Annotated in this window: 199 protein-coding genes, 2 tRNA genes, 1 other RNA gene, 5 pseudogenes and 1 riboswitch (2 of these 208 only partly in view); of the genes and pseudogenes, 28 read left to right on the forward strand and 179 right to left on the reverse strand. The window is 39.2% G+C overall.

All coding sequences use genetic code 11. The features are described 5' to 3' along the window. From J2S10_RS10550 to J2S10_RS10565, 4 genes are all read right to left on the reverse strand, one after another. Positions 1–1,275, reverse strand: partial view of a Mur ligase family protein gene (locus J2S10_RS10550; protein ID WP_307407390.1) — the 5' portion only. 105 nt of this gene lie to the left of the window's left edge; only the first 1,275 of its 1,380 coding nucleotides appear in the window; its start codon is at positions 1,273–1,275; its stop codon lies beyond the left edge, outside the window. A gap of 751 nt (positions 1,276–2,026) precedes the next feature. Further along, a complete protein-coding gene (locus tag J2S10_RS10555; RefSeq protein WP_307407392.1) occupies positions 2,027–2,329 on the reverse strand; it encodes a hypothetical protein in 303 nt (100 codons plus the stop codon). Positions 2,330–2,719: 390 nt separating this feature from the next. Beyond that, entirely contained in the window at positions 2,720–3,007 is a 288-nt protein-coding gene (locus tag J2S10_RS10560; protein ID WP_307407394.1) for a DUF202 domain-containing protein, read from the reverse strand. A 107-nt stretch (positions 3,008–3,114) separates the two neighbouring features. Beyond that, positions 3,115–3,648 carry a hypothetical protein gene (locus J2S10_RS10565; RefSeq protein ID WP_307407396.1) on the reverse strand — a complete coding sequence of 178 codons (534 nt, stop codon included), beginning with the start codon at positions 3,646–3,648 and terminating at the stop codon, positions 3,115–3,117. Positions 3,649–3,739: 91 nt separating this feature from the next. Here J2S10_RS10565 and J2S10_RS10570 point away from each other — a divergent pair, with 91 nt between their 5' ends. The 4 genes from J2S10_RS10570 to J2S10_RS10585 all read left to right on the forward strand — a co-directional run bounded on the left by J2S10_RS10570 (position 3,740) and on the right by J2S10_RS10585 (position 7,107). Next, positions 3,740–4,825, forward strand: a complete 1,086-nt coding sequence (locus J2S10_RS10570) for a hypothetical protein (protein WP_307407398.1) — start codon at positions 3,740–3,742, stop codon at positions 4,823–4,825. Between the two features lie 144 nt (positions 4,826–4,969). After that, on the forward strand, positions 4,970–5,365 hold the full coding sequence (locus J2S10_RS10575; RefSeq protein ID WP_307407400.1) for a DUF3888 domain-containing protein: 396 nt from the start codon (positions 4,970–4,972) through the stop codon (positions 5,363–5,365). 22 nt (positions 5,366–5,387) lie between these two features. Further along, the gene (locus J2S10_RS10580; protein WP_307407402.1) at positions 5,388–5,849 is read left to right on the forward strand and encodes a DUF3888 domain-containing protein; all 462 of its coding nucleotides are present in this window, start codon (positions 5,388–5,390) and stop codon (positions 5,847–5,849) included. 25 nt (positions 5,850–5,874) lie between these two features. Further along, complete coding sequence (locus J2S10_RS10585) at positions 5,875–7,107, forward strand: TolB family protein (protein WP_307407404.1); 1,233 nt, start codon at positions 5,875–5,877, stop codon at positions 7,105–7,107. 396 nt (positions 7,108–7,503) lie between these two features. On the opposite strand, the gene J2S10_RS10590 is transcribed toward J2S10_RS10585, so the two are convergent. The 3 genes and pseudogenes from J2S10_RS10590 to J2S10_RS10600 all read right to left on the reverse strand — a co-directional run. Further along, the gene (locus J2S10_RS10590; RefSeq protein ID WP_307408120.1) at positions 7,504–8,013 is read right to left on the reverse strand and encodes an exosporium protein C; all 510 of its coding nucleotides are present in this window, start codon (positions 8,011–8,013) and stop codon (positions 7,504–7,506) included. A 517-nt stretch (positions 8,014–8,530) separates the two neighbouring features. After that, on the reverse strand, positions 8,531–11,131 hold the full coding sequence (gene ppsA / locus J2S10_RS10595; protein WP_307407406.1) for a phosphoenolpyruvate synthase: 2,601 nt from the start codon (positions 11,129–11,131) through the stop codon (positions 8,531–8,533). An 815-nt stretch (positions 11,132–11,946) separates the two neighbouring features. Continuing rightward, a pseudogene (locus J2S10_RS10600) lies at positions 11,947–12,162 on the reverse strand (GNAT family N-acetyltransferase); the annotation flags it as partial. A 206-nt stretch (positions 12,163–12,368) separates the two neighbouring features. On the opposite strand from J2S10_RS10600, the gene J2S10_RS10605 reads away from it, so the two are divergent. Further along, positions 12,369–12,809 (forward strand): YaiI/YqxD family protein, encoded by a 441-nt coding sequence (locus tag J2S10_RS10605; protein WP_307407408.1) that lies wholly within the window; start codon positions 12,369–12,371, stop codon positions 12,807–12,809. An 842-nt stretch (positions 12,810–13,651) separates the two neighbouring features. Here J2S10_RS10605 and J2S10_RS10610 read toward each other — a convergent pair. From J2S10_RS10610 to J2S10_RS10710, 22 genes and pseudogenes are all read right to left on the reverse strand, one after another. Further along, positions 13,652–14,389 (reverse strand): esterase family protein, encoded by a 738-nt coding sequence (locus tag J2S10_RS10610; RefSeq protein WP_307407410.1) that lies wholly within the window; start codon positions 14,387–14,389, stop codon positions 13,652–13,654. 17 nt (positions 14,390–14,406) lie between these two features. Next, positions 14,407–15,594, reverse strand: a complete 1,188-nt coding sequence (locus tag J2S10_RS10615; protein WP_307407412.1) for an ATP-grasp domain-containing protein — start codon at positions 15,592–15,594, stop codon at positions 14,407–14,409. Positions 15,595–15,751: 157 nt separating this feature from the next. Beyond that, positions 15,752–16,582: an alpha/beta hydrolase gene (locus J2S10_RS10620; protein WP_307407414.1), complete on the reverse strand. Its 831-nt coding sequence runs from the start codon at positions 16,580–16,582 to the stop codon at positions 15,752–15,754. Positions 16,583–17,465: 883 nt separating this feature from the next. Next, a complete protein-coding gene (locus tag J2S10_RS10625) occupies positions 17,466–17,624 on the reverse strand; it encodes a hypothetical protein (RefSeq protein ID WP_307407416.1) in 159 nt (52 codons plus the stop codon). A 166-nt stretch (positions 17,625–17,790) separates the two neighbouring features. Then, on the reverse strand, positions 17,791–17,925 hold the full coding sequence (locus tag J2S10_RS10630) for a BA3454 family stress response protein (protein ID WP_307407418.1): 135 nt from the start codon (positions 17,923–17,925) through the stop codon (positions 17,791–17,793). 479 nt (positions 17,926–18,404) lie between these two features. Continuing rightward, the gene (locus J2S10_RS10635; RefSeq protein ID WP_307407420.1) at positions 18,405–19,655 is read right to left on the reverse strand and encodes a Ger(x)C family spore germination protein; all 1,251 of its coding nucleotides are present in this window, start codon (positions 19,653–19,655) and stop codon (positions 18,405–18,407) included. Between the two features lie 20 nt (positions 19,656–19,675). Then, positions 19,676–20,557, reverse strand: a pseudogene (locus J2S10_RS27430) (GerAB/ArcD/ProY family transporter); the annotation flags it as partial. Between the two features lie 16 nt (positions 20,558–20,573). After that, on the reverse strand, positions 20,574–21,863 hold the full coding sequence (locus J2S10_RS10640) for a spore germination protein (protein ID WP_307407422.1): 1,290 nt from the start codon (positions 21,861–21,863) through the stop codon (positions 20,574–20,576). Between the two features lie 932 nt (positions 21,864–22,795). Beyond that, positions 22,796–23,130: a transfer-messenger RNA gene (gene ssrA, locus J2S10_RS10645) on the reverse strand. Positions 23,131–23,266: 136 nt separating this feature from the next. After that, complete coding sequence (gene smpB / locus J2S10_RS10650) at positions 23,267–23,734, reverse strand: SsrA-binding protein SmpB (RefSeq protein ID WP_307407425.1); 468 nt, start codon at positions 23,732–23,734, stop codon at positions 23,267–23,269. A 201-nt stretch (positions 23,735–23,935) separates the two neighbouring features. After that, complete coding sequence (rnr, locus tag J2S10_RS10655; protein ID WP_307407427.1) at positions 23,936–26,281, reverse strand: ribonuclease R; 2,346 nt, start codon at positions 26,279–26,281, stop codon at positions 23,936–23,938. 25 nt (positions 26,282–26,306) lie between these two features. Next, complete coding sequence (locus tag J2S10_RS10660) at positions 26,307–27,053, reverse strand: alpha/beta hydrolase (protein ID WP_307407430.1); 747 nt, start codon at positions 27,051–27,053, stop codon at positions 26,307–26,309. A gap of 333 nt (positions 27,054–27,386) precedes the next feature. Then, on the reverse strand, positions 27,387–27,620 hold the full coding sequence (gene secG / locus J2S10_RS10665; protein ID WP_307407431.1) for a preprotein translocase subunit SecG: 234 nt from the start codon (positions 27,618–27,620) through the stop codon (positions 27,387–27,389). Positions 27,621–27,804: 184 nt separating this feature from the next. Next, on the reverse strand, positions 27,805–29,103 hold the full coding sequence (eno, locus tag J2S10_RS10670; protein WP_307407433.1) for a phosphopyruvate hydratase: 1,299 nt from the start codon (positions 29,101–29,103) through the stop codon (positions 27,805–27,807). A gap of 27 nt (positions 29,104–29,130) precedes the next feature. After that, positions 29,131–30,666, reverse strand: a complete 1,536-nt coding sequence (gpmI, locus tag J2S10_RS10675; protein WP_307407436.1) for a 2,3-bisphosphoglycerate-independent phosphoglycerate mutase — start codon at positions 30,664–30,666, stop codon at positions 29,131–29,133. After that, positions 30,659–31,420, reverse strand: coding sequence for a triose-phosphate isomerase (gene tpiA, locus J2S10_RS10680; RefSeq protein ID WP_307407438.1), 762 nt, complete (start codon positions 31,418–31,420; stop codon positions 30,659–30,661). Before tpiA ends, gpmI begins: the two co-directional genes overlap by 8 nt. Positions 31,421–31,545: 125 nt before the next feature. Beyond that, complete coding sequence (locus J2S10_RS10685; protein ID WP_307407440.1) at positions 31,546–32,730, reverse strand: phosphoglycerate kinase; 1,185 nt, start codon at positions 32,728–32,730, stop codon at positions 31,546–31,548. Positions 32,731–32,884: 154 nt separating this feature from the next. Next, positions 32,885–33,892: a type I glyceraldehyde-3-phosphate dehydrogenase gene (gene gap, locus J2S10_RS10690; protein WP_307407442.1), complete on the reverse strand. Its 1,008-nt coding sequence runs from the start codon at positions 33,890–33,892 to the stop codon at positions 32,885–32,887. 50 nt (positions 33,893–33,942) lie between these two features. Then, positions 33,943–34,965 carry a sugar-binding transcriptional regulator gene (locus J2S10_RS10695; RefSeq protein WP_307407444.1) on the reverse strand — a complete coding sequence of 341 codons (1,023 nt, stop codon included), beginning with the start codon at positions 34,963–34,965 and terminating at the stop codon, positions 33,943–33,945. Positions 34,966–35,098: 133 nt separating this feature from the next. Next, the gene (locus J2S10_RS10700; protein WP_307407445.1) at positions 35,099–35,356 is read right to left on the reverse strand and encodes a glutaredoxin family protein; all 258 of its coding nucleotides are present in this window, start codon (positions 35,354–35,356) and stop codon (positions 35,099–35,101) included. A gap of 13 nt (positions 35,357–35,369) precedes the next feature. Continuing rightward, positions 35,370–36,698, reverse strand: coding sequence for an RNA polymerase factor sigma-54 (gene rpoN / locus J2S10_RS10705; protein ID WP_307407447.1), 1,329 nt, complete (start codon positions 36,696–36,698; stop codon positions 35,370–35,372). 283 nt (positions 36,699–36,981) lie between these two features. Beyond that, positions 36,982–37,053, reverse strand: a tRNA-Arg gene (locus J2S10_RS10710). Between the two features lie 204 nt (positions 37,054–37,257). On the opposite strand from J2S10_RS10710, the gene clpP reads away from it, so the two are divergent. Continuing rightward, on the forward strand, positions 37,258–37,863 hold the full coding sequence (gene clpP / locus J2S10_RS10715) for an ATP-dependent Clp endopeptidase proteolytic subunit ClpP (RefSeq protein ID WP_307407449.1): 606 nt from the start codon (positions 37,258–37,260) through the stop codon (positions 37,861–37,863). A 39-nt stretch (positions 37,864–37,902) separates the two neighbouring features. Here the strand turns inward: clpP and J2S10_RS10720 are convergent, their stop codons facing one another. The 20 genes from J2S10_RS10720 to hprK form a co-directional block, all read right to left on the reverse strand. Continuing rightward, positions 37,903–38,160 (reverse strand): HPr family phosphocarrier protein, encoded by a 258-nt coding sequence (locus J2S10_RS10720; protein ID WP_307407451.1) that lies wholly within the window; start codon positions 38,158–38,160, stop codon positions 37,903–37,905. Positions 38,161–38,187: 27 nt separating this feature from the next. Then, positions 38,188–39,138: a DNA-binding protein WhiA gene (gene whiA / locus J2S10_RS10725; protein ID WP_307407453.1), complete on the reverse strand. Its 951-nt coding sequence runs from the start codon at positions 39,136–39,138 to the stop codon at positions 38,188–38,190. A gap of 34 nt (positions 39,139–39,172) precedes the next feature. Beyond that, positions 39,173–40,156 carry a gluconeogenesis factor YvcK family protein gene (locus tag J2S10_RS10730; protein ID WP_307407455.1) on the reverse strand — a complete coding sequence of 328 codons (984 nt, stop codon included), beginning with the start codon at positions 40,154–40,156 and terminating at the stop codon, positions 39,173–39,175. After that, positions 40,153–41,046, reverse strand: coding sequence for an RNase adapter RapZ (rapZ, locus tag J2S10_RS10735; RefSeq protein WP_307407456.1), 894 nt, complete (start codon positions 41,044–41,046; stop codon positions 40,153–40,155). Before rapZ ends, J2S10_RS10730 begins: the two co-directional genes overlap by 4 nt. An 18-nt stretch (positions 41,047–41,064) precedes the next feature. Continuing rightward, positions 41,065–41,523 (reverse strand): NUDIX hydrolase, encoded by a 459-nt coding sequence (locus J2S10_RS10740; RefSeq protein WP_307407458.1) that lies wholly within the window; start codon positions 41,521–41,523, stop codon positions 41,065–41,067. A 296-nt stretch (positions 41,524–41,819) separates the two neighbouring features. Then, positions 41,820–42,770 (reverse strand): thioredoxin-disulfide reductase, encoded by a 951-nt coding sequence (gene trxB, locus J2S10_RS10745; protein WP_307407460.1) that lies wholly within the window; start codon positions 42,768–42,770, stop codon positions 41,820–41,822. A gap of 146 nt (positions 42,771–42,916) precedes the next feature. Continuing rightward, a complete protein-coding gene (locus tag J2S10_RS10750; RefSeq protein WP_307407462.1) occupies positions 42,917–44,410 on the reverse strand; it encodes a tetratricopeptide repeat protein in 1,494 nt (497 codons plus the stop codon). Positions 44,411–44,731: 321 nt separating this feature from the next. Beyond that, entirely contained in the window at positions 44,732–45,355 is a 624-nt protein-coding gene (hisIE, locus tag J2S10_RS10755; protein ID WP_307407464.1) for a bifunctional phosphoribosyl-AMP cyclohydrolase/phosphoribosyl-ATP diphosphatase HisIE, read from the reverse strand. Next, entirely contained in the window at positions 45,352–46,113 is a 762-nt protein-coding gene (hisF, locus tag J2S10_RS10760; protein WP_307407466.1) for an imidazole glycerol phosphate synthase subunit HisF, read from the reverse strand. The genes hisIE and hisF overlap by 4 nt, the downstream gene beginning before the upstream one ends. Next, positions 46,104–46,841: a 1-(5-phosphoribosyl)-5-[(5-phosphoribosylamino)methylideneamino]imidazole-4-carboxamide isomerase gene (hisA, locus tag J2S10_RS10765; RefSeq protein ID WP_307407467.1), complete on the reverse strand. Its 738-nt coding sequence runs from the start codon at positions 46,839–46,841 to the stop codon at positions 46,104–46,106. Before hisA ends, hisF begins: the two co-directional genes overlap by 10 nt. Beyond that, complete coding sequence (gene hisH, locus J2S10_RS10770; protein WP_307407469.1) at positions 46,838–47,464, reverse strand: imidazole glycerol phosphate synthase subunit HisH; 627 nt, start codon at positions 47,462–47,464, stop codon at positions 46,838–46,840. Before hisH ends, hisA begins: the two co-directional genes overlap by 4 nt. Beyond that, positions 47,465–48,052: an imidazoleglycerol-phosphate dehydratase HisB gene (hisB, locus tag J2S10_RS10775; protein ID WP_307407471.1), complete on the reverse strand. Its 588-nt coding sequence runs from the start codon at positions 48,050–48,052 to the stop codon at positions 47,465–47,467. 14 nt (positions 48,053–48,066) lie between these two features. Next, a complete protein-coding gene (hisD, locus tag J2S10_RS10780) occupies positions 48,067–49,338 on the reverse strand; it encodes a histidinol dehydrogenase (RefSeq protein WP_307407472.1) in 1,272 nt (423 codons plus the stop codon). Position 49,339: 1 nt separating this feature from the next. Beyond that, entirely contained in the window at positions 49,340–49,978 is a 639-nt protein-coding gene (gene hisG, locus J2S10_RS10785) for an ATP phosphoribosyltransferase (protein WP_307407474.1), read from the reverse strand. Continuing rightward, complete coding sequence (locus J2S10_RS10790; protein WP_307407475.1) at positions 49,971–51,155, reverse strand: ATP phosphoribosyltransferase regulatory subunit; 1,185 nt, start codon at positions 51,153–51,155, stop codon at positions 49,971–49,973. Before J2S10_RS10790 ends, hisG begins: the two co-directional genes overlap by 8 nt. Positions 51,156–51,352: 197 nt before the next feature. Further along, a complete protein-coding gene (locus tag J2S10_RS10795) occupies positions 51,353–51,886 on the reverse strand; it encodes an acyltransferase (protein ID WP_307407477.1) in 534 nt (177 codons plus the stop codon). A gap of 5 nt (positions 51,887–51,891) precedes the next feature. Continuing rightward, positions 51,892–52,536: a pyrophosphatase PpaX gene (gene ppaX, locus J2S10_RS10800; protein ID WP_307407479.1), complete on the reverse strand. Its 645-nt coding sequence runs from the start codon at positions 52,534–52,536 to the stop codon at positions 51,892–51,894. Beyond that, entirely contained in the window at positions 52,505–53,473 is a 969-nt protein-coding gene (locus J2S10_RS10805) for a nucleoside recognition domain-containing protein (RefSeq protein ID WP_307407480.1), read from the reverse strand. The genes ppaX and J2S10_RS10805 overlap by 32 nt, the downstream gene beginning before the upstream one ends. A 16-nt stretch (positions 53,474–53,489) precedes the next feature. Then, a complete protein-coding gene (gene lgt, locus J2S10_RS10810; protein WP_307407482.1) occupies positions 53,490–54,317 on the reverse strand; it encodes a prolipoprotein diacylglyceryl transferase in 828 nt (275 codons plus the stop codon). A 23-nt stretch (positions 54,318–54,340) separates the two neighbouring features. Then, a complete protein-coding gene (gene hprK / locus J2S10_RS10815; protein ID WP_307407484.1) occupies positions 54,341–55,276 on the reverse strand; it encodes an HPr(Ser) kinase/phosphatase in 936 nt (311 codons plus the stop codon). A 261-nt stretch (positions 55,277–55,537) separates the two neighbouring features. On the opposite strand from hprK, the gene nagA reads away from it, so the two are divergent. From nagA to J2S10_RS10830, 3 genes are read left to right on the forward strand one after another with little or no spacing between them, the layout of a single operon-like run. Beyond that, on the forward strand, positions 55,538–56,716 hold the full coding sequence (gene nagA / locus J2S10_RS10820; protein WP_307407486.1) for an N-acetylglucosamine-6-phosphate deacetylase: 1,179 nt from the start codon (positions 55,538–55,540) through the stop codon (positions 56,714–56,716). Between the two features lie 6 nt (positions 56,717–56,722). After that, entirely contained in the window at positions 56,723–57,448 is a 726-nt protein-coding gene (gene nagB, locus J2S10_RS10825; protein WP_307408122.1) for a glucosamine-6-phosphate deaminase, read from the forward strand. 26 nt (positions 57,449–57,474) lie between these two features. Further along, on the forward strand, positions 57,475–58,200 hold the full coding sequence (locus J2S10_RS10830) for a GntR family transcriptional regulator (RefSeq protein ID WP_307407489.1): 726 nt from the start codon (positions 57,475–57,477) through the stop codon (positions 58,198–58,200). Between the two features lie 25 nt (positions 58,201–58,225). Here the strand turns inward: J2S10_RS10830 and J2S10_RS10835 are convergent, their stop codons facing one another. The 13 genes from J2S10_RS10835 to J2S10_RS10895 form a co-directional block, all read right to left on the reverse strand. Continuing rightward, positions 58,226–58,591, reverse strand: a complete 366-nt coding sequence (locus J2S10_RS10835) for a phage holin family protein (protein WP_307407491.1) — start codon at positions 58,589–58,591, stop codon at positions 58,226–58,228. Positions 58,592–58,605: 14 nt separating this feature from the next. Then, complete coding sequence (locus J2S10_RS10840) at positions 58,606–59,727, reverse strand: DUF4097 family beta strand repeat-containing protein (RefSeq protein ID WP_307407492.1); 1,122 nt, start codon at positions 59,725–59,727, stop codon at positions 58,606–58,608. A 186-nt stretch (positions 59,728–59,913) separates the two neighbouring features. Then, a complete protein-coding gene (uvrA, locus tag J2S10_RS10845) occupies positions 59,914–62,790 on the reverse strand; it encodes an excinuclease ABC subunit UvrA (protein ID WP_307407495.1) in 2,877 nt (958 codons plus the stop codon). 7 nt (positions 62,791–62,797) lie between these two features. Then, the gene (uvrB, locus tag J2S10_RS10850; protein ID WP_307407497.1) at positions 62,798–64,777 is read right to left on the reverse strand and encodes an excinuclease ABC subunit UvrB; all 1,980 of its coding nucleotides are present in this window, start codon (positions 64,775–64,777) and stop codon (positions 62,798–62,800) included. 227 nt (positions 64,778–65,004) lie between these two features. After that, complete coding sequence (locus tag J2S10_RS10855) at positions 65,005–65,238, reverse strand: CsbA family protein (protein WP_307407499.1); 234 nt, start codon at positions 65,236–65,238, stop codon at positions 65,005–65,007. Between the two features lie 191 nt (positions 65,239–65,429). Continuing rightward, positions 65,430–65,804 (reverse strand): hypothetical protein, encoded by a 375-nt coding sequence (locus J2S10_RS10860; protein WP_307407501.1) that lies wholly within the window; start codon positions 65,802–65,804, stop codon positions 65,430–65,432. Positions 65,805–65,826: 22 nt separating this feature from the next. Beyond that, positions 65,827–67,305, reverse strand: a complete 1,479-nt coding sequence (locus J2S10_RS10865) for an FTR1 family iron permease (RefSeq protein WP_307407503.1) — start codon at positions 67,303–67,305, stop codon at positions 65,827–65,829. 182 nt (positions 67,306–67,487) lie between these two features. Further along, positions 67,488–68,069, reverse strand: a complete 582-nt coding sequence (locus J2S10_RS10870) for a 5' nucleotidase, NT5C type (RefSeq protein ID WP_307407505.1) — start codon at positions 68,067–68,069, stop codon at positions 67,488–67,490. Between the two features lies 1 nt (position 68,070). Then, the gene (ribD, locus tag J2S10_RS10875) at positions 68,071–69,174 is read right to left on the reverse strand and encodes a bifunctional diaminohydroxyphosphoribosylaminopyrimidine deaminase/5-amino-6-(5-phosphoribosylamino)uracil reductase RibD (protein WP_307407507.1); all 1,104 of its coding nucleotides are present in this window, start codon (positions 69,172–69,174) and stop codon (positions 68,071–68,073) included. Then, complete coding sequence (locus J2S10_RS10880) at positions 69,167–69,922, reverse strand: GTP cyclohydrolase II (RefSeq protein WP_307407509.1); 756 nt, start codon at positions 69,920–69,922, stop codon at positions 69,167–69,169. Before J2S10_RS10880 ends, ribD begins: the two co-directional genes overlap by 8 nt. Before the next feature lie 104 nt (positions 69,923–70,026). After that, positions 70,027–71,394, reverse strand: a complete 1,368-nt coding sequence (locus tag J2S10_RS10885) for a sensor histidine kinase (protein ID WP_307407512.1) — start codon at positions 71,392–71,394, stop codon at positions 70,027–70,029. Continuing rightward, the gene (locus J2S10_RS10890) at positions 71,372–72,085 is read right to left on the reverse strand and encodes a response regulator transcription factor (RefSeq protein ID WP_307407515.1); all 714 of its coding nucleotides are present in this window, start codon (positions 72,083–72,085) and stop codon (positions 71,372–71,374) included. The genes J2S10_RS10885 and J2S10_RS10890 overlap by 23 nt, the downstream gene beginning before the upstream one ends. Before the next feature lie 15 nt (positions 72,086–72,100). Then, positions 72,101–73,393: a VTT domain-containing protein gene (locus J2S10_RS10895; protein ID WP_307407517.1), complete on the reverse strand. Its 1,293-nt coding sequence runs from the start codon at positions 73,391–73,393 to the stop codon at positions 72,101–72,103. Positions 73,394–73,736: 343 nt separating this feature from the next. Between J2S10_RS10895 and J2S10_RS10900 the strand changes: the two genes are divergently transcribed. After that, complete coding sequence (locus J2S10_RS10900) at positions 73,737–74,315, forward strand: undecaprenyl-diphosphatase (protein WP_307407519.1); 579 nt, start codon at positions 73,737–73,739, stop codon at positions 74,313–74,315. 117 nt (positions 74,316–74,432) lie between these two features. On the opposite strand, the gene J2S10_RS10905 is transcribed toward J2S10_RS10900, so the two are convergent. The 6 genes from J2S10_RS10905 to J2S10_RS10930 all read right to left on the reverse strand — a co-directional run bounded on the left by J2S10_RS10905 (position 74,433) and on the right by J2S10_RS10930 (position 81,227). Then, complete coding sequence (locus J2S10_RS10905) at positions 74,433–75,347, reverse strand: cation diffusion facilitator family transporter (protein ID WP_307407521.1); 915 nt, start codon at positions 75,345–75,347, stop codon at positions 74,433–74,435. Positions 75,348–75,550: 203 nt separating this feature from the next. Further along, positions 75,551–77,623, reverse strand: coding sequence for a heavy metal translocating P-type ATPase (locus J2S10_RS10910; RefSeq protein ID WP_307407524.1), 2,073 nt, complete (start codon positions 77,621–77,623; stop codon positions 75,551–75,553). Then, the gene (locus J2S10_RS10915) at positions 77,616–77,984 is read right to left on the reverse strand and encodes an ArsR/SmtB family transcription factor (RefSeq protein WP_307407526.1); all 369 of its coding nucleotides are present in this window, start codon (positions 77,982–77,984) and stop codon (positions 77,616–77,618) included. The genes J2S10_RS10910 and J2S10_RS10915 overlap by 8 nt, the downstream gene beginning before the upstream one ends. Before the next feature lie 167 nt (positions 77,985–78,151). Further along, entirely contained in the window at positions 78,152–79,519 is a 1,368-nt protein-coding gene (locus J2S10_RS10920) for a 4Fe-4S binding protein (protein ID WP_307407528.1), read from the reverse strand. Continuing rightward, on the reverse strand, positions 79,503–79,865 hold the full coding sequence (locus J2S10_RS10925) for a hypothetical protein (RefSeq protein ID WP_307407531.1): 363 nt from the start codon (positions 79,863–79,865) through the stop codon (positions 79,503–79,505). The genes J2S10_RS10920 and J2S10_RS10925 overlap by 17 nt, the downstream gene beginning before the upstream one ends. Positions 79,866–80,201: 336 nt before the next feature. After that, positions 80,202–81,227: a HoxN/HupN/NixA family nickel/cobalt transporter gene (locus tag J2S10_RS10930; RefSeq protein WP_307407533.1), complete on the reverse strand. Its 1,026-nt coding sequence runs from the start codon at positions 81,225–81,227 to the stop codon at positions 80,202–80,204. Between the two features lie 200 nt (positions 81,228–81,427). On the opposite strand from J2S10_RS10930, the gene J2S10_RS10935 reads away from it, so the two are divergent. Continuing rightward, positions 81,428–82,066 carry a spore coat protein gene (locus J2S10_RS10935; protein WP_307408125.1) on the forward strand — a complete coding sequence of 213 codons (639 nt, stop codon included), beginning with the start codon at positions 81,428–81,430 and terminating at the stop codon, positions 82,064–82,066. 213 nt (positions 82,067–82,279) lie between these two features. Here the strand turns inward: J2S10_RS10935 and J2S10_RS10940 are convergent, their stop codons facing one another. The 12 genes from J2S10_RS10940 to hpf all read right to left on the reverse strand — a co-directional run bounded on the left by J2S10_RS10940 (position 82,280) and on the right by hpf (position 98,257). Further along, a complete protein-coding gene (locus J2S10_RS10940; RefSeq protein ID WP_307407536.1) occupies positions 82,280–83,473 on the reverse strand; it encodes a PDZ domain-containing protein in 1,194 nt (397 codons plus the stop codon). A 351-nt stretch (positions 83,474–83,824) separates the two neighbouring features. Continuing rightward, entirely contained in the window at positions 83,825–85,276 is a 1,452-nt protein-coding gene (locus J2S10_RS10945) for a S41 family peptidase (protein WP_307407538.1), read from the reverse strand. A gap of 175 nt (positions 85,277–85,451) precedes the next feature. Continuing rightward, positions 85,452–86,729, reverse strand: coding sequence for a murein hydrolase activator EnvC family protein (locus tag J2S10_RS10950; protein WP_307407540.1), 1,278 nt, complete (start codon positions 86,727–86,729; stop codon positions 85,452–85,454). A 116-nt stretch (positions 86,730–86,845) separates the two neighbouring features. Beyond that, a complete protein-coding gene (ftsX, locus tag J2S10_RS10955) occupies positions 86,846–87,739 on the reverse strand; it encodes a permease-like cell division protein FtsX (RefSeq protein ID WP_307407543.1) in 894 nt (297 codons plus the stop codon). Next, entirely contained in the window at positions 87,729–88,415 is a 687-nt protein-coding gene (ftsE, locus tag J2S10_RS10960; RefSeq protein ID WP_307407545.1) for a cell division ATP-binding protein FtsE, read from the reverse strand. Before ftsE ends, ftsX begins: the two co-directional genes overlap by 11 nt. Before the next feature lie 297 nt (positions 88,416–88,712). Beyond that, positions 88,713–89,069, reverse strand: coding sequence for a cytochrome c551 (gene cccB, locus J2S10_RS10965; protein ID WP_307407547.1), 357 nt, complete (start codon positions 89,067–89,069; stop codon positions 88,713–88,715). A gap of 51 nt (positions 89,070–89,120) precedes the next feature. After that, a complete protein-coding gene (locus J2S10_RS10970; RefSeq protein WP_307407549.1) occupies positions 89,121–89,987 on the reverse strand; it encodes a YitT family protein in 867 nt (288 codons plus the stop codon). Between the two features lie 367 nt (positions 89,988–90,354). Continuing rightward, positions 90,355–91,456 (reverse strand): peptide chain release factor 2 gene (gene prfB, locus J2S10_RS10975; RefSeq protein WP_307407551.1). Its coding sequence is split into 2 segments (ribosomal slippage): positions 90,355–91,383 and positions 91,385–91,456, totalling 1,101 coding nucleotides; the frame shifts between segments, so codons are not numbered across the junction. Between the two features lie 577 nt (positions 91,457–92,033). Next, the gene (gene secA / locus J2S10_RS10980; RefSeq protein WP_307407553.1) at positions 92,034–94,547 is read right to left on the reverse strand and encodes a preprotein translocase subunit SecA; all 2,514 of its coding nucleotides are present in this window, start codon (positions 94,545–94,547) and stop codon (positions 92,034–92,036) included. A gap of 857 nt (positions 94,548–95,404) precedes the next feature. Next, positions 95,405–95,539 carry a hypothetical protein gene (locus tag J2S10_RS10985; protein ID WP_307407554.1) on the reverse strand — a complete coding sequence of 45 codons (135 nt, stop codon included), beginning with the start codon at positions 95,537–95,539 and terminating at the stop codon, positions 95,405–95,407. 9 nt (positions 95,540–95,548) lie between these two features. Further along, positions 95,549–97,510 carry an SEC-C metal-binding domain-containing protein gene (locus J2S10_RS10990; protein WP_307407556.1) on the reverse strand — a complete coding sequence of 654 codons (1,962 nt, stop codon included), beginning with the start codon at positions 97,508–97,510 and terminating at the stop codon, positions 95,549–95,551. A 195-nt stretch (positions 97,511–97,705) separates the two neighbouring features. After that, on the reverse strand, positions 97,706–98,257 hold the full coding sequence (hpf, locus tag J2S10_RS10995) for a ribosome hibernation-promoting factor, HPF/YfiA family (protein WP_307407557.1): 552 nt from the start codon (positions 98,255–98,257) through the stop codon (positions 97,706–97,708). A gap of 237 nt (positions 98,258–98,494) precedes the next feature. On the opposite strand from hpf, the gene J2S10_RS11000 reads away from it, so the two are divergent. Beyond that, on the forward strand, positions 98,495–99,001 hold the full coding sequence (locus J2S10_RS11000; RefSeq protein WP_307407560.1) for a spore coat protein: 507 nt from the start codon (positions 98,495–98,497) through the stop codon (positions 98,999–99,001). A gap of 82 nt (positions 99,002–99,083) precedes the next feature. On the opposite strand, the gene J2S10_RS11005 is transcribed toward J2S10_RS11000, so the two are convergent. The 5 genes from J2S10_RS11005 to J2S10_RS11025 form a co-directional block, all read right to left on the reverse strand. Further along, positions 99,084–99,800: a ComF family protein gene (locus tag J2S10_RS11005; RefSeq protein ID WP_307407562.1), complete on the reverse strand. Its 717-nt coding sequence runs from the start codon at positions 99,798–99,800 to the stop codon at positions 99,084–99,086. Between the two features lie 176 nt (positions 99,801–99,976). Continuing rightward, positions 99,977–101,458 (reverse strand): DEAD/DEAH box helicase, encoded by a 1,482-nt coding sequence (locus tag J2S10_RS11010; protein WP_307407564.1) that lies wholly within the window; start codon positions 101,456–101,458, stop codon positions 99,977–99,979. A gap of 269 nt (positions 101,459–101,727) precedes the next feature. After that, complete coding sequence (locus tag J2S10_RS11015) at positions 101,728–101,865, reverse strand: hypothetical protein (protein WP_307407567.1); 138 nt, start codon at positions 101,863–101,865, stop codon at positions 101,728–101,730. A gap of 134 nt (positions 101,866–101,999) precedes the next feature. After that, on the reverse strand, positions 102,000–102,683 hold the full coding sequence (locus J2S10_RS11020) for a response regulator transcription factor (RefSeq protein WP_307407569.1): 684 nt from the start codon (positions 102,681–102,683) through the stop codon (positions 102,000–102,002). A gap of 108 nt (positions 102,684–102,791) precedes the next feature. After that, on the reverse strand, positions 102,792–103,934 hold the full coding sequence (locus J2S10_RS11025) for a sensor histidine kinase (RefSeq protein WP_307407571.1): 1,143 nt from the start codon (positions 103,932–103,934) through the stop codon (positions 102,792–102,794). A 322-nt stretch (positions 103,935–104,256) separates the two neighbouring features. Here J2S10_RS11025 and J2S10_RS11030 point away from each other — a divergent pair, with 322 nt between their 5' ends. Further along, positions 104,257–104,889 carry a YigZ family protein gene (locus J2S10_RS11030; protein ID WP_307407573.1) on the forward strand — a complete coding sequence of 211 codons (633 nt, stop codon included), beginning with the start codon at positions 104,257–104,259 and terminating at the stop codon, positions 104,887–104,889. 36 nt (positions 104,890–104,925) lie between these two features. Here J2S10_RS11030 and J2S10_RS11035 read toward each other — a convergent pair whose 3' ends face one another. The 13 genes from J2S10_RS11035 to J2S10_RS11095 form a co-directional block, all read right to left on the reverse strand. Continuing rightward, positions 104,926–105,990: a glycosyltransferase family 4 protein gene (locus J2S10_RS11035; protein ID WP_307407575.1), complete on the reverse strand. Its 1,065-nt coding sequence runs from the start codon at positions 105,988–105,990 to the stop codon at positions 104,926–104,928. Between the two features lie 156 nt (positions 105,991–106,146). After that, positions 106,147–110,550: a bifunctional 2',3'-cyclic-nucleotide 2'-phosphodiesterase/3'-nucleotidase gene (locus J2S10_RS11040; protein WP_307407578.1), complete on the reverse strand. Its 4,404-nt coding sequence runs from the start codon at positions 110,548–110,550 to the stop codon at positions 106,147–106,149. A gap of 199 nt (positions 110,551–110,749) precedes the next feature. Then, on the reverse strand, positions 110,750–111,814 hold the full coding sequence (locus J2S10_RS11045) for a glycosyltransferase family 4 protein (RefSeq protein ID WP_307407581.1): 1,065 nt from the start codon (positions 111,812–111,814) through the stop codon (positions 110,750–110,752). A 486-nt stretch (positions 111,815–112,300) separates the two neighbouring features. Beyond that, positions 112,301–113,755 (reverse strand): oligosaccharide flippase family protein, encoded by a 1,455-nt coding sequence (locus J2S10_RS11050; RefSeq protein WP_307407583.1) that lies wholly within the window; start codon positions 113,753–113,755, stop codon positions 112,301–112,303. Positions 113,756–113,787: 32 nt separating this feature from the next. After that, positions 113,788–114,534 carry a LicD family protein gene (locus tag J2S10_RS11055; RefSeq protein ID WP_307407585.1) on the reverse strand — a complete coding sequence of 249 codons (747 nt, stop codon included), beginning with the start codon at positions 114,532–114,534 and terminating at the stop codon, positions 113,788–113,790. Positions 114,535–114,694: 160 nt separating this feature from the next. Next, positions 114,695–115,540: a dTDP-4-dehydrorhamnose reductase gene (rfbD, locus tag J2S10_RS11060; protein ID WP_307407587.1), complete on the reverse strand. Its 846-nt coding sequence runs from the start codon at positions 115,538–115,540 to the stop codon at positions 114,695–114,697. Continuing rightward, positions 115,540–116,562, reverse strand: coding sequence for a dTDP-glucose 4,6-dehydratase (gene rfbB, locus J2S10_RS11065; RefSeq protein ID WP_307407589.1), 1,023 nt, complete (start codon positions 116,560–116,562; stop codon positions 115,540–115,542). Before rfbB ends, rfbD begins: the two co-directional genes overlap by 1 nt. 12 nt (positions 116,563–116,574) lie before the next feature. Continuing rightward, positions 116,575–117,135, reverse strand: a complete 561-nt coding sequence (gene rfbC / locus J2S10_RS11070) for a dTDP-4-dehydrorhamnose 3,5-epimerase (RefSeq protein ID WP_307407592.1) — start codon at positions 117,133–117,135, stop codon at positions 116,575–116,577. Between the two features lie 10 nt (positions 117,136–117,145). Then, positions 117,146–118,027, reverse strand: a complete 882-nt coding sequence (rfbA, locus tag J2S10_RS11075) for a glucose-1-phosphate thymidylyltransferase RfbA (RefSeq protein ID WP_307407594.1) — start codon at positions 118,025–118,027, stop codon at positions 117,146–117,148. Between the two features lie 136 nt (positions 118,028–118,163). Beyond that, positions 118,164–118,871, reverse strand: a complete 708-nt coding sequence (locus J2S10_RS11080; RefSeq protein ID WP_307407596.1) for a glycosyltransferase family 2 protein — start codon at positions 118,869–118,871, stop codon at positions 118,164–118,166. Positions 118,872–118,884: 13 nt separating this feature from the next. Then, positions 118,885–119,721 (reverse strand): glycosyltransferase, encoded by an 837-nt coding sequence (locus J2S10_RS11085; protein WP_307407598.1) that lies wholly within the window; start codon positions 119,719–119,721, stop codon positions 118,885–118,887. Beyond that, entirely contained in the window at positions 119,718–121,073 is a 1,356-nt protein-coding gene (locus J2S10_RS11090; RefSeq protein ID WP_307407600.1) for a hypothetical protein, read from the reverse strand. The genes J2S10_RS11085 and J2S10_RS11090 overlap by 4 nt, the downstream gene beginning before the upstream one ends. Positions 121,074–121,118: 45 nt before the next feature. Further along, on the reverse strand, positions 121,119–121,904 hold the full coding sequence (locus tag J2S10_RS11095) for a glycosyltransferase family 2 protein (protein ID WP_307407601.1): 786 nt from the start codon (positions 121,902–121,904) through the stop codon (positions 121,119–121,121). A gap of 354 nt (positions 121,905–122,258) precedes the next feature. Between J2S10_RS11095 and J2S10_RS11100 the strand changes: the two genes are divergently transcribed. Next, complete coding sequence (locus tag J2S10_RS11100; protein WP_307407604.1) at positions 122,259–123,365, forward strand: LCP family glycopolymer transferase; 1,107 nt, start codon at positions 122,259–122,261, stop codon at positions 123,363–123,365. A gap of 270 nt (positions 123,366–123,635) precedes the next feature. On the opposite strand, the gene J2S10_RS11105 is transcribed toward J2S10_RS11100, so the two are convergent. The 8 genes from J2S10_RS11105 to J2S10_RS11140 all read right to left on the reverse strand — a co-directional run bounded on the left by J2S10_RS11105 (position 123,636) and on the right by J2S10_RS11140 (position 135,066). After that, complete coding sequence (locus J2S10_RS11105; protein ID WP_307407606.1) at positions 123,636–125,714, reverse strand: LTA synthase family protein; 2,079 nt, start codon at positions 125,712–125,714, stop codon at positions 123,636–123,638. A 207-nt stretch (positions 125,715–125,921) separates the two neighbouring features. Beyond that, positions 125,922–126,665: a C40 family peptidase gene (locus tag J2S10_RS11110; RefSeq protein WP_307407608.1), complete on the reverse strand. Its 744-nt coding sequence runs from the start codon at positions 126,663–126,665 to the stop codon at positions 125,922–125,924. Between the two features lie 180 nt (positions 126,666–126,845). Beyond that, the gene (gloA2, locus tag J2S10_RS11115; RefSeq protein ID WP_307407610.1) at positions 126,846–127,232 is read right to left on the reverse strand and encodes an SMU1112c/YaeR family gloxylase I-like metalloprotein; all 387 of its coding nucleotides are present in this window, start codon (positions 127,230–127,232) and stop codon (positions 126,846–126,848) included. 80 nt (positions 127,233–127,312) lie between these two features. Then, a complete protein-coding gene (locus J2S10_RS11120; protein WP_307407612.1) occupies positions 127,313–128,002 on the reverse strand; it encodes an NTP transferase domain-containing protein in 690 nt (229 codons plus the stop codon). Beyond that, positions 128,002–128,973 (reverse strand): DMT family transporter, encoded by a 972-nt coding sequence (locus J2S10_RS11125; RefSeq protein WP_307407614.1) that lies wholly within the window; start codon positions 128,971–128,973, stop codon positions 128,002–128,004. The genes J2S10_RS11120 and J2S10_RS11125 overlap by 1 nt, the downstream gene beginning before the upstream one ends. Continuing rightward, positions 128,957–130,837 (reverse strand): NTP transferase domain-containing protein, encoded by a 1,881-nt coding sequence (locus tag J2S10_RS11130; RefSeq protein WP_307407617.1) that lies wholly within the window; start codon positions 130,835–130,837, stop codon positions 128,957–128,959. The genes J2S10_RS11125 and J2S10_RS11130 overlap by 17 nt, the downstream gene beginning before the upstream one ends. Before the next feature lie 185 nt (positions 130,838–131,022). After that, entirely contained in the window at positions 131,023–133,488 is a 2,466-nt protein-coding gene (locus J2S10_RS11135; RefSeq protein ID WP_307407622.1) for a glucosaminidase domain-containing protein, read from the reverse strand. A 687-nt stretch (positions 133,489–134,175) separates the two neighbouring features. Beyond that, the gene (locus tag J2S10_RS11140) at positions 134,176–135,066 is read right to left on the reverse strand and encodes a CPBP family intramembrane glutamic endopeptidase (protein WP_307408127.1); all 891 of its coding nucleotides are present in this window, start codon (positions 135,064–135,066) and stop codon (positions 134,176–134,178) included. 588 nt (positions 135,067–135,654) lie between these two features. Between J2S10_RS11140 and J2S10_RS11145 the strand changes: the two genes are divergently transcribed. Together J2S10_RS11145 and J2S10_RS11150 are read left to right on the forward strand one after the other, a co-directional pair. After that, the gene (locus J2S10_RS11145) at positions 135,655–136,248 is read left to right on the forward strand and encodes a DUF5317 domain-containing protein (RefSeq protein ID WP_307407624.1); all 594 of its coding nucleotides are present in this window, start codon (positions 135,655–135,657) and stop codon (positions 136,246–136,248) included. Between the two features lie 170 nt (positions 136,249–136,418). After that, complete coding sequence (locus J2S10_RS11150) at positions 136,419–138,263, forward strand: bifunctional diguanylate cyclase/phosphohydrolase (RefSeq protein ID WP_307407626.1); 1,845 nt, start codon at positions 136,419–136,421, stop codon at positions 138,261–138,263. A 197-nt stretch (positions 138,264–138,460) separates the two neighbouring features. On the opposite strand, the gene J2S10_RS11155 is transcribed toward J2S10_RS11150, so the two are convergent. The 6 genes from J2S10_RS11155 to J2S10_RS11180 form a co-directional block, all read right to left on the reverse strand. Next, the gene (locus tag J2S10_RS11155) at positions 138,461–139,375 is read right to left on the reverse strand and encodes an NAD-dependent epimerase/dehydratase family protein (RefSeq protein WP_307407629.1); all 915 of its coding nucleotides are present in this window, start codon (positions 139,373–139,375) and stop codon (positions 138,461–138,463) included. Positions 139,376–139,699: 324 nt separating this feature from the next. Continuing rightward, the gene (locus tag J2S10_RS11160; RefSeq protein WP_307407631.1) at positions 139,700–140,302 is read right to left on the reverse strand and encodes a response regulator transcription factor; all 603 of its coding nucleotides are present in this window, start codon (positions 140,300–140,302) and stop codon (positions 139,700–139,702) included. After that, the gene (locus J2S10_RS11165) at positions 140,299–141,438 is read right to left on the reverse strand and encodes a sensor histidine kinase (RefSeq protein WP_307407633.1); all 1,140 of its coding nucleotides are present in this window, start codon (positions 141,436–141,438) and stop codon (positions 140,299–140,301) included. The genes J2S10_RS11160 and J2S10_RS11165 overlap by 4 nt, the downstream gene beginning before the upstream one ends. A gap of 7 nt (positions 141,439–141,445) precedes the next feature. Further along, on the reverse strand, positions 141,446–142,183 hold the full coding sequence (locus J2S10_RS11170; protein ID WP_307407635.1) for an ABC transporter permease: 738 nt from the start codon (positions 142,181–142,183) through the stop codon (positions 141,446–141,448). A 1-nt stretch (position 142,184) separates the two neighbouring features. After that, positions 142,185–143,087, reverse strand: a complete 903-nt coding sequence (locus J2S10_RS11175; RefSeq protein WP_307407637.1) for an ABC transporter ATP-binding protein — start codon at positions 143,085–143,087, stop codon at positions 142,185–142,187. 507 nt (positions 143,088–143,594) lie between these two features. Beyond that, a complete protein-coding gene (locus J2S10_RS11180; protein ID WP_307407639.1) occupies positions 143,595–143,741 on the reverse strand; it encodes a hypothetical protein in 147 nt (48 codons plus the stop codon). Between the two features lie 228 nt (positions 143,742–143,969). On the opposite strand from J2S10_RS11180, the gene J2S10_RS11185 reads away from it, so the two are divergent. Both J2S10_RS11185 and J2S10_RS11190 read left to right on the forward strand, forming a co-directional pair. Continuing rightward, on the forward strand, positions 143,970–144,224 hold the full coding sequence (locus J2S10_RS11185; RefSeq protein WP_307407640.1) for a hypothetical protein: 255 nt from the start codon (positions 143,970–143,972) through the stop codon (positions 144,222–144,224). 373 nt (positions 144,225–144,597) lie between these two features. Then, a complete protein-coding gene (locus tag J2S10_RS11190; RefSeq protein WP_307407642.1) occupies positions 144,598–144,768 on the forward strand; it encodes an acyltransferase in 171 nt (56 codons plus the stop codon). Between the two features lie 126 nt (positions 144,769–144,894). On the opposite strand, the gene J2S10_RS11195 is transcribed toward J2S10_RS11190, so the two are convergent. Continuing rightward, entirely contained in the window at positions 144,895–145,062 is a 168-nt protein-coding gene (locus J2S10_RS11195) for a hypothetical protein (RefSeq protein ID WP_307407645.1), read from the reverse strand. 48 nt (positions 145,063–145,110) lie between these two features. Beyond that, positions 145,111–145,196: riboswitch (cyclic di-GMP riboswitch) on the reverse strand. Positions 145,197–145,605: 409 nt separating this feature from the next. On the opposite strand from J2S10_RS11195, the gene J2S10_RS11200 reads away from it, so the two are divergent. Beyond that, entirely contained in the window at positions 145,606–146,421 is an 816-nt protein-coding gene (locus J2S10_RS11200; RefSeq protein ID WP_307407647.1) for a M15 family metallopeptidase, read from the forward strand. A 154-nt stretch (positions 146,422–146,575) separates the two neighbouring features. On the opposite strand, the gene J2S10_RS11205 is transcribed toward J2S10_RS11200, so the two are convergent. From J2S10_RS11205 to J2S10_RS11225, 5 genes are all read right to left on the reverse strand, one after another. After that, positions 146,576–147,757, reverse strand: coding sequence for a toxic anion resistance protein (locus J2S10_RS11205; protein WP_307407649.1), 1,182 nt, complete (start codon positions 147,755–147,757; stop codon positions 146,576–146,578). Next, positions 147,754–148,410 (reverse strand): 5-bromo-4-chloroindolyl phosphate hydrolysis family protein, encoded by a 657-nt coding sequence (locus J2S10_RS11210; protein ID WP_307407651.1) that lies wholly within the window; start codon positions 148,408–148,410, stop codon positions 147,754–147,756. The genes J2S10_RS11205 and J2S10_RS11210 overlap by 4 nt, the downstream gene beginning before the upstream one ends. Positions 148,411–148,886: 476 nt before the next feature. Next, complete coding sequence (locus tag J2S10_RS11215) at positions 148,887–149,102, reverse strand: hypothetical protein (RefSeq protein WP_307407653.1); 216 nt, start codon at positions 149,100–149,102, stop codon at positions 148,887–148,889. Positions 149,103–149,312: 210 nt separating this feature from the next. Then, positions 149,313–150,806, reverse strand: a complete 1,494-nt coding sequence (locus tag J2S10_RS11220) for a YifB family Mg chelatase-like AAA ATPase (RefSeq protein ID WP_307407655.1) — start codon at positions 150,804–150,806, stop codon at positions 149,313–149,315. A gap of 259 nt (positions 150,807–151,065) precedes the next feature. Then, entirely contained in the window at positions 151,066–151,488 is a 423-nt protein-coding gene (locus J2S10_RS11225) for a transposase (protein ID WP_307407658.1), read from the reverse strand. 163 nt (positions 151,489–151,651) lie between these two features. Between J2S10_RS11225 and J2S10_RS11230 the strand changes: the two are divergent. Then, positions 151,652–152,209: pseudogene (locus J2S10_RS11230) on the forward strand (N-acetylmuramoyl-L-alanine amidase family protein); the annotation flags it as partial. 373 nt (positions 152,210–152,582) lie between these two features. Here the strand turns inward: J2S10_RS11230 and rbsK are convergent. The 10 genes from rbsK to J2S10_RS11280 all read right to left on the reverse strand — a co-directional run bounded on the left by rbsK (position 152,583) and on the right by J2S10_RS11280 (position 164,278). Continuing rightward, complete coding sequence (gene rbsK / locus J2S10_RS11235; RefSeq protein WP_307407660.1) at positions 152,583–153,518, reverse strand: ribokinase; 936 nt, start codon at positions 153,516–153,518, stop codon at positions 152,583–152,585. A 259-nt stretch (positions 153,519–153,777) separates the two neighbouring features. After that, positions 153,778–154,017: a hypothetical protein gene (locus J2S10_RS11240; protein WP_307407662.1), complete on the reverse strand. Its 240-nt coding sequence runs from the start codon at positions 154,015–154,017 to the stop codon at positions 153,778–153,780. A 113-nt stretch (positions 154,018–154,130) separates the two neighbouring features. Beyond that, positions 154,131–155,039, reverse strand: a complete 909-nt coding sequence (locus J2S10_RS11245) for a phosphatase PAP2 family protein (protein ID WP_307407664.1) — start codon at positions 155,037–155,039, stop codon at positions 154,131–154,133. Positions 155,040–155,450: 411 nt separating this feature from the next. Then, positions 155,451–156,779 (reverse strand): sensor histidine kinase, encoded by a 1,329-nt coding sequence (locus tag J2S10_RS11250; RefSeq protein WP_307407666.1) that lies wholly within the window; start codon positions 156,777–156,779, stop codon positions 155,451–155,453. After that, entirely contained in the window at positions 156,772–157,443 is a 672-nt protein-coding gene (locus J2S10_RS11255) for a response regulator transcription factor (protein WP_307407669.1), read from the reverse strand. Before J2S10_RS11255 ends, J2S10_RS11250 begins: the two co-directional genes overlap by 8 nt. Positions 157,444–157,513: 70 nt before the next feature. Next, positions 157,514–158,074 (reverse strand): hypothetical protein, encoded by a 561-nt coding sequence (locus tag J2S10_RS11260; RefSeq protein ID WP_307407671.1) that lies wholly within the window; start codon positions 158,072–158,074, stop codon positions 157,514–157,516. A gap of 182 nt (positions 158,075–158,256) precedes the next feature. After that, positions 158,257–159,225 carry a ring-cleaving dioxygenase gene (locus J2S10_RS11265; protein WP_307407672.1) on the reverse strand — a complete coding sequence of 323 codons (969 nt, stop codon included), beginning with the start codon at positions 159,223–159,225 and terminating at the stop codon, positions 158,257–158,259. Positions 159,226–159,412: 187 nt separating this feature from the next. After that, entirely contained in the window at positions 159,413–159,655 is a 243-nt protein-coding gene (locus J2S10_RS11270; protein ID WP_307407674.1) for a hypothetical protein, read from the reverse strand. A gap of 32 nt (positions 159,656–159,687) precedes the next feature. Next, positions 159,688–159,957: a DUF5132 domain-containing protein gene (locus J2S10_RS11275; RefSeq protein WP_307407676.1), complete on the reverse strand. Its 270-nt coding sequence runs from the start codon at positions 159,955–159,957 to the stop codon at positions 159,688–159,690. A gap of 70 nt (positions 159,958–160,027) precedes the next feature. After that, positions 160,028–164,278, reverse strand: coding sequence for a cation-translocating P-type ATPase (locus J2S10_RS11280; RefSeq protein ID WP_307407678.1), 4,251 nt, complete (start codon positions 164,276–164,278; stop codon positions 160,028–160,030). Between the two features lie 169 nt (positions 164,279–164,447). Here J2S10_RS11280 and J2S10_RS11285 point away from each other — a divergent pair, with 169 nt between their 5' ends. Next, positions 164,448–165,002, forward strand: coding sequence for a hypothetical protein (locus J2S10_RS11285; protein ID WP_307407680.1), 555 nt, complete (start codon positions 164,448–164,450; stop codon positions 165,000–165,002). 57 nt (positions 165,003–165,059) lie between these two features. Here J2S10_RS11285 and J2S10_RS11290 read toward each other — a convergent pair whose 3' ends face one another. From J2S10_RS11290 to J2S10_RS11305, 4 genes are all read right to left on the reverse strand, one after another. Then, the gene (locus J2S10_RS11290) at positions 165,060–165,407 is read right to left on the reverse strand and encodes a glycine zipper domain-containing protein (protein ID WP_307407682.1); all 348 of its coding nucleotides are present in this window, start codon (positions 165,405–165,407) and stop codon (positions 165,060–165,062) included. Between the two features lie 47 nt (positions 165,408–165,454). Continuing rightward, the gene (locus tag J2S10_RS11295) at positions 165,455–167,596 is read right to left on the reverse strand and encodes an RNA degradosome polyphosphate kinase (protein WP_307407684.1); all 2,142 of its coding nucleotides are present in this window, start codon (positions 167,594–167,596) and stop codon (positions 165,455–165,457) included. Positions 167,597–167,626: 30 nt separating this feature from the next. Next, entirely contained in the window at positions 167,627–169,174 is a 1,548-nt protein-coding gene (locus J2S10_RS11300; RefSeq protein WP_307407686.1) for a Ppx/GppA family phosphatase, read from the reverse strand. A 699-nt stretch (positions 169,175–169,873) separates the two neighbouring features. After that, a complete protein-coding gene (locus tag J2S10_RS11305) occupies positions 169,874–170,467 on the reverse strand; it encodes a DUF6241 domain-containing protein (protein WP_307407688.1) in 594 nt (197 codons plus the stop codon). A 212-nt stretch (positions 170,468–170,679) separates the two neighbouring features. On the opposite strand from J2S10_RS11305, the gene galU (J2S10_RS11310) reads away from it, so the two are divergent. The 3 genes from galU (J2S10_RS11310) (at position 170,680) to J2S10_RS11320 (ending at position 173,087) form a co-directional block, all read left to right on the forward strand. Beyond that, complete coding sequence (galU, locus tag J2S10_RS11310; RefSeq protein ID WP_307407690.1) at positions 170,680–171,561, forward strand: UTP--glucose-1-phosphate uridylyltransferase GalU; 882 nt, start codon at positions 170,680–170,682, stop codon at positions 171,559–171,561. A 170-nt stretch (positions 171,562–171,731) separates the two neighbouring features. Beyond that, entirely contained in the window at positions 171,732–172,172 is a 441-nt protein-coding gene (locus J2S10_RS11315) for an SRPBCC family protein (RefSeq protein WP_307407692.1), read from the forward strand. Positions 172,173–172,487: 315 nt separating this feature from the next. Then, on the forward strand, positions 172,488–173,087 hold the full coding sequence (locus J2S10_RS11320) for an LOG family protein (protein WP_307407694.1): 600 nt from the start codon (positions 172,488–172,490) through the stop codon (positions 173,085–173,087). 215 nt (positions 173,088–173,302) lie between these two features. On the opposite strand, the gene J2S10_RS11325 is transcribed toward J2S10_RS11320, so the two are convergent. Continuing rightward, positions 173,303–174,457: an ABC transporter substrate-binding protein gene (locus J2S10_RS11325; RefSeq protein WP_370876192.1), complete on the reverse strand. Its 1,155-nt coding sequence runs from the start codon at positions 174,455–174,457 to the stop codon at positions 173,303–173,305. 274 nt (positions 174,458–174,731) lie between these two features. Between J2S10_RS11325 and galU (J2S10_RS11330) the strand changes: the two genes are divergently transcribed. After that, positions 174,732–175,613: a UTP--glucose-1-phosphate uridylyltransferase GalU gene (gene galU, locus J2S10_RS11330; protein ID WP_307407696.1), complete on the forward strand. Its 882-nt coding sequence runs from the start codon at positions 174,732–174,734 to the stop codon at positions 175,611–175,613. A gap of 113 nt (positions 175,614–175,726) precedes the next feature. On the opposite strand, the gene J2S10_RS11335 is transcribed toward galU (J2S10_RS11330), so the two are convergent. After that, complete coding sequence (locus J2S10_RS11335; protein WP_370876187.1) at positions 175,727–176,287, reverse strand: PepSY-associated TM helix domain-containing protein; 561 nt, start codon at positions 176,285–176,287, stop codon at positions 175,727–175,729. 424 nt (positions 176,288–176,711) lie between these two features. Here J2S10_RS11335 and J2S10_RS11340 point away from each other — a divergent pair, with 424 nt between their 5' ends. Then, positions 176,712–178,739 carry a molybdopterin-containing oxidoreductase family protein gene (locus tag J2S10_RS11340; protein ID WP_307407701.1) on the forward strand — a complete coding sequence of 676 codons (2,028 nt, stop codon included), beginning with the start codon at positions 176,712–176,714 and terminating at the stop codon, positions 178,737–178,739. Positions 178,740–178,827: 88 nt separating this feature from the next. On the opposite strand, the gene J2S10_RS11345 is transcribed toward J2S10_RS11340, so the two are convergent. From J2S10_RS11345 to J2S10_RS11405, 13 genes are all read right to left on the reverse strand, one after another. Further along, a complete protein-coding gene (locus tag J2S10_RS11345) occupies positions 178,828–179,016 on the reverse strand; it encodes a hypothetical protein (RefSeq protein ID WP_307407703.1) in 189 nt (62 codons plus the stop codon). Continuing rightward, a complete protein-coding gene (locus J2S10_RS11350; protein WP_307407705.1) occupies positions 179,013–180,254 on the reverse strand; it encodes an AraC family transcriptional regulator in 1,242 nt (413 codons plus the stop codon). The genes J2S10_RS11345 and J2S10_RS11350 overlap by 4 nt, the downstream gene beginning before the upstream one ends. A gap of 152 nt (positions 180,255–180,406) precedes the next feature. Beyond that, complete coding sequence (gene hutH / locus J2S10_RS11355) at positions 180,407–181,966, reverse strand: histidine ammonia-lyase (protein ID WP_307407707.1); 1,560 nt, start codon at positions 181,964–181,966, stop codon at positions 180,407–180,409. 24 nt (positions 181,967–181,990) lie between these two features. Next, positions 181,991–183,364, reverse strand: coding sequence for an MFS transporter (locus tag J2S10_RS11360; RefSeq protein WP_307407709.1), 1,374 nt, complete (start codon positions 183,362–183,364; stop codon positions 181,991–181,993). Positions 183,365–183,622: 258 nt separating this feature from the next. Next, positions 183,623–184,762, reverse strand: coding sequence for an N-methyl-L-tryptophan oxidase (solA, locus tag J2S10_RS11365; RefSeq protein ID WP_307408131.1), 1,140 nt, complete (start codon positions 184,760–184,762; stop codon positions 183,623–183,625). 42 nt (positions 184,763–184,804) lie between these two features. Beyond that, on the reverse strand, positions 184,805–185,002 hold the full coding sequence (locus tag J2S10_RS11370) for a hypothetical protein (RefSeq protein ID WP_307407712.1): 198 nt from the start codon (positions 185,000–185,002) through the stop codon (positions 184,805–184,807). Further along, positions 184,995–185,867, reverse strand: coding sequence for an EAL domain-containing protein (locus J2S10_RS11375; protein ID WP_307407717.1), 873 nt, complete (start codon positions 185,865–185,867; stop codon positions 184,995–184,997). Before J2S10_RS11375 ends, J2S10_RS11370 begins: the two co-directional genes overlap by 8 nt. Before the next feature lie 195 nt (positions 185,868–186,062). Continuing rightward, positions 186,063–187,388 (reverse strand): GntT/GntP/DsdX family permease, encoded by a 1,326-nt coding sequence (locus tag J2S10_RS11380; protein WP_307407720.1) that lies wholly within the window; start codon positions 187,386–187,388, stop codon positions 186,063–186,065. A gap of 51 nt (positions 187,389–187,439) precedes the next feature. After that, positions 187,440–188,162 (reverse strand): GntR family transcriptional regulator, encoded by a 723-nt coding sequence (locus J2S10_RS11385; protein ID WP_307407722.1) that lies wholly within the window; start codon positions 188,160–188,162, stop codon positions 187,440–187,442. Positions 188,163–188,177: 15 nt separating this feature from the next. Next, complete coding sequence (locus J2S10_RS11390) at positions 188,178–189,191, reverse strand: sugar kinase (RefSeq protein ID WP_307407724.1); 1,014 nt, start codon at positions 189,189–189,191, stop codon at positions 188,178–188,180. Further along, positions 189,184–189,939, reverse strand: a complete 756-nt coding sequence (gene dagF / locus J2S10_RS11395) for a 2-dehydro-3-deoxy-phosphogluconate aldolase (RefSeq protein WP_307407727.1) — start codon at positions 189,937–189,939, stop codon at positions 189,184–189,186. The genes J2S10_RS11390 and dagF overlap by 8 nt, the downstream gene beginning before the upstream one ends. After that, positions 189,936–191,045, reverse strand: a complete 1,110-nt coding sequence (locus tag J2S10_RS11400; protein ID WP_307407730.1) for a DgaE family pyridoxal phosphate-dependent ammonia lyase — start codon at positions 191,043–191,045, stop codon at positions 189,936–189,938. Before J2S10_RS11400 ends, dagF begins: the two co-directional genes overlap by 4 nt. Next, positions 191,023–192,126, reverse strand: coding sequence for an amidohydrolase/deacetylase family metallohydrolase (locus J2S10_RS11405; RefSeq protein WP_307407732.1), 1,104 nt, complete (start codon positions 192,124–192,126; stop codon positions 191,023–191,025). Before J2S10_RS11405 ends, J2S10_RS11400 begins: the two co-directional genes overlap by 23 nt. A 290-nt stretch (positions 192,127–192,416) precedes the next feature. On the opposite strand from J2S10_RS11405, the gene J2S10_RS11410 reads away from it, so the two are divergent. Next, complete coding sequence (locus J2S10_RS11410; protein ID WP_307407735.1) at positions 192,417–193,130, forward strand: GntR family transcriptional regulator; 714 nt, start codon at positions 192,417–192,419, stop codon at positions 193,128–193,130. Between the two features lie 142 nt (positions 193,131–193,272). Here J2S10_RS11410 and J2S10_RS11415 read toward each other — a convergent pair whose 3' ends face one another. From J2S10_RS11415 to J2S10_RS11515, 21 genes are all read right to left on the reverse strand, one after another. Beyond that, complete coding sequence (locus J2S10_RS11415; protein ID WP_307407737.1) at positions 193,273–194,553, reverse strand: L-cysteine desulfidase family protein; 1,281 nt, start codon at positions 194,551–194,553, stop codon at positions 193,273–193,275. Between the two features lie 240 nt (positions 194,554–194,793). Continuing rightward, complete coding sequence (locus J2S10_RS11420; RefSeq protein ID WP_307407739.1) at positions 194,794–195,804, reverse strand: MupG family TIM beta-alpha barrel fold protein; 1,011 nt, start codon at positions 195,802–195,804, stop codon at positions 194,794–194,796. Continuing rightward, positions 195,801–197,162, reverse strand: coding sequence for a PTS transporter subunit EIIC (locus J2S10_RS11425; protein ID WP_307407741.1), 1,362 nt, complete (start codon positions 197,160–197,162; stop codon positions 195,801–195,803). The genes J2S10_RS11420 and J2S10_RS11425 overlap by 4 nt, the downstream gene beginning before the upstream one ends. A gap of 98 nt (positions 197,163–197,260) precedes the next feature. After that, complete coding sequence (locus J2S10_RS11430) at positions 197,261–198,115, reverse strand: MurR/RpiR family transcriptional regulator (protein ID WP_307407743.1); 855 nt, start codon at positions 198,113–198,115, stop codon at positions 197,261–197,263. A 24-nt stretch (positions 198,116–198,139) separates the two neighbouring features. Further along, on the reverse strand, positions 198,140–199,048 hold the full coding sequence (gene murQ / locus J2S10_RS11435) for an N-acetylmuramic acid 6-phosphate etherase (RefSeq protein ID WP_307407745.1): 909 nt from the start codon (positions 199,046–199,048) through the stop codon (positions 198,140–198,142). A 130-nt stretch (positions 199,049–199,178) separates the two neighbouring features. Continuing rightward, positions 199,179–200,042 (reverse strand): HAD family hydrolase, encoded by an 864-nt coding sequence (locus J2S10_RS11440; RefSeq protein WP_307407747.1) that lies wholly within the window; start codon positions 200,040–200,042, stop codon positions 199,179–199,181. A 285-nt stretch (positions 200,043–200,327) separates the two neighbouring features. After that, a tRNA-Asn gene (locus tag J2S10_RS11445) sits at positions 200,328–200,417 on the reverse strand. Between the two features lie 8 nt (positions 200,418–200,425). After that, on the reverse strand, positions 200,426–201,721 hold the full coding sequence (locus tag J2S10_RS11450; protein ID WP_307407749.1) for an MFS transporter: 1,296 nt from the start codon (positions 201,719–201,721) through the stop codon (positions 200,426–200,428). A 545-nt stretch (positions 201,722–202,266) separates the two neighbouring features. Next, entirely contained in the window at positions 202,267–203,013 is a 747-nt protein-coding gene (locus tag J2S10_RS11455) for a LytR/AlgR family response regulator transcription factor (protein ID WP_307407751.1), read from the reverse strand. A gap of 9 nt (positions 203,014–203,022) precedes the next feature. Then, positions 203,023–204,765, reverse strand: coding sequence for a LytS/YhcK type 5TM receptor domain-containing protein (locus tag J2S10_RS11460; protein ID WP_307407753.1), 1,743 nt, complete (start codon positions 204,763–204,765; stop codon positions 203,023–203,025). Positions 204,766–204,972: 207 nt separating this feature from the next. Then, the gene (locus J2S10_RS11465; protein WP_307407755.1) at positions 204,973–205,359 is read right to left on the reverse strand and encodes a cupin domain-containing protein; all 387 of its coding nucleotides are present in this window, start codon (positions 205,357–205,359) and stop codon (positions 204,973–204,975) included. 264 nt (positions 205,360–205,623) lie between these two features. Then, entirely contained in the window at positions 205,624–206,388 is a 765-nt protein-coding gene (gene allE, locus J2S10_RS11470) for a (S)-ureidoglycine aminohydrolase (protein ID WP_307407757.1), read from the reverse strand. Positions 206,389–206,434: 46 nt separating this feature from the next. Continuing rightward, positions 206,435–207,682: an allantoate amidohydrolase gene (locus J2S10_RS11475; protein ID WP_307407759.1), complete on the reverse strand. Its 1,248-nt coding sequence runs from the start codon at positions 207,680–207,682 to the stop codon at positions 206,435–206,437. Positions 207,683–207,921: 239 nt separating this feature from the next. Continuing rightward, entirely contained in the window at positions 207,922–208,818 is an 897-nt protein-coding gene (locus tag J2S10_RS11480) for a sugar phosphate isomerase/epimerase family protein (RefSeq protein WP_307407761.1), read from the reverse strand. A 213-nt stretch (positions 208,819–209,031) separates the two neighbouring features. After that, positions 209,032–210,789, reverse strand: a complete 1,758-nt coding sequence (locus tag J2S10_RS11485; RefSeq protein ID WP_307407763.1) for a thiamine pyrophosphate-binding protein — start codon at positions 210,787–210,789, stop codon at positions 209,032–209,034. Beyond that, positions 210,790–212,250, reverse strand: a complete 1,461-nt coding sequence (locus tag J2S10_RS11490; RefSeq protein WP_307407765.1) for a four-carbon acid sugar kinase family protein — start codon at positions 212,248–212,250, stop codon at positions 210,790–210,792. Between the two features lie 33 nt (positions 212,251–212,283). Further along, positions 212,284–213,231, reverse strand: coding sequence for a transketolase family protein (locus J2S10_RS11495; RefSeq protein ID WP_307407766.1), 948 nt, complete (start codon positions 213,229–213,231; stop codon positions 212,284–212,286). A gap of 1 nt (position 213,232) precedes the next feature. Continuing rightward, a complete protein-coding gene (locus J2S10_RS11500) occupies positions 213,233–214,057 on the reverse strand; it encodes a transketolase (protein WP_307407768.1) in 825 nt (274 codons plus the stop codon). 375 nt (positions 214,058–214,432) lie between these two features. Then, positions 214,433–215,188, reverse strand: coding sequence for an IclR family transcriptional regulator (locus J2S10_RS11505; protein WP_307407771.1), 756 nt, complete (start codon positions 215,186–215,188; stop codon positions 214,433–214,435). Between the two features lie 663 nt (positions 215,189–215,851). Beyond that, entirely contained in the window at positions 215,852–216,382 is a 531-nt protein-coding gene (tpx, locus tag J2S10_RS11510; protein ID WP_307407773.1) for a thiol peroxidase, read from the reverse strand. A 151-nt stretch (positions 216,383–216,533) separates the two neighbouring features. Further along, positions 216,534–217,451: a class II fructose-bisphosphate aldolase gene (locus J2S10_RS11515; RefSeq protein ID WP_307407775.1), complete on the reverse strand. Its 918-nt coding sequence runs from the start codon at positions 217,449–217,451 to the stop codon at positions 216,534–216,536. 376 nt (positions 217,452–217,827) lie between these two features. On the opposite strand from J2S10_RS11515, the pseudogene J2S10_RS11520 reads away from it, so the two are divergent. Next, positions 217,828–217,947, forward strand: a pseudogene (locus J2S10_RS11520) (IS6 family transposase); the annotation flags it as partial. Between the two features lie 96 nt (positions 217,948–218,043). On the opposite strand, the pseudogene J2S10_RS11525 reads toward J2S10_RS11520, so the two are convergent. The 11 genes and pseudogenes from J2S10_RS11525 to J2S10_RS11580 all read right to left on the reverse strand — a co-directional run. Then, a pseudogene (locus J2S10_RS11525) lies at positions 218,044–218,857 on the reverse strand (fumarylacetoacetate hydrolase family protein). A 289-nt stretch (positions 218,858–219,146) separates the two neighbouring features. After that, positions 219,147–219,887 carry a maleate cis-trans isomerase family protein gene (locus J2S10_RS11535; protein WP_307407781.1) on the reverse strand — a complete coding sequence of 247 codons (741 nt, stop codon included), beginning with the start codon at positions 219,885–219,887 and terminating at the stop codon, positions 219,147–219,149. Positions 219,888–219,909: 22 nt separating this feature from the next. Further along, entirely contained in the window at positions 219,910–221,244 is a 1,335-nt protein-coding gene (locus tag J2S10_RS11540; RefSeq protein WP_307407783.1) for an MFS transporter, read from the reverse strand. 169 nt (positions 221,245–221,413) lie between these two features. Next, on the reverse strand, positions 221,414–221,674 hold the full coding sequence (locus J2S10_RS11545; RefSeq protein WP_307407785.1) for a hypothetical protein: 261 nt from the start codon (positions 221,672–221,674) through the stop codon (positions 221,414–221,416). 185 nt (positions 221,675–221,859) lie between these two features. Continuing rightward, positions 221,860–222,528, reverse strand: a complete 669-nt coding sequence (locus J2S10_RS11550) for a GntR family transcriptional regulator (protein ID WP_307407787.1) — start codon at positions 222,526–222,528, stop codon at positions 221,860–221,862. 848 nt (positions 222,529–223,376) lie between these two features. Beyond that, the gene (locus J2S10_RS11555; protein ID WP_307407789.1) at positions 223,377–224,807 is read right to left on the reverse strand and encodes an NCS1 family transporter; all 1,431 of its coding nucleotides are present in this window, start codon (positions 224,805–224,807) and stop codon (positions 223,377–223,379) included. A gap of 118 nt (positions 224,808–224,925) precedes the next feature. Further along, a complete protein-coding gene (gene allB / locus J2S10_RS11560; RefSeq protein ID WP_307407791.1) occupies positions 224,926–226,314 on the reverse strand; it encodes an allantoinase AllB in 1,389 nt (462 codons plus the stop codon). 287 nt (positions 226,315–226,601) lie between these two features. Then, positions 226,602–227,273: a GntR family transcriptional regulator gene (locus tag J2S10_RS11565; RefSeq protein WP_307407793.1), complete on the reverse strand. Its 672-nt coding sequence runs from the start codon at positions 227,271–227,273 to the stop codon at positions 226,602–226,604. Positions 227,274–228,017: 744 nt separating this feature from the next. After that, positions 228,018–228,233 (reverse strand): IclR family transcriptional regulator domain-containing protein, encoded by a 216-nt coding sequence (locus J2S10_RS11570; protein ID WP_307407795.1) that lies wholly within the window; start codon positions 228,231–228,233, stop codon positions 228,018–228,020. Positions 228,234–228,243: 10 nt separating this feature from the next. Continuing rightward, a complete protein-coding gene (locus J2S10_RS11575) occupies positions 228,244–230,259 on the reverse strand; it encodes a glycoside hydrolase family 3 protein (RefSeq protein ID WP_307407797.1) in 2,016 nt (671 codons plus the stop codon). 397 nt (positions 230,260–230,656) lie between these two features. Beyond that, on the reverse strand, positions 230,657–230,686 hold the final stretch of the coding sequence (locus J2S10_RS11580) for an ATP-binding protein (protein WP_307407799.1). 1,209 nt of this gene lie beyond the right edge of the window; 30 of the gene's 1,239 nt are visible here — the last part of the coding sequence; its start codon lies off the right edge, out of view — the gene reads right to left on this strand; the stop codon is at positions 230,657–230,659.

The following is a 230,686-nucleotide window of genomic DNA, read 5'->3' on the forward strand; positions in this document are numbered from 1 at the left end:
CATTTCATCCGCATCTGAAAAATGATAAACATTATGCGGATTTACTCCTGCCTCTATAGCTGGCTTTACAAAATCTTTTGCAATGGTTCCTTTGGTGATAAGAACATCGACCCCCAATTTACCGAGTAGATGTCCTGCCTTTTCGTATTCTTCATCTGCATATTTTCCAAGTGATGCCATTCTCCCCAGTACAGCAATTTTTCTTTGGAATGGCAATGCTATTCTGCTTAATGTTTCTAATCCTTTTCTTAAGGAAGCAGGATTTGACTTCCAAGTATCATCCACCAACGTAATTCGATTTCGTCCCTTAATTATTTGAAAATGAGATCCCATGTGATGATAAGAGGATAATCTGTTTAAAGCATAGTGTAGATCCACTCCTAAGATTGCAGCGGCTGCTAATGAAGCGGCTGCATTATATACATTATGCTCACCAAGACCCGGTATATATCCTTTAAATTCCCTTTTCTTATATTCAATCCAAAAAGTCATGCCGGATGAATTATATTGATACTTCTTTATCCTAAAAATTGCATCCCTGTTTTTTCCGAACGTTATAATCTCTCCCTTAAATTTAGAAGTATCGATGGAAGAGAGATATGGGTCGTCCATATTTAGAATGAGAGTTCCCTCATTGTTCATGCCTTGCATTATTTTTGCCTTTTCTGCTAGATAATCATCAAATGATTGAATATCATCCGTATGATCTACATCAATCATTGTCATAACCCCAATAGTCGGGTAAAAATACTTGCAAGACTCCGTCAAATCCCCTATTGCAGATACAGCTGTTTCAAACACAGCCACATCCGTATCTTTATCAATTCCCATTAAATAAGGAAGGTTGTAATGATTTGCATTTTTGCTGGATATTGTTGCCTGGACATTGTGTGTTTCTTCCAAAATGTGTTTGAGCATTTCTTTCGTAGTAGATTTTCCACATGTACCAGTTATGGCGACTACAGGAATGCTAAACAGATGCCTGTAATATGAAGTGAATTTAAAGAAAGTATCTTTGAGATTCTTTACCATTATGATTTGCTCAGGATTTAATCTTTCCATATTAGAAAATGGTGTATCTGTAACGATGAATACATTCTTGTAATTCTTTATAGATTTAACAGGCACCTCTATGTTGTTCCAACGAAAAAATAACGTATTACTCCTAATATCAAATCTGTCATTAGTGACCGTATGGATCCGTATACCTTTTTGCTTTATATTAGGCTGAATGTTCATTGAAGTTAAAATAGTCTCCAATAATAATGTTTTCAAAATGACCCTCCTAAGTTCTTTTTTATGAAAAAAGGCAGCTCCCCTAATAATACTTTTCTTTAAGGATAGTAGTGATCAAATTACTTTGAATTAAAAAGCTTATATATCATATGACGTGTCCCCTATTGCAGGTGTGTAATAAATACTAAGTCCAGAAATTAAAGAAAACTTCTCCAGTTCAAAAACTCATAAGTTTATTACAAACAATGATTTATATTCCGCTAATTGCGCTAAAACCGGGAATTTCTCCCCGAATAGAAGAAGTTCCCTTTCTTCACAATCTTTTCATTCACAGTAAAAAAAGGTTTATCACAGCAACAATTAACGATTCAGATAACGTCTTTCAAGACCCTAAATTCAATTAGGGCTATTGGAGTTGGTAAATTGTCTGGAAGACTTGTAGACTTTGAACTATTCATGGTACAAAATCCTAAGACTATCAAGTTGAGAGTTTTCAAATGTCAAGAAACTTTTATTAATACAACATTCACAAGTGAGGAAATTGGTCCTCAATTTAAAATCACTCTTTGTCCGAGATAAATAAAAAAAATATCAATATATGAATCGGTAGCGTATGACCGCTACCGATTTTTGTATTGTCATGGAAAATGAAATAAAGGACTGGAATAAGGCAGTTTTTATTCAACTATTCTGCCCATTAGCTCAATAACAAAAAGACTAACTTCCTGGGCAGTCTGACCTTTAAGGAAAACACCTGTTAATATAATAAGTTTTACTCATTCACTTCCATTTAAAGATTTTTATTATCGAGTGTTTTCATAAAATATTGTTTTGTTTTCATATCACCTTTTACCAAGTTATTTACAAATCCTTGGTTATGAAGTAAGTCGTCCATCTGATTATAAATTAATTTATTGTACTGAGGATTATCTAATAAATTTGCAAACCATTCTTGTTCTGAAAGAAGTTTAATGTTCTTTTCAACATTTTCTTGGCGTAATTTTTGACGTTTTTTCCCTATTTTGCTTTTCTTAAATTTCTCCGTAACAAGATCCCCAATCAACTCAATTATAGACTCAAAAAAATCCGACATTTGTTTTCACCTTTGTAATTTTAATGGTCTTTTCCATCTAAAAAAGGCTAAAAACTTAGTTGCATAATAAAGCCGTTTACTTGAACTTTAAAACAATTTGCTATTTCACTAATGTAAGTATTTCCAAATTCATCATTTAAGCTTAAACAAAACCGCACTGTTATAGAAAAACGTCCCTGTTCATTACAGGAACGCCTTTTAGCACAAAAATAGAAAAAAGATCACGAAGCTTCCTTTTAATTAAGAAAGTTAAATCGACTAATTAGTAGGGTCATCTTTTGGAATAAAAAGGAGTTGCCGCAGCACCCCCTTCTTCAACTCTGGCAACCAATGAATTTGAAGTAAACTATTTACTTGTAAATAAGTTTAAACGCCAATTATCAAATTTTATTATTTAATGAATTGCATTGCTTTGATTGTTTTTTTTGAACGATAATAATTATAAAAACCAACCAAAAGAAGAATAAATCCTAAAGAGATGGTTATGTACGCTGTAATTTCGAACTTTATATTCTTATCAAAAAACTCTATAAGGGCTGCCGCAGCCGCAAAGAATGTCAAGGACGTACGAATATAGGCTAATAGTGTTCTATCATTGGCTAGTTTGGTTCTTTCGATTGCTAACAAATCACTAGAGGATACCGAATTCTGATTTGGTGCATTATTTTTACCGATCATATTACAACTCCTTTTGTTCTAAATGATACGATATAGTATGCCAATAGATCGGCTATTTAAGAATAAAATTGGCTGAAAATCGCCCTCAATGGAATACCCCATTGTTTCTACGTTGAAGTACAGTTTGCGTGGATTAACGTATTGGTACGGCGACACGTCGATTTTATGTTCGTTCTTCCTGTACGAATCGTCACGATATTGCCATACTTCTCTATTTTTGCGAGGCGACCTAAAATTGTTCTGACAGATTCGACCGGAGATTCTTCAAATAATAGATCATGTTTTTGGTTTAAGATATGAATATCTTTAAACGGCTTTCCTAGTCCTGCTCTATCATTATTTAAAATGACAACAATATCTTTTTGCTTGTCACCACTAACATCCACATAAAATAAGGCAGTATCATATTTGCCATGGTACCAACCGGGAAAATGATATAGGACGCCCTGTCCTTGTTCGCCGACTTGGACAACGAAATTTTCATAGTCCATCCAGCTTTTTTTATCTGCTAGTAAGTAAATTCGCATATCCGATTTATCGATTGGCACGCTATTTAGGACCACTCGGTCAATTGCATATGATCTCTCATGCGGGAATACCGACAAAATTAAAAAGCAGCCAGCAAAGATTCTTTTAAACATAGTTTGCACTCCTTTTACTTAGTGTCCCATTACGAAAATACAAACATACATGATTGCATTTGGGGGACAATAAATAATAGGGTGATAAATAATGAAAATAAAGAAATCTATTTTAGTATTCCTTGTTGCATTAGCTCTTGGTGTGCAATCCCCAACGTACACAAAAGCAATGAATGAAGAAATGCGGTGGTTCCACCAACTTTCCAGAGCATTATATGAAAGGGATGGCAAAAAATTAAACGCATTGGTAGAGCCAGGCGTCAAAATTCCTGAAATTAGAGAAAACTCGCCTATTATGGGTTTAAGTACACTTCCTTCTACTCATAAAGATACGGTGATCATGATTGGGAATTTTAGAGACTGTATGGGTGATAATCAGAGTGATTGCGGGGAAAGAATCGCGTTTATATGGGAAGTATCTGTAAAAAACAATAAAATATCAAAGATTAAGGTCATTTCAGATGTGGCTAATCCGCATATGAATGAACTAATCGTTACAAAAGAATACAGAGAAAAATTCAACAAAGAAATACTTGTTCCTATGCATTTTCCCTTTAAAATGACACATGTGAATGGAAAAATAACAGGCAAGAAGATTTTCTTACAATATCAGAATAAAGAAATTGCAGGCGTAATGGAAATTCAAGCTGAACCAACCTTCGGAGAAATCATTTTGCCGAAGAATAACATGTATAAACCGGTTGAGCTAAAAAAAGGCTACAAGGGTTTTATCGGAGAAACATACAAAGGCTGTGAATTAATCTTTCTTTCTGATAACATGCATTACAGCGTGAAACTGCTTGGCGATCATAAAAAGTATAATCCTTCGAAAAAAGAACTGATAAAAGTCGTAAATTGGATGCTTTACCAGAAGGAACCTCGGGGAATGTATTACGAGGACAATTCAGATAAGAAACTTAAAGATGCGGATTCCTTTTACCGGTCACTTGATAAAAAGGAATACACCGAATTTAAAAATGCAAAGCTGAACATACGTGAAAAAACTAGTTTTGAAAATGTGAATAATGTTTTAGCTCGCGCTGATAAGTATGGTGAAGTCAGAATTAATAACCCTGATGTCCATCCCAAAAGGCAAATATACATCTTTATAACCGTTCCGCAGGAAGGTGAGAAAAGGATAGCTGTATTTGACGCGGAAACAGGAGAACAGATCTAAAAAAGGGAACAATGAAAGTCACTCTTTGTATGACTTTAGCTCGTAATACTCTTATTCAAAATAAAAACATCACCTTCCCACCAACGGGAAGGCTTTTTTCATTCAATAGAGCAAACTAAGAAAAAGCCTAAAGTGGGGTCCTTTATGAAAAAAAGCGTTTTAATATTGATTGCCTGCTTCACTTTTTTCTCTTATTCACCCGTCAAAGCCGAAACCGTAACTAAAAATGATGTGCAATTGCGTGATGATGTGATCCTCAATTTGCTATTTCTACCCATCTATAAAGAAGTCGAGAAACATTTCGGCAAACCGAAGCAGTATTATTGCCAACAGATTCTCCAAATCAAAGAGAAGGTAGAACACAAAACCTACCGCTACTTTAATATCACCGTGCAGCTAACAACATTTGAAGGTGCTCACGATTTCCCATATGATTTAGTTACTATCACTTTTAGTAATAAAAATAGTATGGAGTGGCGGGCTATTGATGTCAACAGCAGAAGGTTAAAGCCAAACGAAATAACTAAGTGCAGGCATTAAAAAAAGAGGTATCTAGAACGAAATGAAAAAAATACTAATCGCTTTTATACTGTCCTTGTTTGTTGTTACCATCTTTCAAACGGGATGGGCGTCAGCAAATGAACCCACTCAAGATTCTGAAGAGCTTCGGCTGCAAGATATGCTTATGTGTATGCTTACTCCGAATATTAACAAAGTGTTGGAGAAATATTATGGTCCCAATACCCCTGGGGTTACTCCCTGGAAAATCAAAATCATCGAAACCAGGAGAGTGCAACATTTCCGTGGTTTCATATTAGATATTACATTTGATATAGAGCCTACCACGGGACATAACGTTTCTGTTGGTAAGGACCGCATGACTTTTCGTATCTCTTACGGTCCTTCAATAGAGCTGATTGAGCATAAACATTTAGCAACGTATGATTTACCTCCTGAAACATCATCGTTCGATTTTAATAAGCTTCCACCTTTGTTTAAATACGTCCTTTCTAAACCATTTTAGCTAAATACTGAGGGAGGTCTTAACTATGAAAAGGGTTCTACTGATTATACTTTTTATGTTGTTTCTGTTCCCGATACCTTCGTTTGCTGAGAATGAAAAAGATGTTAAAGCGGCTTTTATCAGGGACGGCAATCTTTGGACGTTTATCAACAACAAGGAAAAACAAATCACACAGACCGGGAAAGTCTTTGGTCAACCAAAATGGTCAAGAGACGGACAATGGCTGCTGTATCAAAATGAAGCCCCGGCAGAACGTCCCGATAAAGAATTTCAGCATGAAATCTGGGCATATCATGTTCAAACAGGAGAAAAAAAGAAAATATTTTATGATGGTAATGTCCCATCATGGTCACCAAAGAAAAATGTCATAGCCTTTAATCAAGAACGTACATTGGATATATCTGATTTTACACGGTTCTATAATATCTCAAACGGTGTTGACGGCTATACTTGGCTGCCTGATGGGAGCGGGTTTTTACTTTCATCCGCTGGGACTCTTCGACCAGACGGCTGGACAAGTGCCATTCTTTTTACCAAAAAAGTAGGAGACAATTATAAGGACGTTGTCCTGTTTGGCGGTGTTGATCACTTTTTCACCCTTCCTAAAGAGATTGGAACAAAGAAGGATAACAAAATCATTGCAGTTTATGCAGATGATTTTAACTATTCACCGAGTAGAAAGTGGATTTCATTTATAGTCTCACCCACAGCCTCCTGGTCAATGGATAGTAACATGCTATGTGTCATATCAAGCGAGGGCAAGAATTTTAAAGTATTAGATGAGCTCATTCTTCATGTTGGTAAACCAAAATGGGCGCCCTCTCAAGATACCCTTGCCTATATTGCCGGCGGCGGAAGAATTGTTTTGGGGTTTAAGAATAAGGATTTAAAAGTAGAGGAAATGCCTGCATCAACAAAGTATACGCCAGAAAATTTTGTTGATTTGGATTTTGATTGGATTACTGACAACGGGATTGTTTCGTCTAGAGCCAAAGAAGCAGAGTGGTCTAAGCAGCCCTTACCATCTCTTTATTTCATTGATGTTAAGTCAAATAATCAACAAAAAATAACAGAGCCGCCTAGAGGATATGGTGATTACAATCCTTTATACGTTAAGTCGATAGAAAAGATTGTTTGGTTTAGAGGTACTTCCTTTTCCGATAGCAACAGAGATCTATGGAAGTCTAATACAAACGGGATAGGTGCGAAACGATGGATTAAAAACGTGGATACGATTGAATTTTATGAAGGTGGTTAATGAAACCTGTCTTCAATAATGTAATTTGTTATATCATTCTGTTTAATAAGTTAAAAAAAACAGCGCCAATATTGGCGCTTTTAAATTCGACATTTAACTTTACATCTTAATGCTTTTCAATACTTCTGTATAGGATTGATAGTTGCCTAGAGCAACCTTTTGATGGTGCTCTTCAACAAAAGCACCCAGTTACTTAAGTATGTTTTTTCACAATCATGTTCAAACCTTACTTAATAATTTTCTAATTCATTATTTAAGTCACTTAAAATTACATCTATCTCGTGGAGAAATGCTATTTTGTTGTTAGACGCACAAAATTCTCATATACATTTCCCAACAAAAAGAGATCATCCTGAAAGGATAATCTCTTTTACTTGTTTATTTCAGTATCGACTTTTAGTCGCAGGATTCATCAGAGTCTGTCCTGCCTATCCGTCTAATTGCTAACGCACTAAACGAGATAGGTCCAACTACAGCTGCTTCTGCACCTGCTGTCGCATTTTCAACGGTCAGCACGAACCTATGAGTTCCAAATCTTAAATTAGTGTCGATGGCTTGGAATGTTTCTGTATAAAATACTTCTGATGTAGGATCTGATTCGACTCCAGTCTGTGTTTCAAAAATTTGTGCACCATCGCGGAAAATACGAAATTTTAATTGCGATGTTCCGGTTAAACCCTGTACACCTACGGTGGCAATCAATTCGACTGTATTAATTGTAATAAATCTTGGAATAGTTACAATGAGAGTTGCAAGTGTTAGACGATTAGGACTGTGGGGAATAGGTTCGGGATCGCCAGGATTCGTGCTATTCCTTGGTTCGACTGTTTGGAAATCTAAAATTTCAAAGACTCTTAAGTGAGAACCTGAGCCACTTCCTCCATTCGGTTGAGCTGCTCCACTCATATCCGACCAACCGGGTTCATTTTTAGTATCCAGCATTATATAATCACCTCGCTTTCAAAGCCTGTACTATCAATATATTCAGGATTTAATAGAGTGCTTGGGCAAATGTTGAAATAGTTTCCAATTACAAATTATTTTGTTTATGTGTTTTCTAAAGTAAAACAACTTGTCTAGATCGTAACCAATTTTCGAGCATCTAGCCCTTACTAAAATGGAAGCAGTATTTATCCTCCAAAATGATTTTAAATCTAGTATTGCCGTGTTTGATAAAATTGAGGCGGAAGCTTAGGGTTATGGCCCTAAAATGAAAATAAGCGCTGATCCTTGTTACTGAATCGCGCCCTTTAACAGAATACTCGATTTCAAGATAATCTTAACAGACATTAATATCGATCTTCAGTTACCGCCCCCCTTATATGTCCTAGTGACAGGGTTCTTAACATAGACCGCAAAGCACCATGATGTCAATGATTCTCCTAATTCGAATGCTCTTCTTTTATGATTTAAATGTAATGAATTATAGTATTTCTATATAACCTTCTGTTCCATTTACTCGAATACGTTGCCCATCTTTTATCAGCTTGGTAGCATTCTCTACTCCGACAACTGCTGGTAATCCATATTCACGTGCGATAACTGCTCCATGGGTCATCAGTCCACCAACTTCGGTGACTAGGCCTTTTATGGATACAAACAATGGTGTCCAGCTAGGGTCAGTAAAGGAGGTGACTAATATATCTCCATCTTCTAGATCAGCATCTTCCATGTTTAAGATGACACGTGCTCGTCCCTCTATAACTCCGGAAGAAACAGGTAGACCTACAATAGCTTCAGCTAGGAGATTTTCTCGTTTGTACTCACCTGCAATGATTTCACCATCAGACGTGATAACACGTGGGGGAGTTAGTTTTTCATATAATTTGTACTCGTCTTTTCGTTTGCTGATGATCTTGTAATCCAGTTGATTTGTGCGTACGACTTCGCGAAGTTCTTCAAAAGTGAGATAGTATATGTCTTCTTTTTCATGAATAACGTTGGCCTGTACAAGTTGTTCGGCTTCTTTCAGTAATGCCTGCTTATAAACAAAGTAGCGATTAATCATGCCGTATTTTGGATATTCACGATAACCTATGAAATTCCGGATGATGCTAATCATTCGTTTTGTCTCTTTGGCTTTTTGTTTACCATCCGGCAATTGCTTCAATCGATCTAATAACTCTTGTTCTTTTTTCAAGGCAACGTGCCGCCCTTGCTCAAATTTCCGATTGCTAGCATTCGGCTCAAAGTTTTTGATATTAATGAGAATCAAGGGGACAAGTGTAGTTGGTTTTTCGCTCCAACGACTTCTGGTAATATCAATTTCTCCGGCACATCTCATTCCGTATTTGTTGAGATAAGAATAGATAGCGTCTCGGGTTTTTTGTCCACCTTCAAACTTAACCAGTTCATTCAAAAAGTTATCATCTTTTACATGTTGTAAATAATCAATTACTTCTGGATAAGGACGAATCACATCTGCGACATCCAATAATGCTAGACCCATTTCCGAAGTAATATTGTTTGGTACAGATTGAGAAAGCGTGTCTGCTACGTTTTTTTCACCTAACCACTTCTCCATTTTTTTATTGATCCATGATGAAGCATCCATAGCTGCCATAAATACACCCGAACTCTGTGGGTTAAATAATATCTTCTTTAATTGCTGGATATCTTCTAGAATAAAATCAAATAAATCTGATCCTGATTTCGTTTGGATGTTTTGTTTTAACTCTTCTATCGATGTTTGACTACTCTTAATCAAATCAGAAACGATTGTCGGATCGTTTTCGATTTCTGCCAGCATATCTGCATTGTTTCTGCTGGGACTCGGTGCATTTTCATCATTTGGTAACGATTTTATAAAACCTTCTCGCTCTACGATGGTCATGAGTGCGTCTTTGCTGAGCGGATCGTGTTGTCCCATGGCATTTAATAAATTTTTTCTGCTGTCAGGTGAAGCCAGCCTATGTGTGACATCAACAAACAACCTTCCACCAGCTTTACGCATGGGTGCAGGAGTCGTTAACAGGAAAAAAGACAATCCCAATGGTTTCATGGGGTCGGTCATCATTTGTTGATGACCAACAGATACATAGACGTGATTTTCTTGATCATTCGCTTCAGGGATCGGGTATAAAGTAGTGATTGGCCGACTCTGGACAATATAAAATGTATCATCAACCAAACACCATTCGATATCTTGTGGGCAACCAAAATAAGCTTCGATCTGTCTTCCTGTGCGTGCTAGTTGTAAAATTTGTTGTTCAGTAAGTGTTTGAGTCTTTTGCTGATCGGGATCGATCTGCTGGGTCTCTGTTCCGCCTTCTTTTAGTCCATAGATAGCCAATTTTTTGGTTGCTATCATCTTATCGACGATTTCCTCTTCCTGTACTTTATAACAATCGGCAGATACCAAGCCAGAGACCAGTGCTTCTCCAAGTCCAAAACTGGCATCGATTGATAGCAGCTTTCGGTTAGAAGTAATCGGATCAGCGGTAAATAAAATCCCTGAAGCCTGTGGGAAAACCATCCTTTGAACGATAACGGATAGGTAAACTTGGCTGTGATCAAATCCGTTTTGGATTCGGTAAATTACTGCGCGATCAGTAAATAGGGAAGCCCAACATTTACTGATGTGTCGCAATATTGCATCTCTTCCGATGATATTTAAATAGGTGTCATGTTGACCAGCAAAGGAGGCAAATGGAAGATCCTCGGCTGTAGCACTTGAACGAACAGCATATGCATGCTCGAAGCCAAAAGTTAAGAGACATCGATTGATATCTTCTTCGATCCCCTTCTCGATCTCGATCCCCTCAATCAGCTCACGAATCTTCCTGCTAATTTCACTAATTCTTTCTCGTTCGTTCACTTTTTGAACTGCTAGTTGATCCAGTAATTGATGAAGCTCCTCATTTTTCCCAATGACTCTTTTATATGCCTCAGTGGTAACACAAAATCCCTCTGGTACAAGTATTCCTTCAATCCTCGAACATTCGCCCAAATTCATCCCTTTGCCACCGACCACCATTTGTCTCGTTTTATCGATCTCCCGAAACTCTAGTACATATGGTTTCATTTCTTTCCCTCCCATTTATCGCTTAATACCAAGACGAATTATATGACAAAAATTGTTCATCTGATCAACCAATTACGCTGTCCACTCGTTCCTGCTCCTAGCGAAGTTCCATGTTCATATCAAACACTCCTTTAAAAAAATAAAAATAGGGGTTGACTGAAAAGGATTTTATGATGTATAATTAAAATAGGGATAAATTACACATAATTCCATAAACAGTGTATGCCTATATAAATTTACCACAGTTTTTCATTTTTATCAATGTATTACACGACCACCGCTATGATGGATCATAATGTTACAAATTTAAAGGAAGAAAAAACCTATTTTTACAAGACAAATGACTTACAAAAAATAATATTCAAATATACGATCATTTAGTGGTAGCATCAGGAAAATACGGATTTACCACGTTAAGGAAATTCCAATATTAAAAAGCCCAATTTCTTAGCATTAATATTAAGAAATTGGGCTTTTTTTCGTTACTCCATTAAAGCGCCCTTTAGTTGCAAATAAGTATTTATTTTAAGCCAAGTTATCGACAAGCCACTCTTCCGAAATTACTTGTTATTCGTATCCTAATAAGAAATCAGTTAAAAATCAATTCGATAAAGTCTAAAAGTCACTGGAATATTTTTGGGTTGCCAAAGTTCATCATAGGATTATTGGTAGGTCATTCCCGATTTTTCTAAAACTTTACCATTTTCGACATTGTTTACATCATGGGTAGCAATAATCGACTGAAAACCATCTTATTTCAACCGTTGTAGTAGAGCCTTGCTGGCTTCTGTAGCGATTCCCTTCCCCCAGTAACCCTATAAAAGCCCATAGCCTAATTCAGCGCTTCCTTTTTCTTCATCCACTCCAGAAATACCAATATAACCAATTACTTTATGGCTTGCTTTTTCTTCGATCGCATACCGATAAGCTATCTCTTGTTCATATGCCTTATAGATATTGGTATAAAGATATTCCTTTGTTGCTTCAATGGACTGAAACGGGAACCACGGGAGAAATTTATTCACTTCTTCATCGTGATAGGATTCATAACTTTTTTGGCTTGTCTATTTTTATCTACATAGAATTTTTATCATTTAGAAAATTATGCTATGGAAATAAAATGATTATTAATGTGTTTTTTAAATGATTTTAGCTAAAGCATCCTCATCGTTTGACAAAATCCTAATCAGCCATTATTATCACTATCAATTCGAACTTATTTATGGGAGAGATAAAGATGAAAATTTATGTTGATGCAGATGCTTGTCCGGTAAAAGATATTATTATCTCTGAAGGTACGAATGCGGAAATTCCTGTTATCCTTGTTACTAGCTTTTCTCATTTTTCTAATGCGGAACAACCATCAGGAGTGGAAACCATTTATGTTGATTCTGGAGCAGATGCTGCGGATTATCGTATTATGAAGTTAGTAGAAATAGGAGATATAATTGTTACGCAAGATTATGGCCTTGCTTCGCTAGGTTTAGCAAAAGGGTGTACGGTTCTTCACCATAAAGGGTTTAGCTATACAAATGAAAACATTGATCAATTATTACAAACACGTTATTTTAGTGCAATGGCCCGAAAAAGCGGAAAGCGTACAAAGGGGCCAAAACCATTTACATCTGAAGATAGGGAGAAATTTAGGGGGCTTTTCAAAAGAGCAATTTCATGTTAAAAAATAACCGTCCATTTTTAAGGAAAACCTAGAAAAATAATATTGTGACATGTATTTCAGTTCTTTTTGAAGCCTTACCCTACACTCACATGAATAAACAATATAATTATTTGCTGTAGTGTATTAATGGTAATAGTTACTTGCAGTGGAGAAGCAACATCTCTTTGATAATATTTGTTATTCATTAACTAATATTTGCTAAGAAAACAAAGAAACTCCAACAATTCTCCGTTTCATAGTAACCGAACTCCTCGATTAGTGTAATTTTACACTAATCATATCACAAACTTTATCTGTTTTATACAAATATTTTCCAATCGTTATTCAACTATCCTGCCCTTTACATATAGAAAGAGCACAATTCTTGCTGCAGAATTGCGCCCTTTAATGGAATAACTAAAAATATGGCCTCAATCCTATAATCACTTAATTCTTCTTTCACTAACGCACTCCTTTACTTTAAGTGTAATTCTTCACAATCTTACTTTCAAAATATAAAAAGAGCTACCTAAGTAGAGTAGCCCTAAAAAAGTAATTAAAGTTCCTCACTTATGAATAGTGGGGTTTTTGTCTCCTGAATAGACACCGAAGGTGTCTATTTTTATATTAAATGGTTTTATATGTTTAGTGAGAATATTGTCCATAATATATTATTATGGGTTTCTTTTAACGACGGCAGTATATTGTTATTTTATTGCCTTTTTATCACCACATTTAAGTGTTTATTACCACTTTATTGCTACTTTTAATACGACATCAATTATTTATTACCTAAAAATCAAAAAATCCCCTGTCAAAAAACACCAGCGACTCAACCGTACTGATGTTTTTTTGACATTTTATTAAAGTAATTTTCCTAAATAATACGGCATTTGGCATCGCCACCAAACCCAATCATGCGAAACATCTTCGCCCCACTCATCAAACAATGCTGGAATTTGTTTTTCTTCAAAGGCTTCTTTTAATGTAAAGTATGAAGGCAGCCCATCCTGTTCCCAATCACCCAGCCCGGTACAAATAATGATATCTGCTGAACGATATCGATCAATAAACCAGCCGTCATTTTGATTCCATATGTAATCACTCGGTGAATTTTCGTATACAAGAGGATCATTTCCGTAATCCCCAAAAAAGAAACGCACATCGTAAACACCGCTAAGTGCAATGGTTGTTTGGAAGACATCCGGATGTCTCAAGAAAAAGTTCAACGCATGATATGCCCCCATACTACACCCCGTTGTCATCATTGGATCAAACCAACCTGTTTTATGTTTAATAAATGGAATAGCTTCTAAAATCACATAACGGTCATATGCTTCATGAGCTAATGCACGGTCATGCGCCGGTTTTGAGTCGTGCAGCCAACTTTCGCTATCTATACTAGCCAATGTAAAAAACTGAACTTTTCCGGATTCAATAAAGTCATGACACACATCAATCATTCCAAAATCATAGTATTCAAAATGCGTCCCTCCAGATGAAGGAAAAACTAAGATTGGCATGCCACTGTGTCCGTATCTGTTCAACAGCATTTCACGTCCTAATTCGCCACTCCAATGGTTTAAATGTTCTATATGCATAGAAAAATCTCCTATCCCTATACGTTTACAATGCTGCAATTTTTTCGTTCATGTACAAAACGGATAATGTCATCGACTTCTTCCTGCGAATCTGCATTAATCGCATAAAATTGATTTCCTTGGAGTTCCGCAAACGCATCTGGCATGCGCTGTTCAAACTTCACACGGTCGCCAAATCGTTCATAAATAGCATTCGTATCATGTTTATACTCATACGCATCACGCTGTGTTACACCGACACAAAACTGGTTTTTGGCATCGGACTCCTTAAATTCTCCTCCTGTCACAAGAGAAGCATACAAAGCAAATAAATCAATGGAGTACGCGAAATTGTACATATCAATCGTGTAGCCGCCAGCCAAGCGGTTATTATATTCAAGTGCAATATAATCCCCATCTTCTAATTTAAAAAACTCAATATGGAAAAAGCGTTCTTTCATGCCAAAAGCTTTCACAATCGCCTTTCCATAAGTTTCGAGCTTTGGATCAATTTCTTTTTGAATCACATAAGCTAAATCCAACTGACCCTTAACGAGTTCCAGAGTTGGCACATTATATGTAAAGCTTGTTTGGAAAACAAGGTTCCCTTTCTGATCTACTAAACCATCAAATGTACAAAGCACGCCTCCTTCGACATATGGTTCTAAGAAGTACACTTGTGCTTCTCCCCATTCTTCTTCAAAATGACGTACAGCCTCTTCTGAACTTAATTTAAAGGTTGCAGCTGATCCCACTCCATTATCCGGTTTAGCGATAACTGGCAGTCCTAATTCATCAATGGCTTTAGATAACTCCTTTTTAGTTTTAACGATTCTTCCATCTACAACAGGCACATCTGCTTTTTTAAACAGCTTCTTCATTTCAGATTTATATTTAACTTTTTTCAAGTCATTCGTTTTATTGCCGTACACGTTAAATTGCTCACGCAACTGCGCATCAAGTTCTAACCAGTATTCGTTATTGGATTCAATGCGCTCAATTGGACCATGTTTATAAAATAAAAATGCAACAGCACGTTTCACTTCATCTACATCTTCTAAATTATTCACACGATAATATTCTGTTAAAGCGTTTTGTAATTCGGAACCTAATTGGTCATATGGCTCTTCGCCAATTCCTAAAACATTGACACCTGCGTCTTTTAAACGATGAGCAAAAGACTGAAAATTACCTGGATAATATGGTGATATCAAAATATAATTCATAAAAAAGCTCCTTTCTCAATATCAAAAAATTCATTATTTTCACAACTAAGGTACAATTATTTCAATTTAAAATCAATCTAAGCTTCCAAAAATATTCAAAAAAAGTGATAGATTCCTCCCATGATCTAATTCAGTCAAATATAATTATTCATTTCATTCAAGACCACTTCTCACTTAAGAAACGTAAACATTCTGGCAGGTGTTTTGCCCAAGCTCTTTCATCATGTTCTTCATCCGCAAAAATATTTAAACGAATGCTATCAATTGGAACAGAGCCTTTTATCAGTTGTTTATAATACTTAAGCGAGCAATCGATATATGCCTGCTTCATATTACCATACATCAATTGTCGATCGGCATCATCGCCTTCCTGAGTCCCAACTTGAATGTACACGCGTTGTTCAGGATCCAACTCTTCTCTAGCAATATAACTGTCAAAGGCTTTACTTGTAATCCAATTGGCTAAAGAAAAAATGCCTAAACCACCAATTTGATCTTTATATTCAATACCCATAAAAGCCGAAATATTTCCTCCAAGTGAACTGCCAATCATCACTGTATGATATTTATCCGATTTAGTTCGGTAATGCTTATCGATAAACGGCTTCACGATTGTCATGACAAACTTAGCAAACTCCACGCCTCTTCCGCCTAGTTCATTATCTTCAGGAAGTGGGCTTTCAGTAATTTTCCAAGGCGTATATTCATTAATTCGATCTTGTTCAGCGTTATCTATCCCAACAACAATCATCTTCGGTAAATCGGGGTTTAGTTTAATTGCCGGAATAACTTTCCATGAATACCCGCTATAAGCTTCACTACTGTAGAAAACATTTTGTCCATCATGCATATAGACAACTGGATAATTTTTAGCCTCATCTTTATCATAATTTTTCGGCAATAAAACACGCACGCGACGTTTTTCATTTCTATAAGACATATGTAATTGATGTGTTTCTAGTTTTAAATAAAAATAGGATTGATTCATTTCACCTTCCTCGCTCCTTTGATATTACATTAAATATTGGAAGTTCTACTTTAGAAAAATCCAACTGCTGAAGTTCTTCTAATGAATAAGTGTTTGATAAATATAAATCCCACTGGGCAGATATATCTTCAATAACTTTATATACCTCGCTGTTATAAAAATTATAATCATCCATATATTTCATATAATATTTATCACACCAATTACAAATTTGTTGATGTGAAAATTTGTTACTGCTATTTACTACACCCAACAATATTTCAACTAAATTTCTTTATTTAACTCTAAGTCAATCCCAATAAACTTTGATTCTGACCCATTGCCTACATATTTGTTCTTGCCCACCAGTTACCACCTCGGTCTGTAAATGCAATTTGTAATTAATTCAACGTAAATAAATTAGATTCCTTCTTCAACAAACCTGCTCGTTAGTGCAGCAAGCATAACTTCACAAATATGTATAAATATTAGCTTATATACATTTTTTCTTGAGTATCGATTCATAAATATACTGCCAAAACATACATTAATTAATTTCCAGAAACAGCCAAATAAGTGTATACCTGATTAACCAAGGCAATCATGTATGCCTCTCCTTGTAAAAATGTACGTTTCAAACTGGAAAATTATCCCAATTTATCAAGCGAAAACTGTGTCATCTTTTTCAAGCGGTCACACCATCACTAGAAAAAGAAAGAACCAAGTATTTACGAAATGAGAATAAATTCAATCAAACATAAACCCACCTCAACATGTTCTTTCTTTGGTAGTGCGAGTCAGAAAGGTATAGACTAGGTTAATAAAAGGTGGTTACAAAAAAAGAGCATCTGTGTTAAAACAGATAATGCTCTTTAATTTATATGTATTATTTTATTTAAAAAGTTTAGGAAGCCTTGCGCTCTTTAGCGTTCTTTAGTTCCCTTAACCTTTCTTTAATTAACTCTCTTTGTTCCTCGGTAATAATAAAATCCGTAAGACGATCCTCAAAATGAGCAATACGTCTTTCCAACTCCTCTATAGTAAGGTTATCAGTATTCTTCATAAACCCACCAACTCCTCTTATTATAATTTATATATAATTAATATTCTTCATAAAATCCTCCAAATCCGCCATTGGCAGCTGGATATTCAAGTAAAGGAAGCTATCCAAAATCTATTCTTCAAGTGGAAGTTCCATTCGAAATCCTTTTAATCCCAGGATCCCGTATTTAATTTGCCCATTGTTTCAGAACTTGTTCTTTTGCTATACGATAAACTTCTTCTTCTGTTTGGTTTTTGGTAGCTATTACGTTGGTTTGATAAACTTTATCTTTATGTGTTACATATATTGTATACTTGTACATTTTGTTCAATCTCCTTTATATAATTCTAACTTTTTGTTCATTCCACTTCTCTAATAAATCCAATTTCATTTAGTTATCACTATAAATGTTTTTTAACTTTTTTTTATTTTACAAATAAAATGAAAGTGATTAAAGCTAAAAAAAAGGTCAAAATTTGACAAATTCTCAACTTAACAAAAATTAATATATTCACTAGGCAACGGTAATGACTGGAAAAGTCAATAAAATCAACAAACTTTTTATGATTCTAATCTCTTATTTATTTTGTTACTCTTCTTAGAATGCAGAAAAATGTCGAAATATAAAAACTAAAAAAGGCCGGTTCCTTATTACCTTTTTGTTTTAATCCTTCAAACTAAATTTCCCTAAAGTAAAAAAGCCACCTTTGATAAGATGGATTTCTTACTTATTTATTAAACTAACGCACCCGTTTGTTTAAGTACATTCCTTCACAATCAAGCTTTTGTATAGAACCAATTTTATTCAACAATACCAGCTCCATTTATCTTACAAGCCACATCTACGTTAAACTTGAGGTTAGGGTAATAATTATCCCAATTCATATGGTCAAAATTTTTTGAGTTGAATTTAAGACCTAATCCAATGGGGTCTAGTTTTGTTTTCTGTATATTATCTAAAAGTAAATTGACCTCTTTTTTAATTTTCTTTTCAGTTTCATCCTGTATTTTTTTTATTTGATCATCGGAAAGGTTTATTTGATTGTCCATTTTTTCTTCTACAATTGCATTCAATTTAATTAAAAAAAATGCTGATAACATGTGGTTTTTGGCTTCTTTAATTTTGAAGCTTGCATTTCCTTTTGAAATATTTATTGCATAAGTACCATCTTTGGTCTTAATATTTGTACTTCCATTCTTAATACCCACAGTCAGGAGTCTAAATAGCTCAGATTCTTTAGGATTAAGCTTAGATTCCATTCTCTTTTTGCTAAAAAGGGCAATTGTATCAACTAGAATTTTATTGTTTTGAACTTCAATTACGGGCATAGCGATGTTAATTCCCGTTTCTGTTTCCCTTCTATACGCATCAAATAGTGTTAATGTTTTAACATATGGCGAATCAGTGCTGCTTTCTTCAAACATTGAAAATAAATAACTGCCTGCAACTCGTTCTACTTTAGGTTTGTACTGTAGTACCTGAAATGCTGTTGGTGAAGCAACACTTAAATACGCAGTCTTGTGTATTTCGGGTCTTCTTACGAAATAATCTAATAAAGGGCGAATATCCTCCTCAGCCACTTTTTCTCCAATGAGAATTGTTTTTGTATGTCCGTAAAACAATTCTTTATCTGTCATCGACTTCATTCGTCTTAGAGCTTCAGAAATGGAATTGGCATCAAAAAATAGCAAAGTAAAATCGGCTCCAATTGTAGCCGGGTCTCCCTTTGAAAGTGAAATTTTGAGGATCACTTTAAATTTTTTTCCCGATAATTCAGATTTATCAATACCGATTGATGTAACAAATGAACGTTTATCAATATCCTTAAATGAACACCCATTAACTAAAACAGGTATTAACAGTAATATCAAAAAAACAATTACTAATTTTCCGCTTGCTTTTTTGAAGCAAGAAGTAAAATTAACATTAAAAATAAATCTAAAATAATACGAGAAATAAAAAAACAATTGAAAAGTTTTAATAACCTGAATTCGTCTGTAAAATGCTGAGAAATTAAAGCTGATATCACCACGACAAATATGCCGACCCATTTTGAATGTCCTCCAACATTTTTTGTCATTAACTGAAGATATTGTAGTGACGAGTGATAGGATAATATTATATACATCAACGTTATGCCAATTTGGACCAAAATAAAAATTGATACCATTCTTTCTAAAAAGAAGTAATCAAAGCGCATACTGTCAACTGTAGTTACCCAGACATAGCTTTCCTTTCCTACACCATTAAGTCCAAAGTATCCAATTGGTACGAAATATGAGGAAAAAAGTACGAAACAAATAACCCCTAAAACCATTAATAATTTTTTCTTACTAATAGAAAGAATATGTTCACTATAAATAATAAAATTTGTGAATCCTGTAAAAACAAATAATCCAGAAGCAACCGAATTCATTTTTGGAGTATGCATTAGGTAAGTCCAAGATTGTTTGATGGAATCAACCATTACTAAATGATCGGTAAAAAACCTCAGCATGATAAAAAGATAGAAAGGTGTAGCTAATAAAACAATAATTTCCAGTATATACAATATGGAATTTGTTTGATTCATTATTACAAATACGCTTAACATGAGAAAAATATAAAATACGACAATTGAGTTCGGTGTTAAAAAATGGCTTACAATTTGCGTGTTTGAGATAAGAAATAACATTCCTGCAAAAATTTGTAGAGTAAAATTAAAAAACAAAAAAGTCTTCTGAAACCATTTTGGGAATAGCCTATCCATAATTTGAGCAATATTTTGTCTTGGGAACTTTTTCATTTGGGTTTGAAATATAATAATAAGAAACGATCCTATTAGGGCTGATAAAGCTAAACTAAATAAGCTCCCGTTAAATCGATTTTTGTAAAGGATTTGCGGGATAAAAGCAGTTACGTTTACCAGTGCATTGATATAAAACAAATAAACGTAATAACGCTGTCCTAGCATTAAAATCCACCTACAATCAGTTTTTAGCAAATAGCTGCATGTACGGTTTACCTAGGCTACGTAAACTACAAAGATATCCGATAAGAGCAAAAGCTCCTATTAGTACCCCTATAGTTCCAAATAAACTTCCAAGTACAATTAAGGGATATCGTATAAGTCGGATAGCTTGATGCATGGCATTAACCGGAATGACAAAAATAGAAATTGCAACAATAGAAATGACAATAATCATAACATTGCCTATTAGTCCTGCTTGGGATGCTGTCTGCCCGAGGATTAAGCCACCTACAGTCGTTGCGGATGGGCTAATTGTTCTTGGTAAACGAATACTGGCTTCACATAAAAATTCCACCATCAGCATCATAAAGATAATTTCAATGTAGGAAGGAAAAGGAACAGCTATTCTGCTTCCTGCAATTAGAAGAGCAAATTGTACTTTTAAAATTTCTGGAGAATAAGAAATGACGGCGACGTATAAAGCGGGAAGAAAAAGTGACATCATAAGTGCTATGTATCGAATAATAATAAGAAATTTTCCTATGGTGACTAATTCTACATGATCATCCATAGATTTAAAAAAATCAAAAAAACTAGCTGGTCCTAGTAAAACCCATGAAGATCCTTCAATAAGAAATACAATTTTCCCTTGAGACAGATTTGTTACTACTCTGTCAGGTCGCTCTGTTGTCATAAATAAAGGAAAAGGACACCACTTACTCTCCACCAATAATTTTTGCAACTGACCCGCAGATTGTAATAAATCAACTTTTAAGTCTTTTAGTTTATTATTCAAGTGTTGTAGAGCTTTTTTATCACAGAGCTTTTCATCGTACAGTAAAATAATATTCGTCTTGGAATTTTGTCCTAATGTGTGGTTTTTAACCTTTAAAGTTTCTTTGCGATATCGATTGCGAATAATGTTTAAGGATATACTTAATTTTTCATTTAAGCTGTCTTTAGGGCCTTGCAAAATACTTTCTTCTGTCGATTCATATACAGGACGTGATTCAATATTGTCCAGTTTAACAGAGTACATTTTATTGTTTTGTAAGATTATAATGCATCCGCTGAAAATTTTTTCCACAGCATCTTTTTCCTCTTTAATCATTGACCATTCTTCAAATGAGCGTATATATTCTTCATACTCAAGATTTTCGTCTGTATCATAAAAGGTTGAGATGACATTACAAGTAATTTTTTTTTCGTCGCATAGTGACTTCAAATAAAAAAGAGTAATTTTTAGATTTCCCTTTTTAACTTCACGGTGAATAAAATCATGATTTTCTTTCAAGTCCTTAAGATTCATTAAAGTCACCTCAGAGTTATTATCCGCTAAAATACAAATTTTTACACATTAACCCAGAGTGCATTTCCTTAAATTGATCAATCGCCTCCGTGAGCTTAAGTAGAAATGGTTTAAAGTCAATGATACCTGAGCCAAAAAAACCATCCTTTTTCTTAACTTTTTAGACGCCGCCCAGAAAGGAAAAATAATAGTCCTGGAGGAATGATACAATGCTATGGGTTATATTTTCGCCGAAAAGGAGGTAAAACGATGTGGAGGAGTTACGAGAGGATATAGAAAGATTTTATTCTCCTGGAGAAGTGGCATTACATATGGATATTGAAAGGCAGAAGGTAAATTGGTAAAACTAGTGAAATAAACACTCAAGAAAAATTTTATGAAAGTTTAACGAATCTGCTCTTTTATTTCAATAAATAGAGTATAGAAGTGGTAAAAATCCTTACCCATAAAGAAAAAGACCAGATGGATACACCATCTGATCAAGGACGATCTTTAAAAAATCTTAGCCAATTCAGAACTCAATTGACAATCTAAAGCATAAGTTTGTCACTAATATTTTTAAAGCATAAAGATGTAACTGTGACAATTTGATGATTTAAGTCACATCTTTGCTAGTCTTGTTATCCACCTATGTATGGTGGAGACGGCGGGACGTGCACTTCCATGCTTTCGTCATGGCACTGACTATATCTTGAACCTGCAATTTTTACAGGCCCTCCGGCGTCTTATGCGAACCATATATTTGCCTTTTAGGCATGAGGTTTCGCATCCTAGTACCACCAAATTGATCAATGGCAGCCTATGAGTCGATACACGGCTGTTGGATTACTCCACATACCGCTCGGCATTGCCTTATCACATTACTGTGACTTAGGTTTCACCGATAAAGCCGGATTATCACTTGTGTGTTACCACACAAGGCGACTAATTACTAATCGAACCCGCGTCCAAAGATATTGGCACTTAAGCTTCTACGAGTGTAGTCGACATATTGGCGCTTCGCTGATCCTTATGCCTATCGACAGGCGTCCGGCCAGCTAGCCTGGTTGTTCTCTTCCTTCATCCTCAGGCGGTGGAATCCAGCGTAGCCCACTTAGAGTGAGTCCCTTACCCTACCACATGGGCGATGGAGGGAGGAACCGCTATGCAGTATTAAGCTGCGAAAGCGAGGTTGTTGTTAGTTTTGCCAGTTATGGCTTTGACGTTTTAACGAGGCCGATCCCCTCGACTCGCAACCTAAGCTCAAACTACCCCTGTCGAATCCGTAGCGTCCCCATTATAAAAATGAAGCTAGACGTTCGGATGCTCAACAATTGTTATGAGCATAAGTTATTGCCGCATCACTTAGCGACAAATTTATTATAACATACTGTGAGTATTTTTCAATTGTAATTATTTGCAAGTTACATCTTTTGACGATCGCGGAAGGCCCGTTCAATTTCACGCTTCGCTTCTTTTTGTTTTAATGATTCTCGCTTATCATAATTCTTCTTCCCTTTTGCCAGCCCAACTAAAACCTTGCAAAAACCATTTTTCAAATAAAGCTTTAATGGTACAAGTGCATAGCCTGCCTCTTTTGTTTCACCGATTAATTTATTAATTTCCTTTTTATGAAGCAATAGTTTACGTGTTCTTAGGGGATCATGGTTATAGCGATTCCCTTGCTCATATGGGCTGATGTGCATTCCAAATAAAACAGCTTCGCCACTTTGGATTCTTGCATAGGAATCCTTTAAATTCACCTTACCCGCACGAATCGACTTAATTTCCGTGCCCTGCAAAACGATTCCAGCTTCATAGGTTTCTTCAATAAAATAATCATGATAAGCCTTTTTATTTTGGGCGACAACTTTCCCTTCACCTTTTGGCATGTTTCTCACCTCTTCTATGGCTAATATTTTAGCAGAATGAACAGGTTCAGACAATTAAAGAAAACTCGCCGATTGGCAAGCCCGAAAGGGCGAAGACAGAGGCGAAGTTGCACTTATGCGTAATAGGAAAGGATAAACTTGTGAAAGTTTATCCTTTTCTATTAGCCAAAAGAGGGCCGACTGGTTGAGGCCCCCGTTTGACTATCTTCTCTTTTTCCGTTTCGTACTTTTGGATTTCGGAACATTATCGTAAAATTTCCTTTTCTTTTTCGATTTGTCCCCTTGACCTTGTCCTGACGAGTCAGACTTCTTATTACGGTCTCCCTGCTGTTTGCTTCGGCGCGGCTTGTTGGTATCGCTGCCGGTTTTGAAAACTTTCGGCGTCTCGGATCTCTCTCTGCGAGTACCTTTCATTCCGACGATTTCAAAATCAATTGAGCGTTCATCTTTATTGACCTTCACTACTCGTACAGTGATTTCATCGCCGATTCGGAACACATTACCTGTCCGTTCACCGATCATAGCGAAATGACGTTCATCAAAGCGATAATAGTCATCGGTCATGTAACTAACATGAACAAGTCCTTCAATCGTATTTGGAAGCTCAACGAACATCCCAAAATTGGTTACCGAGCTGATGATCCCATCATACTCAACGCCAATTTTATCTTCCATGTATTCCGCTTTCTTCAACTCATCGGTTTCACGCTCTGCATCAACCGCTCGGCGCTCCATTTTTGAAGAATGCTGGGCAATTTCAGGCAGACGGGCATTCCATTTTTCCCTGGTCGTTTCATCAAGTTTTCCTTCTATTAAATAGGTGCGAATCAAGCGATGAACGATCGTATCAGGATATCGGCGAATCGGCGATGTGAAATGTGTATAAAACTCAGTCGATAGTCCAAAGTGACCTAAGCTTTCCGGATCATATTTTGCCTGCTGCATCGAGCGAAGCATAACGGTTGAAACAACCATTTCTTCCGGTTTCCCTTGGACCTCTTCAATAATTTCCTGAAGCGCCCTTGGATGAACTTCATTCGCAGTTCCTTTTACTATATAACCAAAGTTGGTAATAAACTCGAAAAACTTTCTCAGCTTATCTTCTTTCGGATCTTCATGAATTCGGTATATAAACGGAACATCCATCCAATGGAAATGTTCGGCAACCGTTTCATTGGCAGCAAGCATAAACTCTTCAATTAACCGCTCCGCAACAGAACGCTCACGGAGGATAACATCTGTTGGTTTACCTTCATCATCTACCAATACTTTGGATTCTTTAAAATCAAAATCGATTGCGCCGCGCTTCATTCTTTTATTACGCAAAATCGCCGCAAGCTCTTCCATCATTTCAAACATTGGTACAAGCGCCTCATACCTCGCTCTTGTTTCCTCATCATGATCAACAAGAATCCTATTCACATCATGATAGGTCATCCGCTCAGTTGTTTTAATCACACTTTGAAAAATCTCATGGTTGACCACTTGACCTTCAGACGAAATTTCCATATTACAAGAAAGCACTAAACGGTCTACTTTCGGATTTAAGGAACAAATCCCATTCGATAGCCGGTGGGGAATCATCGGAATAACCCTGTCTACTAAATAAACACTTGTAGCTCTTTCTTCCGCTTCAAGATCAATTGGTGTTCCTTCTTTTACATAATAGCTGACATCGGCAATATGAACGCCCAGCTTATAGTTACCGTTTTCAAGCTTAGTAACGGTAACAGCATCATCCAGGTCCTTCGCATCGGCACCATCAATCGTAACAATGGTTTCGTTCCGAAGATCACGTCGGTTAGCCAATTCACTCTCATCAATCGTATCAGGTGTTTCATTGGCCTGCTGCAATACTTCATCAGGAAAAGCCATTGGCAAACCGTGCTTATGTATAACAGAAAGGATGTCCACTCCGGGATCATTTTTGTGCCCGAGAATTTCAATAACTTCACCCTCTGCACTTTTTCGCCCTTCAGGATAAGTTACCAGCTTAACCACCACTTTATGTCCTTCAACCGCTCCTTTAGAAGCCGATTTCGGGATAAAAATGTCACTGGCAAACTTTTTATCATCGGGAATCACAAAACCAAAACTCTTGCTTTCCACATACGTTCCTACCATTTGCTGAATGCCCCGCTCCAAGATGCGAATAATGCTTCCTTCACGGCGTTGGCCAGACGTTTCCGATGAAACGCGAGCTAGAACGGTATCTCCATGCATAGCGGTGTTGGTTTCATTTGGCGGAATAAAAATATCATCCATTCCCGGCTCATCAGGAATAACAAACGCAAATCCTTTCGCATGCCCGGTCAACTTTCCGCGAATTAAGTTCATTTTCTGCGGCAAGCCATAGCGGTTGCTGCGGGTTCGAACCACTAACCCTTTTTCTTCCATTTGGACAAGTGCTTTAACAAACTCTTTAAAATCACTCGAGTCTTGAATACCGAAGGCTGCCTCAAGCTCTTGAACCGTTAATGGTTTATATGCCTCATCCTTCATATATTGCAAAAGCTTGTCTACGTGCTTTTGAATATTATCTTCCAAGCAAATCCCTCCTTTGGGGTGCAATTTAATCGTTCCAATCTAATTTTTCTAAAAAGGCGTAAATATCTTCATGAAGCTGTTCCCGCTCTTTATCCAATGTGATCACATGGCCGGATTCTTCATACCATTTAATCTCTTTAATATCTGATTCCACTTCACGGTAAATAATATTGGCACTATCCGTATTAATCATATGGTCGTGACGAGCCTGGACTACGAAGATAGGGGAATATATCATATCAACATGATCACGAACGTCGGCTATTAACTCCTGAAGTGCCTTTAAGGTATTCATCGGTGTTTTTTTAAACTCATTCATTTCCATTTCGATTTGCTCTTCTGTTTTTCCTTCACGTTTTTTAAATTCGCGGGCATATTCAAGAATTCCTTGGTACATAACTTCTTCACTTTTGATATACATAGGTGCACACATCGGTACAATACCTTTTATAGGTACAGTGTAACCCAATTTCAAAGAAAATACGCCGCCAAGGGAAAGTCCTGCGACCGCAATTTCCGTATATCCTTTGTTTTTTAAAAATTCATATCCATTTACTACATCCTGCCACCAGTCTTCCGGTCCTGTATGGACAAGTTCTTCAGGAGGGACTCCATGACCTTTGTAGTGCGGTGCATGGCATGTATAGCCTTTCTTTTCAAGGAAACGGCCCAGCATCCTGACATCTGCAGAATTACCTGTAAATCCATGCAGTAATAGAACGGCTCTTTTTCCTCCTTCAAATGTAAATGGCCTAGGTATTGAAACTCTCATTTGTAAAACTCCTTTAAAAATCAGTTAACTTATCTTAGTTTAAGCAAAGTGAGGGTGAACATTCCAGAAATAAGACTTACGAGAGGAGAAGTTTAGTCATTATTGAGGATATTATCAAATTTAGGGCATTTTCGATTTTATCTTTTCAGAGACTTATTTACAAATTCCTTTTTCTCTCTATCTTTCCCCGTTTTTAATACGTTTGATATTTCCACTTTTAGCTTGACTAAGACTGTGAACTCCAATAATTTATTCAAACACTTTAACGAAAAGTTATCCTCAATATAAATGACAAAAAAACCCGGCGGGTAGCCAGGTTTATAGTATGCTTTATTAGATTTTAAAGTAAGTAACAGCGATAGCAAGAACAAAGAATAATATCGATAAAATGATCGTAATGCGGTGAAGAATCAAATCAATTCCCCGTGCTTTTTGCTTTCCGAAAAGTGATTCGGCACCACCCGAAATGGCTCCGGACAATCCAGCGCTCTTACCTGATTGAAGTAAAACAACCCCAATAAGTCCAATACTTACGATAACTAATAATACGACAACTAATGTATGCATGAAGGCCACCTCCTGTTAGACGTACATTTCACAGTATTCTTAATTTACCATATAAACGCCCTTTTAACAATAGTAGTTATTGTGACAGCATCAAGGAGGATATTGGGAAAGACAGAATTCACTTTTAATAAGCCCAAAATGCAAAATAAAAGACACTCATTGAAAAATGAGTGCCTCTTTATGTTTACTTACTCAAGTTATAGAAAGATTTAATTCCGTTGAACTTAGCAGATTCACCTAATTGATCTTCAATGCGAAGCAATTGGTTGTATTTTGCTACACGGTCTGTACGTGATGGTGCACCGGTTTTGATTTGTCCTGCATTTGTAGCAACAGCGATGTCAGCGATTGTGCTGTCCTCTGTTTCACCGGAGCGGTGAGAGATAACTGCTGTGTAGCCTGCGCGTTTAGCCATTTCAATTGCATCAAAGGTTTCAGTAAGGGTACCGATTTGGTTAACTTTGATAAGGATAGAGTTAGCAATTCCTTTTTCAATGCCTTCAGCAAGCTTTTTCGTATTTGTAACGAACAAGTCATCACCAACTAATTGGACTTTGCTACCAATTCGTTCAGTTAAAAGCTTGTGGCCTTCCCAGTCGTTTTCATCTAAGCCGTCTTCGATAGAGATGATTGGGTATTTAGAAACAAGCTCTTCATACCAAGCAACCATTTCTTCAGAAGTTTTCACAACGCCTTCGCCTTCAAGATGGTATTTTCCATCTTCTTTATTGTAAATTTCAGAAGACGCTACGTCCATTGCCAACATAACTTCTTCACCCGGCTTGTAGCCGGCTTTTTCGATTGCTTCAATAATTGTTTGAAGAGCTTCTTCATTAGAGCCTAAGTTTGGAGCAAAGCCGCCTTCGTCACCAACAGCCGTATTAAGGCCTTTGCCTTTTAGAACTGATCTTAAGCTATGGAAAATTTCCGCACCCATACGAAGAGCTTCTTTAAAGTTTGGCGCACCAACAGGCATAACCATGAATTCCTGGATATCAACGTTGTTATCAGCATGAGCTCCACCGTTTACGATATTCATCATTGGAACCGGAAGCTGTTTTGAATTGAATCCGCCAAGGTATTGGTATAAAGGAATATCTAAATAGTTAGCTGCAGCATGAGCAACCGCCATAGAAACACCAAGAATAGCGTTAGCACCCAATTTACCTTTGTTTTCAGTTCCGTCTAATTCAATCAATGCGTTGTCAATTGAAACTTGATCTAAAACACTGAATTCTTCACCAACCAGGTATGGGGCAATAATTTCGTTTACATTGTCAACCGCTTTTAAAACGCCCTTTCCAAGGTAGCGTTCTTTATCGCCATCACGAAGTTCAACAGCTTCGTATTCACCTGTAGAAGCACCGCTTGGAACTAATGCTCTCCCGAAAGCGCCTGACTCAGTGAAAACTTCAACCTCAACAGTGGGATTACCGCGGGAATCTAATACTTCACGTGCATATACATCAACAATAAATGGCATGTGTATCTCTCCTTAAGAATAAAATTATTATTTTTCAATTAATGTTGTTCCAGTCATTTCGGCCGGTTTTTCTAAACCTAATAAATCCAACATCGTTGGAGCTAAATCTCCAAGGATGCCGCCATCACGTAATTCTACACCGTCTTTCGTAACAATGACCGGTACAGGATTCGTTGTGTGTGCCGTCATTGGCTCGCCTTCTAGCGTCACCACTTCATCGGCATTTCCGTGGTCAGCGGTAATGATCGCATAGCCGCCTTTTTCAAGAATTAAGTCTACCACTTTTCCTAAGCATTCATCAACTGTTTCAATTGCTTTGACGGTTGGTTCAAGCATTCCGGAATGCCCCACCATGTCAGGATTAGCAAAATTTAATAAAATCGCGTCAAATTTATCCGCTTGAATTTCCTTGAGTAACGCATCCGTCACTTCATAGGCACTCATTTCCGGTTTTAGGTCATATGTAGCAACCTTTGGAGAATTAATTAAGATCCGCTCTTCTCCTGGGAATTTTTCTTCGCGGCCGCCGCTCATAAAGAACGTTACATGCGGATATTTTTCGGTCTCGGCAATTCTAAGCTGTTTTAAACCATTTTGTGCAAACACTTCACCAATTGTATTATCCAAGTTCGATGGTTTAAATGCTACATACCCATCAACAGATTCACTGAAGTGTGTTAAACAAACAAAGAATAAATTTTTTGGATGCTTTGGTCCGCGATCAAAGGAGCGGAAATCTTCATTTGTGAACGTATTTGAAATTTGAATGGCACGGTCAGGTCGGAAGTTGTAGAAAATAACAGCATCGTCATCCTGAATCGTCGCAACAGGTTGTCCGTCTTCTTTCGTAATAACCGATGGAATCACGAACTCATCAAAAATTCCATGCTGATAGGAATCCTCTACTAATTCTAACGGATTGGTGTAAGTCGGGCCCTCACCATAAACCATTGCACGGTAGGATTTTTCAACCCGCTCCCAGCGCTTGTCCCTGTCCATGGAATAGTATCGACCGGAAATGGTCGCAAATTCTCCAACGCCGTACTCCTTCATTTTATCCAGTGTTTGCTGAATATATGTTGCTGCTGTCTTCGGTCCGACATCACGGCCATCAAGGAAAGCATGAACATAGACTTTTTCCACACCTTCATCTTTTGCAAGCTTTAGCAAAGCAAACATATGATTAATATGACTATGAACGCCGCCATCAGACAGTAAACCGAATAAATGAAGGGCAGTACCCTTTTTCTTCACATGCTCCATTGCAGCAGTAAACGTTTCATTTTTTTCAAATTCGCCTTCACGAATCGCAATATTCACACGCGTTAAGCTTTGATATACAATTCGGCCTGCACCGATATTCAAGTGCCCTACTTCAGAATTACCCATTTGTCCTTCAGGAAGACCAACCGCTTCACCGGAAGCCGTTAAATGGGAATGGGGATAAGTGTCCCAGAAACGGTCAAAATTTGGTTTCTTCGCATGGTAGACCGCATTTCCTTTGTGTTCGCTTCGACAACCGAAACCATCTAAGATGATTAAGGCGACTGGTGACTTACTCATATTGTCCTGCCTCCAAGAGTTGCAAGAATGATTGTGCTTCAAGGCTTGCTCCGCCTACTAATGCACCATCAATATCAGGCTGTGCCATATATTCTTTAATATTTCCAGGCTTAACGCTTCCGCCGTATTGTATTCTAACAGCAGCTGCAACTTCTTCAGAGAATTGCTTTGCCACTACTTGGCGGATATGGGCGCAAACTTCGTTTGCATCCTCAGCAGTTGAGGATTTCCCTGTACCAATTGCCCAAATTGGCTCGTAAGCAATAACAGTTTGATTTACCTGGGTCTCGCTTAACCCTTTTAGGGCTTTTTCAATTTGTGAGCCGACAAGATTCATTGTTTCGCCATTTTCGCGTTGTTCAAGTGTTTCTCCGCAACAAACAATAGGTGTTAGGTTGTATTTAAACGCAGCAACCGTCTTTTTGTTGACTGATTCATCTGTTTCGTTGAACATTTCACGGCGTTCTGAGTGACCAATAATCACATATTGTACACCGAGGTCTGCAAGAGCATTCGGGCTGATTTCACCGGTAAAGGCTCCGTTTTCTTCAAAATGCATATTTTGAGCACCAATTTTCACATCGGTGCCTTTAACTGTTTCTACAAGGCTTTGTAAAAATAATGCAGGCGCACAAATGACTGATTCCATTTTTTCTTGAGCAGGTACAAGGCTTTTTACTTCTTCAGCAAAGCTTTTTGCTTCTGAAAGTGTTTTGTTCATTTTCCAGTTCCCTGCAATAATTGGTTTACGCATTAGGGCACATCCTTTCTTCCTTTAACAAAGAAGCAAATTATTGATATATACATAAAAATTGTCGAATTCCACTAAAAATCGTTACTATCACCAAATTATTTGTCGATATCGACGTGTAGATAGAATTACTTATCGTTCAATGCAACAACACCCGGTAGTGCTTTGCCTTCCATAAATTCAAGCGATGCTCCGCCGCCAGTGGATATATGGCTCATTTTTTCAGCCAAATTGAACTTTTCTACTGCTGCTGCAGAGTCCCCGCCTCCAATAACTGAATATGTACCTTCTGCTTCGGCAAGAGCTTCCGCAACTGCTTTTGTTCCATTGGCAAATTTATCAATTTCAAACACACCCATAGGGCCGTTCCAAATCACTAATTTTGATTTTTGAATCACATCACGATAAATTTCTGCCGTTTTTGGTCCGATATCAAGGGCTTCCCAATCAGCAGGAATCTCTTCAATGGATACTACTTTTGAATTTGCATCTGCAGAGAAATCATCCGCAATAACCGCATCAACAGGCATGTAGAAATTAACGCCTTTTTCTTTCGCTTTATCCATGAATTCCTTCGCAAGATCAATTTTATCTGCTTCAAGAAGGGATTTGCCAATTTCATGGCCTTGTGCTTTTACAAAGGTATAAGCTAAACCGCCGCCGATGATAAGGTTATCTACTTTTTCTAATAGATTTTCAATAACACCAATCTTATCTTTAACTTTCGCACCACCGATAATCGCTGTAAAAGGACGTTCAGGATTTGATAGGGCTTTACCTAGTACTTCAAGTTCTTTTTCCATTAAAAAGCCGGCAACAGCAGGAAGGTTATGCGCAATTCCTTCTGTGGAAGCATGGGCACGATGAGCCGCACCAAAAGCGTCATTCACATAAACATCAGCAAGCTCTGCAAATGCTTTGGCTAATTCAGGATCATTCTTTTCTTCGCCAGGATAAAAACGTACGTTTTCGAGAAGAAGGACGTCACCTTCGTTCATTGTTTCAATTAATGCTTTAACAGAATCACCATAAGCTTCATCTGCCTTCTTCACTTCTTTGCCAAGCAATTCGGAAAGTCGTACGCCAACTGGAGTTAAGCGCATTTCTTCAACCACTTTTCCTTTCGGACGACCGAAGTGGCTTGCTAAAATCACTTTCGCACCGTTGTCCATTAAATACTGAATGGTTGGCAATGCGGCACGAATCCTTGTTTCATCAGTAATTTGTCCATCCTGCATAGGTACGTTAAAATCAACCCTGCAAAAAACGCGTTTCCCTTTAACATCAACATCTTTTAATGATTTTTTGTTCATGCGAAGAGCCTCCTAGAGTATAAGCTACTATAAAAACAGGTTTCATTAAAAAAGGAGCGGGGGAATCTCCCCCGCTCCCCTTTGTAATACCATTAATCATTATAGCCTTTTTAAGATTGAGATTCCAATCCTAGCCAATGATTTAAATGTATAATTAAAGTCCTTTTGCAGCGATGTAATCAACAAGGTCAACAACGCGGTTAGAGTAACCAACTTCGTTATCATACCAAGATAATACTTTTACCATATTGCCTTCAAGAACCATTGTTGATAATGCATCGATTGTAGAAGAAACAGTAGCACCATTATAGTCGCTAGAAACTAATGGAAGTTCGCTGTATGCTAGAATTCCTTTTAATGGACCTTCAGCTGCTTCCTTTAATGCTGCATTGATTTCTTCAGCAGTAACGTTCTTTTCTAATTCTGCAACTAAGTCAACAATAGAAACGTTTGGAGTTGGAACGCGCATTGCCATACCATTTAATTTACCTTTAAGTTCAGGTAAAACTAGAGAAACGGCTTTAGCTGCACCAGTTGATGTCGGAATCATGTTTTCAGCAGCTGCACGTGCACGACGGTAGTCCTTATGTGGTAAGTCAAGGATTTGTTGGTCATTTGTATAAGAGTGAACAGTTGTCATCATACCACGTTTGATTCCGAATGTATCATTTAATACCTTTGCAAATGGTGCAAGGCAGTTTGTAGTACAAGAAGCATTTGATAATACATGGTGGTTGTTTGCATCGTATTTATCTTCGTTAACACCCATTACAATCGTGATATCTTCGTTTGAAGCCGGAGCAGAGATAATAACTTTTTTCGCACCTGCTTCAAGATGCTTCGCTGCATCTTCACGTTTTGTGAAACGGCCGGTAGATTCTACAACCACTTCTACGCCAAGATCTCCCCATCCAAGTTGAGCCGGGTCACGTTCAGCAATAACTTTTACTTTTTTGCCACCAACTACTAGGTATTCACCATCAACGGTAACATCTTCAGAAAGAGTTCCGTGAACTGTATCATATTTTAAAAGATGTGCAAGCATATTTGCATCTGTTAGGTCATTAATTGCTACGATTTCCACATTGCTATTGTTTAATGCCGCACGGAATACGTTACGTCCGATACGACCAAATCCATTAATTCCAACTTTTACTGTCATGATAAAATTTCCTCCTTTGTTTGGGTGAGTCTATTTTATTTAAAAAGGTTTTACCCTTTTAATAACATTCTTGCTGCACCTTCATCCGTAATTAAGATCGTCGATGATGGCGCTTGTTTCATATAAGACTTTATCGCTTTTGCCTTTGAGCTTCCGCCTGCAACCGCAATAACATTGGATATTCTTGTAAGGTCATTTAGCTGTAGACCAATTGTTAAAGCTTTGTGGACAATTTCGCCCTCTTCATTAAAATAGTAACCAAATGCTTCACCAACGGCTTTTCCACCTTCAATTTTCTTCATTTCATCAGGCGGTGTTTTTCTTCGCTTGGCCATCGTGATAGCATCCCCTATTCCGTGAAGTACCATGCTTGCTGATTTAATCAGCTCTAAAACTTCGTGAATAGCAGGTTCCTTGATTAAAGACTCATAAATCTCAGGGCTGACTTGGTCCGGTACATAAAAAACGCGGTGCTTTGAATGGGTATTCTTTGACATAATCGAACTGACCGTATTTGCCTGATTTTGAACATCCTCACCGATTCCCCCACGGGCTGGAACAAACAGTAATTCTTTATTACCTAGATCAGGTGAAAGTTGCTCAGCTACTGTCGCCATTGTCGAGCCACCAGTCACAGCGATGATATTTTTCCCTCCAAGAAGCTTTTTCATGCTAGTTGCACATGCTTTTCCCAGTTCACTTTTCACCATTGGAGATTCATCACTATTTCCAGGTACGATAATTGCCTTTTTAATGCCAAGGCGATTTTTCAGCTCTAATTCCATTACATCAATACCTTTTAATTCGCGCATCAAGCCTTCAAGATCTTCGAGTAAATTTTTTCCTTCAGATGTCAAACTCATTCCCACATTATTTGTGTAAATTAGATTTTGATCCTTTAAAAATTCCACTTCACTTCGAAGAATTCTTTCTGTAAATCCAAGACTGGCTGCTAAGCTCCTTCTTCCCACCGGCTGCATAAATTCGATGTTTCTGAGGATGGAATATCTTTTCTGTAATACTTGAAGGAGATCAGGTAATAATCTCTTTTGAATGTCAATGAACGATTGCATGTGTTGCATGCTCCTTTATATTATGTAGTTGGTCAAAAAATGTCCACCATAGACATATTATGTCCCGCTACATGTAAAAAAAATCACCCCTGTTACATTTTCCATTTTAACAGGAGTGAAAACCTATTTCAACTTAAAAGATTGCCCTTTTTTCTTGTAAACGGTTACTTATGTCAAATTTGTTAACCATACCATATGCAACCTCTTCCCCATCAAGATAAACAACGGGAATCATAAGGCCAAACTGTTCAGTTAAATCATCACTTCTAGCAATATCAATTTCCTTTAAGGAAAAATTCCATTCCTCCTGAAGCTCCAGTAAAGATTTTTTTGCTTTATCACATAAAGGGCATTGTTTCCGGGTATATAGGGTAATGGTATGCTCTAGCAAATCAATTCTCCTTTCAATCAAACCTTTTTCGCTTTGAAGAAGATGGGATACCTAATTGGTCCCGATACTTGGCAATGGTGCGCCTTGAAACCATCATCCCCTCCGCAATTTTTAATTGTTCTACAATTTCTTGATCGGAAAGCGGTTTTTGCTTATTCTCTTTTTCGATTAAAAGCGAAATCGCATTTTTTACTTGGGTCGATGAAGTATTCTCATCCGAAACCGTTTGAATGGTGCTGGTGAAAAAGGTTTTTAAGGGATAGGTCCCTACCGGCGTCTGAACATATTTTTCCCTGACAGCACGGCTCACAGTTGATTCATGAATCTCAAGCTCGCCGGCAATTTCCTTCATCGTCATCGGCTGCAAATGTTTAGGCCCCTTTTGAAAAAATAATGCCTGTTTCTCTACTATCTTAGCAACGACCTTGGTCAGGGTTTCTTTCCTCTGTTCAATACTTTTCATAATCCATTGATAATCCTGAAACTTATCCTGTAAAAAGCGGTTTACCTGTTGGTCGATGTCAGGCCTTGAATTGATTTTCTGATAATAGTGTTCATTAAAACTAATCCTTGGAAGGGTGTCATCAAACATTCTTACTGAAAATCCTTCCACGGTTTGTTCAACAATTGTATCAGGAATGATATAGCTAGTCGCATCATGACCCAAAAGTGCTCCCGGCTTTGGATTAAGCAGTTGAATTTCATCAAAAACTTCTTGAATGTCTTTGAGTGAAACCTGCAGTTCTTTTGAAATCTGCTTCCATTTCTTTTCCGCAAAGATGACAAAGTAGTTTGAAATAATTTGCCGTGCCAGTTCGTTATCCGGAAATTCGTATTCTAATTGAATCAATAAGCATTCTTGCAGGTTTCGGGCACCAATCCCCACAGGATCAAGGGACTGAACCACCTTTAAACCTTTATCGACAAGCTCTATTGGTGTATTTAATGTTTGGGATATTTCGTTAAGGTCACCAACAAAGTAACCGTTTACATCAATGTTTTGGATAAGATGGCGAATGACTCTTAATTGCTCGGCAGTGAAGTCTCGTAGGTTTAACTGTGATGTAAGTTGATCTTCCAGTGAAATGGGTTTGTCAGCAATTTGTTCAATCCAGTCTTTTTCCGCCTTCTGATGTTTCTTGCGGTTCCGGTCAATTAATGGATTCATCGGCTGTATATTCCCATTTTCAATCTGTAAAAGGGGATTTTCAAGCGCTTTATTTTCCAAAAAAGCAGTCAATTCCTGTGCCGAATACTGCAAAAGGGCAATAGCCTGCGACAGCTCCTGCGTCATTGCCAATTTTAATGTTTGTTGTTGCCATAATCCCGCCTTCAAATTCATTCCGATCCCCCCTACTCTCTATTTTACATGATTATAAGGGATTGGTGTATGGCAAGAAATTGGTATCAGGGTTGATATTGTCTATTTTTGCTTGAGTTTTGGCTATTTTTTTGGGGGATAAAAAGTTTTGTACTTGTTTTAAGGGGTTTTGTACAGGTTTCAGTGGATTAAGTCCTTTTTACGGGCGATTTGTACTTTTAGACATTTTTCGGTAAATCAATTACTTTTTAGCCAAAACAGAATAAAAACCTCCTGTCGTTGAAAGAACAGGAGGCTTTTATTACGCCCTCGGCAGGAATCGAACCCACATCTCAAGAACCGGAATCTTACGTGCTATCCGTTGCACCACGAGGGCAAAATATTAGCGACTTTTATATTATATGACATGTTCTTAATCTTTGCAAGTACTGAATAGGTTTAAAATGTTTCTGATTGGATATGATGGAATAGGGAAAGTTGTCGAACAATTTAAAGTCAAATTGTTTGACCTTTATTGACCATCAGTGTATGATAACAATACATAATATTTTCACTTTCAAACTCAGGAGGAGGAAGAAAAATGAATTTGATTCCTACAGTTATTGAACAAACAAATCGGGGCGAGAGAGCATATGACATATATTCCCGTCTTTTAAAAGACCGGATCATTATGCTTGGCAGTGCAATTGATGATCATGTTGCCAATTCAATTGTTGCCCAATTACTATTCCTTGAAGCGGAAAACCCTGAAAAAGACATTACACTTTACATCAATAGTCCCGGTGGAAGCATTACAGCAGGGATGGCGATTTACGATACAATGCAATATATTAAAGCGAATGTATCTACTGTTTGTATCGGTATGGCTGCATCCATGGGTGCTTTCTTATTAGCTGCAGGTGAAAAAGGGAAGCGTTATGCTCTGCCTAACGCGGAGGTCATGATTCACCAGCCACTTGGCGGTGCTCAAGGACAAGCAACGGAAATTGAAATTGCTGCAAAACGCATTCTCTTCCTTCGTGAAAAATTAAATGGAATTTTAGCAGAACGTACAGGCCAGCCACTTGAGGTCATTCAAAAAGATACAGACCGCGATAATTTCATGACAGCGGAAAGAGCAAAGGAATATGGCCTGATTGACCAAATCATCACTCGTAACTTATTTGATGAAAAAAATAAAAAATAAAAACTAAAAGGGTTTGGCAGTTGTTGCCAAACCCTTTTCTTAATGTTCTTTTTCGATAAATTCGCTTAAAGCAGCGATGGCGTTTTCTTCATCATCACCATCGGCTACGATGTTAATGACCACTCCGGAGCCTACAGCAAGACTCATTAATCCCATGATACTTTTTGCATTAACTTTTTTTCCATCCTTCTCAAGAAAAATATCCGATGAAAATCGGTTAGCTTCCTGGACAAATAAGGCCGCTGGTCGTGCTTGAAGCCCTGTTTTCAATTTTACTTCTACTTGTTTTACCCTCATTACAAAATTCCTCCTCATTTGATTTTTCTATTTTCTTGGATCTAATTCACCAATACGCAATTTCTCAGCAATTTCATCTATTTTTCTTAATCTATGATTAATCCCCGATTTACTAATAGAGCCGCCTGAGACCATTTCCCCCAGCTCTTTTAAGGTGACATCCGTAAAATTCATCCGCAGCTCGGCAATTTCCCTTAACTTTTCAGGTAATATATGAAGGCCGACAGTTTGGTCAATATAGCGGATATTTTCTACCTGCCTGATCGAGGCACCGATTGTTTTATTTAAGTTCGCTGTTTCACAATTAACGAGACGATTAACGGAGTTCCTCATATCTCTAACAATTCTAACATCTTCAAAGCGAAGTAAGGCATTATGGGCACCAATAATATTTAAAAATTCGGTAATTTTCTCCGCCTCTTTTAGGTACGTAATGAAGCCTTTTTTTCGCTCAAGCGTTTTACTGTTTAAGCCAAATGTATTCATCAATTCGCATAAAGAATCATTATGTTCTTTATAAAGCGAAAAAATTTCCAAATGATAAGAAGACGTTTCCGGGTTATTTACTGAGCCCCCGGCTAGAAATGCTCCACGTAAATAAGAACGCTTACAACACTTCTTTTTCACTAGCTCATTCGAAATATCATGAATGATGGTGAATCCTTCACCGAGAATTTTTGTATCCTCAAGAATTTCTTTTGCCTGGTGCGATAAACGGACAATATAGACGTTATTTTTTTTCAAACGCATTTTTTTCCTTACCAGCAGCTCAACTTGAACTTGGTAACTCTTTTTTAGTAATGTATAAATTCTCCTGGCAATCGCTGCATTTTCGGTTTGAATATCGACAACTAACTTACGATTGGAGAATGATAGAGAACCGTTCATGCGTATTAAAGCGGATAACTCTGCTTGAATGCAACACGACTTCACTTCCAGGTTCGTTAATTCTTTTTTCGTTTCCGAAGCGAAAGACATCCCCTTCACCCCCTTTTATACCGGGCACCTTTATTTACGCATCAAAGCGCTTTTTGGTTTCATTTATTAATAAATTATATAGAATTTGGGCTACTTTTTTCGGATCATGCCGAAGTGCGCCATTTTCCTGTACGGCAATATCAGCATGGACCACTTCAAGTCCAAGCTCATATAGCCTTGGGAGATCATATTGCACGGGATCAGCCAATTCCTCATTATAGCGAAGTTGAATATCCGGCGGGATCTCTTCATTGTTTACTAATATTGTATTTATACAAGCAGCGTTCATGTGATCGTAAACTGCCTGAACATGATCACTTGCAGTAAACCCATGTGTTTCCCCTGCTTGAGTCATCAAATTGCAAATGTATACCTTATTTGCTTTGGAGCGGCAGATTTCATCTCCCAATCTCGGAACGAGAAGATTCGGCAGAATACTGGTATATAAGCTTCCAGGACCAATAATTATTAAATCAGCCTGACGGATTGCTTGAATGCTTTCAGGTAATGGGCGAATATCCCCCGGTGTTAAAAAGACTTTTTTAATCCTTTTACCGGAATAGGGAATTTTCGACTCCCCTGAAACAATCGTCCCATCTTCCATTTCAGCATGTAAAACAACACTTTGATTTGCAGCAGGCAATACCTTGCCACGAACATTTAGTACTTTACTCATCTCTTGGATAGCATGAACAAAATTACCGGTAATGGAAGTCATCGCAGCCAAAATCAAGTTCCCAAGTGAATGTCCCGATAATTCATTGGATGTAGAAAAGCGATGTTGAAACATCTCCTCAACAAGTGGTTCAACATCAGATAATGCCGCCAAAACATTGCGAATATCACCCGGAGGAGGAATATGCAAATCATCCCGCAGCCTCCCCGAGCTTCCACCGTCATCGGCAACCGTTACAATCGCAGTAATATCTACTGGAAACTGCTTTAGTCCCCGTAACAAAACAGGCAATCCCGTTCCTCCGCCAATGATGACTATTCTTGGCTGTCCGAACTCTCTCATGTTGTTTTTTCCTTTCTCCTCTCAATGTCACGATGCGAAACACAGGTTTTGTAATCATGTTCAAAAAATCGTCCAATATACTCCGCAAGTGCTACCGAACGATGCTGACCGCCTGTACATCCAATCGCAATGACGAGCTGTGCTTTCCCTTCTCTTTTATAATGGGGAAGCATGAACGCGAGCAAGTCTGTCACCTTTTCCAAAAACTTATGTGTTTCATTCCATTTTAAAACATAACCTGATACTTCCTCATCTAAACCGGTTTTAGGACGCATATGCTCAATATAATGAGGATTTGGCAGGAAACGCACATCAAAAACGAGATCGGCGTCGATTGGGATTCCATGTTTAAATCCAAATGACATGACATTGACAGTAAAGATTAGTTTTTTATTTGAAGTAAATTCAGTTAATATCTTTTCACGCAGTTCCCGAGGCTTCATTTGCGATGTGTTATAAATGAGCTGGGCACGGCCTTTTAATTCTTCAAGGAGCTCCCTTTCAAGTTCAATCCCTTCGAGCGGCAGCCCTGTAGGCGCAAGCGGGTGTGACCGCCGCGTCTCTTTGTATCGGCGTACTAATGTTGCATCATCTGCATCCAAAAACAAAATCTGCGGTGTAACCCATGAAGTTTCAGCAAGGTCATCTAATGCCTTAAAGAGATGATCAAAAAACTCTCTGCCCCGTAAATCCATCACAAGTGCCACTTTATTCATTTTATTCCCGGATTCCTTCATAAGTTCTAAGAATTTTGGCAGCAATGTTGGCGGCAAATTATCAACACAAAAGAATCCTAAATCCTCTAAGCTTTGAATAGCAACTGTTTTTCCTGCCCCTGACATACCCGTGATAATGACCATCTGAGTATCGCTTGTCGAACCGGTACTCATTGCAATTCCCCCTATTGGTTAACTTGGATCTAATCGATAACTGATTAGTTGAAAATCTTTTGTATAAGTAAAAGTACCGTAAATGATTCCTTTTCCATGGATCATATAATCAATAATATGATAATCGCCTGCGGCCATCGGAAGATTTTTCAACTGATCTAGCTGATGCCATTCCAGCTTTCCTTCTTCAGATTCATCTACACGCATACCATCTGATTCGGTAGCCAAAAAAGTGAACATCATCCATTCGCTGAGAAGCTCTTCACTTTCTTTCATAATCATTGTAAAAATACCCTTTAATTGGGGATTTTTCAAGTAAATCCCCGTTTCTTCACGGTATTCCCTAATGCAGGAATCCCGAACTGATTCGCCCGGCTCCATTTTTCCGCCAGGAGCTACCCACCAGCCGCGCCGCGGTTTCTGCAGCAATAATATTTGATTTTCTCTCATCAATACACAATTGGTGACCCGCTGCACTCTATTTCACCCTCTATTTGACAAAATATCCTAATATAGCGACTAATTGATTCTTTTCATTATACTATTTTTAGTTTGCAGTCACAATGAAATGACGCTTGTTATTTATGTAAATTATTCATGTCAAAAAAAAGAGCACAGGCTTATACGCCTGTGCAGGAAAAGTATATTTTTTTAAAGGGGGTCAATTACTATCTCTATAATACCCTACCATTATTTCACTACTGTTACAGGAGAATTAAAACATAATTACTTTTTCGTGAACAAATTTGGACCGGGTTGACCGGAACGGAATATTACTGTTTAAGTTTAAATTCTTCTTTCAGCTCTTCAATAAAATGCTGGGCACTTTGGGCTGCAATACTTCCATCGCCTGTCGCTGTTACGATTTGGCGCAAAGTTTTTTCACGGATATCACCTGCAGCGAAAATTCCCGGGACTTTAGTCTCCATGCGGTCATTGGTTTCAATGTAGCCATTTTCGTTTGTAATCCCTAGACCTTCAAACGGTTTAGATAACGGCAGCATACCGATATAAATAAACACACCGTCCGCTTTCAGTTCCTGCACCTCACCATTTTCGGTTGAAACAAGTGTCACGCTTCCCACTTTGCCATCTTTATCATTGATGGCTTTAAGTGTATGATTCCAAATAAAGTCCACCTTTTCATTAGCAAAAGCTCTGTCTTGCAGAATCTTTTGCGCACGAAGCTGGTCACGGCGATGAACGATGGTTACTTTTGAAGCAAATCGGGTTAAGTAGACCCCTTCTTCAACAGCGGAGTCACCGCCGCCAATAACAAACAGTTCTTTATTTTTGAAGAAAGCGCCGTCACATACGGCACAATAGGAAACCCCGCGCCCGCCAAGCTCTTTTTCTCCAGGAACGCCGATTTTTTTATACTCCGCACCGGTTGTAATGATTACAGAGTAGGCCTTATATTGTTTCGAACCTGCATTAACAATTTTATAATCTCCATGATCTTCGATTCCCTTAATATCGCCATATGCATATTCAGCACCGAATTTTTTCGCATGTTCAAACATTTTTGTTGATAAATCCGGACCTAATATACTTTCAAATCCGGGATAGTTTTCAACATCCTCGGTATTGGCCATTTGTCCGCCCGGCATTCCCCGTTCAATCATCAATGTGGAAAGGTTTGCACGGGATGTATAGACTGCAGCTGTCATACCTGCAGGACCTGCACCGGCGATAATGACATCATAAATTTTTTCCTCAGACATGCTTTTCACTCCTTATTAAGAACAATGCCTATTATAAGCATTAGTATCCCCTTTTCCCTTAATGGTATATAACAAAGATTTTCTCGTCCAAGAATTTGCTCAATCAAAAGCTCCAGCACCCTCAAAGAGGCACTGGAAGCTAACGTTTATTTTAGAAGTGATTTGATTACCTTTACATATTTACCTACAGTTGCCGATGATACTCCATAGCGTTCAGCAATTTCTAGCTGTGATACTTTTTCACTACGGAGCTTATTCCAAACATAATCAATGGCTCCCGCCCATCCATTCTTGTTTTTCAATTGGATACCGGATTGCGCCATTTCCTCCAAAGCAGAAAACCACATTAAATATAATCCGGACTCCACCATGCCGATTGGCTGATGGTTTTGATATAAGAGTTCCGCCACCTGATGGGCTTCTGCTGTAACAGAAGGCAAGCCGGACTTTACATAGGAAAGGTATTCTCTTTCAATAGGAGAAAGCTTTTGATTTTGAAAAAGCCGCTTCGATGAAAGGATTTCGTCTTTTTTACTTGAAACCGTTGCGAGGAAAATCGCAAACAATCGTTCTTCAATATAGTCGCTTTCCAGCTTTTGAAAAATCGACCCGGGATGGTCCTCGAAACCATTTGTTGGCGGCGCTGAAGCATTCCACGGCTCTAGTCCCTCTTTATCAGGATTGATTTGAAGGGCGATTTTCCAAATATTTTTTGCGAAATTTTCATAACCTGTGTAAAAAGCCGAGTAGGATAGCCAGTAATAAAACGGACCGTCGCCTTCAAATCCGTGTTTATATAACTTTTTAAGCCATAAATAAGCCAATTCATACTCTCCGACTAATGCAAAGGTTGCTCCTAATTTAAATTGATGTTCCGAAAGAAGCGGCTGAATTTTTTTTAATGTATCAATTAATGCTTTTGCTTTTTCAGTTTGACCTTGGTAATGGGCAAATACAAGCCTGTTACAAAGAGCATGGAGATTTCCGGGATTGCGCTCCAAAACATCTGTTAATATAGCTTCCGCTTTTTCCGTTTTCCCAAGATAAAAATAAGCTAGGGCTAAATTATTGTACGCCGACCAGTATTCCGGATACTGTTCAACGACATCCTTTAAAAGCTCGATCGCTTTTGGAAAATATCCCGATTCCAAAAGATCGCGGGCTTGCTCCTGCTTTATAATGAGATCGTCCTGCAGATACAGTTCATCCTCCAGTCCTTCTCCTTCAAAAGAAAGCAGTTCGAGCAGATCTTCTGTGTCTTCCGTAAAATCACCATCCGGATCCAATTGTAAATAAAGTTTGGCATGGTGATATGCATCTTTAAAAAATCCCAAATGGGCATAATTATTGGCTAAAAAATAATGGCATTCAGTCATTTCTTCGTCCAGTTCTTCAAGGATTAGATGCAAGAGTCGATTGGAATTTTCAAACTCGCCCAGTTCAGTTGAAACAATGGCTAGCTGGCATGCAATCATCGGTTCACCCGGTTCAAGCTGTAAAGCCCGCCCGAGATATTTTTTTGCCTTTATAAAATCACGCCGATGATACGCCTTTACACCCTTCGTGAAATAATATTCCCCAGTCGGAACAAATGAAAGTACTTTTCCCTTTTGAATTCTTGCTTTCGCGTCTTTACCCATGAAGTCCTCCATCTTTCATATAAACATAACTAATGTAGTATAACACAACTGTTACTTGTACGAGAAGGGGGTGGAAAATTGTAATTTAAGAGGTTTACAACTGTGGAGAGTGGTGCATTTGATGGGATTTCATTACTGTCGGATGAGCATGTATAACTGTCGGATAAAGTTGCGTTACTGTCGGATAAGCACACGTTTCTGTCGGAGAGCAAGTCCTTACTTGTTTTGATTGTTTAATCCTCCGATAGCAACTTACAAAATTGAAGAGGGATTTTTACAAATTTCAAGCTGCGAGTCCATTTTCACAAAAAACCAGCCCCATTAGGACCGGTCCTTGTGTCTTTCTTCAAGTGTTAGCAGTACTTCTTTAAAAGGAAGCTCCTGTTCAACCAAGAGAACCATTAAGTGATACAGTAAATCGGATGCTTCCCATTTTAGTTCACCATGGTCGCGGTTTTTAGCGGCGATTATGACTTCTGCAGCCTCCTCGCCGACTTTTTTCAAAATTTTATCTACGCCTTTTTCAAAGAGGTAAGTGGTATATGCTCCTTCAGGGCGCTCGCGTTCGCGGTCTAAAATTACTTTTTCAAGCGAAGCTAATATCTGATAGTCCGCCAAAGCTGGAGTCGAAACTCCTTCATAAACCCGCTCTGAAAAACAGCTTACCGCACCTGTATGGCAGGCAGGACCTTTGGGGTTCACCAAAACAAGCAAAGCATCCTGATCGCAGTCATAATTCACACTGACCACTTTTTGCGTGTTACCGCTTGTCTCTCCCTTGTGCCACAATTCCTGACGGGAACGGCTAAAAAACCATGTTTCACCGGTTTCCAACGTTTTATCAAGTGATTCCCGATTCATATAAGCTAACGTTAAAACTTCCTTTGTTGAGGCATCCTGGATGATGGCAGGAACGAGCCCCTTTTCATCGAACTTCACATTCATCGTACTGTCACTCCTTTTCCCCTTAGGTAGCTTTTTACTTCGTGAACAGAAGTCTCTTTATAATGAAAAATCGAAGCCGCAAGAGCTGCATCTGCTTTTCCAGCTAAAAAGGCTTCTTCAAAATGACCGGCATTTCCTGCACCGCCTGAAGCAATCACGGGCACAGAAACTGCCTCACTAACCGCCTTCGTCAATTCCAAATCAAAGCCGTTCTTTCCGCCGTCACAATCCATACTTGTTAATAAAATTTCGCCGGCACCAAGTGCTACTGCTTCTTTTGCCCACTCGACAACTTTTTTATCAGTCGGTTTTCGGCCTCCGTGGGTAAACACGCACCACGTCCCTATCTCTTCGTCAAATTTGGCATCAATCGCTACCACGATACACTGGGATCCGAAAAAATCAGCGCCTTCTTTTATGAGTTGAGGAGTCAAAATAGCTGCTGTATTCAAGGATACCTTATCAGCGCCGGCACGAAGAATTTTTTTCATATCTTCCAATGCATTGATGCCCCCACCAACCGTAAACGGAATCGCAAGCTCGGAAGCAACCGCTTTGACGACTTCGACCATCGTTTTTCTTCCTTCTACAGAAGCGGAGATATCAAGAAAAACCAGTTCATCGGCCCCTTGCTCATCATAAAATCGCGCTAGCTCGACCGGGTCGCCGGCATCGCGGAGCTGGACAAATTGAACTCCCTTTACTACTCTACCTTCCTTCACATCAAGGCAAGGAATAATTCGCTTTGTTAGGGCCATACTCTCACCTCTTCTAATGCTTCCCTCAAGGTAAAACAGTGTTCATATAGGGCTTTACCGACAATCGCTCCGCCGACACCTTTAAACTCGACTGACTTTAATGCATTTAAATCTGCCAGACTGCTTACACCACCTGAAGCAATAACATTTTTCCCTGTCACTTCGGCCATTTCACAGACAGCCGCAATATTCGGACCTGAAAGGGTTCCATCTGTGGCAATATCCGTAAAAATAAATGTTTCAGCACCGGCATCAGCGAAGCGTTTGCCTAGTTCAACCGCTTTTACCTCTGATGTATCAAGCCAGCCATGGGTAGCAACATAGCCGTTTTTCGCATCAATCCCCAGGGCAATTTTCCCGCCATACTTTTTGATCATCCCTATAGCAAAATCAGGGTTGGAAACGGCGATGCTGCCGATAATCACACGGCTTACGCCATTTTCAAGGTAGTGAACGATATCTTCTTCAGAACGAATACCTCCGCCAATTTGGATTTTTACCATTAGCTTCTTGGCTGCCTCAATTACAAATCGGTCATTAACACGCTTACCGTCCTTTGCCCCATCAAGGTCAACCATATGAATCCATTCTGCACCTTCAGCAGCAAAGCGCCGTGCCATATCAAAAGGTGAATCGCCATAAATCGTTTCCTTGTCGTAATCACCTTGGAGAAGGCGGACGCAATTGCCCCCACGCATATCAATCGCCGGATAAATCGTTATGCTCATCGGACAGCCTTCCTTTCCTCAACAATCTGTAAAAAATTATTTAGCAGGGCCATTCCAAGCCTGCTGCTTTTTTCCGGATGAAATTGCATTCCAAAAATATTGTCACGGCCGACTACCGCTGAAACCTGTTCATGGTAATCAGCTTTTGCCAGTAGCACATCTGAATTTTCGGCATTCACAAAATAAGAATGAACGAAATATACATAATCTTCATCGAGATTTTTCAACATGGGAGAGGACTTTACAAATTCTAGCCGGTTCCAGCCCATGTGGGGCACCTTGTAAGATTTACCCTCAGGTGTCCTGCCGGAGAAGCGACGGACACTGCCGGGCAGTAACCCTAACCCCTCAGTTAACCCGTTTTCATCGCTATTTTCAAAAAGTAGCTGCATGCCGAGGCAAATTCCCAGGAGCGGTTTACCCGACGCTGCAAATTCCTTTATCGTATTGACCTGCAAGCGTTCCATTGCATCACGAAAGGATCCTACCCCGGGGAGAATCAGGGCATCGGCTCCAAGTAAATCCTTTTTTTCACTTGATATAAAAAAGTCGGCCCTTAAACGCTCGATCGCTTTACTTACACTAAACAGGTTCCCCATGCCATAATCGACAATTCCTATCATCTATAACATCCCTTTCGTTGATGGAACCCCCTTGATACGGGGATCAATCGTAGTTGCTTCGTCAAGCGCCCGGCCCAATGCTTTAAAAACGGCCTCAATCATGTGATGGGTATTTTTACCGTAATGAACAATGACATGAAGGTTCATTCTGGCTTCAAGGGCGAGCTTCCAGAGAAATTCATGAACAAGCTCCGTATCAAAAGTTCCCACTTTTTGGCCGGGGAACTCGGCGCGCATTTCCAAATGCGGCCGGTTGCTAAGATCGACAACCACCTGGGCTAATGCCTCATCCATCGGCACAAACGAATTCCCGTAACGCTTAATACCCTTTTTATCTCCAAGAGCCTCTCTTAGCGCCTGTCCTAAACAAATGCCGATATCTTCAGTTGTGTGGTGATCATCAACTTCCGTATCACCGTCAGCATTAACAGTTAAGTTAAATTGACCGTGTTTCGTAAACAAATCGAGCATATGGGACATAAAAGGCACCCCTGTTTCAAGCTCGGACTTTCCCTCACCATCAATCGCTAATGATAATTGGATTTTTGTTTCATTTGTATTCCGTTCAATACTTGCTGCTCTTTCCATAATCGGGGACCTCCTTAGTCATTTTTCAACCTTATTTCCACAGCCCGTGCATGTGCTTCAAGACCTTCCATGCGGGCAAATTCAGCAATTTTTGCGCCATTTTCCTTTAGTGCTTTCTCACTGTAGATAATTACGCTGGATTTTTTTTGAAAATCATCGACATTAAGCGGACTTGAAAAACGGGCCGTCCCGTTTGTCGGCAGGACATGGTTAGGGCCGGCAAAATAATCGCCAACGGGCTCCGAGCTATAACGGCCAATAAAAATCGCTCCAGCGTGACGAATTTTTCCAAGAAGCTCCATTGCATTTTCCGTTATGACCTCCAGATGCTCCGGGGCTAAACTATTAACGGTGTCTACCGCTTCTTCAATCGTATTGGTGACATAAATAACCCCATAATCCTCAATGGAACGGGCCGCAATTTCTTTTCTCGGTAAAACTTCCAGCTGCTTATGCACCTCTAGGGCAACCTCCTCCGCCAATCTTATTGAAGGGGTAACAAGAACGCTGCAGGCACGCACGTCGTGCTCAGCCTGCGATAACAGGTCAGCGGCAATTTCGTCAGCTCGTGCCGTTTCATCGGCAAGAACCGCAATTTCGCTCGGACCGGCAATCATATCAATATCGACATCGCCAAAGACCTCGCGTTTTGCTAACGCGACATAGATATTTCCGGGACCGGTTATTTTATCAACAGACGCAATCGATTCAGTTCCATAGGCGAGCGCGGCAATTGCCTGGGCACCGCCAACCTTATAGATTTCTTCAACGCCGGCTTCTTTTGCGGCAACAAGTACAGCTGGCGGTAATTTACCTTCTGCATCCGAAGGAGATACCATAACAATTCTTTTTACACCCGCCACCTTCGCGGGAATGACATTCATCAAAACCGAGGATGGGTATGCTGCCGTTCCGCCCGGGACATACACACCGACCGAATCAAGCGGGGTAATTTTTTGACCAAGAATCGTACCGTTTTCTTCCGTGGTCATCCATGATGGCCGGAGCTGTTTTTCGTGGAAAGAGCGGATGTTTTCCGCTGCTTCGCGAACGATCGATACAAAGCGCTCCTCCACTTGATGATAGGCCTCGGTGAATTCATTTTCTGTTACCGTGAACGAGGACAACAGGACACGATCAAATTTTTCCGTATACTCTCTTAAAGCCGCGTCGCCTCCGGCACGAATATCTGCTATGATTTTTTTAACAACTTCCAGCTGCTCCTCTGTACCTGTTTCAATTGAACGTTTAATCGAGGCTAGCTCCTCCACTCGCAGGATCTTCATATTAGTTGACCTCCACTGAAACTACTTTGCTTAGCCGTGCTACAAGATCATTTATCATTTTATCTTTGATCCGGTAACTGACCGGATTTACGATTAACCTCGATGTCACATCGACAATTCGTTCATATTCCACCAGGCCGTTTTCAACCAGTGTTCGTCCCGTTGAAACAATATCGACAATCCGGTCTGCAAGACCGATGATCGGCGCAAGCTCAATCGAACCATTTAATTTTATAATTTCAACCTGTTCTCCTTGCTCGCGGAAATAGGCTGCCGCAACATTTGGATATTTGGTTGCGATTTTCGGGGCAACATCATTCATTTTTGTGTTTGGCAGCCCTGCTACTGCCAGATAGCAGCCGCTGATCTGTAAATCGAGGAGTTCATAAACGTCCCTTTCCTCCTCGAGCATAACATCCTTACCGGCGATTCCGATATCCGCCACTCCATGCTCAACATAGGTCGGGACATCTGTTGGTTTTGCTAAAATAAACCGAAGCCCTTCCTCTTCAATCTCAATAATCAATTTCCTTGATTCATCGAATTCAGGAGGCAGCAGGTAACCTGCTTTCCGAAGTAAGTCAACTGCCTCTTCAAAAATTCTTCCTTTTGGCATCGCAATCGTTAAAATTTCACTCATCTGCAGGCTCCTTTCCTGCTTTCCCGATTAAATAAGTGGTATCGGCAAATTTTTTCGTAAAAGCATCAAGATTTTTCACACCGTTAATGTCTTGTAGAACGACCCGAGTTCCTTCTTCATGCATTTTTTCCGCTAAGCGAAATGCTTCCTTTCTTCGCTCTTGGCTGAAAAGAATGCAATGGGCGGTATTATCTTCTGTCATGTCCCCAAGAGACTCTAAAAGCCGGTCAATCCGAACAGCAAAGCCAGTGGCACTTGCTTTTTTTCCGAACTTTTCGATTAAACTGTATCTGCCGCCATTACCGATTGGGAAACCGACCTTATCGGCATAGACTTCAAATAATATTCCTGAATAGTAACTCATGTGGCTGACAAGGGTGAAATCAAATTTCACTTGATCCTGCACATTATAGTCATTGACGACATCCCACAATTCTTTCAGCTGCAGGATCGCTTGTTTGCCTTGTTCATTCTCGATAATATCAAGAGCCATGCCGATGACTTCCTCTCCGCCTCGGAGCTCAAGGAATTGGAGAAGTCTTTGTTTATCAATCGAAGATAATGACAGGGAATTGACATGCTCCCGGTAGCCTACATAATTTTTTTCATATAAAAATCTTCTTAAGCTGTCGGCCCGTTCATCTGTCCCTAAGATTTGCAAAAATAATTCCCGGGCAAAGCTTATATGGCCGATTGAAACTTGGAAATGACGTAAGCCTGCTTCTTTTAATGAAGAAACCAATAACGAAATTACTTCGCCATCGCTTGACACTGTTTCGTCATTTATACATTCAACGCCGATTTGTTCAAACTCAGCCGGCCTACCGCCTTCACGCTGCTGGGCACGAAACACATTAGCAGCATAGGCTAACCGAAGCGGCAGATCGTCCTGCAAAAGCTTTGAGGCCGCAACACGGGCAATGGGCGTAGTCATTTCGGGTCTTAACACTAATGTATGACCATCTTTATCGAGCAATTTAAACAGCTGTGTATCCAGAATCGCTGATGCGTTCCCAACGGTTTCATAGTATTCAAGTGTCGGTGTTTCAATAAATTGATAGCCCCAGCGTTTAATCGCATCCTCCAAAAACTTGCGAACACGATGTTTTTTTTCATATAACTCCGGTAGCGTGTCTCTCATGCCTAATGGCTTTTCAAACATAAACAAGCGGCTCATCCTGCTCATCCTTTATTTTTAGAATCCTTTAGTTTGCTAATATGGTAGAGAATTAAAGTATTATTTGTAGTTTACCTTCTTAAAAACCAAACGTCAATTTATTTTTCCCATTTATCAATTAATTCCACGGTATTTGACATTTTTTCCGCATGGGGCGGAATTTTGAATAAAACAAAAGCCCGGTTCAAAGACCGGGCCTACTCTTTTTTTCCATAAATCGGGTCATCTGCCCATCGCTTTTGTAATTCTTCCTTCGTATAAATAACCCGCATCGGATTTCCTCCGACGAAACATCCCGGTGGAACATCCTTATGAACAAGGGTACCGGCTGAGACAATCGCTCCATCCCCGATCGTCACCCCCGGAAGAATCGTTGAATTGGCGCCGATCATGACTTCACTCCCGATTTCAACGGGCCCAAGCCTGTATTCTTTTATCAAATACTCATGGGCGAGAATCGTCGTATTGTAGCCAATTACAGTATTGCGGCCAACGCTGATTTTTTCAGGAAACATCACATCCAGCATCACCATTAAGGCAAAGGACGTTTGCTCGCCCACCTTAAGTCCAAGAAATGTTCGGTAAAGCCAATTTTTCATCCCCAAAAAAGGTGTGTAACGGGCAAGCTGGATGACAATAAAATTTTTTACAACCTTCCAAAAAGGAACGGTTTTGTAAACATGCCATAAGGAGTTCGCACCTTCAACTGGAAAGCGGGTCGTTTTCCTCATATTTCTCACTCTCCGAGAATGGTTAGGATATCTGCCATGTTCTCCAGGATGTAATCCGGTTCGTACTTGGCAAGGTATTCTCTGCCTTTAATCGACCAGGCACAGCCTGCTGTTATTGTACCGGCATTTTTACCGGCCAAAATATCATGGTAATTATCACCGACCATCATCGCTTCCGACGGCGTTGAATCCAATTGTTCAAGCGCCTTAAAAATCGGTTCCGGGTCAGGCTTTGTCTTACTCACATGATCATAGGCGACTATTACCTCGAAAAATGAGTCGAGCTTCATCAATCGGAGCCCTTTTAACGTAACATCAAGTCGTTTAGTCGTGACAATTCCAAGCTTGTAGCCTTTTTCCTTTAGTGTACCGACCGTTTCCAAAACACCTGCAAATTCTTTAACCAATGCGTCATGATTCGCAATATTAAACGTCCGGTATTCGAGGATCATTTCCTCGACCCGATCCGGATCAACGGTAGAAAACGCTTCATGAAGGGTAGGTCCCATAAACGGAAGGACATCCTCGCGGCTGTACTTACTTGGATAATATTTATTAAGCGTGTGTAAATAAGTAGTAATAATTAACTCATTAGTATCAATTAAAGTCCCGTCTAAATCAAAGAGAATTGTCGTAATTTTGTTTGTCATAGCTTGCTTCCTTTCTACTCATGGTGCCGGAACGATTCCAAATCGTACTGACGGCCAATGTAATAACAATGGCTACTCCTAGCCTGATTAAAAACAAAGGCCAAACAGGTATCCCAAGCGGAACAAAGATTAACGTATCTTCAACAACAGCATGACAGCCGACGAGGAAAATAAAGGCTAATGTCAAATCTTTTTTACTTACCCCATCCTCTTTGACAGCCTGAATCATGACACCTGCTCCATACGCAAGTCCAAAAAATAACCCGGCAGCCATCGTCATTGCCGTGTTTTCCTTCATGCCGAGTGTTCGCATAACAGGTGCCAATCCCTTTGAAAACTTCTCAAGCCAATTCAAATCCTTTAAGAATTGAATCACAATCATAAGCGGTATCACAATCATGGTAAGCTGTAATATCCCGATCACCGCTTTTTTAATTGCTTCTCCTACAATCGAGACGATACCTGTCACGTGCGCGGAAGTCGTCGGGATCAGACCGTACTGTGCTGTACCTGAGCCGCCGTGCCAGACAAGGTTAATGACTGCAGCAGATGCCAGGGCGAGCCCGATTCGTGTTGCCAAAACCACCCACAGCTTGACCCCTGTTTTCACTGCCACGCTTGATTCAATAAATAAATTATGTGAAAACGACAGCATAATCGCTAAAATAAACACTTCTTTAACCGAAAAGTGCAGGGTAAGAATAGCGCCAATCGCCGCATATAAATTTAGAAAGTTTCCTAACACAAGCGGTATCGCGGCATTCCCCGACAAGCCGAGCAGCTTCATGAGCGGAGAAATCATTTTAATTACCCAAGGCAGGACAGGTGTATATTGCAGAACCGATACGATGATGGTAACTGGAAAAATAATTTTCCCTAATGTCCATGTTGTTTTTAAGCCAACGAATAACCCCTTTTTCAATGAGCCAATCAGCATTTCAATTAAACCCCTTTTAATTGGTTAATCCTTGAGTATCTAAATAACGCTCATCTGAAAGTCCTTTTTTTCGGCGATATACAATAACAATAACGGCGCCAATGATCAACACAATCGAAATGGCTTGGGCCATTCTAAGGTTGCTTGTTAGCATTAAACTATCTGTTCGCATACCTTCCACGAAATAACGACCGATGGAATACCAAATGACATACGAGAGGAAAAGCTCTCCGCGGCGTAAGTTCACGAAGCGAAGCGAGATTAACAGGATAAACCCGGCAAAATCCCAGAGAGATTCATATAAAAACGTCGGATGATAATATGCTCCGTTTATATACATTTGATTGATAATAAAATTAGGTAAGTGTAAGTTTTCAAGGAATTGCCGTGTAACTTCCCGTCCATGTGCCTCCTGGTTCATAAAATTTCCCCAGCGACCGATAGCTTGACCAAGAATAATACTTGGTGCGGCAATATCAGTTATTTTCCAAAAAGGAACCCCTCGTTTTTTGGCAAAAACATAGGTCGTTATCACCGAACCGATTAAGGCTCCGTGAATGGCAATCCCGCCATGCCAAATTTGAATCATTTCACTTGGATGATGCACGTAATACTTCCATTCAAAAATCACATAATAAATGCGCGCTGAAATAATCGCAATCGGAATTGCCCATAGCATTAAGTCAGCAAAAGTATCCTTTGGCAGCCCTCTCTTATTCGCTTCCCTTATGGCAATAAACAAAGCAAGTGCCAGACCTGATCCAATGATAATCCCGTACCAGTGCACTTGAATCGGTCCCAGTGTAAAGGCAATAGGGTTAAGAGGCTGAATCGTTTCTTTCATATCCACGTCTCCTTATTTTTTTTTTAGAAATCTTCATGTTCTCCGTCTTCAATCACATCAGAAAGGCGCTCCGTAAATTGTTGTGCGGCATTTACGCCCATTCTTTTTAGCCGGAAATTCATGGCGGCTACTTCGATAATGACGGCCAGGTTTCTTCCCGGGCGTACAGGTACCGTAAGCTTGGTTACTTCGGCATCAATAATTTTCATTTTCTCTTCATCTAAGCCCAGGCGGTCATACTGCTTTTTAGAATCCCAGATTTCAAGATTGATGACCAACGAAATCTTTTTATTACTTCGTACCGCCCCTGCACCAAACAAGGTCATCACATTGATAATTCCCAAACCTCGTATTTCTAATAAATGCTCGATTAATTCCGGCGAGTTCCCAACTAATGTGTCTAAATCTTCTTGGCGAATTTCCACACAATCATCGGCAACCAGGCGGTGACCGCGTTTGACTAATTCCAAAGCGGTCTCACTTTTACCAACCCCGCTTTTGCCCGTGATTAAGACACCCACACCATAAATATCCACTAAAACACCATGTACAGCAGTAGTCGGTGCCAGCTTACTTTCCAGGAAGTTCGTTAAACGGCTCGAAAAACGGGTCGTTTTCATATTCGCACGTAAAACAGGAACAGATTCCCTTTCAGATGCTTCAATAAGCTCTGCAGGTACATCTAAGCCTCTCGTGACAATGATCGCAGGTGTAATGTCCGTGCAAAGACGGTCCATTCTTGAGATTCGCTCACCTTCAGGAAGCTCTTCAAAAAAAGATAGTTCCGTTTTACCTAATAGCTGGATTCGGTCAGCGGGATAAAATTCAAAATATCCGGCAATTTCAATTCCAGGTCGGGAAATATCACTCATTGTGATCGGGCGGTTTATTCCCTCTTCCCCACTAATCAATTCAAGTTGAAATTTTTCAAAAATATCTTTGGTTCGTACTTTTGGCAAGAAAGCTTCCCCCTTATTTTTCGGGCTGTTTATAAAAAAGAATTAGTGCAAAAAATTTCATTTCCTCTTATTTTAGCATTTTTTAGTGTAGAACCAAATGAAGTTGTCCTAAAATCTTCAAAATTAATACAATTTCCGTTTTCAGGTAAAATTAAAGTGAATTTATGTTTTATTCAAATGTGGTATAGACAACTAAACCACTTAGACATATAATAAATGATAGATGATCCATTTATTTTTATCGAATTGGAGTTGAAGGACATGAACCTACTGATCATGATCCCAGGAACAGCAATTTTAGAAAAAGAAATCGCAGAAGCCATTTATATTTATATAGAAAACGGCAAAATCCAAGAAATAGGTCCTATTAACGAGGTTCCCTCCCGTTTTCAAGATGCGGATAAAATTGAGATTCCCATAGAACAAACCGTTGTCCCCGGTTTTATTGATGTGCATATTCACGGTGCAGCAGGTGCTGATACAATGGATGCCACGCCGGAGGCTCTGACAACAGTGGCAAAAGCACTTCCTGCAGAAGGAACCACGAGCTTTTTGGCAACAACGATTACCCAAAAACATGAAAATATTGAAAAGGCCCTGGCGAACGTTGCAGATTATTGCAGCAAGGAGAATGATCCAGGAAAAGCAGAAGTCCTCGGCGTTCATTTAGAAGGACCATTTATTAATGTCAAACGCGCCGGTGCTCAGCCTAAAGAATACATTATCGATCCGGATATAGAATTATTCCAGCGCTGGCAACAGCTTGCTGCCGGAAAAATTAAATTAGTTACCGTTGCGCCGGAGCTTGAGAACGGAACCGACTTTGTCCGATACTTGGATGAAAATGGCGTAATTGCCTCCATTGGCCACTCCGATGCCATCTATGAAGAAGTGGAAACAGCCGTAAAAGCGGGAGCCAAGCAGGTGACCCATCTATTTAACGGCATGCGCGGAATTCACCACCGTGAACCTGGCGTAGCGGGATCAGCACTTTTGTTTAAAGAATTAATGGTGGAACTGATAGCGGACGGCATCCACGTCAGACCGGAAATCATTAAGCTGGTGATTGATTCCAAAGGTGCCGACGGAATGATCTTGATTACCGATGCAATGAGAGCAAAATGTCTAAAAAGCGGCATCTACGATCTTGGCGGTCAAGACGTGTCCGTTGCCGACGGAAGGGCACTGCTTGCCGACGGAACCTTGGCAGGAAGCATTTTAAAAATGAATGATTCATTAAAAAATACAATTGAATTTGCACGAGTTTCACTTGTTAACGCAGTACAAATGGCCAGTGTTAATCCAGCGAAGCAATTAAATGTCTTTGACCGTAAAGGAAGTATCGCACCGGGAAAAGACGCCGATTTTACGATATTAACCAATAACTATCAAGTCGATTTAACTATCTGCCGTGGTGAAATCGCTTATAAACGGGGGTAAATCATGATGAACATCATACGTGTTGCTAACTATGAGGAAATGAGTATCGAGGCCGGGAAGCTTATCGCTGAAAAAGTCCGCGCTAATCCAAGCATGACTTTAGGACTGGCAACAGGCAGTACGCCGCAAGGATTTTATCAATATTTAGTAAAAGACCATATAACGAACGGAACAACTTATAAAAACATTAAATCCATCAATTTGGATGAATACATTGGCCTTCCTGCCAGCGATCCAAATAGCTACCATTATTTCATGCAAAAAAATTTATTTGATCATGTTGATATTTCATCAAAAAATACCCATATTCCAAACGGAGCAGCAACCGATTTGGATGAGGAATGCGTCCGATATGAAAACTTAATTAAAGAAGTCGGTGGTATTGACCTTCAAATCTTGGGTATCGGTCAAAATAGCCATATTGGTTTTAATGAGCCGGGAACTTCCTTTCATAGTCGGACCCATGTGGTCGCACTTGCGAAAAATACGCTTGAAGCCAATGCCCGATTTTTTGCGAAGCTTGAGGATGTACCCACACATGCACTGACCATGGGGATTGCGAGCATTCTCGACAGCAAGGAAATTTTCTTGCTGGCATCAGGAACGGCAAAAGCGAAGGCAGTGGCTCAACTTTTTACAGAAGGAATTAGTGAGGATTTTCCGGCATCTGCTCTAAAACAACATCAAAAAGTCACTATCATTGCTGATGAGGATGCATTAAAATATATTTAATGTGTTTTAAAGAAGGAGAATGGACGATGATTAATAAAAATTCACCTATTCCCATCTACCATCAGCTTGAAGAATATATTAAGCAACAAATTGACCGTGGGGAACTGAAGGAAGATGAAAGCATACCGTCTGAACGGGAATTTGCTGAAAGGTTCGAAATCAGCCGCATGACCGTTAGGCAAGCAATCAATAACTTAGTGATGGATGGCTATTTATATCGGCAAAAAGGTCGCGGAACGTTTGTAAATAAAAAGAAGGTTGAGCAAGAACTTCAGGGAATGACAAGCTTTACTGAGGACATGGTATCAAGAGGTATGAGACCGAGCAACAAGCTTCTTTCCTTTCAAATAATCCCTGCTGACCAAAAAATAGCTTTACAACTATTACTCGCTGAAAATGATTTAGTTTATAAAATTAAGCGGATTCGTTTAGCCGACGGTTTTCCAATGGCACTTGAAACGGCCTATATCCCTGTGAGCATTGTCCCCGGTTTAACAGAGGAAAATAGCAATCAGTCCCTCTACCGTTATATAGAGGAAAATTTATCTCTATCAATCAGTGAAGCAAAGCAGGAAATTGAAGCTTCGATTGCGAATAGTGATGAGGCCGAAGATTTAGCCATTTCCGAAGGGGCACCGATCCTTTTCATTGTGCGTACTTCCTATCTTCTAGATGGAACGCCATTTGAACTTGTATTGTCCTCATTCCGAGCGGACCGTTACCGGTTTACCCATACGATGAAAAGAATTTAAAGAAAATAGCGCAGGCATGCCTGCGCTATTTTTTGCGATGCTTCGACGGTTCAAGAATCGTCTTTTGAATGATCAGGTTCACAATCGACATGATAATTGCAACCAACAGGGCCATTCCAAAGCCCTTAATCTCAAATGCTGCTCCCATTAGTGCATCTGTAAGTTCAAGTGTGATTGCATTAATCACAAACAGAAACAGACCCAAAGTTAAAATCGTTGCAGGTAAGGTAAACAATATAAGTATCGGGCGAACCAAAAGATTAAGGATGGATAACAGGAAGCTCGCCTCAAGGGCAGCTGTGAATCCGGTCAATTGAAAGCTTTCATGGAAATAACCCGCAAGCGCCATAAACAATACAGCATTGATCAAAACCCCGATTAGCCATCTCATATATTTCGATTCCCCTATTTAAAAGTCCTAACACCGTCTGATTTATGAACTGTGATCGAGCCTGTTTTTGTATCGGCAAACACCTTCAACATCCGCTCCGGATGATTGACCGATTGAAAGCGAAGTAATTTTTGAATCATTTCGCTTTTCTCTTCAAGGATTTGAATTCCTTCCAGCTTTACATTAAAGCCTCCAAGATTGGTCTTTAACTCACCATTAACAGGAATCCCCTCGGGAACAAACAAATCAATACTGCCTGTTGTTGCTTTTGCCGAAATCAACTCGCTGCGATTTCCACTAAGATTGTAAATAATATTGCCATTAAACGTCTGCGTCTCAATCTTTTTAAAATCGCCATCCAGTTTAATTGCTCCATTAATCGTTTCTGCTTCGATTTCATCGAACAGACTGCTTTTTATTTTAATCGAACCATTCGCCGTCTCGATTTCTGCTCTGCCGCCATTCATGCGATCGAGATTAATTTTTCCATTGGCCGTTTTGACACGAAAATCGCTTATTTCCAATTCTTCTCCTGAAATCGATCCATTAAACATGCGAACTCGGACTTTTGCATATTGCGATCTTGGTACATAAATAACCGCATCCACCTTCATCCATTTTTGCTGCGTCATAAATCGTAGTTTCTCCCCCTCAATGGCAAAAATCACATCTTTTAAAAAGTTTTGCCGGGCTTGTTCGGTCGTGTCGACGCGATAAACCTTGGCCTTACACTCTATCCGAGCATCGTTTTGATCCCAGGCAGCGATCCTAAGCGTTCCATTCGCCACATCAATATCCATATCCTTTAAGAAAACCTCGCCATGGTGAAAGATATGGGAAATTTCCACGGATTGGCCAAAATTCAAATCCAGATCAAAATCTTTAATTTTTTTCAATGCGGAATCTACAAATTCAAAAATTTTATCTTTCGTTGACTGGAATCTCCCATTCACAGGATCCTCTTTTTTTGTTTCCTCAAATTTAACAGCCGTAGAGAGCTCATGGATGATTTGCTCCTGCTTCTGCTCCATTGTTTGCTGCGCCTTTTCCAACTCTTCAAGCAATGATAATGCCTCGTCAACCTTCAATTTTCCCTCTTCAACCATTTTTAAAATTCGCTTTCTTTCCTCTTTCATCTTTTCCACCTCAAAAAATTATTTATTTTTCCTTCTCTTAAGCTTATTCTTGTTTGAGAGTCTTTACGACTTTGATTATGTTCCAGATGAAATCCAATACCATTGTTTACGATTTAGAAAGTTGAAAGTTTCGTATTTTTTTTAGAAGACGGGACAATTCCAAAAAAAAGCTAAAACCAAAAGGTTTTAGCTTTTTACACTCAGTTCTTTTTCTTCAATTTGCTTTTTCATTCTTAAACGGTCCCGTTCGAGGATTGGCTTTAAATATTTACCTGTATAGGATGCAGGAACTTCTGCCACTTTTTCCGGCGTACCGGTTGCGACGATAGTTCCGCCTTTATCGCCGCCTTCCGGACCAAGGTCGACAAGATAGTCAGCAGCTTTAATGACATCAAGGTTATGTTCAATTACAAGCACAGTATCACCATTTTCAACCAATCGCTGCAAAACAACCAGAAGCCGTGAAATATCATCCACATGGAGGCCTGTTGTCGGCTCATCTAAAATATAGAACGAACGTCCATTGGAACGACGATGCAGTTCGGATGCCAGCTTGACACGCTGCGCTTCTCCGCCGGATAAAGTCGTTGCCGGCTGGCCTAAAGTGATATAACCCAATCCAACATCAAGGATTGTTTGAAGTTTACGGCTGATTTTTGGAATGTTTTCAAAAAATCCAACCGCCGTCTCAACCGTCATATCAAGGATTTCAGAAATGTTCTTCCCTTTGTACTTTACTTCCAGCGTTTCACGGTTGTATCGTTTTCCATGGCATACTTCGCATGGAACATACACATCCGGTAAAAAGTGCATTTCAATTTTAATGATGCCATCACCACGGCAGGCTTCACAGCGGCCGCCCTTAACATTAAAGCTGAAGCGCCCTTTCTTATAGCCGCGAACCTTTGCCTCATTTGTTGATGCAAACACGTCGCGAACGTCATCAAAAACCCCTGTGTACGTTGCAGGATTCGATCGCGGTGTTCTGCCGATTGGGGATTGGTCAATATCGATGACCTTTTCTAAATAATCGATTCCCTTAATACTCTTATGCTCCCCGGGTTTACTTTTCGCATGGTGAAGCTTTTGCGCAAGCGATTTATGGAGAATTTCGTTGATAAGCGTACTTTTACCTGACCCCGATACACCGGTAATCGCAATAAACATTCCGAGCGGGAGCTTCACATTCACATTTTTTAAATTGTTCTCAGATGCGCCTTTTATTTCAATAAACCGTCCATCTGCCTTGCGGCGTTCAAGTGGCAGCGGAATAAACTTTTTCCCCGATAGGTATTGGCCCGTCAGCGAATTCGGATCCGCCATCACTTCTTCTGGCGTTCCCGCGGAAACAATTTCTCCGCCGTGTATTCCCGCGCCAGGTCCAATATCAATCAAATAGTCTGCAGCCATCATCGTATCCTCATCATGCTCGACAACAATTAAGGTATTACCGATTTCACGCATATTTTGTAAAGTGCCGATTAAGCGGTCATTATCACGTTGGTGCAAACCGATTGACGGTTCATCCAGAATATATAAAACCCCTGTTAACCGCGAGCCGATTTGCGTAGCCAGGCGAATCCGCTGCGCCTCACCGCCGGAGAGTGTTCCGGCAGCGCGGCTTAACGTTAAATAATCAAGGCCGACATTAATTAGAAAGCCAAGTCGCTCGCTAATTTCACGAAAAATCAATTTTGCAATTTTCATTTCTTTTTCCGATAAGTCTAAACCGGCAAAGAATTGATGAGCTTCTTCAATCGAAAGGTTGGTCAATTGTGAGATATGGCGGCCCGAAATCAATACAGCAAGGCTTTCCTTTTTCAAACGATAGCCTTTACAGGTTGGACATGGCTGTTGACCCATATATTTTTCCATTTGTTCACGGATAAAATCGGAACTCGTTTCCTTATAACGGCGCTCAACATTTCTGATGACGCCTTCAAATTCGATATGACCTTCTCTAATTTGACCGAAATCGTTCTCATAGCGGAAATAAATTTTTTCACGGCCCGAGCCATATAAAACTTTTTCCAGAAGATTCTCGGGGATATCCTTAACAGGGATATCCATATCAATTCCATAATGGCTGCATACAGCCTCAAGCAGCTGCGGATAGTATTGCGAGCTTGTCGGCTCCCATGGGGCAATCGCATGCTGCTTTAGTGTCAAGTCCTTATTCGGAACAACAAGATCAATATCCACTTCAAGCTTGGAGCCAAGCCCATCACATTCCGGGCATGCACCGAATGGGCTATTGAAGGAAAACATCCTCGGCTCTAACTCACCAATGGAAAAACCGCAATGTGGACAGGCATGGTTTTCACTAAACAGCAGCTCTTCCTCGCCAATAACATCCACGATTACCTTTCCCTCACCCAGTTCTAATGCGGTTTCAAGGGAATCGGCAATCCGTGATGCCACCCCATCTTTAACGACAATCCGGTCGACAACCACTTCAATCGAATGCTTTTTATTTTTTTCTAACTCAATTTCATCGCCGATGTCCATCATTTCTCCGTCAACACGGACACGGACAAAGCCTTGCTTCTTAATATCTTCAAAGACTTTAACATGCGTTCCCTTACGTCCCGAAACAACGGGGGCGAGGATTTGCATTTTTGTTCGTTCCGGATATTCCAGGATACGGTCGACCATCTGTTCAATTGTTTGTGAGGAGATTTCAATCCCGTGAATCGGGCATGTTGGATGCCCTACTCTGGCAAACAATAAACGTAAATAATCATAAATTTCCGTCACGGTACCTACCGTGGAGCGCGGGTTCCGGCTTGTCGTTTTTTGATCAATCGAAATCGCCGGCGATAGTCCTTCAATCGTATCAACATCGGGTTTATCCATCTGGCCAAGGAATTGCCGGGCGTACGCTGAAAGCGATTCAACATAACGGCGCTGACCTTCAGCATAGATGGTATCAAATGCAAGCGAGGACTTCCCCGACCCGGAAAGTCCTGTTAAGACAACAAGTTTATCTCTGGGAATCGTGACATCAATATTTTTTAAATTGTGGGCTCTAGCGCCTTTTACAATCAATTTATCCATTGCCATGTTTAAGTTATCCTTCCGCTTTTAACTCTAAAATGAGATCGCGAAGCTCAGCGGCACGCTCAAAATTAAGCGCATTGGCTTCGACCTTCATTTCCTTTTCCATATTCGCAATAAGCTTTTCTTTTTCCTTTTTTGACATCTTGCCGAATGATTTTGCCGGTTTGTAGTCTTCCTGCTCCTCGGCAGCATGAGTGGCGCGAATGACATCGCGAATATCTTTTTGAATCGTTTTTGGTGTAATTCCATGCTTCAGGTTGTATTCCTCCTGAATTTCACGGCGGCGCTTCGTTTCACTAATCGCCAATTCCATCGAATTGGTCATCCGGTCCGCATACATAATTACCTGCCCATTGGCATTACGGGCGGCCCGGCCAATGGTTTGAATTAAGGATCGTTCCGAACGAAGGAAGCCTTCTTTATCAGCATCAAGTATCGTTACAAGTGAAACTTCGGGAATATCAAGACCCTCACGGAGCAGGTTAATTCCGACAAGAACATCATATTTTCCCAGGCGCAGTTCTCTGATAATCTCGATCCTCTCAAGTGTTTTGACTTCCGAATGCAGATACTGAACTTTAATTCCGATTTCTTTCAGGTAATCCGTTAAATCCTCAGACATTTTTTTCGTTAAGGTTGTCACCAGCACACGTTCATTTTTCTTCACCCGATCCTGAATTTCACCGATCAGATCATCGATTTGACCTTCAATCGGCCGTACCTCAATGGTAGGATCAAGCAGTCCTGTCGGGCGAATGATTTGTTGAATCATTTCCGGTGTGTGCTCCAGCTCATAAGGACCGGGAGTAGCCGAAACAAAAATAATATTGGAAATATGTTTTTCAAATTCATCAAAGGTCAATGGCCGATTGTCGAGAGCTGAGGGGAGACGGAAGCCATGCTCAACTAAAACTCCTTTCCGTGCCTTGTCACCGTTGAACATTCCCCTTATTTGCGGCAGGGTAACATGCGACTCGTCAATAACCATAAGAAAATCATCAGGAAAATAATCCAGCAATGTGTACGGTGTCGAACCGGCCTCTCTTAACGTTAAATGGCGGGAGTAATTTTCAATGCCCGAGCAAAAGCCCATTTCCCTCATCATTTCCAGATCATAGCGGGTCCGCTGTTCAAGTCTTTGTGCTTCAAGCAATTTATTTTGTTCCCGAAGAACGGCAAGACGTTCCTCCAGTTCTTTTTCAATATTTGCGATGGCAATTCGCATTTTTTCTTCCCTGGTAACGAAGTGGGATGCCGGGAAAATCGCTACATGTTCGCGTTCGCCAATGATTTCTCCTGTAAGTGCATCAACCTCACGAATCCGATCAATTTCATCACCAAAAAATTCAACTCGGATACAATGTTCATCGCGGGAAGCGGGAAAGATTTCGACCACATCGCCGCGAACCCGAAACGTTCCGCGCTTGAAATCAATATCATTTCGATCATATTGGATATCGACTAACCGATGTAGCAGCTGATTCCGTTCAACCTCCATACCGGTACGGAGAGAAAGCACCAGCTCCCGATACTCCTCCGGCGATCCGAGACCATAGATACAAGACACACTGGCAATGACAATGACATCCTTCCTTTCAAATAAGGAAGAGGTTGCCGAGTGGCGCAGTTTATCAATTTCATCGTTAATGCTGGCATCTTTTTCAATAAAGGTATCGGTCTGGGGGACATAGGCTTCAGGTTGGAAATAATCATAGTAGCTGACAAAATACTCAACAGCATTGTTTGGAAAAAAATCTTTAAATTCGCTATAGAGCTGGCCCGCTAAAGTTTTATTGTGTGCGATGACGAGCGTTGGCTTATTAATTTCCTTAATCACGTTCGAAACGGTAAACGTCTTACCCGTACCCGTTGCACCGAGAAGGGTCTGGTGCCGCTTATTTTGATGGATTCCGTCGACTAATTGGCGAATTGCTTCGGGCTGATCACCTTGAGGCGAGTATTTTGAAACTAATTCAAATTGATCCTTCACGCAAACTTCCTCCTGAAAAAAATAGGATTCTTCTATTATTGACATTTTTCAATTTTGAAAACTAGAAAACGTTCAAGAATGGAGCTAAAAATAGCTTCTGTCTATTTATATTACCATTTTAACACAAATCCCCAATAACTAACCAATAATATGCGAACGAATATTCGTGATTTTTTTAGTGAACAAAAAAGCCTGCCTCTTTTTGGCAGACTTGAAATTATAGTTAATTAGCTTTTTTTCACGGCTCTTTGCTTCATTTTTGCTGCTAAGGCAAAACCGGCAGTTAAGGAAAAAGCATCAATGACGATTAGCACGAAAGTGTTTGTATATCCTTTATAAACAGATGCAGCGATAAGTCCGACGGTTAAGGCAAGGCCGATGATCCGATTATACGTGACCCTTGTAAAAAGCAAAACAAGCAAGCCCGGCATGATCAGTGCCGATAAATATTCAATAACCACGGGTACACCTCATTCATTCTTTCTGTTTATTCATTTTAAGAATTTATTCATAAAATTGCAATAAAAATATTGAAATTAGCTCTTGAAAAATAGTGTTTTATTAATTATAGGATAACAGATGAAGTTTAGAAAAAAAAGAGACTAGCAATCGCTGGTCTCTTTACTACCTTTTGGAGTTCCTTTTTATGTTTTTATTTTGTTTTAGCTGCTAACTCTTTCAAAGCATCCGTAAGCTGACCGTTCAAGGTGCCTAATGCGTTTTTATCCAACGGGCTTGCTTGTGAGCCGGCAATTGTAGGGTCAAGATATTTTTCAACTTTGGCGTAAAGGTCTTTGTTATCTTTTTTCACATCATCTTCAAATGTTTTCCATTGATCTTCTAATGACGGTCCCACTTCTTTTACCTTTGCTTCGTCCCCGCTTTTAATCGCTTTTGATAATTGTCCGGTTGTATCCAGCATTTTATTAACACCATCAGATACTTTGCTATTGGTTGATCCACATCCTGCTAAAACTAATACACTACCAAGAATGATGGCTAAAACGATTGAGGTTAACTTTTTCATTATTAGATTCCAACTTTCTATTTTAATTATTGTTTGCTGCAATAAGTCTTTTGCTTTTTAATTTCTTTGATAAAATTACAATGATAGCACCAAGAACAAGAATGACTTGAGGTATCGCGCTTTCCCATGAAGGATAAAGAGCAAAGAATTCGATGCTTGGTACACTCTCAGCATGCGTCGTCGGCAGAAGTCCGGCTAATTGTAAGCTGTGAATTCCCATGCCTGTAAACTTTAAGCATAGATAAAACACTATTATACTAGATACCAAAAAGAATGGACGCAACGGTAATTTCAAGCCAACAAATACCATCAGGTAGGCTATAATACCAAGGAGCCCCGCTCCAATTAGAAAACCTATTAAAAGAGTCGATAGCTTGATTTGACTCGCCATACCGATATAAAATAGTACGGTTTCTGTTCCTTCACGAAATACCGCTAGAAAGGCAAGAACACCCAGTGAAACAAGCTTCCCAGTTGTTAATGCAGTTTGGCTTTTTTCACGAATATAGCGATTCCAGTCGGCTATATTGGATTGACTATGCAGCCAATAGCTCATATACAATAGCATAACTGCCGCAAATACTCCCGTCCAACCGCCAATAAGAAAATTGTTATTTCCAAATGCGCCGGAAGAAATCACAAACTTAACGATTATAGCAAGAATGATACTGACTCCCAAACCTCCTAGAACACCAGACCAAATCCAGCCTTTTCCTCTTCCCTCTCCAGACTTTTTCACAAAAGACATAAGGGCAATGACGACAAGCAATGCTTCCAGGCCTTCACGAATGAGGATCATCGCTGCATCCCAATAAGTATATTGCGATTTGTTAGCTAATGGGGTAAGGTATTTTACCATGCTATCAATCGTTTCAGCTGCTTGCTTATAATTTGGCGGATTTGCAGCAAGCATGGCTTGGATCGTAACCAAATCTCTTTCAGAGTCACTGTAAACGGAAGCAGACTGTGCAACCACTACACCTTCGACACTTAACCAGCTGCTACTTGCCTTCTTAATATCTGTAAGAGCTTGTGTTTGTTTTTGATTATTTACTTCCTTTTTCGTTTGTTGGAGTAGGAGAATAAAATCATCTAAAGAAATATCTTCTTTCTTAAATCCTGCATCTTTTGGGTATCCTCCATTTGCCACTTTTTCATTTACTGCTTTTAGACCCTGCAAGGCCTGTAAAACCTGGTCTTGCTTTTTTAAGGTTAAAGCATAAACTACTTTTCCCATATTCGCTTCAATATCTTGGTAGGCCATTGCTGAATCAGCCTTTATACTTGATTCGATCTCTAACCAGGTTTTATTAAATTGATCATAAGCCTTCTGTGCTTCGGAAAGGTTCCCTTTCGAAGCAAAGTCAATTGCTTGATCAATCGAAACCTCAGCCTTCTTTATATCTTCACCGGATGTTCCGGCTGCTAATACAGGATTATGTAATCCAAATCCTAAAAGTAATACAAGGATTGATATTTTAATTAATAAATTTTTGCCCATAAGCTCCCCCTTGATGATACCTTTAGTATTCAATCTAATTGATAACGAATTTCAATATCATCTACATCTATTATTCTATTTCTAATGATAATGATTGTCAATTAGTAATTTTATTTAATTGTTACATAAATATGAACTTTTTTATTAAAAATTGAAAAAAGCACCAAAAAAGGTCCGGTGATTTACCGGACCTTCTGCTTGTCTATATGAATGATTTCCTTTATATCCGTCCAATGTAATATTCGCGGGATAGTCAAATGCCGATTATAGGATTGATCCTTAACAAATATCTTTAATGATTCGTTTAAGAGAGTATTTAGTACTTCGGGTTTATCATCGAAATAATAATCGAGTTTTAATTTTTTTATAATTTGAATCTTTTCATGATCTTGCATTCCGTAGAAAAATCTTTCATCTTGGACGGGAAATCCCTGCTCCTTTAACCAATCCTTTGTCCGTTCCCCATGTTCCTTTGGCCTTGCAGTTATATAGTAAATTTCATGCCCTTGTTTAGCTAATTCCTGCAGCGTTTCAACAGCATTTGGAAAAGGAGGGCAGGAGGTATAATAGATTTCTTCTAATGAGCTATTCCACATTTCTTTCCCTTGTTCGTCTGATAATCCGAACGGTTCATGGATTTCTACTTTTTGCAAGGCATGAAAAGCATCAAGTTCGATGTTTTTGCCTAATTTCTTATTATAAATATGAAAAGCATGTTCCCGCAGATTGATTAAAGTGTCATCTATATCGAAACCGAATTTCATCTTAAAATCCCTCATTTTTGTAGGTCGGATACCCAATAAATTTAAAATCCCTGCCTATTTTGATAATCTCAGCATCCGAAAGCTCTACCGCATCCCGCATTTTATCGAACCCTGTCCCCTCAAGGAAGGTTGGGGCATGCTGGCCGCCGATTAATTTTGGAGCAATGTAGAGGACTACTTTATCAATTAATTGATTTTCTAAGAACGACGCATTAATAGCGCCCCCTCCTTCAATTAATACCGAAGAGATAAGCTTTTCACCTAATATATGTACAACTTCTTTTGGATTGACGTGCTTCGAACCATTGGTTTGAAAAACGGTAATTCCTCGTTCCTCTAATTTTTTTCGTTTTTCATGATCATGTTGTTCCGTTGTAAATATCCACGTTTCAGCCAGGTTATCGGTAACGACCTTATAATCTAAAGGTATTTTTAAGGTTGAATCTAATATAACCCGAATGGGGTTCCTTCCATTTGGGATACGGGCGGTTAGCTCCGGATTGTCTTTCATAACCGTGTTAACTCCGACAAGAATCGCCATATTTTCATTTCTTAGATGATGGACATCCTTCCTCGCCTCTTCTGAGGTGATCCATTTGCTGTCTGAAGAATGGGTGGCAATTTTACCATCTAAAGTGATGCCTGATTTTAAGGTTACAAATGGCTGTTTCTGAACAATAAATTTGTTAAATACTTCATTCATCTTTTGGGATTCTTCTTGACGGACGCCGATAATGACTTCAATCCCGGCATCCTTTAGAATGTTGACACCATTTCCTGAAACAACCGGGTTAGGATCAAGAGTGGCGATCACTACTCTCTTGATCCCCGCCTCGACAATCGCTACGGCACAAGGTCCTGTTCTTCCATGATGGGAACAAGGCTCCAGTGTAACATAAATAGTCCCGCCTTTTGCTTTTTCACCGGCCATTCTTAATGCATGAATCTCAGCATGCGGTTCACCCGCTTTCAAGTGTGCACCTATCCCGACAACAAGGTTATCATTCACAATAACCGAGCCTACCAACGGATTCGGATCTGTCTGCCCTTTCATGGCTTGGGCATTTTTTAAGGCCAAATCCATATAAAATTCATGATTAGTCATTTGTGCATGTCCCCTCATCCTTCAAATGACCGGAACGATTAATTTTTGTCTGTAGGTATTTTTCGTTATACTCGGAAACATCTCCCCATAATGGTTGCCTCCCGGAAACCGGCAAGCCGGAGCTTTTTAAGGCTTCTAATTTTTTCGGATTGTTGGTCATAAGGGTTACCGGTTTCGACCGTAATGCTTTTAGAACTTGAATCGCATCACTATAATTCCTGGAATCATCAACAAAACCGAGACCTTGATTCGCCTCAACGGTATCAAAACCATTTTCCTGAAGGATGTAGGCCATTGCCTTGCTAAATAATCCGATTCCTCGCCCTTCATGGTTAGCTAAATAAAATAACGCCCCTGTGCCATGTTCAACAATCATTTTCATCGATTGTTTTAATTGGAAACCGCAATCACATCGTTTACTGCCAAATATATCACCTGTATGACAGATTGAATGCATTCTAATAATGGCATCATCTGCATATTCAAAGTCTCCATATACTAAGACGCTTGATTGTTGAAATTCCGCTAAATTAACCGAGGATAATTTATCAATGATCCTTTCAAAATCCTCGGTAACTTCATTACAATTCAACCAGCAATACCATTGAAAGATAACCGTTTCCCCGTAAAGATTAACAGGGAGCCTGATAGGCCCCACTAAATAAATAGCCCCTTTTTCTGTTTTTATTAATTTAATTTTATCTTCTAATAAAGGTAGAACTTTTGAATCCAATTTGGTTTGTGTCACACCAATTCCTCCTTTTTATTTAGTGTTTGGAATGTTGTATTATTTCATGTAATTGTATCAATAGATAAAGAAATTGTCAGAAGCAATGCTTAGAATCTTTTTTGCTATTCGTTGCTCCCATCAATAGTGGGAAGAATTAATACTACCTCTGTGCCGGTGCCTTCAGTACTTGTAATTTTTATTTTCCCTTTATGCAATTTCATAATACTTTTAGCAATATACAGACCTAAACCGGAGCCTCCCGTTTCCCTGCTCCTTGCCTTATCCACACGGTAAAACCGTTCAAAAATATTTTCTATTTCTCCCTGGGGAATTCCAATACCATAATCTTTAACTCGAACAACTATATGTTGTTTATCCTTTTCTAAATAAACATCAATTTTGTCATTACTATATTTCATCGCATTATCTAACAAGATGATAATGACCTGCTTGATTTTTAATTCATCGCCATGAATTTTGATAGGATATTCTTTAAAATGTAAGGTTATATCTCTTCTATATACTTCTTTAAATTGTTTTAATATGCTTTGGCATAAAGAGATTAAATCTAACTCCTTACTATCCAAAACATGGTCTTTTTCTAAGGCGGCTAAGTCTAAAAAGGTCTCGGTCATTTTTTGGATTCTGGTTGCCTCTGAATGGATGGCCTGGATTGCTTCTTCAGCCATTTCTTTATTTTCTAACCCATGCCTTCTTAAAAAGTTTGCATAACTCTTAATGACAGTTAAGGGCGTTTTTAATTCATGTGAGGCATCAGAAACAAACTGTTTTTGTTTTTCGATATTTTCTTGAAGCCTGCCAATCATTCGATTAAACGTTCTTGCCATGGTTTGGAGTTCATCTTTTGTCTTAGTTTGAATGGTGATGGTTTTCGGAACACCGCTCTTTTCAATTTCCTCCATGGTTTTAATCATATTAGCTATCGGTCTCATGATCATATTAGCTAACCATCTTCCGCCAAGTAAGGAAAGCAAGGCAGCCAAAAGGGTACTAAAAATTAAAATTCCCCGAAGAGTTTCTTTTCTTGTTTCAAGCCCTATTAACCTCTCACTAATTTCCAAACTCCCTTTGCCATTATGAATCGGAACACGAACAATCAGCACTTCCTCTTCCCCGTGTTCTGCCATAATCAAACGGGTTTGGGCCTGTTTTATTTTCGTGTATTTTCCTTTGATTTTTTTGGAGAGTAACAAGTCGTTCGTCACTTGATGAAGAACCTTGTTTTTTGGATCTACAATTCTGATATAGGAATGTTCGGTTAAATAATCTTTTAATTCTCCCTGAATGCTACTAAAAGATTGTTTTTTACCGATGTCTTTTACTATCTCTTCTGCTTTTTGAAACTGGATATCTTCTTCCATATTCACCGTCGTTTTCATAAATAAAATGAATACCACGAAATTTATGAGGACCATGATACAAAGCATCCAAGCAGTCGTTAATAGATTAATTTTTGTGGTAATCCTCATCTGTTTTCTCCTTAATGGTAAAACCAACCCCTCTAACGGTGGTAATGAGTTGGGTAGAAAAGCCTTCATCCATTTTTTTCCGAAGATGTCTGATAAAAACATCAATTACGTTGGTTTCACCTTCATAATCATATCCCCAAACATTTAGGACAATGTTCTCACGTGTAACCACTTTATTTTTATTGACTACTAAATAAACCAGAAAGTCGTATTCCTTCGGTGTTAACGAAATCGATTTTCCAGCCCTTTTCACTTCTCTCGCATCCGTGTCGATCGTTAGGTCCTCAACAGTCAAAACAGAATCAGCTTCTTTTGATCCAATTTTAGGATGATTACGAATACAGACTCGAATTCGGGCTAATAATTCTTCGATTTCAAAAGGCTTTGTTACATAGTCATTGGCTCCATGATCCAATCCCGCTACCTTATCTAATGTTGTATTTCGAGCCGTTAGTAAAATAACAGGGGTATTCCAGTTTTCCTTTCTAAATCTCCTTAATACCTCGATTCCGCTTAAACCCGGCAACATGACATCTAATAAAATTAAGTCAATTTCGGAGTGTAAGGCAGTTTCTAACCCTGCTTTTCCATTGTGTTCGACTGATACTTGATAACCCTCATACTCCAATTCCATTTTTAGGACACGGGCAATTTGCGTTTCATCCTCGATTACTAAAATATGTGTGTTCATTTACATTCCCCCTTTCTAAAGCATTTTCAACTTAATGCTTTCCAAAACAAGCCGGAGCATTTCAAACAATAAGAAGTTAAAAAATATCCAGACACCACCATAAACATATCCGCCAACCAGATCACTAGGAAATACATTGGTAGAAGCAATGGTTGCAATCGCAGAACCGATTAATATAATCAATCCAATTAAAGGGACAAAGATATGGATAAAATTCCTTTTGGCATGACGGACAAGTAAAAACACACATGTCCCATAGAAAATCATTAAAATAGTTCCATCTGCATCGGGGAAATTCGCAGACTGAAATTTCCCTACGAAACCAATTGATTGTAGATAGGACAATGCATCCATGATTGATTCATGAAAAGGTGCCGCTCCCAGTAACGAAACTGCCAAAAGAATATACTCTAACATCCTGTTCCTTCCCGTTCTCCATATACGAATAATCGTAAACACGACAATGGCACCAAGTGCTGTTGAAGATTGAAATACTAAAAAACCATTCATCCATTCCATATAGACGACGGATTTTATGATATATTCAGTAATTTCATTAAACTGAGTAAACTCATTATATAAATAGTCTTGACCCATTCCCAGCATCAAGATCACCATACCAATTAAAACTACAGTGAGGAAAATAAGAAATATTTCAGTTGCTCTTATGGTTTTTAGTCGCTGAATTAACCGTTCTACTAAACGAATGAAAAAGTTCTTAATTTGAGGTTTATAAAACCGATAGGCCAAAAAACCTGCTAACAATACAACAAAAACAATAATAAAAATAATAAAATATTTACTCGCTGCTTGATGGAAAGCCTCCCAGCGAGGTCCCAATACTTTTCCTAGCGTAATAAAACAAAATCCCCATAAAAATGAACCTGTAAAAGCAGGAATAATAAATTTTCGAAACGGCATTCTGGAAATCCCCGAAATATATCCAGTGAAATGCCTAATCCCTGGAATAAAATAAGCAAAGACCAACAATTTGCTGCCTGAACGTTCAAACCAAACGGCTATTTTTTTATATCTTTCTGGTCCAAGGTGGATATATTTCCCGTATTTTTCGATAAGTTTATATCCTCCTGCCTTCCCAATCCAATACGTTACCGTAATACCTGCTCCGCCTGATAACAAGACTGTCACAAGTGCCAAAATGTAATTCATTTTCCCCTGGAATACAAAATACCCCGCGTAGCTCATTAAAACTTCACCCGAAATAGGAAGAGCCATGAGTTCTAGGAAAATTCCAATAAATAAGATTAGATAACTGTGTTGTTCAAATAAAGCTATTAAATGTGACATATAAATGCCTCCAAAATTTCTAAACAAAAATACACCTAAAGGTAGGTCCTTCTAAAATGTAGCACGGTTTTTGTTTTTATTTTTCATCTTAATGAATTATTAATCTTTTATTCAGGGTACGTACAGGTTCGTTCTATATACTTAGGTTGCCTCGTTTTGAATGACAGTATTATTTTAATATGAGTGCCAGCAAATTGAGTTAAAAATGACAATTCAGGATAGAAAATGGGGCTACCATTTGAAAATGCTTTAATTATAATAGGGACTGTTGTGATTAATGATTTTGACAGTTCTAGCCCCGGAAGAAACATAATAAATAAACAGTGAGAAATGAGGGGTTTGAATGAATTACAAATTATTTCAAGCTATCAATCAAAATGCAGGGCATCATCCCTTTTTAGATGGATTAATGGTTTTCGTTACCCAAAATGCATTGATTGTTTATGCGATAGTTTTACTACTAATGTGGTTCGTCGGAAAAGAGAAATATAAATATACTGTTGTATTTGCTGCCATCACAGGTGCTTTAGGATTGTTTATTAACTTGGTCATTGGTCATATTTACTATGAGCCTCGTCCATTTGTAACACATAAAGTACATCTATTGATTCAACATGCAAAAGATGCTTCTTTTCCAAGTGACCATACAACAGGAGCATTTTCTTTAGCTCTTGCCGTACTATTACGTCACCGTAAAATTGGTTTTGGAATGCTCTTATTTGCTATATTGACAGGTATCTCACGTGTTTATGTAGGACACCATTATCCTTTTGATGTACTTGGCAGCATTGTTGTAGGGTTATTGGTAAGTACAATTGTTTATAATGCTAGATCATTATTGCAACCAATTCCTCGTACAATAATTAATATTTACAATCAAATTCCACTTGTCCCAAAAAATGGACAAAGTTTATCAAAATAAAAGACTTATTATGACAAAACACCGACATCACGTCGGTGTTTGTTTTTTTCTTATCGCAAGTTTAAGATATACAGAATAAAACAGCAGCCCCCTTTGCAGGAGATTGCTGTTTTCATGTTAAATCGTACCATCAGGCTGCAAGGAACAAGCAAAGGTACCTTTTTCTATTTGAATCGTTGCATGTTCAATCCCAAATTGGTCATGCAATTCCCTGGTCAATTTTTGAAGCAGCTCATCGTTATTTTCTATTTCCGAACGAATTAAATGGACGGTTAAAGCTGCTTCTGTTGTGCTCATTCCCCAAACATGCAAATCATGCACTTCCAAAACCGTTGGTATATTTCTTAAATAGTTCTTGATTTTCCTAATGTCAATTCCTTCCGGTACAGCGTCCAGAGATAAATTAATTGATTCCTTTAATAAACCCCATGTACCGAAGAGAATGACAATCGAAATCACAAGACTTACTAATGGGTCGAGCCATTGCCATCCGGTCCAAATAATAACAAAACCGGCGACGACTACACCTAAAGAAACGACTGCATCTGCTGCCATATGCATAAAAGCTCCGCGAATATTAAGGTCATTTTTCCTCCCGGACATAAACAGTAACGCTGTCAGGGTATTAATTACAATTCCGATGAGAGCAACAATGATAACCGTTTTCCCTGCAACCGGCTGCGGGTCAGAAAACCGTTGTATTGCTTCCAACGCAATCGCACCAATTGCAACAAGCAAGAAAACGGCGTTGAATAACGCGGAGAGAATCGAACTTCTTTTGTATCCATATGTCCGTTTCTCCGACGGAGCTTTTTTCCCAAGCCAAACCGCAATCCAGGCAATAACTAAACCAAGCACGTCACTTACGTTATGTCCTGCGTCAGCAAGTAACGATAATGAATCTCCTAAGAAACCGTATATTATTTCAACAATAATATAGATTGTGTTTAAAATAATTCCAAAGCCAAAGGCAAATCCATAATTGGCCGGACTGTGACTATGCCCATGATGGTGATGGTGATGATGTGACACGCTTAAAAATCCCCCCCTTAATAAGAGCTCTCTTAGGATTCGCAAATAAAAGACAGGTTTTCGCAAATAAATCGTTTAGATGCGCAAATAAACTAGAGCATTTTGCAAATAACCGGTCTTGGTAACTGTAGGATATGTTGAAAAGCTAAAATGTTTGCGAAAACTGCCCTTTTTTTTAGAAACATCCGTGAAAGGTCGAAAAATTAATCCTTCACCCTCAACAACCTTAATCCGTTTAAGGTAACCAGCAAGGTCGTGCCCATATCCGCAAAAATCGCAATCCACAATGTCAGCCAGCCAGGAACAACTAGTAATAGCGCCAATAGCTTAACTACAATCGAAAAAGTGATATTTTGCTTAATAATTTGTAATGTTTTACGGCTTAGCTTAATCGTAAAAGGAAGCTTCGTAAGGTCGTCATTCATTAAGGCTATATCAGCTGTTTCCAGCGCGGTATCAGTACCTGCACCGCCCATGGCAATTCCGACAGTAGCTGATGCCAGCGCCGGAGCATCATTGACCCCGTCACCTACCATTGCTACCCTGCCAAACTGTTCCTTTAATTTCTTGATTGCCTCCAGCTTTTCCTCCGGCAGCAGCTCCGCTTCGAGGCTTTTCACGCCGACATTCCGGCCAATCGCGTGAGCGGTTGCCTGATTGTCACCTGTCAGGAGAATCGTTTGCTTAATTCCGAGGTGATGAAGTCGCTCCACCACACCCTTGCTGCTTTCCCTTACTTCGTCTGCAACGGCGATGAGTGCCAGGATTTCTTTTTCAGTACCAGCTATCATGACTGTTTTTCCCTGATTTTGCAGCTCGAAGATTTGCTCAGTAATTTTTTCAGGAATGAATTCAAACAACTTCAGATTTCCGATGCGAAATTCCGTTCCGTCAATCGTTCCGGTTAAGCCTTTTCCGGTGATTGAAGTAAATTGTTCAATCGCATAATCAAGTGAAAGTCCGTTTGCTTTTTTTATAATTGCAGAAGAAAGCGGGTGTTGTGACCTGCTTTCGAGGGCAGCAATCATCGCGAGTAGTTCACTGGGTTCCTTTTTACCAAAATGAATGAAATCTGTTACGATAGGAATCCCTTTTGTTAACGTACCGGTTTTATCAAAGGCAATGGCCTTTAATGCCCCGGCTTCTTCTAAAAAGCTGCCGCCTTTAATGAGAACGCCGTTCCTTGCGGCATTGCCGATGGCAGTTACGATTGATACCGGGGTTGATATGACCAGCGCGCATGGACAGCCGACGACTAGCACGGCAAGTCCTTGGTAGATCCACTCTTTCCAGCTTGCAGCAAAGACCATCGGCGGGACTAAAGCAACTAAAGCGGCTATCGCCATGATCACAGGTGTATAGTACTTTGCAAAACGGTCGACAAACCGTTGAGAAGGGGCTTTTTCTCCTTGCGCTTCTTCAACCAAATGGACAATTTTTGCTATCGTTGTATCCTCGGAATGTTTAGTTACTTTTACCTTTAAAAATCCTTCTTGATTTAATGTTCCGGCATACACTTCGTCATCGATGACTTTTTCAACGGGAACCGATTCGCCGGTGATCGCCGCTTGGTTGATAGCAGACGCCCCTTCGACAATGACACCATCCATGGCAATCATTTGTCCGGGTTTAATCAACATGATGTCGCCGATTTCTATATCCTCGGCTTTTAGTGTAAGTTCTTTCCCATTTCTAACGACAACGGCTTCGCTTGGAGCCATTTCCATCAAGGTCCGAATCGATGCCCGTGCTTTGTCCATCGAATAGCTCTCAAGCACTTCACTGATGGCAAACAGAATGACTACCACGGCGCCTTCACGCCACTCACCAATAATGGCAGCCCCGATAATCGCAATCGTCATCAGCGTTTTCATATCGAAATTAAGCCGCAGCAAATTTTTGATGCCTGTTTTAAAAAGCGAGAATCCGCCTAATAAAATCGCTGCTGCAAAAAGAATGTTTTCAGAAAATAGATAGCCAAGTAACAGGAACAATAATGATTGGCCTAGGAGCGAATAACGTTTCCAAAACGGTTCTTTCGGAATGGACTGCCGTTTTTCTTTTTCAGGGTATAGAATTAATTTTTCAAATGCACCGGCTTCCTCCAACTCCTCTATGGTAGCTGTCCCATAGACTGTTAGTTTTGATGCGCCAAAATTTACACTTGCGTCAACAACACCATCCAGGTGTTTTACGTTCTTTTCGAACGTTTGGGCGCAGCTGCTTCAGGAAAAGCCTTGAACGCGATATACTTGTTTTTCAGTTGTTTCATTCACGGTCCGACACCTCCTCCTGATGCTTGATGGCAATGTGGATTAATTGTTTTACATGGTTGTCATCAAGGGAATAATAAACAAGCTTGCCTTCTTTACGGAATTTTGCAAGGCCGAGACTTTTTAAATGACGCAAATGATGGGAAGCCGTAGCCGTTGTCGCCCTGACAATGTTGGCCACATCGCATACGCATAGCTCGTCTTCAAGCGTGAGCGCATAAGCAATTTTCATTCGCGTCTCATCGGACAATGCTTTAAAAATCGTCGTTACTTCAAGGATATTCCTTTTTTCAAGCTGCTGTTGTACCCGGGCGGTTTTCTCTTTATCAACACAGGTAATCTCGCAAATATCGTGCTCATTCAAGATTGTCACCTTCTAACATTCAAATGTTTGTTTGAATATATCATATTCAAATAGTGGTTTGAATGTCAATTGTTTTGGAAAGGATGCTGAAAAACAGACCTAAATTCCTCAGATTATGAAAACCGCGGCCAAGGTATCAGCCGCGGTTTTTGTTTCATTTTTAGTTTTTAAACACGATGCATCATTGGTAATGAAAATAAATATATGTTTACAATTGCAAGTAAAACCATTAAGGCATAATAAGGCGCTAATGTTTTGAACGGGCCTTTATTACCAATTCGATAAGCGGTATAAATCGATCCGATCGTTCCTAACACAACAATGATGTACTGCAGCGTCCGAACCGTTGATGCAGATGCGAAAGCAAGGTCACCTCTTGTCACATGAGCACCAAATAAAGCTGCGCTGTTATACCAGATTGCTTTTCCTTCGGTTATGATATGGAATAAGTTGTGTGCAAGATGGCCCGCTAAATCCAATGGAATAATTGCATAACCGAAACGAATAAAGCTTTTCTTTACCTTTTCAACCGAACCTCCGGTTAAAGTTGCGATTTTTGCCGTTCCCAATAATAGTCCAACCGGAATGGCCATAGCAATAATAAAGGCAACAGTAAAGTTTACATTGTAATTATCAGATCCGGTAACCGAACCAATTGCTTTTAAAATATCCTGCCAGATGGCTACCATTGTAATGTTCTGGACAAAAACAATTCCCATGATGACCGCTGCTAAAAAGGTATGTTCAATCACGGGTCTTTTGACTCCCCATAATTCGGAGGTAGGTACCCGTGGTGAGATACGGATCGAATTATTTGGACATGATTTCACACAATTGCCGCATAAGTTACAATCAGCTGCAGTATCCATGGTGCGAACAAATTGAAACATTGGACAACCTTCTGCTTGGTCGCTCCCTTTAAAGCAGGATTGTGATTTACACGTCTTACAAATTTCCGGAGTACCGCGAAGTTCTAATGACCCTGAGCGGGAATAGTTACCTGATAATCCCCCTAGAAAACATAAAGTCTTGCAAAATGTTCTTCTTTCGTAGAAGACAGACGTTCCGACCACCATTGTCACAAGTAAAAGAAGTAAGTAACCTGAGCCTCTTGGGGATTCAACTATCCCCCAAATATGATCACTATACGTAATGGCAATAAAGAAAAGGTCAATGATCCAAAGCCCGTATTTTCTTAAAAACTTGGGCATAGGCCGATTACTGCCTATCGTTTTCCGAACCATGTCACTTACCTTACCAAATGGACAGATTGTACACCAAAATCGTCCAATTGCCAGAAAAAAGATTGGGATTAGCGGCCACCATAAAACCCAGGTTAGTGATGTTCCAACATTACGGGTTGGGTCAACGGTACCGGCTACCAATTCATAGACAATAACGGAAAAGACAATAAGGACAATCCATTGGAAAATTCCCGGATACCATTTGCTTTGAATAAACTTTTTGATGATTGGAATTGATAGAAGATTAATCGGTTTCTTTCCTTCCACGACATTTTTATTTGGAATTGCCATCAGAATCATCCTTTCTTCTAAACCATTTATTCCAAACACCGATGATAATAAAGGAAGAATTAACTGCACCATAGCTTCCCAAAACCTTAATGTTTGCAGGCGTTTCCTTCACCTGTGCTTCGGAGTGGCTGTGTCCGCTCATGTCCATTCCTGCCATGCTGTCGTCCTTTTTCGATCCACTCATATCCATGTTTTTGCCTTTGCCGCTCATGTCCATTCCTTCTATGTTATGTTCGGATTGACTTGAGGAGGCTGGCATTTTTTTATCCCCTTCATGGGCCAAAGCCATTCTTCCTCCGGAAAAAACAATAACAAGGAAAATCATTAACAACAATTTCGCCTTCAAAACATTCACCTCATTCCCAAATTGTTTAAAGTAAGATAAGAGCTTAACCTTTTTAAACTTTAATAAAAAAGTGTGCAGAAACTTTGAGTTTTTTTTGTACAAAATTTGTCTTTTACAATCGGTAACGGAAATGATATATATCAGAATAAAACGCAAAAAAAACAACGAGCAATTCGTTGTTTTTCCGTTTCTTTTTATAGAGACCAATATTATTTGGCTCAAAAAACTGTACTTTCAATCACTTTAAATCAACTAGTTTAATAGAAGCATTTTAGCAGAAAAAAGTGCAGAAATTGTGGAGATTGGTGTACATCCAGATGCTTTGTTAAAAAACTTTTACAAATTATTGGATTCCCATCGTTTTTCAATCTTCAGGAATCTCCAAAGACAAAATGAAATAGCCCATGACAATATGAATAACAGAACTAATACATACCCCAACCAGCCAAAATCCAATCCTTGAATCCATCTTCCAAAACTGTTTTCTAAACCAATTTTTTTAGAGAGAGCTTGAATTAATTCAATCATACCGATTAATAATGCGGCCGATACGGATATGGCTGTAACTGTCAAATTATAGTAAACCTTTCGTAGTGGAGTAGAAAACGCCCAGCGATACGCGCTCACCATGAAAATTCCATCTGCGGTATCCAGCAAACTCATTCCTGCTGCAAACAAGATCGGTAAAGAGACTATCCCTAAAAACGGAATCGTATTTTGGGCTGCGGTCGCTGAAATGGCTAATAAAGCAACCTCGCTTGCTGTATCAAATCCTAAGCCAAATAAAAAACCCAAGGGGTAAATATGCCAGCTTTTATTAACAAATTTATATAAAGGCCCCATGAATCGCCCCATTAACCCCCGTGAATGAAGGAGCTGCTCCATTTGATCTTTATCATATGTACCATAACGCATCTGATGAAATATTTTAAACAGATCCTTCAATATGACAAGATTTAGGATCCCTATCAACAGCAAAAAGGTCCCAGATACAATCGTCCCGATAAGCCCGCCAACTTCTTGGAGCTGAGGAAGTTCAGCTTTCGCCCATTGAACGGAAATCGCCGTAACGATTGCCATTAGAAAAACGACACTTGAGTGACCTAGAGAGAAGAAAAAGCCTACACCTGCCGGATTTTTTTCTTGCTGCACCAATTTGCGGACGGTGTTATCAATGGCTGCAATATGATCCGCATCAAACGCATGCCGCAAGCCTAAGGTATAGGCGACAAAAGCCATACCTAATAGAGCCGGACTTTCCCTCCAGCCGATAACAAGAAAACCTGTTCCAATGAGGTGTAAAACCCCTACTATTATGGCATAAGGTAACCATGATCTTTTTCCAAAAGGGGCCTTCGTCATTAGTCTCCCTCCTTTTTATAATGCTTTATCTTTAAACAAATTATTTTTATTGTACCACATTGATTTTGATTGAGAGAGCACTTCCAAGGAATGTAACAAATTTTCTAATTTTAACTAATTCCTGTAAAGAATAACTCTCGTGTTCTGAAACATAATAATTGTGGTTATTGTGACCAAAACATGAGGAGGAATAAAATATGATGCAAAATCAACAAAATCCAATGCACCAAAATATGCATACAGGGAATGTACCGCAGCAAATGAATCATGGCGGCCATGAAGTATTTGATGTTCATGAGGTCCTTTCAGGGTCAATTGGGGCCATGGACCAATATCTAATGCTTCGTCAGCATGTCAAAGACCCGGAACTAATGGATATTCTTGATCGCCAATATCGTTTTATGCAGGACGAATACAACATAACCGTAGAATGTTTCAAAACAGGGCAGGATCCTTCAAAACCAACTCAAAGCTATAAAATGAATCAAGGGAATGACTTTGTGTATGGTTTAACCCCATCACAGCCTAAAAAACCGGCTCAATCAGTATCTGAGTTTACTGATGCATGTATCTCCGGCATGATGCTTGGTTGTGTAAAATCCGGTGCCTCTATGAAGACAATGGCCGCAATGGAAGTAACTAATCCGGTTGTTCGCCGTGTACTCGCTGATTCCGTACCAAATTGCATTGAAATGGCTTATGAACTCTCCATTTATCAAAATAAACACCATTACTATCAGGTACCGCAGCTAGCCCAGCAGGATATGCAGCAGCTATTAAATGCGTACGCCCCTGCACAAGTTCAAATGCAAATGCCGAATAACAATATGCTCTCTTAATAAAAAATGCTATCCTTTTTCGTTTGAGAAAGGATAGCGCTACATCGATTTTTGCTTTGAATTTGTGTTGTCCTGTTTAGGTTCGTTTAAACACGATCGAATAGATTTAACTAACTTTCTCGAAGCTGGAGAAATGGTTATTTTATAATATAATTACGGTTATTTAAGATTTCCATTCCTGATAATTATGATTCATTTCCGTAGATTTACAGCTTACACGATCTTCTCATCATACTTCCGCTCATCCTGAACAAAGAGGATACCAAGTTCATGATGATCCCCCTCGAATAAGGCCCGTTGGACAAATCGTACTTCACCATTGGTATCCAGAACATCGAGCTTGCAATGAGCGCGGTTTTTTTGGAGCGCTTCATAAAAGGTTTTTTCATCCCGAACCGCCAAACCATTCGCTTTTGAAATCAGTTCTCCTACCTGCAAACCCATTTTACTGGCGGGAGACGCCGGGATAATTCCGAGGATCATTAAGCCATTATTTTTCCTGGAAAAATAAAAGGGAAGATTATCATCCCCTATCCGCTGCATCAGTGTGATCAATTCACGGCCAATGACAGCGAAAGCTGCTACCCCGATGGAAACAAGCGGATACCAGTAGCCTGCAACAGAAAGAAGGGCTGTGAAAATCCCAAGAAAAAGCACCCGTCTGCCCAAGAGCTGGATTGATTCTTTTGGAAGCTTCCCTTGTACCTGCTGCTGAAAACCAATCGCAAAAGGAACAAGAATAAGCGAGTACTTATGTGCACCTAAATGAAAAGCCGGCCACCATGCGAACGGGAGGTGTAGGGCATCACCCGGAATCAGAAGTAACAACGGCAGCATCCATAGGCGTTTGACCTCATGGGCGCCGACGTTCCGGCCGCGTTTGCCTTTTACTAGTTTAGGTGATGTACCAATACTCGCATTTTTAAGAATCATGAACCCTTCAGCCATTAGCAGTAGTGCCAAAATGACGACAACTGACGGGTAAACCTTCTCCCCAATGGAATGAAACGCTGTTGAAAAAAACGGGACAGCCCAATTATGATCAGCAATGATAATTAAAGTAAAAAATGCCGCACCTACTGTGTATACCGGCGATAATAGTCGAATATTTGTCGTAAAGCTCCACAAAAAGGTAAAGGCGGCAATGAGCAGAATTGCAGCAAATGGAACGGCAATACCTGCAGCAATTGCGATAATCGATAGTACTATAGCTGGAAAAATTCCCACGGGTATCAGCTGCCGGAGCTCAAAATAGGCATCATACGCCCGAACATGAAAATGATTCCGCTCCCGTTTTACCCTTGAAACGCCTAAAATTCCTGCAAGGAAAAAGAGATAGTAAAATACTGGATGAAGGAGAAACTTTCCAATCCCTTTCAACAGTTCTACAAGCCATATCTGCACCATTTCCTGCCACCTGCCTCTATTATAGTTTCTATTCAATAGTTGATTCTAAAAGTCTCTTAAAGATTATTTTACCAAAATGGAGAGATAAAACCTATTGCTAGTTTCTTGAAAAACAAAAAACAGACCTAAAGTTTCAATTTCTTTTTAAAATCTGGTGCTGAAATTTCTCTAAGTCTGAAGGATTCGGCAGATTTTTGTGTGATCTCCACGAATTTTGGCCATAATTTTGCGGACAGTACTACTATTTCCGCGGAAATTCTCGCTAATTCCGCAAGAAACACCAATTATTTTGCTACAGGAAGAAATCCCCATTAACAATAAAAAAAACAGTGGCCGAAGCCCCTGCAATAGTTAGTTTGCTACCAACCTTAAAGCGGTTTGCAGTTGAAGATCATTTTTCTCATTTTTCATTTCCTTTACCGCAGCCTCTTCTAATTTACCCGCTGTTTCCGAATCTATTTTTCCAGTTACATCTATTCCATTATGCTGCTGGAATCCTTTTACAGCAACTGCTGTTTCCGCACTGAAGTAACCATCTGTACGACCGGGAGCAAAGCCCAATCCTGCTAAAATTTCTTGGGCGTTTTTGACCAGCTCGCTGTTCATATCCTGCTTTAACGGCTCTGTAACTTGTAACGGATGGGTATCAAAGATCGCCGGCTGTTTAATTGCTACATCAGGTTTAATACCCTTTTTATGAATCCAATTTCCATTTGGTGTAAGCCATTTAAACAGTGTTAATTTAATATTGCTGCCGTCACCCATCGGTACTGCCTGTTGAACGGTTCCTTTTCCGAATGTGGTTTCCCCGACAAGCTCGTAGCCCGCTGCCTCCTGTAAAGAGCCTGCTAAAATTTCCGAAGCAGAAGCACTTCCTTTGTTAATAAGTACGACGACCGGATAATCCTTTTTCTTGGAGAGGGTTGAGAAGTACCTGGTTTTTTCACCATTCCGCTGTTCAATTTGAACAATCGGCTTATCTTTTGGTACAAATTCTTTTAAAATTTCTTCAACGCTGGATAAAAGCCCCCCGGGATTTCCGCGGACATCGATAATCAAGCCTTTAATTTGATCGTTTTCCAACGAACTTAATTCCTTTTTAAAATCTGCCGCCGTGTTTTGTGAAAAGGAGGTTAACTCAATATAGCCGATCTTTTTCCCATCCTGTTTCTTAATCGAACCATGGACGGTTTCAAGCGGTATTTCATCCCTCGTGACAGCGATGGTGAGCGGCTCTTTTAAACTCTTTCGCGCGATTTCCAGATTTACCTTTGTACCTTTTTTACCGCGGATCTTTAATGTTGCTTTATTAAGGTCAAGTCCTTCGACACTTTCACCATTTACCTTTAATATTTGATCGTTCGGCTTCAAACCCGCTTTTTCTGCGGGAGAATTTTTGAAAGGGGAAACAATGACAATTTTTCCATCCACCATCCCAACCTCTGCGCCAATCCCTTCAAACGAGGATTCCAGCGTTTGAGTAAATTGTTTCGCTGTATCCTTATCCATGTAGACGGAGTATGGATCCTTTAATACGGAAAGCATCCCTTGAATGGCACCCTCAACTAGCTTTTGACGGTCCACTTTTTCAACATAACGGTTTAAAATAAGCTCATATGCCTGATCCACTTTTTCCAGATTCGCTGAATCCATCTGATCGGCTTTCGTTGCTTTATCCTTTTGCATTACTGCTTGATTCAAGTTAGTGTTATTTGCCTCGAGCCACTGCATGCCGGCATAGGTTCCTCCGGCACCAGTAAGAAGTGATCCCGTCATCAGCAGGGCAATCCATTTTCGATTCATCCCGAACCTCCTCAAGTTCATATTATAAAAGTGCCTGTCCTTAAAAAAACGCACCTCTTTCATACCCGGTTATTAACATATATGTAAGGATGGGACGAGTTATGAATGATCGATGAAGGAATCGCAAATACTAAAAAAAGGAAGAAGCTTAGCTTCTTCCTTTTCCAATTCTATTTTATAGCGGCACAATCCCCATTGGATTAATGGCACTATGATATTTCCATGGTCCATTGTAAAGTTCAAAGTGCAAATGCTGACCTGTTGCTTCACCGGTACTGCCCATAATTCCGACTTGCTGCCCTTTAGATACAACTTGTCCTTCTGATACCATACGTACCTGCATATGGGCATAAACAGTTGTGTAAATATGACCATTAATCGAGTGCGTAATGTAGACGACGTTTCCATAACTTTGTGAATAGTGGGAAACCGCTACTACTCCATCAGCTGCTGCTACAATCGGTACATTGGCACCAGGGTTGGCGATGTCAACACCGTAGTGGAATTCTCCCCAACGTGGGCCGTAGGTTGAACTGATTGGACCGACTGCAGGTCTCATGAAGGAACCTCCCGTTACCGGCGGTGCAGCCGAAGACGCGGAAGATCCTCCGCCTGAAGAGCCCTTAGATTGTGAAGCCTGAGCAGCTGCTTGTTGTCTTGCCAATTCTGCTTGACGCTGTTGCTCCATTTGGATCGCTTTTTGGATGGAGGCTTCCTGAGAAGCAAGAACTTGATTTTGCTCCTCCATATTCATAACATCTTCCTGCACATGCTGTTCCTGTGCTTGCAATGAACCTAGCAATTTATCTTTTTCAGCTCGTTGGCCATTTAATTGCTGATTCATATTTTGTAATTCTTTTAGCATTGATTGCAGGCTGGAAAGCTCTTTTTCGACCTGAGCTTGTTTTGTTTCAAGCTCCTTTTTATCAGCGTCAGCTTGCTTTAATATCTCCTGGTCCGCTTCCATTATGGTAGACACGGCATTGGCGCGGTCAATAAAATCACTAAAGCTTTGCGAACCCATTAATACTTCAAGATAATTGACCATCCCGCCTGTTTCTTGATAATTGCGGGCACGTTCCTTCAAAAGATCATTTCGCTTCTTTATCCGCTCCTGGATGACTTTAATATCAGACTGGAGCTTAGCAATTTGAGCCTTTGTATCGTCCACCTTCGCTTGTTTTTCCCTTATTTTAGTATTGGTATCACCGATTGCTAAATCAATCCGCTTCATCTCTGTCTTTACATCGACCTGCTGTCCCTGCAGACTATCAATCTTTTGTTTTGCCTGATTGATAGTTGAATTTACACTTGAACGCTGATTGTGAATTTTATCTTGTTGGTCCTTCAGGCTTGAGAGGGAAGCTGCTTCCGTTTTAAAAGAAACACCTCCGAAAACAGTCCCTATTCCAACGATAGTTGAGACAGCAAGTGTAATAATAGGTTTTTTCATGTCCGATTTCTCCTTACCAATTTCATCTCTATGTATGTAAAGGCAATCGTTCCCCCAAAAATTTTCTAATCTATTACAATCAGGAAGGGCAAATATACTGCCCCCCCTGAAAATGTCTATACTCTTAAAAACTTCCTTACTGACATGACGCTACCCCAAACTCCAATCAAAGCTCCCATTAAAATAAGCAGCCCGGAGACCTGATAAACAAAGGGAGTATACGGTAAAATCTGCATGAAGTTGCCTGCCAGTTTTGGTGCAATGTAATCATATGCCTTGTAATAGGCAATCGAAATAAGGATGATTGGTAAAATAGAACCCAAAATTCCAAGCCATAGCCCTTCTAAGAAGAACGGCCAGCGAATAAAGGTATTCGTAGCACCTACCAATCTCATAATCTTAATTTCTCTTCGTCTGGCAATAATCGTAATTTTGATTGTATTCGAGATTAAGAAAATGGCGGTGAAAAATAAACCAATGATTAAGACAATACCCACGTTACGGCTGGCATTGATAAAACTAAATAGTTTTTCAACACTGCCCTGACCGTATTTAACCTTTGCGACATAATTCATTTTTTCAATTTTCTTTGCGGCCTTCATCGTATCTGTTGGATTTTTCGTTTTTACGATAAATACATCGTTCAATGGATTGTCCTGTTCAAAAAGCTTAAAGGCCTTACCTTCCTCACCAAGACTCTTAACTAAATCTTTCAATTCCTGTTCTTTTGATGAGAACTTAATACTCTTCACTTCAGGAACCTTTGCAATTTCACTTTGTAATTTTTGCTGATCCTGTTTGTTTGCAGCAACATCGATGTGAACGCGGATTTGCACGTCCTCTTCAATGGTTTGTGCCACTTTATTGAGATTCATCATAATTACGAAAAAGACACCGACTAAAATCAACGTAACTGTTACGGCACTTACGGATGCAAATGTCATCCAGCCGTTTCTTCCAATGCTCTTAAAGCTCTCGCGGGCGTGACGGCCAATTGTTCTAACTTTCATAACCGTATTCACCTTTCTGCTCATCGCGGACTATTTTTCCACTCTCAATAGCGATTACGCGATGCTGGATTGTATTAACGATTTCCCTGTTATGTGTTGCCATCACAACAGTGGTTCCTCTGGTATTAATTTCTTCAAAAATGTTCATGATTTCCCATGATGTCTCAGGATCAAGGTTTCCTGTCGGCTCATCGGCTATCACTACTTTTGGCGAATTAACGATTGAGCGGGCAATTGAAACACGCTGCTGCTCACCGCCGGAAAGTTCTGTTGGAAGCATTCTCGCCTTATGCTTTAAATTCACCAGGTCCAGCACTTCCATAACCCGTTTTTTAATAAACTTTGGCTGCGCTTCGATAACCTCTAAAGCAAAGGCAACATTTTCATAAACGGTTAAGGTTGGCAAAAGCTTGAAGTCCTGAAAGACTACGCCTAGATTGCGGCGGAAAATCGGAACTTTTTTCATCTTTAATTTTGCTAAATTCACACCATTCATCATAATCGTCCCTGAAGAAGGAACTTCCTCACGGTACATCATTTTAATGAATGTCGATTTTCCGGCACCGCTCGGACCTACCACATAAACAAATTCGCCCTGGTTGATTCGAACATCTATACCATTAATAGCGGATACGCCATTTGGGTACTTCTTATAAACTTCTTGCATTTCTATCATTCATATCACCTAATAGTAAAGTTGATTGTTGAATTAAGAAAATTCGACAATAACTTATTATTTTTTGAAAAAGAAAATCACCAAACAGACAAAATCTGCAACTATACGCATAGACTCATTATAACATCATAATTCGCTAAAAAAAGCGATAAAAATATTACAGTTTCTTTTCAAATCCTACAAATGTTTACAGAAAATTTTACAATTCCCTTTTTAACGTTCGACAATTTTCGATTTTAATTTACAAAATAAAAACGTTCTGCAACAATATACAGAACGTTTTTTGGAATGAAATTTTTACTTTTTAGCTGCGAGCCAAGTAGCAATAGCGTCAGCATCGGAACCCGAAATTAAACCTGCCGGCATTCCACCCTGTTTACCATTTTTAAGAATCCCTAAAATTTGGTCTTTAGAATACTTCGATCCTACTTTTTGTAAGTTAGGACCTACTTGACCTTGAAGATTATCTCCATGACAGCTAGCACAATGCTGGGAGAAAATCTTGGATGCGTCACCTGCTGATGCCGTGTTATTTGTGGTCGTTTTGGTTCCGGTGTCAGTGGATTTCTTTGACGTATCAGAACCGCCTCCGCAAGCAGCAAGCCCCATTACAAGGGTGGTTCCCATTAACAACGTAAGTAGCTTTTTCTTCATAGCTACTCCCCTTTCAGAAAAATATTCCAATACCTACATAGTATACCAGTACTATGCCCGTTTGAAACCCTCTCCTAACACCTCGGCTGCGTCCATTACTACAACAAATGCAGATGGGTCAAGGGCTTTGACCAATTGTTTCAATTTTGTGAACTCCGTCTGGTCGACAACACACATTAGCACTGGTCGTTCATGGTCAGTAAAACCACCATATGCAGATAGTTTTGTCACACCACGGTCAATTTTATTCAAAATTCCTTCGCGGATCTCTTCTTGTTTATTGGTAATGATCATAGCCGTTTTCGATCTGTTGAATCCTACCTGTACAAGATCAATTGTTTTACTTGTAACATACAAGGCAATTAACGCATACAAGCCCTTTTCAATACTAAAAACAATGGCTGCGGAAATGACAATTAATCCATCAATTAAGATGACACATGTACCAAGCGTAAATCCGGTATATTTATTGATAATCTGGGCGGCAAGGTCCGTCCCCCCCGTTGAAGCCCTCCCCCGGAAAACGATCCCTAAACCAAGTCCAACCCCGATTCCTCCAAACAAAGCACCGAGTAAAGCGTCATGGGTCCAAGGGTGAATATTTTTTGTAAATAAAACAAACATTGGTAAAAAAATCGTCCCAACCAATGTCTTTACTCCGAACTGTTTTCCAAGTAATACAACTCCTGCAATAAACAGCGGAATATTAAAAGACCACTGAACGAATGCAGGCTCCCAGCCAAGGACACTATGCAAAATGGTGCTAATTCCACTTACTCCTCCGGATGCAATTTGGTTTGGCAGCAGAAATACATTAAATGCTAATCCAATAATCGCCGAACCAATAAGAACATTTACATATTCAAGTGCAATTTCCCATTTGCTATCTGTTTGAAGTTGATCTCGTTTTCTTTTCATAATGCTATTCCCCTTATTTTACATTCTACAATTGTTTTTCGACTAACCGAAAGTGAGTATAGCATGGCATTATTTTGCTGTAAACGGCATTCAGTTGAAGCGCTAAAGGAATATAATTATTATTAGCATTTGTTTTTGCAGGCGATTTCATGAGGCTCTTGTTTAAAAAATGGCTGTTTTCGTAAACATTGTTGTCATATTCAAGTAGATAGGCTAGCTTTACTTGTAAATATGCAGCATTTATTTGCGAAAAAGCCGTTTTCATTTGCGAAAAAACCATAGTTATTTGCGAAAAGCCACAATCTTTTAGAAAAGAACCTAAAATAAAGCCTTTGCCACTTCAATCCGGCAAAGGCTTTTACACTAATTATGAAATTCTTGAACGAAGGTAGGCGTCAATAAACGGATCCAAATCACCGTCCATTACTGCATGGACATTACCGCTCTCTGTATTGGTCCTATGGTCTTTCACCATTGAATAAGGATGGAAAACGTAGGAACGGATTTGGCTGCCCCAGCCGATTTCCTTTTGCTCACCGCGAATTTCCAAAAGCTCTTTTTCCTGCCGTTCAATTTCGCGTTGGTACAGCTTCGCTTTTAGCATTTTCATTGCAGCCTCGCGGTTTTTAATTTGCGAACGCTCTGACTGGCATGTAACGACCACACCTGTTGGGGTATGGGTAATCCGGACTGCCGAATCAGTTGTGTTAATATGCTGCCCACCCGCACCGGTTGCACGATACGTATCAATTTTTAAATCCTCTGTGCGGATATCAATTTGAATTTCTTCATTAAATTCGGGCATCACTTCGCAGGATACGAAGGACGTATGACGCCGGCCTGAAGAATCGAAGGGCGATATCCGAACAAGACGGTGGACACCCTTTTCAGCCTTCAAATAACCATAAGCATTATGGCCTTTGATAGCTAAGGTAACGCTTTTTATTCCTGCTTCATCACCTGGAAGATAGTCCAGCGTCTCTACCTTAAAGCCCTTTTTCTCTGCCCAGCGGGTATACATCCGGAGCAGCATTGAGCCCCAATCTTGTGATTCCGTTCCGCCAGCACCGGGGTGAAGCTCCAAAATGGCATTATTTTTATCATACTCCTCACTTAAGAGAAGCTGAAGCTCAAACTGATTCAAGCGGCCCGTAAGCTGCTGAAGCTCCTCTTCCAGCTCAGAGCGCAATTCCTCATCATTTTCTTCTTTTACAAGCTCATAGGTTATTTCCAGATTTTCGAATGTTTCATTTAAATCATTGAACTCGTTTACTTGGTCTTTTAAGCCGTTTGCCTCACTGATGACTGTCTGCGCTGCCTGCTGATCATTCCAAAAATCAGGCTGAAGCATTTCATCATCGAGTTCAGCTATTCTGGCTTCCTTATTTTCAAGGTCAAAGAGACCCCCTAAAGTCCGCTAATCGCTTAGCTGTTTTTTCCAGTTCATTTCGGATTTCTGCTAATTCCATTTTCGTCACCTCTATAAAAATTAAAAAATTACGTCCGGTATTGTAGTTTATTCAAAAATAACGGTCAGTTCCTATCTATTATAACGGCACTGCCGATAAAAATTCAAAGTTTGACCTTTTGATGATAAACGCCTTGCTTAATCTTAGGGATATCTATTAATTTTTTTGAGTTATAAACAAATTTTCCATGGTATGCAAGAAGATTTTGTCCTTGAAAACCCGATTCAAGGTCAGTTTCCGTGCTCTCCAACAAGTTTTTGTCCTTAAGAACCCGTTTCAAGGACATCTGATGATTTATTAACAAATTCCAAAGAGATATTTTCAAATTTTGAGACTTATCTACAAATTCATTTGGGAATGAGTAATAAAAGACTGTGGATAACTGATTTCTCCTAAATATTTATCCACAATTTTCGGAATATTATCCACATATCCAGTTTGTTATCAACATTACCCCCAGAATTATCAACATTATCCAAAAAGATATTAACAAATCCACAATCAATATCCACAATTCACCGCAAAAGCAATGAAAAGAGAGTCGGCATTACACCGGCCCTCCGATTGAAAGCTAACTTTACTTCCCTGCACCGCAGCAGTTTTTGTATTTCTTACCGCTGCCGCAAATACACGGAGCGTTACGTCCTACATCTAATTGTTTTACTTTTGGTTTTTTCTTAACCGGCTCTCCGTCTTCCTTCGGATTGACCGCTTCACCTTTAGCTACCTCCTGGCGCTCAAGGTTGTTGCGGATTTCAGCTTTCATAATATACATCGATGCTTCTTCTTCAATGGACGCAACCATCGCTTCAAACATCGCAAATCCTTCATGCTGGTACTCGCGAAGCGGATCGGTTTGTCCGTACGCTCGCAAGTGGATACCTTGGCGGAGCTGGTCCATAGCATCAATATGATCTATCCATTTCGAATCAACCGCACGAAGCATAACCACTTTTTCAAATTCGCGCATTTGCTCAGGGAACAGAATTTGTTCCTTCTCCTCGTAACGTTCCTTCACCTTAGCAAAAATCGCTTCGCTCATTTCTTCTGGGTCTTTTCCTTTTAAATCATCGATGGTAATGTCACCTTCATGAAGAAGGTTCGCATTTACATACTCAATAATTCCTTGCAGGTTCCATTCTTCCTCATCCTCATGCCTTGGAGTGTGGGCATCGACATTCCGCTGGATGGTACCTAAAATCATCTTTTGGATAATGTCACGAAGATCCTCCGATTCAAGAAGCTCATCGCGCTGGGTGTAAATGATTTCACGTTGCTGACGAAGAACGTCGTCATATTGCAACAGCTGTTTACGGGCATCAAAGTTATTGCCTTCCACACGCTTTTGTGCAGACTCTACTGCTTTTGAAACCATTTTACTTTGAATCGGCTGCGAATCATCCATTCCGAGACGGGACATCATCGCCTTCATATTATCTGAACCGAATCGTCGCATCAGTTCATCTTCCATTGATAAATAGAACTGGGTAATCCCCGGGTCCCCTTGACGACCGGAACGTCCGCGAAGCTGGTTATCAATCCGTCGGCTTTCATGACGCTCTGTTCCAATTACGGCAAGTCCGCCTATCTCAACTACTCCTTCACCAAGCTTAATATCCGTACCGCGGCCGGCCATATTGGTGGCAATGGTTACTGCGCCCTGATGTCCCGCTTCCGCAATAATTTCCGCTTCACGCTCATGGTTTTTTGCATTCAACACATTGTGTCTGACACCTTTTTTCAATAAAAGCTTGGAGATAAGCTCCGACGTTTCAATGGCCACCGTACCAACCAGGACCGGCTGACCCAATTGATGGCGGTTTGCAATATCCTCGACAACCGCTCTAAACTTACCTTCCATGCTGGCATAGATTAAATCCGCACGGTCATCACGGACAATCGGTCTATTTGTTGGAATAACGATAACATTCATATTATAGATATTACGGAACTCTTCCTCTTCCGTTTTCGCTGTACCGGTCATACCTGCCAGTTTTTCATACATGCGGAAGTAGTTTTGGAAGGTAATCGTCGCCATCGTCATACTTTCATTTTGTACTTCAAGGCCTTCCTTGGCCTCAATTGCCTGATGCAAGCCTTCACTGTAGCGCCGGCCTTTCATTAAACGGCCGGTAAATTGGTCAACGATGACAATTTCGCCTTCCTGCACTACATAGTCAACATCCAAATGCATGCTGACATTTGCTTTTAGTGCCTGATTAATATGATGATTTAATGTGACATGCGAAATATCAAATAGATTTTCAATCCCGAAGGCTTTTTCAGCTTTACTTATTCCTTCTTCAGTCAGCATGACGCCTTTCGTTTTTTCATCATAAGTATAGTCTTTTTCTTTAGTCAGTGTGCGGACAAAGGCATTTGCTTGAATATATAGAACAGCGGACTTTTGTGCAGACCCGGAAATGATTAACGGTGTACGTGCTTCGTCAATTAAAATCGAGTCAACCTCGTCAATAACAGCATAAAAAAGCGGACGCTGCACTTTTTGTTCCTTATATAAGACCATGTTGTCACGCAGGTAATCGAAACCAAATTCATTGTTCGTTCCATACGTTATATCGCACGCATAGGCAGCCTGCTTTTCTTCGCTATCCATGCTGTTCAAATTCAGACCTACCGTTAAACCTAAAAATTCATACAGCTGTCCCATTTCCGTTGCGTCACGGCTTGCCAAATATTCGTTGACGGTTACAACGTGAACTCCACGGCCGGAGAGAGCATTCAAATAAACAGGCATCGTTGCTGTTAAAGTTTTACCTTCACCTGTTTTCATCTCCGAAATGTTCCCCTCGTGAAGAGAAATCCCCCCCATAAGCTGAACATGATACGGATACAAACCTAATACGCGTCGGGCACCTTCACGAACAATCGCAAACGCTTCAACGAGCAAATCATCAAGAGTTTCCCCTTTCTGATAGCGCTCCTTGAACTCCCCGGTTTTTTCACGAAGCTGATCATCTGATAACTTTTCAGTTTCCGCTGCAAGTGCTTCAATTTCATTTGCTAATTTTTCTAACCTTTTCAACTCGCGTTTATTTAAATCAAAAACTTTATTTAAAATCCCCATCATTGATATGAACGCTCCTTTTTCTCGAGACTCTAAAAAACCCTTAAAGAAGAAAGATTCGTGTTAAATGCACCGAATCCTTTCAAAATCATTCATTAATTCTTTTTTCATCTTACCACTTCCGCTATGGAGTGACAACAAAGTTAATAAGGAAGCGAAAATTGGCTAATTGGTGAAACTTATTATTTTTTTAAACTATATTCACCTACTAAAACGTGTCTGTTTCATTATGGACGTATTTTGAAGATGTGATAACCTATACCTTCAAAAAACGGATTTGCAATAAACATTCAAAAAAAAATGTATAAAACATAAAATTACTGTATAAAAATTACACACTATACCGTTTTCCACTATCTTTATATTGACATTAAAACCCAAAATAATCACCATTCCCATGTTATTTTTAGGATAAAAGTCATATTACCAAACTATGAAGAAATATTCACAAATTGTACATTGGAATATACTCTTACAATGTTAGATACTACCTTTAGAGAGGTTAATATGGAAAAAAGTAGATAGAGAATCCAAAAGAGAGGGTGAACAAATTGACCTTTTGGGGGAAGAAAAATAAAGAGACAGAACCCGAATCCAGGGAAAATAATAAAAAGCCCGGCCCGTTACGCAGACTCTGGCAAAAATTCAGGAGTATAGATTGGAAGAATCCAGTTAACCGATGGAGAGCAGCTTGGAAACGTTCAAGTATCTGATGCTGAAAAATTTAAAACGACAGGCACTTCATGGACGGCAGCTAACGAGCGTACGTTTTGTCTAAAGTGTCATAACAATACGACTGAGATTTACGGAAAGACAGGTATCTTTAATACCCTTAACTCTGCAGGGGACCCTGTTTCCGGTCACCAAGCCGGCGATACACAAGCTTGCTCCTCCTGCCATGGCGGTGCATCCCGAACAGCAATCGAAGCGGCACATGCACCTAAAAAAGCGACACCATAACAAAAACGAGAGGCATCCCCCTCTCGTTTTTTCATTTCATTTCATTAATTCTTCTTCAGCCACTCCTGAATCCCTTCAACCCTTTTCCATAAATCCAAGTGGGAATCTGTATAAATTACGGCCTCATTTTCATCGCCCCACCCATAATAATCAGGCATCTGTTTTGGCAGCCGTTTTTTCTCTGTTAAAAAGGCAACCACATATTTATTTTGCTTTTTAGCTTCTTTCAACAGTTTCTTTGCTTTTGTGGTAAAACCTTTTTCATATAGTTCGAGCAATACCTGGTTATATAATCCTTGAGCAGTTCCTTCTTCGTATTTTTCTAACAAATGTCGGGCGTTTTGAAGATCCCCTTTTTCCATATAGGAAATAAACAAGGAATAGCGAGCACCCTGATTATCATTTGGATTAAGTTCGAGCAGCTCCTCATATTGCCTGATTGCTTCTTCATTTTTTCCTAACTGATAAAGTGCCTCTCCATAATGAAATTTTGCCCGCATATACGGTCTTGTTTCAATCAGCCCCCAAAAATGGCCCTTGTTTTCTTTAAAAAAGGCTTTTCCGAGTTCTTTTTTCCCGACATTCATCCCTGTTTCATACATTCCGGCTGCTTCTTCAAGGCTGGCTGCACCTTCAGCGAGGATGAGATAGGCATCCACACAATTAGGATCAAGCTTCATTGCCTCTTTTGCCAGCTTATAGCGTTGTAATCCTTCAGCTTCAAACGCATCGTACACCAATAGCTTTGCCTGCTCTTTTTTCCCTTTCGCTGCTTTTTTAGGAGCGGGAGAATTAAGCTTTTTATTCATAAATTCATTGATTTCGTCGATGCTGTCAAAATTTTTTCCTTCTAATTCTGCCATTGCTCCGTGAAGAACACGTTCGGTTGCCATCTGTCCCTTCTGAGGATTAAACTGGACGACCGGGGATTGCTCATGTTCACCAAAATGTTCTTCATATGACATTTCGATTATCTTCGTTATTTCTTCCTCTAACACATCGTCCATTTCCCTATAAATAGCCGATACTGTCCCTACTGAAACTCCATATAGCTTGGCAATTCCTTTTTGTGTATATTCAGATTCTAAAGGGACAAATGTTGAAATCAGATAATGAAGCGCTGCTACATAAAGTTCAGGATTCTGAATCCGTTTTTGCTTTTTCTGACAAAATTGATACCAGAGAATGACGCCAATTTCCACAACCGGGATTGGCACACCAAACGACTCCAGCCTTTGTTGAAATCGATCTGCCACTTCCTTATAAACGAGCGCCGGCCACTCCATTTCCTCTGTATCAACAATCCCTCCAACCGTAGGAAGGTCACTCATAATCTCCATAAAAAAGTCTGTTAAAAACGCTTCGGGTGATTTATAACTGGCGTGTTTACTTTTAGTCCGAATAAAATCAATTGCTTGTTCCAACGATAAGTCCGGCAAATCAAACGGTGCCGGAAAGAAAACATATTTCTGCTCAAATGGTAAAAGAATACCGATAAAAAAGGAGCCTTTATTATAGTTCGTATTTAAATTCGTGACAATCGCTTTGAATTCTTCAGAGGATAGACCATCTTCAACGGTAAGTGTATTATTTTCAAGGCTGGTAATTTTCCCTACGATTGTTCTGGCATCAACCCACGAATTCAAAATCTCCTTTAGCTTTGGCCGTTTAATTTTACCGGCTTCCGCTGCAATAAATTTTTCCAGAATAGTTTCGCCATCATCCAAAGTTACAAACAAAGAATACCAGATACTGTGGATAAAATGAAAAAACTCCTCCTCCTCTTCTCCATCTGATAGTAAATACTGACGGAAATCTTCAAATGCCTCTTCGATTTCATTTTCATAATAATTGCAGGCATAATAAAGTATCCGCTTTTGCAGGTCATCAATCTCGTTTTCTAGCACCTGCGTAATCGAAACCGTATCCTTAACGCCGCAGCACTTTTTATACTTTTTTCCACTACCGCACGGACAGGCTTCATTCCTGCTTACTTTCACATTCATGCTAGCTCCCCTAACCCTATTTTAATTTATCTATGTATTTCAGCGTTCACTCCAATATAATAGTATCATTTTTGGCAGTTTGCTATAAAATATACTCTTATCTTTTTAAAAAAGGAATGGTATTGTGAAGGATTGTCCATATTGAAATCGAAAAAACGCAGCTCCGATATTTTCGGAGCTGCGTTCCTGATTTAATTAATGTGCTTCAATTAAGCCGTAGCGGCCGTCTTTCCGTTTGTAAACAACGTTGGTGCGATTGGTATCCGCATTCGTAAACACATAGAAGCTGTGACCTAGCATGTTCATTTGCAGAATCGCTTCTTCACTGTCCATTGGTTTAAGGTCGAAGCGCTTAGTACGAACAAGCTCCAGTTCGTCTTCATCTAAATCATGATGAACTTCAGTATGTTCAGAGGTTGCAAATGTAATCGGAAAATCGCCTTTTTCACGGAATTTACGGTTTACCTTTGTTTTATGCTTGCGAATTTGACGCTCAAGCTTGTCAGAAATCAAGTCAATCGCAGCATACATATCAACATTTGTTTCTTCAGCACGAAGAACAAGATGCGGCAGAGGAATGGTAACCTCTACTTTGGATGATTTATCTTGATTGAATCTTAAATTCACATTTACTTTTGCTTCAGGCGATTCAGTAAAATAGCGTTCCAATTTCGCTATTTTCTTTTCTACATAATCTCTAATTGCTGGAGTTACCTCAATGTTTTCACCACGAACGTTATAATTCATTTGTGGATTCCTCCTTTATTTAAACCTATGTAATTACATTTCTATTTTACCCTATGATAATCCTGCTAAAACAGAACAATAATTTTGTCGAATTTTTGACAAAATCATCGGGGAAATAGTGACAATGTTCTTTAGTTTACATCTGATGCTATACTTTATTTTTATTAAAAGGACAATTTACCGTTAATATACACATAGAATAGGCTACATAGATGAAAAATGAATGGGGGAGTCCAAATGGTTCATGAAGAGAGGAAAATGCTTGCATGGCATGAAACAATGGAGCTGCACGAACTGGTGGCCTTTCAATCTCTAGAGCTAATGAAATTGAAGATGTCTTTTAAAAAAGTACCGGAGCAAGAATTAAAAGAACTCTACAGAAAATGTATCCATGAGCTGGAAGCAAATCTTAACGAGCTAATAAAATTTTATCCGTCGGCCCAGGGCTATAAAGGAAGATCTGAAGAACAGAGTGAGGATTTGCGGGAGGATGCCGGCTTTTACGCCGGAAAATTGCTGTCTCTTTCAAAATCCTCGGTCCGCAATCTTGCTGCGGCGATTACCGAAACGGCCACACCCGGTTTAAGAAAAACCTTTACCAACCAATTGATTGCCGCCATTCACGGGCATGAAAGGATTTACAATTACATGCTTAAACACGGTTATTACCCGTCTTACGATTTAGGCCACTTGCTAGGTATGGATATCCATAATGCTCAAAAGGCTCTAAAGATGGAGTATTGAGGGTGGAGAGGCGGTTGGTCATGTCAACCGTCTTCTTTACTACGCAAGCATACGAGAGGTTTTCGACTAATCCGACATTTTACTACCTGGCAAGGGTTAGTGATTCAATGGATTCGGCCCCTGCCCCTTTTAACAGCTTGGCAGCATGTCGCAGCGTAGAACCGGTTGTATAAATATCGTCGATGAGAATGATCTTTTTTCCATCTAAATTCAGACTTTCACTGAGTTGGAAAACTTGAGGTAAATGAATCCGCTCTGACCTTGTTTTTTTCGATTGTTTTTCGGAATGAATTCGCGAAAGTATCGGGGATGGGGTAAGTCCTGATTCTATTAATAGGGCATGCGCCTGGTTAAATCCACGTTCATAAAGCCTCTCTTCACTTAGAGGAATGGGCACAAACAAATCGGCCTTCATTTCTTCGAGCTTTTCTCGGAAAAATTCCGCAAACACCTTTGCTAGTACATAATCTCCCCGGAATTTATACCTTGCGATGACTTCTCTTATAAAATCATTGTAGAGAAAGATTGAATTGTTTCTATTGAGATAGCCTTGCCACTCGCAGTCTCCCTCCCAACGAACGCAATCATGGCACAAATCCACGGAGCGGAATTTCTCATCTACTTGAGCAAATGGTCTGCTGCAAATCCGACACGTTTCCCCTTCAATTTTTTCAAGCTTCCCTTCGCATGTTGGACAAAGGAGATGCCTTTTTTCTTTAGAAAAAATGGCCCGCCAGCCAACAGAAGGCAAAATAATTTCATGACATAGGAGGCAACGGTCTTGGGGGAATGGGTGCATAGGCCTCAGCTCTTTTCCTTTATTTTTATGTTTCCGCGGACTTTAAGGAGAATTCCGCGATTTTCAAAAATGATTCCGCAAACTTTTGAAATGGATTCCGCACATTTTAACAACATTTCCGCCGCGTTCACCATTAATACCGCAATTCCCGGCTTCAGATTATATTTTTAGCGATTTCATACATCTATCAGCCCTTTCTCGATTCCTTCTCGATTCATGGTCACAATCTGCCTCCGTGCTTTAAGCATCTCATCAGTTTTTCCATAATGAAAAAAGGTCACTACCCCATCAGGAAAGGCTGCACTTCTTCCGGCCCTCCCCGAAATTTGGACAAGGGCACTTTCGGTAAAAATGGAATCCTCCGCTCCAACAACCGCAACATCAATATTTGGGAAAGTAACACCGCGCTCTAAGATTGTCGTCGTCAGCAATAACGGGATTTCTTTCGCACGCATTTTTTGAACCTTTTCTTTCCTGTTTGGATCTTCTGCATGGACTGCCTCGATAGTTGGAGAAAATTGGCGAAGTATAGGTAATGCTTTTTCCATGAGAGGGATATGCGGGAAAAAGATTAGTACCTGCTTATTGCTCTCGATTCGCTGTTTTATCCATTTGAGAATATTGGCTGGCAGCTTATTTTTTTGTAAAAGCTTTTGCCAGTTGCCACACCAAATAAATTGAGGAACAGGGAGCGGGTGGCGGTGGAATCTTGCAGGGATGGTGGTAAACGGCCTTTTGCCTGCCCGGCATTCCTTTTGCCATTTTTGATTCGGCGTTGCGGTGAGGTAAACCATGGACGAGACAGGCTTTCGTGCTTGGATAGCGGCATATTGCAGCGATTCTTCCACTGTATAGGGGAAGGCATCGACCTCATCCAAAATCATAGCATCGAAGGCATGGTAAAAACGAAGCAGCTGGTGGGTCGTGGCAATCGTGAGCGGCGCAAAAAGATGACGGTCCTCGCTCCCTCCGTATAGGGAAGCAACCGTTATTTTTGGAAAAGCTGCCTTTAACCTCGGAGTGAGCTCGAGAACAACATCTGTTCTCGGGGTGGCGATGCAAACTCTTTTTCCGGCAGCCAGTGCTACTTCGACCCCGGCAAACAGCACCTCCGTTTTCCCGGCACCACAGACCGCCCAGACGAGGAGTTCCTTATTTTGCTTTATTACTTCCACCACTCGATTGGAAGCAGTGGTTTGTCCTTCTGATAAATTCCCTTGCCATTCAAGAATGTTGGGAGGAAGCCCAATGTTAGGCGCTGGACCATTCCAGCCAATTAGAGGTGTGCAGGCACTGATTCTCCCCATCATCAGACAATACCGGCAATAAAGGCAGATTTCGTCACATCTTGAGCATGGAAAGGATGCAAACCAATGTGGATCCTTATTGCCGCATCGTGTGCAAATGGGCCTTTTCCCGTTGAATTCGATTCCTTTTCGGTAGGTAACATAGCCATGTTCATAATGAGTTTGGATTTCCTCGAAAGGGAGTGGAAGATCGTCAAGCAGCAGTTGTTTTCCAGTGAGGAGCTGTTGCAGTTCACGGTTAAATGCAAAGTTAAGATTTTGCTGTGGTTGAGGAATGTGAGCGATTTGTGAGATTGGTAATGAGTCGTGTTTTTGAGGAATTAATAGGTTATTTTTTAGAGAAAAGCGCATTGGGTTCCCTCTTTACATATGGTTTTTTTACAGATTTCTACATTTTTTATTAAAATTCCTGCTGGGTTTTTTGAACATTTTTTGAATGTTTGAGTTTTAGGATTGGTTGTTGTTCTGCGCATGTAGAATGGCGAATTGCTAAATTACGTTAATTAGAGTCAATAAATGTAAAAAAGGACCAGAAATCTATTTTTGATTTCTAGTCCATAAATTTGATTCATTTTCACTTATATTACTTCGTTCATCTTATCAAACAGATGAAAAATGAATTAATAAATTGCGAAGTACTCGTCAATACCGTCAGCAATTGCTTTAGCTAAAATATTTTGATAAGAATCTGTAAATGGAGGAGCGGCTTTACCTGGAGGGATGTACGCGGTACTATCCGTGACAACAGCCGTCTTCATATGAGTATGACCATCCTTATCGTTTTTCTCTACTATATGTATGGTAATTATTTTATACGAAAAATAGTTTTATTGCATTATATAAAAGAAAAGAGCACACCCCGAGGCATGCCCTTTCCTTTTTCTAAATAAGATTATCGCACTTCGACCCAGCCATTTTTGATGGCAACGACAACTGCTTGAGTGCGGTCATTGACGTTCATTTTTTGCAAAATATTGCTGACATGATTTTTGACGGTTTTTTCGCTGATAAATAAGGCTTCGCCGATACCGCGATTGCTTTTTCCATCTGCAAGCATTTGCAGGACTTCGCATTCGCGGCGGGTTAGCAAATGCAACGGGCGGCGGATTTCGACTGTTGGTATATAGGTGCCGCCGCGGGTACGTCCCACAGTTAGTCTACGATATTCGTTGACTAGATTATGAGTAACCTTTGGATGAAGGTAAGAACCGCCATCGGCAACAACTTTGACAGCATCTATCAAGGCATCTGCGTCCATTTCTTTTAGGAGATAGCCTCTTGCACCGGTTTGCAGAGCATGTGTCACATAATTTTCATCATCGTGAATCGATAAAATGATAATCTTAGTATCCGGGTATTGTTCTACCAGCTCGCGTGTGGCCTCGACGCCATTCATTTCAGGCATATTAATATCCATAATAACAACATCAGGGTTGTAAGATTTCACAATGTTTACCGCTTCGCTTCCATCATCACCTTCAGCAACGACCTGGAATGTTTTTTCAAACTCAAGGATTCGTTTGACCCCTTCTCTGAATAGTTGATGGTCATCAATAATCGCAATTTTCGTATTCATTTTCTTCGCCCCCTTAATCCTTCTAAATTCGGTTTCTTCATCATAAGTAGATTCGATTTCTTCATTATAAGTAGATTTAAGTAGATTTAAGTAGATTCGACAAGTTGGTTAGTCGATTAATGGAACACGAATACTAACAACGGTTCCCTTACCAATTTTTGAATCAATGGTAATTTCGCCATCCAGCAAATCGACACGTTCTTTCATTCCGATAATACCGAAGGACTCAGGCTTTTTATCCTGGATATTAAAGCCCGCGCCATTATCTTTGATTACAACGGAGATGGCTGATTTTGTCATTTCCAGCCTGACCCTAATCTCGCAGGCGTTGGCATGTTTAAGCGCATTTTGCACCGATTCCTGAATCATTCGAAACAGGGCAACCTCATATTTGGCCGGAAGTCTCCGTTCCAATCCAATATTTACAAATTCAATTCTGGAGTGGTTATGATATTCTTCGATTGTTTGTAAATATTTTCTGAGGGTAGGAACGAGACCTAAGTCATCTAAGGCCATAGGCCGTAAGTCGTAAATGATTCTGCGCACCTCGTAGAGAGCGGAACGGACCATTTTTTTGTATCTGTGTACTTCCGTAAATGCCTCTTCGGCTCCTTTCTCGCGATAAACTCGCTCGATTAGATCAGAGCGCATGATAACGTTGGCAAGCATTTGCGCAGGGCCATCGTGAATCTCACGCGACAGCCGCTTTCGCTCTTCTTCCTGTGCCTCGATAATTTTCAAGCCAAAATCCTGCTTGGCTTTGGCATCTTTTAAAACTGCACCCATTTGTTTTAAATCACTCATTAAATAATTCATGACCACCGAGATTTGTGAAATCAGATGCTCAGCACGATCAATCGTTTCATCCAATCCCAGCAGCCTGCGCTCAAGGTCATCTCTTTTATCGCGAAGCTGTTCCTCAAACTGTCTGTTAATAGACAGATCCATTTGAAGCTGATGTGCTTTTTCATATGCTTCGCGAACCTCTGCTTCAGAATATTGTTTGAAATTCTTGCTAACTTCGGACAGTCTTATTCTTGCTTGTTGAACTTGCCCGACAAGCTCGTCTCCTTCAGCCATGATTTTACCGGCCATTTGCTTCACATATAATAATTCATTGGTTATTTTTTCGTAGTCCTGTCGGCAATTCTCGCCAATCCGAAAGATATCGTTTTTACTGCAGGTTACAGTTTCCAACATTTCTTCCCGAATTTCATCAATCGATTTTACATTTACATTCTTAATTTTCATGTAGATTCCTCCAGGACCGCTTACCCTTCAGGTCTTTTTACATATTTTAACTTGAATTATTATACTATACTAATCTGTGAGTTAAAATAAAGACTAATCTCTCAAAATTCGATAAAAAGTAGTATAATTAGGAATACTAATTCTAAACCTTATTTACTATTAAACTACACTCATTTGAAAAAAAATAGCATTTTACACTTACAAATATGTCTTATTATAACATGTGAATTTTACTGCCATATTAAAGTTATATTACATCAATATTTTAGAAAATGACAAAAAGTGATAGAAGAGAATCTGATTCGGCAGGAAGGTGCGACCATTGCGAACGCGATACATGACAGTAAAAGAGTATGGAGAGCATGAAATTACGATCCAAAAATCCCGCTTTATCGCTCAAATCAAGCGGGCAGAAACAGAAAATGAGGCACAGGAATTCATCCAATCAATTAAGAAAAAACATTGGAATGCCACCCATAATTGTTCCGCCTATATCATTGGAGAACAGGATCAAATTCAAAAAGCGAATGATGATGGTGAGCCAAGCGGAACGGCCGGTGTTCCGATCCTTGAGGTGTTAAAAAAAAGAAACCTGAAAGATACCGTGGTCGTCATTACCCGCTACTTTGGCGGGATTAAATTAGGGGCAGGCGGACTAATCCGCGCTTATGGGAAATCGACCTCAGAGGGACTCGATGCAGTCGGGATTGTTGAACGGAGGCTCGTTCAAATCATGCATGTGAAAATTGATTACACGTGGCTGGGGAAAATTGAGAGAGAGCTGCGGCCCTCCGACTATAAAATTAAAGATATTCACTATCTGGATACCGTTGAGATTGAGGCCTGTGTTGATGAGAATCTGGTTTCATCGTTTACCGATTGGATGGTCGAACAAACAAATGGACAATGTACCATTCAAAAAGGCGATACCGTATATCTTGAAGAAGACATTTAAATAAGCAAAAAGGGGCTCTACTCGAGACCCTTTTTGCTATAATCTGTTTTTAACAGTATTAATTTTCAGCATTCGCATGATTTTTAATAATGGGTGAAAGTCTTTTCCCATCAGACCGATTTTTTCAGCGATAAGTTCCATGAATAAAATTAACACAGCGATTAGGAAAAAAGCGCCGCCGATTCTGGCTTGTGAATAAATCACTGCTACCAATCCAAAAAAAGCTGCCATTGCGTAAATCAACAAAACCGTTTGTCCGTGGGAAAATCCAAGTCGGAGCATGCAGTGATGCAGATGGGATTTATCCGGTGCTGACAAAGGCTGTTTGTTAATAATTCTCCGGAGGATGGCAAAAATCGTATCTGAAATGGGTACTCCGAGGATGATCACCGGAACGATAAACGAAATAAAGGTTACATTTTTATATCCGAGTAATGAGAGGACGGAAATGATAAACCCTAAAAACAATGCTCCGGTATCGCCCATAAAGATACTGGCTGGATGAAAGTTATAGATCAAAAAGCCAAGTGTACTGGCCAAAACAATCGACCCTACCATTACTACGTAAAGATTCCCCTGGATAATAGCCATTCCCGATATCGTTATTAGTGCAATCGAGGAGACCCCTGCTGCAAGCCCATCAAGACCATCGATTAAATTAATGGCGTTTGTAATTCCGACTATCCAAAGAATAGTAAAAGGAATACTTAGTAAGCCAAATTCCAACTGTCCTCCAAAGGGCAAATTAATAAATACCACTTGAATGTCACCTAAAAAAACGACCGTTAATGCAGCGGCTAATTGACCGAATAGCTTATATTTTGCAGGCAATTCAAACAGATCATCACAAAAGCCTGTTATGACAATGATAAGACTTCCAAGCAAAATTGCTAATGAGGAAGGATTTTCAGGCTGTATTATCATGATGCCGGCGATAAAGCTAATAAAAATAGCTAATCCTCCAAGCCGCGGCATGATGGATTGGTGGACTTTGCGCTTATTTGGCCTGTCCGTTGCACCAATTAAGAAGGCTAATTTTTTTATAAGTGGAGTTATAAGAATGGAGATGGCAAAACATACTATCAAGGCAAGATAAATCATAAAACTCCTCCTCGATAGTATCTTGTCCATTAAAATCAAAACAAAAACAAATAATTAGTAGTAAAAATCGGAAATTTATTTTTTCGGTTTTTAACTTGAATTTTCTAAAAATAAAGAGGTAATCCACAATGGAATTACCTCTTACGCTTGCGATTTTTATTTAACCCAAGTCCCGTCTTTACCTAATTTGTATTTTCCGATAACAGTGTTAGCAGCCATACTTCCATCATTATATAAGAAGTACCACTTATTTCCTACTTGTACCCAACCGGTTTTCATTTCTCCGGTTGCCCCAAGGAAGTACCACTTGTTACCTGTTTTCACCCAGGTGTTTGTTGTCATTTCACCTGCTGCATTCATGTAGTACCATTTGGTACCTGATTTCACCCAACTGCTCGCTTTCATTTCGCCGGAGGCCACAAGGTAGTACCACTTGTTTTTATTGCTTACCCAGCCGATTTTCATATCGCCGTTTTTAAGATCCAAGTAATACCATTTTTTACCTTCTTTAAACCAACCCGTTTGCATAGCACCGTCTTCATCTAAATGGTACCATTTTCCATCAACCTTAACCCAGCCGGTTTGCATGATACCTTCTTTGTTGAAGTAATACCAATAGCCGTCATCATCATGAAGCCATTTGTTTGTAATAAACGCTTCTGTTTTAGGGTCAACGTATTTCCAAACACCATTGCCCTCCTCGTTATCAACCCAGATCCATCCGGTTTCAACGACAACTTGGATATCAAAGGATTTGGTGTTACCGGCTTTATCCGTGATGGTAAGAGTGATAACTGTGCCTTTTGCATATGTTTTGTTCATGTCGATTTCGAAATAACCATCTTTGTCAGCGGTTACTTGTCCAAGAACTTGTTCGCCAACCTTAGCAACAACTTTCGCAAATGGTTCTGTCGTTCCATAAACATAATCGTCGCGGTCGGTTACTTCAACCTCCGGTTGATCAACTTTTGAATCCTGAATAATACGCCCTTCAATTTTGGCACTTACCGGTTGTTTTAATGAACTGAAATATTGGATAAATCCATCTAAATCAACCACATTCGTTACACGGTTTTTACCGGATTTAAGGATTGTAAAGCCATCGCCGCCATCTGCCATAAAGTTGTTTACGGTGATGGTGTAATCAGCAGTCGGATTAATCGGCGTTCCATTATCAAGATAAATATCTAAAACTTTACTTCCATATGGTTTATTATCATTCCAAGTGTAACGCAGACCGGAAATTGCCATGATCTTGTTATAGCTTGGCGGTGCTTGGAATTGTTGATTTAATAAGGTTCTGATTTGATCACCGGTAATGGTCATGGTGACTAAATCGTTACCGAATGGCTGAACCTTAAACAGATCTCCCCAGGTGATTGTACCTTGCGGAAGCGGGTTACGGATACCGCCTGAGTTCATGAATCCTAATTGTGTACCTGTAACAGCACGCATACCGTCAGCGATTAAGTTACCAAGTGCAGATTCACCGGAATCATTTGCAACATTCGTGATTGGAGCAGAAGTTGCACCAACTACTTTGCTGACAACTGGTTTGATATCTTCTTGGTAGCCGTCAAGTTCTTTCTTGATCGTTGCATCAGGAGTGATTTTGCTGTGAAGTGTATCAACAACTTCAGCTTTTTCATTAATGATATCCTGAGTCACTGGATCAATCGTTAAATCGATATCAGAGAATGCAGTACCATAGGACCAAGATTGTACTAAAAGCTTACCGTTAACAGTTGTATTTAAGTATTTATGGTCATGTGCACCATAGATAACATCAACTGAAGGGTCAATCGCTTTGGCCATGTCAACTAATTTACCGGTTGCACCGGTACCGTCTGTTTTGGACGAACCGGGATCATGGGCAAGAACGACAATCGTTTTAACGCCTTGATCTGTTAACACTTTTGAATACTTGTTAATCGCTTCAACTTCATCAGTAAATTTAACTCCTGCAGTACCGCTTGGAGTAACGATTGTCGGAGTTTCAGTTGTTACAACGCCGATGAAGCCGATTTTCATGCCTTCCACTTCTTTAACGGCATATGGAGGTAAAATTGGTTCATTTGTTTTCTCGTCAACTACGTTTGCAACCACATAATTCATGGTTGAACCGGTAAATTTACCATATTTCGCTTCATATTGAGAGGTTTTCGGATTATCTCCGCCATAAATTAAGCGCTTCATTTCAGTAACGCCTTCGTCAAATTCATGGTTACCGATTGTACCTACGTCAAAACCAAGTTCATTCATAAAACGAATCGTCGGCTCGTCTTGTAATAAAGCAGATACCGGCGGGCTGGCTCCAACAAGGTCACCGGCTTGAACCATAAGGGTATTGGCAGGGTTAGTTGCTTCTCTTTGTTTTAAGTATGCAGCTAAATATTCAATACCGCCTGAGTAATCAATAATTTTTTTATTGCTATCTGTAATAGCTCTCCAAGTGTCAAGCTGACCGTGGAAATCATTGATACCAAGTAATTGCACATGTACGTTTTGATCCAAAGAGTATTGTTCAAAACCGGAGCCGTCTGCTAATGGAGCAACAGCTTTAACATTTGGGACAGATGTTAGCACATCTTTTGCAGCCGGTGATGATTTAAATGTTAGGGTTTTTGCCACTCCTCCAACGGGAGCAATTTTCCAGTTATTATCGGCTGACGGATTAACGACTTTCTTATCCTTAATATAATCCATCAAGATTTGACGGTTTTCATATGGAGAATCGACAACGATTGTTGCTTTTCCGCCCCTTGTTCCAGGGAAGTTACCGCCGCCGCTTGCACGGTAGTTATTGGTAGCAACGATGAATTTTTGATCAGGGTCAATCGGATTACCCTTCATATCTGTGAAGTGGATAATGCGATGAGCATCTGCATTAGACACATCACCCGTTAAGAAATTGTATCTCGCCGGTTGAGTAACATCGACTTGATACTTAATTCCGTCAATGACATCGAAGTTATATGGCTGGAAGTTATAATTGATTAGCTCCTGTGCATTTGCATTGTTAGAATCGATTTGGTTGAATTGAGATGCAGACATTTCTAGCCATTCTTTTACCTCAGCACCTGTTAATTCAACTGCTTTTAACGTATTGTTGTACAAATAAAGATCATTGGCGCTCTTAATAGAAAGGTCACCTTTTACGATATTTGTATAATCACCCGCTCCCTGGCGGCCCGCTTTGAATGGAGCTCCCGCAGAAATAACAGGAATATCGGCTAAATCAGGTTTATTCGTCTTAATCCAATTTTTCACGTAATCAGTTTGAGCATTGTTAACGATTTGTATCGTCGGGTCATCCATTACCCTTGAAAAATAGCTATTCATTGGCGCCGTTGTTTCACCAATTTTCCCACGAACATAGGCAAGTGTTGCTTCATGCTCAGTTTTTACTTCATTGACAATCGTATCATCCACAGCAGTTGTTGCAGTTACCGGCATGTCAACAGATTTTGATGCAGCTTTATCTGCTTTCCACGTTCCATCTGCTTGCTGTACTAATGCTAAATCAAGAACACCCAGATTATTACCCCAAAATCCCGCTTCAACTGCAGGTGTACCGTTTATAGTACCTTTAGTGTTATCAAGGCCCGGTAAGTCCGGGTTCTCAACCTTCCCGACTTGGTGGAATTCTTTGCCTCCCGGGAACGCTAAGTGAGCATGTCCAAATAGAAGGGCATCGATTCCATCTACTTTACTTAAAGAAAATACTGCATTTTCAGCATCCTGTTGTCCTTCATTCGTAACGTCACAACCGGAATGGGCAATGGCAACAATAACTTGGGCACCATTGGCTTTCATTTCTGCAATATATTTGTTAGCAGTTTGAACAATATCTTTTACGATAACCTTTCCTTCCAGGTTATCTTTATCCCATTGCAGGATTTGAGGAGGAGCGAATCCGATTACCCCAACCTTAACGGTTTGCTCAACACCATCTTTATCTTTAAACTTTTTATCAAGGATTTGATATGGAGTGAAATAGTTTTTATCATTATTAGGATTGCCATCATGATCGTCCACATAAATGTTGGCGTTTACAAAAGGATACGGAGCATTTTTTAATGCCGTATTAAGGTAGCCTAATCCATAGTTAAATTCATGGTTTCCTACAATACCTGCATCATACTTTAATAGCTTCATAGCCTTAAACATTGGATGGACATCATTTTCAGTTAAAGGTTTAACTTTTGCTACATAATCTGCCATAGGGTTACCCTGTAACAAATCACCGGCATCAAACAGCATGGAGTTGGATGGATCCACCTCAGATCTTGCTTGTTGAATTAAGGTTGCCGTCTTTGATAAACCATAGTTAATCCCTTTGTCCGTATCTTGATAATAATCATAGGCCATCACAGCATCGTGTAGGTCTGTCGTTTCTAAAATACGCAATTTAGCAGTATTTCCTGCTGTAGCCGTTGTCCCTGCTGCTTTTGCAGTCTGTGGAAAAATATTCATCGGCACAATAGTAAGTGCTAGCGCAACCGCTATAGAACCATTAAACAAACGTCTTTTAATGCTTCTCTTTATCTTTCTCTTCACACTTTTTCCGCCCTTCGACAAAAATTTGTATTGTAAGATTATTCTACTAGGTATTTTTGTAGATTGATAGCCAATTCTGTGAAATTTTTGTTTATTTTTAATGCGTATTTAATGTATTTTTAATATTTCTATGTATCTTTTAATTTTTTATAAAAAAAAAGCCTATGGAATTAATCCCCATAGGCTTTCTATTATTATATTAATTATTGTTTTTCATATTAATAGGCTTTATACCCTTCATGAAATTCAATAGCGGTTTATAGTCTTCACGAATTAAGCCGATTTTTTCAACAATGATTTCAATTGCGATTAATAGCGTTAAAATCACAATCATTGAACCCCAAACAGTCGCTTGTGAGAAGATGAACGCAACCAAACCGAACACTGTACTCATCGCATAAATAAGTAGCACGGTTTGTCGGTGTGAAAATCCGGTTCTTAGCAAGCAGTGATGAAGATGGGATTTGTCAGGAGCCGATAACGGCTGCTTGTTCACCAAGCGGCGAATGATCGCAAAGAATGTATCCGAAATTGGTACACCCAGAATAATGACCGGGATAATTAACGAGATAAAGGTTACATTTTTATAACCTAAAAGTGATAAGACCCCAATCATAAACCCTAAGAACAGTGCTCCCGTGTCACCCATAAAGATCTTGGCCGGATGGAAGTTGTATAGAAGGAAGCCTGCTGTACTTGCAGCTAAAATTAACGCCATAACAGAAACATACATATTACCTTGAATAATAGACATTCCAGCGATTGTCAATAGAGCGATTGTAGAAACTCCTCCAGCTAATCCATCTAAACCATCTATCAAATTAATAGCATTTGTAATGCCTATGATCCAAATCATTGTAAGTGGAATACTTAAGAATCCAAATTCAATTTTACCGCCAAATGGCAGGTTAATAAAATCAACATTTAAATTTCCCCAGATAACGACAACAGCTGCTGCGGCTACTTGACCTGCTAACTTTAATTTAGGAGAAATTTCTTTCACATCATCTAACATACCTGTCAAGACAATGATGATTCCTCCGATAAGGATTGGTAGATGGTATTCACCATCCGGATTGTTAATCAAGACACCAATGAGAAAACTTAAAAATATCGCCAAGCCGCCTAATCTAGGCATTATTTTTACGTGAACCTTTCGATGGTTCGGTTTATCTGTAGCTCCAATTTTAAAAGCTAGTTTTTTAACTAATGGGGTGAGGAGTATTGCCGCAAAAAAACAGATGACTAGAGTTAGATAAAACATACAGCCCTCCATGGTAACTTATCCTATTGTTTCATAACTGGATATTTTTTTGGAATTTTTTTATATGAATCAATGAATCTTCATGACAAACTATCCTAATGGATTATAGCATAGACGATTCTAGAAATAAACTATCTTTTTCTACAACTATTTTCCATTTTTATTTACTAAATATGTCCCGGACTGCCGGAAATCATGATATTTATTGGCTTTTCAGCAATGGCAAAGTCTTTCTTCTCCCCGTAGATTTTTCACAAAATAGACAAATTCCTTACAGGCAACACCTCAAAATTCCCGTTTAACGTCGAATCATGTTCCACTTTTAATGACGTATGGTATCAAGAAAAGTTTCACTGTATTTTAAAGAAAACACAATATATCCTTCGATGTTAAATTTTCCGTTATGACCTTCCATTATAAAATTAGCCCCTGTTTCCCAGAAAAACAGAGGCTGAATTTAGTTGCTAATAGGGACAAATAGCTATTTTACGTACGGCCGAAACGTGCTTTGATTTTACCTAAAAGCATTTGCAGAACAAAATCCTTTGTCACAATCAAAATCAATCCGTATAGAATCGAATTCACCGAGACAATCCCAATAAATAACGGAATGGGACCTGACAGGAAATGTCTGATCCCATAAGAAACGGGAATAAACAGGAGCGCATAGACTAAATACTTTAATTTACTAAAATCGAACAATCGATAATCGACCTTTAAAAAACGGCGGATATAGCCGTATTCCAATAAAATTAACAGGAAATTCGCGATTGTTGTTGTAAGAATAGCATTTCTTGGAGTTAACCATCCCAGTTTTAATAATGCAATCTTAAAAATAAGATTGATGATTCCACACAGAAAGATGAGTCTAACTAATATATGCTCTTTCTTTTTCACATAAATAATTTGATTAGCAAAAATGGAGTCGATGCCACTGACGACCATATAGAAAGCGAACATGCTTAGCGCAGGGATGGCCGGAAGAAAGCCTTTCCCGCCATAAATGAATACTGCTACATCTGACAGAATGTAAATTCCAATAGAAGCCGGGAATAAAAAGGAGAAAAACACCTTTGAAATATTATTCAGGAGGATCATATAGGACTTTTCGTCATTTGAGCCTAAGATATTAGACAATCTTGGGATTGTCACCTGAACAACACTCAGCATCAGCGTATTAATGATTCCCATTATTTGCTGAGGAATAACGTAAAAGGATACGGCTTTCGAATTCAGATAATTTCCTAGCATATAACGGTCCAGCAGTGTATAAAGAACACTGGCATTTGAAAAAATGACAACAAGAAACATGGGCTTTAAATGTTCTTTTATACGGATATTTTTGAAGTCAAACTGGATTTTTCTTTTAATGAATACAAAACTGATGAAATTATTTAAAAACATCGCTAAAACCAAGAGCATTGCATATTGTTGATAATCCTGTACATGTCTAACAAAGATAAAGATCAGGACAACATAAATAATGCGGACAATAATGGTTTTGATGGTAATAAAGTCATAATTCTCCATTGCTTCATTAACCCATTCAACATAGAAAATGTTACAAATGAAATTAAAGGCATAGATAAATAATATCGGGTAATAGGTCGAAGTTGAGAATTTAAAATAGGTAAAAACAAGATAACAAAGCAAGGCTGTAACTCCGGTTACCGTACTAATCGTATAAAGGCTGGTAAAGAGCTGCCTGACCTTTTGTTTATCTTCCCTAATCCGGCTCATTTCACGTAAGCCATATTGATAAACACCAAAGGTCGCGAATATAAGAAAGTAGTTATATATGGTTTCCCCAAATTGAACTTTTCCAATTGAATGAGCCCCTAGAACCCTGTTTACATATGGTCCAACTAAAATCGGAAGGATTAGATTAAAAACATTTAATAAAACCTTATAGATAATATTTTTAAATAATGATTTTTTCATAAAAAACCCTTCTGGTTCGTAAAATGTGCAGCTTAATTTTTGTATAAAATTGCTCTCGTATTATCTTGGTAGGGGAGCATCCCTTCATCTAATTTAGACCAATCCCAGTTTTCGTCTTTAATCATATAGGTTGGGCCGTAATTATCCTGCAAATACTGATCAAAACTTTCAGGAATTGGGAACTGCTCTCCTTTGAACTGGGTCCACTTAATCCCAGTAAAAGTCGACGTTAATTTTTTCACGGAAAGCCCCGTCACAACTGTATATTCCGGCAATGTTTGATAAACGGTATGCTCCCCTTCTTCCGTGGCAAAACAATCAATCTGATCATTCACTTCACCTGGATAATAGTAGAAAACATCAAGATTCACACCTTTATAAAGGTAGGTCTCTTCGACCATTTTTTCATTCATCCAAAACTCACGTGATTTTTTAAAGCCAAGCTTCTTCATCACCGTTTCTAATTTTTTTGCATCCTCATTGCCAGTAAAAAATGTCCCCACATCTATATCTGCATCATGACCAATAAAATCCTGCTCGCGAACCGCTCCAAGCAAAGTGCCATAATCAAGCCAAAACTCCCGTTTTATCTCTTGAAAGGCATTTTTCACTTGAACGAGACTTTCCAGCCCGTATGTATGAACAGATTCCCGTTTTTGAGCTTCCACTTGGTTGCGATAATGCTGATTGATTTTGGCTAAAATGGGATTCTCTTTAAGGGTTTGATAGACCTTCCTGTTTCGAAAGTAAGACTTCACCTTTTCAAATGTCGTGCTCATCCTACATTCTCCCCCCCTATAAGACGCTTTCTCTCTTTATGAAAAAGAAGATGACTCAAAAGGGCCTGACCCCTCTTGCTTTCACAGTAGTAGTGCCAAACCTATGCACCATTACCGGACCATGCGGTTGGGGGTCTGGCCCTTTTTCCGAGTCATCCTCCTATCCTTTTACTTCTTCTAAATAAGCGGCAAGTGCTTCCTTCCAGTCACGAAGCGGTGATAAGCCCTGCTCTTCAATTTTTTTCTTGCTCAATACCGAATATTTCGGACGGGCTGCTGGCCGCGGGAATTGTTCGGTTGTTAAAGGGTTAACAGTTACCTTCATACCCGCTTGCTTAAAGATTTCTACGGCAAACTCATACCAGGAACAAACACCGCTGTTTGACGCGTGATAAATACCATACTTTTCGGTCTCCATTAATTCAACCATAAACCTTGCTAAATCAACAGTGTAGGTTGGTGATCCGACTTGGTCATGAACAACCCCGACTTCACCTCGTTCCGCGCCCAGGCGAAGCATTGTTTTAACAAAGTTTTGGCCATACACACCGAATACCCATGAAGTACGCACAATAAAGAATTGCTCTAAATTCTTTTTCAGCAACTCTTCACCGGCCAATTTCGTCCTGCCGTATGCGCCTATCGGTTTCGTGGCTTCATCCGTTTCATAGGGGTCGGTAGCTGTCCCATCAAATACATAATCCGTACTGACATAAAGCATTTTCGCTCCAACCAGTTTTGCTGCTTTGGCTAGATACTCGGTGCCTAAAGCATTAACTTGATAGGCAGCATCCTCATTTTCCTCAGCTGCATCAACATTCGTATATGCCGCACAGTGTAAAATGACATCAGGCTTTATATCACTAATAAATGCTTGGACAGAAGTCTCATTTGTTACATCTAATTGTTCCCTGTCCGCACCAATAGCTTCATGGTTTTTACGGGCCAATTCCAAAACAACATCTTGTCCTAATTGACCCTTTGCACCTGTGACAACAACCTTCATTACTCTACCCCTAATCTGTCACCATATTGGGATTTCACATAATCCTGATACTCACCGGAAATGATGTTTTCCCACCATTCCTGGTTATTCAAATACCAATTAATGGTTTGTTCAATACCAGTGTCAAAATTATATTTTGGCGACCAGCCCAGTTCCGTGCGCAATTTTGTTGCATCAATCGCATAGCGGCGGTCATGCCCTGGACGATCTTTAACAAATTTCATTAACGATTCAGGCTTACCAATTGCTTTAAGAATCGTTTTGACGATTTCGATATTAGTTCGTTCGTTGTTGCCGCCAACATTGTAAACTTCACCATCACGTCCCTTATGAAGCACAAGGTCGATCGCCTGGCAATGGTCTTCCACATGAAGCCAGTCACGAATATTAAGCCCATCCCCATAAATTGGCAGTTCTTTATCTTTCAAAGCATTAATAATCATTAATGGAATAAGCTTTTCCGGGAAGTGGTAAGGCCCGTAGTTATTGGAACAGCGTGTAATATTGACCGGAAGTCCAAACGTTTCATGATAGGCACGGACAAGCAAATCAGCACCCGCTTTACTTGCACTATATGGGCTGTTTGCCGCTAATGGAGTTTCTTCCGTAAAGTAGCCGGTTTCGCCAAGGGTACCATATACCTCATCAGTCGATACTTGAAGGTATTTGGTTACCCCGAAGGTTTTAGCTGCATCAAGCAAGGCAAGTGTTCCTTGGATATTCGTTTGCACAAAAATACCGGGGTCAGTAATGCTTCGGTCTACGTGAGACTCAGCGGCAAAATTTAAGACATAATCAAACTTTTCCGCTTGGAATAAACCATTGATAAATTCACGGTCAGCAATATCACCGCGGACGAACTTATAGTTCGGTGCATTTTCAATGTCTTTTAAGTTCTCAAGATTACCTGCATACGTTAATAAATCTAAATTGACTATGTTGTATTGCGGGTATTTATTTACCATATAGCGGACGAAGTTGCTGCCGATGAAACCGGCGCCTCCAGTAATTAATAATTTCATAAATCTTGCCTCCTATTTTTCAAAAACAAAATTAAGATGGGTTGCTTCAGTTAATGTTGGGTGCTTTGTATCTTTATCTGAAAGAATGGGATTTGATGTTGGCCAATCAATCCCTAAATCGGGGTCATTCCATAGAATACCGCCGTCATGCTCAGGTGAATAATATTCATCTACTTTATAAGCAACGGTGGTGTCAGGCACCAATGTGCAAAAACCGTGGGCAAAGCCTTTGGGAACTAAAAGCTGGCGTTTGTTATGCTCACTTAAAATCACACCGACCCATTGACCGTATGTTGGCGATCCTTGGCGAATATCAACTGCCACATCATAAATCGCCCCTGTTACGCAGCGTACGACTTTCGTTTGAGCTTTCGGATTCAACTGAAAATGTAAGCCTCTTAACGTCCCTACAGGTGCCGATAACGACTGGTTGTCCTGCACAAAATCATAGTGTAAACCTAATTGCCCGAATAAATCTTTATTATAGCTTTCCATAAAGTATCCGCGATGGTCGCCAAATACTTTCGGCTCTAATATTTTCACGCCGGATAATTTTGTCTCAATCACGTTCATGTTCTTAACCTCACTTTAGGATACTTTCTTGGTTAGCAATCTTAATTAAATATTGTCCATATTGATTCTTCATTAAAGGTTCAGCAAGCTCGACCAGCTTTTCTTTTGTAATATAACCCATTTTGTAGGCAATCTCTTCAAGACAAGCAATTTTTAAGGATTGTCGTTTTTCAACGGTTTCGATAAATTGAGATGCTTCTAAAAGCGATGCGTGTGTACCTGTGTCCAGCCAAGCATAGCCGCGGCCAAGAAGTTCAACACTAAGCTCGCCCATTTCAAGATAGGCTTTATTAATGTCAGTAATTTCAAGCTCACCGCGCGGCGAAGGCTGAATACTTTTCGCGATGTTGACAACGCGATTATCGTAAAAATAAAGACCTGTCACAGCATAATTCGATTTAGGAACTTCCGGTTTCTCTTCAATCGAAACTGCCTTACCGTTGGCATCAAACTCCACCACACCGAAACGTTCCGGATCATTTACGTAATAACCGAAAACCGTTGCTCCTGTTTCACGGGCCGCTGCTTTCCGTAAAAGGTCTGTTAAACCATGACCATAGAAAATGTTATCGCCAAGCACTAGAGCTACATTGTCATCACCGATAAACTCATCACCTATGATGAAGGCTTGGGCTAAGCCGCCCGGATGAGGCTGAATTTTATATGTAAAGTTCATTCCTAAATCTGATCCATCACCTAAGATTTGTTCAAAACGAGCCGTATCTTCAGGTGTTGAAATAATCAATATATCCTTAATTCCGGCTAACATAAGAACGGATAACGGATAATAGATCATCGGTTTATCATAAACCGGCAATAACTGTTTGGAAACGACCTTTGTTAACGGATAAAGTCTTGTACCGCTGCCACCTGCAAGTATAATACCTTTCATTTTAGCCAACTCCTCTTCCATTTTAAAAAATTCTACAAATACCGTCAAAATACTCCTTCCCCATTATAAAGAAGGGATGCAGAAAATGAACAACACATATGAAATTGTAACAAAAAAGTAATATCGATTGGGTTAGTTAACGTTTGAACCCTGTAATCGCAGAAATCGTCCGCAACCGCCCTTTTAACTGGGTAGCTAGCGACCGCTTCTTCATCCCGGTTACATTACCGCCATGACGGACATACTTCATTAGCGGTTGATTGATGAAGACAATTTTTTTCTTTTTCATCATACACACAAGGGCAATCCATTGATCATGCATTTCTATCGATCCCGGAAATGGCAGGATCAATGGAACTAATTCCTTTTTAAAAGCCATAAAGGCACCGGTATAGGCGTTTTTTAAAATATTCCCAAATATTCCTTGGTTTATGTTGTTATGGTTATAATCATTCCAAGAAGGATTGATGATCTTAAGATTCCCGTCTACGACATAGGCATCATGCACAACTAGAACGGCATTATGCTCCTCAAATGCAGTTAAAACGGTTTTCACTTTATCGTCTTCCCATAAATCATCCTGGTCACATAGAAAAAGGATATCTCCTTTTGCCAAAGATATCGCCTTTTCGAAGCTTTTAATTGCACCTAGGTTTTGTTCATTCACGGTAACCTGAACCCGGCTTCCATAGGTGTCTTTAATAAGTTGCACTGTGTTGTCTTTTGAACGGTCATCAACCACAATCACTTCATCATCCGGACCTAACTGTTTTAAAACGGTATCGAGCTGCCGAACAACAAACCCCGCTCCATTATATGTTGCCATACAAACAGATAACATCATTAGTAAACTCCTTTTACATTGAAAATAGCCGTTTTAATGTGTATAAGGCAATCTTCTTGTTTTTCACCGTCAAAGCCTGCTTTAAGAAACGTTTCGCCAACTGATTTCGATAGGGCTGATAGAGCTCGTTTTTATAATTTTGGTAATAACTCATTTCTGAATCCAAAATACTTTGATAGCGTTTTAAGGAGACCCTGCTATAATCCATTACGGACAATTCATGCTCCAGCTCCACATTGAGAAGCCAAACCTTACATCCGTGTTCATAAATCTCAAAAAACAACCAATGGTCAAGGTAGTCTAAAGGAAAGTTCTCATTAAATCCACCGATTTTATTTAAAAAATCCGTTCGGATTAATGCACCCGAATTAATTGCCATAACTGACTGCACCTGAAGCCCTGCCTTGGGTCTGTCCTCCGTTAATGGACGAAGGGAGTTGCTATAGACGGGCGAAATCATCTTGTTTTCACTATTAATTTTTGGTACAACCGCTGCTACGTCTGTTGCAAACTCAGGCAGATTTAATACTTCATGGACGTACGCATCGGTTAGTTCTGTATCATGGTCTAAAAGGAGCAGCCACTCGCTGCCATTTTCCTTGGCTTTTGTCCATGCATGGTTATAGGCCGTGGCAATTCCTAAATTGCGTGAATCATGAATATACGTGATATGTACCCCCTCGTAATCGAGAGGAGAGAATGCTTGTTTTTCAGGGCTATTATCGTACAAAATTAATTCAATGTCTTTTAAGCCTTCTTTATTAACAAACAAAGTTTGTTTTAAGGTAAGGAATGTTTTACTTTCTTCAGGCTTTTGCTTATATAAAACAACAACCATTGTTATTTTCATTCGAATTCCTCATTTAGTTTAAATTGCTTCTTATTTTGTGAAACCACGAGCAGCATTAAGAAAAAGCCGATCCCAATTGGGTTATTAATAAATGGATTTATATTCGTTAATAATAATATACCCATAAATGCTGCCATAAACGATATATCTAAAGTGGTTAGCTTATATCCCTTCCGATACGCCGCATAGTAATTGTAATAAACAATAAAAAATAAAAACACCCACGTTGCAAATCCAATTATTCCTTGCTCCACCAGAATTTGAAGAAAACTCATTTCAATCCCGGTGATCCGTCCGGCAATTGTTGTTCCATAACCTGAACCAAAAACAAGGTTTGTTGGATGTTTCAAGATATCCTTAGATGCCACAATGAATTTCATGCGGGCATTAACGCTCACATCGTTCACTTCTTTTGTTACTTTCTTTTTGTGTTTTTTAACATGAGTGGTTGACGATTGGTCAACTGTCGATGACCCGAAACGATCCAGGGTCATATTTTGATACAAAAATGGAACAGCCACCATAATCACAATTAAAATAACAAATTTCTTAATGAATTGCTTGGATTGGACTAATATCTGCAGCTTGCGGGACAATCCCTTAAGCGGGTCTACAAGTACTTTTACATCCAAGACAATAATCATGAAAACACTTAGCATAAATGCAAGTAAGAATCCCCGTGTTTCTGACCAAATCAATGAGAAGGAACCCAATATTAAAATCGCAATATCAACTTTAGTGAATTTTTTATTCAATATCGCATTTAGTGAGATAATGAGCGCCACTAATACGTAGAAATGGCTTTTGTAAAAGACACTATTACTTGGTCTGAAATACAAATCATCATTCATCATCCAGTTCATAAAATCATAAAAGGACTGGAAGTTATCCCCGCTAAATACGGTTTTACCTAATAAAGATACTGTTATCGTAAAAATTGCAACCGCTAAGGCACTATATTTTAAAATGGTAATAATGCGTTTGACCGAAAATCTGTCTTTTGAAATATAGTAAGCCAACGGAAAGTAAAGCACGAAAAAACTCACTCTAAAAAAGGCTTGTACAACTGCTCCACGAGGATGGTGGTGTAATAAGCCGATTAAACTTGAAACAACAAACCATCCCATAAGAGCATAAATCCCAATGGAAACCGGATTTAAGCGAAAAAACGTATTTATATCTTTATTAAAGATAGCTTTTTCCTTAATAATTCGAACTACAAAAGTTGCTAAAAGAAGCAGGAACAAGACTTGGCGAATCGAAACAATGTGAAAATCGATTAGCCTGCCTCCCCCTCCGACGAATAGTTCAATAAAAAACAAGCTCAATAAAATTTTTTCAAACTTATTCATAAATTTTCTCTCTCCTATATTTACTACGAATCTATTACGGCTTTTTTAAAACCACTTCCATCCCCATTTATTAAAGTATTTGTACATCGATTTCATAAAAATTTTAAACAGGTTAGAATTTTTATGGGCACCGCGTTCATAATAATGGGTCACGTTTGAGAATGGTGTATAAACGATTCGCTTGTTTCGTTTTTTCAACTCAATGCATAAATCATAATCCTCGAAATACATAAAATAGCGGTCATCAAACCCGCCAACATCCTTAAAATCTTTTCCCCTTAATAACATAAAACATCCGGAACCAATGCGGATTTCAACATTCCGGTCATCCGGAAGATCCCTGCATTCATAAGATGCCAAACGCCCGGCAAACATTTTTTTCACAATTTGGAACGGAACAAATCGCAAAAAGTAGTCAAACACAGAAACACGATCCCGAATTAAATGCTGTGTCGTACCATCTGCATTAAGTACTTTCGGCACCAATAAAGAAATCGTTTCGTCCCGATCCAAAATTTCGATCATTTTCAATAAATCATCCCGAACCAAAATAATGTCGGGGTTAAAAACCAAGAAATATTTTTCGGATGCATGTAATAAATTATAATTGTGGCCAAAGCCAAAGCCATTATTTTCGTGATAAAACGTAATATCAGCAATATCCTGATATTCCTTCAGACGATTTTGATAATCATCTGTTGAATTATTATCAAAAATCACAAAACGAAATTGCGGATCATGACCGAATTCTTGTTTTAAGTTTTCCAGAACTTTAAAGATATGTTTACTGTTATATGTCACAATACTAATAGCAACCTTTGCATTAGCCATTTTTTTCACACTCTTTCATTACATACTATCGTTACCGCTTTCTGTAACGGCATGTTAATTTTTACGTCTATATTTACGGATTCGAAAAAAAGACTTATTTTTCCTTATTATTTTTTTCAACTGAAGCTTCAATCATGCACTCAACCAAACAGGAGACACATGTCGACAAAAGTCAACATCAATTAAGACATTTTCAACTTAACAAAAATAAATTATAGCAGACTCCTGTCAAACTTTGTACTTTTATAGTGGATTTTTTTTATTTCCAGTTGAACTTCTATATATTCAATATTATAATTTTTATTATGATTGTCTTTAACACGAATACTACCTTTAAAGAAGGGAACTATATAAATGGATAATTCTAGATCGAAACGAAAGAAGATGACAAAGAAAAAACCGCGCTGGTTTCGCATCAGTCTTTTTATGCTCCTGATTTTATTAATTGGCGGAGGCGTCTACTTTTATAATGTTTACAGTGACGTGGCTCGTGCTGTAGACAAAATGAATAATCCGCTCTCACGAGAAGTTTCCGCAAAACGGACAACGAAAGTAGAATTCAACCATTTGGATCCAATTTCCATCTTAATGCTTGGTGTTGATGAACGTAAAGGTGATAGTGGTCGTTCAGATTCTATGATTGTCATCACGATTAACCCTAAAACAAAAACAACCAAAATGTTAAGTATTCCGCGTGATACAAGGACAAAGTTAATTGATACTGCTAATCCGAGCAAGAATAGGATTGAAAAAATTAATGCCGCCTACGCCTATGGTGGAATTCAAGAAAGTATTGATACGGTGGAAAACTTTTTAAATGTGCCAATCGATTACTATATTAAAGTGAACATGGAAGGCTTTAAAGATATTGTAAACGCCGTTGGCGGAATAGACGTAGATAATAAGTATGCATTTGAGTTGGATGGGGTTACACTGAAAACAGGGCCGCAGCACTTAAATGGATTACAAGCACTTGAATATGCACGGATGAGACACCAAGATCCGCTTGGCGACTTTGGACGTCAGGAAAGACAGCGTGAAGTTATCTCTAAAATCATCAATAAAGGTAAATCGTTATCAACATTGTCAAATTACAATAACATTCTCACCGCTCTTGAAAATAATATTAAAACAAACTTAACCTTAAATGATATGATCGGTATCCAGTCTTCTTATAAACCAGCTGCAAAAACCATTGATAAGTTAGAAGTCAAAGGCGAAGGAAAAACAATTAATAGTATCTGGTATTTAACTGTCGATGATCAAGAAAGACAAACATTATCTGATGAAATGCGCCAATCATTAGGGTTAGCATCGGATCCAGTTGCTAAATTTTATTCAGGTACAGAAACGAGCAGCAGTACTCACACCTACACGAACACAAGCAATACAAAGCGCCACAGTACCACACACACTTATACTAATAACAATAGTAGCAATAGTACTAGTAATAGTAATTAACCAAAAACCCCCATTTATAGAAATGGGGGTTTTTTATACGACCGGGAACTATTCTGCAAAAAAAAGAACGGCTGCCCGCTCTATTTATTAAGAAAAGCGGAAGCGCCCGTTTAGCGCACGACAGGACTGGAGCGCACCGTATGAGATAAAGGAAACACGAATCGCATTTCTTGCGATTCAATGTTGACTTATCGTAAGGAGGTGAGCGAAGTACACTAGTCGCTGGGCGCTGGAGCCGGACAATTCTCAAAGTCAAAAATTTATACATTCTTATCTTTTAAATAAAATATCTTTACTATATTGGTTACCCACTAATAAATCATACTCAAGCAATTGATAGTCGTTTAACAGATTCTTTTGCTTCTTGTTCAGATGATCAGTGACGTATTTTTGCGACCCGTCCATTTGTAAAGTATTTTTTAAAACAGGAAGAGTTGCTTTAAGCTTATCTAACAGATTGTAAAACGGCGGTTTTTTCAATCCTGCCATTTCAAATACGGTTGGTCCGAAATAAGCAGGGCTCAACGCGTGTAAATCTTGTCTATCTAAATGAAAATTGGAATACATCAATAATGGGGTTTGTGAATATTCCTGTTCATATAAGTTTTTATCCGGCGTATTCGCATATTTTGCCTCTTTATAGATGGCTAAATCCTGACCCAGAATCGGCATATGGTCGCCCCAGAACACGAGAATTGTCGGTTCATCCAATTGTTGAAGCTGATTTACCAAATCCTGCAGCGCTTGATCAGATCGTCGGATTCCCTCCGAATAAACCTCTAACGCCACTTTGGAATCCGGAGACAAACCGGAAACCGTGATATTATTTTTTTCAAATCGATTCGGTAAATAAGGAAAATGGTTTTGCATTGTGACCGCATGGATAAACATTGGCTTCTTCTGCGCTTTCAACCGGTCGATAATCTCATTGGATACCGATTCATCCGAGATATAGGGCCCTGCCATATCTTGGTGCTTGAATGTCGTCATGTCGATAAATTGATCAAAACCAAATGTTTGATACACTTTGTTACGCTTGTAAAAAACTTTGTTATATGGGTGCATTGCCATTGTTGCATAGCCCTGACTCTTTAAATCACTCACGATCGTCGGAATAAAGCTTTTTCGATCAATTAAATCCTGATATGGAAGTGAGCCTACACGTAAAAAGTAATTAGAAAAACCGGTAAGTGCCTCAAATTCCACGTTTGCGGTAGCCCCACCAAAGGATGGAGACAAATTATAACCGGAAGTATACTCTCCCATAAGCTTTCTCAGATTCTTCATCGGATCGTCGCTAAACTGGACATTTGTCAGCATCGTCGGATCCCAAAAGGCCTCACTCATGATGTATACAATATTCGGTTGCTTCGGCGCGTCTTTAGCAACAGCAGCCTTAGCAGATATATTCCGATATTTCTTTGCTACCGCCAAAACGTTTTCTTTTGAATAGTTTGCCGGTTTCGGAAAGGCATCATTTTGCAGGTTTGAAATAAACCCGAAAATAAAACCATTGTATTTATAATTTTCAAGCTGGTCCCATTTCACAATGGCAACATTAGATTCTTTTTCAACAAACGACTTCATAAATGTAGTTGGGAAAAAAGTAAACGAATACACCATACCTGCCGTGGCAACAAGCAGTAAACCTCTCATCCAAATGGGCGTTTTTGCTTTTGGTAAAAATCTCATAATATATAAGAAAATACCAATTTCCACAACAATAAGCACGGTTAATTTTACCGAAAGATAGTCCCGAACCATTGGGATAACATCCTTCAGCTGTGCTATTTGACTAAAGTCAGATGGGTATAAAGGCTCGACTCGTAAATTTAATTTATTATAATGAGCAAACCCGATGACAAAAATAAATACAGCCGTTATAATCGAACTTATATAAATATTACCAATCAAGGTAAAAACTAACAAATAAATAAAGAATAAAAACAAGGCTCCCGAGAGATAGATTCTGGTATTGACGACGACCCATTGCGTGGTTGCCGTTGAATTCTCAAGAAGCTGAAAATATTCCATAAAATAGCTTGTTAATAAGGCCATAATCCCTGACAAAATAAAAATATAGGCATACTTTGTTAAAGCCAAAGCCCACGGATATGTTTCTTTTAATTTTTCAATAACTCTAAGCTGGATTTTGGATGTTAACATTAAGATGAAGAACACAAGAAAAACTCTAGTCGCAAATTTTTTCGTGTTTTCATCCATTGCAATAATAATATTATCTATATTAAGTGAGCTGGAAAAATATTTATAAATCGTAAATACTAATAAAGCAATGATTCCGTTTAAAGTGATTAATAAAACTGCATTATTTATTCTGCGTTGAACCATGATAACCTCCTTGCAAGTTCGGAATCACCAATAAACCCCAAACTGTAATGATAGTATTTCTAAAACAAATTAAGGCAAACCCTTTTAATTATAAACTAAATTTAGATATTAAAAAACAAAATTCGACAAAATATGCATGGAATTTTTATTTTTATACCCCCAAAAAAAAGAGCCGGTGGGAACCACCGGCTCTTTTTTTTATCTGTTTTATTTAATCCAGGCTCCGTCGCTTCCGACAACATAACCTTGAACTTTTGTGTTTTTTGCCATTGACCCATCAGGATAGAAGTAATACCATTTACCGTTCAGTAAAACCCAAGCGGTATCCATTGCACCACTGTGGTTTAAATGATAGCAAGCACCATTCCATGTTAACCAGCCTGTGATCATTCCACCGTTCGGCCCTAAGTAATACCATTTCCCAGCATCTTTAATCCAGCCTTTTTTCATTTCACCTTTGTCATAATAATACCAAGTACCCGCTGAAAGAACCCAGCCATTAGTAGTAACAATTCGTTTGGAACCATAGTATTTGTTGCTGTAATAAGAACTTGTTAAGGAATCAACCTTAACACCAGAATCAGAAGCGTGAACAAACTGATTGTTGCTTATATAAATACCTACGTGTGAAGGACCTGCTTTATAGGTGCTAAAGAAAACTAAATCGCCTTCTTTTAAATTACTTTTTGCAACCGCGAGTCCTTTATTATATAAATCTGCAGACGTACGCGGTAATGTAACACCCACTTGCTTATATGTATAATCCACAAAACCCGAGCAATCAAATCCGCTTGGTGTCGTTCCTCCCCATTGATAAGGAATACCTACATATTTAAGAGCAATATCTGTAACCGCTTTCCCAACAGCCGCTGCTTCAGTCTTATGTCCGCCAAATAATCCACTTAAGAGCAAAGAACATGATAGTAAACCACTGAATATTAACTTTTTCATGATATCCCCCGTGTCACTTTCTTCTCTTTTTATATATTCTAGTATCTCATAAAAGTTAATAGTGATAATTTACAGTTAGTTTTTAATAGTATTACAGAATTATTTCAAAAATTGACCTTTTTCGACCTTTTCTCTGATTTTTCTATAAAAACGACATAAAAAAAGGCGACATACCTCGCCTTATTTTTCATAGAATTCAATTGGAAGATGATCAGGGTCTTCAAAAAATGTGAATCGCTTATTCGTAAAGGGATCGACCCGAATCGGCTCTGTCCTTATTTGCCGGGAGGATAAATAATCAACCGCTGCTTCGATATCTTCCACCTCAAACGCAAGGTGGCGCAATCCCGCCGCTTCCGGATAGCTTGGCCGTTCAGGCGGATGTTGAAAAGAAAACAATTCAATTTGATAGTGACCGTTAACTGCCAAATCAAGCTTGAAGGAATTCCGCTCCTCCCGATAAACCTCACGAATCGGCGTGAGTCCTAAAACGCTCACATAAAAGTCTTTTGATTTTTCATAGTTTGAACAAATGATTGCAATATGATGGATTCCTGTTAATTTCACTTACATCACTGCCTTATCCTATTTTCTCATTTACTAACCTACCATAATCAAAAAGAAAAAACGAACCCTGCGGTCCGTTTTTATCTTTGGTTTAGTAATTGGTTCAATTTTTCAAGATCCTCGAGTGAGTCGATTTCATAGCTATCATCAGGATGAATCTCATGTAAATACACATCAAGATCTTTAATATTATTTTTAACCATGTCATCCCAATAGAGGTCCTTGAAATGACCATCCGCAACAGCTTCTTCAAGCTTTTTAATGATCTTGTTTCCGTCGGATTCCGACCAGTAGGATACGCCGCAGAGAATATAATCATTCTCGCCGTCCCCGACCTCGATATCATAAATCTTGTAACGTGCATCAAAGCGAATCATCCACTCCGCTTTAAATTCAGGCTTTCTTGCACTGAAATACCCGGATGTCTTTGGATTTTTTACAAGAAAATTGTTTTTCAGGAATACATCGGATTCAATCACATAGGCATCAGGGAGGAATTCCCTTACTAAATACATCGTATAAATATTATTGTATTGATCGTATTTATCATTATGAATAAGGGTAACTCCGTACTTTTCTTTTAAGTACTCGAATTTTTCCTTTAAATAGCCGGTGACCACATAAATGTCGTCCACTCCAATTTCCTGTAAATATTCGACCTGTCTCTCAAGCATCGGTGTTCCATTTACTTCGACAAGTGATTTCGGTGTTGTTAAGGTTAATGGCCGTAATCTGGTACCCATTCCAGCTGCGAGTAAAATTGCTTTCATTATGCTGTTCTTCTCCTGCCTTTAAAATTTAACCACTTCAACTCTTCTTGGTTCGCTACCGTAATAATAGAACCTAATAAGATCATAATACTAAAAAAGATCGATTTAGCGGTAATCGGAGTACCTAAGATCACAAAGCTTAAAATAATCGCCCATGCCGCATAGGTAATATTTAATGCCATTGCTCTTGTTGGGCCAATGGTGTAAATCGCTTTGTAATAGTATACATAGGAAGCCGTTCCGGAAAGGGCAATCACGGCGATAAAGAATACTTCACTGCTTTTTAACACTTCACCGACAAGCGGATAGGCTTTGAAAAACGGTAAAATCAATACACCATAGGTAATAGCTGAAACGACCTGGCGTATTTGCAGCGCCTGTTCAGGTGTAATTTCATCATCCTTCATTCCATAAGCCAGAATAACACATTCCATTCCCCAGCCAAACACACAGATGAGGATAAACACAAATCCAAGGACAAAGCTCGGTGATGTTTCACCGCTGGCAAATCCTAATAGGAAAATAAATAAAATACTGATAAATAGGCCAATCCAGTTTTTTAAGCTTAATTTATCCTTTAAGATTAAAAAGGCAAAGAAAGCACCAACCGCAGGGTACACGGCTGAAATCGATGCGGATAATGACGCACCTAAGTACTTAACGGCTAAAACGTAGAAGGTCATTCCAATCGGTCCGCCCAGCAAAGCACCCAATATAACGAATCGTCCGCTTCGTGTTGCTATTTTTTTAAAGGAGATTTTCAATTCTCCTCTAATGGCCATATATACCATCATCCACAAACTGGATAACAAGTCATGAAAAAATGTACTAACGAGCGGCGCGAGGAAAATAACATTATCTGTCGACACAAAGAGTGCATGTGATAAGACAATCCCGATTAAGACGGTATCTACTCCCCAAGTTAAACCGGAGATTAATCCATAAATAAGCCCTTTATTTTTTATATTCATACGTCATCTCCTTAATTAAATCATTGGCTAAATTGTTCCGCGCCCTGTTAAAACGGTCGGTACCGTACGTGCCAAAGTCGTCTCCTTTTGCCTCTTTAATAATCGTCCAAATGCACCAAAGGAAATCCTGGTAAATTTTATTCATTAGCACCCGTTGTTGAAGCTCTAGCGGGATTTGATTCTCATTTAAATACAACGTTAAAAATAGTTCCTCTTCTTCGGGGCTAAAATCACATTCCAGTGAATGTGCCGCTACGTCCCACATCGGGTCATTCATGCCGCTATATTCCCAGTCAATCAAATAAATTTTGCCGCTGCCGCTTTTCACAAAATTCTCCGCAACCAAGTCATTATGGCATGGCGTTAACGTGATATTCATTCCTTGATAAATTTCCTTCAAGGCCATTACCTGTGCTTTTACTTCTTCATATCCCTCATACGGTTGACCCTTCGCTTCCGTCATGAGAAGCTCATAGTCATTGATTTTTTCAAAAACATCAAACCGATTGGCCATTTTCACATCGGAATAGTGGAGTTTTCTTAAAATCGCGGTCGTAAGCTTCATATAATCCTGCCGCTTCGCCGTTTTAGGATTCAACGTTTCTGCTTCCTGAATCAATTCAGCAATTTTCACACCGGTTTCTTCATTAAAATAGATCAATTCCGTATCAATTCCCATTTCACTGGCAAGTGACGAATTCACCTTCTCCTCTTTGCGATTAATCATTTGTTCCGTTCCATTCCCTGGGATCCTTAAGACGTACTCCTTATCATGGACCAGCACTTTAAAATTCTTATTGGTCATGCCGCCAAAAGGCTGAATCTCCCGGATATCCTCTAAGGTTATGTCCAAAGCTTCCATTAAATAGCCCTTAATCTGAATATCTCTGAATTCTGCTTCTTTTCGCTGTAAAATCGGAAATGTTTTATTGATGATCGTGTCATAATGCAGCTGGCTGTCAATTTCTCCCCAAACAAGATTATGCATTTTCAGATAGGCAATATTGTAATGTCTGGAAACATCCAGGAGCATATATTCATAGTTCATATATGGATTATTGTTGTTTTCTTGAAATTCATTAACCATTTTTGTAAAAACTTCATAGGAGAGCTTGCTGACTCCAATCAATTCACCGTCTACATGATTAAATTGATGGATATCCTTTGAGATTTTATGTAAATAGCCATTTTTTATTTCAACAAAGGCTTCGTCACCTGATCCGCTTTCATTGGCAATCAAGACACAATCACGCTGCGGATGGGTAAGGAGTTCCTTAATCGCCCGTTCTTCAATTAAGATATCATCTTCAATCAATAGGAAATCATCGGTAATTTGTTCATGGGCAAGTGCCAGTGACGCCATCGAACCCGTCCATTTATATTTAGGATTTTCAACTAACCTGTAATGGCTGAATTCCGAAACTTCCTGAAAGGCCTCACGCTGATATCCGGTGACAATTACAATGTCCTCGATTCCATTTTCCTTCAGGATATCGATATTTCTTTTAAGTAAGGTGGTACCCTCAATCGGCATCAACCCGGCAGGTTTAGCAAAATCCTTTCGAGTACCTGCAGCTAAAATTACGGCCTGCTTAATCTCTGTTACAGGCTCTTGGTGGATATTAACCTTTTTTTCACGAAACGCTTCGATTCCGCTCTGCAAAAAATCAATCCCCTTTTGTGTCAAATAGTAGCTTATATTTCTACCTTTTTTTTCACTATAAATATAATTTCCAATCGTTAAATCATGGATTAGGTAATTGACTTTCCCAATTGAAATGCTGCAAATTTCCGCCATTTTCTTTTGATTCAAATTCGTATTTTTGTTAATGGCCTCTAATAATTGAAATGAGTGTTGTTCCATAGTTCCTCCGATATATTCAAAAAATGAATGCATTTCCATTGTACAGCAGGGCTCATATCCTGTAAATTAAAAAAGTGGATTTTTGGATAGTATTTCCTATTAAGGGAAGAAAATTTGCAGGGGGACTTTTTACACGGAACCGTAAAAAAGGACTGTGCCCTTAAGCACAGTCCTAGCCTACCATTCTATTTAAAGTTCGGGATATCATAATATAAAGTATAGTAACTCAAGGAATCGTAGATCTTTTTAATCGTTAATACCTGCTTGGCCGCCCAGCCAATATCCGTTGCGTATTGATGCGTTCCCGGAATGGCAGGATTCCATCGCATTTTATAAAGCGTATTTTGTTGATTTACCGGGTCATTAATATAACTGCCCCCAATAAACGCCGCACCGCCGATTATTGCTGCTTCAGGAGTAAACCAACCGTGTTTATAGGCATATTCCGCCCCGCACTTATCAGGACAGGCATCATTCGCTCCGGCACCGAACATATTATAGACAACCTTCGGCGCGGCTACCGGATTTCCGTCCACCGTATCGACAAGAATCCCATTGGCCAGGCTGGAGGTTCCGTTTCCGGTTTCAAGGAGCGCATGTGCGATCAAATAAATCTCATTCACATTATATGCCAAGCTTGCCTGAATGAAGGTCTGTGCCTTTCCTTCAAGAATTCCTTTACCCGCAAGAATCTTATCATTTAATTCCTGTGCATTGGTTCCGGCACTTTTCGATAATAGGAGGAACTGATAGTATTCAGCGCTGCCTGATGTAAAATTGCTTTCATTTACATAATAAGCTACATCTTCCGGCTTTGCATTCCGCCAAGTACTATAGCCGATCTGATACCAAGTACCAACAGTCGAAACAATTTGAACGTGATCACCTTGTTTCAACGTTCCATAAATAAAGGCATTCGTATTCGTATTATCACGAACATTTAAACTGGTAGCCGTCACAGTTCCATTCGTTGGATTGTTGGCATCAACTAGAATATAGGAACTGCTGACATACGCAGGACTGTTCCGGTATTTATCCGTTTGCGGATTCTTTGTCATCTGGGTATCAATCATTTGCTGCAACGTTTCGTTGTAGTTGGTTTGCGTTACAACAGGACCTGTATTTAGGACACCATTATCAAAAAAGGCGTATGATTTACCATCAATAACCTGCTGGCCTGTAACCATCCTGCCCGTAGAATCGAAATAATACGATTTACCATCCAGGGATAACCAACCAATTTTCATATCGCCATTTTTATTCAAATAGTACCAATCACCATTATAATTGATCCAACCGGTCTGCATCGTACCGTTGTTGTTCAGGTAATACCAGTTTTGATTGTATAAGACCCAGCCTGTAACCATCGTACCCGCGGCATTAAAATAATACCATTGGCTATTATCCAGCAACCAACCGGTTTGCATCATACCGGTTGCTGAAAAATAATATTTAAGATTATTATCGGTAAACCAGCCCGTCTGTGCCGCACCATCTGCACCAAGGTAATAACGGTTGCCGGCATCTGTCAGCCAGCCCGATTGCATGACACCGTCAGTTCCGAAGTAATATCGCTTTCCTCCATCTGTCAGCCAGCCGGTTTGCATGGCACCATCAGCACCGAAGTAATACTTTTTATCTCCATCGGTTAACCAGCCCTTATACACCGAACCGCTTGTTCCAAGGTAATACATCTTATTATTATTCTTAATCCATCCGGTTTGCAGTACACCGTCAGTTCCAAAGAAATATACTTGATTGTCGATCGTTTTCTGTCCGGTTTGGATGGTCCCGTCTGTTCCCAAGTAGTACTTTTTATCTCCATCTGTAAGCCAGCCCTTACTCATTACACCATCTGTTCCCAAGTAGTAGGTACTGCCTCCATCCGTCAACCAGCCGGTTTTCATCACACCAGCCGGTCCGAAAAAGTAACGTTTACCGGCATCAGTTAGCCAACCCGTATGCATGGAGCCGTACGCATCGAGGAAGAACTTATTGTCACCGTCGGTCAGCCAGCCGGTTTTAAGAAGTCCATCCGGACCAAAATAATACTTTTTACCGGCGTCCGTTAGCCAGCCCGTATGTGCCAAACCATTTGCATCAAAGAACATTCGAATCGAGCCATCGCGAAACCAACCTGTAATCAGTGCCGTACTCAGTGCCCCTGAGGCGGTAAATACGTATGGTTTCCCGTCAATCCATTTTTGACCGGTAACCATTGCCCCGCTCGGACTTAAATAATATTTAGCATTATGGTCAATCAACCAGCCCGTCTTCATCGCGCCATTTTTATCAAGAAAGTACCAGCTTTTTGCATTGAAAAGCCAGCCGGTCTTCATGATGCCGCTAGCATCAAGAAAATACCAGGTATTGTTGTCATTCAGCCAACCCGTTTTCATTGCGCCACTTTTCTTATCGAGGTAATACCAGTGATTACCGTTCCAAAGCCAACCGGTCTTCATGGCACCATTGGGACCCATAAAATACCAGGCGTTGTGATCAAGTATCCAGCCGGTAACCATTTTCCCGGCAGGTGAAAGATAATACCAATTGTTATTCTGATACTTCCATATGTATGTACCGCTTGCCGAGGCCGTTGAAGTAAACAACATCGATGCCAGGACGAAAGCAGTAACACTTTTTTTCTTCAATATTCTTCCCCCCATGAAATTCTATCTCTCTAAAACTATCATCCTATATTCACAAAAAATACGAAGTAACAACTTCTACCATGTTAATAACTATACAAATATACTGAATTACCAGATATATGGAAACGATAATTTTTGAGGTATTTTTTGTTAATACGACAATAATCACCGGTTCGTATTGTTCCTTCTCACTCCTGTTTCCTTTTTCCTACTCTGCCCTCCCTTATCCGATCGTTTATATGTACACTTCTATTTTCCTATTTTGTCATATCCTAACATGAATTTCTATGAAAAATATGTCGATAATAGATTAATTATTTAATATAGTAGAAAAATGTAAATACTAACCCTAAAACTATTTATAGTAAGCAATTTTTCCCGAATTGAGTCGTTTTTTATCGAGAACTATTTATGTCATCAGGCTATCATTTACGATATCATAGAGTAAACTACTATATTTTAGGAGGATTAATTATGCTGCTATTGCATATGAAAGAAATATTCACTCCCTCTAAAACTATTTGGTATAAAGCTTTTTCGGTGTTAAGAAGGAAATACCTATATTAAATCTGGAACAGACCACAAAAAAAATATTTTCTTAGGGTCCCGGAAACATTCCTCGGGTTTCTTTTATTGAATAGTGAATGATGAAAAAAGAGGTTACCGCCATGGGTAACCTCTTTCACTTTATTCAGCCATTTGTACTGCATCCATGACTTGTCGCCTAGTCAGTTTTCGCTGCCTGCTTTTTTCAATTGCTAATAAGATGATGTGAGCGATGAAGACCAGGCCGGCAAACGTTTCAACTGCGTAATCGAAATAATACCAAGAGATAGTGGCGGTAATATCGTAAACCGAGTGGGCGATAACGGCTATCCAAAGGCTGCGGGTCCATAAAAGGATGAGCCCGAATAATAATCCCATATCAGCAAATGTCACAATGGCTCCCAATTTAATTGACCACGGTTCTGCCGTATCTAAAGTATGGTCAATCCCGAACAGAATGGAGGTAATAAATAAGGCCATCAATAAAAATATATCTCTCGATCCTTTTTCCCACCTGCGCCGAAAAACTTTTTTACAGATAACGAGGATCAGAATCATATACCCGAGCCGCCAGACCTCTTCCAGCCCGGCAAGTGCATCGGTATATAAATCGGGACCGACCGTATCTACTTGATCAAAAAAAGTACTTACGGAATCGGTTGAAGCCACATCGTCGCCCCCCGAAACCGTATCCGTGTATTGTTGAACATTTTGATCATAATTACTGCTAAAATCATGGAATGCCAGGCTGGAGTAATAATTGATAATCGTGCTACCGATGAAAAAGATGAGAAAGGCACCCGTAAGTTGCAGGGTCCACTGCCGCTTTGTTTTGGGTGTGGCGGCTGGCCTTTCAAGTCTTTTATTAAGCTTCAGGCCGATAAAGAATGAGGATACCATTATGGCATCATATAAGGTACCGGCCAAGGTACTGTATCGGGTGATATATAGGTCTATTTCAGCCCCAATTGTAATAATTAGAATCGCAAACAACAGCCTTTTGGATATCGGTTGAGTTAAATTCGTTGTCATCAATGTCATTACCTGCCCTGTACAAAAATTCTTCTCTTCCTTTTACCGGCCTGCAAACTGTACGGCCAAATGTTCTCTTCACTTAACGGCCTATTAAATGGACGATCAAAATCCCTAACCCGTTAAATACCAGCAGGAAAAGGAAACAGGCAATCATCCACTTCCATTTTCTTGTCATCGGTTTAACCTCTCTAAATCTTCGAATTGTAATAGTAGTAATTTAACATATTAGTAGGTATTTATCATCTGATATATCTATCCAATATATTCGCCATACTTTGATAAGAATCCTATATGATAACCGGTTTAGTTTATTAATATGTTAACTTCGCTTAACAATAGGGAAAATTAATCAATTTTATCCCATTTATCCCAATAAACTACAGAATTACCCAACTTTCAACATGGTTCCTTTTGATTATTTTGCAAAATAATTCAAAAAACTCCAAAAAAATATTGTAAAAGCCCATTTGGTTAATTTATATTCATACTATAAAATTTAATTTCCATATTTTTTATATTGACTTTTTGTATTTTTGTATTTTTTATTCTTTTCATTCAAAAATCTGATACAGGTAGGTACGGCGAATGGTATTTGACGGAATTATCCTCTCATTTATAGTTGGTTTTTTACGAAAAGGAAATTTAAAAGGCCTGGCACAACTGAATCTAAAATGGGGCTGGATGTTTCCGCTTCTTTTGGCTTTTGAAATTGCTGTTTTTGCCTTTCAAAATGATTTTAAAATTCTTGGACAAGCAAGCAACTATATTTATATGGTTATTTATATTTTAGGATTATTGTTTTTATTTTTAAATCGGAATAACCCGGGATTTATTCTTATATTAATTGGTGTCTTTCTTAATTTCTTAGTGATGGTGATCAACGGCGGAAGGATGCCGGTTTCATTAACGGCAGCTTCGGTTTTGGATCCGGGCTATATTGAAGCATTAAAACACAGCCTGTATGCTAAGCATACTGCGTTAAACCATTCTACTCATCTTGGTTTTCTGGGTGATATTATTCCAATTACTAAACCATACCCACGTACCCAAATCATTAGCATCGGCGATATCGTAATGAATATTGGGATCTTTATTTTCATCCAATATCTTATGCTCCAACGTCCTAGGACAGAAGACAAGAAAGTTATCACACTGTCCTTTGAAGGAGGTGAAAAATGATGAAAAACGAACAAAGACAAGGTATCAAATTAACAAGCATTTTATACAACGCAATTATTATTGGCTCTGTAATTATTGCATTAACATCTGGATTTAGACTAGTTTAATAGTATAATGATGGGAGAAGTAATTTTTACTTCTCTCAAATTTCGTTTATGTGAGTGATAATCATGCGCATCTTAAAAACGTCTACTACTACATACCTTTTTCTAGTATCTACTATTGGTATTATAATTTCTTTTGCATTTAATACCTTTCCACAACACTCCTTATCTGAATGGCTGACTATTTTTGCTTTAGCCGGATCAATTTTACTATTAAATCACTATCCTATCCTTCTCCCTCCAAAGGGAAACTCTCTTTCAATGGATTCTTCAATCTTTTTAGCATGTCTTTTTTTGTTTGGATTGAATATAACTTTGTATGTATTACTGATTAATGCCATTCTATTTTCATTTACACAACGAAACATAATTTGGTGGAAACATGTCTTTAATTTCGCAATCTATTCATTAATGATCATACTTGCTTATTATGCCTTTATTTTTACCGGTGGAAAAACCGGTGGAATTCACATACAAAATATTATTCCATATTTGATTTCCTTAAGTACCTATTTTGTTATAAATGTAATATTAATAGGAATTTACTTTATATTGGCCGCAAGTGAAAGTTTAATGGATGTTTTAAAAGGAATTATTAAAGAAACGATTGCAACTTATATAAGTACTCTAATGCTTTCTTTAGTATTAGTCATCTTGATGAATGCTGAAAAAACACTGGGTCTATTTTTATTTACCTGTATTTCATTTTTATTATCTTTAGCTTTTAAACAGCATTTTCATCTATTTAAAGAGATCTCTGAAAAAGCCAACAAAGACTTCCTCACCGGCTTGAACAACCACGGCTATTTTAAGGAGCTTTTGGAAAAAGAAGTGGCGGCTGCGAAGGATAGTGAGCGACCCCTTAGTCTTGTGCTCCTAGATATTGATGATTTTAAGAAATACAACGATTTATACGGGCATATACAAGGGGACCATTTACTCCAGGAATTTGGAGCACTTTTGAAATCAGAGGCAGAGAGGAAAAACTTTACAGTCGCCCGCTATGGCGGTGAAGAATTTTCGATCTTTATGCCAAATACGAATCGAAAAACGGCTTACTCCTTTATGAATGAATTAAGAAAAAAGGCAAATAACACGTATTATAAAGGGGTCGAAGGTCTTCCATACGGCTGTATGTCCTTTTCAGCGGGAATTGCCGAGTGTGAAAAAGAAACGTACAGCATTTCCGAACTTTTGAACAAAGCGGACCAAGCAATGTACGCAGCGAAAGACCAAGGGAAAAATCTCGTCCAAATCTATAATGAGCACTCTGAATACACGGTTGGACGCTCCCTTTCACTTGAGAAGGGATTAGATGAAGCGGAACAGCAGTTAAAAATCTTTCTTTCGAAGGATGTCTATACATACCGTCACAGTAAACGCGTCTACCAATATGCTGTGGATTTTTCACGGATGCTCAACTTAAGTGAACATGAACGGAAGACGCTGATTTTGGGTGCATTAATTCATGACATCGGAAAAATCGAAATTCCGCGGGATATTTTAAATAAAAAAGGCAAGCTCGAACCACATGAATGGGAAATGATGAAAAAGCACGTAACCTGGGGCAAGGAAATCATCTCCACCAACAAAAAATTGGAGGAACTGATTCCTCTGGTCGAGCTTCATCATGAACGCTATGATGGCAATGGTTACCCCTATGGGCTAAAAGGAAAATCGATCCCGAAGCTGGCGCGGATCTTATGCGTCATCGACTCATTTGATGCAATGACCACGGAAAGACCTTATCAAAAAACGAAAACATTCAAAGAAGCAATCGTCGAATTACGTGCCTGTGCCGGGAAACAATTCGACCCGCAATTCGTCGGCCCATTTATCACCATGATTAAGCAGCTCGATAACACATGCGAGGAATCAGAAGAAAAAGTGCTTTCATACGCGAATAAATAAAACCCAAACCCCCTTTTTCTGTGAAAAAGGGGGTTTAAATTCAATTTGTCCACTCCAGGTGGACAAATAGCCGAAATGTCCAAGAACGGTGACAGGCACCATTCATTTTGGTCCTCAAAGGAGCGTCCCTTTCTCACATTCACGTGAATTCCCTCTTCCTTCTTTAAAGATTTACTGTCAGAATGAGGCGGATTTCTTCATTTCGACTTTTCATTTTCATAGAACTCTTTTGTCTCGGTCAAACCGTAAAGCAAATCATAGCTAGGCATCCAGTCCAATAACTCCATTGCTTTTTCATTATTCAACCTGCTGTAGAGGATATCTCCATTTCGTTTTGGCAAATAAATCGGTGAAATATATTTTGATGAAATTAAAGCATATAACTTATTAATACTCGTTTTTTTATTTAGACCGATGTTGATAATTTGATTCTTTCCTTTATTTAAAGAAAGAACGTTTGCTGCTGCGACATCTTTCACATAAACGAAATCCCTGGTTTGTTCTCCATCCCCATAAATTACCACTTGTTCACCTTTTATAGCCTTTTGCATGAAAATGGCGATAACACCGCCCTCACCTTTTGATGTTTGACGGGGACCATAAACATTGGCATAGCGGAGGATTGTAAAAGAAATACCATAAAACTTCTGATAGAGTTGAATATACAATTCTGGAGTATGCTTAGAAATTCCATAAAAGGAGATAGGTTGTACCATAGAGTTTTCCCGAATACTGCAGTCGTTAGTTTCTCCATATACGGCATAGGAAGAGGCATATACGATTTTACGGACATTAAACTTTCGGCAGCATTCCAACAAGCGAATCGTCCCAATGATATTTGCATACGCATCAACTGCGGGATTTTGAATTGATTTTGCGACATCAACCTGTGCTGCTTGATGGATAACATACTCGGGTTTTTCTTTGTTAAAAACATCCTCTAATTGAGGCGAGTTAATATCCAACAAATAAAAACTTGCATTCTTATTAACAAACTCTTTATTACCAGTACTTAAATTATCAACAACGATTACTTCATGCCCACCATCGATAAGCAAATCAACAATATGGGAACCAATAAAACCAGCTCCCCCCGTCACAAGCACCCTCATTGCTTCTCCTTCTCCCCTTCCGTTTTATACCAAGCTATTGTTTTTTTTAGCCCCTCATCTATATCAATTTCTTTTTTTATACTATGCGGACAAAGTGAGGGGGGAATGGTCAGATATAACGAGAAGGAAAAATAGACTTGTAAAATGGTTTATGAAACGAAGAAAAAAGGTTGATCCTATTTTTTCGAATCAACCTCTTTCTAATTGCCTTCGACGCCATTTTGTTACCTTTCCTAACATCGGGAATTCGCACCTAAAATGGATTAAAACCCCGTAAAAAAAGCAACGGAATATAAATCCGTTGCTTTGCCAAAATAGTATTTGCTAGATCCAGCCCTTTTTCTCAGCGATACTAGCTGCTTCCGTTCGGTTTTTCGCATTTAGCTTGTGGATGATTTCTGATATGTAGTTACGGACTGTCCCGGAAGATAAATAGAGCTCCGAGGTGATTTCTTTGGTGGTTTTTCCTAAGGCTGCCAGGCGCAAAATTTCTTGCTCTCTTGGGGTCAACGGGTTTTCTTCACGAATCACATCAAAGGTTAGCTCCGGGCTGAAGACCCGCTTCCCGGCTTCCACTTTGCGAATCGCATCGGCAAGCTCATCAATCTCTCCATCCTTTAATAAGTATCCATGCACACCAATTTTTACTGCCCGTTCAAAATATCCCGGACGTGCAAAGGTGGTCAAAATGATGACCCTGCTCTTCGATCCCCTTTGCATCAGCTCTTCAGCCACTTCCAAACCGCTTCGCACCGGCATTTCAATATCCATCAGGCAGACATCCGGCTCCAGCTTAAGAATAGCCGCCAGCGCCTCCTCACCGTTCATTGCTTGACCGATGACCGTCATATCTTCTTCCAAATCCAGCAAGGAGCCAAGCGCACCTAGCAGCATTCGCTGATCTTCAGCAATAAAAAGACGAATCATATCGCCGTCCCCTTCCTATTTGCTTTTTTAATAATCGGCACAGTCATTTCCAGAACAGCACCATTATGGGTCGTAAGCTTTAGGCCCCCGTCAATTAATGCCAGCCGCTCTTCCATCCCCTGCAAACCATTCCCAAACTGCTTACTTTTATCGACGCCCATCCCATCATCCTGAACAACTACGTTCATTCTTTCAGAGGTTTGTAAAATGGAAATCGAACAATGGGTTGCCCTGCTATGCTTAACTACATTAGTGGCGGCTTCTCTTATGCACATGCTCACAATATTTTGCATAACAGGGGGAATTTGATGGAAATCTACCTCTCCATCATATTGATAGGTAATTCCCGCCGCTCGCAAAATTTGCTTAGTTTGAAGAAGCTCTTCGGCAATGGTCGCGGCCCTCATATCGGAAACCAGCTCGCGTACTTGTTTTAACGCAGCCCTTGAGGTGATTTCTATTTCCTTTGCCTCGAGCCGTGCCCGTTCCGGGTCGGCTGCTGTTAACCGCTGGACAAGTTGGCTTTTTAATGTCAGCAGCGACAGCGTATGTCCGAGCGTATCGTGAAGGTCACGGGCAATCCGCACACGCTCCTCACGCTTGACCAGTTCTTTAATTTGTTGATTCGCTTGATCCAGCTTCCGTTCCAGTTCCATCCTGCGATTCATTGAGCGAACACCATAGGGCGAAATCAGTATAATAATGATAAATGGGACAAAATAAAGCAGCTCGCCCGAAGAAAGCATCGTTTTCGTATTCACGAAATGATACATAAACGGGATAATTTGGACAAACGTTAAACTGACAATACCGCGATAAAATTTCGTTTTTTCGCGATAATAGCCAATAAAATTGGCCGGGAAAAAACCTAAAAACATGTAGTTTAAGTTGTAAAACATGCTATAGGTAAAGATGATTGCCAACTGTACAGCTAACCAGTAGGTGAATTTTCTTTTTCCTGCGCAAAAATACAGCTGGCGATACGTTACTAAGAAAAGCAGCACCATTCCATAGCCAATAATTTGCTTAAAGCCTGCTTCTTTCGTTAAATAATAGATTGGGAAAGCAATATAAACCAAAAAGATATAGGGAAAGAAGCCAAATTGGCTCGGAAAAATACTGAATGTCCTACTCATACCTCAATCACATCACTTCTTGTTTTCTTCTAATATACTTCGATAGTAGCATGAACAAGACTAGGTAGGCGATTAAAATCAGAATATTTTTCCAGCTTGGCGCACCGCCCTGAACAATGGCCCAGGCGCCATTGCCAAAATTGTAGGATGGCAGCCAATGTCCGATATTCTGCATCACTTTCGGCATGATCTCCAGCGGCATCCACATCCCGCCCGCGACTGCCAGCACCATATACAGCACGTTGCTGATTCCTGCCGCTGTTTCTACTTTTTTCATCATTCCGATTAACGTGCCGATTGCCAGGAACGGCATCGATCCAATCAGAATCCACAAAGCACTCATGATCCACTGGAACGGGGTTAGCGAAACACCATTGATGATTGCGCCTGCGCTAAAAATAACCGTAATGGACAGCAAGTGGATCATACTTTGGCCAACCATTTGGGCGGCAAAATAAACGCTGTCCTTGAGCGGTGTGATGCGAATGAACGTCGACCACCCCTGGGCCCGCTCCTGAACCATCCGTATTCCAAGGGTCATAATCGAAGAACCCATCACGCTGAACACCGTCATCGACATTAAATAGTGCGCCTTCCATCCAGCCGGGTCAGGGGCGTTCGTATTAACGACATTCGTAAAGATATAATAGAAGATAATCGGCATCGCCAATGACCAAAATACAAAGTAACGATTCCTTAATACGCGTTTGATTTCCGCTTTGCATTGCATTTGAAATGCTTTCATCTTACTTAGCCTCCTTATTTTCGCCTGTTAGCTGTTCAAACGCTTCTTCGAGCTTTCCATGTTCAATTTGAATATCATGGGCCCCTAGTTTTTCTTGAAAAATCAGTTCCAGGACTTTATCAGTATTGGATGCCTGAACGTATACCCGATTGTTTTTCCGAAAAATCTGCTCAATTTCAGGGTGCTGATAAAGTTTTTCAAGCGACCTTTCGGGTTCTACTTTAAAGGAAACCGACTGCTTGGAAATCCTCGATTTGATTTGCATTGGCGTTCCATCCGCGACGATTGCACCATCGTTAAACAGGATGATTCGCTGCGCGGCATCGTCTGCTTCCTGTAAATAGTGGGTTGAAAATATGATGGTTTTACCTTGGTCGGCGAGGGTGCTCACCGTCTGCCAAAAGCGATTTCTTGAGGTAATATCCATGCCGACTGTCGGCTCGTCGAAAATAATTAACTCCGGATTCCCCGCCAGCGCTAACGCAAAGCTCAAACGGCGCTTTTGCCCGCCGGACAATTTTTCCGCCTGTGTTTTTAAATCCTGCTCTGTGAGGCCCGTTAAGGTGACGAGTTCTTTTAGCGGCAGCGGCTGGCGATAATAGCTTTGGATGAGCTCGAGGATTTCACGAACCTTTAAGCCCGGTATCACACTAACCTCCTGTAGCATCGTCCCTAGTTTTTCACGCACGTTGGTTTCATTCGGCCGCTGATTGAATAGCTTCACTTCACCTTCGGTTGGTTTTAGCAATCCTAATATCATTGAGATCGTCGTCGTCTTCCCGGCCCCATTCGGCCCGAGGATCGCTACCACCTCACCCTTCCCAATCGAAAAACTCACATCATTAACCGCATGTTTATGTTGAAATGACTTTGTCACATTTGTCAAGCTCACAACCTCATTCAAATCTCGAACACCTCCCGATTTCTTACAATCATTGTATAAATTACAGGGGGAAGATTTTAGTATGAAATGTCACCAATGCCAGGTGACAAATGTCACAAATTCGGTGCCTGTCACCCGTTCGACGCCACTATGTAACATTTCCTAACATCGGAGGGATTGTAACTGAATATTCAAACAATATCCCTCGCAATTGGTATGAGTGTAGTAAAATTATGTAAATAGTAGGTAAGGAGGGGAGTTGAAATTTTCACCTATCCGATTCATCCGCTGCTCGTACATTTTCCTATTGCCTTGTTGTTATTTGGTGTTTTCATTCATTGCCGTAACTATTACCGGCTACTATGGCGGCAAGATTGTTTACCACAATCAACAAACGCCAATTTCAAATAGCCTACAGTTGGATGACCACAAAAAATCGGACAACCAAGACTAGTCTCCCAATGGAAAAAGGACCTGGAAACAAACATATCCAGGTCCTTTTTTCGGTTTGAAATTTTTACCCTATTGTTATTCTTGGCTTTCAACTTGTTTTTCATTTGCCTTTGATTCCCTGTGATCAACAATTTCCTTCAACTCACCAGTATCGCCTTTCGCATTAATAATCTCGAAAATTTGATTTAGCCCTTCACTCGTTGTGTCTCTATCGTCCTTCATGCAGATTCACCTCCTGTTAAAAAAAACTTCATATTTATAAATTGCGCAATTGAGGAGGAAAAATAAGCCCTGCCCTGATCATTTCAACAAATATCCGTTGATTTATGTCGATACAAAACGATTTCCGTTAAGTTTATGTTAAGAATGTTAGAGTACACTACGAATATCTAATGTCCCCCTATAATATAAAAATGTAGGCTAATCAAAACTTCAGAAGAGGTGCAGATCATGAAGAAAAATGAACAGGTTCAAATTCAATTTTTGCTGTCATTAATAAAAAAGGATATACACCATTATGAAACCCAGCAAGAAGCACTCAAAAAATGGATTCAGCAGTCCATCCTTTCATTAAATCAACCTGACGCCTTTTTATTAGAAGAGCTCAAAGACGAATACAATCAGAAAGTATCACAACAAAACGACTTATTCCAAGAACTCAAAAAAACCCTAACCATATACGAAAACATTCAAAAAAAAGCATAAAAGGTAGGGACAGCTCAGTAGCTTTAGCGCATTAGTATAGTGGGCTGCAGTCTCCCGATGAATTAACGAAATAGCACGGCGGGAGGTCTGCCCCTCATTAATTTAATCGAAACTGCCCGGCGGGAGGCCTCTAATTTAATATCGAAGCCGGGATACAATTCTTTTACCGAATTAACGTGATAACGCAGCGGGATACCTATTTAAAATTGATTTAATACGCTAACCCGTCGGATCGCAAGGAACCCCTTGCTTTACAGCGCTAAATGAGGACAATTGTCGAAAACATTCCTTAGCAAACTTTCATTATTCTCCATTAACCCCAACCTTTATTTGCTATGTTAAAAGAAAATTAATAGATTGGGGTACTTGAAAAATGTATTTTGAAATCTTGTTAGATGCCGTTTTGGGAGAAAGACAAATATTCCATATTATCGAATGCCCTATCTGTGGGTTTGAAGAGGTCTATTATGAAGATTCTGAGACAAAAAAGCTAATTGGCCGTGCCTGTTCAAGCTGCAACTTCGTACAAAAATTTGAATTCTAAGCCTTCTACTTAAAGTAAAAAGCCTAGGGGAGCACGTATCCCTAGGCTTTTTACAACAGACCTTATATTATTTTACTGATGGACTGAACACCCATGCGTTCATACACTTTTGAATACCCTTACATTTTACAATCTTGCACCAAATTCGATAGCTTTGCTGTTGTGGTACACTGCCTTGATTTTTAACTTAATTTTTAGCTCTTCACAAAGACAATCTTGCTGAAGTAACTCATTATGGCGGTGCTGGAACAGGTGCCAATAATATTTCCCTCTAAAAAACATACTTTTCAACACATGAAAACCTCCTCAATTGGTTTACATAAATCGTAGGAGTTGTTCGTGTTCGGTAACTGGCAAGCATCGTCGTAATAACATTAGCCCCTATAGTTTTGCGTCACCATTTTTCAATGGCTTTGCCGTTTCGTACGATTTATGTGTCTACTAAAAATATATGCATAAAAAAATTTAATTAATAGTGCAAAAAGACCTAACCGTTCCTCATTTTTCCACACTGAATCCCTTTTCGAAGAAATTTTACTAAATGCCCCCTCAAGAAGGCTCTCTCTCATTTTCAAAATTGCAGCATTTTCGTAATGCTGTCGAATATTGTCCGCAAAATGATGTATTCCATATTTTAAAAATAAGTATTAGACTTATGTTTAATAGACCTGACTAATTTAACTTCTACCACCTTAGAACTTTCCGACTTGCGCCTTTTTTGATTTTCGTAACGTCAAATAATTGCTTTAATGTCACTCGGCAAGTACAGAGTCTATTTTAGAAAGAGCCATTATTTTGTGAAGGGTAATCTAAATTTTTTTATAAAGGAAGTTTTTCATGGTAAAATTCTTTTCCACTATTTTATGTACGATTATGCTTGCCTTACCTTTAACAGGCTGTACGGGCACGATCCAAAATGCCGAAAAAAATCACCAATCAGAATCAAAGCCTCCAAAAGACCCGAACAACGATAACCAATACCCCAATCAATCAACAGCTACATCCGGGAATACTTCTTCTGATACCGAAGCTCAAAAGTACTCGAACACTGACAGCATCCAGGTTATAGCCAAACCTAAAAGTATTCCGGTTCTTGTGAACAAACAAAACAAGCTGCCGGATAGTTATAATCCTAGCGATTTAATTTATGCAAAGATACCTTTTGTAAATACAGCCGGAGCCGAAAAGCGAAAAATGCGGAAGGAAGCGGCAGCGGCGATTGAAAAATTGTTCGCAGAGGCTAAACAACAGGATGTAAATCTTTTAGGTGTCTCTGCCTACAGGTCTCATGCGACACAAATCACTTTGTTTAATTATTACGTTAAAAGAGATGGCTATAAAAAGGCAAGAACCTACAGCGCCTTGCCGGGAACGAGTGAGCATGAAACAGGCCTTGCCATTGATGTGACCGGAGGAAATGGCAAATGCCAGGCACAGGATTGCTTTGGGGGGACAAAAGAGGCAATCTGGCTTCAGACTCATGCAGCGGAATACGGATTTATCATCCGTTACCCGAAAGGAAAAAGTTCTATTACAGGCTATAAATATGAACCATGGCACATTCGTTATGTTGGCAAGGCGATCGCCATAGAAATCATGGACCGCGGAATCACCCTTGAAGAATATTACCAAGCTACACCTGTAAATAAATAAATTTCAGGCCAATATTTCGGGAATGCTCGAACCCACAGCGGAAAAATGGGGAAAGGCTTTCTTATTCCTATCAATAGAGGCCGTCCAAAGATATAAATCCTTTAACGTAAAAATGCGACGGGCGCCCCGAGCGCTTTTTTATGCATTCGTTCCGTTATTGTCCTTTGATCTCCAATAATTTCAATCTTAGTTCGTTTTCCATGGAAGCCAGTTCTTGCTCGGCCAGACGGCGTTTGTTCCGTCCTTCCTCTTGAATACGCATCGTTTCTTCGAGCGTTGTGATTAAGCTTTCCTGGGTTTTCTTTAAGGTTTCAATATCAACCAGGCCGCGTTCATTCTCTTTAGCTGTCTCTATGGTATTTGTTTTTAACATTTCTGCATTTTTTAAAAGTAACTCATTAGTTGTCTTTGAGACCTGTTTTTGTGCCTCAACAGCATGGCGCTGTCTAATCAATGTCAATGCAATCGCCACCTGATTTTTCCACAACGGAATTGCCGTCATGATTGAAGACTGAATTTTTTCCACCAACGCTTGATTCGTATTTTGAATCAGACGAATTTGCGGCGCGCTTTGAATCGTGATTTCCCGACTAAGTTTAAGGTCGTATAACCGTTTGTCCAACCGGTCCGCAAATTGGAGCATATCTTTCACTTCTTGAAACTTCATTTGATCATCCGTTGTTTCAGCGGCTTTTTTCAGCTCCGGGATTGTTTTTTCATTCATCTCTTCCAGCTTTATTTCACCTGCTGCAATATACACATTTAAAGCATGGAAATACTCTTTATTTGTTTCATATAGCTGCTCTAACAATTTGATATCGGATAACAGGACATTTTTACTCCGTTCCAGCTTTACGCTGATTCGATCAATCTGGGCCCCAGTTTTTTGATATTTGGAGAGTACTTCCTGCATAGAGCCGGAAATTTTCCCAAACATACGCGCAAAAAAGGATGGTTTCCCATCCGTCAGTTCATCCGGATTTACCTCGTTAAGCCTTTTCATTAAATCATTAATGATTTCCCCAACCTCACCGATGTCCTTTTTCTGAACATGCTCAAGCATCGTGTGGGAGAAGGATAAAAGCTTTCCTTGGGCCTGCGTTCCGTACATGATCATCGCCTGATGGTTTTTCGGATCAATCTGTTCGGCGAGCTGAAAGGCCTTTGCCCGGTTTTCCTCAGGAATCACATCAATTAGCTTCTTCGGCTTCTCCTCTTGGAACTGTGGTGATGAGGAATGTGCCGGGGCCGCCGGTTGGTCTCCGAAAGGATCCGCGAGAATATCATCTAATAAATTTCCGTTTTTGTTGAGCCGGATAGAGTTTTTTTCTGTCATTTTAACCACCTATTTTCTTCAGGGAATTTAGTATCCTTATGCTTTTTTAACGAATGTTTTGCCACATCAATTTCAAAATTCAAGTGATCAATATCATCGGAAATGATATGATACAAATCCTCTTCCAAGAGCTTGGATAGTTCATTTAATGTTCGGCGGGTTTCAATTAATGATTGGTCAAGTTCCCTGCTTTTTTTAGGCTGCGCAGATAAAAATCCATACTTTTCGGAAAGCTCAACAACTGAATCTAAATGAGAAAAATAAAATTCTTCCGCTTTAAAAAAACGCTTTGGTTCCTTTTTAGTTAGCTTGTATATTTTCTTAGTGATCCGAAGAACATCGATCCGCTGTTTTACAGATGATAGGTCCCTAATCTGAAATAGTCCTTTGTTCATGCGGTGGATTTTCCGCCTTGCTTCAGCTAAATTTTTCCGAATATATCGATATTCCCGCCGTGATAGCTGCTGTGTCTTTAAAAAGCCTGCAGTCATAAAGATGCCGAGGATTAAATGAATCAGGACCCCGCCTGCTATTGCATAAACCGCCGACAGAAGGAAGGTTTGATGGAACACAAAAAAACTAAACAGCCATGTCAATCCGGTAATAGGAACTGCTACAAACGACCGAATCAACAACGAAATTATAGGGTTCATGATTAATCGACTCCTAACCTAATAATCCATTATATTGATACGAATCAAACTAATGAATGTTTCATTACTTCAACAATACACGAAAAAACTCCTGCATTCCATGGACTACATATGTAAACAAATCTAAGACTTGAGACGTATTTGGTGCCTTTTTTAATGCCTTTTTTGGTGCCTGTCACCGTTCGTGGACATTTATATTAATTTGTCTTTATACAGTGGACACTAAAATTTATATAAATCGAATCAATGGAGTCTATTCTTTGGAATTTTCGTTAATGCTTTAAAAGCTTATTTTATTTTCATGTACAAAATAAAATTCCTTCTTTTTGTGAATAAGGACGATGAATAAAGGGGGGGCCTGTCACCGTTCGTGGACATTCCATCCATTCTATCCACCTACAGAGGAAAGTTTCAAAGTGCCAGGCAAATATATAAAAAAGAGTGAACCGTATAGTATGGTCCACTCTTTTTCCCTTTTAGTCCCTATCAATATAACCCAAAAATTCTTTTATTAAAATGGCCTTCCAAAATTGGTTTGCTACAGCTTGATATCCCTCAAGGCTTAAATGTATATTTAATGAGTTTGGAATGTATGTCTGGTAGTGTTTTGCGATGACTTTTTCAGTCGGCACAAAAGTATCACCGTTCACCTTTGAACTCACTTGAATGGATTTATTTAATCCGTCCAACATTGGTAAAAGGGCAGCTTGTTGTTCTTGAGGATAGTATGGGAATGGATTATAAAACAGTATAATTGGTATTTTTTCTTTGAGGACAAATACAGTGCTTTGAAGCGGGTTTACTTTCTATGATACCCATAATAAAAACCATGGCGATACACCGCCTTCAACCTGTCCCCCTACAGTGGACAAACCAAACAATTTGTCCACGAACGGTGCCTGTCACCCCCCGTTCAATTTGACCGCTTCCCGGATGCTTCCGTCGGTGATATCACGATGGGCTTGAAGGTCGGAGATGGTTCGGGAGAGGCGAATGATTTTAATTTGTGTCCTGTTGCTCCAATTTTTCTTCATGGACAATTGATGAAGAGTTCGCTTCTGTCCTTCGCTCAGGGGACTTGTTCTTATTAAAACATCGTAACCAACCCGACTATTACATATTTCCTTTCCATAGCGGTCGTATTGTCTATTCCTCGCTTCTTCCACCCTCTTGCGGACTTCTTTTGAGGACTCCCCATTACCCGCTTTTATTTTAGTAAGATCTACTTTCTTCATCAAAAGATTAATATCAAACCGATCTCGCAGCGGCCCTGAGAGCTTGTTTTGGTAGGAAAGAATTTGCTTAGCGGTACAGGTACAATAATGAGAATTTGAACCTGAATATCCACAAGGACAAGGATTCATCGCGGCTATTAATATAAACGAAGCCGGATATGATATCGATGCGTGAGTGCGGCTAATGGTAACGTAGCCATTCTCTAACGGTTGGCGAAGCATATCCAGTGTTTTTTTCGAAAATTCTCCAATTTCATCAAGGAATAGAACACCGCGATGTGAGAGCGAAATTTCTCCCGGCTTTGGGTATTGACCGCCGCCAATAATAGAAACCCCCGAAGCGGAATGGTGAGGATTTCGGAAAGGAGGTTTTTTTGTATAAGGGATTGTGTTCCCGCTCAACTGGTACAAGCTGATCATTTCGAGTTGAGCCTCTTTTGTTAAGGAAGGTAAAATCGATGGAAAGCTTTCTGCTAGCAGACTTTTTCCGCAGCCGGGCGGACCTGTCATTAAGACATGGTGCTCCCCGGCTGCCGGCACCTCCAGCGCATTTTTCGCAAAGCCATGACCAATGACCTGTTGGAAATCTAAGTAGGGGTCAAAATCACTGTTATCCTTTGGTGAAGTTTTTTGAAAAAATGGAGCTGCCGTTTCACCTGACAAATGATGAATAACTTCTCCCAAAGAGGAAACGTAAACAACGTCCAATTCATCAAACTCCAGCACAGGAAGTTTTTCATCAAAAGGCATAAAAAGCTTATGTAATCCTAACTTTTTTGCTGCTAACACTGCAGGAAGCATACCTGCAACCGGCTGAATTGACCCATCCAACGATAGCGCCCCGATAAAACCCGTACCGTCCGAAATCGCTACCTCCAGCTCATGCAAGCTCAAAAGCACACTGATTGCCATCGGAAAATCGAACATCGGACCGCTTTTCTTTTGCTCGGCCGGCGAAAGGTTAATAATGATTTTTTGACCTGAAAGGGTATATCCCAGTGATTGTAGTGCGGCAATAATCCTTTCTTTCGATTCTTTGACCGCGGCATCAGGCAGCCCGACAATTTTGAACGAATCTGCTCCTACATAGCTTCCCACTTCCACATTAACGCGGTACCCTTCCATTCCTTTTAGACCAATACTTGTCACTTTTGCCCACATGGCTGCTCCTCCATTCCAACTGATTCTGAAAAAGAAGGACCTGTAAAGGGGGCTTTTACAAAATTCTCATAGTGAATAGATTGCGGAAAGGGAAAGTATGAAAGAATGTGTTTCACAGAAACAAGCGGGTGTACTTCGCCGTAAATAAAATTTCGGTAACTGCTCCATGGATAATTTTCAGGGGCGTCCACTATCCCTGCTTTCACTGGATTCAAATGAATATATTTGCTAACATCAAGCTCATACTGCGGAGAATCAATTAGCTCAGCGTTATACCTTTTTTCAAATACATGCCTGTAAAATCGTATTTTTTGTTAAAGTACTTCGCATATTTAGTATTAATATTTCTCATGATGGTGCTGGGCGAAGTGTTTGTGGTTTCGAGCTGTAGGTGAGTATGATTTGTCATGAGGCAAAAGGTGTGGAGAATAAAGGGGGAAGTGCACATCGTTTCTTCAATTATGCTAAGGTATTTTTCCTGGTCTTCACCATAAAAAAAAAGCGAAGACCTTCTTATTCCTCGACTAGTGATATGGAATTTCGCACCATGAAACCAGGCACGGGGTTTACGTCCCATTAGAAGCACTCCTTTTTCAATTTTGTGTGAAATAATCAAATAAACAACTAAGGCACCATTGAGGATAAAAGGGGGAAACAGGTGGATATCATCAACTAGTTCCATTCGACACCTCCTACAAAAATCCTGCTAAATTCTCAAAAAAATTAATTCTCTTTATGTCCTCTCTATGCGGACAAATCATTAAAAGTGTCCACGAACGGTGCCTGTCACCGTTTGTGGACACCATTTCACTTAAACTTTCATATAAAAATATGAGGTGATAGAAATGGTAAAGATATTTATTGACCCTGGTCATGGCGGTGCAGACCCGGGGGCAGGCGGAAACGGCTTATTCGAGAAAAATGTTACGCTGTCGATTGCCACAAGAATTCGCGATATATTGCAAAATGAATATCAAAATGCATCGGTCAAAATGAGCCGTACAGGAGATCAAACGGTTTCGTTGAAAGAGCGGACTGATATGGCGAATACTTGGGGTGCAGACTTTTATCTGTCCGTTCATATTAACTCAGGCGGTGGAACCGGATACGAGGACTATATTTACATCAAAATATCTGATAATTCCCGTACCGCAGAAATCCAGCGCATCGTACATTCTGAAGTTCTAAAACTGAACGGGCTTTCCGACCGGGGAATAAAAAAGGCGGATTTTCATGTGGTTCGCGAGTCATCTATGCCTGCAATGCTTTCGGAAAACGGCTTTATTGATACAGCCTCTGATGCTGCAAAAATGAAAGACACAAATTGGATTGAAAATGTGGCACGCGGTCATGTTAACGGTCTTGCAAGGGCATTTTCTCTGCAGAAAAGCAATAATTCAACTCCGGCTCAAGCTCCTTCCTCTACTACAGCTTCCACAACCGGAAGACAAAAAAGAACACTTTACCTTCCTGCTAATGCCGATACATGGAGAATTTATCCTCTAAATGTTGAACCGGTCAAAGTAAATGCACTGGCAGACCGGTTACACCCTAGCAAATTCGGAGGTCTTCATTACGAAATACTAGGAGAGCCACAACCAAACGTCTATATTATTCAAACTGACCAATTTGGTAAAGTCCAAATCTACGGCGGTCCCGAAACGGGTGCTGTTGTAAAATAAAAACAAAAACTCCAAGTCTCCATTTTTGTTGGCTTGGAGTTTTTCGGATTTGCCTTATGATTCGGACTATCGCCGCATCACCTCCGCTTTACCGTTAAACCGCTCTAATACCCTTCAAAGCTAAAAAATCTTTGATTTCATGCTCATACGGCATTGCTGGTGCGGTTCCTATTTTTGTGACGGATAAGGCCGCGACAGCTTGACCGAAGATCATTGCATCCCGCACGGGCAACCCCTTGCTTAGCCCAAAAGCAAATCCGCCATTGAAGGCGTCACCAGCACCGGTTGTATCGACGGCTTCCACCTTAAAACCAGGCACGAGTTCTCCTTTTTCTTTACCGTTGTAAAGAAACGCTCCTTTGCTGCCCATAGTGATAATGACCGTTCCAACACCCATTTCATGAATCTTGCGCGCCGCCGCAAGCGCTGTTCCTTCGTCAGTAACCTCAACGCCGCTCAATTCAAAGGCCTCGGTTTCATTTGGCGTAATATAGTGGACATTGTAAAGAATATCTTCTGGAAACTTCTGAAATGGGGCTGGATTTAAAATAATCGGAATGCCATTATCACAAGCCAATTTTATTGAAGAGACAACAGCTTCAATACTAGTTTCCAATTGCAGAAGCACGATGTCTGCTTCTTTAATTTCCTCTTCCGCTTCTAATACATCTGCTTCCGTGATTGTTCCACAAGCCCCTAAAGACACAACAATGCTATTTTCACTTCTATCATCCACGGCAATCAACGCCGCGCCTGTAGCCTGCCCAGGATCAATTTTAATAAACTGAGTATTCACGTTTTCGGTAATAAAATGCTTTAATGCTTCCCTTCCAAAAAGATCATCACCCAATTTGGTAACAAATGTAACATCTGAACCACATCTTGCCGCAGCAGTTACCTGATTTCCCCCTTTTCCCCCAGGCCCCATCTTAAACGGCCCCCCAAGAACGGTTTCTCCGGGCTTTGGCAGATGCGGAGTGCGGCTCATTAAATCAACAACATAGCTTCCAACTACAACAATCTTTGACATAATTCCCCTTCCCTTTCTTTCCTTTTTAAATGTCTCAATTATTTAAAATTTTATTAAATCAGGGCTGCTCCCCGATTATCCATTCCAGTCCACCGTCCGTGTACAAAAATAGCAACTTGTCCACGGACGGTGCCTGTCACCATTTAATCAGGATCCCTGTTTTATCGTCGTGCTGTTTGAAGCGAGGGTCTTCCTAACACACAGGGTCTTTCTCCTCTATCTCTAAAATCGTTTTTTCTAAATGGGCCTCAACGGCCTTTCATGCTAAAATGGAATTCCCTTTTAAAACTCTTTGCAGGAGCCCCCCTTTCTCTTCTTGCAACACCTGGCTAGTAATCCCTGAGGCAATTGATCCCGAAAGTCCTCCTAACCCGGTAGCACCATCGATTACAGCAAAGATTCCTTGCTCTTCATTGACTACATATGTATCTTCATTTATATCCCAGCTGCCTTTTCGGTAGATTACTTCAATGTTAGAAATCAGCCTTAACCCCTCCAAAAAAAGACTCTACACTATATCTTCCATCTTAACAAAAAGGAGACAGATAGTCGCGAAACTATCTGTCTTTTCCACGTGGACAAAATCTTGGTTTTGTCTACGAACGGTGCCTGTCACCAAATACCAAAAAACCTTTTTATTCTATTAACCCAATTGCACAATCTGCATCGAACAGTGGATTGACATATAGTTATGAAATCAAATGGAATTGCTTGTTTGTAAGGAGGGGGAGGAAGTTCAGCATCTAGATTATTTTTAAATGGAGTATAAACGGGTTCGCCTGAAGAATTTTTTTCATTTTCGATGGAGTTTATTACAGCCTGTCCTACAGCTTTTCCAAGTTTCAGACCCTCTTCTATATCAGCCATGAAATGAACGCCTCCATAAATACGGGAAACAGAGCATTCTTCTGCCAGTTCCTGCAGGCGATCGGCCTCTGCCGGGAAAAAGTAGCTTAAGACTGTTGCAGCTGCACCGGCAGCCATTGCATGTCCGGAAGTATAAGTAGGATGACGCGGTGTGCATAGAATCGGTTCCAAATCAGGATCCAATTGAATTGGTCGGGCTACGTCGAATCGATATTTTATTGACCAACTAACAATTAATGCATCCTGAATCGCATTCTGGGTGATTGCTAGAATTCTTGCAGCTCTTGGCGTTGATAGAGAAATAGGTGGCAATGGTGTAGCTGTAATCGTATACCTATCAATTAATCGATCGATGATTGGCGTCCATTGCTTCGTTACCTGTCCCATCCCCCAATATATGGCGATGCGCTCCTGCTTTGGCGTAAGCTTGTCCAATACACCTTTTACAACTTTCAGCTCACTGCTCCAATCAATCGAAGCAGGATCTCTCACATCAGGGAGAGGATTACCATAGAGGTCCGTAAACCATCCATCATCATTTCTTTTTAAAAATACTAACGGCCATGTGCCTGCAAGAGGTTCTTCGGGGTTATTAGGAGGAAACGCTTGCCCGCCATTGGGAAGATGGAACCAACGCGGATAGTTAAATTTCAATAGTATAACACCACCTTTTCAATTAATAATATAGAATATTAAAATGATAGAGTTTGGTGTTAGGATATTCATTCAATTTACACAAAAGGTTCCTGACAACGATTTTCTTATAAACATTCCGTTTCTTCGATAGCATTCGGGTTTTCCAAGCTGACCAAACGTTTAATATATAAAGAAGTGATGCATCAAAAAAATGTTGTCATTCTCTTTAAAAACATTTTAAAACTGCACTGGCATATCGCCTCAGGCGAACCCATTAATAGAAAAGAAATGGTGCTATAACCCCTCAACCTTACCGAAGGACTAGCCTCAATCTGACGCTTGAAATCATCACCGTATTAAAGCTAGTCTCTTCTGCCATTTGTCCACACAGGGCGGACATTTTTGCAACTTGTCCACGGACGGTGCCTGTCACCCGATGCATATTTGGAACACGGCCCCTTTAGGCTGTCCATTGAAGGCTGTTATTGTTCCGTTGTGGCCTTCGATGATGGCTTTGGTGATGGCTAAGCCAATTCCCGAGCCTCCTGCATCACCGCTATAGAATCGTTGAAACACTTTCAACTCTTCTCCCGCAGCAAATCCTGCCCCATCGTCAGTTATCTCGATGATGATTTCCTTCCCGCCCGTCACAAAGCTTTTCACTACAATCTTCGATTCAGCGTACCGTATGGCGTTCCCTATTAAATTAATAAACGCTCTCTTCATCTTCTCACAATCCATGAGAACTTTTCCCGTAACATGATTATCAACTAAAATTTCTATTCCCCTTTGTTCGGCTATCGCCCCCACACTCTCTACCGCTTCTCGAATAACCCTATCCAGTGACTCCTCTGCAAAGCTGAACGACTCCTCAATACTCTCCAGTTTCGCCAAATAGGTGACACTCTCCACGATTTTTTTCAGGCGCTGACTTTCAGCGATAATCACATTTAAGCTATGTTTCGCATCTTCGCCCGTCACTACGCCATCGAGGATTCCCTCTGCATTGCCTTGAATCGCCATTAACGGTGTTTTTAATTCATGCGAGGCATTTTGAAAAAACACTTTTTGATCCTCATCATAACGCTTCATTTTCCGCGATAAGGCATTAAAGCTGTCGGCCAATTCACCAATTTCATCCTTCGTATGAATGGAAATTTCCTTGTTCGTGCCCCGCACCGTATAATTTTTCATATGGGCAGATAACAACCGAATCGGTTTCGTTAAACTTTTTTCAAAAAATACTCCTAAAAAAAGGGCAATAATAGCAGAAATAATTAAACTAATCAGCTGCGAATTTCGCATCAGCTGATTAATTTCTTTAATGTCCTCAATTCTTGCAAACAGGGTAACATACCCTTTTATCCTGCCATTTTTCGCGGAAATCTCCACTGTTTTCGTAACAAACTTCCGCCCGGGCCCTTTACTCTGCTCCTCTATTTGCGCTAAATTAACTTCCTTCAGGTCCGAATAGATGATATCCTGATTTCCTGTCCAGATGATCATTTTAGATGACGTCAATCGCTCGGAAATGGCCAGTACCTTTCGATTTACAAGCTTTTGTTGAACCGAGGAACTAGAGAGTGCCCCCTTGCTAAGCAATTGGCTAATCACCTTTGCTTCTTTTTGAAGCTCCTGCTCCGTTCCATTAATTAAATATCGTTGCGAGATGAAGTGGAACGAAAGGCTGGTGATAAAAAAAATGCATATAATCAAAAGAAAATACGTCAACAACAGTTTTGAGCCAATTTTAGTCATCGATACGGTACCCAAATCCCCAAATCGTCGACAATTCCACCGAAGAATGTTCTATTTTTTTTCGAACCCGCTTGACCAAATCATCGATAAGTCTGCCGTCGCCCGCAAATTCGTAGCCCCAAATAAATTCCAGCAATTCTTCCCTCGTAAAAGGCTTTCCTTTATTCTTCGCCAGAAATAAAAACAAATCGTACTCCTTTGTTGTCAATTTGATTTCCTGTCCACCCTTTTCTATGTACCTTTTATCGGTATCAATCGTTACATCGCGGATGGTAACAATTTGCTGCACGCCGCCGGCAGATTTTTCAATCCGTTTAAAAATATTTTTTATCCGAACCATTAGCTCTCTCGGACTGAACGGTTTGGTTAAATAGTCGTCACCGCCAAGCTCCAGCCCCAAAATCCGATCAAACTCGCCGTCCCGTGCCGATACAAAAATAATCGGAATATCGCTCGTTTTGCGGATTTCTTTACAAAGGTCCAACCCATCAATATGAGGCATCATAATGTCAATAATCAACAAATCAGGTTTTAATCGCAACATTTCCTGATAAACATGCTGTCCATCGGAAAAAAGCGTCACTTTATAGCCTTCATTTTCAATGTATTTTTGCAAAATATCGCGAATATTTTTCTCATCATCTACCACAAATACATGCTTCAACTCTTTCACCTCGCATCCATTATATATAAAAAAGAGATAGCTTTAAAACACTATCCCTTTGGCAAAATTATTAAAGATTTGAGCCGTCCTTCTTATTAAAGATATCGATCAGTTTATTTAATTCATCGAGCTTCGATTTCAATTTTTCATTAATTTGTTGATCTGTTGAAATAAGCTTGTTAAATTGGTCACTTCCCTGACCATCATTGTTTTTAATCGCATCTCTAAGCGCCTTTCTTTCATCTTTGCTATCTGTTAGGAGCGGCTTCATTTCTTTATTTATTGAATTTAATTGTTGTCTAACGTCCTTAGCTTGCTTAAATTCGGCCTTATTGCCGCTATTTTTTGCAGCAACTAGCAAATCAAGGAGTTGATCTCGTTTTTGAATCATTTGCTTTCTTAAATCCAGTCGCTCTTCCCGCAGTTGATTTACCTGATGGATTTGACTGGTATACTTGCTGAGAACCTGCAATCTTTTCCCGCCGAGAGGGTGGGTAGCAGTCTTGCCTGCACCTGTTACCGTATTTGTAGCAGTGGTCGGTTGATTTTGATCCGCGTAAACACTATTGATACCGTAAACACCACCTGCAAGCACAATGGCTCCGATACCGGCAATGATTCCTTTTTTCACTATCATCTCTCCCTACATTTGTCATTCAACTTCATTCTAAGTATAGACAAAGGGTTCGGAATAACCTTGGTAGAAATGTGTGAAAAGTGTGTGAAAAACGGACAGGGTATATAGTTAAATTCAGTGTCCTTTCCACACAGACAATCCCTCAAAAGTGTCCACGAACGGTGCCTGTCACCATATCACTGCAATTCTAGCGGCCTTAGCTTCGACTCTATTTCTTCACGGCGCGGCTCTAAAAATGGCGGCAGGGCTAGGCGTTCACCCAATGATTCAATTGGTTCATCGACATCGAATCCCGGTGTATCGGTCGATAATTCAAAAAGAATGTGGTTCGGCTCTCTAAAATACAAAGCCTTGAAATAGTAGCGTTCCACTTTACCTGAATTCATCAAGCCAAAAGATGAAATTCGCTTGACCCAATATTCATATTCCTCTTCATTCGGCACGCGGAAGGCTACATGGTGGACACTGCCTCGGCCAGGGCGTTCTCTTGGTAAATCCGGCCGGGTTTCAATGTGCACCTCAGCGCCCGTACCGCCTTCGCCTGTTGCATACACTTGAATATCCGGAAAATCGCCTGCAAGTGACGGATAGGATCCAACATGTCTGAAACCCATCATTTCCGTTAAGACTCCGACCGTTGGTTCCGAAATGGCAAGCGTTAAGGTAACCGGACCTAAGCCAAGAATCGCATGTTCCCGAGGTACCTCGCTTCCTTCCCAAGGCACTCCTGCCCGAACTCCCGCTTCACCATTATCCGCCACCAATATTAACCGTGTGCCATCATAATCTTGAAACGCCAGCGTATCCCGATTGGCTCTTTTGACAATCATTTCATGGATAATGCCAAATTGTGTAAACCGTTCTTCCCAAAACAAAAGAGAATCGGTGTCCCTCACCCTAAGTGAAGTCGAAGAAATACTCGACACTCCCGGATACGTATGCCCAAGCCCTGGTATATCAAAAAAGGTAATCTCCGTCCCCGGGCTTCCATTCGCATCACCATAAAATAAATGATATGACTCTGTATTATCTTGGTTTACTGTCTTCTTGACCAATCTCATTCCTAATACTTTCGTATAGAATTGAAAGTTTCTTTCCGCTTTTCCAGTTAAAATCGACACGTGGTGCAAACCTAATAATTTCATGGTTACTCCTCACCTTCCGAAAATATCTCGAATTCGAGATAATAATAACAAACACGATTATAACTGTCAACTTCTTATTTTCGGACAAGAGCCAGCATCAATTCCCGCTTCTTATCTTAATAAAATAACCTCGGTTTAATCCCGAGGTTATTCGTTAGAAATATCAATTTTATTTTATGGGATACAGTTATTGAAATTTTTTAAGCCTTTCAAATGAGACAAGATTTAACAAATTGATTTTATTCTCTTTTCCAATGGTTTTTATCTTTCCAAAAAAAGTTCCAAGAAACTCTTCCCAAACATATCCTAAATTGTTTTTGGATTCTTGATTTTCCTTCAACGATTGAATGGTCAAACGGATGGCTTGCTCCAAATGGGAAAGTGCCTGCTTTAATTGAACAATCACCTCATTGTCTTTCTGCTGTTCCATGCTACCCCTCCTCTTTAAGCCAATCGAATTTTTTATTGAAAAATTCGATTTTGATGCTCCGTTTCAACAACTTCACTCTCAATAAAAATATCGTTATCAAGACTTTTTCTAAGACGTTCAAACTTTACCTCTGCCGCTAAATCCTCAATTCCTTCTTTGGTAATCACGACGAAATATTTCATTTGCCTTGTTAAATCACGAGCTATTGGGCGAAGCGTTTCCTTAATGACAGGAATTAAAGCTGTTGCCGCAATGGCAATTGCAGATCCTACTACAACTCGCTGAAGATTTCTTCCAAACACAACTAAACCTCCTTAAGTAAAAATGACATTAGTTCATTTCTTCTCATTTCTTTCTTGTTTTATACCCAAATTATGCAACTGCCAGCCCGTTCTTTGAATTTACTAAAGGCCTGCGGGAAATCCATATCTTTGAAACTGGTTTTGAGAGTCTGGCCGCTGCCATGGCAACTAATAAAATTGGTCCCCAATTCCATAGAGGAAGTGCAACCGTTTTAAAGATTCCAGCTAGTGGCGGAATATATATAACGCCCAGAAGTGATAACCAAGAAATTCCCAAGGCTCCAACCAAGAAACGATCCTTTTTCAAATCATTGATAGATTCACCAGATCCAGCTTGTCTCCATGAGAATGTTTGAATCAGTTGTCCTGCCACTAATGTCGCGAAGGCCACGGTTTGAGCGGAGGCTATTGTCATGCCAGCTCTTATGCACCAAATAAATAGTCCAAGTGATCCAGTCCCTAAGATAGCGCCGCGTGTAATGACCTGCTTGTAAAGATCACTATCAACGATTTCCTGACGTTTTGTTTCTTTGTTTTTCTTGCCTGGATTTACCGCCAGAATCATTGCAGGCAGAGCATCTGTCAGCATATTCATCAGTAATATTTGAACCGGCACGATTGGCAGCGGCATTCCAGCCATCACAGCCGCGGAAGAGGCCAGTATTTCAGCGAGGTTTCCACTAAGCAGGCAGCCAATGGCTTTTCGGATATTCCCTATGATTGTTCGTCCTTCTTTTACTCCGTCCACAATGGATCCAAAATGATCTTCCTTCAAAACCATATCCGCCGTTTCTTTTGTAACCTGGGTGCCGGTTTGACCCATTGCGATTCCTACGTCCGCCTTTTTGATGGCTGGGGAATCATTCACACCATCGCCTGTCATCGCGACGATATGTCCCTTTTCCTGAAGCGTCGTGACGATTCTGAGTTTATGTTCCGGAGTTACTCGTGCATAAATGGCGATATCATCAATAATATCTTTCAACGCTTCATCTGAAAGATGATCGAGCTCCTGTCCTGTTACCACTTTCTTTTTATCATCAAAAATGCCAATTTGTTTGGCAATCGAAAGCGCCGTTAACGGGTGATCGCCGGTAATCATCACTGGTTTAATACCAAGCTCGACTGCTTCCCGAATACTTCTTTCCACTTCAGGTTTTGGCGGATCGATCATCCCGACCATTCCAACAAAAATAAGATTCCGATCTACATCATCCATCTTACCGTCAAAATTATCCAACTCTCGGTAGGCAAATCCTAATACTCTTAGCGCCTGACTTGCAAGCTGATCATTTTTCTCAATAATTTGGCTGCGAATCTTATTTGTTAATGAGTGAGCCTTACCGTTTGTTTGATAATGGGTGCAATGGTGCAATAGTTTCTCCACTGATCCCTTTGACATGACTAGACATTGGTCTTCATGTTCATCTTCATGACAAACAACACTCATTTTACCGCTTGTGGAATCAAACGGAATTTCTCCAGCCCGTTTCCAATGGGTATGGTTTTCCCTAAACACTCCTCTTTTCGCGGCAAGAGAAAGAAGGGCTCCTTCGGTCGGATCGCCTTTTACATTCCAGCGGCCATCCTCTTGATAGAGCTGGGAATCATTGCAGTGTAAGGCAATGCTTAAAAGTTGATCAACCTCTTTCGAAGCTGTTTTTCCATGATTAAGTCCAATAATGGTACCTTCAGGGTGATATCCGTCACCCGTTACTTCAAATTCTTGATCTATGGTAACGATCCGTTTTACAGTCATTTCATTCTTTGTTAACGTGCCTGTTTTATCTGAACAAATAACAGTGGTTCTTCCCAGTGTTTCTAAAGCGGAGAGCTTTCGAACCAGCGCCTTTTTGTTCGCCATCCGGAAAATACCTGCTGTAAGGGCAAAGGTAATGGTGATTGGGAGACCCTCTGGAATCGCAGAAGCTGTTAATGCAACAGATGTTGTCACCATTTCTGTGATCGGTATCCCTCTTAATAACCCAGTAACAAAAACAATAGCGCCAACAATGAGAGCGCCCTTCATAAACTTTTTACTAATCGCTGTCACTTGCTTTTGAAGAGGTGTTGTATGATCTTCATCTTCGGAAAGCAGAGCCAATAAATGCCCCATTTCGGTATTTTTGCCTGTTTGAACCACAACGGCGATACATTTCCCGCGAGTAATGTGCGTGCCCATATAAAGAATATTGGTCCGATCCGTGATAGGCGTACCCTCAGTTAAAACTGCATCTTTCTTTCCAACAGGAAGAGATTCACCCGTTAACGCCGATTCATTTGCTTCTAAATTCCAAGCTTGGAGAATGCGAAGATCCGCCGGAATCCGGTCCCCGGCCTCTAACTCAACAATATCCCCAGGAACTAAATCATAAGCTTCAATTTCTTTTAGGATGCCATCTCGAACGACACGGCAGTTTGGAGGCACAAATTGACTCATTGTCTCCACGGCCCGATCAGCTTTTCTCTCCTGGAACGCTCCAATTCCTGCATTAATAAGAAGAATGGCGCCCATGATAATTCCATCGAATAAATGCCCGGTAAACGCACTAAGAAGGGCAGTGGCCCCTAATACCTGGGTCGTGAATTCTTTAAACTGGCCCAGATACGTTTTCATCCAATGAGAACGTGCTTTTGAAACCAATTGGTTCTTCCCGTATAAAGGAAGAGCCTGTTTTACTTGTTCTGTACTCAGCCCTTTATGTGCATCTATTTTATAGTATCGCAGAATTTCTTCTGAGCCCTTTGTGTGCCATGGAAATTTACTAATACCTTCATTGGATCCGCTCTCCTGCTTCTGGTACGGCGGAGCAAACCTTCGTTCTGTCCAATTTTTTGCTTTAGACATAAAGGTTAATGAAAGTGCATCACCAATCAGATTAATGAGAGGTGCACTTATAATCATTGGAAAAGCTATGATGGACCCTGCCACATTCCATATTCTTGTGATCAATATATTGCGTTTTACTATTTTTCTTAAATCCTTACTGTTTTCCATTGTTTTTGTAATACTGCTCAATTGTCCAAATGTACAGTATGGATAAAATGAAATAACCTTGTTGTTTTCAGCTATTTTATCTTTAACAACAACAAGTACCTCTTCGCGTGAATTAATGTTTAGGTCTTGATGTGAAGTCAGTTGAACCCCGTATTCCATTAAATTTTTTTCAAGATTATTGAGGGTACCCTTTAATTCATTGTTAACAACGGCGACTTTTCCGCCAGGTATATGAGTTAATAGTGGTATACATTCTTTACGGATGGCTCCATTAGCAGTTAGCAGTGATGCATCTTCAAAAACAACATATTTAGTTCGTGCCAATTGATAAACAGAACCGTTTATTGGGATAGCTTGATTGTTTTCCCTTGCCACATATTCAGCTTGCTTCCATGCGTATTCTGTTGAAATAATTATTGGACGTGGATTAGCAGCAAGCAATACCCCTAAAGAAACTATTGGATTACGAGTAACAGCTAACGCAGCACCTGCCCCGATAAAGCCAAGCTTACTAGCCCTTCGGCTGTACGCATCAATTTCTTCTGTAACAAATTCTTGATCCATTAATCCATTTTTATTAGAACTCGCTCTTTTCCAATTCAAATATTGGATCAAGCTCAATGCTGCCAACACAATTAAGTTTTCCCTAATAAGGGCAAGAGTAAGAGCGCTTGCTGACAGCAGTAAATCAATATTCACCCTTCGACCCCGCCAAAATTTCTGAAGACGCCTTTTGATAAAAGAGTATCCTGTGCTGACAGACAGGGCAGCAGCTAAGTAAAAAGCCAGTGGATGTCTGGCCAGTATGGATCTTCCGAAAAACAATTGTTTAATTCCTAAAATTCCCAATCCGGACACCGAGAGAGCTAAGGGCAATGGAACTTTTTCGTCTGCAGGCGCCCGTGCCAATTGATTCTTAGGTAAATATCTTAAAATAGAACTTACAATTTTTTGTGAAGCTCCTTGGTTCTGGGCCCTTTTAGTAGGAAAATCGTAAGTAGCGGCAACTTGAGAGAAACTAGGCACTTCTGTATTTTCTGCATCCTCATTTACTTCATTAAATCCGTAGAATTGTTTAAAAATCTTTTCTTCAAATTGGGAAATATGCAGGCACATTTCCTCAAGAGAAATAATATTTTCATCATATTGTAAAAGAATTTTCCCTGAAATGATGTTTGTTTCTACATGAAGAATTCCTTTTATTGAAGAAAAAGCTTGTTCAAAGTGTAAAGCTATATCAGGATTATTTTTCAAACCATAAAGCTCGGTTCTCAATCTTCCTGATATAACATGGTAGGACCTTTTCTTTATATCTAATTCCATTTTTGCCTGAGACCTCCTGCTGGTAACACTACATCATTTCTAATGAATAACTTTTATTTTTAACCCTTTAAGACAAACTATTCATTTCTTAATAAAAATTTTTGCATTAAGGATAATTTTTGCATGTTTGGGAAATGATTTAATAAGTAAAAATGAGGAGGGTTATAAAATGTTTAAGCGCTTATTTTCATTAAGCAATCCGCTAGGTATTGCGTTCACTGCAGCAGCTCTAATACTAACTTTGTCTCCTGAGGCAAGGAAGGGAACAAGGAAAGTACTGGTTAAGGGTGCTGCCGCATTACTGTCAGTTGGAGATCAAGTGAAAGGATTAACCGTTGGAGCAAGAAAAGAAATAGGCCATATCGTTGAAGACGCTAAAGTTGAAAAAGAACAAATGGTTCTGCCCGATTTTTCGGAAATGATTAAAAACGCAGGCGATTCAACAAAAACAAAAATGAATCAAGTGTTTGACGATATGAAAATTAATGTAGAAAAAGCAACATCCGGTCTGGCTCATGGCATGGAGATGAGTAATGAGCTTGTGATGGATAACCTAAATGACGTTCAAGAAAATGTAGTTCATAACCCAGTCCCTGCCCCCAAAAAAATAAAGAAAACTAATATAAACAAGAACAAAAACATGTCAATGAATAAAAACGTTCCAAATGTATTAAGTAATAAGGCCTATAATTCTTTGGTTGGAAAATCGCCATTTGAATCATAGGCCCCCACAGATATATATCAAAAAAAGGGGAATCCCGTGATTCCTCTTTTTTGTGATCTAAGTAAGTTTAGGCCTTTCCTCAACCGTTAAACGGTTATTAATAACAATCTGATTATTAAATACTATATGACCAGCATGATGACCGGCATAATTTCCGATCCAATTCCCGACCATACTGCCAATTAGTGCGCCTAAAATGGTTCCAGGTCCCGGTAATACCGATGAACCAAGGATTGCACCATATTCAATGCCAGCCATGGTACCTAAACTCCCTGTAACATTTTTAGAAGTTTGAATCGCATATTCCTTTTTATTCATATGGCCTGATGTCATAGCATGAGTATCTTTTAATTGCGCCATAGCCCCAGAAATTAATCCAGCCCATAGCGATGCTCCTTTAAACATACAAATAAACCTCCTTCCCATGTTAAAGTCCCCAATAATAAATCAATTCATGTATAGCGATTTATCAACCTTTCGATCTCAGCGTCTGCTTCCTGGTAAGCCAAATCAAAAAGAGTCAGTTGGCTGTAAATTTCTTCATCTTCCTGTCTTTTTTCCACATAGGAATAACATCCATTTTGATCTTGTTCACGTGCTTTTACATTGTCACTAAGGTAAATGGAAAGAATTTGTTTAATACGTTCCTTTAATTTTTTATCATAAATAGGAAAAGCGATTTCAACCCGCTTTTCAATATTTCTTGTCATTAAATCCGCTGAGGAAAGTAAGATTTTTTCTGCACCATTGTAATGGAAATAATAGATTCGACTATGCTCTAAGAAACGGCCAATTATACTTCGAACTCTGATATTTTCACTAACTCCTTTAATACCCGGCCTAAGACAACATATCCCTCGAACAATGAGGTCGATTTTAACTCCAGCCTGTGAGGCTTCGTAAAGTTTCATAATTAATTGTTTTTCCGTAAAGGAATTCATTTTCGCGATAATCCTGCCATTGCCATATTGTTTATGGAATTCAATCTCTTTGTCAATAAACTGAATAAAATCCTCGCGAATTTCCAAGGGTGACATAACAAAATGGTTAAAGTGCGGCTTCTCCATAAATCCGCTTAAATAATTAAAAAAATTGGTTGCATCTAGGCCAAATTCTTTATTTGAGGTAATTAATCCTAAATCAGTATAAACTTTTGCCGTTTCTTCATTATAATTGCCTGTCCCAAGGTGAACAAAACGTTGGATTTTATCATCCTTTTTTCGAACAACAAGTGTAATTTTGCTATGGGTCTTTAAGAATGTCTTTCCGTAAATCACAAGGCAGCCTGATTCTTCAAGCTCTTTAGCCCACTGCACATTATGCTCCTCATCAAATCTTGCTTTTAACTCAACTAGGACAAGTACTTGTTTCCCGTTTTCTGCAGCCTTGATTAAATTTTCAATGATAGGTGAGTTTTCACTCACTCGATAAAGAGTTTGTTTTATAGCAAGTACATTGTGATCCTCTGCTGCACAACGAACAAAATCGATAACAGATTCAAAAGATTCAAATGGATGATGCAAAAGAATATCCTTGTTTCCAGCAATATCAAAAATATTATACTTTTTCCCGCTTCTATCTTTGATTAGATCCGTAGCAGGTTGCGGGATTAATGTTTCAAAGATAAGATGCTCCTTAAAAGGAGCAATTTGTTTATAAAAATTGAATAAAAACGTGAGGTCAAGAGGACCGTTAAGATAATAAGCGTCTTCCTTGTCAATTTCCATCTCGGTTAATAAATAATTAAACATTTCCTGATCAAATAATTTATTTGAAAATTCTAACCGAACGGCTTCACCCCATTTTCTCATTTTTAACTCTTCTTCGATTTCCTTTAAAAGATCTGTTGCCCCTTCTTCATGTATTTCCAAATCTGCATTCCTTATGATTCGGAATTGTGTCACGGATTGAACCTTTAGCCCGTTAAATAGCTTGAATACAAAGTGGCTGATAAGATCCTCAATAAAAACAAATCGTTTTCGAGTACTTTCATCCATATTTGGAACTTCTACGAATCGATCAAAACCTTTAGGCACTGGCACGATTGCTAGCATTTTTTGCATGGTTGAACATATATTTTTATCACATAAGACCACCGCAAGATTCGTACTTTTGTTAGAAAGTAATGGAAATGGGCGATATGCATCAATACCCATCGGAGTTAATACAGGAAAAATAACTTGATCAAAATGCTGTTCCAGTTTAATTAATTCTTCTTCTGATAAATCACTAATAGAAACAAAGGAAATATCTTCTTTTTCCAAATGGGATATAAGCTGTTTAAATGTGTTATATTGCGTTTTTACCAGTTCTTGCGTAAGTTTTGTTATTTTACAAATTTGTTCCTTTGGAGTTAAACCTGCTTTATTTTCTGGTTTGGAAAACCCGGCTTTTATTTGATCTTTTAAACCTGCTACGCGAACCATAAAAAACTCATCGAGATTTGAACTAAAAATAGCTAGGAATTTAAACCTTTCTAATAAAGGATTTCGTTCGTCTATTGCTTCCTCCAACACCCGTTTATTAAATGCTAACCAGCTAAGTTCGCGGTTATTATAAAAATCTGGATTATTTAAATCAATAAGCTCGTCCAATTCTATCTCAACACCTTTAACAACTGTAATTTACCATACCAAAGGCTTTAAAGTTAATTGAAATTCCAGGACAATCGTTCTTCCGAGAGACTTTTCTAAATGCCTTATTTGTTTTTCGGCTTCCTGCTGCTCGATTTGCCAGCTCTTATTGCAATATAGCTCAAGATGTAAATGACCTTCCTTCTCCTGACACTTGGCACCCAATATGATATTTCTTTTCGTTCTATTTAAGGCAAAGGATAATTTTAAAAGGGACCCAAGAATCCTTAATTTCCGTCTATCTTTTTTAGGAAACCATTCTTTAAAAGGTTTAACATAATTTTTAAATGCATCCTTTGATTGGTAAGAAGCCAATAAAGCAAGCTTGATACGATCTTTATGGGAAAATCCTTCAATACTTTGATTTGTTATGAAATAAAATGTGTGAGCGCTTGCCGAGTCTCTTTCAAAAAATTCTCCTAAATTGTATAAATAACCAGCAAATCGCAGGTCATTTAAATCCTGTTCATCAACCTCCAAAATTTCTGCCTGACCGAAAGTATCACACAGTCTCTTAACGGTATTAACTACCTGCAGCCTTTTTTCCAAATCGATATCAAATTCTAAAGCAATTTGCTGTAGAGTTACATCAAGATTCGGATGAAAATCATTTTCATTCAGACGCTGATCCTTTATTTCATCGTACATAATTCCATCGCGAATCCCTTTTTCACTTAATTGAAAAAAGGGTGCATTAACAGTTCTGTAAATAGAAAGAAAAACCTCTATAGCAGGAAAAATGATATCTGACCGTTCTTTGGATAAACCCTTTACATTTTGGAGTTCTTGAAGGGATAACGACTCTAATTTTGCTTTTACCATTAATATATCCTTTATTTTCATTTCATATTGATGGAGAGAATGAAGCGGATAATCCTTCATGCAAAGGTCAATTTCCCCTAAATTCCTGGCGCTTCCCCCAATCCCAATAATCGGAAGCTGACAATTGCCTAACCATTTAAGTCTCTGAAATTTCAATTGCAAATAATTAGATAACTCAGAAATCTCAAGATCAGTTGGAATTTTATTTTTAACAAATTGTTGATTAAGCGATAAAACCCCCATAGGGAAGCTATGATAATTAACCATTTTTCGATTTGAAAATCGGGTAATTTCTATACTTCCACCTCCAAGGTCAATGGTTATTCCATCATTGATATCTGTCGCTCTAATCACACCAAGGAATCCATAAAAAGCTTCCTCTTCTTCCGATAAAATCTTTACTGAAATCCCAATTTTATCGTTTATACATTGTTTAATTTCATCTTGATTTTTAGCTTGCCTAATCGCCGCGGTGGCGACAGCTTTCGTGGAAGTCACCTTATGCAAGGATATAATCTCTTTAAAAACCATTAAAGTTTTTAACAGAACATTTATCCCCTCTGGATTTAATATCTGATTATGATCAATGTAGTTTTGGAGCCTGGCAGAAACCTTTATATTTTCCATTTCCTTAATCATATTTTCTGCTTTAATACGATAGATAATTAATCTAATGGTGTTGGAACCAATATCAATAATCGCTTTATTATTGTCCAATTTTTGATCATCCTAACATTTTTTCCTTGTCCAATAAACTTGATATTATAAAATAAATACAGGAGCCTTACATCCTGTTTTCTGGTTCTCATAATGTTCCCTACTGACTTAGCTAATATTTATATTCCAGTAGTAAGTACATACTTTTTTTACGCAAAGGAATTGTTCATCAAAGTTTGAACAAACTATACATGATGCTGTGAATCATCAAATTCACACATCTATTCTCATTGCCAGACTTACAATCGTTACTACCTCCTCCTTCCTTTTTTATAAATATGTTCCCAAATTTTCTGTCCTAACATATATTAGTCTAACAATCGAAACCCAGATTTTGGTGGAGAAGGCTTTTTGGGAATAGAAGTTCAAACAAAAAAAGATTCCACCTAAAATAAAAGGAGGAAATCAAATGACAGAAACCCTAAAAAAACGAAACCGTTGGAAATATAAACGAAACATTAAGCTCAGAAAATCATTGTTGTGGATGTGCTGATTGTTTTAAAAAAGGAGCCCACCAAAAGGGTTAGAATATATCCTTTTGGGAAGCTCCTTTTTTTATTCCATCAACTTCAAAAAGTCCCTTTTTAAACATGTTAGTTCCAATTAGGCGCATTAGCCGCTCTTGCAGTTGGTTTTACTTTAGTTCGTTCATCAGTTTAGAAGATTTTTTTCTGCGGCCTATCTATAATAATAGGCTATCTATCGAAAATTCTTCTTAATATATTGCTGTTCTTCCAGAGGTGTTAATAATCGGGTGGCTTTACCAACGGTACCGCCTTGATAGGACCATATAAGATTATGGTCCTCGACAGCATGACTAAAATCACCCAGAATCCAATGCGTAAGAATAGTTAATATCATTTCTTTCGCTTCATTATTACCAAATTCTTTGTTACGAACAACATTATATAATTTGTTGATCTTATCCTTTTTAATTTCGGATGCCCCCCATTTTCTTTCCGAGGCAACCAATTGGTGTGTCATATTATGAACTTCCTGAATTAGCTGCTCCTCCCTCATCGTTTCATAGGAAGGCATTTTATCTTTTGGAGTTGCCGCTTCAAACCTTTTTTTATTGTCCTCATTTGCCGCAATATTTACCGGGCTATTTACATTTGTATCAACCTTGACCTTTTCTTCATGTTTCATATTAAAATATAACCCTATGACACTTACTAGAATAACGACAATTCCAATTAAAGCAGGTCTATACTTTTTCAGGGTGCTAACCTTCTTCGATTTTTCAGTCCCTGCAACACCTTCGAGATCAGTATTTTCTTTAGTTGCTATCATTTACCTCTCCCCCACGGTTTCTATCACGTTTTATAAATATTTTACCATGAATAGAAAGAAATGTAATAGAAGCCGGCACAACATCACACTGTCCACTCCACAAGCACAAAATCAACATTTTGTCCACGAACGGTGCCTGTCACCGCAAATGGTGTTATAATTTAACATAAGACGAGGGTTCAGCCCTATTTAAGATTACGGGAGGAGATAAAGTGAAAGTACGGAAAGCGATTATTCCAGCGGCAGGATTAGGTACAAGGTTCTTACCGGCGACAAAAGCCCAACCAAAAGAGATGCTGCCGATTGTTGATAAACCGACATTACAGTATATTATTGAAGAAGCCATTGAATCCGGGATTGAAGAGATTTTAATCATTACAGGAAGAAATAAAAAATCAATAGAAGACCATTTTGATAAATCCGTGGAACTAGAGCTTGAGCTGGAAGCCAAAGGGAAGCACAAACTTTTAGAAGAAGTACGGAAAATCTCTGATATGGTCAATATTCACTACATCCGCCAAAAGGAGCCGAAGGGACTGGGCCATGCCATTTATTGCGCCAAAAGCTTCATCGGTAACGAACCCTTCGCAGTCCTGCTCGGCGACGACATCGTTCATGCCAAAAGGCCATGTTTAAAGCAAATGATTGATGCGCATGAAGACTACATGACCACCATCCTTGGCGTCCAGGAAGTCGCTCTCCGGGATGTTGATAAATATGGAATCATCGAAGGCGAAAATATCGAAGGCCGAATCTATAAAGTCAGCGGCCTGGTCGAAAAACCTGCCATTCAAGAGGCTCCATCTAATGTGGCTGTACTCGGCAGGTACATCATCAGCCCCGCGATTTTTGATATTTTAGAAAACACCCAACCGGGCAAAGGCGGCGAAATCCAACTAACCGACGCTCTTAAAGAACTTGCCCAACAAGAAGAAATATATGCCTACAACTTCGAAGGCCGCAGATACGACGTCGGCGACAAGCAAGGATTCCTTCAGGCAACCGTCGAATTTGCCTTAAGAAGAGGCGACCTCCGCGAAGAATTTCTCAAATACCTTCTCAAAATTACCGAGAACGAAAAGGTCACTATTTAGCTAAAAGCGTAAGGATTCTTTTTAAAAAGGAACCTTGCGCTTTTTTTTCGACACGTTGTCGTGCTTGATCTTCTTTTCGAAAAATGAATGGAGGCCACTATTTCCGGCAATACCTATGTTGAACAATCAAAGATGAATTTAAATGAAAAAGCTGCGGAAGGAAGATTTGTATGGAAAAGTCAAAGTTTGTTTATGTGACCTACATCTCAACAACACCGGAGATTCTCTGGAATGCGCTCCTCGACCCGAAGATGACCGAGCAGTATTGGCAGCATGAAAATGTATCCGACTGGCAACAGGGCTCTAACTGGGAGCACCGGCGCTTTGACAATGGAGCGATTCTCTTAGTTGGAAAAATTTTGGAAAGTACACCACCCAACCGTCTTGTTCTGACATGGGCAGATCCTGCCGATGCCAAACAGGAGGAGAATCACTCCCGAGTCATGTTTGCGATTGACCCGATTAGCGATGTGGTCCGCCTGACGGTGACGCACGACCAACTTGCTCCCGGCTCAGGGATGGTTGAAGACATAAGTGAAGGCTGGCCAAAGGTCCTCTCAAGTTTGAAATCCTTGCTGGAAGTGGGTAAGCCGCTTCCAAGGTTGTGGTAATAATACAAACATAGGGTAGCTGAGCACGGGGAGAATCTGCAATGAACGCATCCCCGGCATTCTCGATGCCGCAGTCATCTAAATATTGGGAGCAGCATAATTTAAAAATATAATAAACAAGGATAAGCCCCTTTAAAAATGTAAAAGGCTTATCTTTTTTCATTCATTAAGGAAAATGGCATTTTTGTTCTGCTGTTACCTTCATATACTTTTAATACCAAAAACCTCTATCAAAGCATTCATTTAGTCGTATAACTACAACATATATTGTAGAATAGGATTACTTTATAATTAAAATAGAACTGGGGTGCCTTTATGAAATCCATTTGTATTTTTGCAGGTTCTAGTTTTGGAAATGACTTTGAATATGTGGAAAAAGCGCGGGAGCTTGGAAAAATCATGGCGGAAAATGGTTTTTCGATCGTATATGGCGGTTCAAAAAATGGCTTAATGGGTGAAATCGCTAATGAAGTGCTGTCACATGACGGCGAAGTGGTTGGGATTATGCCTAGAGGGCTAATAAAAGGTGAGAATGTTCATAGTCAACTTACAAAGCTTATTGAAGTTGATACGATGCATGAAAGAAAAGCGAAGATGAGTGAACTGGCAGATGGCTATATTGCTTTACCTGGCGGCTTAGGCACTTTTGAAGAGTTATTTGAAGTTTTATGCTGGGCGCAAATTGGAATCCATCATAAACCGATTGGTGTCCTTAATGTGAATGGCTATTATGATCCGCTTCTCAACCTAATAAATCACTGTATTCAAAAGGGCTTTTCCGGTGAAATCCATAAAAGCATTATCAGCTCGAGTTCAGATCCCGAAACACTTCTATCTTTAATGGTCAATTATGTCCCTAAGGAAATTGAATATAAGTGGAATCATCAAAATGTGAGCTTGAAAAAAGAGAAATAGGTTCATTTAATAAAGTTTGCTACCAAGGAAAAAGGCAGAGGACATAAGCTAATTCCCCTGCTTTTTATATATTTTTTAGCATCGCACTTCACACAATACCGCATTATCTTTTTTGTTCAGTATAAAATACTTTTTATGGAGATGAAAGTTTTTTGAAGACCCAAATTTTCTCAAAATAAAAAATGGGAGGATCATCTCCCATTTTTTTGCGCTTATTATGGATTTACTTTTGTATTAAATACTTGCTTTCCATCCTTATATTCTAAAACGGTCGCAGATTTAATAGGATTGTGATCCTTGTCGATCGTGACAATACCTGTAACAAGGGATAGATTTTTTGTTTTCTCTAAAGCATCCTTAATTTTACTAGGATCGGTGCTGCCCGCACGTTTGATAGCATCCGCTAATAAATAGATAGAGTCGTAACCGAGTGCGTTGAAGGCGTTTGGCGACTCACCGTTGTTTTTCTCTTTAAATGTCGTTACAAACGTTTGAATCTTTTTATCAGGATCTTCTGAAGAATAATGGTTTGTGATATAGGTGTTGTTCAAAGCATTCGCTCCCGCTAATTCTACTAGCTTCGGTGAATCCCAGCCATCAGCACCCATAAATGGAACAGTGATGCCCAATTCACGAGCCTGCTTAATAATTAAACCAACTTCTTCATAATATCCGGGAATGAAAATGAATTCCGGATTCTTTGCCTTGATTCGCGTTAACGTGGAACGGAAGTCTGTATCCTTAGCGACATAAGCTTCTTCTGTGACAATTTTTCCGCCTGCTTTTTCAAATGTCTTTTTGAAAGAAGCGGCAAGTCCTTTTGCATAATCACTCGCGCTATCAGCAAAAATCGCGGCGCTTTTCACCTTTAATTCCTTTGTAGCAAAATTCGCGGCAACTGTTCCTTGGAATGGATCGATAAAGGATGTACGGAAAACGAAGTCATTCAGTTTGCCATTCGTCCCAACTGTTACGTTTGGACTTGTTCCTGACGGAGTTAACAAAATGGTTTTCGAATCATCGGCAATCTGCGCCTGTGCTACTGTATCGCCACTAGTAGCTGCACCAATGATAGCCGTTACGTGATCTTGACTCGTTAACTTAATAGCCGCATTTGTTGATTCAGCAGCATCGGACTTATTGTCAACTTTCACAACCTCGATTTTCTTACCATCGATTCCGCCCTTTTTGTTAATCTCGTCCACTGCAATATTAATCCCTGAAGCAAGTGACTCACCATAAGAAGCCACACCGCCTGAGAGCTCTAGGTTTACGCCAAGTTTAATCGTATCGCTTGACCCTGAACCTGTAGTATTTCCTTTCGCTCCTGAACAACCGGCTAGTATTCCGGCTAATAACGTCGAAGCCATTACAACCTTTGTAAACTTTTTCACAATTGTCTCCCCCTGTGTCTGATTTTTCTGACATACAATAATAGTATCTTCCTTAAAAGAGCTATTAGTTTAGATACCAAAACAATAAATAGTATTTTAAAACTTTTATTCCAGTTTGTCTATGTTTATTTTCTCTATATTGTAACATTTCAGAAATTTTTTATATTTTTGTCACTATTTCATAAAATACACCTGTTGGAAGTATTTTAATATTATCTGAAGAAATCAATTTTCTTAAGGAGGAATAAAGTTGAAAGTACGGAAAGCGATTATTCCGGCGGCAGGATTAGGCACAAGGTTCTTACCTGCGACCAAAGCCCAACCTAAAGAGATGCTGCCGATTGTGGATAAACCGACATTACAATATATCATAGAAGAAGCCGTTGCCTCCGGGATCGACGAAATTTTAATTGTAACCGGAAGAAATAAAAAGTCAATTGAAGATCATTTTGATAAATCAGTGGAACTCGAGCTTGAATTGGAAGCGAAGGGTAAGCATGCTCTGTTAGAGGAAGTGCGCCAAATCTCGGATATGGTAAACATTCACTACATCCGCCAAAAGGAGCCGAAAGGACTTGGCCATGCCATTTATTGCGCTAAAAGCTTCATTGCTAACGAGCCCTTCGCAGTCCTGCTCGGCGACGACATCGTTCATGCCAAAAAGCCCTGTCTAATGCAAATGATCGAGGCGTATGAAAAATATAGGACCACTATCCTTGGCGTCCAGGAAGTAGCAATCCGGGATGTTGATAAATATGGAATCATCGAAGGTGAAAATATCGAAGACAGGATCTATAAAGTAAAGGGCATGGTCGAAAAACCTGCCATTCAAGAGGCTCCGTCTAACGTGGCTGTCCTCGGCAGGTACATCATCAGCCCCGCGATTTTTGATATTTTAGAGAACACCCAACCTGGCAAAGGCGGCGAAATCCAACTTACCGACGCCCTTAAAGAACTTGCGCAACAAGAGGAAGTATATGCCTATAACTTCGAAGGCCGCAGATACGACGTCGGCGACAAGCAAGGATTCCTGCAGGCAACCGTCGAATTTGCCCTAAGAAGAGACGATCTTCGCGATGAATTTCTCAAATACCTGCTCAAAATTACCGAGAGTGAGAAAGTCACTTTATAAGGGCTTATAAAAAGCGTAATGTTCTTTTAAGAAGAGGAACTTTACGCTTTTTTTATCAAGTTTCAATCATAGAAGAGGTGATTGTAAACAAGAAGGTCCGAGCGGTCTGTTCTTTATTTAACTTCCGCTACTGTTAGTTCTTCCTTCCGTTTTTTCCTCTTTTTATCCGCTCCAAGTACTTTTAAGGATAGGAATATCCCTGACCCGGTTAAGGAGATCATAGCCAGAGCTGCAAGGTCGACCAACCATTTAATATTAGTTGTTCCGATTCGTCCTTGGTGAAGACCTTTTATTATGCTCATGAACGAACGTGAGGAAGTACCGTCTCCACCTGGCCCGCCGCCAAATCCGCCAGGACCTTGAAGCTGTCCGTCTGAGTTACTTCCCATTTGGCTTTGGGTTTGACCGTTTGATCGGGTTTGACCGTTTGCGGGTGGCTGCCCGCTTGTCTGCCCTTGTGCCTGCCCCGTTGTTTGGCTTGAGCCTGTTGTCGTACCGCTTTGCGTTGCTGGCGCTTGATTCATTTGGCCTGATTGGAAATTACCCCTGCCCTCAACCTGTGACTGTCCGATCAACCACGGCTCGTTCATTAGCAAGCCGGTAATCGATTCCATTAGTATTAAGATTGAAGCTATTAAACCAATCCATAAGTGTGCCCTTCTCATTTTCTTCATTTTGAAATACTCCTTTAGCTCCACAGTATAGTTGCGCCCTCTAGACCATAGAAGTTTTTTATTTGATAAGCCCATTATTATGTGAGTTCCTTAACATTCCCTTAATAAATTTCAGATAAATTAAAAATGCATTTAAACAGCGGGCGAATAATTAATCTTTTTTTCATAAAAGACAACAAGAGCACCTTTATATATAAAGGCTAATAAAAAGTACAAATCACCCTTAAGCCTACGACCGCTTGGGTGATTTTCTTATTACCCCTATCTACACCTTGCCCGACTCCAAAAACTGTCATATGATAATATAAAAATTCATAAATTACATTCTTTTATAGAATCTGTCCATTCCACACGGACAATTGCGACTTGAGTGTCCATCAACGGTGACAGGCACCAAAAAGGGACACCAAAAAGGAGGACCTATATGAAATCCAACGGCATTTTTCATTCTGTTTGCCCCCTCGACTGTCCGGACCAATGCGGATTACTTCTTCATAAAGAGGACGGGAAAATTATCAAAATTGAGGGAGATCCGAATCATCCTGTGACAAAGGGACATATTTGTAACAAGGTTCGGAATATGACGGAACGAATTTATGATGAGAAGCGCTTAAAATACCCGTTGAAACGGACCGGGCCCAAAGGTGAAGGTACCTTCACACGAATCAGTTGGGAGGAAGCCATTCACACGATTACATCCCGTTGGAAGCAGCTTATTCAAACAGATGGACCTGAAAGTATCCTTCCTTATAGCTTCTATGGGAACATGGGCAGGCTGAGCGCCGAGGGAATGGACCGGCGGTTCTTTCATCGTTTGGGTGCTTCACAGCTCGACCGAACCATCTGCTCATCAGCAGGTTCCGTTGGGTATAAATATACGATGGGCGACAGCTTGGGAATGGACCCGGAAGAGACGATTCATTCGAAGCTACTCATTTTTTGGGGTATAAACGCCGTATGCACGAACATGCATCAAGTAGCGCTTGCTCAAAAAGCACGGAAACAAAACGGTGCCAAAATTATTGTCATCGATGTCCACAAAAATCAAACAGCTAGATTAGCAGATTGGTTTATCCCGATTTTACCGGGTACCGATAGCGCTCTTGCTTTAGGACTGATGCATATTTTATTTGCAGAAAACCTGGTCGACCAAGCTTTTTTACAACAATATACTGTCGGTCACGAAGAGCTGCGTGTGCATGTCTTACAGTACGACCCTGTCACTGTTTCCGGAATCACTGGTGTTCCTGTTGAAGATATCTACCAGCTTGCTCGGATGTATGGAAAAACGTCCCCTGCTTATATTCGTATCGGAAACGGGCCGCAGCATCACGATAATGGCGGCATGTGCATCCGCACCATTTCCTGCCTCCCGGCACTTACCGGACAATGGCAGGTGAAAGGCGGCGGTGCCATCAAAGGGAATTCAGCTTATTTAGCGATAAATTCAACAAACCTGCAGCGTCCTGATTTACTTCAAAATAAAAACACTCGTGTGATTAACATGAACGTACTTGGTGAGGCTCTCCTTGCATTGGAACCTCCGGTAAAATCACTCTTTGTTTACGGCACGAACCCTGCCGTTGTCGCTCCTGAAGGCAATAAAGTAAGAAAAGGGCTTGAGCGGGAGGATTTATTTACCATCGTCCATGATTTATTTTTAACAGAAACCGCAAAATACGCAGATATTGTTTTACCGGCGACCTCTTCCTTTGAAAACACGGATCTTTATACGTCCTACTGGCATCAATATGCCCAACTTCAACAGCCGGTAATGGAACCATATGGCGAGGCGAAATCAAATGTTGAAGTCTTCCGTTTGCTTGCAAAAGAGATGGGCTTTGATGATGCACCTTTACAAGAGACTGAAGCAGAAATGATTGCGCAAGCACTGGAAAACCCGCGTAATCAGTATTTAGAGGGAATTAATTTTGAAACATTGATACAACGGCAATACACGAAATCCACTATTAAACCGTTGTTCCCCGGTGTCCTTCCAACTCCGAGTGGAAAAATCGAATTGTATTCCCAGAAAATGCTGGAAGATGGGTATCCTCCATTACCTACGTATCTACCTTTAGTTGATGATGGAGATTTTCCATTTATGTTTGTTCCCGGTCCGACGCATAACTTCTTGAACTCTACTTTTTCAAACAATCAAAAACATGTGGCGCTGGAAAAAGAGCCTCGATTGCACATGAACCTAAAGGATGCGCTTGCAGCAGGGGTTGAAGATGGGGATCTAATCCGAGTTTGGAACCATCGCGGAGAATGCGAGCTGAAAGTGATCGTCGGAGAAAATGTCCTTCCCGGAGTGGTTGTGACTCAGGGACTTTGGGCGGATAACCACAATGCAAAGCAACTGATAAACTCACTGACCCCTGATCGAATTGCGGATATGGGAGGAGGTGCAACCTTTTTTTCAGGGCGTGTAGGTGTGGAAAAAGTATAGAACGATTGGGATGGGTCACTCTTTCAAATAAAATAGAGTCAGGATTTTTCCTTCTGACTCTATTTTAATAGTTTTTTACCGAGAAACTTTATTGTGTTTGGAAGACACTAAAAAACTGGTCTTTATCGGTCCCTCCAATAGTGAGCTTAACAATAGCGGATGTTTTTCTTAGTTCAAACTGACTTTCGCTTGCCGACTTTTCACCTTTTGGTCGACAGAATCTAACAAAGATCGTTGCTGGAACGATTAAAAAAAAGAGAATTGATGGCATCATCACTTTTCTTTCCCTCCACTGTCCTCTCCATAAAGACAAATTAGCACATTTGTCCACGAAGGGTGCCTGTCACCCCGATATTCCGTTGGGGTGAACTGCATGTATTTTTTGAATAATCGGCTGAAATAGTTTGCGTCCTTAAATCCTACTTGATTGGCAATTTCTTGGATGCTTAAATCAGTTGTTTCAAGATAGAACACTGCTTGGTCAATTTTAACTTTATTTAAATAATCCATTACACTGATGCCAGCCTCCTTTTTGAAGAGGTGGCTGAAATGAAATCGGCTTAAGTGACAATGATGGGCAATTTCTTCTAATAAAATGCTTTTTTGGTGGTTCTCTTTTATGTACCGAATGGCTCGCTTAATAATTGGTGAAAGATTGCTAGTCGTTGATTTTTCTACTTGTTCTGTTAACCATTCTGCATAATCACTAACTTTTTTAACAAATTTGTCGTAGCGGATAGTGTGATAGAGCTCTTGGATAAAGCTCCCATTACTTGTCATAATCGTTACTGGTTTTACCCCCATATCTAGAACCATCCGAGACATCATCATCAGTAAATCCATAACCTCAGACTTAAATAAATCTTCATTAAATTGATACGACTTGGCGACTATTTCCATAAAACTGATAATTTTTGTGACTACTCCTTCTTTATGCCCTATTCTAACAAGTGAAAGCAATTCAGCTTTTTCCCTTGTTAATGGATTTTTTAGAGTATCGTCTATATCCCGTTTCATATCTGTGTGAAAAATTAATTTATTGCCTTGAAAAAAACGCCCGGACATTGACTTTTTTGCTTCCTCAAATGAACGAAATAACAAATTGGGGTCGTCATAAAAACCTCCTATCCCAATTGATACACATATGCCGATATGATCAGACTCCCTTTGAATTTCTTCTGCCAGCAGGAGGATATCCCTTTTTCTGTCTGCGTAATTTACTTCTTTATATTCGAGTAAGAGAGCAAGGACTCCCTCTTCTGTCCAAGTCCACAAAAATGGGACGGATAATACTCCTCTTAGCTCATCCACGAGTTTTTTTCCAATATCGATTTTCCAATCCATTTGTTTCCCTGCGGCTAAGTCCGGATACCGATCCACAGAAACCAGCATCACTACCTCAGGCTGTATGTTCACACCGTATTTCTCCTGCAATTCTTCAAACGGTGCAACATGTACAAGAGTCCCTGATAATAGAAGCTGTGAAAAAGCTATTTGTGTAAGTTCCTGGATCATGAGTTTGCCCCCCATTTTTCAGATAAAGAGAAAACTCGCCGATTGGCAAGCCCCTAGGGGCGAAGACAGAGGCGTAGTTGCACTTTCCTATTAGCTAAAAAAGAAGCTCTTCTACACTTGATTACTGGTGTAAAAAAGCTTCCATTTATTCTTTACCATTCCAAATCACTAATTAATATTTCGACACTATTCAGAATTTTCCCTTCATGAATTTGATGGTAAATACTTTCAATATCAGGATAAAAATAGCGGTCCTCTGTTACGGTTGGAACTTGGATTCTAATTAGTTTGTAAACCTCATGGCTAGCAGGAGACGGTTTTAATGGTTGATGAAAATCCAAGGCCTGTACGGCTGACATTAATTCAATGGCTAAAATATACTCAAGCTTTTTGGAAATTTGATAAGCCTTCTTCGCCGCAGAATAAGCAAAACTTACAACATCCTCTTGATTCGCACATGTAGAAGTATTATCGACAGTCGCAGGGTGTGAAAGAATTTTGATTTCATTCAGCAGCCCCGCAGCAGTGTATTGTGGAATCATATAGCCACTATTTAACCCTGGATTAGCCACTAGGAAAGGAGGAAGTTCACTTACATGATGATTGACAAGCCGATCGATTCTTCGCTCTGAGATCTTTGCGAGATTAGCCATCGCTATGGCCATTGAATCTGCCTGAATCCCCACGAATGTTCCATCAAAATTTCCGCCCATCAAGGCTTCTCCATTGTCCTCAGTAAAAAGAATCGGATTATCACTTGATGAGTTGATTTCATTGGAAATCGTAATTTTTGCATCCTCCAGTACTTTTTTTACGGCACCATGGACCTGAGGAATACATCTAAGGCTTAATGCATCCTGTAATCGATAATCCTGATATTTTTCAACAATCTCACTGCCTCCGAGAATTTTTACAATGTTCCTGGCAGTCCGAGCTTGCTCCTCATGCCTTTTTACAGAATGGGTTCGCGGATCAAAAGCTTTTATTGTTCCCTTAAGGGCTTCTAAAGCAATTGCACCAGCAATATCAGCTGTTTTGGCCGCTTGAATTCCATCAAAAAGTGCTAAAGCGGCAAAAGCAGTGACGGAAGTAGTTCCGCTGGTAAGTGCCAGTCCTTCCTTACAGCCTAATGATAATGGCTGTAAACCTGCACGTTCTAAAGCAGCATTTCCTTTCAGAAGCTCACCATTGTACCAGGCTTTCCCTTCACCCATTAATAATAAGGCCATATGAGCTTCCGGAGCTAGATAACCAACTGACCCTTCTCCCGGCGCAAAAGGAATAATTTGCTGATTTAAAACTGACCTTATTAGTTCTAAAACCCCCAGTCTAACACCTGAAAAACCCTGTCCTAAATTAATGAGAATCAGCAGTTGGATGGCCCTAACCACTTCTTTATCCAGCGGTTCACCTACTGATACAGCATGGGAACGGATAATATTTTGTTGGAGTTTTTCAGCATCCATAGAAGAAATACTCTGACTTACATTACTCCCAAACCCGGTTGTAACCCCGTAAACAGCTCGTTCTTCGTCAAGGAATTTTTCAATGACTGCCCTTGATGCATTTACACGATCTCGATATTTTTGTGAAAATAAGACCTCGGCACCATATCTAGCTACAGCAATGATTTCATTCAAGGTAACATCTGTTTTTCCTAATTCCACTTTCTTTATATCTTTCGGATGACGATTTGTTTGTAAAAGTATCAATGTAATTTATTTCTCCTTTCATGATTAATTTCTAACCGAAACTGAGGATACACTCTCGTTTATCGGCTTTAAATCATCTAAATGCGGATCACTTGCTTCCGTTAATGAAAGAGATTTAGTTTCAGGAGCCCATGCAATCGATACAGCGGTACCGACTAATAGAATGATAGCCATCGCAAACATCGATGAAGTCATTCCAAAGGAATTCACAGTCACAGGTAATAAGAAAGTTCCGATGGCAGATCCTACACGGCTTATGGCTGTAACTAATCCAACTCCCGTACCGCGAATTTCGGTAGGGAAAAGTTCTGCTGGATAAACAAGGGTAAGATTCGAAGCTGCCGACATAACAAAAGTAAAGATAGCAAAAACCATGATGGCAAAACCATGTGAACTGGCTGGCAGAAGACTGAGGACAAATAAAGAAACGGTTAAAATAATGAAAGTATAAATGGTAAAACCACGGCGTGAAAGTTTCTCTGTACACCATAAACCGGCGATGGAACCAACAAGCAGGAAGATGTTTAAATACATATCAATCGAAAAGGTTTCTTTAAAACCCATTTTATCTAAGATGGTTGGAAGGAAAGTATAAATAGCGAAGTAGGGAACGACCTGGCAAACATAGAAAAGGCCGCCAAATGCTGTCCGTTTCCAAAGCTGTTTGTTGAAAAGATCCGCTAAGCGATAGTTTACATCCGTATTTTTTTCAGCATTATCCTCCATAACCGCATTTGGTCCAATATATTTCCTTACAATTTCTCTTGCTTCCTCTTTCCGGCCCATTTTCACAAGCCAACGAGGAGATTCTGGTGTTCCCAAACGCAGAATTAACACAATAAAAGCAGGAATCGCTCCACTAACCAGCATCCATCGCCATGAATCAGACCCTGACTTCTCGAGGTAATATCCCACTACGTTAGAAAGTACATAACCAACAGTCCATAGGACATTTAAGGATGACAGCAATAATCCCCGGTACTTTTTCGGAGCAAATTCCGCGAGTAAGGTTGAACCTACTGCATAATCTCCCCCTAATGCAAAGCCGATTAAAATCCTGAGGATAAACAGTGTTATTGGATCTTTTACAAAAAATTGCAGAGCGGATGCCACAGTAATAATTAAAAAATTAGTGAGGAAAATTTTCTGTCTGCCTATTTTATCGGAAAGGCCGCCGAGTAAAAGGCTTCCAAAGAATAATCCAATCAAAGCAGAGCTTCCGATTAAGCCCTCCCACATTGAATTTAGCTTCATTTGCGGACCTAAGAGGCTGAGGGCCATTCCAATGATACCGAGTGCGTAACCATCTGAAAAATTCGATCCAAACGTAAGTGCTGTAATTCTTAGGTGGAACTTATTAAGCGGTGCATCATCCATCTTATATTTTCTTTCGCTCAAAAAAATCTCCCCTTTACGATTTTTGATTATTCTGATATTTTTTTTCAAAAAAAATCACCAATCCTTTACATCCACGCCTCCATCCGATTTATTATTAGCGCTTACAATCCTTAAAGTAAATTATAAGGACTGATAAATAATATTACTCTAGACAATCTTTCGAAGTACTAGCACAATATTGCTATTGTTTCTTTCAATAACGTGGTAAAGGACTGAGGGATTGCCCCCTCAGCACAGTAACGAGGTAAAGAGGCACCTTCAGTCCTTGATTCTATTTTTTAGAGAAAATCCGGATATGTCATAACCGATTTTTCCTTTTGTAATAAACTTGCTAATTAACTCTCCGACTACACTTGAAAATTTGAATCCATGGCCTGAAAATCCCGTAGAAATAAAGACATGGGAAAACTCAGGATGTTGGTCGATGATAAAATGTTCATCCGGCGTCAACGTATACAGGCAGGTACTTCCCTTTAATAGAGGTCCGTTTGCAAGCGGCATAAATTTTTGTAAAAATGAACGGATGTCTTTTTCATCATCCAATCCATAAGGGCGAATTTCGTCATCAGGGTCAACTTGAAATCCACCATCGTGCCTCCCTATTTTTAGGCCGCTTTCATTAATACTAGGGAAACCATAATAATGAGAATCTATTAAATCAACTGTAAAAGCGGGGAATACATCTGAATCAAATAATTTCTGTTCACATTGAAACCATGAGACTGTTTTACGAACAGGTTGAAGAGGTAGATCCAGTCCTAAATCTTTTAGCAATTTGTTTGACCGGGCCCCCGCACTTATGACTATAAAATCTGTATGGTAAGAATCATGCGCTGTTTGAATGACCGCGCCACCGCCAGAATTGACTTCCAGCTTCTCAACCTTTGTGTAAGGAAGTAAGGTCATACCATTTGCTAAACCAAGATCACGAAAAGCCCGGATACATTGTTCACTAAATAAAACGCCTGAATTTGTCTCCAGGCAGCCGGCAAATCCTTCAGGGAAGGTTAATCCTGGCCATCGATAGCTCATTTCCTCACTAGATAATTCTTCTACTGGCAAAGAAAACTCCTTTGCACTTTGGAGCACTTCTTTAGTAAAAGCGGACCCCGGTGCACCCGCGGAGAGAACTCCAGTCCGCATAAATAATGGCATGTTTGACTCATTCTGCAATTCTCCCCATAATTGCTGTGCTCTTAATACAAGAGGAACATACTGTCTTCCTTCACCGTAAGCATGGCGAATGATTCTTGTAGCACCATGATGACTGCCACGATCATGCGGAGGATTATGACTATCCAGCAGCAAAGTTTTTATTCCCAGCTTTGACAAATAGTAGCCCGCAGCCATTCCCATCGAACCAGCACCTACTATGACAACTTCATAATGATTATTTATCATCTTTCACCCTCCGAATTTAAGTTATCCTGAATAACCTTGTTACAAATTCTTCGTTGCACAATTAAATTCCTTTTTAAAATTACATTTAATGCCGGCGAAATAGGCGACTGCCACTTCCTGCAAATAAACCAAGGCATCCTTTAAAAGGGTGCCTTGGTCTACAATAGTGTCCGTAACACGCGGACAAATCAGCGGTTTTGTCCATGAACGGTGCCTGTCACCATGTTTTTCAAACAAAGTTTTTCCGTACAATTGGATTAGTCAACAGCGGTAGCTGGCCATTTTTTAATAGTGGCTGTGGTTTTCCAAGGGCATAGCCCTGGCCCAAATGAACTCCAAGTTTCTTTAAAAATCGTAGTTCTGCTAAGGTTTCAATCCCTTCGGCGATGACCACAGTATCAGATTGTATTGCAAACTCTAACAGAAGCTCCACTAAATGCTGCTGCGACGGATTTTGCTCGATATCTCTGATGAGCGATTTATCAATCTTAATAAATTCAGGTTTTAAAGAAATAAGCGTTTTTAAACTGTTATATCCAGTCCCTGCATCATCCACTGCAATTCGAAATCCCTGTCTTCGATAATGCTCAATCATTTTTTTAAACAGATTATAGTCAATCACTGCCTCTTTTTCAGTAAGTTCTAAAACGACCTTTTCAGGAGAAAGATTATGAATAGCTAGCATTTCTAGCGTCTTACCGCTTAGATAAGCAGGATCAGCTAACACTTGGGGCTGTATGTTGAGGAACACCAATTGATCATTGTGACATGGTGAACTTTTTATTTGCTCAGAATACCTCTCTAGAGAAAGATTACGTAAAAACCGTTCCACCATTAAAACATTTTGACTTTTGCTAACATAGTCATAAAAGTTTTCTACGGTCGGGAATAGCTCTGTTTTTTGAGGGCGGTTTAGAATTTCAAACCCAACTGTATCACCGTCCCCGAGTGAAAGAATCGGCTGAAACACTGTATTTACTTTTTCAGCCTGCAATAGTTCTTTAAGCTCTTCTTTTCTTTTAAATTCTTGAAAAAGAAAATCCCTATTGGACCTCAAATATCCAAGATAATTTATATAGCTAATCATGGTGTTTAATTTCATAATACCACCTTTTGATTTTTGTTGAAGACTGTCGAATATCTTCTATAGTATAGAATTATTAATATGTAATCCGCTTTAAGTGTTTGTAAAGATTAAGTAAATCCACAACAAATAAAACCCGATTACCAAATGGTAATCGGGCTTTAGTATAGAGTTTCCTATATTTAGATAGCACCTATCAAGACCTGGAAAACGTTAAATAATTGCATTTAAAATCAAAGTCAACCCAAATGCCACGAACGAAAGGATCGTTTCCATAACCGTCCATGTTTTGAACGTTTCTTTTACCGTTAATCCTAAATATTCTTTTACTAACCAGAAACCTGCGTCATTTACATGTGAGAACATGAGAGAACCGGCTCCTGTAGCGATAACCAGTAATTCCAAGTTAACACCGCTCATATGGGCTACGACCGGAGAAACGATTCCGGCAGCTGTTGTTAGTGCAACTGTTGCGGAACCGGTAGCAATTCGGATTAAGCCCGCTACCAGGAAGGCAAGTACAATTGGTGATAAGGACATTTGCTCAGACATATGGGCAATGGCATTACCAACACCGCTTGCAATCAAAACTTGTTTAAATCCGCCGCCTGCACCAATGATAAGGATAATGGATGCCAATGGCATTAAGCATTCTTCTGTTAATTTTTTGATTAATGTTTTGTCCATTCCTTGGCGGTACCCTAAGAAGAAATAGGCTGCAAAACATGAGATTAATAGAGCGATTACCGGGCTCCCAATAAGCAATAAGAATTTTTCAATGAAGCCAGGTAAAGAAATATACGGTGCAATTAGAGTTAAAAGCATTAATAAAACAGGTAATAAGATGATGAAGAATGATACCCCGGTACTTGGTAATCCGCTTGATTTTGTTACTACTCGAATGAGTTCCGGTTCGCCAACAGGCGTAACCCGTTTATGAATCCATTTTGCAAAAATAGGTCCTGCAATGATCGCCGTTGGAAAAGCAATGATTAAAGAGTAAAGAAGTACATGTCCCAAGTTTGCATTATAAATGCCAATTGCTGTCATGGCACCGGGATGCGGAGGAACTAATCCATGGACAATCGATAATCCGGCAAGAACCGGAATCCCAATTAACAAGATATTTAGCTTAGTAGATTTGCGTATAGAAATAACTAATGGAAGCAAAATGACTAGACCAACCTCAAAAAACACGGGAAGCCCGATGATGAAACCGGAAAGCAGCATGGCCCAAGGTAGTTTCTTCACGCCGAACTTTTTGATAAAGAAATCGGCAACTTGCATGCCCGCTCCTGAGTCAGACATCATTTTTCCTAAAATCGTACCCAAAGCTAAGATCCCAATAAGATGTCCGAGGACAGCGCCCACTCCGGTTTCATAGGCACTGACGATTTTGTCCATCGGTACTCCGGCAAATACAGCTAAAAACAAACTAGCGACTGTTAAACTGATAAACGCGTGCCATTTCCACCATGATACTCCTAAAATAACGATGACAATGGCGATAACAGTTACTCCTAATAAATAAAAATTCATTTTCCCCACCCTCTCCTTAGAAACCGCTTACATCCCGGACAAAAAATAGGTTTATTGCATGGAATCGTTATAGGTCACAATATAGTTTTGTTTTCCTGTATCATAGTACCCTTCACTAAATTCCAATACATTTCCCGCTTCATCACTAGAACGGCGAATTCTTTTTAATATGGCTGTGTCTTTTTCTAAATTTAATATTTCACAAACATGATGAGGAGCAACTGCTACGGCAAACTCATCACGAAAGAATTCGAGCCGAATATTATTTTCTTCTAAAAAGCGGTACAAAGAACCGAGATTAACTTCTTCTAATTCCTCTTCACTTATGTCCAGCAAAATATAGTGTGTAAAGTGAATATAAGGTTCATTTTCTAAAAGGTAAATCCGTTCAATTTGAACACAATTTTCACCAAATAAAGAATAGAGTTCAGTGTCAATTGGCAATTTAGCCCTCTTAATACTCAGCACCTTTTTGGTAATGTGGTGGCCTTCCTCGACTAAAACTTCTGTAAATCGTTTTCCTTTTGAAAGTCTCGCAATCGAAACATTCGCAATGACCTTTGTGCCCTTACCGCTTTTCTTTTCAATATAGCCGTCTTGAGCCAGCTCTTTAATCGCATTACGGATCGTAATTTTACTCACATTAAATTCTTCTTCCAGCTGAGGCTCAGAGGGAATGTTTGTGTGAATCGGATAAACACCATGTAAAATACGATCCTTCAATATTTCTTTTATTTGTAAATACAATGGCCCCTTTTTTCGACTCACATTCATTCCCTATCCCTGCCTTTATCGCTTTATATCATCAATGGTGCCAGCCATGGCTGTTAAAATCTCAGCTTCCGTTGACATCGGGGTATCCCCTACAATCGTACATGCCAGCATACCCGCTGCTGCTGCAAATCCGACCGTTTTCTCCGGTGAAAATCCAGCCAGCTCACCATGCAAGATCCCGCTAGTATAAGCATCCCCAGCACCGATTCGATCATATACGGAAAAAGAAATATTTTCCGAGAAGCGAAACTCACCATCTTTAAAAATGTACCCCTGTAATGCATGAGTATTGTCACTGTTAATCGCCCGATGTGTTCCAGCCACAGTTTGTAGGTTAAATCTTTTTGCCACCTTAGGAATAAGGTCTTTCAGCTGTTCTCCCCTGGAGGTTTCCGCCGTCTCCATTCCTAAAATATACAGCGCGTCTTTTTCATTCATCATGACGATATCAGCCAATGCCAGCATGTCTTCATAATGTGGTTTCGCTTGGCTGTATCCTCCCTCCCATAAGGAAGGGCGGTAATTACAATCAAAACAAACCAATCCGCCATTTTCCTTTACCTTTTTCGCAAGTACCTTCATACTCTCACGAACACTATCCGTCATCGCAAGCGTAATTCCGCAAAAGTGGATGATATCTGCTTGTTCAGCAACCAAATCCAGATCATAATCAGAGAGTGAAGCTGTATTAAAGCTGCTTTCCAGGCGATTGGTATAAGTCACACGGCTGGCACGCTGTCCAAAGCCATTTTCTAAAAAATACAATCCCAAATATTTGCCGCCTCTAGAGATGAATCTGCGGTCGATGCCCAATCGCTGCAAGAAAGCAATCGCCGCATCACCTAAAGCGTTGTTCGGTAATTTTGTAACCAAAAATCCATCATAGCCAAGCTTGGTCATCGCAGAAGCAACGTTTACTCCCGTGCCTGAAAAAGAGTATTGTAATGTGTTAGCCTGAGTCAGTAATTCGTATCCCGGCACCTGCAAACGCATCATCACTTCTCCGAAAGCAACGATCTGTTTAGGCATATTTTTCAACCAAATTTTTAGTAATTGCTAATAATCTCCTTACGTCTTCCGGATTTGTTTTCCCGGTTTCTTTATTAATAATTGAAGAATAAACGTGAGGAATAATTTTAGGCACTTTTGCTTCCAAGGCAATTTCTAAAATCTTTTCAAAATTTTCTAAATCAATACCTCCGGTAGGCTCTAATGCAAACCCTTCTTCACCACAAGCCTTAGCTACTGCACGAAATTCCTCTTCATGCTTTAGCCCTTTCATCGGGAAGTATTTTAAGGCATTTCCGCCCATATCTCGAACCAATGAGATTGCCGCTTTGATTGGAACAATGGCCGCTTCACCGGCTCCTGCACTTATAGGACCAGTAGAAATATTGACATAACCTACTTTACCTGTTGGCGATACAAGAGAATTAATCCAGCTATCCGTTTCAGCTAAATTGGCACGTGTCGCTCCTACTGCAGGGAATACTTGATTGATATGACTTCCCGGATAATATTTTGCGATCTCTGCCACCACGGCTGCCTGTTTATTATCACCGGCACCAAGCCCAATCGAAACCGCTTCATCGATCGCTACCCCGTATTCCTTCATCGCAGCAACAGCAGCCTCAACAGTAGGATAATCCTTTGAAAGCACTCCTACTAATACATGTCCTTCCGCAGCTTCAAAAACCTCGACTGCATTTTCAATGCTATTAGCTAGAACATTCAATGCGACACGGTTGTGATAAAATCGTTTTTCAATGTTTGTCATTCTTCGCTTCCTCCTAATATCGCTCTTAATTGGGCTTCAATCACGTAGATGTCATCGCCTTGCAATGGCCGTGGATCAATATCGAAAAAGCCCTGGCGGATTCCGTAATCACGTGTATAAATCGCAATATCACCATTCTTCAGCTTGTCATTGACTTCCTTCGCTGTTGTTTTCGTAACAGCAGGATTGATTTGAATACGGGCTCTAAAAATAGCACGTCCAGCTTCATCCTGGACAATCGTTACTTTTACTCCGTCGATAGACTCCAGTGATTTGAGAACTTGTAAGCTAGCTTTTTCATTTTCACTATTGTCCGTTTTGACAAAATACTCATCCAACGCCTGCAACAGTCCAAAGGTTGTTTCTTTACCGACCTTCATGCTTCGGCCGATACAGTGCAATTGCACCTTTAGCCAATCGATATATTTTTCTTTCCCTGCTACAATTCCAGACGTAGGGCCTTCAATCGCTTTTGATCCGCTGTAAATCGCTAAATCGGAAGCTTGTACATATTTTTGCAAATCCTCTTCAGCAGCTGCATCGACAATCAAAGGAACGTTATTCGCTTGAGCCACTTCCCAAGCTTCTTCAACGGAAATCATATTTTTTTGAACCGTGTGATGTGATTTTACGAATAAAATTGCTGCTGTATTTTCATTAATGGCGTCGGCAATATGTTCCGCTTTCCCTTCATTTGCATAGCCGACTTCCACTAGTTTCCCGCCACCGAGAAAAACCATTGTTTCAACTGGAGCCCCGTATTGCACGTTATGGCCCTTCAGCATAATGATTTCATTTTTTTGAATGGGTTCTTGATGAAGTCTTTCACTTTTTCGACGGTTTCCTTCTGTCACAATCGCCGCTACAGAAAGAGCTATGCCGCTTGATGCCGAGTTGACAACAACTGCTGCTTCCGATTGAAGCAACCCGGCAATATGCTGCCCTGCTTTATCGACTAAATCGGATATTTCAACGTAATTTTGCCCGCCAATTTTCATCGCTTCCATTACGGTGTCTGTTGGGGCCGATACGCCTAATATACTCATCCGGCCACTGGCATTGATGACCCTTTTCAAACCGTATTTAGCATTCAATGTATTCTCCATTTATCACCACTCCTTTTACGACGATCCTTTGATCCGCTTTTCGCTCTTCTCCTTCAGAATCCAGTAACGAGATTTCTTCATCCTCAATGGAAAATAATGTGAGGTTTGCGATATCTCCTGCTAAAATCCTCCCTAGAGCTGGTTTTTTTAACCACTCTGCAGCATGAACGGTAACAGCATCAATAACCTCTTTTAGGGAATATCCCAAATACAAAAATTTAGATAAAACATTTGCCATACTATAAACCGGACCGTTCAACCGATTTTTCCGGTAAATATCCGTACTGATCGTATCGAAGTGGATACCATGCTTTTTCGCTTGCTCTGCCGTTGTGAAAGAGAAGCTGGCATTGCCATGGCCAACATCTAAATGAACCCCTCTTTTGATTGCATCCAGGAACTTAGGGAGAGGCTTTCCCGTTTCATCAAATAAATTATTGGCTTTTCCATTTAAGTAATGGGTAATAATATCGTTGTTTTCAAGTAAATCCAGGACGTCATTAATATCAGGCGGACCTGAACCGATATGGACCATCAGCGGCAAATCGGTATCCTCAGAAAACTTCCGAGCTATTTTTAAAGGTTCAACCCCATTTGGTCCCACCACACTTTTGCTAATCCTAGCTTTCAATCCCACGATAAAATCCTTGTGTTCAGTAATAGTCCTTTTTAATGACTCTTTATCAAGCCAAGAAAGGTCGGTTAACTCATCGATTCGCTTCAGGCCAATTCGAGATATATTTAAAAAGGCGAACACATTGGTTTTCGAGTTTTTACAGCTGCTAACCAAGTCAGGTAAGCGATCAGCGCCGGTACTGCCGGCATCAATTATCGTGGTTACTCCTGTTTTATAACCGATCTCATCCACATCGTCCCCATAGGGGTCAAATTCCCTAAAGGCATGTACATGCATATCAATCCAGCCACTGGAAACAAATACTTTGTGCTTATAGTCGACTATTTTCTCGCCAGCCCCCATTCCAGCAGGGATAATGTCTACAATTTTTCTATTTTCTACTATGATATCTACAGAATTTCCATCTACCGTTTTTACATTCTGTAATACGAAACGATCTGTCATTTCCCTCATCCTTTTCGGTAAACCTTAAAAATTCGGTACTTGTATCCGTTTACATCTACTTCTTTGATTTTTCTTACAAGAATAGATTAGCACTAATTTTCGTTTAGGTCAATATAACGTTATAATGTTTATAAATATTTTTGTGAACTTCTTCTATATGACCTCTTCTGTTTAATGGTTAATTGTTTACTCATTTAAAATAGAAGGAAATAGATAATGACCTATATTTACTTCTCCTGTTAAAATTAGTATATGTGACCCATATCCATTGAAAGGTAGTAGATAAAACAGTGAGCATATCTCGAAAAAAAGGACCTTTATATTTGCAGGTGAAAAATATTTTGAAGGACAGGATTTTATACGGCGAGTATCGAGTTGGGACGAATATCCCTTCTGAGCCACTTTTGGAAAGAGAGTTCAATGTGAGCAAAATTACGGTCCGAAATGCGATTAAAGAACTTGTCCAAGAAGGATTTCTCGAAGCGAGGAGTGGTATAGGAACGAAAGTAATCCGAAATACCGTTGCATCAAAACTTTATAAAGGAAAACGTTTTACGGAAGTACTGGTGGAAGAGGGCCGTAAAATTAAAAAGCAAAGATTACATGCAGAAATAGTAGACAATGATGAAGGCACCGAGCCATTTCGATTATTTGGCGAGAAGAGTCTCCGAATCGAACGGCTTTATTACCTTGATGATGTTCCCTATATCTATTACACGCATTATTTACCAATGCGAATGGCAGGCACTGAACCTCTAGCGTTAGACTTCCATTCCCTCTATGATTTTATTGAAGAACAAGGCATTTCCTTAGAAAAATTTCGAGATGAATTTGTTGTTTCCCTCGCCCCTTCCCATGTAGAGGATAAATTGCATGTAAAAAAAGGTACGCACCTATTAAAAAGATCGCGTTATTCCTATGATGAAAGGGAAGGAGCAGTTGAGTTTAGTGAAGGATACTTTAAAACCGAAATGCAGCAGTATGTTGTGAATTATGATTTGTAAGGTAGCAGGTTGTATTTTATGAAATGTAGAAAGGCAACGCCAGGTATGGGGGCGTTGCCTTTCTTTTTTAGCTCTCCAAAATCTTTGTCCTCCGTACACGGACAAATTCCCAATTTGTCCACGAACGGTGCCTGTCACCAAATTAAGCCTTCTCCTCCAGCATCAGTTCCAATATCAATTGATCCGTTTGCAACGTGCCTTGATTGCCAAGCTTGCAGAAGCTTTCAATGCTTTTTTCAACATTATTATGAATAAATCCATCCGTGGATTGGATTTTTTTATTATTCATTGCTAAAAGTGCTGATTGGACGGCAACATTTGAACAAGTAGACACCTTCATTGCACAGCCTGCCTTTGCACCATCACAGATCATACCGGTCACATTTCCGATCGTATTTTGTACCGCCGCTTCCACTTCGGTAAGTCCCCCACCTAAAAGAAATGCAATCGCACCGCTTGCTCCCATGCCTGCAGCAGTTACGCCACAAAGAGCTGAAAGCCTTCCGAATTTCGATTTAATGTGAATGGTAAGTAAGTGACTAAGTGCTACGGCACGAATCATAACATCCTGCTTCACATTTAATTTTTCTGCAACTGCCACGACAGGTAAAGTGACCGCTATTCCTTGATTCCCGCTTCCCGTGTTGGCCATTACGGGAAGTATGGAACCGGCCATTCTTGCATCAGAACCTGCTGCGGCAAGAGACATTGCCCTTGTAGCCAAATCATCGGACAAAAATCCTTTTTCAACATTTTCCTTAATCGTTTTCCCCACACTTAATCCGTAGGAATTGGCTAATCCCTCTAAACCGATTGCTTTGTTTAATTCAATGCTTTTTTTGACCAGATAAAGTAGTTCAGGATCAACAGTCGTGATGAATTCAAAGATTTCTGCAATAGTAAGGCCAGATAATGAGTCAGGATCAGATAAAATCCCGATATGCTCGCATCCACCATGATAAATTGCCTTTCCATTTACTTCAATCAGCGTAATATTACTATGATTATCGGCGATGACTACCTTAACTGTGTCCTTCTCCGCTTTTACGATGATTTCAATATAAAGCTTTTTCGCTGTTTCAGCGATTGATACCGTTATCATTTCTGTTTGAATCAATTGATTTGCTTGGATTTCATCATCAGACGTTAAGTCCTTAAGGACCTCAAGCTTTTTATCCGGATTTCCAGCAACAAATCCAATTGCTGCCGCAAAATCGATTCCTGTTGAATTCATCCCTGGAATCCCTACAGCCTTAGCATTTTTTAAAATATTTCCACTTACTTTAACTTGAATTTCAACAACAGGGCTTTTAAGGTATTTTTTTGCTGTTGCAGAAGCTAATGCGATCGCAACCGGCTCAGTACACCCCAATGCAACAACCAATTCTTGTTCTAATATATTGAAAATTTTTTGTTGGTCCATTCAGCATCCACCTTTAATTCATGATGAAAAAACATTATCAATCAATTTTTGTTAAATCGGAACTTACCATTTTATTATATTGTTCAATTAAACTATAAAGCTATCCTCATAATATGGGAATTTACAAACATCACCCAGTTCCCCACCTATGTCCGCCACACACGGACAAATAGCCAATTTGTCCACGAACGGTGCCTGTCACCGAAAAAAACATGCCCTCTTCCAATGAAGAGGACATGCTTAGTTTCTACCAATTAGTTTAATTCCTTGCCCGGGCTTGATGAACGAAAGCAATGGTATATCTTCCGGGATGATCTTTCCAATCACGTTTACCCGTTCATCTGCAGGAAGATTATTCAATGTGATTTGCACTTCACCTCGATAACGGCCGTACCGATCGTTATCCATTGTAATTGTTCCTTTAGGACGCGCAGCCGTATTCTGAGGGAGCACACGCTCGGAGCTTCTGGTATCCATTAACCTTAATACGTCACGGGCAAAATCAGGTCTTAAGCGGTATTCTCCACTTTGAGAACCTTCCACACGGATCGAAATAGCGTTAAGACGGTCAACATTCACAAGCCTTTCCAAAAGACTTTCACTAAACGCAGGATCACCGATGTACACATCCTCTACGCCGGCATGAAACAATTCAAGCGCAGCAACAAATGGATCCATTTCCCGATGTTTTTCAAGCGTTGGCAAGCCTTCAAAAAGCGGACCGCGTTTTTCTCCATCTCCAGGTATATAGGCGCTAATGGGAATCTGCAGCTGTTTGAATAATGCATTCTGCCGATTGAAAAACTCCTCAGCGAGTCCCGTTTCCCGCCGCGGATAAAAATTATGCCAGGCAATTAACTGATCGGCACACAGTCCGCCGGTAAGTAACGCAGTTACATCTTCCTCAAACAAGATGCTCGCATTGAGGGCAATTTTATATTCCTTCGCCAGCCAAATAATCGTTTCATGATCGAAAAAGTCATCTAAACGAAGTCCAACCACTCCAAGAGATTTTAAATCTATCAAACTCTCAATTCCTAAGTGGGAAGGGGTACGACTGGACACATCCGCATACACATCAATTCCAACCTCTTTTGCTTTTTGAAGAAGCAATCTGGCCCTGCCTGCTAAATCTCCCGACTCTTCAGGAATGTGAAGCGAGGTAAAAGCCCGCTTCACACCATATTTGCTTGCTAGAGCTAGTCGTTCCTCCGCAAGCGGATCATTAAGATAAAAGGAAATCCCAATCAATCAAATTCACCGGCCATCTCATCCTTGAAACCGAATAGGTAGGTAAAGACAAATCCGGCAGCATAGGCAATTAAAACACCAACTAAATATAATAGAACTTTACCGGTGATAACGAGGAAGGCAAGCGGCAGGCCTGAAACTCCCACAGCCAGTGTTGATACATGAAAGGCTGCTTCAAAAGCTCCTCCTACTCCGGCACCTAAGCAAGCAGTTAAAAATGGGCGGCCTAAAGGCAACGTAACACCGAAGATCAACGGTTCGCCAATGCCGAGAATACCGGAAGGTAAGGCACCGCCAACAGCCCGTTTTAAGCGTGTCTTTTTCGTTTTAAAATAAATCGCAAACGCTGCACCCACTTGACCTGCACCGCCCATTGCCAAAATTGGAAGCAGAGGATCATTTCCAAGCTTATTTATCAGTTCAAGATGGATCGGTGTTAAACCCTGATGTAAACCGGTAACAACTAACGGCAGGAAGGTCGCCCCAAGCACAAATCCGGCGACAACACCGCCGTAGTTCAGTACAGATGTTAATCCTTTTGTAATTGCATCTGAAATAAAACCGCCGATTGGCATGAAGACAAGATAAGTAATAATTCCAGTAATCAATAATGCAATAGTCGGCGTTAAAATAATATCAAGTGATTGCGGCACATAACGGCGTACGCGTTTTTCAACAATCGCAATAAAAATAGCTGCAAGCAGAACCCCAATGAGGCCGCCGCGTCCGGGAAGTAATGCAGCACCAAAAAGCTTAATTCCGGCTACTGCAGGGTTAAGTATTAAAATTCCAGCCAGCCCCCCAAGTGCCGGTGAACCCCCGAATTCTTTTGCAGCATTAATACCAACTAAGATTCCGAGATAACTAAATAGTCCTCCACCGATAACGGTTAAAATCATCGCAAGCTGTGAAGTAGCAGCAAGCCAGCCTGCTTGAATAATGGCTTTCGAAATACCGGTAATTAACCCGGATGCCACTAGCGCCGGTATCAACGGAATGAAGATACTAGAAATTTTTCGCAAGAAGAGCTTGAACGGAGTGGCATTTTTTTGATTTAACTCCGCTTTTTTGCTCGCTGCCCGATTCTTCAAATTAATTTCGTTCGAATCATCGATGATTTTCCCAAACTCCTCTGTTACTTTATTTACCTTTCCCGGACCTAATATGATCTGCAGCGTCTCTTCCTCTACAAGTCCTAAAACCCCGTCCATTTTCTTAATCGAGGCTTTATTGACAATGGATTGATCAATCACGGTAACCCGAAGTCTTGTCATGCAATGTGTATAGTCAGCGATATTTGCCGGCCCTCCCAATTGCTCAAGAATCTTTTCCGCTAAAATTTTATTTTCTCCAGCCATCTCTTTTTCCCCCATTCCGATTGTTTTTATCTAATAAAAAAATAATTGCACTTTCCTGTTTGGATGTCTTTTTTGCACCACCCCCAATAGGCAGGAAACTATTTACCTTCTTTTAAAAATCGGATCGCTTCTCTTGTTTTATCAATATAATCAACCGTTTCACTGTACTGCTCTGTTGCCATTGATAAAAATAAAATATCAATCAAATAGAGCTGCGCAAGCCGTGATGATGTAGCTGCACTGCGAAAAGGCGCTTCCGCTGAGTAGGAAGTATACAGCTTAATATCCGCCAGGGCTGATACCGATGAAAGACCATATTTCGTTAAACTAATCGTTTTGACCCCACGTTCTTTTGCAAGTGTTATGACTTGAATAACCTCTTGCGTTTCTCCTGAATGAGAAATACAAAAAACGACATCATCTTCTTTGGCGTTGGCAATCAAGGTGGCAACGAGATGTGTGTCAGTAAAAGCTGTTGCCCCTTTATTGATCCGGATTAATTTTTGCTGTGCATCCTGCGCAATAATATTGGAGGCACCGATGCCAAAAAAGTGGACATTGCCAGCTTTTAGCAGTGTTTGAACCGCGCGTTCCAATTCCTCATAATTAATGATTTCTTCAGAATCCCTTAGGCTTTGAATACTATTACTTGTTGTCTTTTGAACAATGGTGAAAAAGGATTCACCCGGTTCGATATCGCGATAGCCTTGTTCCACAGGCTTAACCAAGTCGCCTGCAATTCTTACTTTTAAATCCTGAAAGCCATTTATCCCCAGCGATTTACAAAGCCTGATGACAGCTGCTCCGCTTGTATTGGCTTGAACCCCCAAATCACTCACGGTACTATTGACAACTGTTTGGGGATTTTCAAGAATATACTCGGCAATTTTCCGCTCGGATGCCGGAAGCTGTTCAAGCATATTTTGAATCATTTTTAGTCCGCCTGTTGCCACAACACATAACCACCTTATCTTCCGTTAACTTTTAGCATGACCAATCGCCATACGAACAGATCCGTTCGCTTTGGCCAATAATTCCACCGCTGCTTGTTTCGTAACAGCTGCTTTAATCATCACAATCGCTGTTTTCGCTTGAAGATCCGCTTCTTCAAGTGCCTCTAACGCAGTTTCATAGGAAGCTCCGGTAATTTTACAAATGATTGAAATGGCGCGCTCCTTCAATTTTTTGTTACTGACATGCACATCGACCATCAGATTTTCGTATGCTTTTCCCATTAAAACCATCGAAGAGGTAGAAATCATATTTAAAATCATCTTATGGGCAGTTGCCGCCTTTAAACGCGTTGACCCCGTCAGAACCTCAGGCCCGACAACCACTTCGATACTGTGGTCGGCTTCTTTACTAATGGCTGCATTTTTGTTACATGACAGCGCAATCGTTTTAGCCCCAATGCTGCGGGCATATTTTAACGCACCGATGACATAGGGAGTACGCCCGCTTGCCGCAATTCCAATGACTGTATCATTTTCCGTAAGGCCGATATCCTTTAAATCACTTTCCCCAAGACCCGGCTGATCTTCTGCTCCCTCTATGGCTTTAACAAATGCTCGTTCGCCTCCGGCCATAATACCTTGAACCATTTGCGGGTCGGTACTAAAGGTAGGCGGGCATTCAACAGCATCTAAAACTCCAAGGCGGCCGCTTGTTCCAGCGCCGATATACACAAGTCGCCCTCCGTTGCGAAAAGAATCAAAAGTAAATTTTACAGCTACCTCTACATCAGGAAGAACTTCCTGTACAGCAAGTGCCACCTTTTGATCCTCCTCATTCATGATTCGCAAGATTTCCATTGGCCCTAAATGATCAATATTCATTGAACGTTCATTCCGTAATTCCGTTGTTAGTATTGCAAGATTTTCTCCCATAGTTTCTATTTCCTCCAGTTGGTAATTTCTAAGGTGTCGAAAGCGTTTTCCTGTTATCATTATTATAGGTTTTTTAAAATATTAATTCAATATTTTTATTAAAATAATGAAATTATATTTTAAAAGTATTTCACAAAAGCAAAAATGTGCGAATGGCTCTTCCCACTCCATCTTCATTATTTGTACAAGTGACAGCATTAGCAGCAAGCTTAACCTCGTCCGGTGCGTTCCCCATCGCGATACCCAGTCCGGCCGTCTTGAGCATTAACATATCATTATAGTTGTCACCGATAGCGGCTGTTTCAGAAAGAGGTATTCCAAGATGGCTAACCAATTTTACGAGTGCAGCTGCTTTCGTAATTCCCGCAGGGGAAATCTCTAAATTGCGATAGTTAAGGCTGCTGCTGATCTCGAATCCCTTGAACGTATGAGTAATACTGGTTGAAAAATCACGTAACGAGCCGCTTTCGTGAAATACCGCCATTTTCGTTATCGCAGGCTTATGCTCGCGAATATAAGCAGGAAAATTTTCAATCAGCTTTACATCGCATTGTTTCCGATAGGCTTCACAAGCCTCAAGCCTCCCTCCTGATTTCGCCAAGGCAGGGATATTATTCTCAATCCAGCGTTGATTCCATCTGCCTTCCTCAGGAATTAATAACGTATCACCCTCATATACATGCGCATAAATCCCCTCTGATTGACAAGCATCTAAAAAGGACAGCACCTCATCATTCTGAAATGTAAATTGTTCAAGCACCATTCCTTGTTCATCAAGCAGGACGGCCCCATTATAGGCAATAATCGGTTCTTCTTTTAAACCGATGGTTTCCGCAATCCATTTTGTCGATAACGGAGAACGCCCGCTGCAAATGACCACTCTCCCGCCTTTTGAACGAAACTCATGAATGGCTTTAATAGCGTCAGGAGCAATCTCCTTTTCCTCATTAAATAGCGTGCCATCTAAATCTGTTGCTAATAAAGAATAGTTCATATGCGTACCTCTTCGTAATGTTTTTTTAGAATTATTATATTTTTTTAAAAATTTTATTTCAATTCCCTTAAAAAAATGCTAAAAGCAGTGAGATTTTCAAAATCCACGACTTTTAGCATTTGTTAGAATTCAATTGTCTTATTACCCTAACCTGTGTCCAAACCCAAATAATACGTCCCAGGTTGGATTAAAAATAGTAACCGGAAGCCGGCCGATAGGGTTACTCTGACCGACAGCTTAGAAGGCTGTTGCTCTATTCTACAGAGCTAAAGACTATCTTATTTATGGAGGAGAAGGAGAGATTTAAACCCTCGCGCCGCTTTAGCGACCAACACCCTTAACAGGGGTGCATTTTCAGCCCTCCTTTTCTTTTTCTCAAATTATTAAGCTTTAATTTCCGTTGCTAGATTTATAGGTTCTTCTTTTGGTTTTCCGCCAATAGTCAACGCGGTAACAGCTGCTATAACTAAAGCCGCAATCATCATGATGAAAGAGGAATTGAATGAGCCGCTTTTTTCGATCATGTAACCCATCAAGAATGGAGAGATGAAACCAGCAATAGATCCAAAACAATTAACTGTCGCTGAACCGGATGCCATAATTTTTGCGGGAAGAGTATCAACAACCAGGCCCCAAAACCCACCTTGAGCCATGAACATAAAGAATGCTGCAAGGCATTGATAAACGATGACCATAGTTAAAGAGGAAGCTTGAAACATTAAAAATAAAGCTAAACCACCAGTTAGTGCGTTAGGGATAAACACCCATTTTCTATTTCCTTTTACTCTGTCTGATAAATAACCACCAAAAACGATTGCTACTGTACCAACTAAATATGGTAATGCACTATAGATACCCGTGTTCATAAGAGAAAGACCTTTTTCTTTAATCAGATAAGAAGGAAGCCAAGATGTAAAGCCCCAGAAAGTAATATCAAAGAAGAACCAAATGAGCGACATTTGCCATAAAATCGGTTTTGTTAAGAGTTGTCTAAAAGATACATCCGATTTCTTTTTGGCTGGAGAATTTTCTTCTAAGTCTTCATCTAATTCTGCAAGTTCTTCTCTGGTTATTTTCGGATGATCTTTTGGATTATCTTTTAACTTTAACCAAATGTAAATTCCGACGAAAAGACCTGGAATTCCCATTACGATAAAGACTGCACGCCAGCCAAATAATCCTATGATCGCTGCTGCTACAACAGCCGCTAAAGCCGGACCCAAAGTGTTTACTGTTGATTGAATCCCTGTTGCTGTACCGCGTTGCTTACTAGGGAAATACGTAGCAATTCCTTTGTATGATGCACCTGGTAAACACGATTCACCTAAACCGAAAACAAAACGAGCAATTAACAAAAGAGGAAAAGTGAAAATAAATCCCGTTATAGACGTAAAAACGGACCACCATAAAATGGCAATACTCATGACACGACGGAAACCAAATTTATCTGTTAACATTCCGCCTGGAATCTGGAACAATGCGTAACCGGCAAAGAATATACTTAAAAGTAATCCTTGAGCTGTTGCATTTAAGTTAAAATCTTTCCCGATAAATGGCAATGCAATGGTGATAACCATTCGATCCAGGAATGAAAATAACCAACATAACCATAATACTAATAAAACTGAATACCGAACTTTCCATTTTTTCTTTGGCTTTGCTAGCGATTGATCATTCATTGAATTTACCTCCTTGAGTATTTTTAGTTGATATACACCTTTCAATAAAAGCGCTCTCATTTCTGGGAATAGTCACAAATTACTTACTTAAAATACTAATTCACCTAAGAAAACCTTCCAAAGGATTTAAAATAAATTTCTGACTATTCTGTAATTCAGATTATATAAAATCATTTGTATATTTTGCTGAATTAATAACGAAATGTGTTTATTTGCGGATGAAGCGCTTTCATACAGAGACGAATAGCATCTAATTTGAATTAGAAGTTGGAGAATGATATAAATAACCTTTTTATTACTTCCTTTTCTGCCTACTCATATTTAATGCAAATTAAATTTAATAGAAATAACTAAGGGAGTCCAATAAATTGGGGTAGAAGAAATTTGAATTTACTTAAATAAATATTTTACATCTCGGATTCAGATAAATTAAGGCAATAAAAAACTGACGTAAATTAAACGCCAGTTAATTAAAGATAAACCCTCTTTAATTTTATTCACATCCACAATCATTCCATATACAAAAGTAGAATGATGGGATTTGGTTAAAAACCTAAGTGTTTGCGAACGGTTTTTATATAAGAACGGCTAACTGGAACTTTAGATCCATCACAAAAAATGATATTATAGGTACCGTTAAACCATTGCTCTATTTCATTAACATATTCAAGGTTTATAATATTTCCACGATGTACTCTTAGGAAAGAGAAATTTTCTAATTTTTGTTCTATCTCATATAGGAGGGTATCAATTACGAACTTATCATTTAGTGTTTTTACAAATACTTGGCGATTTTCTGTCCCAATATACATAATGTTATTAATATCCACCAATATAATTCGTTCATCTTTGACTACCGCAAGCTTATTTATTTTCATGCTCGGCTTTATTTCTTTTATACTCTGTGATTGGACATCTTCTTTTTTTAATTGATTCCACTTTACTATTTTTTCTATTGTTTGTTCAATTCTTTTTTCATCAAATGGCTTTAAAATATAATCTACTGCATCAAGCCCAAAAGCTTGTACAGCATACTTGTCGAAAGCGGTTACAAAAACAACAAAAGGTGGCTTTTTTAATGTACGAAGTTGTTTAGCTAATTCAATTCCGTTTCCTTTAGCCAAATGAATGTCTAAAAATACAACTTCGGGCTCTAATTGATGAATCTCCCAAATGGCTGTTTGTATCTCATCTGCTTCACCTACTACCTCTAATTTATTACTTTGACAAAGTAAATCGTTGAGGTCCTCTCTAGCAAATATCTCATCTTCAACCAAGTAAGCTCTGATCACACACTTTTCCTACCTTTCAAAGTGTAGCGGAACCACAATCGTAATGATCGTTCCTTTATTAAACTGACTTTTTAAAGAAAAAGAAGCTTCTGAACCAAAAACTAATGATAGCCTCTCCCTAATATTTTGTATCGCTATCCCAATCCCTTTATTTGATGGGATTCCTATGTGTTTCAGTCTTTTGCTAGGAATTCCAATACCATTATCTTTAACTTCAATTTTCAAGAAACTTTCTTCTTTGTTTACAGTAATTTCAACAGTTTCTTTTTTACACCTTTCTGAAAATCCATGAACAATTGCGTTTTCAACAAGAGGTTGAATGGTAAAGGGCGGGATTAATGCCTTTTCAAGACTGGAATGTATAGATGTTTTAAGGGTAAATCGTTCGGGAAAACGGGCTTGTTCTAAAGAGAAATAAGCCATTACACTATCCATTTCCTTCTCAATAGGTATTAAAGTCTGGCTTGTCGCACTCGTATTATTACGAAGAAAAGTACTTAATTGAATAAGAAGTTTCCTAGCATACAAAGGATCTCTTTTACAAAGAGCGACAATAACATTAATGGAATTAAAAAGAAAATGAGGATGAATTTGAGCTTGCAATGCTTTTATTTTTGCATTCTGAAGTAATTCCTTATGACGTTCAGCCTCCGCTATTTCTAACTGTGTGGAAAACAACATGATTAACCCTTCAGCTAATTCCTGTTCCGCTTCATTAAGTTTATAAGGTCTTGTATAATACATTTTCAAAGTACCAATAGGCTTTTCTCGAACAAATAATGGAACAATAATGACTGCTTTCAATGGACGCTCGGTATTTATAGTTTTATACTTGCTAATAGATTTTAAAGTAAATATTTCCCCTGTTTGAATTACTTGTTTCATGGCATATTGATCATTTTCCTGCAGTAAGTGATCATATTTCTTCCCATTTCCTACATGAGTTAAAACGTCATTTAAATCGGTAATGGCTACAGAATCTGCATTTGTATGAGTACATAGTATATGTGCTACTTTTTCGCAAGAGTGCTCATTTAAACCTTGACGAAAAAATGGCAATGTTTTATTTGCGATAAATAATGCCTTTTGGGTCTGAATCGCTTTTGCTTTATCTTCTTCACGTAAGACACTATTAAAGATTAACGCACAGATCCAAATTCCAATACCATTTACAATGATGATGGGTAATCCTGTTAATTTTATTAATAGAACTCCCGCTTCATGGGATTCAATAAATACAGGAATTAATATAATTTGAATGAATAAGATACAAACACTTATCATTAAAATTTGTGATGGTTGAATCCTTTCTTTATAGGCTATTTTCCAATTGATCCAACCAGCTATTAATCCACCTACTACTGTTAGAAAAAAAGTTGCCGTATTAATAAATCCTCCTAGAAGGTACCGATGTCCTCCTGCAATAATTCCAGCGCCAAGGCCTACTGCTGGGCCTCCTAAAAGGCCCCCTAAAATAACACCTATATTTCGAGTATCAGCAATTGCTTTAAAGGATTCTATATTATAGTCCGAATAATCAAAAGGTATTTTAGAAATATCTGGTTGGATAACAATCCCTGTGTAATTTCCGATTATTCCGAATAAACCAAAAATAAAAATCATAACTACTTTACCCTTCCAGCTTAAACGCTGGTAAATCATTTGTCGAAAAAGATTAAGTCGAGTAATCAGGAATGCAATCGTAACAATCATACACATCCGCCAAATCATTTGATACATTAAATCCAACATAGAAACTTCTCCTATTTTTTTAATTAAAAAAGTGAGAAAAGCATTTTTACAGATATATAAAATTAAGAGAAGCGACTGTCTTGATTACAATCGCTTCTCTTTAATCACTTATTTTCATTAAAGTATAAAGCATCCACGATTTTTTAAAAAGGATACTTAAATTATTTAGCTCAACTTGTTTAAAGTTTAATAGATTTAGTTTTAATACTAATATCTTGTTATATCCATCGGCAATGAACCTGCAGCAAAGCCTACAAACACGAATCGGTCTTTTCCTGTATTACGCATTCCATGAATTTGGTTAGGTTTGGCCAATAATACCATTCCTTTTCTGATCGCGATTTCATTCTCTAGGTCTGGGAAATATGTTCCTTCCCCCTCCATGCAAACCCAAATATCATCAACATTCGAATGGGAATGTAAATATAATTCCTGCCCAGGCTCAAGACACCAAACTGCCCCAACCGTTTTATCTGTTTCATAGAAATAGTTTTTTTGCGCTTCATTTGGATCAAATTTTGCTATCTTATCAATTTCAAAGACTCTTTCTGCCATTATCTCATCGATGTTTGACAAAGTCGCTTTCTCTTCCATTTCTAAAACCCCTTTTTTATTAATAAGTTTTTGAATACATATTAATATGAAGAATAACTATAAAATATCTTTCTTTTCTTCAAGTGATTTATCTTCAATATATGGAAAATCCTTTTGAGAAAATGATTTCGCTAAATTCTCATCGATAGATTATAAAGACCCAATGGGTTTGGTAACCATATACTGCTACAATAATTTTTCCAGCTTTGATTGATTCTCATGAAGCCGTCATCTATTTCAATTTATTTCTAGGATATGTGACTTTTACAAGGCTGCATCACGGTTACAATCTTTAGAGTAGACATATGTTAAATTTTCTCTTCCTACCGCATAAGCTGCCTGATGTACATATGGACCCATAAATATATAATCCCCTTTTTTCACTGGAACCCATTGATTGTCTAGATTATACATACCTTCTCCTGAGAGTAGGTATGCACCATGTTCCTGCACATGTGTTTCGATAAATGGATGACATGCAGCAGGATCAAAAGAAAGAATATGAAAATTCATATCAAAATCTATATCTGCAGGCAAAAGATCTTTAATATTGACATTATGCATGTTATCATAATTTCTATATTCAATCTTGTTGGCATGATTTGAATAAACCCATGGCTTCCGTCCTTCAAGTGGACGATATTTTTGCTTATAAAGGAAGAGTCTGGAATCTCCACCCCAATGGTTTTCTAAATACATTTTTGTTCCTGGCGGACAGTATAAATAACCGCTTTCTTCAAGAACAAACTCTTGCTCGGCTGCAGCAGCTTTAATTTTCCCTTCAATAACATATACGAATGTCTCTACATCTTCTTGCCCACCAAACCCCTCGGTATTCTTTCCTTCATTTTGCATTGTCACAACGTAATCGACAAAGCTCGCTCCAAGCTTAGGAGAACCCAAAATAGATATAATACAATTCTCAAACCCTGGTATAACATTATTAACCAATCCTTCAGGTGCAATTAATGCATATTTACCGTGCTCAATTATTGATCTACTTGATAATAAATCTTTAGGATAACCCATCTTATTTAAACTCCCCTTCTAATTGTTTTCATATAAGTCTCTTTCATTATTGCTTTGTAGCTAGTTTAATTACTGTAGAATAAAGAACTTCAGCTCCTGCACCCATATCTTCTTCAGTAACGAATTCATCAGGGTGATGACTAAGTCCATCTTTACAACGAACGAAAATCATTGCAACATTAGTTACATCAGCCATAGCCATTGCATCATGTCCTGCACCACTCACAAGTCTGACAACGCTTCCACTCCGCTCACTAATGGACTCTTCGATTAATTTAATCATATCTTCGTTACAGTATACAGGGTCAGCTTCCATTACTAGATCAAACTTCATTTGAAGTCCTCTAGATTTAGCTATTTTATTGCCTTCAGTTAAAATAGCATCAATAGCTTTTTGTTTTCGTTCAACATTTAAATCACGAATATCCAGCGTTCCTGTTACAAGCCCAGGTATAACATTACTAGCACCCGGTCCAACAGTAAGTTTACCAACAGTTGCAACTAATGGTTCATTTTGTAGAGCAATTTTCTCAATGTAAGAAATCAGATCACTAGCACCTAAAAGTGCATCTTGTCTAATCGTAACAGGAACTGTCCCTGCATGACCAGGTTTTCCGATAATTTCAAAAGAAAATCTTGTCGCACTAGCAATCCCACTAACTACTCCAACAGGTTCATTCTCCTTCTCAAGAACAGGCCCTTGTTCGATATGAAGTTCTAAATAAGCGAGAAGTTCTTCCGGAGTACGACTAGCGCTTTTATAAGCATATGGATCAACAATTCCTATTCCTTTTAATGCTTCAGCAATTGTTATTCCTTTTTCATCTGCTCTTTCTAAATCTTCAGCAGCAAAAGTTCCTGCAATCGCTTTACTTCCAAGGAAAGTTGAGTGAAACCTTACACCTTCCTCATCACAGAAACCAACCACTTCGATTGGATTGTCTAAAATTAGGCCATTATCTCGAAGAGTTTGAACAACTTCAATTCCAGATATAACTCCTAAAATACCATCGTATTTTCCTGCTTCAATCACACTATCTAAATGGGAACCAATCATTAAAACTGGAGCAGAAGGATCTTTCCCTTCATAACGCCCGATAATATTGTTAAGACCATCTTTTCTTACTGTCATTCCGGCTGCTTTCATCCACTCTTCAACTAATCTTTCTGCTTCTGAACTTTCCGCTGTGAAAGGTAGTCTAGTGACACCAAAAGATGTAGATGAACAACCAGCAAGTTGTTCGATTCTAGTACTAATTTTTTTAGCATCAACGTTATGCTGAAGTTTAATCAAACGCTCACTTCCTTGCCAATTTGATCTTTAGAAATAGTTAAGTTGTTTATCACAAAACATACTTTATTTTTTAGTAAAATACTAATAACATCCTGGTTAGATGTTCTACAATAGATCATTCTGATTAATTAACCTATTAAAATGTAGATTAGTATGTGATTTACCATTTTATATTCTTCTGAATGAGATTAACTAGCGACAAGTAAAAATACTTGTCGCTAGTTAATGCAAAGTATCTATCAAGATATGCTTACTAAACGACCTTTTTTTGAATGTACTAATGACCATGCATCAACGAGAGTACGTTTTGATTGTGCAATTACAATATCTGAGGACTCTGTTCCTACAGGTTTTACTTCAAAAGCAACAATATTCTTATTCCCCTCACCGATATAACCAATTTCTAATAGTACTCGCAAGTACTCTGCTAATTCTGGAACATCAACTTCACTTCCCGGATAGCCGAAACGCGGATGCTGATCACCGTAAGCTGGATCAAAAGTATCTTTAATATAGCAATTTCCGATATGCGCATGATTTATATAATCACGAGCAACAGTTAATGCATTAAAAGAAGTTTCACGTTGCATTGGTAAATGACTTAAATCAAGCATTAAACCGAAAGTAGGATCTACTTTGCGAACTTCTTTAGCTACTTCTACAGCAAGTGTATTAGAACCGATTAAACATTTCTTATCAGTCTCATCATCAAAAGTTTCAAGTGAAAGGATCAAATCACCTTTAGATTTTGCATATTCACATAATTCTTTGATTGAATCCGTTAGTAATTGTAATGCAACATCTTGTTTAGTGTCTGGTTTAGCACCACTTAAGAAACCAAATTTAGAAGCATTTACTTCGTAAGCTTGGTCGATTCCACCTTTAACTAAATCGATAGCTCTTCTACGCTCAGCTTCATCAAAAGAGTTTAGGTTTCCCTTATTTCTTAAAAGAATCGGTTGTGCTCCAAATCCCACAGTCATTCCACCAGATTGTAGAGTTTGAATAACTTCTTTACGATCCTCAGAATTGTTAATAGATGTAATCTCAATTCCAGAGAAGAAATCATCTTGTACTATTTTCTTTATTGTTTCAACAATTGGACCGTCTCCACCCATTGTTTCCGGGTATGCCATAAAATGAACAATTCCCACTTTCATTGAATTATGAAGGTTTGCTGACATTGTTTCGCCGATTCTTCGGCTTCCCTCCTTTATTAATTAAACTTTTTCATAAACCTCATTACATTGAAGTACAGTCAATTTTACTTAACATTACTAAGATTTTATTGAAGCAATCTGAATTGACCAATTGCTTCAATAAATTCTCACGTCTTTCAAATGCAATAATTATTTAGAAAAATTAATTTGGTTAGAGTATTTGAATCCGCTAAGTGCACCGTTGTTAGAGAACTCGCATGCTTTTTTAGGATCAGGATCAACAACAACTTCGATTAAATATGGTTTTCCTGAGTCAACTGCACGTTGTAGAGCTGGTTTGATATCATCATAATGAGTAACAAGCTCACCACGGACACCCATACCTTCAGCAGTTTTAACGAAGTCGATTCCGCGATCCTCATTATCACATAATTCATTTTTGTAAATTAAGTCTGTAGAAATTTGGCGCTCATCATAGAACCAGTTTTGTTGTTGACGAATTAATCCAAGTAATGAGTTATTCATACAGAAAATAATTACCGGAATATCATGTTTTGCAGCTGTAGCGATATCTTGTAATGACATACCTAAGCTTCCGTCACCAAGGATGTTTACACTTTGTCTTTCAGGGAATGCAAGTTTTGCTGCCATTGCTGCACCAAGCCCCCAACCCATAGTACCTGCACCACCAGTTAATAGGTATGTTCTTGGTTCATAAGTTTCAAATAATTGACAAGACCAAATTTGGCTGATACCGCAGTCATGAGATACGAATGCATCGCGATCTAAGAATTCACGAAGTTCCCGTAATGCACGCTCTTGTCTGATTGGAAATGTTGTGTAATCAGTTTTACGAGCCCATTTTTTACGGTCTTCAGTTAAGTCAATTTTAGTACCTGCTTCAGCAGTTGCAGCTACAGTAGCCCTAAGTGCTTTATGAGCTTCTGTAAGTTTAACCATGAATGTTTTAACATCAGAAACGATACCTAAAGTAGTTGGTACAACTTTACCAATTTCTTTGTTATCAAGGTTTACGTGGATAACTTTCTTACCGTTTTGTGTGAATACTTCAACATTACCTGTAGAACGGTCAGCAAAACGTCCAGCAAGGTTGATTACTAAATCAGCTTCAACAATGGTTTTGTTACCGAAAGGAGTATCAAGCATTGTTCCCATACGTCCAGCGAATAATGGGTGATCGTTAGGGAATGTATCCATACCCATACCAGAAGTTACAACAGGGATTTGAAGTTCTTCAGCTAATGCTTTTAATTCTGCAGTAGCGTTTGCAATGTTAACCCCACCACCAGAAAGTAATACTGGTCTTTTAGCATCTTTTAATAATTCAAAAGTTTTCTCGATATCCGCGTCAGTAGCTTGTGGTAAGTTATCTACTGGAGTAGAAGCGATAAGTGCATCTAAGTCAACTTCTACAACAACTTTTTGTTGATCGACTGGCAAATCAAGTAAAACTGGACCCTTTCTACCAGTAGTAGCTGTTACCCATGCTTCTTGGATAAATTGAGCAGCTTTCGAACCGTCTGTTAAACGGTATGAAGCTTTCGTTACAGGCTTAGCCATTTCAACGATAGGAGCTTCTTGGAATTGCATTGTCCCAATTAAACTATTTTTCTGTTGGCCAGTAATAGCAATCATTGGAATTGAATCCATCCATGCACTGTAAAGGCCGGTTAAGAAGTTCGTTCCACCTGGACCTGAAGTTGCAGCACATACACCAACTTTACCAGTTGCTCTTGAATAACCGTCAGCCATGAAAGCACCCGTTTGCTCGTGCCGAACAACAAATGATTCAATTTTAGTTAATTCTTTTATTGCATCATAGAATGGTAAGATTGCAGCTCCTGGTACACCATATATGTGTTTTACCCCTCTTTTTTCTAGATACAATGCAATTAACTCTGCAGCTGTCATTTTTTGTTTAGCCATTTAAATCTCTCCCTTTTGATCGCTTTTAATATTTTCAAAGATTTGAGCAATCGATTCTTTTTCTCCTACATTGCCAGGAAATACGATATAAGGTGTATCTTTAAACTTAGCTTCACTTCCAGTTAACCACACTGGAACACCAGCTATTGTTTGCCCTAAAATTTTTGCATATTTTATTTCCAAACCGTCAGTTGCCACATCACTAGAAGTTATACCGCCTTTTGCAATGATAAACTTTGGCTTAATCTTTAATGAACGAACCACTTCAACCAAGGAACCTGAAACCATTTGACTAATTTTTAAATTTTCTTCTATTTCTTTTGCAATAATTACATCTCTACTTGTATAAACAAGCGTGTCGCGATTTGAAGAAATATAATTATCTACTAATTGACATACTCGTGTTAGTTCTTCAGCTCTAGTTTCTTCATTTAGAACTTTTACAACATTAATTTCGATTTGTTCAATCGGGTATTTCTTCATTAGTTCGTTGATTTGTTCCGTTGTTTTTTTCGTGTGAGAACCTACAACGATAAATCCACCATTGTTACGGCTTTCACCTTTTGAAACAATCTCATCAGCTGACAAATATGGACGATCATTAATTCCAGCAATCGATTTTACAAATGATGCTGCAGTTCTAAATAAAAATTGTTTACCCGAATCAATTGCTTTAAGGATAGCTACTGATACGACGTCTAAATCATAATAGGATTTAGCATTCACTATAATAGGTGCATTATTGTTTGCAGAGAGTAAAATCTCGTAAACTTTATCAATACCCCCATTATGAATATCTTCAAGTGAAATGATCAATGCGGACTCTGAAGCTACGCTTCCCTTTGTCTTCTCTTCAATCCATTTTGGCAAATTAGCTGTATTGAAGCCGAAAACTGAATCCTTCGCAAATTCGGTTTCACTTACAGGGACGAGCTGGCCATCTACACCTAAATAATGAGTATTTTCTAATGTATAACGATGAGACTCAAAGAAGGCAGGTATAATTAAATGTCCTGAAATCTCAATGTTAGCAGCTTTTAAAAGTTCATCTTGTAGTACATCAATTTCCAATGGATAATGTCCTCTTAATGTTGAGTCACTTCTACTAATAATTGAGAAGTTAATACCCATTTCTTTAGTGACTTCAACAATGTTTTGAACAATCTCTCTATTGATGTTTTGAGCTTTTTCCTCATTGTAACTTCTTGTATTTGTTAATATGTAAAGGACACTTCTCTCATCAGATAAACCTTTTTTAATCCAATCTTTTCCCCAGTCCGTAATGACAAAAATATCGTGTACAGTTTGGACACCAGTTGGATCGTCATCTAAAACAATAAACTTATGTTTTGTTTGTTTTAAATGATCTTTGATTTTAGCACGTAGGCTATCATCCGATTTAGAGAAGAGAGGATTTTCTAAAGTATCCTTTAAATTTGGATAGTGGGTTACGTTGGACAAAACCCCTCCCCCTTTCATTATCTAAAAAGGTAATTAGCTATTTACTTTTTCACCTAATAATTCATTTGCAGTTGAAACAATACGGTGTGCTCTTAATTCAAAGAGGTCAAGTAACTCATCCATTTTGCCAGAAACTCCGAAACGGTCATTTGTACCGATTCTCCTTAATTTAGCTGGTTGGCTTTCTGACAATACTTCAGCAACTGCACTACCTAATCCACCTATAATTGAATGCTCTTCAACTGAGATAACATTTTTTGTTTTCGCAACTGATGCTACAATTGCTTCTCTATCAATAGGTTTAATTGTATGAATGTGCAAAAGTTCAGCGCTTACACCTTGTTCTTCTAATTCCTCTACTGCTTTTAGTGATTCATCAAGCATAATACCAGTACTGATGATTGTAATATCAGATCCTTCACGGTATTTAATTGCTTTACCGATTTCGAAAGGTTCTTCTTTCTTTGTAACGATCGGTACTGGTAATTTACCAACACGCAGGTAAATAGGTCCATCATGGTAATAAGCAGCTTCTACTGCTTTTTCCATTTCAACAGCATCTGCTGGAACAATTACTGTCATACGTGGAAGTGAGCGCATTAAAGATATATCTTCAAGCGGTAAATGTGTTGCTCCTTCTTGAGCAGCTGATGTACCAGCGTTATGACCGACAATTTTCACATTGTTATTTGAGTAACATACAGAAATTCTCATCTGATCAAATGCGCGTCCAGTAAGGAAGTTTGCATAAGCATTCGCAAATGGTACTTTCCCTGCTATCGCCATACCAGCTGCAGTTCCTACTAAATCACATTCAGAAATACCGATGTTAAAAAAGCGTTCTGGAAATCTATTTTTAAATAGATTTGTCATATTTGATTTTGCGCAATCTGCATCAAGTACCACTAAATTATCATGTCTTTCTCCAAGTCTAATTAGTGCATCAGCAAAACCTTTACGTGGTGCTTCTAGATTTGCCATCTTAAGCCAACTCCTTTAAAGCGATTTCTAATTGCTCATCATTTGGAGCCATTCCATGCCAATCATGTGTATCTTCCATAAATGAAACTCCCTTACCTTTAACGGTATGAGCTAGAATTGCAGTAGGTTTACCCTTTGTACGTTTAGCTTCTTTAAACGCTTCGTTTACTGCATTGATATCATGGCCATCGATTTCAACAACGTGCCAACCGAAAGCTCTAAATTTATCTCCAAGATTTTTAACACCTTTTACATTTTCAACGAAATCATCAAGTTGGATTTTGTTCCAGTCGATAATTGCACAAACGTTATCAAGATTGTAATGTGCACTTGTCATCGCTGCTTCCCATATTTGACCTTCTTGTAATTCTCCATCACCGATCATGCAATATGATCTTCTATTGCTACCATCTAGTTTTGCAGTTAATCCAACACCATTAGCAACTGATAATCCTTGACCAAGTGATCCTGAAGATATGTCTACACCTGGGATATGCTCTCCACATGGATGTCCATGTAATCTACCGTCTACATCCCTGAATGTCATTAACTCTTCAACAGGGAAGAATCCTTTTTCAGCTAATACTGAGTAAAACACAGGTGTACAATGTCCTTTTGATAGGAAGAAACAATCACGGTCTTGCCAATCTGGATTGTTAGGATCTACATTCATATGTTCAAAAAATAGTACTGACAATAGTTCAGTAGCAGATAAAGAACCACCGGGATGCCCACTTCCGGCATGATTTGTCATTTTAACTATGTGCCGGCGAATTGTTTTGGTTAGATCATTATAAAATTCGCTTTTCTCTTTAGAAAAAACCATTATTATTCCTCCTTTTCGTTTCCTAATAAGCAACGATGTTTCATTTTATAAGTAAAAAAATAAAGCATGTCGTTGCTTATTAACTAACCGTGTTTCTTAATTTGATATTATCATCGTTTTTTGAATATTTCAAGTGTTTGATATTAAATATTTTTTATTAAAATTTGTCGGAGAACAAAAGATCAGAACGCCTTATTAAAAAGAGTCTCACGAGTTTTTAAGACCGCGAAAGTATAGAAAAAGCTCGAATTTTTTAATGATCGAAATTAGTTGTTTTTGTGGAAGATAAATCTTTACCTTCTAAGATAACTCCCAATCAATAATTTTCTGCACAAAAAAAGAACTGGTCTTATACCAATTCTTATTTCACATCAATCAATTGTCTGTGTAACCAAGCCGCTTGGAAATCTTTTTACCTATATCCATGATAATTGGTTTAATTTCAGCTAATCTTTCTTCAGTCATTCGGATGCTTGGTCCTGAAATACTAACAGCAGCAGTAATTTTCTTCCGATTATCAAAAATTGGTGCTGCAATACAAGTGATTCCAGGTTCATTTTCTTCTACTTCTGTACCAATGCCTTCGTTCCTTATTTTTCCCAATTCTTTAAAAAAAGAGTCTTTATCTGTAATCGTTTGTTCAGTATGTTTTGGTAAACCATACTTGTCAATTATATCTACAATCTCATTTAGCGGCAGATGTGCTAAGATGACCTTCCCAACTGCCGTACAATGTATCGGGGCCCTTCTTCCTACTTGTGAATGTGTTCTAAGGGTTTCACTTCCTTCAAGTTTTTCAATATAGATTACCTCTCCTTGATCATATACGGTCAAGTGGATCACTTCATTAATATGTGATTCTAACTCTTCCAAAAAAGGTTTAGCTTGAGTTCTCAAGTCAATAGATTCAAGTAGCATTGAACTTAATTCTAAATATTTATAGCCTAATCTATATTTTTTAGTTTCAGGATTTTGTTCGATGAATCCATGTTCTACAAGAGTACTTAATAATCTGAATATAGAGCTTTTATTTAAATCTAGATTGGAGGCCAGCTCAGTAACACCCATCCCTTCTTTACGCTTGCTTACTAATGAAATAATTGTTAATGCCCTATCTACTGACTTAACCATTTATATTAAACCTCCGATTAAAGCCTAAATTACTGATCCTGTTTCTTTAACTTACCACAAGAGCAATAACGACCTTATTTATACTAAAATGACATCACTGTAATCTTTTTAATTTTCTTCATTTTATCAGAAAAAATGTTGCGTAGGAAGCAATAATGTTTTATCAAATTACCGCACCCAAGTACAAATGTTTTCGTCACTCGACAGTTAATATTTCCTCCAACATAAGAGCTATGTTGATGACGGTAATATAAATCTTCTGGCTGAACGGTGTACATTTTATTTGAATCAAGGAGAATGATAAAAATGTTTGAGATGTGGGGAGAGAATAGTGGTTGCCAATATAATGTTGATTTAATGTTTGACGAGGCTGTTAAAAAACGGGGGGTTCTGTAAATGATTTTCTCATAGATGTGTGCAATAAAGTCTGCAGAAATATTTAACTTAAGAAATAAAGGAAGCATTAAAGCTTCCTATGACGCTGACATTAATTAAACCTTATAGAAGAAAGAGGCTGACCCGTTGTGAGACAGCCTTTTCCATTTTGAGATTGAAACTAGAATAAATTGAGAAATAAGAGTTTTTAATGCAATAAACTTTTTTCATTGGATTAAATGAAAAGCAATATGCGCCTTTCAACCTAGTGTGTATTGCTTACTTATATCACTTTTTAACTTTTATCATTGACTTAACTGCTTCTAAAGCTGCTTCATAGTTAGGATGTTCCGTAATTTCCGAAACGTATTCAACATACTGCACAACATCTTTTTCGTCTACAACGAATACTGCACGGCATTCTAAACGATGTTCCTTTATATATGTGCCATAAGCTGTTCCAAATGACATCTTAAAATGATCTGAAAGGGTTCGAACTCGTTCTATTCCTGCTGCTCCGCACCATCTGTTTTGTGTAAATGGAAGATCTACACTAATTGTTAACACTTCTACATCATTTCCTAGATTGCTAGCTGCTTCGTTAAATTTCCGTGTTTGTGCGTCACATACTCCTGTATCAAGAGAGGGTACACATGTAATAAGGCGGACTTTCCCTTTTGAATCTTCAAGTGTAACTTTTGAGAGATCGTTTGCTAAAACTTCAAAATTTGGTGCATTATCACCAACATGAATTTCGCTTCCAATCAACGTAACTGGGTTACCCGCTAAGGTTACCACGCCAGATCTTTCTTGAGTCATATTAGCTTTCCTCCTAATTTCTTAGCAATTCTTCTAAAAATAATATTAACTTCAACGATAAGTACTTTAGCCATCTATTTAGTGCTTAATGGACTTTTTTATGTCTGTACAAAATAAGGATTAAAGTTGAATGTTCATGCAATGTTACTTCTTAAACATAGTAAGAAGCGCTATCGCTACTAATTAAAAAGTTTTCAATTTTTTCTTTTACAACGTTCTGAACTGCGTTTTGGACTAAAGTTAATGTTTCAGTTGGTAGTTCAGACCACTCTTTTTCTGTAACATAATTTTCTCTATTAAGTGTTTTTATCATCGTATGTTCTAAATCTGTTGCAATATTCACTTTACTAATTCCACCGTTAGGAATTTGAATTGCATTCTTAATCATCTCTGATGGAGTGCATGAACCGCCATGTAATACTAAAGGTACAGATGTTAACGAACGAATTTCTACTAAACGTTCAATATCAATTTTTGGTTCTTTTACAAGATAGAGCCCATGTGAAGTACCGATAGAAACTGCTAATGCATCAACACCTGTCTCGTCAACAAACCGTTTTGCATCTTCAGGGTCTGTAAATAGCTCTTCATCAACGTCTGTTTCAATAAAGTCAGTTGTCCCAATCTTGCCTAATTCAGCTTCAACTGATACGCCTTTTGAATGTGCATACTCAACAACCTTTTTTGTTATCTCGATATTTTTCTTAAATGGATGCTCAGATGCATCAATCATTACAGATGTAAAACCAACTTCAATTGCTTCAGCAATTACATTGAAATCCTTCGTATGATCTAAATGTAACACAGCGGGGATCGTAATATGCTCCTCTTGGATTACACGATAAAACTCACGGCTAAATTCCGCTAAATTAATTCCATATCGTTCTTTCTCCCTCTCAGAAGTTTGAACAATAACTGCAGAATTCTTTTCTTGAGCCGCTCTAAGTATAGGAGCTATCATCTTTGTAGCTCTAGGAGTAAATGAACCGACAGCAAATTGATTTTGCGTAGCTACTGAAAGTACTTTAGTTAATTGAATAACATTATTTTCTTTTACATTTATTTCCATTATTTTTTCACCACCTTTCTATTTTAGATACAATAATTGTAAATTTAAACTCTATTTATAACGTTTGATTTATTTATTTCTTTCGCACTTATTTTGTTACTTAATAAGCAACATCGTTCCTATTATATTTTAATCATTTTGCAAAAATATTACAACAATTTTTACTCTTTCTTTCCCATAACTGAAAAATAATACCAACCTAATAGGTTTTCATAGAAATACGAAAAAAATATTAGATTCAGCACTTACAAATAACCAATTGTTTCTTTGCGCAGTCCATATAGGTTCTGGTGCAAAAACTTAAAGATAATTGAAATTAATCTCTAAAACTTTGACTTAATGATACTATTACTCTAAAAAATGGTGTGTGATCGGTATGGAAACGAAAAGTTTATTCAAGTGGAAGCACTAACAGCATGATATTATTTTACAAACAGTAAGATGGTACATACGGTATAACTTGAGCTTTCTTGATTTAGTGGAAATGATGGACCAGAACTTTTAAAACTGTTTCAAGATGTTTTTTGAAAATTTTCTAATTTTTCCGTTAAACAATTACTTTCATTATTATTATGGTCTACAAAAACCACATTTACTGATTATGTTTTTCTTCCGATTTAAAGGTATTAATTAGATTGCCCAATTTGTCAATTTTAACAGACACCTCATCACACTCCTTTAACCAGACCCTGCGTTCTTCAGGAAGACCTAATATAACTCCCTCTGGAGTTCCAGTCAAAATGATATCACCTGGTTGGAGTGTAAAATGTTCTGATATATAACTGATAAGTTCTTCACAATTAAAAATCATATCAGCTGTATTTGAATCTTGACGAATTTCCCCATTTACATAAGAAACAATATTTAAGTTATTCGGATTTTCAATTTCATCTTTGCTAACTAGGTACGGACCGATAGGACAGAAACCATCACAAGTTTTTCCTAAGAGCCACTGAGCACTTTTTGATTGTAAATCTCGTGCTGAAACATCATTTGCAACACAATAACCGTATACAACAGAAAGTGCTTCTTCCTTTTTCACATTTTTTGCCTCTTTACCAATAACAATAGCTAATTCTGCCTCATAATCTACTTGAGAAGAAACACTCGGCAACGTTATTTCTTTTCCATGTGCTGTAATCGAATTATTAAATTTGCTAAATAAAATCGGGGCTGGTGGAAAAGGCATATTACACTCAACTGCATGTTTTTTATAGTTCAAGCCAATTTAATTTCATCAACCCCTGTTTTGCTTGTTCGCCTAGTGATATCAGTTCATTTACCGATTTTGGGACATTTTTTATGTAAGGGAATTTAATAGAAGCAGCTTCTACATCTAATATCCCCTTATTTGTTTTTACTCCTAATCTTAATCGATTATTTTTATAAAACCCAACAGAAATCATTTTCTTTTCCCCCTATTATTACTTGCGGCAGGTTCCTTATTAAAAGAGCTTAAAAACAGGAATTTCAAAAAAATTACATTCATGATATAATAAAAAAGGCATCTGCACCTTGAAAATTGCATACATAAAGGGTTGGAACAGCCAATCTTCTGTTCCGTAAAATGTATGGAGTCGTCAGAGAAGACGCAAATCAACCATGCAGTTACTCTAGATATTATACGACAATGTAAATGAAGAGAGCATTGCAACCCCCTACAGGCTGAATGCTCTTCTAATCAATTGTTTCTTATTAGTTATTTACCTTTACCCTTGAAAATACTTTACCCCATCCTTTAATAACGCTTGGATCTAAATCTACCATTATTAAGCATTCCCACATGAGGACATTGATGGTGTCATACATTGGCAAATTATATTTTTCTTCATAATATTTTACTTTGTCCACTGCAGGGAAGTTGGTACAAACCACACTTAATGCTTCTGCAGGTGAAACCGCTACTGCTTTGATCTGTTCTTCAATTCTATCTTGAGATACTTGGCTGAATGAACGATTTACTGTTTGACCAAGTCCTTGAATATTTATCGTTTCAACATTGCAATGCTTTCTGTATTGTTCCGCAATCAGTTGGTTGATTTCTGGAATATATGGTGTGACAAGGTGTACAGATTTAATATTATGCTCTTTAAACGCTCTTACCTGTGACAACATTGAAGTAGTAGCCGGAATACCTGTTCTTTTTGTTATTGCATCACAAAGCTGTTGGTCCACATCGAAACCAAGCCACCCACCTGATGTCCCATTCCATGCAATCACATCTACTTCTGCATGCGCTAACAATTCTGCAGCTTTTAACATCGGCTCGAAATCAAATTGACTTAAAGCTTCCTGTTCCAATGAGATTTTAGTAACCTCAAAACGCCCATAATGGCAGGTCACTTCTGGAACATTGTATAACATTTTTGAGCAGATAGGCTCTAAAGTTGTATTCGATGAAGGTGTAAGCATTCCAATTTTTTTAGGTTCTTTCATAATAATCCCTCCTATGGATTGTTTAATTTACGCTGCCAATTTTTTTATTGTAATTAATTATACTTGATACAGTTGCTAATAGAAGACCCGCTGCAACAAACACCATTAAAGCTAAGAAATATGAACCTGTTACTGATACGATAACACCGATATATATAGGGGTTACTACGCCAGCTATATTTCCAGCCAAGTTCATACAACCTCCGATGGTACCAACATGCTCTCGCTGTGAAATTGCAGAAGGAACACTCCAATATAAGCCGCCCCAACGAAGAAAAAACAACGCAAATGAAAGAGTAGTAATTGCCATAGTCACGGAAGTAGACTTACTTAACAAGAAAATTGAAATTGCAGTCATGACTCCTGCAATTGACAACATTGTCCTCATTACAGTATTAAAATCACCACCCTTTTCACGCCACTTATCTGTTATCAATCCGCCAATAATTTCTCCTACAAATCCAGAACCAAAAATAATTAAAATTGATCCGCCAATAGCAGAAATATTTAAATTTTGTGTTTTTGCTAGATAGGATGGCCCCCATGTCATTAATCCGTAAAATACAGTGTTAAATGAAAACCATCCAAGACACATGCACCAGAAATTTCGTGCCTTTAAGTAATCTTTTGCACCTATTTTTAACCCTGTAGCATTACGTTTGTGTTCTTCGTATTCCTCTGCAATAGCTTTTCGAATATATTCCCTTTCTGCCTCATTGACCTTTGGATTTCCATTAGGTCCTCCCTTGATGATTCTCCAAACTAGAAAAGCAACTACAATTGTTAGTACACCAGCACCAATTAATGCACCTCGCCATCCTCCGAACCAGGCCATAAACGTAATAATGATTGGTCCTCCAACAGCAGTACCGAGTGGTGCACCGCTATCAATAATTGTTGCCCCGCGGCCTCGTTCTTTTGAACTTAACCAAATCGCCTGTAGCTTTGAGCTTCCTGGCATAACAGGAGCTTCAGTTAGTCCGAGTAAAACACGAAGAAACATTAGTGATTTTGCACCAGAAATAAAACCAGTCATTGCTTGGACAATTCCCCATCCTAGTGCAGCTCCAAACACAACTTTTTCCGGTCGATATTTATCAGACAGCCATCCTGATGGGACCTGCATAAGTGCATATCCCCAAAAAAAGGAACTTAGTATTAAACCTACAATAGCAGGGTCTAAGGATAAATCTTTTTGAATTTGCGGCATTGCGATTGATAGAACGGCACGATCGACATAGTTAATAGTTACAAGTAGAAGAAGCATAATAAACACACGCCAACGAACATTTGTTGGTTTCGCAGAGAGATCGACTCTCGCTCCTTGAGATACTTTCAGGTCAGCACCATTTTGCATATAAATCCCCCTTTTTTTACTGCTTAAAATACACTTTTAAAGGAATAATAACGTATTATTTCGGCTTATCACCCCCCTTGATATAAAAATAAGATTACTGACCTGATACATAAAAAAATCTCTATAAAGCTAGCAATTAACATGTACCTTTGTATTAAAAACTTTCTTTCTAAATAAATATTTTCCCCTTCCTTGTTTGCAATCCACATATCGTAAAGTTTATTATGCTTGTAATTCCACCTGCTGCCGCTGCTATGGTACCGCTTACAAAATCATCAGCAGTTCCAGTACTTTGGAATGGCCAAGCGAGGTGAGTATGTACATCTATTCCCCCTGGAAAAATGTATTGACTATTTGCATCAATGACTTTTGAATCTTTTTCAGGGATAAATCTTTCTGATATGCCGGTTATAACACCTCCATCTATCATTACATCTGCCTTAAAAATATCAGTCGCAGTAACAATAGTTCCATTTTGAATAATAGTTTTTCAACTTCTTGTCCTCCCCTATAAATAAATATATCTCCAAATTCATCATGTGGTCTGTCGACAGTTTATTTTGTTTCACCTCCTAGAAACCGTGACATTATTATCAGTAAATAAACTCCTTTCTGTTAATTAGCAAAAATTTCTCTTAAATGCCTTAAGTCGTTTTCAATATGTTTTTTCATCATTAATGCAGCCTTTTCCTCATCTCTTCGCTTCATTTGAGTGATAATTTCTTGATGTTCATGATAAACATTCCATTCTCTGTTCTCACCTTGAAAGTTTAAGACTCTGTAATAATGGCTTAAAGAGTTTAAGTCTCTAAGTTGTTTCTTAAGTCTTCTATTTTGACTATATTTGGTGATTAGGTCATGAAAAAGACCATTCTCAATAATTAACGCTTTTCGATTTTGCTCACTTTCAATTTCTAGATATTGTTTTGAATTAATTACTGTATTTTCTATTTCATTTATCTCCTGACCTGAAGCTAGCCTGGTTGTTAATCTTGCAGCTAATGACTCTAAGGCAATCCGACACTCGTATATATCTTCAAAATCCTTCAATGTTGGTTTGTAAACTGTTATTCTCGATTTTTCATCAATCACTAATAACCCTTCTTTTTCTAATGCACGTACTGCTTCTCTAACAGGGCTGCGGCTGATATTTAATTCTCTTGCAATTTTAGCTTCAAAAATACTATCACCAGGTTTTAATACTCCTTGTACAATCATTTCTCTTATAGAATTATATACCTGGTCATAATATCTAACTGGTTTTTCGATAGAAAAAGTATTCATTTTTCTCTCCATTCCTGTCGTCTGTCGACACTTTGCTCTAGATGTACTTATTTCAAAAAAGTCAGATACACTTTTTTGTTGCGTTATAAACAACCATGTTTCTTTTCTCTTGATAAAAGGATAACATCATAAATAATCAATTTCAATATATATTTTTAAATTTTCTCATAATTTACTACCAATTAAATTATATTGTCCAAAAATGTTCAAAATTTTCATAAAAAAATACATAACTTTTAAATTTTGCCTTAATAACCTTTCGATAATATATCTATTAATTCTTATAACCAAGTCGCTCAGAGATCTTCATTCCCACTTCCATTAGCTTATCTTTTAATGAATTACTTCTATTCTCACTCATCCTCATTGAAGTAGCTGATATACCCTAAATAAATTACCTCGTGGTTACTACACTTTCTTTAAGCCGTAATCCTAGTGAGCTTTTTTCATGCATACAAAAAACTGGATAGCCTTTTAAGACTATCCAGAACATCCTATTTATTCGTTTTAATGACCATTTTTTATAAATCTGTCAATTTCTATTTGATTAACAGGTTATGAACAGTCTATCCTCATAAAGGCATTTCAACATCTGTCCCTAGTATTGGACACACCTACTCCAAATACGATGACGGCCACACATGCCATCCACCCCACTATTTAACATAGAAAAACGCTTACATTTTTAATTTCTGCTAGAAGGCTTGTCCAAAAAAGTTTTATATAAAATCGGGTATATATGACTTTACTTTCACTCAAAAAAAAGTTACAAAAAAGAGCCTAAACCTGTACAGAGCTGATGTCATAGAAGCTTTGATAGATTTGGTTAACTCCCGTATATAATCACTCTAACTTATAGATTTGAATACATCATCAGATTTAGATTTTTCAAATATCGTTCCCTTTTTGAATTTTGAATCCTTAAATGCAAACTTCGTCAGAAGAATATATGCAATACCAGCCACAACAAGACCAATAATCCATGCAAGTTCCACTTTTAGGAAGGCTGCGCCAGCACCGATCAGCATGGCAAGCACTGCAGCTGGATTAAATCCTGAGAATGGACCGTCTTCCTTGTACAAATCTGCAATATTTACTTTTTGCTTTCTAAAGATATAATATTCGATTAATAAAATTGAAACAATCGGGCCTAAAAATGCGGAATAGCTAAGAATGAACATACCAAGACCCTTTGCCGAAGAATCCTGTACAAGCACCCAAGGGAATGATCCTATTGCAAGCACCCCAGTAATTGTAACGGCAGGTTTAAATTTCATTTTTGTAAGCAATTGAATAACATAAGTCGGCGGAATAATATTGGCAACCATGTTAACAGCAACTGCACCGAGAACAATAAATATGGATACAAAGAATGTAATATAAGAATTATCTACCACTATGGCAAATGCCTTTACAGGATTAGTGATGCCAGTTGCGGAGGCAAGCATGGCGCCGATGGCAAGTGTCACGCCGTACACTACTATAATAGGCGAAAAGTATAAAAACCCGCGTTTTTTGTCGCTAATACCAGATTTTAACTCTCTTGAATAGTCAGCTGCACTTAAAAAGATAGCTGCATAATTTCCCATAAACACCATGATGAATCCAAAGAACGGCAAGCCCCATGAGCCTTTTGTATGTACCCATTTTTCTGCAATAACATTGCTATGGTCTTTTAGAAGAATGGTAAATACATAAATAAGTGCTCCGATAATCACAACAGATACAAGCGTTTCCACCCATTTAATGGCATGAAAGCCGTACATCGAAATCCCAATTTGTATTAGTTGAATCACTACAAAACAAATGGCAACATTATCAAAGGAGCCACCCGTAATAATCTTCGCAATTTCATTTAAGGCAGTACCGCCAATCCAGCTTTGAAAACCGTACCAGATGATGGCAGGGATCCCGCGCAAAAGGGATGATATGATGGCGCCTTTCTCCCCAAAGGACATTCTCAGCTGAACAACATATGGTATTCCCGTTCTATAACCGAGCCTGTCATTTAAAGCAAAAATAGAAGAAGTGATAGCTATTGATATGAAAGCAGCCACAATTGTTTGATAGATGTTTAGCGTGGCGATTCCCGCTACAAACAAACTAGCCCCAAGCGTCATATTACCTAAATTAACGCCGTCACCCATCCACATAAAAATATAGGTTAACGGACTAACCGTTCTATCCTTTTCGGATTTCGGTTTTAGTGATTCATCCATACCCGCAGCATATTGAATCTGTATCTCTTGAATAACATTCGTTTCTAAATTGGTAGACATTGTACACCCAACTCCCTTTTTTCATTGTTTGCACTATTTTTGATAATGCGTTGGTTAACAAGTTAGGTCTTAGATGTTTGCAAATAGGCTTTGTTACAATTTTTCCATCTTTTAGAGTTTATGGCGTAATAAGTTCAGCTTTTTTATTGTAGTTAACCAATTGTCCTACAGGCTCGCCTACAATGCCTTCATTTACATCAAATACCAGATTTCCCCGGACAAATGTTTTGGTTACACGGCAATTGATTTTTCTGCCGATGTATGGGCTATGTTGATGACGGTAATATAGATCCTCTTTTTGGACTACATATGATTGGTTTGGATCTACAAGGATGATATCAGCATCCTTTGATACAGCAATTTCCCCTTTAGTTGGCAAATTGAAGCGCTTCGCAGGGTTATAAGCAATCATTCGAACAAAATCAGTCACTGGAACATTGCGCTTAATTACAGCTTCATCAAACATTAGGTCGACATTGTTTTGGCAGCCCGTTATACCACCCCATACTTCAAAAATATTATTGGTTTCACTATATTTCATTTCAGGTGGACATGGCGAATGGTCAGAAGTTAACATATCAATTTTGCCCTCAATCAATTTATTCCAAAGCTTTTCTTGAGCTGCTTCATCACGCAATGGTGGTGAACATTTGGCGACTGGACCAATTTCCTCAAATTCAGCTGTTGTAATGGTGAAATAATGCGGACAGGATTCAAGAGTGACATCTTGCCCATCGTTTCTCGCTTTTATGATTTCCTCAACTGCTTCCGCTGTACTTATGTGTACAAAATGCAATTTACACCCGGTTTCTTTTGCTAAAAATAATGCTCGTTTTACGGCATCCACTTCCGTAACTACCGGTCGTGAAGCCACATAATCTGTTGCGGTAGTCTTTCCATGTTTCACCATTTCCTGTGCCATCCGATCTGTAATCTCGGCATTTTCTGCATGGATGGACAAAACAGACCCGAGCTCAGCTAATTTCTTCATACCTGTATATAATGTGTAATCATCGACGTTTCTGAAATCATCTGGTAGATCTGAACCGCATGTTGCCATAAAACACTTATAAGCTACTACACCTTCATCAGAAAGTTCTTTCAATTTATCAAGATTGCCTGGTACAAGCCCGCCGTATAATGCATAATCCACATAGTTTTTTCCTTTAGCTGTATCTAGCTTTAATTGAAGCGATTCACGGTCAACTGTTGCAGGAAGTGCGTTTAAAGGCATATCAACATAGCTTGTGGTGCCTCCTGCAGCTAATGCTTTAGTACCTGTAACAAATCCTTCCCATTCGGTCCGGCCTGGTTCACAAATATGGACATGCGTGTCAATCATACCTGGCATAACATATTGCCCTTGAGCATCGACAATTTGGGCAGCTTCGCTATCGATTGTTTCAGCAATGGCAGAGATTTTTCCGTCTTTTACGGCAATATCTACATTTTTCACCTCATCCCTGAAAACCACTTTTCCACCTTTAATAATAAAATCATATTTCATGCAAATTCCTCCCTAAATAATTTTGTTTAGTTGCAAATAACGTTTTCGTTGCCCTATAAACAACAGCGTTTCTGATTAAAGGTAAAAAAAAGGAGACAATTTTATAATGAACGCTTTTTTTAGTATCACCTCCTACAAGGTTAGTTACTGAAATTCTTCTCCCTCTCAGGGAGTTACATATGTAGGGTTAGAAGGAGAAGAAATAATAGTTTAGAAAGTAAAACTCGATATATTATGGGAAGCTGATTAAGACTAAACTAGAAAGCGGTTACAAATCGTAGCATAAATTACAATTGGAGAAGGATTTCTGACAAGGATGTGGGAATCTGAATCTTCTCACTAAAATGAAGGTTATCTTCTATTTCTCTTAAATGTTCAACGGATAATTTTTCAGCTAGATCTTCATCTCTTTGCTTAATAGCATGGAAGATATGAAGGTGATTGCGGCAGGAACATTTTTCTTCCTGGCCCCTTCCATAAATTGAAATAATAACATATGTTAGGGAAATTAAGTCTTCTAGGTATTGATAAAAATAAGAATTTCCTGCCATTTCAGCTATTTTTAAATGGAATTCTCCCGACATTTGTATAGCTTCAATATAGTCGACATGTTGGTATATATTTAGTTCCTCTTTAACTATCTTCTCAAGTTCACTTAGCTGCTCTTCTGTTGATAAACGACAAGCTTTTCGAACTGCCTGAGCTTCAAGGATTCGTCTCATTTCAAATACTTCTTTTGCTTCTTCTATTGATGAACACGAGACAAATGCCCCTTTATTTTCAATTATTTTTACTAACCGTTCATAGGACAATCTGCGAAGTACGTTACGTACTGGAGTTCGACTCACCCCAAATGATTCTGCAATCTCTTTTTCCACCAATTGAATATTGGGCAGAAGTTTTTGATGAATGATCGCCTGTTTTAACTTCTTGTAAATTTCTATTTCTTTCGAATTCATCAGAATTTCCCTTCTCCATCTTATAGAGCACGATGTTGGCCTTAAAATTGTATAAAATAGTTAAGAAAAAAAATCAAAAATACAACCAAAGGTTGTATTCTTTTTTAAATACTTGATTGTATACAATCCTTATATGAAATAGCGTACAATATATTTTTTGAATTTGCAACTATTTTCTGAAAAATAAAAATACTATTTCGGTAAAAAAATGATAGATTTTATCATAAGCTTAAATCAAATAAAAATAACCTCAAATTTATCATTAAAATTCAAACTTCGCATGGTGAAATCGACAAATAGAATCCATATTTCTCTCTAATCTTGTCGTCTGTTGAAAATTATGTTTGAACTTAATACTGCATAGAAAAAAGTTAGATACAATCCATGTAGTTGCTTAACAAACAACTATGTTTCTCTTAATCAAAGATTATCATCTTAAATATTTAACATCAATATATATTTTTAAATTTTCCAACAATTAAATTTACTTCATAGAAGATAGACCAAGATGTATATAAAAAAGACATAACTTTTACATTATGCCTTAATAATTGGATTTTTTTATAAAATGTTTAATTATTCTTATATCTGAGCCGCTCAGAGATCTTCATGTTTACTTCCATAAGTTTATTTTTTAAAATTCTTTCTTCACTCCATCCTCATAGAGGTAGCTAATATGCTTACTGCACCAGGAACATCACTATTGGGATTAAAAATAGATCGGCTATACAAGTGATTCCGGGTTCATTTACTTCTCCTTTCAATTCCAAATCCCTGCTTTTTGATATTATTGAGGTTTTCCAATAACTCTTCTTCACATGTAATGATATTTTCAGTATGGTTAGGTAATCCTTTTTGTTTAATAAATTCCATTACTTCACTTTTTTGCAAATAAGTAAGTAGGACTTTTCCGCGCTTGTAAAACGCATGGGGAGCAGGTTTCCTTACATGGGAATGCATTCGAAATGTCTCATTTCTCTCTTTTACCAAAAATAGTATTGGCTGTCGCTTCAAAACTGGCATTGGCAAATCCGTACTGGGTTAAATAAGCAGCCACATTTGGATAGGCCATAATGTCATATGGATTTCGGATCGCTACAGCGATGATAGGGACATTCGTTTGTGAGGTCAGCTGGTTGGCCAGCTGCATTTGCCCGCTGCTAGGCGACCTTCCGGAGACGGTAGATGTATAGGTTCCTAAAATAATATAGTTGGCATCCCTCACTTGCGTTAATTGCTGAGCTGATAGCGGCTTTGATGCATCGATGAACGTAACGTTATCGTGATGCTTTTGAACTTGAGCAAAAAGGCGGTCCACATAATAACCGCTATACCCTACGACAGCAATTTTATCTCCCTCTGCTACGTTTAGCGGAAGGACGGCATTATTTTTTACGAGAGTAATAGATTTAGCAGCAGCTTCTTTTTCAATTTCCTTATGGTCAGCCGATCCAACCACTTTAAGGGCATTGGCCACTTTATCATCAATGCTCTTTTCAGTTTCAGGCTTGATGATCCCTCTATTTAACTTCAACGTTAAAATTAATTCATCAGATTTTTCGATTCGATCAACCGGGATCGCTCCACTTTTTACCGCATCATAAAGGCTATTAGCTACTTCTTTTATACCAACAGGCATCAATACAATATCCGCCCCGGCATTGACAGCGCGAATGGCAGCATCTACAGGCCCAAAATGGTCGCTGATTGCCTGCATATTCATCGCATCGGTAATAATAACGCCTTTAAATCCCATATCTTCCCGCATCAAACCGGTTAAAACCTTATAGGAAAGCGTCGCGGGAATTGATATTTCAGTTCCATCCTTTTTCGAAATGGCTTTGCTGTCATCGATTTTTGGAAAGGTAATATGTGCGGTCATAATCGCATCGATGCCGGCGTCCATCGCCTGTTGAAAAGGATATAATTCTACTTTTTTCAGACGGTCCAGGTCATACGGCACCTCCGGCAGCCCTAAATGAGAGTCAACCGCTGTATCACCGTGTCCCGGAAAATGCTTACCGGTTGCCGCCGTTCCACTTTCCTGAAGCCCCTTAATATAGGCTTTGCCCAATTTTGATACCAACTCAGGGTCGCCGCCAAACGAACGAACACCGATGACAGGATTATCCGGGTTAATATTGACATCCAGGTCCGGAGCTAGATTCATATTGATTCCAAGGGCTTTAAGTTCTTCACCGATGGTGTTTCCAACCTTTTCTGTCAACGCTTCAGACCGAGTGGCCCCAAGCGCCATGTTCCCGGGCATATCTGTGCCTGATTGAAGACGTGTAATGACGCCGCCTTCCTGGTCAATCGCCATCAGAAGTCCGTATTGATCCGCTGCCTGTTGATAGGAATTCACGAGCTTCGTTGTTTGTTCTGTCGTCACCACGTTTTCACGGAATAAAATGACACCGCCGAGATGATAATCCTTCACAAGCTGTTCAATCTCAGGCTTTATTTCCGTTACGTTTTGCCCATTCCACGTGCGAAAATCAGGCATTAACATTTGTCCAACTTTTTCTTCCAGTGACATATTTTTTAGTGCATGGCCAATTAAATTATAGCGGTCACCTTCTTCTTTTTGCAGAAGCACGTTGTCTTCTTGATTCCCTTTATATTGAAGGGAAATCCGATCACTGTAACGGCCATCGGTAACAGAGATAAAGGTTTTACCGTTATGCCCTGTTAGGGTAACCTCTCCGTCTTGATCAACAGAGGCTACATTTTTATTGGATGACTTCCATGCAATATTCTCTGAAGCTAGCATAAAATGGCCGTCATCATAGACATGCAGGGCATGTAAAACTATTTTGTAATCCTTTACTTCCCTTGTTACTTGGGGGACATTCAAATCAATCACTAAATCCTTAACACCCGGAGATTCCGCTTTCGCTTTTGCCGTACCGAAAACGGGAATCTGAGTAACGGTTAACCCGGCTGCCAGAAACGAAACCGTTAGCGTTTTGAAAAATTTACTCATTTATTCTCCTCCTAAAAGATTACTAGTTTCTATTTTTTTAGTGTCCTCCTTTTCATAAATTGTTGATGTAAGCTAAAATTTGGAAATTTATATAATTAAAGGGTAAGTCAACCACGGTACAGTCGTTTATACCAAATAAGCCCTATAACTCCTATTTAAGATTAGCATTCCAGGTAAAAAGACGGATGCAGTTTGGAGTAATTTTTAAAACGTATTTCAATGTATGTTTCAAAAAAAGAAAAAGGCACAATACCTAAAATTAGCTATGTGCCTTCTATCTATTATCGGAGATTTACATTTTCCGAGAGGTAAAGATTCCCGCCATGGGCTTTACCTAATGACACTTCCGCACTATAACACAAGAAAACCGCAGGATTAAATCCGGCGGTTTTAATATTCAATACACCAATTCCCTTTTTAATAACGG

The organism is Neobacillus ginsengisoli, from assembly GCF_030813055.1.

Excerpts from the sequence above, each read along its gene's own strand:
- hisF (WP_307407466.1), bottom strand. The coding sequence starts at position 46,113 with ATGGCCCTAACAAAGCGAATTATTCCTTGCCTTGATGTGAAGGAAGGT.
- J2S10_RS11105 (WP_307407606.1), bottom strand. The coding sequence starts at position 125,714 with ATGGTTCAACGCAGAATAAATAATGCAGTTTTATTAATCACTTTAAAC.
- J2S10_RS11000 (WP_307407560.1), top strand. The coding sequence starts at position 98,495 with ATGGTTCATGAAGAGAGGAAAATGCTTGCATGGCATGAAACAATGGAG.
- J2S10_RS10590 (WP_307408120.1), bottom strand. The coding sequence starts at position 8,013 with ATGAGTGGAGCAGCTCAACCGAATGGAGGAAGTGGCTCAGGTTCTCAC.
- J2S10_RS10990 (WP_307407556.1), bottom strand. The coding sequence starts at position 97,510 with ATGAATGTGAAAGTAAGCAGGAATGAAGCCTGTCCGTGCGGTAGTGGA.
- J2S10_RS11210 (WP_307407651.1), bottom strand. The coding sequence starts at position 148,410 with ATGAACCCTATAATTTCGTTGTTGATTCGGTCGTTTGTAGCAGTTCCT.
- J2S10_RS11480 (WP_307407761.1), bottom strand. The coding sequence starts at position 208,818 with ATGGCATACCCGGAAACAATGGGTGGAGACGGTCCAATTGTTGAAACA.
- trxB (WP_307407460.1), bottom strand. The coding sequence starts at position 42,770 with ATGTCTGAGGAAAAAATTTATGATGTCATTATCGCCGGTGCAGGTCCT.
- rapZ (WP_307407456.1), bottom strand. The coding sequence starts at position 41,046 with ATGAGTACCGGTTCGACAAGCGATACTCAGATGGTCATTATCACGGGT.
- secG (WP_307407431.1), bottom strand. The coding sequence starts at position 27,620 with ATGCATACATTAGTTGTCGTATTATTAGTTATCGTAAGTATTGGACTT.
- J2S10_RS10830 (WP_307407489.1), top strand. The coding sequence starts at position 57,475 with ATGATTAATAAAAATTCACCTATTCCCATCTACCATCAGCTTGAAGAA.
- J2S10_RS10575 (WP_307407400.1), top strand. The coding sequence starts at position 4,970 with ATGAAAAAAAGCGTTTTAATATTGATTGCCTGCTTCACTTTTTTCTCT.
- J2S10_RS10940 (WP_307407536.1), bottom strand. The coding sequence starts at position 83,473 with ATGGTGCAGATATGGCTTGTAGAACTGTTGAAAGGGATTGGAAAGTTT.
- J2S10_RS10865 (WP_307407503.1), bottom strand. The coding sequence starts at position 67,305 with ATGGGCAAAAATTTATTAATTAAAATATCAATCCTTGTATTACTTTTA.
- secA (WP_307407553.1), bottom strand. The coding sequence starts at position 94,547 with ATGATGGGGATTTTAAATAAAGTTTTTGATTTAAATAAACGCGAGTTG.
- hisB (WP_307407471.1), bottom strand. The coding sequence starts at position 48,052 with ATGGAAAGAGCAGCAAGTATTGAACGGAATACAAATGAAACAAAAATC.
- J2S10_RS11375 (WP_307407717.1), bottom strand. The coding sequence starts at position 185,867 with ATGAAATTAAACACCATGATTAGCTATATAAATTATCTTGGATATTTG.
- J2S10_RS11225 (WP_307407658.1), bottom strand. The coding sequence starts at position 151,488 with ATGGAACTAGTTGATGATATCCACCTGTTTCCCCCTTTTATCCTCAAT.
- J2S10_RS11270 (WP_307407674.1), bottom strand. The coding sequence starts at position 159,655 with ATGGAACAGCAGAAAGACAATGAGGTGATTGTTCAATTAAAGCAGGCA.
- murQ (WP_307407745.1), bottom strand. The coding sequence starts at position 199,048 with ATGGGAGAAAATCTTGCAATACTAACAACGGAATTACGGAATGAACGT.
- J2S10_RS10935 (WP_307408125.1), top strand. The coding sequence starts at position 81,428 with ATGCAAAATCAACAAAATCCAATGCACCAAAATATGCATACAGGGAAT.
- J2S10_RS10605 (WP_307407408.1), top strand. The coding sequence starts at position 12,369 with ATGAAAATTTATGTTGATGCAGATGCTTGTCCGGTAAAAGATATTATT.
- rfbC (WP_307407592.1), bottom strand. The coding sequence starts at position 117,135 with ATGAACGTGATTGAGACAAAATTATCCGGCGTGAAAATATTAGAGCCG.
- J2S10_RS11080 (WP_307407596.1), bottom strand. The coding sequence starts at position 118,871 with ATGATGTTATCTGTTTGTATGGCAACATATAATGGAGCGGGGTTTGTT.
- J2S10_RS11540 (WP_307407783.1), bottom strand. The coding sequence starts at position 221,244 with ATGCAAAATGGTGCTGACCTGAAAGTATCTCAAGGAGCGAGAGTCGAT.
- J2S10_RS10945 (WP_307407538.1), bottom strand. The coding sequence starts at position 85,276 with ATGAATCGAAAATGGATTGCCCTGCTGATGACGGGATCACTTCTTACT.
- tpiA (WP_307407438.1), bottom strand. The coding sequence starts at position 31,420 with ATGCGTAAACCAATTATTGCAGGGAACTGGAAAATGAACAAAACACTT.
- J2S10_RS10555 (WP_307407392.1), bottom strand. The coding sequence starts at position 2,329 with ATGTCGGATTTTTTTGAGTCTATAATTGAGTTGATTGGGGATCTTGTT.
- J2S10_RS11005 (WP_307407562.1), bottom strand. The coding sequence starts at position 99,800 with ATGCACCCATTCCCCCAAGACCGTTGCCTCCTATGTCATGAAATTATT.
- J2S10_RS10970 (WP_307407549.1), bottom strand. The coding sequence starts at position 89,987 with ATGAAAAGAAAACGAGATCAACTTCAAACAGATAGCAAATGGGAAATT.
- J2S10_RS11215 (WP_307407653.1), bottom strand. The coding sequence starts at position 149,102 with ATGTTGGACGGATTAAATAAATCCATTCAAGTGAGTTCAAAGGTGAAC.
- hisG (WP_307407474.1), bottom strand. The coding sequence starts at position 49,978 with ATGAGTGAAATTTTAACGATTGCGATGCCAAAAGGAAGAATTTTTGAA.
- J2S10_RS10565 (WP_307407396.1), bottom strand. The coding sequence starts at position 3,648 with ATGTTTAAAAGAATCTTTGCTGGCTGCTTTTTAATTTTGTCGGTATTC.
- J2S10_RS11165 (WP_307407633.1), bottom strand. The coding sequence starts at position 141,438 with ATGAGTAGGACATTCAGTATTTTTCCGAGCCAATTTGGCTTCTTTCCC.
- J2S10_RS10840 (WP_307407492.1), bottom strand. The coding sequence starts at position 59,727 with ATGAAAGAGGAAAGAAAGCGAATTTTAAAAATGGTTGAAGAGGGAAAA.
- J2S10_RS11200 (WP_307407647.1), top strand. The coding sequence starts at position 145,606 with ATGGTAAAATTCTTTTCCACTATTTTATGTACGATTATGCTTGCCTTA.
- J2S10_RS11415 (WP_307407737.1), bottom strand. The coding sequence starts at position 194,553 with ATGGACCAACAAAAAATTTTCAATATATTAGAACAAGAATTGGTTGTT.
- J2S10_RS10730 (WP_307407455.1), bottom strand. The coding sequence starts at position 40,156 with ATGAGAGAGTTCGGACAGCCAAGAATAGTCATCATTGGCGGAGGAACG.
- nagA (WP_307407486.1), top strand. The coding sequence starts at position 55,538 with ATGAACCTACTGATCATGATCCCAGGAACAGCAATTTTAGAAAAAGAA.
- J2S10_RS10585 (WP_307407404.1), top strand. The coding sequence starts at position 5,875 with ATGAAAAGGGTTCTACTGATTATACTTTTTATGTTGTTTCTGTTCCCG.
- clpP (WP_307407449.1), top strand. The coding sequence starts at position 37,258 with ATGAATTTGATTCCTACAGTTATTGAACAAACAAATCGGGGCGAGAGA.
- J2S10_RS11465 (WP_307407755.1), bottom strand. The coding sequence starts at position 205,359 with ATGGAAGAGAAAGCGACTTTGTCAAACATCGATGAGATAATGGCAGAA.
- J2S10_RS11495 (WP_307407766.1), bottom strand. The coding sequence starts at position 213,231 with ATGGCAAATCTAGAAGCACCACGTAAAGGTTTTGCTGATGCACTAATT.
- hpf (WP_307407557.1), bottom strand. The coding sequence starts at position 98,257 with ATGAATTATAACGTTCGTGGTGAAAACATTGAGGTAACTCCAGCAATT.
- J2S10_RS11205 (WP_307407649.1), bottom strand. The coding sequence starts at position 147,757 with ATGACAGAAAAAAACTCTATCCGGCTCAACAAAAACGGAAATTTATTA.
- J2S10_RS11170 (WP_307407635.1), bottom strand. The coding sequence starts at position 142,183 with ATGAAAGCATTTCAAATGCAATGCAAAGCGGAAATCAAACGCGTATTA.
- J2S10_RS10890 (WP_307407515.1), bottom strand. The coding sequence starts at position 72,085 with ATGAACACACATATTTTAGTAATCGAGGATGAAACGCAAATTGCCCGT.
- J2S10_RS11110 (WP_307407608.1), bottom strand. The coding sequence starts at position 126,665 with ATGAAAAAGTTAATATTCAGTGGTTTACTATCATGTTCTTTGCTCTTA.
- allB (WP_307407791.1), bottom strand. The coding sequence starts at position 226,314 with ATGAAATATGATTTTATTATTAAAGGTGGAAAAGTGGTTTTCAGGGAT.
- rbsK (WP_307407660.1), bottom strand. The coding sequence starts at position 153,518 with ATGTCAAAGATTGTTGTAGTTGGAAGCTATGTTGTTGATTTAATGAGC.
- J2S10_RS10795 (WP_307407477.1), bottom strand. The coding sequence starts at position 51,886 with ATGAGGAAAACGACCCGCTTTCCAGTTGAAGGTGCGAACTCCTTATGG.
- cccB (WP_307407547.1), bottom strand. The coding sequence starts at position 89,069 with ATGAAGAAAAAGCTACTTACGTTGTTAATGGGAACCACCCTTGTAATG.
- J2S10_RS11555 (WP_307407789.1), bottom strand. The coding sequence starts at position 224,807 with ATGTCTACCAATTTAGAAACGAATGTTATTCAAGAGATACAGATTCAA.
- J2S10_RS10630 (WP_307407418.1), bottom strand. The coding sequence starts at position 17,925 with ATGTACAAGTATACAATATATGTAACACATAAAGATAAAGTTTATCAA.
- tpx (WP_307407773.1), bottom strand. The coding sequence starts at position 216,382 with ATGACTCAAGAAAGATCTGGCGTGGTAACCTTAGCGGGTAACCCAGTT.
- ribD (WP_307407507.1), bottom strand. The coding sequence starts at position 69,174 with ATGACTAATCATGAATTTTATATGGATTTGGCCTTAAAAAATGCCCAA.
- J2S10_RS11340 (WP_307407701.1), top strand. The coding sequence starts at position 176,712 with ATGAAATCCAACGGCATTTTTCATTCTGTTTGCCCCCTCGACTGTCCG.
- J2S10_RS11140 (WP_307408127.1), bottom strand. The coding sequence starts at position 135,066 with ATGACAACGAATTTAACTCAACCGATATCCAAAAGGCTGTTGTTTGCG.
- J2S10_RS11440 (WP_307407747.1), bottom strand. The coding sequence starts at position 200,042 with ATGAACTATTCTTTATTAGCAACAGATTTAGATGGCACGCTATTTAAT.
- lgt (WP_307407482.1), bottom strand. The coding sequence starts at position 54,317 with ATGAAAGAAACGATTCAGCCTCTTAACCCTATTGCCTTTACACTGGGA.
- J2S10_RS11565 (WP_307407793.1), bottom strand. The coding sequence starts at position 227,273 with ATGAATTCGAAAGAAATAGAAATTTACAAGAAGTTAAAACAGGCGATC.
- J2S10_RS10870 (WP_307407505.1), bottom strand. The coding sequence starts at position 68,069 with ATGAAATTCGGTTTCGATATAGATGACACTTTAATCAATCTGCGGGAA.
- J2S10_RS11500 (WP_307407768.1), bottom strand. The coding sequence starts at position 214,057 with ATGGTTTTTTCTAAAGAGAAAAGCGAATTTTATAATGATCTAACCAAA.
- ppaX (WP_307407479.1), bottom strand. The coding sequence starts at position 52,536 with ATGACAAACAAAATTACGACAATTCTCTTTGATTTAGACGGGACTTTA.
- J2S10_RS11180 (WP_307407639.1), bottom strand. The coding sequence starts at position 143,741 with ATGAAGGACGATAGAGACACAACGAGTGAAGGGCTAAATCAAATTTTC.
- J2S10_RS10900 (WP_307407519.1), top strand. The coding sequence starts at position 73,737 with ATGAATTACAAATTATTTCAAGCTATCAATCAAAATGCAGGGCATCAT.
- J2S10_RS11095 (WP_307407601.1), bottom strand. The coding sequence starts at position 121,904 with ATGGCTAATGCAAAGGTTGCTATTAGTATTGTGACATATAACAGTAAA.
- J2S10_RS11050 (WP_307407583.1), bottom strand. The coding sequence starts at position 113,755 with ATGAAAAAATCATTATTTAAAAATATTATCTATAAGGTTTTATTAAAT.
- J2S10_RS11390 (WP_307407724.1), bottom strand. The coding sequence starts at position 189,191 with ATGCCTAAACAGATCGTTGCTTTCGGAGAAGTGATGATGCGTTTGCAG.
- J2S10_RS10660 (WP_307407430.1), bottom strand. The coding sequence starts at position 27,053 with ATGAGAGTTTCAATACCTAGGCCATTTACATTTGAAGGAGGAAAAAGA.
- J2S10_RS10615 (WP_307407412.1), bottom strand. The coding sequence starts at position 15,594 with ATGAATTATATTTTGATATCACCATATTATCCAGGTAATTTTCAGTCT.
- J2S10_RS10805 (WP_307407480.1), bottom strand. The coding sequence starts at position 53,473 with ATGCTGATTGGCTCATTGAAAAAGGGGTTATTCGTTGGCTTAAAAACA.
- J2S10_RS11220 (WP_307407655.1), bottom strand. The coding sequence starts at position 150,806 with ATGTGGGCAAAAGTGACAAGTATTGGTCTAAAAGGAATGGAAGGGTAC.
- J2S10_RS10720 (WP_307407451.1), bottom strand. The coding sequence starts at position 38,160 with ATGAGGGTAAAACAAGTAGAAGTAAAATTGAAAACAGGGCTTCAAGCA.
- J2S10_RS11150 (WP_307407626.1), top strand. The coding sequence starts at position 136,419 with ATGCGCATCTTAAAAACGTCTACTACTACATACCTTTTTCTAGTATCT.
- J2S10_RS11020 (WP_307407569.1), bottom strand. The coding sequence starts at position 102,683 with ATGAATACGAAAATTGCGATTATTGATGACCATCAACTATTCAGAGAA.
- J2S10_RS11505 (WP_307407771.1), bottom strand. The coding sequence starts at position 215,188 with ATGGTTAAGTCAGTAGATAGGGCATTAACAATTATTTCATTAGTAAGC.
- J2S10_RS11575 (WP_307407797.1), bottom strand. The coding sequence starts at position 230,259 with ATGAGTAAATTTTTCAAAACGCTAACGGTTTCGTTTCTGGCAGCCGGG.
- ftsE (WP_307407545.1), bottom strand. The coding sequence starts at position 88,415 with ATGATAGAAATGCAAGAAGTTTATAAGAAGTACCCAAATGGCGTATCC.
- gpmI (WP_307407436.1), bottom strand. The coding sequence starts at position 30,666 with ATGAGTAAGTCACCAGTCGCCTTAATCATCTTAGATGGTTTCGGTTGT.
- hisD (WP_307407472.1), bottom strand. The coding sequence starts at position 49,338 with ATGAAGATCCTGCGAGTGGAGGAGCTAGCCTCGATTAAACGTTCAATT.
- hisA (WP_307407467.1), bottom strand. The coding sequence starts at position 46,841 with ATGAGCATAACGATTTATCCGGCGATTGATATGCGTGGGGGCAATTGC.
- rfbD (WP_307407587.1), bottom strand. The coding sequence starts at position 115,540 with ATGAAGGTTGTTGTCACAGGTGCAAAGGGTCAATTAGGACAAGATGTT.
- J2S10_RS11155 (WP_307407629.1), bottom strand. The coding sequence starts at position 139,375 with ATGAGGGTGCTTGTGACGGGGGGAGCTGGTTTTATTGGTTCCCATATT.
- dagF (WP_307407727.1), bottom strand. The coding sequence starts at position 189,939 with ATGACAAACATTGAAAAACGATTTTATCACAACCGTGTCGCATTGAAT.
- hisIE (WP_307407464.1), bottom strand. The coding sequence starts at position 45,355 with ATGAATGTGAAGTTCGATGAAAAGGGGCTCGTTCCTGCCATCATCCAG.
- J2S10_RS10750 (WP_307407462.1), bottom strand. The coding sequence starts at position 44,410 with ATGGGTAAAGACGCGAAAGCAAGAATTCAAAAGGGAAAAGTACTTTCA.
- J2S10_RS11125 (WP_307407614.1), bottom strand. The coding sequence starts at position 128,973 with ATGAATATAAAAAATAAAGGGCTTATTTATGGATTAATCTCCGGTTTA.
- J2S10_RS10860 (WP_307407501.1), bottom strand. The coding sequence starts at position 65,804 with ATGAAAAAGTTAACCTCAATCGTTTTAGCCATCATTCTTGGTAGTGTA.
- J2S10_RS11305 (WP_307407688.1), bottom strand. The coding sequence starts at position 170,467 with ATGATAGCAACTAAAGAAAATACTGATCTCGAAGGTGTTGCAGGGACT.
- J2S10_RS10610 (WP_307407410.1), bottom strand. The coding sequence starts at position 14,389 with ATGCATATAGAACATTTAAACCATTGGAGTGGCGAATTAGGACGTGAA.
- gap (WP_307407442.1), bottom strand. The coding sequence starts at position 33,892 with ATGACAGTAAAAGTTGGAATTAATGGATTTGGTCGTATCGGACGTAAC.
- J2S10_RS10685 (WP_307407440.1), bottom strand. The coding sequence starts at position 32,730 with ATGAACAAAAAATCATTAAAAGATGTTGATGTTAAAGGGAAACGCGTT.
- J2S10_RS11450 (WP_307407749.1), bottom strand. The coding sequence starts at position 201,721 with ATGAATGATCAATCGCTAGCAAAGCCAAAGAAAAAATGGAAAGTTCGG.
- J2S10_RS11100 (WP_307407604.1), top strand. The coding sequence starts at position 122,259 with ATGGATAATTCTAGATCGAAACGAAAGAAGATGACAAAGAAAAAACCG.
- ppsA (WP_307407406.1), bottom strand. The coding sequence starts at position 11,131 with ATGAAACCATATGTACTAGAGTTTCGGGAGATCGATAAAACGAGACAA.
- J2S10_RS10560 (WP_307407394.1), bottom strand. The coding sequence starts at position 3,007 with ATGATCGGTAAAAATAATGCACCAAATCAGAATTCGGTATCCTCTAGT.
- whiA (WP_307407453.1), bottom strand. The coding sequence starts at position 39,138 with ATGTCTTTCGCTTCGGAAACGAAAAAAGAATTAACGAACCTGGAAGTG.
- J2S10_RS11290 (WP_307407682.1), bottom strand. The coding sequence starts at position 165,407 with ATGTTTAAAGGAGCATCGCTATGGGCTGGATTAATTTCTGGGGCTATG.
- J2S10_RS11035 (WP_307407575.1), bottom strand. The coding sequence starts at position 105,990 with ATGATTTATCTTGCCTTGATAGTATGTTTTGCCATCTCCATTCTTATA.
- J2S10_RS10570 (WP_307407398.1), top strand. The coding sequence starts at position 3,740 with ATGAAAATAAAGAAATCTATTTTAGTATTCCTTGTTGCATTAGCTCTT.
- smpB (WP_307407425.1), bottom strand. The coding sequence starts at position 23,734 with ATGCCAAAAGGTGAAGGGAAAGTTGTCGCCCAAAATAAAAAGGCTTAT.
- J2S10_RS11250 (WP_307407666.1), bottom strand. The coding sequence starts at position 156,779 with ATGACTAAAATTGGCTCAAAACTGTTGTTGACGTATTTTCTTTTGATT.
- J2S10_RS11550 (WP_307407787.1), bottom strand. The coding sequence starts at position 222,528 with ATGAATACTTTTTCTATCGAAAAACCAGTTAGATATTATGACCAGGTA.
- J2S10_RS11190 (WP_307407642.1), top strand. The coding sequence starts at position 144,598 with ATGTATTTTGAAATCTTGTTAGATGCCGTTTTGGGAGAAAGACAAATA.
- J2S10_RS10895 (WP_307407517.1), bottom strand. The coding sequence starts at position 73,393 with ATGTCACATTTAATAGCTTTATTTGAACAACACAGTTATCTAATCTTA.
- J2S10_RS10985 (WP_307407554.1), bottom strand. The coding sequence starts at position 95,539 with ATGAAAAAACGAGAGGGGGATGCCTCTCGTTTTTGTTATGGTGTCGCT.
- J2S10_RS11160 (WP_307407631.1), bottom strand. The coding sequence starts at position 140,302 with ATGATTCGTCTTTTTATTGCTGAAGATCAGCGAATGCTGCTAGGTGCG.
- J2S10_RS11185 (WP_307407640.1), top strand. The coding sequence starts at position 143,970 with ATGAAGAAAAATGAACAGGTTCAAATTCAATTTTTGCTGTCATTAATA.
- allE (WP_307407757.1), bottom strand. The coding sequence starts at position 206,388 with ATGGGTTATCCTAAAGATTTATTATCAAGTAGATCAATAATTGAGCAC.
- J2S10_RS11485 (WP_307407763.1), bottom strand. The coding sequence starts at position 210,789 with ATGGCTAAACAAAAAATGACAGCTGCAGAGTTAATTGCATTGTATCTA.
- J2S10_RS11015 (WP_307407567.1), bottom strand. The coding sequence starts at position 101,865 with ATGAAGACGGCTGTTGTCACGGATAGTACCGCGTACATCCCTCCAGGT.
- J2S10_RS10835 (WP_307407491.1), bottom strand. The coding sequence starts at position 58,591 with ATGAGATGGCTAATCGGGGTTTTGATCAATGCTGTATTGTTTATGGCG.
- J2S10_RS11400 (WP_307407730.1), bottom strand. The coding sequence starts at position 191,045 with ATGGAGAATACATTGAATGCTAAATACGGTTTGAAAAGGGTCATCAAT.
- J2S10_RS10950 (WP_307407540.1), bottom strand. The coding sequence starts at position 86,729 with ATGAAAAAACCTATTATTACACTTGCTGTCTCAACTATCGTTGGAATA.
- J2S10_RS10635 (WP_307407420.1), bottom strand. The coding sequence starts at position 19,655 with ATGGGTCGGCATATTTGTCGTGGTGATATCAGCTTTAATTTCTCAGCA.
- J2S10_RS10640 (WP_307407422.1), bottom strand. The coding sequence starts at position 21,863 with ATGAATCTTAAGGACTTGAAAGAAAATCATGATTTTATTCACCGTGAA.
- J2S10_RS11515 (WP_307407775.1), bottom strand. The coding sequence starts at position 217,451 with ATGGAAATAAATGTAAAAGAAAATAATGTTATTCAATTAACTAAAGTA.
- J2S10_RS11460 (WP_307407753.1), bottom strand. The coding sequence starts at position 204,765 with ATGTTGGATTTAATGTATCAAATGATTTGGCGGATGTGTATGATTGTT.
- J2S10_RS11545 (WP_307407785.1), bottom strand. The coding sequence starts at position 221,674 with ATGATAGATGGAGGTGTTATAACCGGCATATCAGAAAGATTTATCCCT.
- J2S10_RS11535 (WP_307407781.1), bottom strand. The coding sequence starts at position 219,887 with ATGAAAGAACCTAAAAAAATTGGAATGCTTACACCTTCATCGAATACA.
- J2S10_RS11285 (WP_307407680.1), top strand. The coding sequence starts at position 164,448 with ATGTTTAAGCGCTTATTTTCATTAAGCAATCCGCTAGGTATTGCGTTC.
- J2S10_RS11130 (WP_307407617.1), bottom strand. The coding sequence starts at position 130,837 with ATGGAACAACACTCATTTCAATTATTAGAGGCCATTAACAAAAATACG.
- J2S10_RS11055 (WP_307407585.1), bottom strand. The coding sequence starts at position 114,534 with ATGAGCACGACATTTGAAAAGGTGAAGTCTTACTTTCGAAACAGGAAG.
- J2S10_RS10930 (WP_307407533.1), bottom strand. The coding sequence starts at position 81,227 with ATGACGAAGGCCCCTTTTGGAAAAAGATCATGGTTACCTTATGCCATA.
- J2S10_RS11385 (WP_307407722.1), bottom strand. The coding sequence starts at position 188,162 with ATGAATGTGAGTCGAAAAAAGGGGCCATTGTATTTACAAATAAAAGAA.
- J2S10_RS11570 (WP_307407795.1), bottom strand. The coding sequence starts at position 228,233 with ATGCATTCCCATGTAAGGAAACCTGCTCCCCATGCGTTTTACAAGCGC.
- J2S10_RS10885 (WP_307407512.1), bottom strand. The coding sequence starts at position 71,394 with ATGAGGATTACCACAAAAATTAATCTATTAACGACTGCTTGGATGCTT.
- J2S10_RS11265 (WP_307407672.1), bottom strand. The coding sequence starts at position 159,225 with ATGAAATTATTAGGTTTGCACCACGTGTCGATTTTAACTGGAAAAGCG.
- rfbA (WP_307407594.1), bottom strand. The coding sequence starts at position 118,027 with ATGAAAGGTATTATACTTGCAGGTGGCAGCGGTACAAGACTTTATCCG.
- J2S10_RS10920 (WP_307407528.1), bottom strand. The coding sequence starts at position 79,519 with ATGGCAATTCCAAATAAAAATGTCGTGGAAGGAAAGAAACCGATTAAT.
- J2S10_RS11120 (WP_307407612.1), bottom strand. The coding sequence starts at position 128,002 with ATGAAAGCAATTTTACTCGCAGCTGGAATGGGTACCAGATTACGGCCA.
- J2S10_RS10580 (WP_307407402.1), top strand. The coding sequence starts at position 5,388 with ATGAAAAAAATACTAATCGCTTTTATACTGTCCTTGTTTGTTGTTACC.
- nagB (WP_307408122.1), top strand. The coding sequence starts at position 56,723 with ATGAACATCATACGTGTTGCTAACTATGAGGAAATGAGTATCGAGGCC.
- J2S10_RS11315 (WP_307407692.1), top strand. The coding sequence starts at position 171,732 with ATGGAAAAGTCAAAGTTTGTTTATGTGACCTACATCTCAACAACACCG.
- hisH (WP_307407469.1), bottom strand. The coding sequence starts at position 47,464 with ATGATAGGAATTGTCGATTATGGCATGGGGAACCTGTTTAGTGTAAGT.
- uvrA (WP_307407495.1), bottom strand. The coding sequence starts at position 62,790 with ATGGCAATGGATAAATTGATTGTAAAAGGCGCTAGAGCCCACAATTTA.
- J2S10_RS11320 (WP_307407694.1), top strand. The coding sequence starts at position 172,488 with ATGAAATCCATTTGTATTTTTGCAGGTTCTAGTTTTGGAAATGACTTT.
- J2S10_RS11280 (WP_307407678.1), bottom strand. The coding sequence starts at position 164,278 with ATGGAATTAGATATAAAGAAAAGGTCCTACCATGTTATATCAGGAAGA.
- J2S10_RS10625 (WP_307407416.1), bottom strand. The coding sequence starts at position 17,624 with ATGAAGAATACTGATAACCTTACTATAGAGGAGTTGGAAAGACGTATT.
- J2S10_RS10695 (WP_307407444.1), bottom strand. The coding sequence starts at position 34,965 with ATGCAATCGTTCATTGACATTCAAAAGAGATTATTACCTGATCTCCTT.
- rpoN (WP_307407447.1), bottom strand. The coding sequence starts at position 36,698 with ATGAATTTGAAGGCGGGATTATGGCAACAACAAACATTAAAATTGGCA.
- J2S10_RS11325 (WP_370876192.1), bottom strand. The coding sequence starts at position 174,457 with ATGGCTTCGACGTTATTAGCCGGAATACTAGCCGGTTGTTCAGGAGCG.
- J2S10_RS10620 (WP_307407414.1), bottom strand. The coding sequence starts at position 16,582 with ATGAATCAATCCTATTTTTATTTAAAACTAGAAACACATCAATTACAT.
- rfbB (WP_307407589.1), bottom strand. The coding sequence starts at position 116,562 with ATGAAATTATTAATTACTGGAGGCGCCGGTTTCATCGGCAGCAACTTC.
- J2S10_RS11405 (WP_307407732.1), bottom strand. The coding sequence starts at position 192,126 with ATGACAGATCGTTTCGTATTACAGAATGTAAAAACGGTAGATGGAAAT.
- J2S10_RS11085 (WP_307407598.1), bottom strand. The coding sequence starts at position 119,721 with ATGAAAATAACAATGGTTGTTGTTTTATATAAGCAAAAGCCTGAAGAA.
- J2S10_RS11425 (WP_307407741.1), bottom strand. The coding sequence starts at position 197,162 with ATGGCTGGAGAAAATAAAATTTTAGCGGAAAAGATTCTTGAGCAATTG.
- J2S10_RS11025 (WP_307407571.1), bottom strand. The coding sequence starts at position 103,934 with ATGAAAATTAAGAATGTAAATGTAAAATCGATTGATGAAATTCGGGAA.
- J2S10_RS11010 (WP_307407564.1), bottom strand. The coding sequence starts at position 101,458 with ATGCGCTTTTCTCTAAAAAATAACCTATTAATTCCTCAAAAACACGAC.
- J2S10_RS11350 (WP_307407705.1), bottom strand. The coding sequence starts at position 180,254 with ATGATCCAGGAACTTACACAAATAGCTTTTTCACAGCTTCTATTATCA.
- J2S10_RS10790 (WP_307407475.1), bottom strand. The coding sequence starts at position 51,155 with ATGAGCCGCTTGTTTATGTTTGAAAAGCCATTAGGCATGAGAGACACG.
- J2S10_RS11145 (WP_307407624.1), top strand. The coding sequence starts at position 135,655 with ATGGTATTTGACGGAATTATCCTCTCATTTATAGTTGGTTTTTTACGA.
- J2S10_RS11045 (WP_307407581.1), bottom strand. The coding sequence starts at position 111,814 with ATGTTTTATCTAACTCTAGTCATCTGTTTTTTTGCGGCAATACTCCTC.
- eno (WP_307407433.1), bottom strand. The coding sequence starts at position 29,103 with ATGCCATTTATTGTTGATGTATATGCACGTGAAGTATTAGATTCCCGC.
- J2S10_RS11335 (WP_370876187.1), bottom strand. The coding sequence starts at position 176,287 with ATGAAGAAAATGAGAAGGGCACACTTATGGATTGGTTTAATAGCTTCA.
- ftsX (WP_307407543.1), bottom strand. The coding sequence starts at position 87,739 with ATGAAAGTTAGAACAATTGGCCGTCACGCCCGCGAGAGCTTTAAGAGC.
- J2S10_RS11380 (WP_307407720.1), bottom strand. The coding sequence starts at position 187,388 with ATGAATTTTTATTTATTAGGAGTAACTGTTATCGCCATTGTCATCGTT.
- J2S10_RS11090 (WP_307407600.1), bottom strand. The coding sequence starts at position 121,073 with ATGAATAAGTTTGAAAAAATTTTATTGAGCTTGTTTTTTATTGAACTA.